The organism is Natronosalvus halobius (genome assembly GCF_024138145.1).
In the GTDB taxonomy this organism is placed as follows: domain Archaea; phylum Halobacteriota; class Halobacteria; order Halobacteriales; family Natrialbaceae; genus Natronosalvus; species Natronosalvus halobius.
The window spans coordinates 2,710,370-2,933,151 of sequence record NZ_CP099997.1 but is presented as its reverse complement, the minus strand read 5'-3'; the positions used below and the strand labels follow the sequence as shown (position 1 = coordinate 2,933,151).

Below are 222,782 nucleotides of genomic sequence, written 5' to 3'. Positions count from 1 at the left end.
CGAAGTATAAGCACGTCGAAAATCGATTAGACGAGTCGCCGTACCGTGGTACCATTTGCCGTGTTACCATTTTACTGCCGACTACGCCTCATTTGATGGTCGGCGGTAGAAAATCACAACGGGGCCGTCTCAGGCGTAGCGCTCGAGTTCCGGACGGTCGAGTTCCGAGAGGACCTCCCCGGCAGTCTCGTCCAGGCGGCTGCGTCCCTCGGCGGTGATGCGGCGGCCCTCGCCCTCGGCGGTCTCGACGAGGTCGAGTTCCTCGAGTTGCTGGAGAATCGTCCGAATTACGTTTCGCGAGCCGTCAGCGCGTTTGTCGGGGGCAACCTGGTAGCGGTTCGAGCCGCGTTTGGCGCCACCGTACTCGGTCGCCAAGCGCTCGACGCCGATGGGACCGTTGTCGGCGATTTTGCGGAGCAGGCTCGCCGCACGGACCGCCCAGAAGTTCTCCTGCACTGGGGGAAGGTCTCGGTTGACGCCGTTTTTCGCGAACGCTGCCCACTCCGGTTGCTCGAGGTCATCTTCGAGGTCGTCGGCGAGCGCCTCGATGAGCGCTTCCGCCGGGACGTCGTACATCGTAGCCATTGGGTTCTGGTTCCCGCTTGCGCCATTTAAGCGCATCGTTGTCTCTTCGGCGGCTGACCGGCTCGCCTCGCCGATTCCGGGTGTGAGAGCCACGCACGGGTTGGGCCCGCGGATCCGGATGGTTTTTCGCCCCGCCGTCGAATGGCTCGGTATGGACGAACGGGCTGCGCTGGCGTTGCTCGAGAACCGGCTCGACCCGGCGGGCGACGACGCCGCCGTCGTGGATGACCTCGTCATTACGACGGACATGCTCCACGAAACGACCGACTTTCCGCCGGGGACGACCCGGTACACGGCGGGCTGGCGCGCCGTCGGTGCCTCGCTCTCGGACGTCGCAGCCATGGGTGCCGAGGCAACGGCGGCCGTCGCCGCCTACGCATCCCCCGAGTTCGACGCCGCAGCCCTCGAGGCGTTCGTCGACGGCGCGAGCGCGGTCTGTGACCTCGTCGATGCGAAGTACGTCGGCGGCGACCTGGACACCCACCGGGAGTTTACGGTGGCGACGACGGCCGTCGGGCGGGCCGACGAGCCGGTGTTTCGCGACGGGGCCTCCCCTGGAGACGTCGTCTGTGTGACGGGGACGCTCGGCCGGACCGCGGCGGCTCTCGAGTTGTTCGAGGACGGCAAAGATGGGGGAGGCGATGACGAGGGTGGAGGCGGCAGAGACGGAGGCGACGGCGGAAATGCCAACAGTGCCCTCGAGCGAGCCAACGACCTCTTCCAATTCGAGCCTCGCGTCCGTGCGGGCCGCGCCCTCGCCCCCCACGCAAGCGCGATGATGGACTCGAGCGACGGCCTCGCCCGATCGCTTCACCAGCTGGCCGAGGCCAGCGACTGCGGGTTCGCCCTCGAGCGCGAGTCGATCCCCGTCGCACCCGAACTCGAGGCCGTAGCCGACGATCACGAAACCGCCCTCGAGCGAGCGATCACGACCGGCGAGGACTTCGAACTCGTCTGCACCCTGCCCGAGGTGGCCGTCGAACGCGTACGGGACGAACTCGAGTGCCCGCTCGCGGTCGTCGGACGGGTCGTAGACGCCGACGCAGAGATCACGCTCGACGGCGAAGCGCTGGCCGATCGGGGCTACACGCACGGCGAGTGACCCCACGCACAGCGAGTGAAGCGAATAAATGCACAGCGAGTGCACACGGTCGTCTCCGGCAGTCTCGAGCCGTCAGTTGATCACGGCGATCGGTGCCGGCATAAAACACAGCAATCCCAGCCCGAACGTGACGACCCCGAGTGCGAACCGTTTGCGGTCCAGTCGGTCGTCGTCGATCGGAACCGCTGGACCCACCGCCGCGAGCAACCCGGTGAACAGCCCCCAGAACACCCAGATGAACACCGAGTTTCCGCTGTAATTGCCCACGTAGTAGAGGTAGCCCGCGAGCGCGAACAGGACCCCGGGAACAAGCGCCGCGATGGTCTCCTGGAGGTCGCCGGCCATCGCCCGAAGGATGTGGCCGCCGTCGAGCTGGCCCACCGGGATCAGGTTCAAGAACGTGATGAACATGCCGACCCAGCCGCCGATGACGACCGGGTTGACGTTTCGCGTCTGATCGTCGGCGTACAGCGGCTGATCGACGGCAGCCGCGATCAACTCGAGCATCGGCGGGAACCCCAGTCGAATCTGGGTCGCGTTCGGGTCGGTTGCCCCCTCGGGGACGGGCACCGGCGGGAGGTGGAGGCCGACGACGGTGACGACGACCGTCGCGACGAGGCCGGCGATCGGACCCGCGACGCCGATGTCGAACAGCGCCTTGCGGTCGGGCATCTGGCCTTTCATCTTGATCACGGCGCCCATCGTCCCGATGAGCGTCGGCACCGGCAGGAAGTACGGCAATGAGGCGTCGACCCGGTGGTAGCGACTCAGCACGTAGTGGCCCATCTCGTGGACGCCGAGGACGCCGAGAATAGCGACGGTGAACGGCCAGGCGCGCCACATCTCAGCTGGGTCGGCGATCGGATCGATGCCGTACCACATCGTCCCGGCGAAGAGTGTCGAGACGACCGTGGCGAGCAAGAGAAAGACGTTCGTCCAGGGGACGCCATCGGGGCCGAGTGAGCGCGGTTCCGCGACGAGCACGTACTCGCCGCGACGAACCGTGAGTTGCACGTCGTAGCCGGCATCTCGAAAGTCTTGCCAGAGTTCGCGCATCATCCGCTCGGGAGCCATCTGCGGCGTTCCGTAGTAGCGAATCTCCTCGCCGTCGACGGCGATCTCGTAGACTGAAAAGGCCGGTTCGATCGACTCGAGGGGTGGGCCGTCGACGGGATCGGTCGGGTCCGCCGGATCCATTGCTGATTCGTTGACCGTCTGTGCGTATAAATCGACTGTCGGCGGCGAACGCTGGTGGGAACTGGACGACCTGGGGGAGAGGGTGACTATTCCGGGCGTTTCCGGCCCAATCGCCACTCGGGGTGTGGAATCAATCGGACACCAGTCGCCACTCGGGGTGTGGAGACAATCGGACACCAGTCGCCACTCGGGGTGTGGAGACAATCGGACACCAGTCGCCACTCGAGGCGCCAATACAATGGAAGGGGAACGCCCGGCGCCGACGGGTACGACAGGGTCGGCGCCGGAACGTGTGTGCGTGTTAGGTGTCCGCTGTGCGTTCGATCACGCCCTCGCCCAGTTGGCGAGGACGGCAGTACGTGGGTGGGCGATACGGGATCGCCCGGGTCCGGCAATGATCGCCGTGTGCGCCTTGGAGGAACGCACACGCGTCGGGGCCGTTCAGGGCGTCAATGGCACGACGCGATCAGGCGGGGGCGACGCGCCAGGTCGTCGCACTCGTGTACGACCACTTCTCGATCTCGAGGTCGGTCGCGGAGTCGGAGAGCTTGACCATCAGCGCGCCGATTTCCTTGGGGGAGAGGCCGACGTCGTCGGCGATGAACTTCCCTTTGAAGTACATCTCGCCGTCTGCGGCACGGTCGCGCAGGTACTGCTTCAGGCGGAGTTCTTTGCGGTCGGTGGAGGGTTGGGCTGTCGTGCTCATCGACAACTATCCCTACAGACCGGATACTGTTATAAAGGTCAGTTACTTAGAACCGTTTCAAATCGCTTCAGCCAAACGAGGGGTAATCGTCGTTTTATCCGTGTTTTACGAACCGTTAAAGGCGCCACCAGATCCACTTAGACGTTTTAAAACAGCTGCTAACGTATTACTGGGCAATTCTCATCGAGACCTATGAACGGTCGCAAAAGTGGTGTTTCAATGTCACTTTGAGCCTCTCACGAGCGTTCGTGAACCCAGAATTCGTCCTCGACCGTCACTTCCTTCTTGAACAGTGGCACCTCGTCTTTGAGCCGATTGATCCCGTCTTCGACCGTCCGAAACGCCTCCTCGCGGTGGCCTGCGAGGACGACGACGTACACGATGTCCTCGCCGTCGCGAACGACGCCCGTCCGGTGGTGCAACTCGACGCCGAAGACGCCCTCGCGCGCCTCGAGTTCCGCCTTGATCGTCGCCATGCGCTGCTCGGCGACCCCTTCGTAGGTCTCGAACTCGAGGTACTCCGTCCGCTCGTCGTCCGGCGCGTCTTTCGCGCGGACGCGCCCGGTGAACGTCGCGATCGCTCCCGCCCGATCTGCCGCCGGACGATCTCTGAGGCGATCTACGAGGGACTCAAGCGTCTCGTAGGGCTCGTGGACTTCCAGCTCCGCGACGAGGGACTCGAGGTCGAGGTCACCGGGCGCGTCGACGGTCGCGAGAACCGGCGAACGAGCGATCGCGGCGTCGCTGCTGACCACGACCGACGGGTGGCCGGGAATCTCGAGGCCGACGACGACCGCGAACGCGCAGTCGGTCGCCAGCGTGTCGAGAGCGTCGGTCACCGAGAGGCCGGTCCCCGTGGCCGTCCAGTCGCCGTCGGCGCCGAGGGCGTAGGTGACGTCGCCGCCGGGGGCGAGCCCCGAACCGCGGGCGTCCGCCAGTCCGTCCGCGATCGTCGCGTCGTAGCGCACGACGCCGACTCGGCCCGCCTGCGAGAGCCTGTCCACGGCCAGGTCGGCCGTTCGCTCGAGGACGTCGGCGGACCCATCGCCGACGATTCCCAGGACGTGCATACTCGATACTCGGCGCCGAGCGTTTTGTAGCTGTCGTCCGCGCGCGGAGCGGCCGCCGAACAGGGTTGACAACCCTTAAGATGGCAACCCGGTTAGACCGCGGTAGTATGAAAGTGGTCGTCTCAATCGGCGGGAGCGTGCTCGTGCCCGAGCCCGGCGCGGATCGGGTGCAGGCACACGCCGCCGTCGTCGAAGACCTCGTCGCGGACGGGTGTCGAGTCGGGGCCGTCGTCGGGGGCGGCGGCGTCGCTCGCGAGTACATCAGCGCCGCCCGGGACCTGGGCGCCAACGAGATCGAACTCGACCAGCTGGGCATCGACGTCACCCGGCTCAACGCGCGCCTGCTCATCGCCGCTCTCGGCGAAGATTCCGTGACGGCGCCGGCTCGAGACTACGAGACTGCCGGTGACGCCCTCCGGCGCGGGGAGGTCTGCGTGATGGGCGGGGTCGCTCCGGCCCAGACGACCGACGCCGTAGGGGCAGCGCTGGCGGAGTACGTCGACGCCGACCTGCTCGTCTACGCCACGAGCGTCCCCGGCGTCTACTCCGACGACCCGAACGAGAACGACGAGGCGACGAAGTACGGGGAGCTATCGGCTACAGAACTCGTCGACGTCATCGCCGGCCTCGAGATGAACGCCGGCTCCTCGGCGCCCGTCGACCTGCTCGCCGCCAAAATCATCCAGCGTTCAGGCATGCGAACCATCGTCCTGGACGGGACGGACCCGGATCGGATCGCCCGGGCCGTTCGCTACGGCGACCACGACGGCACGGACATTATTCCGGAGGGAGCGGGCGAGGAACCGACTTACTGGGCGGGCGAGACCGATGAGCACTAGCGCCGACGACTCGGATCCGGACCCGAGTGACGGCGAGGACGACAGAGGCGACGCCGAGAGCCCGTACACCCTCCAGCGCGATCCAGGCGACGGCGACGGCGAGTACCACGTCTTCTGGGCCGACGAGGTCGCCGACCGCGTCGAGGCGCGCGATCCCGAGGAGCCGATCGTCATCAAGGGTGGCATCTCCCCCTCCGGCGTCCCCCACCTCGGCAACATGAACGAGATCATGCGCGGCTACTACGTCGCCGAGGTCCTCCGCGAGCGCGGCCACGACGTCCGACAGGTGTTCACCAGCGACGACCGCGACCCCCTCAGAAAGCTCCCGCGAACGCTCTGTGACCTCGAGGGGACCCTCGTCGACCTCGGGGACGTCGACGCGGGTGCGCTCGGTCGGAACCTGGGCGCGCCCTACACCGACATCCCGGACCCCTTCGGCTGCTGTGACTCCTACGGCGACCACTTCTCGACCATCATCCAGGACAGCGCGGACGCTCTCGATGTGCCCATCGACCTCGTCTCGACGACCGACCTCTACCTGGAGGGCGAGTTCGACGACGTCGTCGAGTACGTCCTCGAGAACCGCGAACGCGCGGCCGACGTCCTCTCGGCCTACCAGGACAAGGTCGATAGCGAAGGCGACTACGTGCCGTTCAACCCGATCTGTGAGGAGTGTGGCAAGGTAACCGAGACCGTCACCGGCGTCGACATCGAGGCCGGTACCGTCGACTACGAGTGCACCGACATGGAGGCGGGCGACCGAACGATTTCGGGCTGTGGCCACGAGGGAACTGCCACGTTCCGCGAGGGCAAGATGCCCTGGCGCTTCGAGTGGCCCGGCCAGTGGCAGGTCCTGGGCGTCGACTTCGAGCCCTTCGGAAAGGATCACGCCGAGGGCTCCTGGCCCAGCGGCGAGGACATCGCCCGGAACGTCTTCGAGAACGACCCTCCCGTCCCGATGGTCTACGAGTGGTTCACCCTCGACGGCGAGCCCTTCTCGTCCTCACAGGGCAACGTGATTCTGGTATCGGACGTCCTCGAGGTGCTCGAGCCCGAAGTGCTGCGGTACTTCTTCGCGAAGGACCCGGCGAAAGCCCGGGACTTCAGCGTCGAGCGCCTCGACCTCCTGGTCGACGAGTTCGACCGCTTCGAGGCGATCTACTTCGGCGAAGTGGAGGCCAACGACGACGAACAGGCGTTCGCCGAGCGGGTGTATCCGCTGGTGGTCGGCGGCGTTACCGGCGACGGTGACGAAGGCGACGCGACCGGCGTCGACGAACTTGAGGCCTCGGAGGAGCGCATCCGTCTCCCCTACACCTTCGCCGCCGTCCTCGGTATGACCGAAGATCCCGACTTGCGCGAGGAGATTGCCCGCCGCGAGGGACACATTTCGGACGACGACCCCGAGTGGGCCGTCCAGGACGCCCTCGCCCGCGTCGAGCGCGCCCAGAACTGGGCCCGGCGAACCGAGAACGAGTTCGACTACGAACTCAAGCGTGAGGCGATCCCGGCCCACGACTTCGACGCGGCGACGGAGGCGGCGCTCGAGGAACTGGCCGACTTCATCGAAGCAGGCCACGGACCCGACGAGATCCAGGGCGAGATCTACGAGACTGCGAAGCGTCACGACGTCGGCGTCGGCGACTTCTTCGCCGCTGGCTACCGCCTCTTCTTCGACGAGGAGCAGGGCCCGAAGCTCGGCCCGTTCCTCGCGAAGGTGGATCGAGCGTTCGTCGTTGACCGGCTTCGACGGGAGCGATAGTCGGCTCGAGAAAAGCTATAGAAAGTATAGTTATTGGAGACGCCAACTGACGAGCCGACGGCTTCGAGCCGTTCGGCAACCGTGGCGCTCGCTGTGACCAGACAAAACGCCTTTGGCCACGCCTCCCTCAGAGCATACCAATGCAGTCTTCCACGGTCGTCGCGTTCCTCCCCATCTCGGACACTCTCACGTGGATTCTCGCCGGGATCGCCGCCTACTGGCTCGCCATCGTCGCCCTCCGCCAGCGCGGTCTCCTCCCCAACTACGTCAAGACCCAGGGGCCGATCCTGACGATCCACACGAAACGTGGGCGCGCCTTCCTCGATTGGCTCGCCGGGCCGAAGCGGTTCTGGCGCGCCTGGGCGAACTTCGGCGTCGGCATCGCCATCGTCGTCATGGGCGCGATGTTCGTCTTCCTGCTCACCGCCGCGTTCGCCGCCGCGAACTCGCCCCAGCCCTCGAGCGTCCAGCAACCCTCGAACGTCCTCGTGATTCCGGGCGTCAACGAGTTCCTGCCGCTGTCGGCCACACCGGGCATCGTCATCGGCCTCCTGGTCGGCCTCGTCGTCCACGAGGGCGGCCACGGTCTGCTCTGTCGCGTCGAGAACATCGACATCGACTCGATGGGCGTCGCCATGCTCGCCGTCTTGCCCATCGGCGCGTTCGTCGAACCCGACCAGGAGAGCAGCCGAGCGGCCTCCCGGGGGGCGCAAACGCGAATGTTCGCCGCGGGCGTCACGTTCAACTTCGCGGTGACGATCCTCGCGTTCGCCCTGCTCTTCGGCCCGGTCGTCGGATCGATCGGCGCCGCCCCGGGCGCCGCCGTCGGCGGGGTCGCCCCCGGCTCGCCCGCCGAAGCGGCGGGCATCCAGCCTAACGATCGCATCACCGCCATCGAGGGGCAGCCGGTCGCGTCGAACGACGACCTCTCGGAGACGCTCGAGGCCGCGGGTAGCGGCACCGTCACCGTCGAGCTCAACGGCGACCGGACCGAGGAGATGGACCAGTCCCTGCCGGTGACCGCCGCGCTCGAGGACTCGCCGATCGACATTCAGCCCGGCGACCTCATCCTGGCCGTCGACGGCGAGCCGGTCGTCACCGAGGCCGGCTTCCTGGAGGCCGTCGGCGATAGCGAAACGGTCGACCTGACGATCCAGCGCGACGGCGAGGAGCGAACGCTCGAGGCCGTCCCCATCGGAAGCGTCGTCCAGGTCGCCGACGACGGGCCGCTCACCGAGGCGGGAGCACCCGCCGGCGAGCGATTCGTCATCACCGAGTTCGACGGCGAGCGCACGCGATCGTACGCCGACCTCGAGTCCCTGCTGGGCTCCACCGATCCCGGCGACGAGGTGACCGTCGCGGGCTACCTCGACGGCGAGCGCGTCAGCTACGACGTCACCCTCGGCGAACGCAGTCAGCTCACCGAGGGCGGAACCGTCGGCTTCTTCAGCGTCGGCGGCATCTCGGGCGTCCAGGTGAGCGACGCCGGCCTCGAGCTGTACCCGGTCGAGGAGTACCTGGCGGTCCTCGGCGGCAACGGCGACGTTCAGGGCAGTTACGGCCACATCACCGACAGCTTCCTCGGGAAGGTCGCGTTCGTGCTCTTCTTGCCGATCGTCTCCGTCGTCGGCCTCCTGCCGTACAACTTCGCCGGCTTCGCCGGCGGCATCGAGAACTTCTACCAGGCCCAGGGGCTGCTCGCCGGCCTGGGCGACTGGACCGTGTTCGCCATCGCCAACGCGCTGTTCTGGACCGGGTGGATCAACATCCAGCTCGGCTTCTTCAACTGCATTCCGGCATTCCCGCTCGACGGCGGGCACATCCTCCGGACGAGCACGGAGTCGGTCCTCTCGCGGCTCCCGCTCGAGGCGACCCGGGGGATGGTCCGGGTCGTGACGACCCTCGTCGGCGTCACGATGCTCGTGAGCTTCCTGTTCATGCTCTTCGGGCCGCAGCTGTTGGCAGGCTGACCGGCCGAGAACGTCTTGGCTCGAGGGAGTAATCGAATCGAGCGCTCGCCGACGTTGTCAATCAACCTGAAGACGGTCGGGCCCGGCTGTCGCCGCCGCTGCCCGAAACCGGCAATTTCCCCCGCATCGTAGCGAGCGACGAGCACCCGGTCACCCGCTTGGACCGAAATCGTACTGGTTCGGAGTGCTCACGGCGAGCGCCAAGAACGTCGGTCGGGCATGCCGGGGCCGACCCCGGCGAGGCCGGCGGACGCCCGGATAGGATCGACCTCCGCTACTGATCTCGCTGATGGGCGCGTCACGGGTACCGGCAAGAATGTGAACGTTTCGCGCAGCGCAAGCAGCGTTGACCGTGATACCAAGAGGCATTGATAAGGACTCTGTAAGACATTCGCACGCAAGTCGCGTCGGTGATTCACCATGCACGGTACAGACGGTCCCCCGGACCAGAACCGGAGGACGACACGATGAACGCGGTCGAGGAGTGGAAACGAGAGAAGCACCCGCTGGACGTCATCGATGACGTCAGGCGATACGCCGAGGAGGGGTTGTCCTTCGACGAGATTGAAGAACGCGCCGGCGGCGGCGAGTGGGAACGGCTCAAGTGGGCCGGGATGTACAGCCACGGCGTCCAGGACGGCTACTTCATGATGCGGACGAAAGTTCCCGGCGGCTACCTCACGCCCGATCAGGCGGAGGTGATCGGCGAGGTCGTCGAGGAGTACGCCAGGGCACCCGAGGCGTACGGCGGTGAGAACCAGAACGAATGCTGGGGCGACGCCTACCTCGACATCACCACGCGTCAGGACGTCCAGAAACACTGGGTGGAGATCGAGGACGTCCCCGACGTCTGGGAGCGCTACGACGAGGTCGGCCTGACGACGATCCAGGGGTGCGGTGACGGCGCGCGGAACGTGCTCGGCTGTCCCGCCGCGGGGCTCGACGATCACGAGTACTTCGACGCCCAGCCGGTCGTCGACGCCGTCTCCGAGTACTTCACCGGCAATCGCGAGTACGCGAACCTCCCCCGGAAGTTCAAGATGACGATCACGGGGTGTAAACACGATTGCGCCCAGTCCCAGATCAACGACCTCGGACTGGTTCCCGCACGCAAGGAACTCGGCGGACAGGAGTACTACGGCTTCCACGTCCGCGTCGGCGGCGGCCTCTCGGACGGCCCGCGGATGGCCTCGAACCTCGACGTGTTCGTCTCGCCGGAGGACGCTGTCGAGTTCTGCCGGGCGGTCGCCCAGACGTTCAAGGAACTCGGCGACCGCAACAACCGTGGCGTCTGCCGGATGCGCTACCTCGTCGAGCAACTCGGCCCCGAGACGTTCGAGGTGGCGATTCGCGACCGCTGCACCGTCGACCTGCCCACCAGGGGCGTCGACCTCACCGAGGGGTACGCCGGCGACCACGTCGGCGTTCACGACCAGAAACAGGAGGGCCTGACCTACGTTGGCTTCAACGTAATCGCGGGACGGATGGGCGGCGACGAGTTCGCCGAGGCGGCCCGCGCGGCCAGGACGTACGGCACCGAGGACGCCTCGATCCGGCTGGCGACCGACCAGAACTTCCTCATCACGCACGTTCCGGCGGAGAACGTCAAGGACCTGCTCGCGGAGCCGTTCGCCCAGGACTACCAGCCCGACCCCGGCCCGTTCTCGCGCGGCGCCGTCGGCTGCACCGGTTCGGAGTTCTGCAACTACGGCATCATCGAGACGAAAAAGCGCGTCAGGCGCTGGGCCCGCGAACTCGACGAGCGCATCGACACGCCGGACGACCTCGAGGTCGTCCGGATGCACATGTCGGGCTGTTCCGCGTCGTGCGCCCAGCCCCAGATCGCGGACATCGGCTTCCGTGGTGAGACCGTCCAGGTCGATACCGATGGGGACGATGACGCCGACGACATCGTCGAGGGCATGGACTTCGGTCTCGGCGGCTCGCTCGGGTCCGACAACGAGTTCCTCGACTGGGTCGAGAACGCGGTCCCCGCCGAGGCGGTCATCCCCGCCCTCGAGCGGCTGTTCGAGGCCTACGCCGAGGGCCGGGCCGACGGCGAGCGGTTCTACGAGTGGTGTCGCCGGGTCGACAACGGGCGACTGCGCTCGATCATGAAGCAGGCAGACGCACCCGTCACCGAGGGGGTGGCTGTCGATGACTGAGGAACACGACGAACGGACGACCGAGGAACGGGACAGCGACGTCGACGATACCCCCGCGTTCCCGGCGGTCCCCGAGACGGACGCCGACGATGACGAGGAGTCGGTCCCGATTGCCTCCGGCGCGCGGATCCACCGCCCCGACAGCGAACACGGCACGATTCCCGCCGACGGCGTCGGTCCCGGCGGCGAGGAACCCGAGTCGGCCACGACGGTTGCGGCGGAAACTGCCAACGAGGGCTCGTCGGAGATCCGTTCCAACGGCGTTCCCGTGAGTGAAACGAACGGGGGCAGGTCAGGGCTTCGCCCTGACGGTGGCGCTCGACCGGCCAACGTCGACGCCGACGGAACCCTCGGCGACGTGAAGTTCACCGAACCCGCCGAAGGGGTCAGCCAGGACGTCGACGGCGGCGCGCCCGACGAGCGCGTCGGCGTTCCCGAGGGCGTCGACCTCGAGACGCCGGGTTACGAGATCCGCTCGGAGATGAACGACATCGAGACGCCCGACGAGAAGACCTGGTTCATGGAACTGGACGAGGCCGTCATCGACGACGGGCGCTGTATCCAGTGTGGAACCTGCGTTTCGGCCTGTCCGTCGGACTCCATCGGCGTCGGTGACGACGACCTGCCGAAACTGGTCAAGATGTGCACCGGCTGTTCGCTCTGCTGGGACTTCTGTCCCCGCGGCGGCCTGCGTTACGAGCGCCAGTGGAAGATCACCGGCGGCGACGACAACGTCTCGGGCGCAGGCGACCCGATCACGGAGTTCTCCGCGAAGGTCGACGACGACTGGACCGGCGGGGCCCAGGACGGCGGCGTCGTCACCGGCATCCTCGCCACTCTGCTCGAGGCCGGCGAGATCGACGGCGCGCTCATCGCTACCGAGAGCGAGGAGGAGCCCTGGAAGGCCGAGAGCTACCTCGCCACCAGCCGCGAGGACCTGATCGAGAACGCAGGCACCATCTACAATCAGACGCTCGCGCTCGGCAACCTCGATCTCGGTCAGTGGGAGCACAAGCTTCCCGACGAGCCCTGGGAGGACATCTCGCTGGCGCTCGTGGGCACTCCCTGCGAGATCGAGGGCATCCGCGCCCTGCAGGACTTCGGCTGGGAATACGGCGCCCAGGAGGAGGGCGTCCGCGCAGTGGACTACACCATCGCGCTGATGTGCACCAAGAACTTCAACTACTACAGCCTCATGGGCGAGCACCTCGAGGAACAACGGGGCATCTCGCCCGACGAAATCGGCAAGATGGACGTCCTCCACGGGAAATTGATGGTCTACGGTCACGACGGTCGGATGATGCTGGAAGAGGACATCGAGAACTTCCACGACGCCGCGCTCAAGGGCTGCGACGAGTGCGCCGATTTCACCGGCTATGCCGCCGACATCACCGTCGGCTCCGTTGGCTCCGCCGACGAGTACTCGAGCGTCATCGTCCGCACCGAGCAGGGGCTGCAGGCGTGGGAACTCACCGAACCCGTTCTCGAGTACCACGACCTCGAGGACCGGTCGGCCATCGGCGGTCTTCAGAGCTGGGACAAGAAGAAGGCCTTCGAGAGCCTCGAGCGGCCGTTCGACCCGGACGCGCCGCGGTTCATTGACTACGCCGACCACGCGGAACACTACGGAACGAAGCTGAACCCGCACGACGCTGGGCACTGAACGGACCAACCGATGCCGGACGACCGGCGAGCCGTCGGGCGCCACCTGCACCTGTACCTGCGGCTGAAGCGCCCCCTTCGGACCGACTCGAGGCACCGTCCGCGAGCCGTTCGAGGTTCGAGGCTCGAGTGATGACGAGAGCGGGCGCTCGGAGGGAGGGTCGTCTCGAGCAATCGGTACAATAAATGTTACCGCCTGCGGAATGCCGGTATGCCGATCGAAGACCGCGGTGACGCCTACCTCGTCACCCACGCGCTGGCGAAGGACACGCTCTCGCGCCTGCGGGACGTCGAAACCGAACAGGTGAGCTTCCGGAAGGGACTCGTGAAACTCGGGCGGATCTGTGGCTACGAGATCATCGACGGGCGCATGGAGACCGAGTACGTCGAGATCGAGACGCCCCTCGAGCCCACGATGGGCGAGCGGGTCAAGGGCCTCGACGACGTGGTCATCATCAACGTCCTCCGGGCCGCGACGCCGTTCGTCGAGGGATTGCTCAAGGCCTTCCCGCGCGCCCGCCAGGGCGTTATCAGTGCCAGTCGCGACGAGGAGGCCGGCCGCGACGAGAATGGCACCTTCCCGATCACCATCGACTACGTCAAATTGCCCGAGATCACCGAGGACGACACCGTGATCGTCGCGGATCCGATGCTCGCGACCGGCAGCACGATGAACGCCGTCCTGGAGCACGTGATCGCGAACTCGACCGATCCGGAGCACCTGATCGTCCTCTCGGCGGTTTCGGCGCCGGAGGGGCTCCTCCGCGTGAGCGAGGCCGTCCCCGAGGCCGACCTCCTGACGGTGGCTATCGACGACCACCTCGACGAGAACGGCTTCATCGTCCCCGGCCTGGGTGACGCCGGCGACCGGGCGTTCCGGACAACCTGAGCGGTCGACGGTTTGGTTTTTACGGAGCTTTCTCCAGTGACGATGAGTAGGCGCTCGAGCGAGCGCCAAAGTCGGAGGCAGAGTCGGAGTTGACGTCGAAGTAAGAGGCAGAGTCGGGACCGAAGTCAAAGTCGAGAAGAATCCAACCGGAGCGAAGGCGACAGCGACGACGTTAGCCCAGCGTCTCGGCGAAGAACTCGCCGATTTCAGTCGCGACCGCCTCGTGCTGACCGACGAAGAAGTGATCCGACGAGAACTCGAGCACGCGGTCGCTCCGCTCCGTCGCCGCCTCGACGACCGGTCCCCAGTCGACGGTCGAATCCCGGGCCCCGTACCCGATCTGGACCGGAATCTCGAGCGACGCGAGTGCCGGCACCACCTCGAGATCCGGACCGAGGCTCGAGGGCGGCGCCAGTGCCGAGACCGCGTCGACGGCGGGGTCGTCGGCGCTCGTGAGCAGGGCCAGGCCGGAGCCGAAACTGAAGCCGAAGACGCCGACGCGGTCGTATCGTGGGCTCGCCCAGCGGATCGCGTTCCGGACGTCTTCTCGCTCGCCGTGGCCCTCGTCCCACTCCCCGTAGTCGATCCGCAGGCAGGCAATCCCCCGCTCGACGAGGGCGTCGCTGACGGCGACCAGGCGGCGGTCCCCTCGGTTCCCGCCGTGCTGGGGGTGCGGCGGGCAGGCGACGACGATGGCAGTCGGCTCCGACGACGGTTCCTCGAGCGTGGCCCGGACGTCTCGCGCCCCGGGGACGACGATCGGCTGTGACACGACCGGCGGTTCGGATTCGAGGGGCTTGAAGCCACCATATCGCCCGATGGCGATGGCACGAAACCGGTGAGACGTGACGTACTTCCAAGTATTGAAGAGCCGTCCGAGTCACGGTGTCGTATGGCACAGTCTGCCGACGCTGACGTCCTCGAGGAACTGGCGAGCTTGCCGACGATGGCCCACCCGACGGTGAGTCCCGACGGCGACGAAGTGGCGCTCTACTACGACGTGACGGGCCGAAACGAACTCCACATCCTGGACGTCGAGAGCGGCGACCTCGAGCAGTGGTCCGACGGTGAGGTTCCCCGAAACGCCCGCTGGTTCGTCACCTGGGGTGACGGTGATCGGGTGTTCTTCCACCTCGACGACGACGGCAACGAGCAGAACGACGTCTACGCGCTCACCCGCGATGGCGAGGTCGAGTCCGTCCTCGAGGTGGACGGTCAGGTCATGATCCAGGACGTGAGCGACGACGGCGAGACGCTGGTCGTCGGCTCCACGCGAGACGGGCAGATGAACCTCTATCGTCACGACCTCGCGAGTGGCGAGACGACCAAGATCACCGACTACGAGCGGGCTGCTAGCGGGGCGACGCTCTCGCCGGACGGCGAACGGGTGGCGTTCTCGACGAACGAATCCGACGACCACAACAACCAGGACGTCTACGTGATGGACGGCGACGGCTCGAACCCCCAAAACCTCGAACTGGGCGAGGACGGTGCGGAGTCGATGCCCAACGACTGGGGGCCCGACGGCGAGCGCTTGCTCGTCAGCGACAACTCCGCGGACCTGGGGCGGATCGGCGTCTACGACCTCGAGTCGGAGTCGGTCGAGTGGTACGGCGAGGACGAGTACGAGGAACACGGGACCGCCTTCCTCCCTGACGGCGAGCGCGTGCTCGCCACGCGGAGCCGCGACGCCGTCGCCGTCCCCGTCGTCTACGACCTCGAGACCGGCGAGGGCCGCGAGTTCGACGTCCCCGAGGGCGTCGCCTCCCTGGGCGGCTACGGTCCCGGCAGCGTCGTCGTCGACGACGATCGGGTGCTCGTCCAGCACACGACGCCCACCCGGCGCCCCGAGCTGCTGGTCTACGACCTGTCCGATGACAGCTACGAGACGCTGCTCGAGGCCGAGTACGGGCCGTTCGATCCCGAGGACTTCGCGGACGCAGAGTACCTCCGCGTGGACTCCGACGGGATTCCGGAGACGCCCCAGCGCGCCGTCGAGCACGAACCCTACGACGAGCTCGAGATCGGCGCGCTCTTCTACGATTCGGGCGAGCGACCGTCGCCGCTGATCGTCAACCCCCACGGCGGCCCCCGCGCTCGAGACACGAAGTCGTTCGACCTCTACACCCAGGTGCTGGTCTCCCAGGGATTCTCGGTACTCCAGATCAACTACCGCGGATCCACGGGACGAGGCCGAAAATTTGTCCGCGAACTCTACGACGACTGGGCGGGCGCCGAACAGGGCGATGTCGCTGCCGCGGCCGAGTACGTCCTCGAGACCTACGACTTCCTCGATTCGGACCGCGTCGTCGTCTTCGGTGGTTCTTACGGCGGTTACTCCGCCTACTGGCAGATGGTCCAGTATCCGGACCTGTACACCGCGGGCGTCGCCTGGATCGGCCTCACTGACCTCGAGGACATGTTCGAGAACACGATGCCCCACTTCCGGACGGAGTTGATGGAGACCTACCTCGGGACGCCCGAGGAGAACCCCGACCTCTACCGTGAGCGCAGTCCGGTAACCCACGTCGAGAACGTCGAGGATCCGATCTTCCTCGTTCACGGCGTCAACGACCACCGCGTCCCGGTGTCGCAGGCCCGAATCTTCCGTGACGCCCTGCTCGAGAACGGCTACGAGGAGGGCGAGGACTTCGAGTACGAGGAACTCGGCGAGGAGGGCCACGCGTCCTCCGATCAGGCACAGAAACTGCGGATGTTCGAGTTGCTGGCGGACTTCCTCGAGCGGCGGGTGGAGTGAGGCCGGCTCGATATGGGCCAGCCAAAGAATCGGCGTCAAACCCCCTCTGGGGTTACTCTTCGGGCGCTCGAGCGATCGTCGTGATCGCCACCTCGGGTTCGTAGCTGGGTCCCTGGAACAGGTGTTTGACCTCCTCGAAGCCCGCCGCCTTGAACATGCGGTCGGCCTCGTACTCGTCGTAGAAGAGCATCATCGCGTCGGCCAGCGCCTGGGCGATCCGGTTGTCCGGGTAGTTTGGCCCGACGACGAGCACCTGGCCGCCCGGTTTGAGCACGCGGTTGAACTCCCGGAGGGCGAGGACGGGTTCGGGCCAGTACTCGATCGAACCCGACGACCAGATAATATCAAATGTGTCGGTCTTAAACGGGAGTCGCTCGGCGTCGCCCCGGTGAAAGTCGACGGGGCCGCCCGTCTTCCCGAACTTGGCGTAGGCCTTCTCGAGCTGGTGTTCGCTCTGGTCGAGCGCGTAGACGGTATCGACGTGCTCGAGCAGCCCCTCGGTCGCGAATCCGGTGCCACAGCCAACGTCGAGCACCATCTCGCTCTCCTCGAAGTCGAGCAGCGAGAGCGCCTCGGTTCGCATCTCCTCGTTCCAGATGAAGGGGTTGATCCGGTCGTAAATCGTCGAGAGGTACTTGTAGAACAGCCGCGCCCGCGCCTTGTTCTCGAGGATTCCCATTTGGCGCCGATTGGTCGCCTGGCGTGATAGGTCTGTCCATCCAGCGGGACTCGGGCGGCCGCGTCCGTCGACAGGGCGGCTGTCGACACCGTTGGCACGATTCGAGAGGGGCGCTCGTCGGCAGTTCGTTCGCCCCGTTTGCAACGAAACGTGAAGACGCACGCCAACCACTTTCGCAACTACCTTATACGCGCTCAAGCAAACGTCGGGTGCTTAGAGTATGCCGAGGCCACAGGTTCTACAAGAGATCAAGTCGGCAGAAGAGCAGGCCGACGAAATCGTCGCACAGGCGGAGAACGACCGCGACGAGCGCATCGCCGAGGCCCGGAAACGCGCCGAGGAGATTCGCTCGGAGGCGGAAGCGGAGGCTCGAGACCTCAAGGAGCGCCGACTCGAGGACGCTCGCGAGGAAATCGACGCCGAGTGTGAGCGCGTGCTCCGGGAGGGAACCGAAGATCGCGAGGCGCTCGAGAAACGCGCCACGACACGGGTCGACGAGGTGGCATCCCACGTCGTCGACCTGTTCCAGGAGGACGTCAATGCTCAGACCTGAACGGATGAGCAAGGTCTCGGTGACCGGTTCGAAGGGCGTCATGCCCACGGTCATCGAGGCAGTCTACGACCTGAACCTGGTACACCTCTCGGACTACGACGGCTCCTGGACGGGCTTCGACAACGGCAACCCCATCGCGGGCGCCGACGAGGCCTCCGAGAAGCTCGTCACGGTCCGGGCCCTCGAGAGCACGCTCGGCCTCGAGGACGAGGACGTAGACGTCGCCACCGGCAGGCTCGGTGACGACTGGGAGCCTCGCCTCGAGTCCATCCGGACGCGGGCTAACGACCTCGACGACCGACGGACCGAGGTTCGCGACCAGTTGCGCCGCGTCAGGGAACGACTCGACCGGATCGAACCCTTCGCGGACCTCGGGATCGACCTCGACTTGCTGTCGGGGTACGATTCGGTCGAGGTCGTCGTCGGCGACGGCTCGTTGACGGAGGTCGAGACGGTCCTCGACGCGTCCGACGACGTTCGCGCCTACGAGACCTTCACCGGCGACGAGGTCGTCGCCATCGTCGCGGCGCCCGCCGCCGGAGCCGACGAAGGGTTCGTCGACGACGCCCTCGTCGGCGTCGACTTCAGCCGCTACCAGGTGCCCGAGACGGAGAAGGACCCCGAGTCCTACGTGTCCGATCTCGAGCGCGAGGAACACGAACTCGAGGCCAAACTCGAGGAGATCGACGCCGACCTCGAAACGATCAAGACCGAGGAGGGCGCGTTCCTGTTGCTCGCCGAGGAGAAACTCACGATCGAGGTCCAGCGCGCCGAGGCGCCGCTGCAGTTCGCGACGAGCGACCGGGCGTTCATCGCCGAGGGCTGGATCCCGACGACCGAGTACGACCGCCTCGTCGCCGCGCTGAACGACGCCGTCGGCGACAGCGTCGAGATCGAAGAACTCGAACGCGCCGACTACGACCGTCACGGCGCCCACACGCACACCGAAGACGTCCAGAAGGGGACGCCCGCCGCACAGGACGAGGACGGGCCGACCGCCAGCGAGGACGAAGAAGAGCGGGCCGAGCAGAAAGCCGTCACCGACGGCGGCTCGGCCGTCACGATGGACGACGAACCGCCGGTCATCCAGGACAACCCCTCGGCCGCGAAGCCGTTCGAGGCCCTGGTCAACGCGGTCAACAAACCCAAATACAGCGAACTCGACCCGACGATCTTCCTGTTCCTGACGTTCCCGGTCTTCTTCGGCTTCATGATCGGCGACGTCGGTTACGGGATTCTGTACGTCGCCATCGGCTACTACATGGCGACCAACTTCGAGAGCGACGGCATCTCGAGCCTGGGCGGCGTGGCCATCTGGGCCGGCGCGTTCACGATCATTTTCGGGTTCATCTACGGCGAATTCTTCGGGCTACACGCCCTCGGATCCATCGTCTGGGGCGACCTGTTCAACGTCGAACTGTTGCCGTTGAACAAGGGTCTCGAGCCCGGTGCCGCCGAGTTCGCCATCGGCTGGATGGTCGTGAGCGTACTCGCCGGTATCGTCCACCTGAACATCGGCTACCTGATCGACTTCTACGAGAACCTGAGGCACGGATTCAAGGACGCGCTCTTCCACAGTGGCTCCTGGATCCTGATGCTCAACGGCATCTGGGTCTGGATCTTCTCGGCCCAGGCCGAGGCCTCCAAGCCGGAGTTCCTGTTCACGACGTTCGCCAGCGACGGACCCTTCCCGATCGGATTCACCGGGTTCCCCGAGTGGGGCCTGTTCACGTTCCCGGAAGCGATCCCGGGCATCGGCGGCTTCCTGCTGACGGTTCCGCTGCTCGTATTCCTGATCGGGTTCGTCATGCTCGCGATCGGTGACACCGTCGAGATCGTCGAAGCGCTCGACGTCGTCGTGAACGTCTTCTCGTACACCCGGATGGGCGCGGTGTTGCTCGCGAAGGCCGGCATGGCTTTCGTGGTCAACCTGCTGTTCTTCGGCGCCTACGAGGACCCCGACGGCGCGTTCCACTTCCTGGGCTCGGCCGGCCACGGGCCCGGCTACGTCGCCGAAAACTACGGCAGCGAAGCCACAGTCATCTTCGACGGCCTCATGCACATGGGCGGCATCGCCGGACTCATCGGCGGGTTCGTTATTCTAGTCGTCGGACACATCGTCGTGTTAATCCTTGGCGTGACAAGCGCTGGTCTGCAGGGAGTACGTCTCGAGTACGTCGAATTCTTTAACAAGTTTTATGAAGGCGGTGGAGCCAACTACGAACCGTTCGGACACGATCGAACCTACAGTCAGGAGTAATCAATAATGATGGAAACCCTCGAAGCCTCGAACGTTGCACTGCAGACCCTGAACGACCCCGGCGCGGCCGCTGCGATCGCGGTCGGTCTCGCGGCGCTCGCCTCGGGATACGCCGAGCGAGGTATCGGTGCGGCTGCCGTCGGCGCGATGGCCGAGGACGACGACATGTTCGTGCCAGGCCTGATCATGACCGTCCTCCCAGAGACGCTCGTGATCCTGGCACTGGTCGTCGTCTTCATCGCCTGAGCACCCCGTTCGCTTTTCCACAATGAGTTTGGATACAGTCGTCACAGACATTCGAGAAGAGGCCCACGCGCGTGCGGAGGAGATCCGCGCGGAAAGCGAGGCTCGCGCCGAGGAGATCGAGTCGGCGGCCGAGGACGACGCCGAGGACACCCTCGAGCGTGCCGAGACCGAGGTCGAACGCGAGATCGAGCAGTTGCGCGAACAGCGACTCTCCAGTGCGAAACTGGAGGCGAAACAGGAGCGCCTGGAGGCCCGACGGAACGTCCTCAATGACGTTCGCGAGCAGGTCGAAGCCGAACTGACTGGCCTCGAGAGCGATACCCGCGAGGACCTGACGCGGACGCTCATCGACGCGGCCGGCGAGGAGTTCGACGAGGGCGACGACGTCCGCGTCTACGGTCGCGCCGACGACCAGGCACTGATCGAGTCGATCCTCGCGGAGTACGACGGCTACGCGTACGCCGGCGAGCGCGACTGCCTCGGCGGCGTCGTCGTCGAGAGCGAGCAGTCCCGCGTCCGGGTGAACAACACCTTCGACTCGGTGCTCGAGGACGTCTGGGAAGAGAACCTTCGGGAAATCAGTAACCGACTCTTCGAGCAATGAGCACGGTCGTTCCCACTCGCACGGCTCGCATCCCACTCTCTGCTCACACTCACCACACGGGGTGGTTCGCGTGAGTACGGGTGCCTCGAATCCGGAATACGTGAACGCTCGCGTGCGGTCGCGCCGAGCCTCGCTGTTCGCGGACGAAGACTATCGGAAGCTGGTCCGGATGGGGCCGAGCGAGATCGCACGGTTCATGGAGGAGACGGAGTACGAACGCGAGATCAACGCCCTCGGTACCCGCTTTTCCGGCGTCGACCTGATCGAGTACGCGCTGAACCAGAACCTCGCCAGGCACTTTCACGACCTGCTGGACTGGGCCGACGGTCGCCTCTACGACCTCATCGCCCGGTACCTCCGGAAGTTCGACGTCTGGAACCTCAAGACGATCCTCCGAGGCATCTACACCGACTCCGCCCCCGAGGAGGTCCGGACGGACCTGATCCGTGCCGGCGAACTCGACGATCGGACCATCGATCGCCTGCTCGAGGTCGACACCATCGAGGACGCGATCGAAGTACTCGACCGGACGATCTACCACGACCCCCTCGAGGTCGCCTACGAGGAGTACGAGGAGAGCCACGCGCTGGTTCCCCTCGAGAACGCGCTCGATCGAGCGTTCTACGAACGGCTGCTGGCCGACATTCGGGGCCTCGACACGCCCGGATCGACGGCGCCACAGGAGGGGCCACGAGCGCTCTACATCGAGTTCCTCCAGGCCGAGATCGACTTCCGGAACGCACGGAACGCCCTGCGACTCGCTCGCAGCGGCGCCGACCTCGACCCCGCGGCGTACTACATCGACGGCGGCGTGCTCTTCACTGAGAGCGAACTCCGCCAGCTGGTCAACCGCTACGACGACCTGGTCGATCACATCGCCGCCAACCGTCGCTACGGCGACCGACTCTCGGGCGCGCTCGACCGACTGCGCGACGCCGACAGCCTGATTCAGTTCGAACACGCCGTCGACGCCGCGTTGCTCGAGTACGCGGACACGCTCTCGAGCATCTACCCGGTGTCGGTGTCAGCCGTGCTCTCGTACATTCTCGCGAAGGAACGCGAGATCGAGAACATCCGCGCCATCGCCCGCGGTCGAGAGGTCGGCCTCTCGGAGAACGAAATCGAAGAGGAATTGGTGATCCTATGAGCCAGGAAATCGCGGTCGTCGGCAGTCCGGAGTTCACCACGGGCTTTCGGCTCGCCGGCGTCAGACGGTTCGAGAACGTCCCTGACGACGAAAAGGCCGACACCCTCGACGACGCCGCTACGGCCGTTCTCGAGGACGGTGACGTCGGCATCGTCATCATGCACGAGGACGACCTCGAGTATCTCTCGCGAAACGTCCGCTCTGACGTCGAAACGAGCGTCGAGCCGGTCGTCATCACCATCGGCGGCGGTGCCGGCGGTGGCGGTGGCCTTCGCGAGCAGATCAAACGCGCCATCGGAATCGACCTGATGGACGAGGACGAAGACCAAGACAGTCAGTAAGTATGAGCCAGGCACTAGAATCCGTCGACGAAGACGGTGTGATAGAAAGCGTGAGCGGTCCCGTCGTGACCGCCGCGGACCTCGACGCCCGAATGAACGACGTCGTCTACGTCGGCGACGAAGGGCTGATGGGCGAGGTCATCGAAATCGAAGGGAACCTGACCACGATTCAGGTCTACGAGGAGACCTCCGGCGTCGGCCCCGGCGAACCCGTCGAGAACACGGGCGAGCCGCTCTCGGTCGACCTTGGACCCGGCCTGCTGGACACCATCTACGACGGCGTTCAGCGCCCCCTCGACGAACTCGAGGAGAAGATGAACTCGGCGTTCCTCGACCGCGGGGTCGACGCGCCGGGCATCGACCTCGAGCGAACGTGGGAGTTTACGCCCACCGTCGAGGAGGGTGACGCGGTCGAACCTGGGGACATCATCGGTGAAGTCCCCGAAACCGAGAGTATCACCCACAAGGTGATGGTCCCGCCGGATTACGAGGGCGGTGAGATTTCATCGATCGAGAGCGGCACGTTCGCGGTCGACGAGGTCGTCGCCGAACTCGATTCCGACGAGGAGATCACGATGCACCAGGAGTGGCCGGTTCGGTCGGCTCGCCCCGCCGAGGAGAAGCAGACGCCGACGATTCCGCTCGTCAGCGGCCAGCGCATCCTGGACGGCCTCTTCCCGATCGCCAAAGGCGGCACCGCGGCGATCCCGGGCCCCTTCGGCTCCGGAAAGACGGTCACCCAGCACCAGCTCGCGAAGTGGGCCGACGCGGACATCGTCGTCTACGTCGGCTGTGGCGAGCGTGGCAACGAGATGACCGAGGTCATCGAGGACTTCCCGGAACTGGAAGACCCCAAGACCGGGAAGCCGCTGATGAGCCGAACCTGCCTCATCGCGAACACCTCGAACATGCCCGTCGCGGCCCGCGAATCCTGCATTTACACGGGGATCACCATCGCGGAGTACTTCCGCGACATGGGCTACGACGTCGCGCTGATGGCCGACTCCACCTCGCGGTGGGCAGAGGCCATGCGCGAGATTTCGAGCCGACTCGAGGAAATGCCCGGTGAGGAGGGCTACCCCGCCTACCTCGCCGCGTCGCTCTCGGAGTTCTACGAGCGCGCCGGCCTGTTCCAGAACATCAACGGTACCCGGGGATCGGTGTCGGCCATCGGCGCAGTCTCGCCTCCGGGCGGTGACTTCTCCGAGCCCGTCACCCAGAACACCCTGCGCATCGTCAAGACGTTCTGGGCGCTGGACGCCGACCTCGCCGAGCGTCGGCACTTCCCCTCGATCAACTGGAACGAGTCGTACTCGCTGTACCGACAGCAACTCGACCCCTGGTACCGAGAGAACGTCGCGGAAGACTACCCCGAGGTCCGCCAGTGGGCCGTCGACGTGCTCGACGAGGAGGACGAACTCCAGGAGATCGTCCAGCTCGTCGGGAAGGACGCCCTGCCGCCGGACCAGCAGCTGACCCTCGAGGTCGCACGTTACCTCCGGGAGGCGTGGCTCCAGCAGAACGCGTTCCACGACGTGGACACCTACTGCGAGCCCAAGAAGACCTACCGGATGCTCCAGGCGATTCGAACATTCAACGACGAGGCCTTCGAGGCGCTCGACGCCGGCGTCCCGGTCGAGGAGATCCAGGACGTCGACGCCGCACCGCGGCTCAACCGGATGGGCACCGCCGAGGACTGGCACGCGTTCATCGACGAACTCGAGTCGGATATCGAGTCTCAGATCAGGGCCCAGTACTAGACAGACCATGAAAGAATACCAGACAATCACGGAAATCAGCGGTCCGCTGGTCTTCGCCGAGGTCGACGAGCCCGTCGGCTACGACGAAATCGTCGAAATCGAGACGGAAGACGGCAAGACCCTGCGCGGACAGGTACTCGAATCGAGCGAAGGACTCGTCTCGATCCAGGTGTTCGAGGGAACGGGCGGCATCGACCGCAACGCCTCCGTTCGCTTCCTGGGCGAGACCATGAAGATGCCCGTCACGGAGGACCTGCTCGGGCGCGTCCTCGACGGGTCTGGGAACCCCATCGACGGCGGTCCCGAGATCGTTCCCGACGAGCGACTCGACATCGTCGGCGCGGCGATCAACCCCTACTCCCGGGAGTACCCCGAGGAGTTCATCCAGACGGGTGTCAGTTCTATCGACGGCATGAACACGCTCGTTCGCGGGCAGAAACTGCCGATCTTCTCCGGTTCCGGACTGCCGCACAACGATCTGGCGCTCCAGATCGCCCGGCAGGCGACGGTGCCGGAGGAGGAAGGAGAAAGCGACGAGGAGGGCTCGGAGTTCGCCGTCATCTTCGGCGCGATGGGGATCACCCAGGAGGAGGCCAACGAATTCATGCAGGACTTCGAGCGCACCGGCGCGCTCGAGCGCTCGGTCGTCTTCATGAACCTCGCGGACGACCCCGCCGTCGAGCGGACGGTCACGCCGCGACTGGCCCTGACCACCGCCGAGTACCTCGCCTTCGAGAAGGACTACCACGTACTCGTCATCCTCACGGACATCACGAACTACTGTGAGGCGCTGCGCGAAATCGGCGCGGCCCGCGAAGAGGTTCCGGGTCGACGTGGCTACCCCGGATACATGTACACCGACCTGGCCCAGCTCTACGAGCGGGCGGGTCGTATCCAGGGCCGCGAGGGCTCGGTTACCCAGATTCCGATCCTGACGATGCCCTCCGACGACATCACCCACCCGATTCCGGACCTGACGGGCTACATTACCGAGGGTCAGATCATCGTCGACCGGTCCCTGAACAGTCAAGGGATCGAGCCGCCGATCAACGTCCTGCCCAGCCTGTCGCGACTGATGGACGACGGGATCGGCGAGGGACTGACCCGCGGCGACCACGCGGACGTCTCCGACCAGCTCTACGCCGCGTACGCGGAGGGTGAGGACCTGCGCGACCTCGTGAACATCGTCGGTCGCGAGGCGCTGACCGATCGAGACAACAAGTTCCTCGACTTCGCCGACCGGTTCGAGAACGAGTTCGTCCAGCAGGGATACGACACCGACCGGTCGATCGAGGACACCCTCGAGATCGGCTGGGACCTGCTCTCGACGCTACCCAAGGAGGAACTCAACCGGATCGACGAAGACCTCATCGCGGAGCACTATCGCGAGGAACCGGCCGAAGCAGTACAGGCAGACTGATCGCGGTTTTTCTGCGTTTCTCGAGTGGCATTGGGAATCGTCCGTAGTAGCAGCAGCTGTCAGACCCGACGATCCTCGAGAGATTCCGATTACGACTCACACAGCGGCTGATCCGTCGACATCGTTGCTGAAATCTCGTCGTCCGCAATCAAGAAATCGAGTTGCAGGCAGGCCTGTTCATCTCCTTGCCCGAGTAGTGACCCGGACGCCCGTTTATTGCCCGCGATAGCCAGATATCCCGACCATTTGCGCTCTGATGTCGGCTGGAGACTGACCTCGCGGCGAGTATCGGCTTCGAGATCGAAGTCGTACCACCGGCCGAGACCATCATCCGCTTCTAACGCAAAGTGAAACGTTAGCGACTCATCTGTCTGGTTCGATAACTCCAGATGCATCTCCTGGAGCGACTCGGTAGTCCTCAAATCGCTACAACCACAGATGCCAGGCAGCAGTACAACGCTGCTAGTAACAAATTGACGTCTCGATTTAGACATAGTAATTAAGACCATATATTCAGATAAGAGCCCCTGGGAAACGCTGTTCGTCCGGATAAAAACCGGCCCCTTGGCGGAGAACGGTTTGAACCGTCAGTAGAGCGGTTATCGACGCCTCCAGAACGGAATCAACCCTCTGTCTATAGTGACGACTGAAACGGTTTACACACTGCTCGTAACTGTGGGGCCAGTGCTGATAGAACTCCAATTAGTACTGGCCAGCAGGCCGCGGGCGCGTGTGGACTGAATTTCAGTGGCCACTCTACCTCGAGCCACTCCTTGCACGCCAGCGGCGACCGTAGATCCGGGGTAATGGGTCGATCGCCGCACCCCGAACGGCGGGCGGAACCGACGAGTACCGCACGGAGGCGCTGTCCGGCAGCGGACCGCCCGGGAGCAACGAGACGGCCGTCGGATTTCGAGGCCCTTCTCGCCGCCTCCTGGAGGGGTTCGATCGATTCCCGGCGTACACCTCCTCGAGGGCCGCGTGCCCCTCGAGCACGCCGCGACGGGCCTGCTTCATCCGTTTCTTAGCCTGCTGCTGGAGCGCCACGTTTGGCGCCTCGGCTCGGATCTCGTCGCCGAACGCCTCGAGGTCGGCTGCGGCTCTCGAGTCGCCGTTCGAAGCGGCGGACAACCGATCGGGGCCGACCACGTCCTCGATCTCTGCCTTGAGTCGATGGCTCGCCTGTCGAAAGTCCACGAGGTCGACCGTATTCCAGAGTTCCCGCAACTTGATCGCGTGGCGGAGCTCGCTGAGATCGAGCCCCTCGCTCGCGTCGCGATCCCGGATCGCGTTCGGGAGGTTCTCGACGTCGATCAGGTCGGGGAGGTCGTCGGCGTCGACGGCGTCGGGCAGCCGTTCGAGGTCCACCGTCTCGAGCAGGCCTTCGGCCGCGTCGGTGATCTCCCACAACTCCTTCGCCAGGCTCGACACCCGCTCGTCGGATGCATCCCGTTCGATCGCCTGAAACAATCCTGTCGTTCCCCCAAGGACGCGTTCGGAGAGCTGCTCGAGTCCGTTCGTCTCGCTCGACGTACTGTTCATACCGTACAGAGGCGCCGAACGGAGAAAACGGGGCGCCTTACCAGGGAAAGGTCGCGAGGCAGGAATCGCGTTCGGGCCGCCGATTCGGTGACGAAGACGGGTTCGAGTCCTCGTTCAGACGCCTCGGCCCTGCATCCGCTCCTCTTCGGGCAGGTCGACGTTCGCGTCGCCCTTCATGCTTTTGCCCAGGTTCTTCGAAATTTCGGCGAGCGATTCGGGGTCGTCCCAGTGGTTGACCGCTTCGACGATGGCCTCGGCCATCTCCGGCGGGTTCTCCGCCCCGAAGATGCCGCTGCCGACGAAGATCCCGTCGCAGTCGTGCGTCATCATGAGCGCGGCGTCTGCCGGGGTGGCGATACCGCCCGCGGCGAAGTTCACCACGGGAAGGCGGCCCATCTCGGCGGCCTCGTGGACCAGGCCCGCGTTCGCCTCGATCTCGCGGGCGTAGGCCTCGCGTTCCTCGTGGCTCATCCCCTCGAGTTTACGAATCTCGCCCTTGATCGTGCGCTGGTGGTAGACCGCCTGGTTGACGTCGCCAGTGCCCGCTTCGCCCTTGGTGCGGATCATGGCCGCGCCCTCGTCGATCCGGCGCAGGGCCTCCCCGAGGTTGCGCGCGCCGCAAACGAACGGCGCGGTGAACGCGCGCTTGTCGATGTGGTAGTCGTTGTCCGCGGGCGTGAGCACCTCGCTCTCGTCGATCATGTCGACGCCGACGGCCTCGAGGATCTGTGCTTCGGTGCGGTGGCCGATACGGGCCTTGCCCATGACGGGGATCGAGACGGAGTCGACGATCTCCTCGACGTCAGCGGGGTCGGCCATTCGAGCGACGCCGCCGCGCTTTCTGATGTCGGCGGGGACAGCCTCGAGCGCCATCACGGCGACGGCGCCAGCGTCCTCCGCAATCCGGGCCTGTTCGGGATTCACGACGTCCATGATGACGCCGCCTTTCTGCATGCGGGCGAAGCCGCGCTTGACGAGATCGGTGCCGCGTCGGAGCTCCTCGAGATCGGTTGGTTCGGGCATAAACGAGCGTTCGGAACCCCTGCACTTACGCGTGTCTGTTGGGCTTCGCGGCTCGTCAGTCGATCGCCGATTCGTCCAGCTCCGCCGCCGCGTCTACCTCCTCCAACCCCTCGACCGAGTCGACCGTCTCTCGAACGCGAGCGCGGACGAACGCGGCGATCGTCTCGCGGTCGGTTGTCGGATGAATCTCGGCCCCGACTTCTGCCTCGGCCTCGACCCCAACCTGGAGGGCGTCCTCGGGCGGCGCCTCGAGCGGGATCGTCCCGCCCGCCATCACGAACCGGTCCCCTGCGGGCCAGGCCGCGAGGTGCGTTTCGGTGTCGATCCGGGCGTCGCCGACAAGATGAGTCGTCTCGAAGACGTACCACCGACCGGCGATACCGTCGCCGCGGTCGAACTCGGTGACGGACCGTTCGTCCTGGACGGTGATCCCCTCTTCGTCGAGCAGGGAGACGAACCGTTCTTTGGCCGGGTCCGCGGCCAGCGACATCACGTCCTCGACGGATTTCCCGAGCGCCGACAGCGACGGCGAGAGGTCGACGTCGATTCCGAGCAGCGACCGAGGCTGAATATCACAGTGGCCGATTTTCGGCGTCTCGGCGTGCTCGTAGACCGTCGTCTCGGCTGTGATCGACAGTAGCGAGATCGAAACGTCCTCGGTTCTCGAGCCGACGGGCACCCACGTCTCGTGAAGCGACGGTGGCAACGCGGCGGTCATACCACCGCTTCGACGGCCGCCCTTTTTGCCGTGGCGGTCTCCCGGCTCAGTCGGCCTCGAGCGCCTCGAAGTAGATCGCTCGTTGCTCGGTAGCCGCGGGAGCGGTGAGCCACGAGACACCCACGGTAAGTGCGAGACCGAGGCCCATTCCGACGAGGCCGGCCGACCAGCCGCCGTAGCTACCGGGGACGAACGGGAGGAAGACGCTCGCGAGGTAGAAGGCCTGACTCCCCAGAATTCCTGCGGTAATGCCGGCTCGAGTCGTCCCGCGCCAGTAGAGCGCGACCATCACCGGCAGGGCGAGCTGGGCGAACCCGCTGAAGGCGGCGTTGCCGAGGTCGAACAGCGTGGCCGCGTTGTAGAGGCTCGCGAGGAAGGTGGAGACGGCGAAGACGACGACACCGAGGCGCGCGATCGTGTCCTCGCGACGTTCCGAGAGCGTTGCGTCGACGAACGGACGATAGAGGTCCCGGGTGAAGTACGACGACCCCGACAGTAACATGGAATCCGAGGAGGACATCATCGCCGCCATTGCGCCCGCGATGACGAGCGCAGCGAACCACGTCGGGGTGAACTCGGCGAGAATTAGCGGGAGGACGTTGCCGCCGGCTTCGATTTCGGCGACCGAAATGCCGGTCTCGAGCCCGCGTGCCCAGGCGCCGAGCAGGAACGCGGGAACGAAGAGGAGCAGACAGAGGACGGGCCAGAGGGCAAACGAGCGCTTGAGCACCGCCTTCGACCCGGCGGCGAAGAAGCGCTGGTTGACCTGCGGGAACATGGCGACGCCGAACCCGATCGTGATCGCCGTCGAGAGCACGAACTGCGGGGAGTAGTAGGCCCCGCCCAGCGCGAGGTGTTCGCTCGCGGTCGCCTCGAGTTCGGTCGTCGCCGCAGTCGGCCCACCGACGGCGGCGAGCACCCAGAGCAAGGCGACCCACGTGGTGACGAGCATGAACGCACCCTGGAGCGTGTCCGTCCAGGCGATGCCCCGGAAGCCGGCGAGGACGACGTAGAGGATCATGAAGAGAGTGATGAGGCCCGCCCCGCCGGCGTAGGGAATCGCGCCGTCGGTCAGCGCCTCGAGGGCGGTCCCCGCGCCGACCTGCTGGAGCATCACGTACGGGAAGAGCCACATGAGGCTCACCCCGGCGACGAGGCCCCGGAGGCGCCTCGAGCCGAAACGGTCGCCGAGCATCTCCCCGAGGGTGACGTAGCCGCGTTGCTGGCCCAGTAGCCACTGTTTGTAGCCGATGACGTACCAGAGAACGGCGAAGATGAGGCCGTCCATGACGCCCATGACGAGGATCCACTCGGGACCGTGGAGGAAGGCCAGGTTCGGTCCGGCGAAGAAGGTGAACGCCGAGAGCAGGGTTGCAAAGGTGGTAAACAGTAGGACGATGGTTCCGAGCGTTCGACTGGCGAGGTAGAAGTCCTCGGCCGTCCGCTCGGTGAGCCGGTAGGCGACGAGACCGACGGCGAGCGCGAGCAGGAGGTAGCCGACGATGATCCCGAGCTGGAGCGCGAGGGTCACCGGCGATCACCCCTACCGTCTGCTCGGCCGTCCGACCGTGGTGACCGTGACCGTGGCTGCGGTCGGTTCGGTTCGATGCCGACGCCCCAGGCGCGCTGGGCAAACGTCCAGAAGAGCACAGAACACAGCGCCAACCAGCCGACGTGCCACCAGAGCCACAGCGGCAGGCCGAACGCGGTCGCCGCGTTCCCCCAGAGGAACCACGGGATGCCGAGGAGACAGACGAGCACCGCCGCGAGGATCCAGCCGATTCGTTCGAGTCGATTCATACGCCCCGTCGTCACTCGTCCTGGGTAATTGTTTCTATTCGACGGCGTCCTTTGAAGACGATCGTTCATCAATGGCGTTTCAGGGGGTTTCGAGCGGGTCTCCGGAAGGTAAAACGAATCTTTTACGTAGGGAAAGGGGTATGTATGTCGGCGAGAATACCAGAATAGAGACCGATGGCCCGGCTGTTTCCCCTTCGTTCCGAGACGCCCGCCCAGGAGGGCCAGCCTCGAGTCGTCGACCTCGAGGACGAGGACGCCGACGCGGTGTTCGGTGCGCTGTCGTCGACCACGGCTCGGCGGATCTACAGTCACTTAAACGACGAACCCGGGACGCCGAGCGACGTCGCCGATGCGATCGATTCCTCGATCCAGAACGTCCGCTACCACCTCGAGAAACTCGAGGATGCGGGATTGGTCGAGGTCGTCGACACATGGTACTCCTCGCGGGGCAACGAGATGAGCGTCTACGCGACGGCTGACGGGCCGCTGATCGTGACGAGCGACCGGTCGACGGCCGAGCGGTTGAAGACGGCCCTCTCGCGATTCATCGGGGGCGTCGCGGCCCTCGCCGGTGGGAGTTTGCTCGTCCAGTACGGGCTCTCGAGATACGTGGGTCCACAGGCGGGAACGGAAGGGACGGCAGGAACGGGCGGAACGACTGATGGTGGGGCTGCTGGGAACGGGAATGGAAATGAGAACGGAGATGGGGCCGGCGACGAGGCCGGCAACGGAAACGGGGCCAGCGACGAGTCTGGCAACGGAAACGGAGCGGCTACCGACGATAGCACAGACAGTACAGACGCCCCCGAAACCGAAGATAGCGAGACGGCAGAGGAAGATACGGCCGACGGCGATGGGGCCGATGGAACCGATAGCGGGGACGGTGGTGACGGTGGCGACGATGGCGACATGAGTACCACCGACGTGGACGAATCCGACGAGGCCCCGGAAGCCGAGGACGACGTCTCGAGCGACGACACCTCGAGTGACAGCGACGGTAACGACTCGGCCACGGAGGACGACGCCGCCGACGCGGACGGCGCCAACTACAGCGACAACAGCACCGACGGCGATGTCGCCACCGACGGGGGAAACGAGTCGGTCGCCCCGTCGGGCGACGGTAACGGCAGCGTCGACGGCGTCACGGACGGCGCTGCGGAGGCTGCCGACGCCATCTTCGCGACGATTCCCCCAGGAGCACTCTTCTTCCTCGGCGGACTGGTCGTTCTGATCGCCGTCACCGTGTACTGGTACTGGGCGACTGCCTACTGAGGCGGGTCGCTCGAGTCGAGTACGGTGAAAAAGTCTTACTGGCTGGCGAGACGTGCGATTACACGCTCACAGGACGAACGACGCGAAGACGACCGCGTTGTAGACGCCGTGGACGAGCGCCGGGACGACGATATTCTCCGTCAGGAGGTAGACCGTCCCGAGCACGAGCGAGAGGCCGAAGACGACGGCGAGGCTAGCGATGAGTGCCCCCGACCCGGCCGTCGAGTACGCGCTCGTGTGAAACGCGGCGAAGACGACGCTCGAGACCAGCAACGCGCCGAGCGGGGAGAAAAGGTCGGACATCGACTTCTGAATCACGTTTCGGTAGAGCAGTTCCTCGAACGGGCCGGTGACGAGAATCGAGGCGGGGATCATCACGTAAACCAGCGTGGGATTGGCCCGGACCTGCTGTTCGATGCTGTGTTCGGAACTCTCGACGCCACCCGAGAGGAACAGTTCCGAGATGACGACGTTGGCGAGGAAGATGAGGCCGATACCGGCAGCGATCCAGCCGACCGTCCGCAGGCTCGGACGCTCGAGGTCGACGTACGAGAGCCCCCGGTCGGTGAGAAAGAGGTACGCGACCGCAGTCGCCGCCGTCCCGACGGCGAAGGCAAGTCGCTCGACGGCCGTCTCCTGGACGCCGGTCAATTCCCCGACCGCCACTGTCGTGAGGGTCGCGAACACGGCGTACACGAGGCCAGTCACGACCAGGGAGACGAACGCGAGAAGCGTGAGGCGAGCGGTCAACCCCATCCGCTGAACCAGGCCGAGGACGGAAACCGAACCGTACTCCGCCAGGGCGATTCCGACGCTCACGACGGCTGCGAGGAAGGCGACGAAGGTGGCCGGAACCGTCCCCTCGAGGCCGGGGACAGCCGTCGTCCCGGACGCACCCTGTGTGAGGGCGTAGCCGGCGAGCAAGACGACCAACAGGCTACAGAAGACGCCCCCGAGACTGTAGCGGCGCTCGAGGAGGCCGTAACGGCGGCCGGCGAAGACGAGGATCGTTCCGAAGGCGAACAGGAGGCCGAGCACCACCGCCAGGCGATCGACGCCATCCCGAACGGGGACGGCGAGGCTGGTCGTCGCGAGCGCGGCGACGACGAGCCCGATACCGGCGACCGCTCCCGCATCGTCGGTCGATCGGGCGCGGTCGTCCTGTGCGGTCTCGTTCATACGCGTTCCTTCGGTCGAACGGTTATAGGCGCTCTGCAATCGGCTCTCGGTTGCGCGCTTCGAGTGATTCGAGGGACCGCTACCACCTCTCGAGGGACCGCTACCACCTCTCGAGGGACCGCTACCACCTCTCGAGGGACCGCTACCACCTCTCGAGGGACCGCAATCACCGGTTCACCGCTCGACGCGTAGCGTCGTCTTCTCGGCAACCGCCTCGGCTTCCTCGAAGTCACCGCCCCCGAGCAGTCCACGAGTGGCCTTCTTCGCCCACTCGACGGCTGGTTGGGTGAACGTGCTCACCTCGTAGAGTTCGCCCGCGAGGACGCAGGCGGCTTCCATGCCGTAGAGGAGGCTACCCAGTTCGAAGGCATCGACCGACTCGAGTTCGACCCTGACGTTGGGGCGGCCGGCCGCCGCCAGACTCGCCTCGGTGGCCTCGAACTCCGCCTCGAGCAACTCGCCGAGGGTGGCGTCGCCGAGGTAGGCAAGTTCGTCGACGTCGGTCCCGGGAATCTCGCGATCGGTGGTTTCCCGCGGTGTGACGAACGTCACCAGCTTGTCGCGGGGGCCGGCCCGATAGAGTTGGAGCTGTGAGTGCTGGTCAGTCACCCCCAGCGCGCGGACGGGGGTCTGGCCCAGGTCGTCCTTGCCGAGGCTCTCGGCCCACAGCTGGGCGAACCACTCGGCGTAGGTCTCGAGCGACTCCGCGTAGGGGACCATCGCGTTCATCGAGGCGCCACGCGCGTCGAGCGCGTAGGCCGTCGCGCCGTAGGCATAGGCCGGACACTCGAACAGCGAGCCAGTCAGCGAGTCGGCTTCGGCCGCAGCCCCCTCCAGGATGGCCTCCAGATCGTGTCCGCAGACGGCTGCGGCGACCAGGCCGACCGCCGAGAGCGCCGAAAATCGGCCGGGGACGCCGTCGGGCACGGAGACGGCGGCGAGATCGTGGCGATCGGCGAGCGAGCGAAGCGGGCCGGACTCGCCGGTCGTGACGACCGTGCGGTCGGTCCAGTCGACGCCGGCGTCCTCGAAGGCCTCGCGGACGACCAGGAAGTTCGCGAGCGTCTCGGCGGTCGTCCCCGAACGCGAGACGACGTTGATCGCGGTCGACTCGAGGGGAAGGGCCCCGAGGCGTCGGGTGATCCAGGCGGGGTCGACGTTGTCGAGATAGATCGCCTCGGTGCCATCGCCCGCGTCGGCGAGCGCGTCCGTAATCGTCGCCGCGCCGAGCGCGCTCCCGCCAATGCCGATCGTGACGAGCGCGTCCGCGTCGGCCACCGGCTCGACGGCGGTTCGGATCGCGTCGGGATCCGTCCGCTCGGGAAGGTTCAGGGCGGCGTAGCCGTGTTCGTCGTTCGCCCGTCCCGCCTCGATTCGCTCGTGCGCCGTCGCGACCCGTTCGTCCAGACGCTCGAGACCCTCCCGCGAGATGCCCGGAGAAGCGACCGACGCGAGCGCGTTGCCGATGTCGACGTCCATATCGGAGAGGCGATAGCGACCGGTAAAGGCGTTCCGTCACGCCTCGAAGCGGCGTTCGCTCCGAGCGAAGACTGGACGCTCGAGCATCGCATCCCTTATTCGCTCCGACTGCCAATCGCGGGCAATGAGCGCGTCTGACGAGTCGGTCGACTCCGGAGCCACACCCGGCGACGAGACGACCGACTCGAAGACGTACGGCGGAGTCCTCGGGGCGTTCCCGTACGCGATTCGTCAGAGCAACTCCCGGCTGTTCAGGAGCTACGTCCTCGTCGGCGGGGCCGTCGCGACGATCCTCGTGTTCGCGTTCGCCCTCTCCCTGGTTCGCGTGATCGGGGAAACGGTCGGCACGACGGCGACGCTGTCGTTCTCCCGATCGTTCGTCATCGTCGTCGGTATGGTCGTCGTCGCGCCGATCCTCGCGCCCGTCTTGCTCGTCGCCCGACGCCACCGGCGACGGGTCGGCGACGACGTTCGGTACGACCGGCGACTCGCCGCCAGTGGCTACCTCTTTCTCGCCGCACTGTACGTCGGCCTGATTCCAACAGTCCCGGCGGAGTTTCAGACCGAAGGCGGCGCAGTAGTAGGATTTCTGTACGGCCTCCCGGCCGCCGTCGGCCTCGCCATCCCTGCACTCGCCGGGGCCGGGATCTACGTCGTCCACCGGGTCTCCCGGTAGCCGAGCGGAGAGCGGGCGCACTCGAGTCGATTCGGGAACGCAAGCCTGTGGCGAGTCGAAACCCCGAAAGCCGTCGCGCTCCTTCTCACGAGCATGACCGAGAAGACGGGCACCTTCGTCGTCACCCACGCCGAGGACGAGTCGGTCGTCCTCCGGGACATCGACTCCGCCCAGGTACACACGCTCGCCGCGAACGATGGCCTCGAGATACACGATGTGCTCGAGGCGACGATCGCCCCCGAACCGCCCCTCGAGGTCTCCTGGACGCTGGTCGACGTCGAGGATCGGCGCCGCGTCGAACTGGTCGATAGCGACCTCGAGCCGACCACTCACTCGAAGGACCTCGTCGCCAATGCCGACGTCGGCGACCTTCACCAGCACGAGCGGGCTGGAACGGGCGAGGTTCACGTCTTTCGCGTTCCCGCTGCGCACGTCGAGGAGGCGGCCCGCGACGTCCTCCAGGACGAGGAGACCATCGCGCGGGCGGCCCGCCTCGAAGCCGTGCGCGTCGAGGTTCGTCGAGCGGTGGACGGCGAGGACGGCGTGTTGAGCGTCAGGTACCTGCCGGACTGACTCGGGCGCAAAACTACATATTTTGAAGTGATCGAGAGTGAGTGTTTGCGTCGAAAACGAGCGTTGTCGATAGAGCACTATCTACGAGGGACGCTATCCACGAGTAACAGACTGGGAGCGACGCCGAGGCAATCGTGTCCCGAACTCGAGTCAAACCCTCACGCCCAGCAGCCTTCGACGTTCGTGCCGAATCGGTTCCGATCGTGCTCAGAACTCGCCGTACGGACCGCGCCGTTCGATCGACACCTCGCCGGTGGCCAGGATACGAACCAGCCAGTTCGCGCTCCGGTTCGGATCGACAGTCCACGTTTCGGACGCCCTCGCCCCCTCGTCCGTCTCGATCGAAATCCCGTGGTCCCCGCGAACGGCGCTCACGTTTCGAACGTGGACGGCCGATCGAGGCTCGAGATCGACAGTTTCCTCGTACGCCGTGTCGCCCTCGTGGGTCACGGTGACGGTGACATCGTGGGCGAGGTGGTCGAAGTTAGTGACGGCGAATCCCGAGGCGCGTCCGTCCGCGTAGTCGGCCCCGAACGTTCGGTCGGCATCCCGGTGCTCGGTGGCTTCGTCGCCGATCCGAACGGCGTACGCCTCGCCGACGGCCCACTCGATAGGTGGTGGTCCGTAATCGCGGTGTTCGGGTTCCGAACCCGCCCCACACCGCGAGTAGCCGGTCGCCACGGCGAACGCGTAGACGCCGTGATCAGTTTTGGCCTCCAGGATGGCGTCGGACGCGACGTCGATCTCCTGCAGGTCACGGCAGTCGAGTGTGTTGTACGCGAGCGCGTGTTCGTACCCGGTGACGTAGGCCGAGACGCGCTCGCCCGTCATCTCGGAAGGTCGTTCGGGTGGTTCTTCCGGACCTGGCGGGAGCGCAGGCGGATCGGCCGGCTCGGGCGGGTGCGGATCGAACGTCGTCGAGTCCGGCCCGCTCTCGAGACGGTCCGTCAGCGAAATCGGAAAAGTGCCCCCGATTCCGGTTGCCGCGAGGAAGTGGCGTCGATTCACGTCGCTTGGAGAGACAGTCAGTCGATAAATAACTTCTCGCCGATCGAGAGGTCTGGTACCACGGGTCGAAGACACTATCTTCGGGGAATGTACTTGGCCACGGAGACAAACACTAAGGCATGGACGAAGAGAGCGCCACGGCGGCGAACGAGAACGCCAGCGACGAACCGGACGAGAACACCGCGGACGAAGCCGAACTGGTGGCATGGGTCGAACAGCAACATGGTCGGGAACTCACCGAGGAAGAGGAAAATCTGTCTCTCGCCCAGGCTCGTCTGATCGGCGAGTTCTGAGGCGTCCCAGTCGTTCGGATGGAACGCACGGTCGGTTCGGTTACAGAGACGCTGACGGCAGCCAGAACGACAGCGACTGACGATGACGGTGACGTCGTAAGCGCCACAGCGGTCGAGAGTCTGGTGGTTTTTATACCGTCCAGCCACCTCTACCGCGTATGCAAACGCACATCGTCCCGGTCGGGTTCGACTACGACCGGCTGATCGCCCCGCTGGTGCGCGATCAGTACGGCGTCGACCGCGTCATCCTCCTGGAGGGAGCCGTCGGGAGCGAGGCCAACGTCGAGTACTCCCGGCACCTCTCACAGAAACTCGAGACCGACTTCCAGAACCTGCTGGGGGCGACTACCGAGCGGTTCGTCCTGGAGGACGTTTACGACTACGACGAGGCGTTCGAGCAGGCCTACGACCTGATCAACGACGAACTCGACGAGGGCAACGAGGTCTGGGTCAACATCGCCGCCATGCCCCGGACGGTGAGCTTCGCGTTCGCGACCGCTGCTCACTCCCTGATGGTCGAGCGCCAGGACGACCGCGAACACATCCACACCTACTACACGGCCCCGGAGAAGTACCTCGAGACGGAACTGGCCGAGGAGTTACGCGAGCAGTCGGCGTTGCTCGAGGATCTGCTTGCGAAGGTACGCGAGTCCGACAGGGGCGGATCCACGGACGTCGTCGAGGACGACCGCGTGGCGACCCGCCTCGAGAGCGCCCAACAACTCCTCGCGGAGTTCGACGAGCGCGGAACGACCATCGGCGCGAAGGAGATCGACGGCGAGCACATCGTGGAGTTGCCCGTGGCCTCCTTCTCGAACGTCAAGCCGTTCGAGGAACTCATCCTCTACAAACTCGGCGAGGACGGCGAGTTTGAGTCCGTCTCGGAGCTCGCAGAGGCCCTCTCGCGCGAACTCAACGAGGAGTACACCGACAGCTTCCGCTCGAAGGTGATCTACAACGTCGATCGACTGGGCCCGGGCGGCAAGGGCTACATCGAGCGCGAGGAACACGGAAAGTCCTATCGGACGCGGCTGTCGCGGATCGGCGAACTGTGGGTCCGCGCGCACTCGGATTCCGATTCGAACCTAGGTGCAACGACGGGAACGTGAGCGCGACCGATTGTTAGCGTCCGTTTCCGCGATCCGAATGGTCGTTCTCGCCGTCCTCGCGAGTCCCTTCGTCGTTCGCTTCACCGCGATCCCGGTCGCCGTTCGTCTCGTCGCCGTCGTCGGCGGAACGCGGGCCGGAACCTGAGCCCGCGTGCGCAGGTGATCCGGAACCGGCGTGTGCCGGCGCGTTTGCGTGTGCTGGCGGACCAGGACGGTCGAACCCCGGCTCGGCTTCCACTCGAGTCGAGGGCACGCCGCGTTCGTCGTCCGATCGAGCGGAGGGACCCTCGGTCGCCGTCTCGGAGGACTGAGATCTCGAGTCTGTCGACCGATCGTCGGCGCCGTCCTCGCGCGTCACTGGCGTTCCGGATCCCGCCTCCGTCCCCGATCCTTCGTCGTTGGCCTCGTCGGTGGATTCCGTAGGCGACGTCGAATCGGTTCCGTCGTCGACCAGCGGCGAGTCAGTCCACACCGGCGGCGACGGCGTCGGTGCTGGGGGATCGGTAGGCCCGTCACTCGAGTCAATCACGTCCGGCTCGAGGGCCGGGCCAAGCAAGAGGGCGAGTCCAACGAAGGTGACGGCGGCGAGTACGATCGGAACGACGAGACCGAACGTCGAGGGGCCACCGTCGCGCTCCGACGAGTCGTCAGCCATCGTGTCGGTCGAGACGGGATCGATGGCCTTCGTTACGCACAGCCAACTGGCGGCTTCGACGTCTCGATTTATACGTTCGACCTACCCAGCCGCTCGAGCACCCGTTCCCGAACGACGAACAAGGACGGGAGAACCGTCAGACAGGCGACGAACGCGAACACGATCGCCAGCCCGGTCACCAGTCCGAACCGCTGGAGCGGCGGCGCGAGCGCGAGCGCGAGTACCCCGAATCCGGCGGCGGTCGTCGCGGCACTTCCGAGCAAGGCACCGCCTGTCCCGGTCACCGTCGCCGAGAGGGCGGCCTCGAGGGTCGGGCGCTCGCGCCGCTCGGCGAGGAAGCGCTCCCCGAGGTGGATACTGTAGTCGACCCCGAGACCGATCGCGAGGCTCGTGATGACGGCCGTCTCGCTGTTGAACGGGATGTCGAGGAGCGCCATCGCGCCGAGCAGCCACGCCAGCGCGGCGACGACGGGCGCGAGCGTCACCAGACCGAGTGAGAGCGTGCGATAGCGGACCCAGTAGAGAACGGTGAGGAAGACGAAGATCACGACGAGAGTCACCGCGAACGCCTGGACGAGCGTCTCGAGCAGGGCGTCCTGGATCACCGCGGTCGTGACGGGGCCGCCGGTGGCGACAGCCGTGACCGATCCGCCGCGGTCGGCCGTTCCGTCCTCGACCGCGGTTGCTAATGCGCGCGTGTCGTCGGCGACGACCTGGGCGGATTCGTCGCCGCGCACGGAGACGACGAGACGGGCGGACTCGTAGGCGCCGTCGTCGGTTCGCTCGAGCACCGTCCCGGCGGCTTCGGCGTCGGCTTCGAATAGTAGGTCGTACAGGCCAGCCAGGTCCTCGTCCGGAACGCCGTCGCCGTCCGTGTCGCGCTCCTCGAGGGCGGTTGCGAGGGTGTCGTTGTCGTCCGCAACCGCCCGAATGGTCGACAGCGGCCCCTCGAGGGCGGCGGTGCCGTCGGAGCGAACGACGACGGTGCCGTTGGGATCGACGCCAGTTCGAGCGTCCTGGATCGCCTCGAGGAGGGAGGGGTCGGTGATGGCGGTGCCGTCGTCGGTTTCACTTCCATCTCCGCGTATCAGCACCTGTGCCCGCCCGCCGTCGCCTCGCTGCTGGAAATTCTCACCGAGGTACTCGACGTCCTCCGCGATGGTGTACGTCCCGGCCGCTAGCGGCCCGGGAAGGGACTTCGTCCACTCGGGGGCGTCCTGCGGGAGGAAGTCGGCCCGATTGAACTCGGTGTCGATGCCGGTCGCGCCGTAGACGCCGCCCCCAGCGACGAGGAAGGCGACGAGGACCACGGCGAGCGGGGCGCGTTTCGCCAGCGTGACGCCGCTCGAGAGCGCGCGGTTGACCGGGCCCGGTGTGGAACCGAAGGCCGGCTTCGCACGGTTTCGTCCAAAGCGGTTCTCGAGCAGGCCGTCGACTTCGACCTTCAGCGCGGGGACGAAGAGGCCGAAGGCGACGAATGTGGCGAAGATGCCGCCGGCACTGAGGATCGCGAAGTTCTGGATCGCCGGGAGCGGACTGACGACGTTCGAGAGGAAGCCGACGCCGGTCGAGAACGTGGCCGCCGCGAGCGCGAGGACGACGCCGCTCACGGCGAGGATCATGCCGCGGCGGATGCCGGGCTCGCTTCCTCCGTCGGCAGTGACCCCCGCATTGCCGCCACCGCTGCCGGCCGCCTCGAGCGTCCCGTTCCTGGCCTCCCGGTAGCGCATTACGACGTGCAACGAGTAGTCGATCGAGAGCCCGATCAGGAGGAAGGGGACAGCGATCAACAGCTGGCTGGTCGGAATCTCGAGCCAGCCGAGGAGGCCGCCGAGCCAGGCCATCACGACGGCGATGCCGGTCAGCCCAAGGAGGACGTCGACCACGTCGCGGTAGGTGACGCCCAGGACGAACAGGACGAGCACCAGCGCGACGGGCGTGATGATGGCGAAGCTGTCGCCGACGGCGCTCGAGGAGGCCTCGTCGGAGATGCCCTGACCGAAGACGAAGCCATCGTCGAAGCGCTGGTCGAACAGGGTCTCGAGTTCGACCTGGGCGTCGTGGGCGGCCTGTTCGGCGGTCTCGTCGGTGGTGGCTCCGTCAGGAGTTGTTTCGTCAGCAGCCGTTTCGTCGGCCTCGCTACCATCGTTGCTCGCGTCCGAGATTCTGTCACTCCCCTCCTGGAACACGAACGTGATTCGCGACTCGGCGCTCGTCGACCCCGGTTCGTAGCTCGAGGGGAGGAACTCGTAGGGATCGCCCCCGCGCGTCTCGGCGTCCGGATCGAGTACGTCCGCGAGCAGGGACTCGACCTCCTCGTCCGATCGATCCTCGAGCGCCGTAATCTGCTCCTCGAGCGTGGGCTGGCTGGTGTCTGGCGGGCCCTGTCCCTCGCTCGCTGCGGCCCGATCTTCGAAGACCGCACCCGTCGCGACGACGTTCTCGAGGCCGACGAACCCCTCCTCGGCCAGCGTGGCATTTCGCTCGGCGTCCTCGCGGAACTCCTGCTGGAGGCGTAAGCTCTCGAGCAGGGAATCGCGGGTGAGGACGTCGCTGCCCTCGTCGCGGACGACCACCTGGGTGACGATCCGGTCGTCGGTCTCGTAGCGTTCGTCGACGTACTCGAGGGCCGCGGTCTCCTCGGAGTCGGTCTCGAACTGGCCGATCTCGCCCTCCTCGTTCTCGCCGATCGCCGCGCCGACGGCGACGACCGCGGTACACAGGAGGACGAGCACGACGACGAGTCGCGCGTTCGAAACGATCCAGTCCGCGTAGCGAGCCGCAATGCTGCCGCTCACGGCCCGTCGCCTCCCTCCTCGGCGTGAGAATCCATTGCCGACGTTTCGAATCGGGTAAGTGATAGGTGTTCGGATCGAAACCGGTGTCGTATAATCCGAACCCGATTATGAACACGGAAATCGACCGCGAGCGCGGCGTCCTCAGCCCCGCGGATCGCGCTTACCTGCTCGGCGAACGGGAGATGAGCCACGACCAGTCAAGACGGAACGCGGAGGCCCGAATCAGACGCCGGATCCGCGCCGGCGTGCTCGACTTCGACCTCCTCTTGCATACGCTCTCGGAGAAGGATCGTCGACAGGTGTTCGAACGATCGGGGACCGACGAGGGCGAGGCGCTCCTCGGGGCCGTCCGGGCGATGGTCGCCTTCGCCTACCTGGGACTCGAGGAATCGGGGACCAACTTCGAGGAGATCCTCGAGCCCGCAGTCAGGGGCTCCGAGGAGTACCTCGCGGCGTCCGCGGACGACGAGACCGTCTCGGTCGACGTCACCTTCGAGGTCGAGACGGCCGTCGAATCCTCGCTTTCGGGCGTCGTCTCGCGCCTCGAGGCCGGCGATCCCGTTACGCCGCGCGAACTGTTTACCCTCGTCATGCAGGGCGACCACGACCCGACGAGCCACGACCGAATCGCGCTCGTCAACGCGGACGGTGCGGATCTCACTGACGGCTTCCTCGAGCGGATGGCGGCGTACCTCGAGGGCGACCTGCGACGGGTGACCGACTCGAGGGCGGTGATCGACCTCGAGGGCGGGGGCTTCTGAGGCGACGAACTACCGGCTTCGGCGGCACTGCCGGCTGTTCGATACCGACCGAAATCGCGGCCGACGTGGTATCGGCCACGGGTGCGCTCGAGTGTTGCGATTATCCCGCGAACCGGGAGACTTCGTCTCCGATCCTCCTCCGGAGATAACCGTTACTGCTGCTCTATTTCGTCACCGTCACCGTCACCGAGCGCCCGTCGACGAAGCCACTCGAGACCCAGTGCACCGGCGGCGAGGCTCGCGATGGGAGTGAAACCGGGCTGGCCGTCGCCGTCTGCATCGGCTCCACCCTCGGTAGAACCGTCACCGTCATCACTCTCATTGCCATCACCGCCGCTCGTATCCGTCGATCCGTCGCCGTCACCACCGTCACTCGACTCGCCGTCGCCGCTGCCGTCGTCCGTTTCGTTCGAGCCGTCGTCGGAGCCACCGTCGTTTTGGTCGCCGTCGTCACCGCCATCAGAGCCGTCTCCGTCGGCATCACCGTCCTGCGCTTCGGACGAGCGAAGGGCACGAAGAGTGTGATTTTCGGTACGTGTGTATACAGTATCGGAATTGGCCGCCGGTATTCCTTTCACTCGGCCGCGACCCGCCGAGCCGTTTCGCACAGTTTCGCCCGGGTCGCCAGCGACAGAAACAACGCCAGCAGCGTACAGGTCACCTCGCCGGCGCCGATGACGCCCAGCGCGTCGGCCCCGAGGTACATCGATTCGGTTCGCTCAAGCGGGATCGCCGTGTGGTGGAGGTCGCCGACGACGGGCACGAAGTAATCCAGGACGAGGTTGACGCCGTAGTACGCGAGCGCGACGGCGATGGCCCAGACGGGAAAGTCAGAGATCCGGTGGAGGACGAACGCCTGGACGACCATCGCGAGGTGGCTCCAGAAGAGGAAGTGAAACATCAGCGGGTCGAGGTAGCTGTAGGCGTCCCAGAAGGCGAGCAGCGTGTAGGGTGTCCAGAGTCCGAGGATGATATTTCCGAAGAAGGCGATGGCGGTGAGCCAGGGCAGTTCGTGACCGAGTTTCCAGGCGGCGATGGCCAGCGCGATAGCCAGCGTCGCCAGCGGACTGTCGGGCACGAACGGCCACATCACGGGCGATGTCGACAGGAGCTGGGCCTGGTAGTACCAGAACCCGAAGACCGTTCCCGCGAGGTTGATCGCGACCACGAGCCACGCGAATCGGAGCCCCAGGTCCTCGAGCGCCGTCGGCACCGGCGCCAGGTATCGCGGGAGCGGCTGGCGGTCGGCCACTCGCGTGTGTGCTGTCATCGCTACCGACCACGAAGACGGGGTGCAAAACGATAGCGGTCCATCCCTTCGGTGTCCGAACCCGTCGACTGCTCGCTCGAGTCGAGCACCCGGTCGTCAAACGGAGTGCAGTTACGTCGGGACGACGGTATAGTGGGACGACGGCACAACGGTGAAACGGCGGAGACGGCGGTACGGCAGAACGGTGGGCGAGGTATGGCGGAGACGACAGGAGCGCGTGCGAGTCCTTTATGTGCCCGCCGTCTGAATATCAACCAATGAAATCCGATGGATCGTCAATGGCCGGCGAGGATCGAACGTTCACCCGCGAGATCATGTTCGTCATGCTCCTGTGGATCGTCGCCGTCGTCGCCGCCGGCATCGTCCTGATCCTCTTCCGGGACGTGCTGACCGGATTGTTCTGAGGCGGCTCGCGTCCGGCGCGACGACCACGAGGGCGACGAGTCGAGAGCCTCGCTACCGGCTCCTTCGTCGATTCAGTTCTCGAGATTCGGTTTTCGAGGTACGGCCCTCGAACGGTCAAAGCATTCGATACCGGAACAGCAGGTAGACGATCACGAAGACGAACGCGCTCGCGAAGAGGTACTCGCCGGTCGTGATCGCGTAGACGAGCGCCCCCGCGTTGAGCACGATGCCGAAGAGGTAGATCGGTCCCAGCCGATCGGTGTTCATGCGGCTCTCACCCGACGGAGTGACTCGAGTTGGTCGGTCACCAGGCTGTCGACGGCCATCGTCGCCCTCTCGAGGGGCCAGGGACCTCAATCCGTCGGTCGGCGACCACTGAGAGCGCGGATCAGCTAGTGTGGTCGGTTCCATCGTCGTGACCGGATCCGAAACGAATAGCACCACCGGGCCCCAGAATCCGATATGAACGAGACTGGCGCGGGCGCTCTCCTGGACCAGGCGACTCTCGAGGCGCGCGTCGAATCGGGTGCGGTCCCCGACTGGGTCGCGGCGCACTACGAGAGCTTCACCGACGGGGTCCTCGGGAGCCACGACGACAGCCCCTTCCCCTGTTACTTCGGCGTCGAGTCCGTCCAGGAGGGGTGGCCGCTGTACACCGCCGTCGAGTCGATGACCGACAGGGACGCCCTCTTCGCGCTGGGCGAAGCCATCCTCGAGTACCTCGAGGTGTACGAAGACCACAGCGAACTGGCCTCGCTGGTGACGTTCTTCAGGCCGCCCGAGCGCGAGTTGCGAGAGCGGGAGTACCACGAGGCCCTCTGGCACATCTTGCAGGTACTCCACGCCCACGACCCCGAGCCCTGGCCCGCGGACATCCCGACCGACCCCGACACCAGCACCTGGGAGTTCTGCTTCGGCGGCGAGCCCATGTTCCCGACCTGTCGCGCGCCGTTCTACGACGTCCGGCAGAGTCGCTACTGTCCGATTGGTCTCGAAATTACCTTCCAGCCCCGGGCGCTGTTCGATGGGATCACCGCCGACACGGCTGCCGGTCAGCGCGCTCGCGAGGTCATCCAGGGTCGTCTCGAGGACTACGACGGCGTCTGTCCCCACGCCGACCTCGGAGACTGGGGCGTCGACGGCGACCGCGAGTGGGTGCAGTATATGCTCTCCTCGGAGGAGTCACAGTCGCCCGACACCTGTCCCATGCAGGTGAGCCGCGACCACCCGAAGGGGCCGGTCGTCATCGGCCAGTGAGCGACGGGACTCGCGGCCGCGACGCTCGAGACGACGGCGAAAAACCGGCACGCCTAGCCGATATCGGGCCAGCGACGAGTCGAGCGGGTCCCTGACCGTCCGTGGTCAGCGATCCGCCGTTCGACTCGAGGCTAGAGAAATTTCGAAGACGCCGGCGATCAGCCCCGCCATCCCCAGTAGAATCAGGCCAGCGACGCCGGTGATGACGACGGGTTCTCGTTACGACGTCGTCAGGAAAAACGAGACGGCGAGGAGCGTAGAGAGCGCGACCACGACGGCGAGAGCGCCGGCGACGCCGGGGCGCACCCACGCGAGGCCGGAATCGGGAACCCAAGCGCGACCACGAACGAGAGACGCGACCGCCGCCCCCGTGAGTCCGAGCACGAGAACGTAGGCGACAAACAGGATCGAGGAAGTGGCGCCCGCGAACTCGACGGCGATTATCTCCTCGAGGACGCCGAACCCCGCCAAGACGAGGTAGCCCGGGATCTGCAGGGACTGAAACGACGTCGAGAGGGCGAGGACGTACAGACCGCCGAAGACGACCGTCGCGACGACGGCGTCGCGAACGAACGTGCGTTGGCGTGCGTGCATCGGTTACGTGTACGCTCTCCGACAGCAAAGGTGTACTGTCCGCTCCTCGCCCGAGCGTCCCTCACGCTTCCGATCCGGCAGATCCGTCTGCCCAACCGATTCCTCTTTACTCCCGGAGTGATTCACCACGGGTATGAGCCGGTTCGAGGAGGTGGACGACCAGTACGATCCCCACGCGCTCGAGGAGCGCGTGTTCGACCACTGGGACGAGGTCGACGCCTACGAACGAACGAAGCAGCATCGCGCCGACGGTGAGTCGTTCTTCTTCGTCGACGGCCCGCCGTACACCTCCGGGGCGGCCCACATGGGCACGACCTGGAACAAGAGTCTCAAGGACCTCTACATCCGCTTCAAGCGGATGCAGGGGTACAACGTCACCGACCGGCCGGGCTACGACATGCACGGCCTGCCCATCGAGACGAAAGTCGAGGAGGAACTCGGCTTCGAGAACAAGAAGGACATCGAGGCCTACGGCGAGGAGAATTTTATCCAGGCGTGCAAGGAGTATGCCGACGAGCAACTCGAGGGCCTGCAATCGGACTTCAAGTCCTTCGGCGTCTGGATGGACTGGGACGACCCGTACAAGACGGTAAATCCGGAGTACATGGAGGCCGCCTGGTGGGGCTTCTCGAAGGCCGCCGAGCGTGGGCTGGTCGAGCAGGGCCAGCGCTCCATCTCGCAGTGCCCCCGATGTGAAACCGGCCTCGCGAACAACGAGGTCGAGTACGAGGACGTCGAGGACCCCTCTATCTACGTGAAATTCGATCTCGTCGATCGCGAGGGATCGATCGTCATCTGGACGACCACCCCGTGGACCATCCCCGCGAACGCCTTCACGGCCGTCGATCCGGACCTCGAGTACGTCGGCGTTCGCGCCGAAAAGGACGGGAAAGAAGAGGTGCTCTACGTTGCCGAAGCCTGCCTCGAGGGCGTTCTGAAGAAGGGGCGCTACGAGGACTACGAGGTCCTCGAGGAACTCACCGGCGAGCAGATGCTCGGCTGGGAGTACGAACACCCCCTTGCAGAGGAAGTTCCGGACCACGCGAGCCACGAGGGCGTCCACCAGGTGTACGCCGCGGACTACGTCGAGGCCGACCGTACGGGCCTCGTCCACTCCGCACCCGGCCACGGTGAGGAGGACTTCGTCCGCGGGCGGGAACTCAGCTTTCCGATCTTCTGTCCTGTCGGGAGCGATGGCGTCTACACCGAGGACGGCGGGAAGTACGCGGGCCAGTTCGTCAAGGAGGCCGACGAGGAGATCACCGCCGACCTCGAGGCAAACGGCGCCCTCCTCGCGTCGGAGACGGTCACCCACAGCTACGGCCACTGCTGGCGCTGTGACACCGGCATCATCCAGATCGTCACCGACCAGTGGTTCATCACGATCACGGACGTCAAGGACGAACTCCTGGACAACATCGAGGACAGCGAGTGGTTCCCCGACTGGGCCCGCGACAACCGCTTCCGGGACTTCGTCGAGGACGCCCCCGACTGGAACGTCTCCCGCCAGCGCTACTGGGGCATCCCGATCCCGATCTGGACGCCCGAAGGCCGGGACGACGATGGGGCGGCTACCGCCGCCAATCAAAAGCGTGCCAGCGGGCACGCAGACGAGGACATGATCGTCATCTCGACTCGCGAGGAACTCGCCGAGCGCGTCGACCAGGATGTCGACCCCGAAACCGTCGACATCCACAAAGACGTCGTCGACGAGCTGACGATCACCGAGGACGGAACGACATACACCCGTGTGCCGGACGTCTTCGACGTCTGGCTCGACTCCTCGGTGGCGTCGTGGGGAACGCTGAACTTCCCCGGCGAGCAGGAGCGATTCGAGGAACTCTGGCCCGCCGACTTCATTCTCGAGGCTCACGACCAGACGCGGGGCTGGTTCTGGTCCCAGCTGGGGATGGGTACCGCCGCGATGGGCGAGGTTCCCTACGACAAAGTGCTCATGCACGGCCACGCGCTGGACGAGGACGGCCGGAAGATGTCCAAGTCAGTCGGAAACGTCGTGGAACCACACGAGGCCATCGAGCGCCACGGCTCCGACGCGATGCGGATGTTCCTGCTCTCGGCGAACCCGCAGGGCGAGGACATGCGCTTCTCGTGGGACGGCATGCGGACGATGGAGAACCACCTCCGGACGCTCTGGAACGTGTTCCGGTTCCCGCTGCCGTACATGCGACTGGACGGGTTCGATCCCGCGGATACCGATCTCGAGTCGGTCGACTCCGATCTAGAACTCGTGGACGAGTGGGTCCTCGCCCGCCTCCAGTCCACAAAGGACGAGATGACCGAACACCTCGAGCAGTTCCGCCAGGATCGAGCGCTCGAGGCGCTGCTCGAGTTCCTCGTCGAGGACGTCTCCCGGTTCTACGTCCAGGCGGTCCGCGAGCGGATGTGGGACGAATCGGACAGCCCATCGAAGGCGGCCGCGTACGCGACGATCTACCGCGTCCTCCGCGAGGTCGTGGTGCTGCTCGCGCCCTACGCGCCGTTCGTCACCGAGGAGATCTACGGCACCCTCACGGGCGACGAAGGCCATCCGACAGTCCACATGGAGGACTGGCCCGCAGTCGAGGAATACTGGGCCGACCCCGAACTCGAGACCGACGTGGCCTACGTCCGCGCCATCGAGGAGGCGGGGGCGAACGCCCGCCAGCAGGCCGGACGAAAGCTCCGCTGGCCCGTCCCGCGCGTAGTCGTCGCGGCGGACGACGAACGGGCCGTCGAGGCCGTCGAACGCCACGAATCCCTCGTCACAGATCGACTCAACGCCCGCGCGGTCGAACTCGTCGGCCCCGGCCAGCAGTGGGGCGAACTCGCCTACAGCGCCGAGGCCGACATGAGCGAACTCGGCCCCGCCTTCGGCGGCCGCGCCGGCGAGGTCATGAACGCGCTCAACGAAGCCCGGATCGAAGAGCCGAGCCTCGAGGCGCTCGAGGCGGCCGTCTCGGACGCACTGGACGGCGAGAAACTGACCGAGGCGATGGTCTCGTTCGTCACCCAGACCCCCGACGACGTCGCCGGCACCGCGTTCGCCCTCGACGGCGACGACAGGGGCGTCGTCTACGTCGACGCCTCGCTCACGGACGACATCGAGAGCGAAGGGTACGCCCGCGAGGTCATCCGCCGCGTCCAGGAGATGCGCAAGGAACTCGACCTGGACGTCGAGGAGCGCATCGCGCTCGAGATCGAGATCCAGGACGACCGCGTGTCCGACCTCGTCCGCCAGCGCGAGAACCTGATCCGCGAGGAGGTCCGCGCCGAGGCGCTGCGAGCGGTCGACGTGGACGGCTCCGACGCCTACCGGAAGACGTGGGACGTCGAGGGCGTAACGATGGAGTTGGCGCTCGAGCCGGTTGCGGCGGCGGAAGCCTCGGACTGAGCGACTCGAGGCCGACTATCGCCGGCTGTATCCGACGGGTAACGAAAGCTGATAGTCGTGGCCGCCGAAGATCGAGGCATGTCCGCCCGACCGGCCGTGTTGCTGACGAACGACGACGGGATCGACGCGACTGGAATCCGGGCACTCTACGACGCGCTCGAACCCGTCGCGGACGTGACGATGGTCGCACCCGCCACCGACCGGAGCGGCATGTCCAGGAGCGACTCCAGGGCGTTCACCGTCGAGGAGCGAGCGGAGGGGTACGCCGTCGACGGCACTCCGGTCGACTGCGTCCACTTCGGGCGGGGCAAACTCGAGCGGGAGTTCGACGTCGTCGTCTCCGGCTGTAACGACAGCCCGAACCTCGGCGCGCACAAGATCGAGCGCTCGGGGACGGTCTGTGCAGCCATCGAGGCCGGCTTCCTCGGCCTGCCGGGAATCGCCCTCTCGCTGTACGACTCCGTGACGGGGAGCCGCGAGTTCGTCCGGGACGAGTACGCCGACGCCGAGCGGATCACCCGATACCTGGTCCGGGAAACTCTCGAGCTCGGCGACCGACGGCCGTTCGACTACCTCAACGTCAACGTTCCCGCCGGCGAGTCCGACCCGCGGATCAGGATCACGGAGCCGACCTACCACTTCGACGTGCGGATCGACGAGCGACCGGATGGCACCTACCGCGCCTGGGATCACTTCTACGACCCGCTGGATCCCAGCGTGGACGTCGATCTGACCGATCCCGTCGGCACCGACCGTCGGGCCGTCGCCGACGGCGAGGTGTCGATCACGCCGCTGTTCGTCGACCACCGGACGCCCGAACCCGACGCGCTCGAGTCGCTGGCGAGCGGCTATTCGAGCGACGATGACGTGAGTCGCTAGGCGGTTCGATCGGTCGCCTGACCCTCGCAAGAAATACTATAGAAGGTATAGCAATACTTCGAGAGACCGAGCTCTCGAGCCAGTGGTCCAAACTACCCGCCCTTGATCAACCGCAGGACGGTCATCGTCTCGGTATCGATTGGTTGATCCTCTGGTACCGGGCGACCGTCGACGAGGACGCTCACCTCGTGGGGGCTGAGGTCCACGGCGGCGAGGGCGTCGGCGTAGGTGGGGACGTCACCGTCGTACTCGAGGGTTGCGAACTCGAGTTCTCTCGTCCCCTCGCCTTTGACGTCGACAGTTACGCGGTCAGGCATTCGTGTTCGGCTCGAAGTTGCCAGCGCGAGCACTTGAGCGCGTCGCTCGCGGTCTACACGTTCACGCGGCGGCGTCACCGGATTCCGGGCGACCGGTGTCGGTGGCCGACTGTCTGACCCGACGACGATGCGCGAGTAGCCCGCCGACGAGCGCTCCGAGGCCGAGAAGCATGATCAGGAAGTTGAGGAACCAGCCGACGAGCGGAACCATCCCGACGAGCGCGCCGGCGACCAGGCCGACCACCAGTGCGAGCCAGCGGTTGTGAACGTCCACGAGCGAGAGCGCCCACGCGGCGACGGCGAACCGTCCGTAGACCACCCCGACCCAGACGAGGAACGCGAACGCCAGCGCTCCCACCAGCGAGAGCGGGATGCCGATCACGGTCAGCGCGACCGCGACCAGGAGGATCGGCACGCCGATCAGGACCGCGAGTCCGATCACCCCCGTTCGCACCGGATCCGCCGCGACTCGGGCGGCGACCCCGTCCGAAAACCGGGGGAAGAGTGCGAGCAGGACCACACCCAGCAGCAGGTTCGCCGCGAGCGCGTAGGCGGCCACGATCCACGAGGCCAACGGGAGGACCACGGGTGCGAGATCGACGCCGAGCGACGAGTCCTGGGTAATCTCGCCCGCGACGGCGCCGGTGTTCCCCTGCAGGTTACCGTCGTACCGGAGGTTCCCCTCGATTGCCGCCGACTCCCCGAGGGTGATCGTTTCGGCGCCGATCATCGCGTCGCCCGCGATCGTCCCCTCGATGGTCACCGTCCCAGCGCCGACCTCGAGGGAGCCATCCACGATGCCGCTCTCGCCGATCTCGAGGGTACCCGCGGCGCCGGCGACGCTGCCTCCGACGTGCCCGTCTATCTGGACCGTGCCGCCGACCGCATTGACGTCCCCGCGAACCTCGCCGCGCTCGGCGACGATCACGTTTCCGGAGACCGCGTTCACGTCGCCCGTGACGGTCCCTTCGACGACCACGTTCCCCGAGACGGCGTTGACCTCGTCGACAGTTTCGTCCTCGGCGACGACGACGTTGCCGCTGACCCCGTTTTCGGACTGCGCCAGCGCCACGCCGGGTACGAGCGCGAGGACGAGCAGCGTCGCGATAGCGACGACGACGATACGAGTCGATAATTGGGATTTAGTTGACATATTACCAGTAGCTAGTACGCCATGCTCGACGATAAAACACCACTGCAGGTCCCGTTGGCGGAGCCGATTGAGGGCGCCGTCTCTCCTTCCGAGTGGCGCGATCGCGTCGCCAGCGCAAACACCGCTTCGGTCGTTTTATTGCCGGCGCTCCCCTCGTCGGGGACATGAGCGAAGACGAGGCCGAGCCGTCGCCTGCCGACGCCGAGTCGGCCGGCCAGACGGAGTCGGTCGCGGGACGAACCGAGGTCTGGATCGAGAAGTACCGGCCCGAGACGTTAGACGAGATCAAGGGCCACGAGAACATCGTGCCCCGACTGGTAAGCTACGTCGAGCAAAACGATCTCCCCAATCTCATGTTCTCGGGGCCGGCCGGCACCGGCAAGACCACCGCAGCCCAGGCTGTCGCCCGCGAACTCTACGGCGAAGACTGGCGGGAGAACTTCCTCGAGTTGAACGCCTCCGACGAGCGCGGCATCGACGTCGTCAGGGACCGAATCAAGAACTTCGCACGCTCGAGTTTCGGCGGCTACAACTACCGCATCATCTTCCTGGACGAAGCCGACGCGCTGACGAGCGACGCCCAGTCGGCGCTGCGCCGGACCATGGAGCAGTTCTCCCACAACACGCGCTTCATCCTCTCGTGTAACTACTCGAGCCAGATTATCGACCCGATCCAGTCTCGTTGCGCCGTGTTTCGCTTCACGGAACTCTCCGATGACGCCGTCGAGGCACAGGTGCGCGAGATCGCCGACACCGAGGGCATCGAGGTGACCGACGACGGCGTCGACGCGCTCGTCTACGCCGCCGCGGGCGACATGCGCAAGGCGATCAACGGCCTGCAGGCCGCGGCCGTCATGGGCGACGCCGTCGACGAGGAGGGCGTCTTCGCGATCACGGCGACCGCCCGGCCCGAGGAGGTCGAGGAGATGGTCGAGAAGGCCATCGCCGGCGACTTCACGGCGGCCAGGGCCACCCTCGACTCGCTGCTCACCGACCGCGGACTCGCTGGCGGCGACGTGATCGATCAGCTGCACCGGTCGGCCTGGGAGTTCGACCTCGAGGAACTGGCCACGGTGCGCCTGCTCGAGCGTCTGGGCGAAGTCGACTATCGAATTACGGAGGGGGCGAACGAGCGGCTGCAACTCGAGGCGATGTTGGCGTCGCTGGCGCTCGAGGAGTGACGTTCGCGGAGAAGAGATCAAGAGCAGACGAGAACACCACGAAACGATTTTGTCGACGACGATTCTCGTCTCGAGCACGATGGTCGATCCCGGCACTGCGATCGTCGGCTTCCTCGGCGTCGGCTGTCTCGCCCTCGCCCTGGCGAGCCTGCGCCACGGCAGCTGGATCCGTCGCGCGTACGGGACGGATCCCGCGAACGACGGGGACGCTCGAGCGAACGCGCTCGTGATGGGCGTCGTCGGCGCGTCGATGCTGGCACTCGCGGTCGCTATCGACCTCGAGTTACCCGAGCGAACCGTCGGAACCGCTGCGATCCTCGGGACGAGCGCGCTCTGTATCGGGCTAGGGTGGGCAGTCCGGCGCTACGACCGCCGAGACCTGCTGACGACGCCAAACGTCGATCGCGAGACCGGAAAGCGACTCGGAACAGCCGCGATGATCTGTGGTGTGTTGGTCCTCCCACTCGCGGGGGCCATCTGGCTCGAGGTTGGTGCCGGACTCGTGGTTCTGCTGGCTGCCGGCTCGGGTCTCGTGTCGTTGCTGGCGATCGGGATCGCCTACCGATAACTACGCCGACGGGTCGCTGCCGTCAGCCGGTGGCTCGAGGTTCGAGCGACGGCCGTGGTCGGTATCACCCGTGGAATCAGTAACTGGTTCCGACGCAGCGTCCTCGGGCGACCCCTTTCGGAACTCGAACTGCGCACCGCCCGCGTCGCTGTCGGTAATCTCGACGGTCCAGCCGTGAGCACGAGCGATCTGGTCGACGATATTCAGCCCGAAGCCGGTCCCGCTGCTGGCGGTCGTGTACCCCGTTTCGAACACCGACTGGCGCGCATCCGGCGGAATGCCGACGCCATCGTCGGCGACGAAGAAGCCGTCCTGGAGGGCTCCGACGGTGATGGTCAGGTCGATCGCGTCGCCGTTTCGTTCCCCGCTGGATTCGCTCGAGCCGTGTTCCACCGAATTTCGAAACAGGTTCTCGAGCGCTTCCCGGAGTCGTGCCCGGTCAGCCTCGATCGACTGGTTCTCCCCGAGTTGCAGCGTCGCCCCGCCGGTGTCGACTGCCGACCAGGCCTTCGTCGCGACGGCGTGGATCTCGAGGGGTTCGGTGTCGTCGATCACGTCGCCGCGTCGCGAGAGAGTGAGCAGGCGCTCGATGAGTTCGTCCATCCGATCGAGCGCATCGTCAATCTCCGCGAGATGGGACTTATCGCCGGTCTCGCCGAGCAACTCGAGGTAGCCCTGGGCGACGTTGAGGGGGTTCCTGAGATCGTGGCTGACGATACTGGCGAACTCGTCCAGGCGCTCGTTCTTCGCCGTGAGCGCGCGTTCGTGGCGCTTCTGGTCGGTGATGTCGGTGTAGATGGCGTACCCCTCGACGCTTCGTTCGCCGGCGGTGAGCGGGACGACGTTGACCAGGAAGTCCCGAACGTCGGTCGCGGTTCGTCGCCGCGTGACGACGCGCAGGGTTTCGCCGGCGAACAGCGCCTCGTTGAGCCGGCGCGCTTCGTCCTCGTATCCCGGTGGGATGATGAAGTCGTCGACGTCCTCGTGCAGAACGGTCCCGGTATCGAACCCGAAGACCTCCTCGAATCGATCGTTGACCGCCCGGACCGTCGGTTCGCCGTCCGAGAGGTGGTACTGGACGGCGGGGTCGGGGACGTTGTCGAACAGCGCCGAGAGCCGATCCCGTTCCTCGACGAGGCTGGCTTCGGCCCGCGCCCTGCCGATGGCTTCGGTCACGTGGGCACACAGGAGTTCCGCCAGTTCGAGATCGACGTCGTCGAAGGCGTGTGATTGCTCGGAGACCGCCTGGAAGACGCCGTACTCTCCGAGGGGTACGGTCATAGCCGACTTGAATCGTTCCAGGCCCTCGATCTCCGGGTCCTCGATCACGACTTCGTCGATGACCGACGGCTCGCCCCGTTGGTAGGTCTCGCCGACGATTCCGTGGTCGAGGGGCACCCTCCTGGCCAATTGCTCGTCCATCGTGTCCGAGTAGGCCTCGGGGACGAGTTCCTCGGTCTCGAGGTCCGCCGAGAGGAAGACGCAGATGTCGAGTTCGAGTACCGTCTCCGTCGTCTCGAGCGCGCGCTCGTAGACCGCCGCCTCGTCGGTCGAGCCGACGATTTTGGTCGTCCCCTCGTGGAGCCTGGTCAGGCGCTTGCGCCGTTCGCGCAACGTCTCTGCAACGCGGAGGCGACTGAGCGTCTGGGCGACGTACGTCACGAGCAACTCGGCGAACTCGAGATCGGACTCGTCGTAGGCGCGTTCTTCTGTCGAGATCGCCTGAAAGACGCCGAACTCCTCGATCGGGACGCTAATCGCCGATCGGTAGCCGTCCTCGTGCGGACGGGCGTCGGGGTGATCCGCCACGTCCTGGAGCAGGAACGAGCGTTGTTCCCGGTAGGTTTTGCCGAGGATTCCCTCCGAGAGATCGTGTGCTCGCGAGATGTCGTCGAATTTGTCCGAGCCGGCGCGAATCACCAACTTCGTCTCGCCGTCTCGCTCTTCGGCTAACGAGATCGACGACGCGTCGAATCCGAGGATGTCTTCTGCCGACTCGATGGCGAGATCGAGGAGGCGTTCCTCGGAGCGACACGCGACGAGTCGAGTGGTCATCCGGTGGAGGCGAGCGACCTTCGGACGGTCGCCACTTTCGTCCACTGTAGCGGTCGCCGTTGTCTGTCGCGGCTGCCGTCCGCACTGCCAGTCGATCTCGTCGGCCAGGTGAATCGCCGAGCCGTCGGTCCGGCGAACGAACCCGTCGATACCCCCGAGGGTGCGGATCGACGTGGAATCGGCGCGCGAGTCGGCGTCGAGGTCGTGGTTCGGATCGGCGTCGGGACCGTAATCGGGATTGGCGCTGGGGTCGTGATCGGGATCGGCACCGTGGCCAGGATCGGCAGCAGGGGCACGGTCAGGATTGCCGTAATAGATGAGCGGCGTTCCAGTACAGGCAGCGGCGACGGCTTCGATCGATGGAGCATCACCGGTCGCGTCCTCCTCGAAGACGACGCACTCTGCAGCGACGACGCGCTCGTCGAGAGCCTGGATCGAATCGACGCACTCGACGGACGACCGCGGGGCCACCCGCCCGAGTTCGCGTTCGAGTTCGAGAACGCCTTCGGACCTGGTCGTATCGGCCGACGGCCCGGCATCGGGTGCAGTTACGTAGAGGACGGTATCGGTCATAGCTAGTGAGGCGGAACGCTGGAAACGACGCTCGAGTTACCGTAGAATGGGCGATATCTAACATATATCTGTGGGTTGTTCAGTGCCGGAATTCTTCGGATCCATCCAGGTGAGATCAGTCGAGACCCCACTCGCTGTCAGACCGACTCGCTCGAGCGAGCGCGATCTACCGACAGCGACCACGCCCACCGTACCCAGTAGAATCCGAGGATCGCGGCAGCGACGATCCAGAGGCCGCCGAACGGGGCGTACCACTCGACCACGTACGCCGGCGCGACGGCGACGAACCGGCCGACGCCCACGACCGCCACGATTGCGAGCGCCGTAACGAACAGAAGCCGATCGACGTCGATCTCGCTCGAGCACCACACCCGAACCGATCCGAGTCGCCGAACGTCGGCGGATACGAGCGCGACGGCGGCCGCGCTCGCGCCGACGGTCAACGCGAGCGCGACGTCCAGGTCGAGGACGTACCCGCCGGCGAGGAGGTCGCCGATGGTCACCGGCACGAGCGGCAGCGTGAACGATAGCGCCGGACCGCCGTTCCAGGCCGCGTAACAGAGCGGAATCAGCAGGATCGTTGGGGTGACGAGCGCGATAGCGATCGTTCTGACGGTGTCGAATCCCACCGTCAGCGAGTCGAGGACGACGTCGTCGATCGTGACGCGTGTGCCGACGTGGCTGATCAGGAACAGTGCGATGAGCCCACACAGGTAGCCGCCGACGGCGACCGTCCGTCGGCGCTCGAGGCCGAGCCAGGGGTGGTCCAGGAGCTCGAGGACGAGGCCAGGCGTCGCTCGCTCGGGGAGGGAAGGGACGTCGGTGCTCACGGGTCCTCCAGGATGAGCGTCGCGCGTCCGTCGTGATCCGGGCCGGACTCGTTGGTCAGATCGATCGCTCCGGGGGAGACCCGCCAGCCGGCGGCGTCGAAGATTGCCTCGATGGTCTCCCGCCCCCGCCGGTAGGAGGCGATGCCGTGTTTCGGGCGAGCGCCGGTGTCCTCGTGGGCCTGCATCGAGACGACGTCCTCGAACGACCAGCACCGGACGTGGCGCCGACCGCTGGCCCCCCAGTAGGTCTGGGCGGCAGTCGCCTGCTGGCGGACGTACGAGTCGGTCGTTCGATTCCACGCGAATCGCGTGTATTCCACCGGATTTCGGACCCATCCCTCCTCGTCCAGGACGGTCATGACGCGCTCGAGGCCCGCCTCGCCGTCCGCAGCGGGTATCAGCACGACGTTGAACGGCGCCGTAGGGACGAACCCGTCGCGCGTCGGTGCGTAGTGATAGCGGCAGACGGGCGTCTCGTCTTCGGTGGTGATTTCCGTGCCGATCCAGTCAACGGCAGCCGTGGGCGGTTCGGTGCCCTCGACCGTGCCGTGAAGTGTGGTCGAGTGCGGGGGTGTCGGGAGGAGGGCGATACCAGTAGCTGTGCCGATACCGGTCAAGCCGATTTTCCGCAGCAGGGACCGTCGCGTCGTCATCGTCGACGTTCGACCTCGTTTACTATTGCAGCCGTAGCCGTGGTTGAGACTGCGACCGTAGCTACAGCCATGGCCGCGACCGTCGTCGACGGACGGGGGAGGGTCGGCCCGTCGCGGCCTCGAGACGGACGTCGTCCGAGTCGAGACACATATTTGATCGCTAACATTATAACGGAAAGTGCAACTGAGAGTACTTATTTATTTCGTGATCTATTCGTCACGCAATAGCCGATTCGAGCGACACGCGGGTCGGACAGATGGGCGTTCCAGGCGCCCAGAGAATGAGCCGTGACACCCGTTGCGCAACTGTTTTACCGCCTGCAGGGCCAGTACGAGGTACGAATGAGTGAACTGGAGGAGGAGTACCGACTCGAGTATTTCGAGGAGGAGGGGTTCGAGCGCAAGGAGTGCCCCTCCTGTGGGGCACATTTCTGGACGCGCGATCACGACCGCGAGACCTGCGGGGAACCGCCCTGTGAGCAGTACGATTTCATCGACGAACCGGGGTTCGCCGAGGAGTACACCCTCGAGGAGATGCGCGAGGCGTTCCTCTCGTTCTTCGAGGACCACGACCACGAGCGCATCGATCCGTACCCGGTGGCGGCCAACCGCTGGCGCGACGACGTCCTGTTGACCCAGGCCTCGATCTACGACTTCCAGCCGCTAGTTACGTCGGGGAAGACGCCGCCGCCGGCGAACCCGCTGACCGTCAGTCAGCCCTGCATCCGGATGCAGGACATCGACAACGTGGGCAAGACGGGCCGGCACACGATGGCCTTCGAGATGATGGCCCACCACGCGTTCAACGTCCGCGAGGACGCCGAGGAAGAGTACGCCTACGAGGGCGAGGTCTACTGGAAGGACCGCACCGTCGAACTCTGTGACGAACTGCTCGACTCCCTGGGCGCAGACATCACCGACGTCACCTACATCGAGGATCCGTGGGTCGGCGGCGGCAACGCCGGGCCCGCCATCGAGGTCATCTACAAGGGCCTCGAGCTGGCCACGCTGGTCTTCATGTGTATGGAACAGGACCCCGACGGCGAGTACGAACTCAAGGACGGGAACACCTACTCGTTCATGGACACCTACATCGTCGACACGGGCTACGGCCTCGAGCGCTGGACCTGGATGAGCCAGGGGACGGCGACGGTCTACGAGGCGATCTATCCCGAGATGATCGACTTCCTCAAAGACAACGCGGGGCTGGAGTACACCGACGAAGAAGCCGACCTCGTCGCCCGGGCAGCGCGGCTCTCGGGCCAGCTCGACATCGACGACGTGGACGACGTCGAGGCCGCCCGCGGGGACATCGCGGACGAACTCGGCGTCGACGTCAGCGGTCTCCGCGACCTCGTCGAGCCCCTCGAACGAATCTACGCCATCGCCGACCACTGCCGGACCCTCGCGTACATGTTCGGCGACGGCATCGTCCCCTCGAACGTCGGCACAGGTTACCTCGCGCGGATGGTGCTCCGCCGAACGAAGCGGCTGTGCGACACGGTCGGTGTCGACGCCCCCCTCGACGAACTCGTCGACATGCAGGCCGAGCGCCTCGGGTACGAGAACCGCGACACCGTCCGGGACATCGTCCGCACCGAGGTCGAGAAGTACCGCGAGACGCTCGAGCGCGGCGGCCGACGGGTCGAAGCCCTCGCTGCGGAGTACGCGAAGAAAGGCGAGTCGATCCCCCTCGAGGAACTGATCGAACTCTACGACAGCCACGGCATCCAGCCCGACATGGTCGAGGAGATCGCCGCCGACGCCGGCGCCGACGTGGCCGTCCCTGACGACTTCTACAGTCTCGTCGCCGACCGCCACGACACGACAACGGTCGAGGAAGCCACCGAGGAGGGCGACGAGCGGTTCGCCGACCTCCCCGAGACCGAGAAACTGTATTACGACGACCAGCAGCGAACCCAGTTCGAGGCGGTCGTCCTCGACGTGTTCGACCGCGAGGAGGGCTACGACGTCGTGCTCGACCAGACGATGTTCTACCCCGAGGGTGGTGGCCAGCCAGCCGATCGGGGCACGCTCTCGAGCGAGGAGAAGACCGTCGACGTGCTCGATGTCCAGATCGAGGACGGCGTCGTCACCCACCGGACCGACGAGGATCCGGGGAAAGGCGAGTTCGTCAAGGGACAGCTCGACGCCCCCCGGCGACGACAGTTGATGCGCCACCACACGGCGACCCACATCGTCATGCACGCCGCCCGGCAGGTGCTCGGCGAGCACGTCCGCCAGGCGGGCGCTCAGAAGGGCGTCGAGTCCTCGCGGGTCGACATCCGTCACTACAACCGAATCTCCCGGGAGGCCGTCAGGCGCATCGAACGCGTCGCCAACGGAATGGTGATGGACAACGTCGCCGTCGACCAGGAGTGGCCCCACCGACACGAGGCCGAGGCCGAACACGGCTTCGACCTCTATCAGGGCGGGATTCCGCCGGGAACGAACATCCGACTCATCCACGTCGCCGAGGACGTCCAGGCCTGCGGCGGTACGCACGTCGCCCGTACCGGCGACATCGGCGTGATCAAGATCCTGACCACCGAGCGCGTCCAGGACGGCGTCGAGCGACTCGTCTTCGCCGCCGGCGACGCGGCTATCGAGTCCACCCAGCGCACCGAGGACGCCCTCTACGGGGCCGCCGAGGCCCTCGACGTCTCCCCCGAGAACGTCCCGGAGACCGCCGAGCGCTTCTTCGAGGAGTGGAAGGCTCGCGGCAAGGAGATCGAGGCCCTGAAAGAACAGCTCGCAACCGCCCGCGCCAGCGGCGGTGGCGGCGGCGAGGAGGTCGAGGTCGGCGAGACGACCGCCGTCGTCCAGCGAATCGACGCCGACATGGACGAACTTCGGGCGACGGCCAACGCCCTCGCGGACGAGGGGAAGATCGCCGTGATAGGTTCCGGCGAGAGCGGCGCGCAGTTCGTCGTCGCGGTCCCCGACGGAGCCGACGTCAACGCCGGCGAGGTCGTCGGCGAACTCGCCTCGCGAGTCGGCGGTGGCGGCGGCGGCCCGGCCGACTTCGCCCAGGGTGGCGGGCCGAACGTCGATGCGCTCGACGAGGCGCTCCAGGACGCGCCCGACGTGCTTCGACAGGTCCTGGACGCCTGAGTCGGAGTCGACGAGTTCCCCCACGGTTACGACGAGGCTGTCCCTCGCAGTTGTCCATGGAGCCGTCTCCGCTGTTGTCCACGGAACCGTCTCCGCTGTTGTCCACGGAACCGTCCAGGTAGGCCAGGGTTTTTTGCCGCCGCTCGTCCCATGACCGACGACGATGGCGCTATTCGCGGAGTTTTACGTGCCGACCGAGGCGTTTGCCCTCCACGAAACGCTCGAGACCGAGGCGGACGCCGTCGTCGAAATCGAGCGCGTCGCCGCCACCGAGGAACTCATTACGCCGTACTTCAGGGTCAGCGGCGTCGATCTTGGCGCCTTCGAATCCGCCGCCGCGGACGATCCGTCAGTCCAGGGACTCACGCGAATCGATCGGTTCCAGGAAACGACTCTGTATCGAGCCGACCTGATCCAGGACGTCGACGCAATCGTCTACGCGTACACGTCGGCGGACGCGACGATTCTCGAGGCCTCGGCCCAGCACGAGCGCTGGGAGCTTCGAATGCGGTTTCCCGACGGCGACGCCCTCTCGCAGTTCAGCACCTACTGTGAGGACCAGGAGATCCCGTTCGAACTCACGCGGCTGTACGATCGGGCCAATCCTCAGTCCAGGACGAAATTCGGCGTCACGGCCAAGCAACACGAGGCGCTGTTGACGGCGTGGAAACGCGGGTACTTCTCCTCGCCGGAGGTCACGCTCGAGGACGTCGCCAGCGAGATGGACATCACGCCACAGGCGCTCTCGAATCGACTGCGGCGGGGCTACGAGTCGCTGATCGAGCACACGATTGCGGTGACGCCGCCCGACGAGGGGGACTAATTCAGAGAAACTCGCGCACGTCGGAGTACCACATGTCGTGGTAGTCGACGTGGCCGACGCGACGGCCGATCGAGACGGCCAGAACGTGCCAGCACAGCGCCGTGGGATCCTCGGGATCGAGGTTAAACTCGCTGTCCTTGCAGGTACAGCCGCCGTCCTCGACGACGTACTCGTCCTCGTAACCCACGACGACGGTGAAATCCCGGTAGACCTTGACCCGCCCCTCCGCGACGGCCTCGATGGCCCGCACCCCGCGGTCGCCGTGCAGGCGGGAGATGCGCTCGACGATCGAGGGGGAGAGTTCGCCGGCCTCCTCGAGGTCGGCCTGCCAGCGCTCGACGGGATCGGCGTTCGACTCGGGCACGTCGGGTACTCTCTGTCGGACCGTCATATCGGTTTGGGTGTCCGGGCGGGAACGTGGAAATCACACCGTTTTTCGCCCCCCACCGTCGAGAACGGGTATGCGCGTGACGGAGGGTGGCGTCGAGTTCGAGGTTCCCGGCGAACAGACCGAAGGTGTCGAGGAGTCGGTGTTCTACAACCCCCGCCAGGAGCTGAATCGGGACCTGACGATAGCGACGCTGCGAGCGTTCCGCGAACGCCAGCCACGAGCACGGCGCTACCTGGACGCCATGACTGCCAGCGGCGTCCGCGGCCTCCGGGCGGCGGTCGACGGCTGGGACGTCACCTGCTGTGACCGCGAGCCGGACGCCGTGGACCTCGCCAGCGAGAACCTCGAGCGCGCCGGCTTCGAACTCGGGGTCGACGCCGAGGTCGTCCACCGGAACGTCACCGCCCTGATGCACGACGCCGTCTTCGACGTGATCGACCTCGATCCATACGGCACGCCGATGCCGTTTGCCGACGCGGCGTTCGCCCGGTGTCGCCACCTCGTCTGCGTCACTGCGACCGACACCGCGCCGCTGTGTGGCGCACACTTCAGAAGCGGGATTCGCTCCTACGGCGCCGTCCCTCGAAATACGGAGTACCACACCGAAATGGGCGTCCGGACCCTGCTCTCGGGGCTCACCCGGAGTGCCGCCCGGTTCGACGTCGGCGTCACCCCGATCCTCACGCACGCGACCAGCCACTACGTCCGCACGTTCCTCGAACTCGACCGGAAGCCGACCGCAGCGGATGCCAGCCTCGAGGAACTGGGTTTCCTGATCCACTGCGAGGACTGCCTGTACCGCGAGGACGCGTTCGGGCTAGCGCCCGATGCGGATCTCCCGCTTCGCACGTGCCCCAACTGCGACGGCTCCCGACTGCTAGCGGCCGGCCCGCTCTGGCTCGGTCCGGTTCGCGATCGTGAGTTCGTCGCCGACGTTCGCGACCGAATCCCGGACGAGTTCGGGACCGCCGAGACGGGACGGGCGCTCCTGGAGACGCTCACGACCGAACTCGACGAACCGACTTACTACGACCAGCACAAGCTCTGCAAGAACTGGGGGCTACCCGCTAACGCGATGGCCGACTTCCTGGCCGATCTCGAGTCGGCGGGGTACGCGACCTCGAAGACCCACTACGGCGGAACGACGTTCAAGACGGACGCCCACGTGGGCGAGATTCTCGAGGCGACGAGGGCGAGTCTGGAGTGAGCGTCAGGCCTCGAGATTCCCGTCTGCGTCCCCATTCGCGTCCGCGTCTCCATCTGCATCCGTGGCCGCGTACAGCCGAACGAGACCACACTCCGGACAGCACACCGCCTCGAGTTTCGTCGTCGACTCGAGGCCAAGTTTACCGAGCACGCCGTCGTGCTTGCCGCCGTCGATCCGGAGCCCGTAGCCGCTGCCGGTCCGGACCGTCGTCTCCTCCATCGTCACGGCACAGTCGGGACACCGACGCTGAATCATGTTGCTTTCTTTTGGAGTTTGGACGATAGGTCTGGTGGATGTCGACCGCAAATCGACCGCTCCACGGAGGTGATTCGACAGCCCAACAGCGCGACGTGTCGCGGGACACACTCGTCCGCAGGGCTATTACCCTCGCCGAGGAAGACCCACCCGTGATCGACCGTCGCCGCACGATTCAGCTCACCTATCGCATCCTCTCGCTCGCACGGGCGGAACAACTGACGCTGCTGTCGGCAGCCGTCGCGTTCTACGCCTTCCTCTCCCTCGTGCCGCTATCGCTGCTATCCCTCGGCGTGGCAGCGTCCATCGGCGGCGAGCCGCTGGCGACCCGGGTGGCCGAAATCTCCGAAGACGTACTGACCCCCACCGCCCGGCAAATCCTCGCAGAGACGCTCCTGGACGAAACGGGCCGACAGGGGGCGACGGCCATCGGTGCCGTCGGCCTCATCTGGGGCGCTAGTCGTGTCCTTCACGGCCTCGACCAGATGTTCTCGGCCGTCTACGGCACTGTGCGATCGTCCTCGCTACTGAACACCCTCTGGGACTCGATGATCGTCCTGCTGGCTGCCACGCTCGGCTTCAGCGCGGTCACCGTCCTCGAGGTCGCCGTCGAGTTCGTTCCCGGGTTCTCCGTCGGCCCCCTCGGCCCGGTGTTCGTCCTGATCAGCCTCCTCGCCGCGTTCTTCCCGATGTACGTCGTCTTTCCGGACGTCCCGGTGAGCCTCAAGGAGGCCGCACCGGGGGCGATCATCGCCACGGTCGGCTGGTTCGCGCTCGGACAGGTGTTCTCGCTCTACACCGCGTTCGTGGGCGGGTACAGCGTCTACGGCGTCCTCGGCGCCGTCTTGCTCGTGCTCATCTGGCTCTACGTCGGCGCCGCGATCGTCGTCTTCGGCGTCGTGGTCAACGCCGTCCTCGCCGGAATTGACGTGGATCGGCAGCTACAAAGTCACGGGCCACGACAGGTATCCACAGAAGCGATGTCCGAGGACGCCACTGGAGCCGACGAGCGAGACGGGCCAGCACGGGGGGCGAGCGAGTCGCAATCACGATCACGCTCACGAGAGCGCGGGGAATCCAGGACCCGCGACCGAGCGGACGATCCCGCCGCCCTTCGCGAGGAACTCCGACAGCTCGAGGATCGGCTGGAGTCCTTCGAGACCTCCGTCGAGGATCGAACCGTCCGGCGGCAGTCCCTCGAGTCCGACCTCAAGCAGTACGTCCGTCGCCGCGTTCGCCGAGGTCACGCCCACGGCTGGGGGCCCTACCTCGTCTTGTTGTACGGCACCGCGATGACACTGGGCGCGTTCTACTTCCTCGACGGCCCGTGGGCCGTCCTGGCGATGCTCGTCGTCTGGACGTCGACGCTGGGCGTCTACGTGCTGATGGTGCTGTTCGGCGCCGGCATCTCCGCGCTCGGTCTTCCAGGACGGCTCCGCAACCGGGTCTCGGAGTGGCGCTCCTGAGCGGGGTCGAGGGCTCGAGGAGCAACCGATTGGACGACCGGACGCTCCTCTCGTCGGCACTATCCGACAGCACGAAGAAGAACGAAAACAGCGAGCGATGCGGGCATTGATCCAGTGAAGCGCTAGAACGTCTCGAGGTACCGATCGAGTTCCCACTCGGAGACGTCCACCAGGTACTCCTCATACTCCTGGCGCTTCGCCTTAACGAACTTCGGCCCGACGTGGTCGCCGAGGGCGTCGTAGATGACTTCGTCGTCCTCGAGGGCGTCGACCGCCTCGCCGAGGTTTTCCGGGAGCGTCTCGATGCCGTACTCCTCGCGTTTCTCCTCGTCGAACTCGTAGATGTTCTCCCGGACGGGGTCGTCTGCCTCGAGGTCCTTCTCGATACCGTCGAGACCCGCGTGGATCATGACCGCCAGCGCAAGGTAGGGGTTGCACGAGGGGTCGGGCGAACGCAGTTCGATGCGAGAGGCCGCCGGCACGCGAGCGGCCGGCTTGCGGATGAGCGCCGAACGGTTGCGGTCGGACCAGGCCACGTAAACGGGCGCCTCGTAGCCGGGCACCAGCCGCTTGTAGCTGTTGACGATCGGGTTCGCGATGGCCGTGATCGCCGGGGCGTGCTCGAGGACGCCCGCGAGGAACGACTTCGCCGTACTCGAGAGGTTGAACTCGTCGTCGCCGTCGTGGAACGCGTTCTCGCCGTCCTCGGTGAACAGCGAGATGTGGGTGTGCATCCCGGAGCCGTTGATCCGCGGGATCGGCTTCGGCATGAACGTCGCGTGGTAGCCGTGCTGGGCCGCGATGGCGCGCACGACCGTTCGGAAGGTGCCGACGTTGTCGGCCGTAGTGAGCGCGTCGTCGTACTCGAAGTTGATCTCGTGTTGGCCCTCGGCGACCTCGTGGTGGCTCGCCTCGACCTCGAAGCCCATGCTCTCGAGGCCGTAGATGATGTCCCGACGGACGTCGCTCGCGAGGTCCTTTGGCGCGAGGTCGAAGTAACCGCCAGCGTCGTTCGTCTCGGTCGTCGCGCCGCCTTCCTCGTCCTCCTCGAACAGGAAGAACTCGGGTTCGGGTGCGGCGTTGATCGAGTAGCCGAGGTCCTGGGCGCGGTCGATCGCCTGCTTCAGAATGTAGCGCGGGTCGCCCTCGAAGGGCTCGCCGGTGGAGGTGTTGTAGACGTCACAGATCATCCGCGCCGAGGCGCTCTCGCCGCTCTGTCTCCACGGGAGGATGGCGAACGTGTCCGGGTCGGGCACGAGGCGCATGTCCGACTCCTGGATCCGCACGAAGCCTTCGATCGAGGAGCCGTCGAAGTAGATTCCCTCGGTGAACGCCTTCTCGGCCTGGCGGGCCGGGACGGCGACGTTTTTGACGACGCCGAGGATGTCGGTGAACTGGAGCCGGAGGAAATCGACGCCTTTCTCCTCGATTTCGTCCAGCACCGCCTGTTCGGTCGGGGTAATGTTTCCGCTTGTCATCTTCTCGTCGTTCTCCCCAACGAGGTCCACTACTAAAATCCTGCTGTTGTGAGCAAATACCCCGTCTCTCGATCGAAATTGGTTATTCGTAAAGTTCTAATGGGCGGGGTGAGTTGGTGAACGTGATGACGTACGAAAATCTCGACGCAAAGCTAGTGAATGCACTTCTGGGCGACGGACGGGCGAGCCTCCGCAGCCTCGCCGAGGACCTCGACGTCTCCGTGACCACCGTCTCGAACCACCTCTCTGCGCTCGAGGACGACGGCGTGATTCACGGCTACACCCCGAAGATTGACTACGACGCCCTCGACTACGACGTCACGGCCATCATCCAGTTGAAAGTCGAGGGGAACGCCCTCCCCGACATCACCGAGACGCTCGAGGAGCACAAGCAGATGATCTCCGTCTACGAGGTCACCGGCGACTACGACGTCATCGCCGTCGGCAAGTTCACTGACACCGACGGGATGAACGACCAGATCAAGGCCCTCCTCACCGATCCCGACATCAAGGAGTCGAACACGAGCGTCGTCCTCAACGCCGTCTCCGAGAACGAGCAGTTCGAACTCGAGATCGACGAGTAGCGCCCCGAGGCGCTATCGCGAGTCGCGCTCTCGCGCCTCGATCACGTATTCTATCGTCAGAAACTGTCGACCGAAGAGCCACATCTCGTGGCTGGCGTCCAGCCGGCCCTGGCCATCGCCCGCTGCCGGGCAAACGCGAAATCGTTGCTCCATCGGCAGACGAATCGCCCCCAGCGGCGTCGCCAGAAAGAGGCCACCGTCGCCCGGGCCCCGCGTGGTGAAGGTCACTCCGTTTGCACCTGACTCGAGCGAGCACTGCTCCGGCCGAAGCACCGTCGAGAGGTTGCTCGCCGGCAAAGGAACGGCGACGTTCGCGTACGTGACGCCCGCTCGCTCGTGGGTCGCGTAGACCGCGACGAACACCGCCTCGCCGGAATCTGGATCGGTTCGCGTCCAGACGCGAGCGCCGCGGGGGTCCGCCGACGTCGGAACCCGTGCCAGTCGACTCTCGAGGCGACGCGTCCGCCCGTCGCTCCGTCCGGGAAGGTTGAGCTGCTCGAGGCGAGTGGTCGCGAACGAGGCGAGCCACGCGCCGAGGCGAAAGCCGCGGTGCCAGCGTGTTTCGTAGGTGAGGTCGTAATCGCTCGTCCGTTCGTAGAAGCGGCGAACCGCGGGGTGAACATCGTCGGGGTCGAACGCGTCGACCGGGCCGGACTCGAGATCAGTTCCTGGACGCTCGTAAACGTCGAAGTCCTCGAGTTCGCCCGCGACCTGGTCGGCCTCGAGTCCGTTCCGAGCCGCCCAGTCGGGGCCGACGTAGCGGCCGCCGAACAGCGGAGAGAACGGCCGGTCGGCGACGAAATGCGCTCGAGCGACGCGCCAGCAGCCGACGAGGGCGACGACGGCGAGCACGACGGCCGCGAACGCGACGACGAGGAGCCAGCGTGCTCGGGATTGTAATCGCGAGCCAGCAGCTCCGCGACGCCACCTCGAGGGCCCCATCAGTGAGCCATCGGGTCGCGGGCGGCTTATACTGTCGGCCTCGTTCGCGAGCTCCGCCCGGACGTTTCGCCGGTTTTTAAGTCACCCTGTCGAGTTGCGTCGGACATGAAGCGCATCATCAGCACGGACGACGCGCCGGCGGCCGTCGGCGCCTACAGCCAGGGAACGACCGACGACTCGATCGTCTTCACTGCAGGCCAGATCCCGCTCACGCCCGACGGCGAATTGCTCGACGACGAGCCGATCGACGTCCAGACCGAGCAGGCCCTCGACAACGTCGAGGCCGTCCTCGAGGAAGCGGGCGCGGCCATGGGCGATGTGCTCAAAATGACCGTCCTCCTGGACGACATCGAGGAGTTCGAGGCGATGAACGAGGTCTACGCGAGCTACTTCGACGACGAGCCGCCGGCCCGAAGCGCCTTCGAGGTCGCGAACCTGCCGAAGGGCGTCGGAATCGAGATCGAAGCGATCGCCAGCCTCGAGTAGTCGAGGCGTGGTCGAAACCGTAAACGTGGACGCTCACCTGAAATCCGCCGTCCTCTGGGGTGCCGTCGGCACGATGACGTTCCTCGTGCTCGTCCAGGGGTACGCCCTCGCCGTCGAGCCGCTGGTGTCGCTGCCTCGAGCGGGACTGGTTGCGCTGGCGGTCGGCGTCGGGACTGCGGCAGCGGCGTACCGACTCGAGCCCCGGGTGGCGCGGTGGGCGGCGGGACGGGTCAGTGACGACGGCGTGGACGAGAAACGGAAGTGACGCCCGTCGTCTCCTTACGTAACAGTTAAACGACCCACCCGGCTATGCTCGAGTGAGCCAGGATGGCCGAACGGTAAGGCGCACGCCTGGAAAGCGTGTTCCCTTTCGGGATTCAGGGTTCAAATCCCTGTCCTGGCGTTTCTCGCGTCACAACCCCCGCGAGCGGCGCGTAGCGACGCGAGCGGTCGTGACGCGAGAAACGCGAACGAAGGGGTTTGAATCAGGGAGGTCGCGCACAGCGAGCGAAACGAGCGAAACGAGCGAGCACGTCCGACCGTGGTTCAAATCCCTGTCCTGGCGTCTTTGGCCACAAGCAATCCGCGAGTGGCGAATATCCATACGAAGGAATGGCGTCTATTGCCACGAGTAAACTTCCAGAAAAACCGCCTCGCATCCTTCACGCCGCTCGAGGCGGAATCGATTGCGTCAAGCCTTACCGCCTCGAGCGCGTCTGCCAGAACATGACCGACTATCGCGCCCACTGTCCGGCGTTCGGACGTGCGGCGAACCGAGGAGTCGAGACTCGAGGTGGGGACTGATGGGACGAGGGAAAGACGACTACTACAACCGCGCGAAACAGCAGGGGTACCGCTCGAGAGCGGCCTACAAACTCAAACAACTCGACGACCTGGAGTCGCTAATCGAGGGCGGCGACACCGTCGTCGACCTCGGGGCGGCCCCCGGCGGCTGGCTCCAGGTCGCCGCCGAGAAGGTCGGCCCCCGTGGACGAGTCATCGGCGTCGACCTTCAGCGGATCAAGGATCTCGATGATTCCGAACTCGCCGACCGCACGGAAACGCTCCGGGGCGACATGACCCAGGAAAAGACCCTGAAGCGAGTCCTGGACGCCGCGGACGGCCCCGTCGACTGCGTCGTCTCGGACATGGCACCGAACATGTCCGGGGAGTACTCGCTAGACCAGGCGCGCTCGCTTCACCTCGCCAGGATGGCCTTCGAGACGGCCCTCGAGTTGCTCGATACGGGGGGCAACTTCGCGGTGAAGGTGTTCGAGGGGCCGGACGTGGACGCCCTCCGGGCGGACATCGAGGCGGAGTTCCAGTACGTTCGAGCGACCAGTCCCGACGCCTCGCGGCAGTCCTCCTCCGAGATTTACTTGCTCGCCAAGGGACGCCTGACAGCACCAGTTGAGGTGGGCGAGGAACTCGAGGTCGAGATTATCGACACGGGATCGGAGGGCGACGGTATCGCGTCGGTGGAGGGGTACCGGCTGTTCGTCGCCGGGACCGAGGAGGGAGAGACGGTCCGGGTTCGCGTCGAGGACGTCAAACCGAACTTCGGGTTCGCGGAACTGCTCGAGTAGATCCGCCTTATCTCATTCGAGAAAATCGACCTGCTACCGTACCGAAGCTATTTAATGACGGTAATATAACCAGTATCATGGGTCGATCCGTACTTCTCTTTGCCGTAATTCTGGTTGCTTTTTCCGGGTGTCTCGGCGGTATTTCACCGTCGAACGGCGGGGACGGATCTGCGCTGTCGGACGAAATTTGTTATACGGACAGTACGAAGGGGGATCCAACACCGACGTATTGCCTGGTTGAAGAAAGACCGCCGAACCTGCTGATCGAGAACCGGCACGCTAGCGATCACGACGTGACCGTCCAAGTCATCGAGAACTCGAGCGTGATCTACTCTGAGAATATTTCGATCGCCGCTTCTTCCGATCAACCTACCCGCCACGTTTTGAAGGACGTGATACAATCACCTGGTGAATACACGATTCGAGGGACCGTCGATTCTGAAACGAGTGATGAGTACGTCGAATCGCTCGATGAAAGGTACGTAGAAATGGCTGGTGAGCAGTGGGTTATCAGAATTACCGCCGATGGCGACGTTGTGGTCGATCGGATTCGATCACATTGATATTCTCCGACTCTATCGTCCGGTGGAAGCCTCCGAGAACGACTTGAGCCTACTCCTGGACGCCGACGAGGTCGAACGGCGAGCCGTTCTCGTTGCTCGCGGCCTGCTCGTAGACGACGTGAGCGGCTGCGACGTCCTGGATAGCGAGGCCGGTCGAGTCGAAGACGGTGACGCCCGTATCGGCGTCGCGGCCGGTCTTCTCGCCGACGACGAGCTGGCCGATCTCGCCGTAAATGTCGTCGTCGGTGAGGACGCCCTCGTTGTAGGGGACGTTGATCTCGCCGGAGTGAGTGCACTGCTTGTGGTCGTCGATGACGATACGAGCACCCCGGAGGAGGTCGTCGGCCAGTTCGTGCTTGCCCTCGGCGTCGGCACCCATCGCGTTGATGTGGGTGTGCTCGGCGACGTCGTCGGGACCGACGATTGGCGTCTCGACGGGCGTCACCGTCGAGAGCACGTCGCAGTGACCGGCCTCACTGATCGATCCCTCGCGGACGTCGAAGTCGTCGCCGTAGGTCTCGATAAATCGCCGGACACGCTCGTCGTCCAGGTCGCTGACAACGACCTCCTCGATGGGACGAATCTGGGCGATTGCGTCGAGCTGGGTGTACGACTGGACGCCGGCGCCGACGATGCCCAGGCTCGTCGCGTCCTGGACGGCCAGGTAGTCCGTAGCGACGGCGGCCGCCGCGCCGGTACGCTTCATCGTGAGTTCGGTGCCGTCCATCACCGCGAGCGGGAACGCAGTTTCGGGGTCGGAGTAGATCATCGTCCCCATTACGGTCGGCAGGTCGTGGTCAGCAGGGTTGTCGGGGTGGACGTTGACCCACTTTAGCCCGGCGGCGTCCCAGTTACCCGCGTCTAAGTATGCGGGCATCGACCGGAAGTCCCCGTTGTACTGGGGGAGGTCGATGTAGGACTTCGCCGGCATCTGTGCGTCCCCGCGCTCGTAGGCGGCGAAGGCGTCCTCGACCGCGCCGATGACGTCCGCCATCATCGCGTTCTCGTCGACATCCTCGCTATCCAGCAGGAGCGTTTGCATACTCGCGAATATTGCGGGCCTGTACTTAATACATGAGAATTCCTCGCCTCCACTCGAGGCGGTCTTCTAATCGATTGTCACCCGAGCGCAGGCCTTAACCCGCCAGCTACCCAACTCGAAGGCATGACCGACCGCCAGGAGGATTCAGACCGCAGGCACCGCTTCTCAGAGGGGGCCGGCTTCGACGAGTCCTACGAGGAGTTCGACCTCGACCCGCCCGAACTCGACGTCGATCCCTCGCGGGTCGACCCCATCGACTCGCGGGCGCTCACCGACATGCTCGACGAGCGCCAGATCGGAAGCGAGGACGTCGACGCCCAGGAACTGATCGACGTCGGACTCAGCTACACGCAGATCAACCGCTACGAGCAGGCCACCGAGGCCTTCGAGCGCGCCGCCCAGTTCACCGACGACCCCGCCACGGAACAGGAAGCCTGGGTCAACAAGGGGGTCGCCCACGCCGAACTCGAGGAGTACGACGAGGCCATCGGCGCCCACCGCGAAGCCCTCCGCATCGCCCGCGAGGCCGAGGAGGACGCCGGCGAGTACGATCGGTCCTCGCCCGAACACACCGCGACCGCCCACACCAATCTGGCCTACGCCCTCTGGGAGTTCGGCGAGACGGCCGAAGCCCTCGACCACGCCGAACGGGCCGTCGAGGTCGACGACCGCTTCGCCGAGGGCTGGTACAACCGAGCGTTCTTTCTGGCCGACCGGGGCCTCACCGAGGATGCGCTCCACTCCATCGACAACGCGATCAGGCTGGGACTCCGCAACGCGCCGGTTCTCGAGGAGAAAGCCCGGATTCTCGAGGAACTAGGTGAAGACGAGCAGGCCGAGGCGCTCGCCGAGGAGGCGAACGAACTGCGCGAGCAGGCCGAACAGCAACTGGTCGAAGAGCGCGAGCAGATGCGTGAGTGATCGTGACGTCGACGAACGCCGACGCGGACGATGACGTCGAATCGGGCGAGGACGCCCTTGAGGAGAGCGTCGACTCGAGTGGGAACGCCGAGGCTGTACCCAGCGAGGACGTTGGCGAGGTGAGCGCGGATGCTGACGCTTCGACGGGCGAAGATGTCGACGAAGTGAACGCAGATGCCGACAGTGAGGCTGACGAGGGTGCCGACGATGGCCCGATGTTACTCGTCGAGCGCCAGACGCCTAAAGGCCTGCTCGTCTCGGTCTGTGATCGGAACGTCCTCGGCGAGTCCTTCGAGGCCGCGGACGGTCGTGCCACGCTGACCGTCACCGAAGACTTCTACGGCGAGGGGGCCGACGCGGTCGACGAGGAAGCCGTCGTCGACGGCCTCTCACGGGCGAGCGTCGCCAACCTGGTCGGCGAAGAAACCGTATCGGTGGCGATCGATGCCGGGTTCGTCGAGGCCGAGCACGTCCTCGAGCTCGAGGGGACCCGACACGCCCAGTTCTTGCGGATGTAAGCGCTGCAGATGCGGATGTAAGCGCTGCAGATGCGGATATAAGCGCTCTAAATGCGGACGTGAACGCTGTAGAAGCTGACGGCTCGTAACCGCCGCCTTACTCGTGAGCCGCAGAGTTGTCCCGCGGTTCGTACCCAAGTACATCGCGAGCGCGCTCGAGCGAGTAGTACTTGCGGTCGTTGTCCGAGATACCGTAGACGATCTCGTAGCCGTAGTCGGCCTCGATCGTCCGGTCGAAGAGGTGGGCGCAGTCCCGGTAGGAGAGCCACATCGCCTGCCCGCGTTCGTAATCGATGGGCGGGTGGTCCTTCGTGAGGTTCCCGATACGGACACAACACACCGAGAGGCCGTACTCGTCGTGGTAGTACCGGCCGAGGGTCTCTCCGGCGGCTTTCGAGACGCCGTAGAGGTTGCCGGGGCGAGGGAGTTCCGTCCCATCCAAACGGAACTCGTCCTGGACGCGATAGAGCTCCGGGGTCCGCTCGTCGGTTTCGAAGGCGCCGACGGCGTGGTTCGAGGAGGCGAAGACCACCTTTTCGACGCCGGCGTCGACGGCAGCCTCCAGGACAGTCTGGGTGCCGTCGATGTTGTTTCGCAATACGCTGTCCCACGGGGCTTCCGGACGCGGGTCGCCAGCGAGGTGGATGACGACGTCGGCGCCCTCCATGGCCTCGCGGACGGCCGTCTCGTCGACGATGTCGGCGACGACGCAGTCGTGGGCCTCGGCGTACTCACCGGTCAGCGGCTCGCGGTCGAGCAGCCGCCAGTCGTAGTCGTTGGCGAGGTCGTCGAGGATCGCGGTCCCGACGCGGCCTCCAGCCCCCGTGAGCAGGACTGACTGTTCCATTCGTTCGGGTGGTAGTGCAGGGGTGATAAGAAACGTGCGGTTCGTGATTCAGGTTCGGTATTCGGTATCGGTATTCGGGATTTTTGATTTCTAGCTGGCCTCGTTGCCGTCTCGAGGTCGACCCAGATCGTTCGCTTATCGCTGCCGAATGCGATACCGGTCGCCGTCCAGAGCCTCGAGTACGCTCGGCTCTCGCAGACTGACGACTCGACCCGTCGGCGTCGCCTCGGTTTCGGCACGCACGTCGACGGCCTCGAGCGTTCCGAGCAACTGGGCCGAGGGCGGTTTCTGGGCCGCCCCGCAGTCGTAGATCGTGAGCAAACCGCGTTCGCCGGAGCCTCGCTCGTAGACGACGAGGTGAGCGTGGTTCGGCAGGTGCCAGCGGTTCTCGGCGTCGCTGGCGGGTACGAGGTGGTTCATACGCGACCACTTTTCGCGCGCCCGTGATAGACTTCCCGACGTTCGCTCGACGTGGGACTCGCACACGAACCCGAGTGTCGCTCGCGGTCGATTGGCGCACGAGCGTCGAACCAGTTATACTATAGTATGTATAGTATAGTCGAGAGAGTATAATTCTGTACGAGCGATGGCCACATGGGACCCCTGATAGCTGTGGCCTACCCCAAAGTCGATTACTCCGAGATCGATTCCACGCCAGCGGCGGCACGTTCGTCCTCGAGCAGCGGCGTCCCGTTGGCCTTCGGTCCCAGTCGCGGCCCGAACGGTGGGTCGTCGGGGTCGATCACGCGCCGCTCCCGGTAGTCCGTCGAGCGCTCGACCGGCACGCGACCGATCGAGGTGATGAGGTCGACGTAGTCCTCGAAGGATCGGAACTCGCCGTGTTCGCCGCCGGCACGGGTCGTGATCTCCTCGGAGAGGATCGTCCCCATGAAGTCGTCGGCGCCGCAGGCGAGCATCTTCAGACCGCCCTCGTCGCCGTACTTGACCCACGACGACTGGACGTGGTCGATATTGTCGAGAAAGAGCCGCGAGACGGCGATCATCAATTCGTCCTCGTCGCGGCTGGCCCCGCCCGAGACGACGCCGTGTTCGTACAGCGGCGTGTTCTGGTGGACAAAGGAGAGGGGCACGAACTCGGTGATGGCGCCGTCGACACGCTCCTGGAGGTCGCGAACTTCCTGCAGGTGCATCGCGCGGTGAGCCTCGTTCTCCACGTGACCGTACATGATCGTCGCCGTCAGGCCGAGGCCGACGTTCGCGGCGGCCTCCATGGCTTCGAGCCAGTCGCCAGTTCGAATTTTCCCGGGACAGATGACGTCGCGAACCTCGTCGACGAGGATTTCGGCGGCCGTTCCTGGAACGGTATCCAGCCCAGCGTCCTGCAGTCGTCCGTACACCTCCTCGTAGGACCAGTCGGTCCCTCGCCGGGCGTGGTATCCCTCCTCGGGGGTCATCGAGTGGACGTGGACGCCGTCGACGCTCATCGCCTCGAGCTGGTCGGCGTAGGTGCCGGGGTCCGTTTCGTACGCGGCGGGCGGTTTGTAGTTGACCGCCTTCGGGTCCGGGTGGGCCTCGAGGATCTCGAGGTGCTCGTCGTCGAGGGCGAATCCGGGGTGGAGTCCCGAGACCGAGGTCACCTCGTAGATCCCTCGCTCGACGGCGTCAGCGACGGTCTCGCGCGATTCAGCCGGCGTCTTGGTGAACCCGGCCGTCTCGAGGCCGTCGTAATCGCGCTCGAAGGTGTGGGCGGCGTCCTTGAAGTTACAGAAGAGACAGCCGACGTTGCACGCGGTCGTGACGTTGTTGTTGAGGTTGGCAACGAACGTCACCTCGTCGCCGACGACGTCCTGGCGGCGGTGGTCGGCCGCCTCGAGCACCCGCTCCTTGCGCCGGCGGTCGATCCCCTCGCAGTCGGTCCCCGTCGTGAGCAACTCGACGGCGTCGTCGACCGTGAGTCGCGCCCCGTTCCGCGCCTTCTCGAGGGCGTTCTCGAACGACTGATCGGTCTCGGGAACGTGCTCGAAGGCGAGATCGGCGTCGGTCACGGGGGGTTCCATCATCGGTACGATAGAGGCAGAGCAGGAAAAGCGTGGTGAAAGTGGCTGATTCCACTGTCTACTGTCTTTCACTTCGGCTGCACCGTCGACACGACTGGAGGGGCCTGCCAACGCTTTTTGAGGTCGTCTCGTATAGACCGGGTATGAGTCCGAACGAGCCCTTCGCGGAATCGGCCGAGACGACGGGGGTGCGGTGATGGACGCGACGACGCACGTCGGCGTCGACGTCGGCGGCACGTTCACCGACGTCGTCCTGGCGACCGAAGACGGCCTGACGACCGCGAAGGTCCCCTCGACTACCGACCAGAGCGAGGGCGTCCTCGCGGGGATCGAAAAAGTCTGTGAGAAGGCGGCGCTCCCGCCCGAGTCCGTCGAGACGTTCACCCACGCGATGACGGTCTCGGTAAACGCACTCCTGGAGGGCGACGGCGCGACGACCGCACTGGTCACGACGGAAGGGTTTCGCGACGTCCTCGAGATCGGTCGCCAGGACCGTCCGTCGCTGTACGACCTCTCGGTCGAGCGGGTCGACCCGCTCGTCCCTCGCCGCCGTCGGTTCGAACTCGAGGAACGGGCGACGACCGAAGGTATCGTCGATCCAGTCGCCCTCGAGGACGTGGACGACCTGGTCGACCGACTCGCTGGGGCAGAAATCGAGGACGAAAGCGAGATCGAGAGCGTGGCCGTCTCGTTCCTCCATGCGTACGCGGATCCCGCGAACGAGGCCGCCGTCGCGGACCGACTGCGGGAGCGACTCGAGGTGCCCGTCTCGGCCTCCCACGAGGTGCTCCCGGCGTTCCGGGAGTACGAACGGACCTCGACGACGGTCGCGAACGCCTCCGTCCGCCCGGCGATCGACACCTACCTCGGACGGCTCGTCGAGCGGGCTCGAGACGCGGGGCTCCCGGAACCGCAGGTGATGCAGTCCAACGGCGGCATCGCGGACCTCGACGCGGTCCGCGAACGGGCGGTGACGACGGTGCTCTCGGGGCCGGCGGCGGGTGTCGTCGGGGCGGCCGCGACCGCCGAGGCCGCGGTCGAAGATGCGGGCCTCGAAGGACTCGTTACCTTCGACATGGGCGGCACATCGAGCGACGTGAGCCTCGTCCGTGACGGCGAGGTCGCCCGAACCACCTCCACCACGATCGCCGGTCACCCCATCGCAACCCCGATGGTCGACGTGACGACCGTCGGCTCCGGCGGCGGCTCGATCGCGTGGGTCGACGCCGGCGGCGCCCTTCGGGTAGGCCCCGAATCAGCGGGCGCTGATCCCGGCCCCGCGTGTTACAATCGCGGGGGGGCCGAGCCGACCGTCACCGACGCCGCCGTCGTCCTCGGCTACCTCGGCCAGGACGCCAGCTTAGGTGGGGAGGTCTCCCTCGACGTCGGCGCCGCCCAGGACGCGCTCGCGAAACTGGCCAATGTGGCGGGGCTCGAGTCTGCCTGCGAAGCCGCCGCCGGGGTTTACCGCGTCGCGAACGCGACGATGACTCGCGCCATCCGGTCGGTAACCGTCGAGCGCGGCCACGACCCTCGCGAGTTCGGGCTCGTGGCCTTCGGCGGCGCCGGACCGATGCACGCCGCCGCCGTGGCCAACCGACTCGGGATGGATCGCGTCGTAATCCCCCTCGCCGGCGGGGTGCTCTCGGCGTACGGCCTGCTCGACGCCGACGAGAAACACGACCGGGTTCGAACCCACCGGACGCCGCTCGAGGCGGCCGACCGCGAGGTCATGGAAGAGACCTACGCCGAGCTGACGGCCGACGCGCTCCAGGACGTCGACTCCGGCGGCGACCCCGTCGTGGAGCGACGCGCCGACCTCCGGTACGCCGGCCAGAGCTTCGAACTCGAGGTGAGCGTCAGCGACCCGGTCGACATCGCGACCGTCCGCGAGCGCTTCGACGCGGCCCACGAGCGTGCCTACGGCTACCGGATGGACGAACCGATCGAACTGGTCGCGCTCGGGGTGACGGTCCGTGCGATTCGCGAGGCGCCGTCGATCCGGTACGAGGGACGAGGCGAGGGACGGGACGAGAGAGACGACGAGGACGCACCCGGATCCCGAACAGCCTTCTTCGACGGCGAGCGCCGCGAGGCGGCGGTTCTGGCCAGAGACGCCGTCGCTCCCGGAACGACCGTCGAGGGGCCGACCATCCTCGAGGACGAAGAGAGCACGACGGTCGTTCCCCCGGGGTGGTCCGGTTCGATGGGCGACGACGGCGAACTCGTCCTGGAGCGTGACCGCGGCCCCGGTCAGGAAACCGGGACCAACGGAGGTGAGCGCCCGTGACCCTCGACGCCGTCACCCTCGAGGTGCTCCGGAACCGGCTCGAGGGTATCGCCGAGGAGATGGGTCACGTGTTGATCCACGGGGCCTACTCCCCGAACATCAAGGAGCGGCGAGACTGCTCGACGGCGCTGTTCGACGCCGAGGGTCGGCTGGTCGCCCAGGCCGAGCACATCCCGGTCCACCTCGGGGCGATGCCGGAGGCGGTGCGGGCGGTTCGCAAACATGACCCTGAGCCCGGCGAGGAGTACGTCCTGAACGATCCGTTTACCGGCGGAACCCACCTTCCGGACGTGACGATCGTCGCACCGATCGACGTCGACGGAGAGATCCTGGGCTACGGGGTCACGCGAGCCCACCACGGCGACGTCGGCGGGATGACCCCGGGAAGCATGCCCGCGGGGGCGACCGAGATCTACCAGGAGGGGCTGCGACTGCCGCCGACGCGGCTCGTCGTCGACGGCGAGATCGATTCGAACGTGCTGGAACTCGTGCTCGCGAACGTCCGCAACCTCGCCGAGCGCCGGGCGGACCTCAGGGCCCAGCTCGCCGCGACCGACCGGGCCCGCGACCGCGTGCGCGAACTCGTCGCCGAACGCGGACGGGCGACCCTCGAGGCAGCGTTCGACGGCGTCATCGAGTACTCCAGGAACCGAATCGAGGCCGAACTCGAGGCAATTCCGGACGGGGTGTATCGAGGACGCGACTGGCTCGAGGGCGACGGCGTCGAGGAGTCGAAGATTCCCCTCCAGGTGGCGGTCACGATCGACGGGACGACGGTAGACGTCGACTTCGAGGGAACGGCCGACCAGGTGGCCGGCAACATGAACGCGCCGCTGGCGGTCGCCAGGAGCGCGGTGTACTTCGTCCTCAGGGCCGTGACGGACCCGGATATTCCGCCGAACGACGGCTGCTACCAACCGGTGACCGTGCGTGCGCCAGAGGGGTCGATCCTGGACCCGACTCCTCCGGCGGCCGTCGTCGGCGGCAACGTCGAGACGAGCCAGCGCGTGACGGACGTGGTGCTCTCGGCGTTCGCCGAGGCCATCCCTGAGCGCGTGCCCGCCCAGAGCCAGGGCACGATGAACAACCTGATCATCGGAAGCCGCGGTGCTGACGGATTTACCTACTACGAGACCATCGGCGGCGGGTTCGGCGCCCGGCCCGACCGCGACGGCGTCGACGGCATCCAGGTCGGGATGACCAACACGCTGAACACGCCGATCGAAGCCCTCGAGGCGGCCTACCCAATGCGCGTCGAGCGCTACGCCCTCCGGGAGGGGAGCGGCGGTGACGGGCGCTATCGTGGCGGTCTCGGCCTCGAGCGCTCGATTACCGTCGGGGTCGACGCGACGGTCTCCCTGCTCACCGAGCGTCGACGACTCGCCCCCCGCGGCGCGAAGGGCGGCGCGGACGGTGCCACGGGCGAGAACCGGATCGACGGCGAGGAGGTTCCCGCGAAGACGACGGTCGACATCGAGGCCGGCACCACCGTCACCGTCGAGACGCCCGGTGGTGGCGGGTACGGCGACCCAGGCGAGCGCGATTCGAGTGCGCGCGAACGCGACGCCCTCGACGGCAAGTCGGTCGACAGGAAGTAAGCGGAGTCGGGGGAGCGGGGTCGAAGATAGCCGAGACAGCGGAACTCGAATCGATACTGAAACCTTTTAGGCGCCCGTACTGGCATCTCGAGTATGCACGGCGGCCCAGTGGCTCCCTCCGGACCCACGCACACATTCGCGACGGCGGCACCGACGAGCGCCCGGAAATTCAGCCCGACGAACCTGCCTACGGTTCGGGGGTGGCACGCGTGACGAGCGTCAAGGAGTTCCGCATCGACGAGGAAGCGACCGCCGACGAACTGGGGTCGGGCGCGTTCGTATTCACCGACGACTACTCCGTCTTCGACTGGGGGAAGATGCCCAATCAGATCCCCGACAAGGGTGCGAGCCTCTGTACGATGGGCGCGTACAACTTCGAACTGCTCCAGGACGCCGGCGTCCCGACTCACTACCAGGGCGTCGTCGAGGACGGCTCGGTGGTCCCCCTCGAGGAGGCCACTCGCCCGCCGTTCGAGATGGCGATCGACCTCACCCAGGTGCCCGATCTGCCTCACGAGGGGCGCACCTACGACTACGACGCCTACCACGCCGAGGCCGGCGAGAACTACCTGATCCCCCTCGAGATCGTCTTCCGAAACGAGGTCCCGATCGGTTCGAGCCTTCGCCGACGAACCGATCCCGAAGACCACAGCCTCGAGTTCGACGCCTGGCCCGAGGGCGCGGTCGACCTCGAGACGCCGATCGTCGAGTTCTCCACCAAGTACGAGGAGGGCGATCGCTACCTCTCCCGGGAGGAGGCCGACGCCATCGCCGGGAAAGCCGACATCGAGGCGCTCGAGGCGCTCGCCCGCGAAGTCAACCACACCATCACCGAACAGGCCGATAGGGCCGGACTGATCCACCAGGACGGCAAGATCGAGTGTCTCTACTACCGGAGCGAGATTCGCGTCGCCGACGTCGTCGGTACGTTCGACGAGAACCGCTTCAGCTACGAGGGGGTGCAACTCTCGAAGGAGGTCATTCGCCAGCACCACAAGCGGACTCAGCCGGACTGGGTCGACGCCGTCACCGACGCGAAAGAACGCGCCAGGGCCGAGGACGTCGCCGACTGGAAGTCCCTCTGCGATCGGGAGCCCCAGCCACTCGACGAGGACGTGATCGACATCGCTCGAGCGATCTACTGCGCTGGGACGAACGCCTACGTCGGCCGCGAAATCTTCGAAGCGCCGTCGCTGTCGGCGGCGATCGGGGCCGTCCAGCGGCTGTAGGCCTGAGCTGGGACGTCAAGCGGCTGTAGGTCTGGGCTGGGCCGTCCAGCGGCTGTAGGTCTGTTGGGCAGTCCGACGGCTGGAGGCCTGGTTGGGCCGTCCAGCGGCTGTGCGTCACGGTCGACATCCTCCTGTAGCGTCGGCCGAACCGGCGCTGTCCAGCAGTCGGAGGCCCCAATCGGAGTAGAGGCGGGGCCCCTCGAGTCGCTCTCCCACGCTCTTTGACACCACCCCACAATCACAATTATTAACGAAGGTTTCCGGACAAAGTAACGCTCATATGAGCCGATTCCGTACGATCGATCGATACCTGATCACCATGTTGGCCTTCCTGTCCGCCGATCCGACGACCGCAATCGCCATCGTCGCGAGCATCGCCCTCGTCTTGCTCGTGTCCATCGTCACGTTCTTCGCGCTGGCCCCGACCGTCTCCCCGACGTGGGCCGAGCGACTCGACGCCGGCTCGAGCGCGCGTTCGTTCGAACACGAACCGCAGCACGGCGACTGATCGACGAACGACCGGTTTTCGTTTTTACTGCACTCGACTCGAGTTCACCGACCCTCGCTCGAGTGCGCGCCATTTTTCACCCGTGACCTCCTCGAACGTGATATGACCGAGGCACGTGAGGCGTTTCTCGCCGGCGAACGACCGGAGGACGTGGTGCTCTTTCTCGCCGACTCCTACGTCTCCGACGACCGACTCGCCGAGTACGGCGACCCCGTCGACGGCGGCGTCCTGATCGTCATCGACGGCGAACGCGGCCGAAACGCGTTCAAAGCGGCGACCGGCACCGGGGCGATGGAGTTCGCCAGGCTGGCGATGGAACACGAAGGTATCATCGACGACGACTTAGCCGGTGGCACCTGCCCGGACGAACCCGAGGGCGAGGAGGGCGACCACGAGGCCCAGTTCGTCTTCGCGTTCGCCGAGGAACAGAACGAGGAGGTCGGCGGCATCTACGCCGAGGGCGACGTCGTCCACGCTTACGCCCAGTGTACGTGCGGGACAGCCTACTCCGACCGCTGGGCCGTCCAGGACTGACGTCGTTGACGTTCGGCGATCGGAACCGCCGACGGGGAATCCACGAGCCTCGCGCACCGCTCGAGGTTCCGGACGCAACGTTTTCCGTGCAGACGACGTAGGCGCATCCATGAGCGTCGATTCGTCGTACGAAACCGACACCGGAACCGGCTTCTCGAGCAGAGAACTGCAGGTCATCGGTGGAGCCTCGATTCTGATGGCGATCAACGTCGCGCTGATGTACGCCGTCGTCCTCACTCCGCTCCAGGAGGCCAACGCGTACCTCTTCCAGTTCCCCATCGTCGGCGTCCTCGTCTACGGGGCTGCGATCACGGGCGGCGAGATCGTTGCCGAGCGCGGCGTCACGGGAGGGAACCTCGGCATCGCCTTCGTCGGTATGGTGATCCTCCAGTTCGCTTTCGGGGTCTTCGGCGCTGGCGTGCTCGGGTTCGTCCCGCGCGCCCAGCAACCGCAGATCCTCGCCGTCACGGCAGTCGTCGTCGCCGTCGTGACCGCCGTGATCGCCACCTACGTCTACGCCCGCTCGAAGACGTTCGAGTCCTGGGGTCGCTTCGCCACGTACGCCTTCATCGGCGGCGTGGTGGCCATCCTGATCGGGACGTTCGTCGAACCCGTCTTGCTGGCCGGCTTCGTCCTGATCTTCCTCGGCTTCCTGCTCCGTCTCGGCTACGAGATCTGGCAGGTTCGGGACAAACGCAACGCCTCGGTCGCCCTCCAGACCATCGGCGTCTACATCGCCGTGGCCGGGGTCTTCGTCCACGTGCTCCAGCTCGTGATTCGGCTCCTGGCCTCGAGGGGGTGAATGGACGAATTTCGTCCGGGCTCGGATATCCCCACCGACCGTTTCCTCTCGCGTATCGATCGGGGTCGATGCGCTACCGGAGGCCGAGCGACCGCCACTCGTCGGACGCGTCTGACGGGCGACTGACTGACCTTTTTGGCGGGGTGTGTGGTAGCAGGAGACCCAATGGCTGTCACGTTCCGTGAGCTCGAAGCGGACGGGTCGAAAGCAGGTGACGAGGAGCCGGCGAGAGGGACCGAGACCAGAACTAGAACTGAAACTGAAACTGAAAGCGAAGTCAGCGTCGACATCGACGCGGCGTACATGCGCCAGTGTATCGACGGCGACGCGTCGGCCGATCAGGCCACCGACCGGGAGGAACTCGACGAGCGCACCCTCCGACAGCAGGTCGCAGTTCTCGAGCGCCTGGTGCGCGCCGAACGACGGCGGAACCAGGTCGTGATCGACCACTACGAGCGGGTACTCGAGGAGCGGGAAGCGGGCAGCGAGCGAGCAGTCCAGGAGTCTGAAACGGAGACGAAGGCGGTAACGGAGACGAAGTCACTACTCGAACGCGTACTCTCGAGGCTCGGGTGAGAACGACAGGTTCGAGAGGCAGCGACAGTGGCCGGCACCGCTACGAGTCGAACTCGAGTCCCGTGATTTCGAACCGGGCGCCGCCGTCCTCGCCGTCGGTAACCCGGATCGACCAGTCGTGGCCGGTGACGATCTGTTCGACGATGTAGAGACCGTATCCGGTGCCGTCGACCGATCCGGTGTATCCGAGGTCGAACGCCTCGTCCTTTCGGCTGTCGGGAATCCCTGGCCCGTCGTCCTCGACGGCGAAGCCCCGGGGGAGTCGCTCGACCCTGATTCGACCTCCTCCTGCCGTTCGCTCGAGACCGTGTTCCACGGAATTTCGAAACAGATTCTCGAGGGCTTCCTGGACGCGCTCCGAATCACCGTACGTCACGCCCTCGAGATCGTGCTCGAGGACGGCGTCCTCGGTCGGCACGTTTCGCCAGGCTCGATCCACGACGACGGCGAGTTCGACCGGTTCGACCGAGGCGACGATCCGTCCGTGACGAGCGAGTTCGAGCATCTCGTCCGTGAGCCGTTCCATTCGGTCGAGAGCGTGTTCGATCTCGTCGGCGTGAGCGGGGTCGCCGCTGTCGCGATAGGCCTCGAGGTAGCCTCGCGCGGTGCTCATCGGGTTCCGGAGGTCGTGGCTGACGATGCTGGCGAACTGCTCGAGTCGTTCGTTCTGGGACTGCAGTCGGGCCTCGCGTTCGGCTCGATCGAGCGCGACCTCGACGTTTGCTGCGAGAATCTGAGCGAGGTCGACGCTGAACGGCTCGAGCGTCCCGCTGGTCGTCTCGAAGGCCAGCACGCCGTGAGAACCGAGCGGGAGTACCGCGACGACGGCGCCGTCCGCGAGGGTGGTTTCGATCCCGCTGGCGTCGAGGTACTGCGCCCTGTCCTCGAGCAGGGATCGATCGAACGCGTCGCCGAAGCGGTCGAAGACCGCCCGGTCGTCACAGGCCGGCTCGAGGTGACCGTCCTCGAGGAGCGCGATACAGATTCGCGGCAAATCGGGGATGTCCTCGGCGATGGCGACGGCGACGTGGGCGACGTCGGCGCGGTTCGAGGCCGAGACGAGGTCGCGACTCGCCTCGTGAAGGACGTCGAGCAACTGTTCCTGTCGCTGTTGTTCGGTGACGTCCCGAGTGCTCCCCAGGACGCCGATGGCCACGCCGCCGTCGTACCTGGCGGCCTTGCTCGTGCTCACCCAGCGGTCGCGCCCCTGTCGATCGACGTAGTGTTCGATCTTGTTGATGATCGGCTCGCCGGTTTCCATGATCCGGCGCTCCTCGGCGAAGAGCTCCTCGGCAACCTCGGGCTGGAGGAGTTCGAAGTCGGTCAGACCAATCATCTGTTCGCGCGTGAGTCCGTACTCGTCGGCAGCGACGCGACTCGCGTCGACGATTCGGTGGTGGTCGTCCTTGAGAAAGACCTGGTGGGGGAGGTACTCGAGCAAGGACTCGAGTCGGCGGGCGGGCGATTGCGGCGGCGGTCCGTCGCCTGCCGCAGCGCGAAGTCGTCGCTCGAGCAGGGATGGGCTATCGGCGCCGGGACAGATGACGTCGGCGGCACCGGCGGTGATCGACGCGGTGACGGGCTCGAGTTCGTGGACGAGCGAGTAGACGACAACTGGGGTTGACCCACCAACGCAGTCGAGTACCGCCTCGAGTTGGGCGACGCCGTCGACGTCGTTGGCGTGACAGACGACGATGCAGTCGGCTGGCTCCCTGTCCGCGTTCGTGTTCGTGTCCGCATCCAGGTCCACGTCCGTGCCCGCGAGGTCCTCGGGCCGGTCGACGACGGTCACGTCGATGGTGGAACAGTCTCGTCGCAGCGTTTTCGCGAGCGCCTCGAGCGAGCCGTTCGGACTCACGAGGGTGACGTCGATGTGGGATCGCGTTCGTTCCATACTGGTCTGTCGCCCGTGGTATAACTAGATTGTACGTTCATCACTCGGCGACAGTCAAAACCCTGTTGGCCCGTTCAGATTTCACCGCCGGCTACCAGACCACCGAAACGCTCTTTGTCGGTTCGTCCGGAGAGTGAGTATGGCGTTCGCTCTCGAGTGGCGGTGGCGCGTGCGGTTCTCGAGAGCGGACAGTGTCGTCGTTAGTCGCGTCGATTGACCCGGACTCCCCGGGCACGACCGTCGATGGCGCTCCCTTCGCTCCTCGCTTTTGGCGGCTTCCGGCCGCCGTGGTTTCGTTTTCGATAGCACTGCAATTCAGTTTCAGTACCGAGATGACACCGACACCATCGACACCCACCGACGAATCGACATCGGACAATCAGACACCGGACAATAAGACGCCGACCGACCGCGACGACGACCGCGTCGACACCGATGCGACAAGCGAATCCGGAGCCGACGACGCCATCGTCACCCCCTACGCCGTCCGCGGCGAGGTCGACTACGACCGCCTGCTCGAGCAATTCGGCGCCGACCGCCTCACCGACGCGCAGCGGGAGCGCTTTCCCGATCACCCGACGATCCGGCGAGAGACGTTCTACGCCGGTCGCGACGTCGACGCCTTCCTCGAGGCCGCCCAGGCGGGCGAGCCACACGCCATCGTCACCGGTCGCGGTCCGTCCGGTCCGATGCATCTGGGTCACGTCCTCCCCTTTTACCTCGCGCGGACGATTCAGCGCGAGACCGGCGCCACGGTGTACCTGCCGGTCTCTGACGACGAGAAGTTCCTCGCGAAGAACCAGTCCTTCGCGTCCATCGGCGAGGCCACGCGCGAGAACCTGCGCGACCTGCTGGCGGTGGGCTTCGACCCCGAGCGGACTCGAATCGTGATCGACACGGCCGACGCCGACGTGATCTTCCCGGTTGCCGTCCACCTGGCGAAGCACCTCACCCCGGCGACCGTCAAGGCCGTCTACGGCGAGCAAGACTCCGTTGGCCTGCAGTTCTACCCGGCCGTCCAGGCGACCCACCTCCTGCTCCCGCAACTCGTCTCGGGCCGCCAACCGACGCTCGTTCCCGTCGCCGTCGACCAGGATCCCCACGTTCGCGTCTGCCGGGACGTCGCCGCCAGAGAGGCGCTGCCGGTCGAGAAACCGGGCGCCCTGCTCGGTCGATTCCTCCCCGGTCTCGAGGGGCCCGGAAAGATGAGTTCCTCGGACGCGGCACCGTCGATCGAGCTGACCGATAGTCCAGAGAGCGTCGCCGAGACGATCCGCGAACACGCCTACAGCGGCGGCCAATCGAGTCTCGCGGCCCATCGCGAACACGGCGGCGATCCCACGGTCGACGTGGCCTTCCAGTACCTGCGCTACGGGTTCGAACCGGACGACGACCGCCTCACGACGGTCGCGGCGGACTACCGCGACGGGCGCCTCCTCAGCGGCGAACTCAAGGAACTCGCCGCCGACCGAATTTCGGCGTTCCTGGCCGACCACCAGCGCCGCCGGGCGGCCCTCGGCGACCTCGAGGACGAACTCGAGCCGTATCGATTGACGACTGCGGAGCGGCGGGCAGCGCTCGAGGTAGCGGGCGTGCCGCGGCTGGACTAACCTACTCCTGGAGCGAGCGACTCGAGGCGTGAGCCGTCTGCATCGCGTCGCTGTTGTACGCCGATCCGATCCCTCCGCGGGAGTCGATGGCGATCACGCCGGCGCTCGAGCCCGTCAGTTCGCCGAACTCCTCGATGGCAAGGTCCGTGGCCGCCTGCGCGTCGAGGCCGCGTTCGACGTGCCGGGCGACCCGCCGCGAGAGGGTGACCCGGGCGATGTCCTCGCCGGCACCCGTTGCGCTCACGCCGGCGGCGGGGCAGGCGTAAAAGCCCGAACCCACCTGCGGGACGTCGCCGACGCGGCCGGCGAGGGCGAGCCAGCGCCCACCCGTGGAGGTGGCCGCCGCGACGTGTTCGCCGTCGAAGGCGACCGCACCGACGGTGTCGTGATCCTTGAGGTCGTCCCGGCCGTCGGGGTCTGATTGCCCGTACTGGTCTCGAATCCACTCGAGCTGAGCTTTCGGACCGCCGTCGGGCGCCTCGAGGTCGGCCCACTTCTCCCGAGTGCGTTCCGAGCGGAGGTCCACGTCCGTCTCGATCCCGTAGGCCTCCGCGAGCGCGACCGCGTGCTCGCCCGAGACGAACCCGTGAGGCGTCTCGTCCATGACCAGCCGAGCGACGCTAACGGCGTGCTCGACGCCAGGCATCGAACAGGCCGCGCCCACGCGTCGGTCGTCGGTCATGACCCCCGCGTCGGTTCGGACGACACCGTCGCTCTGGATGGCACCGCCGACGCCCGCGTTGAACCGGGGCGAGGACTCCAGGACGTGAATCGCGTGCTCGACGGCGTCGACCGGCGTCTCGCTCTCGGCGCCCGCGTTCGCGGCCGTCTCGAGGACGGTCTGCCTGGGTTCGGACTCTTCGGGAGCGGTTCCGGCGCCGCCGTGGACGATGACCTGCAGCTGAGAGGACATACTGTGAGGCGGTTTCGGAACCCAAATGATTCTTGCCATCCCGCCGGCGGTCCACTGGAACGAACTCCCGCCCCGAGAGAATCCCACACACTTAGGAGGGCACCGCTTGTACGGACCGGCGATGAGCCCGGTCGCGTTTCTGGTCCTCTTCTGTGCGACGATGACCGCGGTCGCCGTCAATCGCATCGACTGGACCGCCAGCGACGAGCTCGGCGAACCGGAGGGAACGGCCGGTATCGTCCTCGGGTTTACGATCCTCGCCGTCCGCTGGTTCGGCCTCCAGGAGGGGTGGCTCTCCTCGTTGTGGCTCTCGCTCGCGCTTGCCCTCCTCGGGGCGGTCACCGTCGTCCTTGGGCTGGTCGTGCTGGCCGGCGATTCGAACGCGGACGACCCGCAGGACGCGAACGCGCTCGAGAAGTGAGGGGCCAGCCAGCCCAAATGGGAGGTCTTTTACCCCCGAGCAAACCACCTACGAACGATCATGAGCTACGAGCAAGTCGAGGTCCCCGAAGACGGGGAGAAAATTACGCTCGCCGACGAGGAAACCGGCGAACTCGACGTACCGGAAAACCCGATTATCCCGATTATTCACGGCGACGGCATCGGCACCGACGTTGGCCCCGCCGCCCAGAAGGTACTCGACGCCGCCGCGGAAGCGACCGGTCGATCGATCTCCTGGATGCGCGTCTACGCCGGCGAGAGCGCCCGCGAGCGCTACGACGAGAACCTTCCCGACGACACCGTCAGCGCGATCCGCGAACACCGCGTCGCGATCAAAGGACCGCTGACGACGCCCGTCGGGGCCGGTTTCCGCTCGCTCAACGTCGCCCTGCGCCAGACGCTCGACATGTACGCGAACGTCCGCCCGACCTACCACATCGACGGCGTCCCCTCGCCGGTCAAGGAACCCGAGAAGATGGATATGATCACCTTCCGGGAGAACACCGAGGACGTCTACGCCGGCGTCGAGTGGGAAGCCGGCACCGACGAAGTCGAGCAGGTCCGCACGTTCCTCGAGGAGGACATGGAGATCGCGGACGTCATTCACGACGGCCCGGTCGGCATCGGCGTCAAACCCATCTCGGAGTTCGGCTCCAAACGCCTGATTCGCGAGGCCATCGACTACGCCATCGCCAACGGGCGCGACTCGGTCACCCTGGTCCACAAGGGCAACATCATGAAGTTCACCGAGGGCGCCTTCCGCGACTGGGGCTACGAACTCGTCGAGGAGGAGTACGGCGACGACGTCATCACCGAGGACGAACTCTGGGACGAGCACGACGGCGAACAGCCCGAGGGCACCGTAGTCGTCAAGGACCGCATCGCCGACAATATGCTCCAGCAACTGCTGACCCGAACGGACGACTACTCGGTCATCGCCACGATGAACCTCAACGGTGACTACATGTCCGACGCCGCGGGCGCCCAGATCGGCGGCCTCGGCATCGCCCCCGGCGCCAACTTCGGCCACGGTCGCTGTCTCGCCGAACCCGTCCACGGCTCCGCGCCGAAGTACGCCGGCGAGGACAAGGTCAACCCGACCGCGATGATCCTCTCGGGACGGGAGATGCTCGACTACCTCGGCTGGAAAGACGCCGCCGACCTCGTGCGTGACGCCGTCGAGGAGACCATCTCCTCCGGAACGGTGACCTACGACCTCCACCGCCAGATCGACGGCGGCGAGAAGGTCGCCACGAGCGAGTTCGCCGACGCCGTCGTCGAGAACATCGAAAAGCTCTCGTAGAGAGCTTTTCGAGCAGTCAGATTCCTTCGGAATCTGACGATATCGAGAAACTCGCGCAAGCTCGGTTCTCGAGCGCTGGCGGCAGAGCCGACAGAACATCGAAAACTGTCGTAGACACCCTCTCGAACGCGAGACTCGTTCCGATCTATCGACTTTTCGTTCACCGGGCTCGAGTATCACGTTAGAATCTCGGCGACTATCGCTCGAACAGCCACTCGCTCTCGATACGGCCCAGCGAGTCCCCGTAGCGAAACTCCTCGTTCTCACCGACGCGAATTGCTGCTACGTCTCGAGTGCGGCGCTCAGGAATCGGCGGTGCCGTAGGTCTCGAGCGATTCCCACTCCAGGCGAAGCAGTTCGCGGATGCCGTGTTCGAGAATCGCCTCGCCCATCCCGCTCGCTCGGTAATAGGAGTGGAGGCCACGGCTGTCGGGCGTCTTCCGCTTCCGGTTCTCGACCAGCCCCACGTCGACCAGCTCGTCGAGGTGGTAGTGCAAGGTGTTCCCGCGAAGGTCGAGGGCCTCCCGGAGCTCGGTCGCGCTCATGGCACCGTCCTCGACGAGGGTGTTGAGGATGCGAAATCGGTGCTCGTTCCCGATCGCTCGCTGCATGTCGAGGTACGCCTCGAGCGGGAGGACGCTGTGTTCGGGAAGGAGCCCCTCGTCGTCCGAATGTCCGACGTCGCCGCGGGGTGCGCCTGCCATTACCGGAACGTAGTCTCGCCACCGTCTTAACAGTTCTCGAGTCAAGAGATGCTGATAACGCGCATATTTAAATAGTGTCCGTTCGTCGGTCGGTTCGATGCGCGATCGCCTCCGCGACGCTCTCGATCCGGTTCCCCGCGAACGCTTTCTCGTCTATCTAATGGGACCGTACAAGTCGATCGATTCCGGTTCCGAAGCCGACGGCGACGGTGACGGCGACGACGAACTCTTCGACCTGCTCGTCACGCTTCGCGATCGGCTCCGGACCGAGTCCGGCGTGAACGCGTTTCTGGCTGTCGACCCGGAAATCCCGCTCGAGGAGGTCGACGCGGCGACCCAGAGCATCGCGTTCGCCCGGGCGAGCAACGCCGTCGTCTTCGTCCTCCCGTTCTCCGGGGAGAATCTCGGAGTCGGCATCGAGGTTGGGTCGGTGCTCGAGGACGTCTACCAGTCGGACGACCCGGAACGAGCGGAGCGAACGCTGGTTGTTCACGAGGCGGACGTCCGGAGCGCCATGCTCGGCGGGGTCACCCGTCGCTGGGACGCGACGGTCTACGACTACCAGGACGTAGACGAACTCGTCTTCCGGACGAAGGAGTTCGTCGGAAACGTCATCGCTCGGGAAGCGACCGGGTCGCTGTCGAGTCTCGAGTGACGATCGTCGACGCTCGCGACGGCGATGGGCTCTCCACCGGTAGGGAGGCGACGTCCGCATGGCGGAACGAGAGCGGCTCAATCACGACTCGAGCGACAGCTGGGCCCACTACTCCTGCCAGGACGGGTTCTCTCGCGGCGGGTCGAAGATGTCTACGCCGCGAACCGTCTCTTCGCCGCGGTTCTCGGCGGCGTGGGCCTGGTCTCCGGGGATGCCGTAGGCGTCGCCCGGCGCGCAGACGACCTCCTCGCCGTCGGTCAGGAACGTCAATTCGCCCTCGTAGATGAACCCCGTCTGCTCGTGAGGGTGGCTGTGCTCCTCGACGGCCGCGCCAGGCTCGATTTCGAAGTGCTGGACGTTCATCGAGTCGGTACCGGCCATGATCGCGAGGCGGACGCCATCGGCGGCTTCCGTCGTCTCGATGTCGGACAGCGATACGTGATCCATGCATCCGAATGGACGGCCACCACCGTAACGATTTGTGCCGCGGCAGGCGCGTTCACTTTCGCCGCGGTTTCCGAACGTTCAACTGGACTCGCCCCGGACGAGAGCGCATGTACGCTGTCGTCGGGTGCAGCGAGTGTTCCCACCTCTGGTTGCTCGAGGGGCGATCCGAGACCACACAGTGTCCCCGCTGTGGCTCTCGCAAGCCCTACGAGCGCCGGAAGAAGTTCGTCGAAACCGACGACCCCGACCACGCTCGCGAGGTGCGCGCCTCGATGCTCGCCAACCGGCAGGGCCAGGGCGAGGCCTTCGCTCGCGTCGACTCCTTCGCCGACCTCGAGAACCAGGTCGCAGACGGCGTCGTCAGCGACGAAGACTACCTCGAGGAGTCGGGCCTCGATGCCGAGGAGGTCGCCGCCGCGGGCGAACGCGACCCACGACAGCCGTCCAGGAGCGGGAGCAAGAAGGAAGTCGTCGAGCAAGCGCTGGCGAGCCTCGAGGAGCCGACCGAAGACGAGGTGATCGCCTACGCGGGTGACCGAGGGGTCGATTCGGGGTACGTTCGAAAGGCTCTCGAGAAACTCGTTCGGGCCGGCGAGGTCAGCGAGAGCCGCGGGCGATATCGATCGCTATGAGTGAGACGCTCGAGGGCCAGCGGACGATCATCGGGCTCGGACTTCTCCTGGCGGTGCTCGTACTCGGTTACGGTGCGGTCGTCTCCGAAACGGTGCTCGGCGTCGACGCGACGACGGCCGCGATGTGGGTCCTGGCTGGAACGTTCGCGGTCAGTTCGATCGTTCACGCCTGGATCGGCCAGTACGGCTTCGCGCTGGGTCACGCCGGTGGTGCCTTCGGCTGGGGAGCCGTCTTGCTCGGCTCGAGCGCCGCGGAGGTCGGCATCGGTCTGATTTTGCTCGTCTTGTCGGGGGTCTATCTCGCCCTGGTGGGGCGGCGTGGGGCACGGACCGATGCGGCGTCGACCTAGCGCTCGACCTCGCGGACGGGCCTCAGAGGAGTCCGACCGCGCCAGCGATCGACAACGCGAGGACGACGATCGTTAACACCAGTTCGACCACCAGCAGGTACTGGTAGAAGCGATACCGCTGAAAACGGGGGGATGGACAGTCTCGAGTCATAGGGTGGAGCGTCCGCCGGTGCTCGCCGAACGGACGCGTTCACACCTACCGGACGACGTGAAAAGTATCGTTGCCTTGGCCCCGCGGTGAAAGTAAAAGTGGATTACCACGATTAAAACGCCACGGAGATGGATCACTGTCCAGTTTACGGATAGATGTGGAGTTAGTACTCGGGTCGACGGCGAGTGAAAGTGATTGGGGTTCGACCGCGGTCCCAATCGCGGTTTCGGTTCTCACTCCTGGCCCCAATCCAGGTCCCGCCCCCGTCCCCGCCTCCGTACCCGCTCACGGCTCCGTCTTGAGCTCCCATCCACGTTCGGTTCGCTGGACGACGCCCTCGTCGGCCAACTGCTCGAGTAACTCGGCGATAACCTCCCGTGGCGCGCCGACCTCGTGGCCGAGTTCGTCGATCCCTTTGGGCTCCTGGCGAACGCTCGAGAGCACGTCGGCGTGGATGCGACTGTCCTGGCCGACGCCTACCTCCTCCGAGAGGCGGTCGAGCGTCTCGCTGAGTCGGCCCTGTACCCATCGCTGGGCGAGCGAGAGTTCGTTCTCCAGGACCTCGAGGTCCTCGAGCGTCGAGAGGAGGTCGTCGAGTCCGTCCGACGACGTCCCGGAGACGTCGAGAGAGAGGTGCCGGCAGGTCGTGATGTCGAAGGTGTTGTTCTCGGGGTAGGCGCTCTTGCTGGCGAAGCCGTACGGCGAGACGTTCACCTCGAGGCGGACGTTGCGGGCGATGTGGAAGTACTTTCGTCGCTGGTCGTCGACGCGGCTCTCGACGAGGCCGGCCTCCTCGAGTTTTCTGAGGTGGTCGATGACGGCCTTCGGACTGACGCTGAGATACTCAGAAATCTCGGTCACGTAGCAGGGTTTTCGCGAGAGGAGTCGCAGAATCCGTCGCCGGTTCTCGTTCCCGAGCAGATCCAGCAACGCAGCAGAGTCCATCTATCCGGTGTTGGCGATGGGTACTGAAAAGCGTGTCTCTCGTTTTGGAACGGTCCGAAGCGAGGCCCGAAAGCGTCTCCGCTCGAAGGGCGGAAATTCGAGACGGTGAGTGGTGTGTAACCGGGAGTCTACGGCGAGCCGGTCGGATCAGTCGTCGGTTTCGTTGGTGTCCTGGCTCTCGCCGGAGTCGTCGGTCGTCGATTCGTCGGTCGTCGATTCGTCGGTCGTCACGCCCTCATCAGGCACCGATTCCTCGTCGGCGCGTTTGTCGGGCGTATCGGGCGGCGACTCGTCACCGGAACCGGCCCCGGGGTCGTCTGGAGCGCCGTTATCCTGGCCCTTCTCTTCGCCGTTACGTTCGTCCGCGTCCTCACCTGGCCCAGCGCCCTGACCGGCATCACTCGCCTTCTCCTGACCGTTTCCCGGCGAACCGTTCTGTCCCCCAGCGTGGTCGGGCGGTCCTCGCGGCGGGTCGATACCGGCAATCTGCTTCGCTCGTTCGGCGACTTCGGGGCCGGCCAGTTCAGACGCGTTCGCCCGTAACGTCTGAATGGCCGTCGTATTGACGCCGGCGTCCGCTGCTCGCCGCTCGGTGCGGTTGATCGAGTCGTCGACACTCGCGAGTTCGACGGTCAGACGCGCCATCCGGACGTTGTACTCACCCGGGTGGAGTTCGTCTTTCTGCTCCTGGAGGGTGCGGTACTCCTCCTTCAGGTCGGCGATTGTCGAGTTGTGCTTGTCGGTTCGTTCGGCGATCAGTGCAGCTCGTCGCTCCTCGCTGGCGTTCTGGAAGGCTGCCTCGAACATGCCATCGTCGACAGCGTGGGTGGTGCTCACCGAGCTGGCTTGCATGAACGTCGACATCTCCTCCCCCATCGTCGAACTATTCTCGGCTGTGGCCGACTCGCTCTCACTGGCGAGCGAACCGAGCCCCCCGGCGGCGGTCACGGCTGGGGCGACGAGGAGGCCGACGACGGCCACAGCGACGAGACACACCACGGTACGGGTCGCAGTCATCACTCGAGGCTATCCCGAACACGACTAAAAAGACGGAGTTTCGTTCGGATCGTTTTTGCGTTCACCAGGATCGTTCGAACCGTTTCGAGCGTTCAAACCGCCCGTGGGCGCCGTCGTCCGTCGACTGGTAATTCGGACACCGCTACCAGACCAGTCGCCTACCGTTCATTGCACTCGAACGGCGTCAGGCCCATTCGAAAGGACGCTGAAAGCGCTCACTGATAAGGTATTCGCAGAATAGTTATACGACACCGTGGCATGGTACCAGATAGCATGTTCGAAATCTTCTCGCGAAGCTACTACCTCGGTCGACTCTACGTGACGCCCGCGAGCGGCGACCACGCCATCATGGAACGAACGCAACACGAACGAATCAACGAGGCTGTCTACACGACGGGCGAGGGAGTCGAACGGCTCGACGCTCCGCTCGTGATGAAACTCGAGTCGGGCCACTTCGCCGTCCACGGTGACGACTCGGTCCCGGCGAACACCCTCGCTGTTCCCGAGTCAATGCTCGAGGGGACGCAGATTCGAAACCCGCCGAGCCTCCGGGAGGTGTTCCTGGCGCGACGCGACCGGGCCGAACAGTTGCTCGGACTCGGCCTGGGCGGCTACCAGAGCGACTACGCCCTGGTGAGCGAGGACGTCGACGACGGACCCGGGACTGAACGAGGGTCGGGGCCGGGGTCTGGATCAGAGTCGGGACCTAGTCCAGGATCGGGGCCAGGACCAGGAACCGGGACCTAAAAGTAACCCCCGTTCGCCTATCCGGTCGATGATCGACGAGTTGCTCGGGCGGGCGACGCTCAAGGACCGCATCGCCGACCTCGAGGAGGAGAACGAGCGACTGCGTCGTCGGTACGAGGCCGAGTCCGATCGCCGGTCGGAGGCCGTCACGGCACGGCAGACGGCCGAACGCGAGCAAAATCAGCTCGAGGATCGGATCGCCCAACTCGAGGGCGAACTCGAGCGGCTTCGGGCTGACCAGGCGAACGCGGACGGCGGCGACGGAATCGACCCACGACGACGCGACCGCATCCGCGGCGCGGAACTGTCGTCGACCCTCGAGCGCCTCGAGTCGTTTCGAACGCAACCGGAGGGGGCGCTGACGGCAGTGGTGCCGACGAGCGACGGACTCGATTCCGTTCCCGATGCCCTGACGGAGTTACTCGACGACCGGGTCGCGCTGCTCGAAACGCTCGACCCCGCCGTCGTGTGCGTCGACGACGCCGAACTGGTCGCGATCGCCCTCTCGCCGCCCCTCGATCCCCGAACCGCCGAGCTCGACGCGAGACGCTCGAACGATGCCGCCGCTGGCCCGCACTTCGAGTGGGACGACCGGTTCCGGTTCGAACGCTCGTGGTTTCTCCCGCACGGACGGTTCACGCTCGCACTCGTCCGCGCGGATCTGTTCGCCCTCGGCGTCTACGACGGCGACGACCGCCTCGACTATCGCGGGTTCGAGAGCGACGTCAAAGGAAGCCACTCGAAGGGCGGCTTCTCGCAGGGACGCTTCGAGCGCATCCGCGACGGCCAGATCGCCGACCACCTCGAGCGCTGTCGGGAGGCGATCGCCGACCGACGGGACGGCCCGCTGTACCTCGTCGGTCAGGACGAGGTTCTCTCGCGCCTGGTCGAACACGGCCTCGATCCGACGGCAACGGCCACCGTCGACGCGACGGGGAAGCCGAAGGCGGCGCTCGAGGACGCATTTCGGTCGTTCTTCACGACGGAACTGGTCGTCTTGTAGCGATAGTACGTGCCTTATAACTATAGTAAGTATAGTGATGGTCGAGCGATAAATGAAATTACTGGTCGGGTAGGACGGTTTCGTAACGCGAAACCGTCAGCCTGCTCGAGGTTGCGGCTGGACCCGAACCGAGCAGGCGCGCGTCCAGGTCGCCGCGAGCGGGCGCCGTCCAAACCGCATCGAGCGGGCGCCGTCCAAACCGCATCGAGCACTCGCATACCGACGCTAGCCGGGTCGCCGGTGACGACAGAATAAGGTTCCCCCTCCCCGTCTATCCTCGCATGCGCGTCGCTATCCTCGCTCACGAAAAGTTTCCCGACCACGCCAAGACCGCCCTCGGCGTGCTCCGCTACGCGGACTACGACGTCGTCGGCGTCCTCGACCGCGAGACGGCCGGCGACCGCGTCGCCGACTTCGTCCCGGACGTCCAGGACGCCCCCATCGTCTCGAGCATGGCAGACCTCGAGGCCGAAAGCGTCGACGCCTTGCTCATTGGCATCGCGCCGGTCGGCGGCGGGTTCGACCCCAGCTGGCGCGAGGACGTGCGGACGGCCCTCGAGTACGGCTGCGACCTCATTTCGGGGCTGCACTACTTCCTCGAAGACGACGAGGAGTTCGCCACGCTCGCCCACGAGTACGACGCCGACGTCTGGGACGTCAGGAAACCTCACGACGAGCTAACGGTCGCCGAAGGCGTCGCCCACGAGGTCGACGCGGAGGTAATCTTGACCGTCGGCACCGACTGCTCGGTCGGCAAGATGACGGCGACGATGGAACTCGCCCGCGACGCCCGCGAGGCGGGCCACGACGCCGCCGTCATTCCCACGGGCCAGACCGGGATCATGATCGAGGGGTGGGGCAACCCCGTCGACCGGGTCGTCAGCGACTTCACGGCCGGATCGGTCGAAGAGATGATCCTCGAGAAGGGCGACGACCACGACTACCTGTTCGTCGAGGGACAGGGGAGCATCATCCACCCCGCCTACTCCGCCGTGACCTGTGGCATCCTCCACGGCGCGATGGCCGACAAACTGATCCTCTGTCACGCAGCCGAACGGGAAATGCTCGCGTACGACTACGGCGTGACGGTCCCGTCCATGCAAACCTACGTCGATCTCTACGAGAATCTCGCCGAGCCAGTTTATCCGACCTCGGTCGTCGCCGGCGCGCTCAACACCTACGGGCTCGAGGATGACGTCGCTCGCGAGGCCGTCGACGCCTTCGAGGCCGAGCTCGGCAAACCCGCCACGGACGTCATCCGGTACGGAACCGACGACCTCCTGGAGGTGTTGCTGTGAGCCTCGAGACCGGGTTCGAGCGGGTGACGATGCCGCTCGAGTTCCCGTTCACGATCGCCCGCGGGACGCAGACCACCGCCGAGAACGTGATCGTCCGGATCGAGGACGAGGACGGAACCGTGGGCGTCGGTGGGGCGGCGCCCTCGTCACACTACGGCGAGACAGCGGCGACGGTCAAGGCGGTCCTGCCCGACCTGCTGGCGGTCGTCGAGGACGTCGGCGATCCCCACCAACTCGAGCGAATCGAACGCCGGATGCGCCAGACGATCGAACGCAATCCCGCCGCCCGGTGTGCCGTCAGCATCGCCCTCCACGACCTCGTGACGAAGCGCCTCGACGTCCCGCTCTATCGCTACTGGGGGCTCGATCCGGCCGAGACGGTCGAAAGTTCCTACACCATCGGCATCGACGACACCGAACGGATGCGCGAGAAGACTGAGACCGCCCTCGAGCGCGGCTTCGGGACGCTGAAGGTCAAACTCGGCACCGACCGCGACCTCGAGATCGTCGAGACGATTCGCGACGTCGCTCCCGACGTGCGCCTCTACGTCGACGCGAACGAAGCCTGGACGCCCCGCGAGGCGGTCTCGCGGATCGAAGCGCTGGCGGATTACGACCTCGAGTTCGTCGAACAGCCCGTCTCGGCGACGAACCCAGAGGGGCTTCGGTACGTCTACGAGCGAGCGGCGCTGCCGATCGCCGCCGACGAGTCCTGTCTCACCGCGGCCGACGTGCCGCAGGTCGCCGAGCGGTGTGACGTGGCCAACCTGAAACTGATGAAGTGCGGGAGCCTTCGTGAGGCGCGCCGGATCGTGCACGCCGCTCGGGCACACGGCCTCCAGGTGATGTGTGGCTGCATGACCGAATCCAACGCCTCGATCGCCGCGGCCTGTCACCTCGCGCCGCTGCTCGACTACGCCGACCTGGACGGGTCGCTGTTGCTCGCGGACGACCCTTACGATGGCGTGTCGATGCCGGGCGGTCGCATCGACCTCGAGGGGGTCGAGCGGTCTGGTATCGGCGTCGCTCGGCCCTGAAATCCGGTTCCGGGTCGTCCGTTCCTGAGATCCGGTACGAGTATCGTCCGTTCCCGGAGTCCGCTACCGGCGACATTCTCGAACGCGCTCGAGGCAAACCGATAATCACGTTGTGTGTCAACAATCCACAAACTATTTATGCCAGCAGGTAGAAACAACGAGACCATGGCATTCGAGCGGCCTCGCACCGAACCACGGGTCATCGAGCGGTGGAATCGGGTATTCGAGGTACTTTCGGCGGAGTCGAGGCGTCGACTCGTTGCGTCGCTCCTCGAGGCCGGACCGACCGAATCCGTGGCCCTTCCGGAGGCCGCCCAGTGTCACGGGGATGTAGACGACCAGCGCGCCGTCACGATCCGGCTTCACCACCGGGACCTGCCGTTACTCGCCGACGGGAACTACGTCGACTGGAGTCGCGAGCCGTTCTGTGCGAGCCGCGGCAACAACTTCGACGAACTCGCGGCCGTAATCGAAGCGATCGAGACGGCTGCTCCCACCTTCCCAGAGCAGCTCGTCGGGGACGGGGGCGAGGACGGGGACGGTGACCGACTCGAATACGAACACGCTCCAGTCGACCGATAACGCCCTCACCTGGAGTCCGGGTCGGATGCACGCCGATCCGACATCGATCCCGACTCGGACTCGAGAACCAGCGGTCCGATAGAGACCGTCCGCCGCGTGATCGTCGCCGTCCGTAGAATGTACGCCGTGAGCAGCGCGAGCGGGACAAAGACCACGGCGAGTAGGGCACTCACCACCCACGGAAGCGCCGGCAACGCGATGACCGCCCCCGTCCGCCCGGCGTACAGAAACCCGATCAGCAACGCCGACGTGATCGCCGGAACCCCCGTCAGGATCGTGAGCTGGGAGAAGCGAGTCAGCTCCCGCTGGAGGTACGTTGTTTTGATGTGTTCGCGGGCGACCGTGAACAACTCGAGATCCGCGACGATCCGGTCGAGAGCCTCCCGGGCCGGTCGCGAGAGGGCTCCCTCGTGATATTGTCCGAGTCGCTTGGCGGTGTAGAGGTGCCTCGAAACGTCGTACTTTACGGCGACCGACACCGCATCGAACGTTTCGGTACTCGATTCCGAGAGGATCGTCTGGGCGCGATCCGTCCTCGATTCGACGGTGCGGACGTACCGCCGAACGTCCCCCCGGGCGTCGCCCTCGAGGGTGTCCGCCTCATCCTCGAGGGTAGTTGCTCCCTCGTGGATGGACACGAACAGCTCCTCGAGAATGCGAGCCGGCGACGCCGGGGCAACCGGATCACCGATCGTCTCTGCGACCTCGGATCTGAAGGATTCGACGCCCTCGAGTCTATCCTTCGCCGCTCCGGCGGACGTGAACTCCTGTGAGAGGATGAGCTGGTTGATCGAGACGACGAGCGTGACCAGCGAGAACGTCCCGGCGACCATTCCGCTGGCCAACCGGGTGATCGAGTTGGCATTGGCGAACGAGATGACGCCGAGCCAGTCCAGTCCCAGGAAGAACACGAACGTGCCGACCGAAATACACGCGGCGATGAACAGCCGATTGCCGTCCACGAGTACCCACCGCTGGAATCGGGCGAAAACGTTCGGTCGTCGTCTCGAGGCCGATGCCTCGTCGGCTGTGCTCGTCTCGTCACCGACCATAGTCGGCGTTCACCGGCCACGAGCAAAAACGTCGTCGTTGCAAACGGATGTCGTGATCGATCGACGCCCGTAAACGCGGTCTCAGAGACTGGCGCCACCCATCCATCCAGGACCCGCTCCGAGACGATCAACGGTGGCGCCACTTCCTGGCCACACCCGTTCAGGTGCATGCCACAGACTAAACCCCGTTGGCGTCGACGTGAAAAGTGCGATGGCGACCAGTGACCAGGACGGAGCGCGAACGAACTCGCGATCGGCGAGGAGCACGTCTAGCACGTACAGCACAGACGACGAGCGATCGCACCGCCAGCACCCGGATTGGCGGGGCCCGCCGGCAGGAGGAAGCGAGCGGCCCGAATCCTCGACGTCTCGGCGGGAAGCCCTCGCTGCCGTCGGATCTGTCGCCGGACTGGCGATCGCCGGTTGTCTCGGAACGGGGACGTCCCCGTCCTACGGCGGGACGGACGACGAGCAGGGAGCGGAGACGGAGCGTGTCCCCGTCGACGTCGACGGCGAGGGGCGAACGGCCGAAGAGATGACCGCCGCCGCGGCACTTGCCGACGACGGTCCAGCCAGCGGCGTCTCGCCGCTCGACGCGATCGCCCTCATCGATCACGAGTTCGTCCTGGAAGACGATTACCAGGGCTCGACCGTCCAGGGAACGCTCGAGAACGCGGGCAACGATCGGCTAGCCCTCGTCGAGATCCGCATCCGGGTCTACGACGATGCCGACAACCTGCTCGGCGTCTACTTCAAGCACACGAGCGACCTCGATGCCGGCGACACGTGGGCGTTTACCGTGTACGTCCTCGAGTCGCCGGCTGACATCGCGGCGTACGACATCGCCGCGCTCGGGACGCCCACCTAGAATCGACACCGACTTCCTGGCCGTCGGTCGCCGCCCCGTTTCTCGCCACGTTTCAGTATCGCTCTGGCCGAGAGCGCAACCTCGCTCGCCGCGCGAGCGTCTATTTGTGATCCTCGGTCGAGGTATGTGACCACAGCTCGAGGTTTGCGATCCTCGGTCGAAGGTTTCGACCCTCAGCGAGATGAACGCGACGACTATGTGGCATTACTGGCGGCCGGTCTGCTCGACCAGTAACCGTCGTGCGTGTTCGGACGCACTCGAAATAGCTCGATCGGAGCCAGTCGACGCGACCGAACGACTCGAGGAACGGCGCTCGCGATCAGTTCTCCTCTTCTTCTTTGAGTTCAGCCAGTTCCGATTCGACCTCGGCGTCGTTCACGTCGGCGTCGGTGTCGACATCGGATTCGGCTTCGGTTTCGACCTCTGCCTCGAGGTCCTCTGCATTCGCCTCACCCTCCGTCGCCTCCTCGCTCCCCATCTCGGCCTTGAGCGTCTCGAGTTCGGCGTCGACGCCGCTGTCGGTCGACAGGGACTCGAGTTCGCGGTCGATGCTGTCCTTATCGGAGAGGACGTCCTCGAACGCGCCCGACTCGTGGAGCTCGTCCATCGCGGCGGCACGAGCCTCCATGTCCTCGGTCTTCTCCTCGGCGCGCTCGATGGCCCGGCCGACGTCCTCGAACTCCTCTCCCGTGGCGGTCATCGCCTCCGAGACCGTGGAGCTCGCTTCCGCGGCCTCGTACCGGGCCTTCATCGTCTCCTTCTTCGTGCGGAACTCCTCGATGCGCCCCTGGAGTTCGTCTTTCTGTTCGATCAGTCGATCCTGCTGGTTCTGCAGGTCCGAGATCTGGCGCTCGAGTTCCTCGATCTGGTTCATCTTGGCCTTCTTCTTCTCGAGGGCCTTCCGGGCGAGGTCCTCGCGGCCCTGCTGGACCGCCGTTCGAGCCTGCCCGTTGTGCTTCTCGACGTTCTCCTCGAGGCGGCGTTTCTGCATCTCGAGGCGCTTCTTCTGTGTCGTCAGGTCGGCGATACCGCGTTTGACCTGCTGGAGCTGGTCGCGCATCTGCTCGTAGGAGTAATCGAGCGTCTGCGTCGGATCCTCCGAGCGGTCGAGGATCGCGTTGAGCTTCGACCGGATGATGTACGACGTCCGAGAGAGGATACCCATACGTACTACGTGTCGCTCCCGACTCTTAAAAACTTCACATCGGTTACTCTTCGTGCAGATCGCGAAACCAGTCGCCAATTCCGGCGCTCCGCTCGCCGCCACAGACCGCAACGACCACGAGTCCGGGAGCAGAAAGTGAACCTATGCCCACCGACGACACTGACGGCTCGAGCACGGCACCCACGGACGCCCAGCGGGCCTGCTTCGAGGCCGGCATCAAGTTCGGCTCGCTCTACCACCAGTTCGCCGGCACGCCCATCAGCCTCGAGACCGCCGACAGCCTCGCGCGAGCGATGGAGGAAGCGATCGAGAACCAGCCCCACTGCACCGACGTGAGCGTCGACGTCCGGACGGGCGTCCTCGAGGCCGCCCTCGAGGAGGGAGCCGCCGAATACACCGAACTGACGGGTCGCTTCCTGGAGGTCGAAATCGACGTCGCCTACGAGGGCGTCGAGGTCGTCTCCAGGATGGCGATGGAGGACGGCTATCCGCTGATGGCCCTCGAGTCGGTGAGTCGGTGAGCAGCCGACAAGGAAGAAGGGCTATAGACCCGTTAAATCCCGCGAACGGTCCCAAACGGAGGCGAACGGTCGCGAACCCCGTGGACGATGATCGGCGTTTTTTACCCCCTCCGTGGTCGCCATCGACTGCAGTCATGTATCCAGACGAAAACGGTCGTTCGACGCTCGATCCGCGAATGGTGCAGCGAGTGACGAAGCTGGGGCTCGCGTCGGTCGCGGTGGTCGTCGTGTTGTGGGTGGCGACGCTGTTGCCAGGTGCGGGCTGGCTCGTCCCCGGGACCTCGCTCACCGTCGCCGCCCTCGTAAGCGCCATCGCGACGCTCGCCGTCGTTGGCCTCCTCCTGTTGCTCGCCCCGGCGCTGGCCGACCTCGTGAAGGCGGGACTGCGAAACGCTCCCGAGGTCGCCGAGCGCGTCGCGTCCGTGACCCGGGTTGCGACCGTACTCGCGGCCGTCCTCGTCGCTCATCGAGGACTGGCCGCGGCGATCACGCCGCTGCTGGGTGGAGTCGGGTGGCTGTACGACGTGGTCTTCCTCCTCCTGGCACTGCCGCTGCTCGTCGCCCTCGCGGTCGTCCTCTACGGCTCCCTCGAGCCGACGGCCGACCTCTTCACGACGAAGCTGACCGGTTCGCACGGCGAGCGGTCGAGCCTCGAGTCATCGTAGCGTCTCGAGGCGACTCTCATCGCGAGGACGGCCGACCGCAGAGCCATACCGACCAATCGCACGATCCACCCCGGTCAACCGATCGAACCACTCCAGCTGCAGCACGAGTTAGCCCAGGTATCGACGCCGGTGTCAACCGTTTCGAAACCGGGACGCCATTTTCCCTCGAGAGCCCTCGTTCACTGGATGTTCACTTTCACTTTCGGGCTATCTTTTAACCCCGGTGCCCGTGAAGTGAGCGCCATGAGCCAAGCCTCACTCGACGACGACGAACTGTTCGGGGAAGCCGCCTCCGAGATGCGCTCGGACGTCGAATCCTCCCTCGCGGACGCCTGGAGCGCCCTCCCGGATGCCGACGACATCTGGGAGACCGACGCCGAGAACGTCCTCGGCGTGCTCAACGGCCTCAAGTCCGCCCTCGATGTCGGCGACGCCGAAGACCACCTGCGCGACGCCAAGAAGTGGTACACGATGGGCGAGCGCGCCGACGCGTTCGAGGACGCCGACGACCTCGAGGAAGAGATTGCCGACCTGGAGGAGGCCCTCGAGAACATCACCGACGCGGGCGAGCAGGTTGGCGAACTCACGGCGACGATTCCGGCACTTCGAGGGACGCTCGAGGACGCAGGGAGTGGGGAAGCTGACGATGAAGACGAGGACGAGGATGAAGCAGAAGCGGAAGAAGACGACGAATAACCGACACCAGCCCACGTCCGAAACCCGTACCTCGAAACTCGACAGCCACCACCGACGCTAGCGTCGCTCGGGACCCGACACGTCCCGCTCCGCGACCGCCTCGAGCAACCGCTCGAGGGCCGCCGCGGCTAACTCGAGCAGTTCCGCGCCCAGTTTCTCGTCGCCCGCCGTTGGATCGCCGACGACCCCGTTTTCGGAGAACTCCGCCGAATCGACCGCCAGGTTCGCGTAACTGACCCACTCGCCCCAGCGCTCGGCGGCACCCGCTTTTGCCTCCTCGAGTCGGTCCTCGCGGACGAGGTCGGGACAGCACTGACGCAAGAGCGCCGTCTCCAGTGGCCCGCCGTGACCCATCTCGCTCGCGTGCTCGCCCACGGCCTCGAACCAGGTGAACGGGACTGCGTACGCGTCGTCGTGGCGGGTAATCGTCGCCGCGACCTCCCGCAGCGCGTCGACGTTTCCGCCGTGGCCGTTCACGATCACGACGCGGTCGAACCCGTGGTGGGCGAGGCTGTCGATCGATTCGCGAACGTACGCCCGGAAGGTGTCGGGCGAGACCCACATCGTCCCCGGGAAGTGGCGGTGTTCCTCCGCGACGCCGACCGGCACCGCTGGAGCGCAAATGACCTCGCGGCCGATTCGCTCAAGAGCGGCGTCTGCGACGGCTTCGGCAGTGAATACGTCCGTCCCGAGCGGCGCGTGGGGGCCGTGCTGTTCGATGCTTCCGACCGGGAGGACGGCAAGGTCGGTCTCGCAGTCGGCGATGTCGGTCCAGGTGGCCTCCTCGAGGTGCATGGTCGCCACGAGGAGCGGTCGGTCCTTGTAGCCACCGCAACGCCCGCTCCAGAGATTTCGCTGGCCCAGTGGAGCACGCGATGGCAGGGAAAACTGGTTTCCCGCACGGTGATGGACAGGCACCCATGAGCGAAGATTCCCGCGAACTCGGCATCGAACTGGGGGCGCTCCAGGACGAACTCAAGGATCACGACTACCCCGTCTCACAGGACGAACTGCTCGAGAATCACGGTGACATCGAACTCGACATGGGTGAGGAGACCGCGACGCTCGAGGAACTCATCGGGCCGCTGAACGAGGACGAGTACCAGTCTTACGAGGAGGTCGAACAGGCCGTCATGAACATGGTCGGCGACGAGGCCATCGGACGGAAAAATTACAGCGACCGGACGCCCCCGGCACCCGGCGAGGAGCGACAAAAGGACAACCCCTCTGGCGAAGACGTCCAGTCTGAGAACGAATCCTTCTAAGGCTACCGCTCAATCGCCGCCCCGACGCGCCTGCGTCCGCGCCGTCCGCTTCTGGGCACGCTCGATGAACTCCTGGGGGAGTTCGTCGATCTCGCCCGCCTGCACGCCCCAGAGGTGGGCATACAGTCCATCGTTTTCGATCAACTCGTCGTGGGAACCCCGCTCGACGATTTCGCCGCCCTCGAGGACGACGATCTGATCGGCGTCCTTGATCGTCGAGAGGCGGTGAGCGATAGCGAACGTGGTCCGCTCCTCGGTGAGGTGGTCGATCGAGCGCTGAATGAGCATCTCGGTCTCGGTGTCGACGTCGCTCGTCGCCTCGTCCAGGATGAGGATCTCGGGGTCCTTGAGGATCGCTCGCGCGATACACAGTCGCTGGCGCTGGCCGCCGGAGAGTTTGACGCCGCGCTCGCCGACCATCGTATCGTAGCCATCGGGCAGGTTCTGGATGAAATCGTGTGCCTCGGCGGCTTTCGCGGCCTCGACGATCTCCTCCTCGCTGGCGTCGAAGGTCCCGTAGGTGACGTTCTCCTTGACGGTTCCGTAGAAGAGGTACGACTGCTGGCCGACGTAGCCCATCGACTGGCGCAGACTCGGAAGGGAGACCTCACGGATGTCCTGGTCGTCGATCCGGATGGCTCCGTCGTCGACGTCGTGGAGGCGCAACAGGAGCTTGAGGACGGTCGACTTCCCGGCACCAGTTGGACCGACGAGGGCGATCGTCTCGCCGCCAGGGACGTCGAAGGAGATGTCGTCGACGATGACCTCCGCCTCGTCGTAGCTGAACGTCACGTCGTCGTACTCGACGCGACCTTCGTCGATCTCGAGGTCGGGTGCGTCGACGTCGGTCTCGATGCGCCCCTGTTCGTCCATCAGCCCGAAAATGCGCTCGCTCGAGGCCTCGGCGCGCTGGTACATGTTGATGACCTGGCCGAACTGGGCCATCGGCCAGACGAGCTGCTGGGTCAGCAGGATGAACGTCACGAACGCCCCCTCGTTGAGGGTCCCGGTGAACGGCCCTGGCGCACCCTCGAGGACCCAGTAGCCGCCGACGAGGAAGGTCAGCACGAAGCCGATGCCCGAGATGATCTGCAGGCCGGGGAAGAACTTGATCCGCAGTCGAATCGCCCCCCAGTTGGTGTCGTAGTACTTCTGGGAGACGTCCTCGACGCGCCCAGATTCGTAGTTCTCGGTGTTGTCGGCTTTGATCACCTGAATGCCGCCGAGATTATTCTCGAGGCGGGAGTTGACCTTCCCGACGCTCGAGCGAACCGCGGCGTACTTCGGCTGGATCTTCTTGACGAAGATGTAAGTGAAGACGGCGATCAGCGGCACCGGCGACATTGCGACGAGGGCCAGTTGTGGATTAATCCAGAGGAGGATCCCGGCGATGGCAACGACCATCACGCCCAGTCGGAACGCGGAGTTCAGGCCGTCGTTCAGGAATCGCTCAAGCTGGTTGACGTCGTTCGAGAGGATCGACATCATCTCCCCGGTCTGTTTGTCCGAGAAGAACTCCATGTCGAGTCGCTGCATCTTGTCGTAAGTGTCGGTCCGGACGTCGTGCTGGATGTCCTGGGCGAAGGAGTTGAACCCCCAGTTCCGAATCCAGTGAAATGCGGCCCCAGTGAGAAACGAGAGCGCGATGATCGCGACGGTCAGCCAGAACTGATTTGCGTCGGTCGTCGGCAGCCACGCGTCCGGAACGATCGGAAGCGAGAAGTCGATCGTGTTAAGGAAAATCGCGTCGATCGCGATGCCGAGCAAGACCGGCGGAATCAGGTCAAGCAACCGGGCCATGATGCTAGCGAAGATACCGGAACTGACCGAAAACCAGTACGGCCGGCCGTACTCCGACAACAAGCGCCACATCGGACTATCGATGTTCTCCCGTTGCTCTTGGAACGGGTCGTCTTCGTCCCAGTCAACACTACTCATTGCACTGGCTGAGTGGACGGTCAGCAATAAACGTTGCCTACGAATCGAAATATATCCCGACCGCAACCGGTTAGCTCCGGAACGTGTTGCCGGAAGTCACCGTTCGCGTTCGCGACAATCGTTCGTTACCGCCAATTTTTTGCGCTGAAAATGTGGACGCATCAGTCACTCGAGATCGATTTCGACCTCGTCACCGACCTCGAGATTCGACTCGTTGGCCGTTCCACGGGGGACCTCGAGGACCCACTTCGCCTCGCCGGAGTACCGAAGGTCCTCGCCGTCCTCGTCCGATTCGGGCGCCCGCGCGTGGTGGATTTCGGTGATTTCGCGGTCGGCACCGATGAAGATGATGTCGATATCGAAGTCCATCTCGCGCATGACGTAGGTTCGCTCGTCTTCGCTCCCGTGGACGAACAGCATTCCCGTGTCGTTCTCGAGTGAGTCGTGGTCGCTGAGGCCGGTGTAGCGCTCCTCCCAGGTATCGGCTACCTCGACGTCGACGGCGAGTTTGGTGGTCCCGTCCTCGTCGACGACCCGGACGTCCCCCGCATCGCTGGTCCAGGGCGCGGGGAGAATCGAGAGTTGGACGAGTCCGTAGCCGATGGCGAGCACGACGACCAGGACGACGAGCGCGGACCAGACGCGCCTGTAGGACTGTCGCATTCAGGCTCTTCTTCGACTCGAGAAAGTAAAGGTTATTCGCACGGGCCCGCTCTGGTCGGATACGGGCTCGTGGTCTAGCTGGTTATGACGCGGCCTTTACAAGGCCGAGGTCGGTGGTTCGAACCCGCCCGAGCCCATTTCTGGGACGAACGACAGTGAGTCACAGAAATGTATGCGAGGGCGGTTCGAAGTAGACCGAGGTTCTGCGCCCCAGGCGCAGGTTCTCGGGCGTAGTTCGAACCCGCCCGAGCCCATATTGCTACAGCGAACAGAACACCAGCGGTAGAACTCTGCCGAGAGGAGGTTCAAACGAGAGCAGTCATAGCGCTCGAGAGACCGACGCGACGTCGAAACCACATACGAAAAAGGCGACAAACGGGCCCAAAGCAACTCGAACTCACTCGGTTTCGTCGCCAGGTCCAGGAGAATCACCGAGGCGACGTGAGAAGGAACGTGTCATCCCACACACGGAGACTCCCCTCGAGACGACGCGGTGAACGTCGGAGCCCGTGCAGTCAGGACTTGAGCCGCTGGCGAAGCGAGCCAAGCAATCCGTCGCCGCGTTCGACCTCGAGCGCGTCGTGGAGCCGCGAGTTCTCGGGTTCGTCCTTGATCACCACTCTGAGATACGGCTCGAGTTGTTCGAAGTTGTCGGCGAGGATGACCGTGTGGTTATCGTCGTCGTGGTCGACCACGCCGGCGTCGGCAAGCTTTGGAACGTGGCACTGAACCGACGAAACGTACACGCTCTTGTACTCGTTTTTCGCGACCTCGTCGGGGTGTACGTCGTGCTCCCAGCCAGCGACTTCTTCGGCTAGTTTCGATAACTCGATTGGCTTCGTGCGGCCGCGAAGCGCGTAGAGGAGGTACCGACGACGACGGTTGGCGAGCAACTCCAGGATCACGTCCGCCGTGAGTTGCTCGTCTGCCTCACTCGAGGGAAGCGCTTCCATAGCATATCATTGGCGAGCGGCGCTGAAAAGGGTGTCTTGAATATCCGAAATTCCAACATACGCCGACGTAATGGTCGACTATCGGAATCGATGAGTCTACCGACGCTCGAACGGTCGAGCGGTGTAACGGTTGAGCCAACGAAGCGAGGGAGCACAGACCACCGACAGTCGTGGCTCGGTTCCTGCCGGATGTGGCGGGGCTCGCGCGGTAGTGGCGAGTAGTGGGGTGACGAAATCGGCCAGTCCCCCTCTCACCCGTTCGGTCGCTACAGTAGCGACCGAAGTACTCGCAACGGAAACGTGATGATCGCGATGACGAGGCTAATCGCTTCCTGAGCAAACGCTCGAAGTGTACCAAGCATTACCGTTACACGCACCACGGCCGTCGGCCTACGGACGAGGGTTGTGTGTGCAAGGTATGCAGGCCCCTTCGACCGTCCGCACGTCGTCGATTCTGCCGAGACGAACGAACGTTGGCAGTCCATTACCAATATCGTCGAGGACCGTGATGAACACCGGCACAGTGGCGCCGGTTCGGCATCCAGTTACCGCGGTTCGTCTTCGTCGTCGACGGATCCGTCGTCGGGAGTAATCGCCTCTTGGAGCCGGTCGATGTCCGTGACCTTCTCGAGGTCACCCATGGTGACCGGGGCCGGATCGCTGGCAGATTCGCCCGTGGCGACGCCGCTCGTGAGGATGCTGCGGACGCCCTCCTCGATCGTCATGTCGACGTCCATGACGCGGCTTCGCGGGACGTGCGTCAGGAAGCCACCAGTTACTGGATTCGGCGCGAGCGGGATGAACAGCGTGACCATTTCCTCGTGACCGGTTACGTCCGCGATCGTCTCCGGCGACGTGCTCGTCTCGAAGCCGATCACGTAGATGTCGTCATCGAAACACTGGACGAGTTTGATCTCCTGGAAGTTCTCCGCCTCGTTGTCGAGCATGACGTCGCCCATGCGACGAAAGCTCTTGTAGACGGTTCCGAACCCGGGAATAGCGGCGATTGCGAGATCGACCATCTCGATGGCTCGCTCGCCGTAGCGGTGGCGACCGATCGATCCGACGACGATGACGATCCCCAGCAAGAGCGCGAGAGTGATGAGTTCCGTGAGAAAGCCGATGAGGTAGGGGTAGAGCCCCATCTGGACGAGTGCACCGACGAGTTCCGTGCGTCGGAACCAGTCGATGATCCCGAACCACTGCAGGAGTTCGATGAACGGAACCAGTGCGTTGGTGATGAAATCGAGGACGATCTGCAGAACGTAGAGGGTGATGACGAGCGGAACGATGATCGCGATGCCGGTCATTAAAACGTCGAGCGTTCCTTCGTAGAGGGACTTGCCGGCTTCTCTGGGAGAGGCCGGCGCCCCGTCGGGCGAGTCTGGAATCGCCATTGCGTTTCGAAAGGATACCTCGGTGAAAGATGTTCTCGTTCGTGGCGGCTATCCAATTCTCACCTCCCCCGTCCCTCGAGTGGCATTCGAAATCCTTTTTTATATCATCGCCGGAGGTAGGAGTGAGCCGCCTTAGCTCAGACTGGGAGAGCACTCGACTGAAGATCGAGCTGTCCCCGGTTCAAATCCGGGAGGCGGCACTTTTGCGACGCACAAGACGGCGAGCTTAGCGAGCCGTCCACACGGAGCAAAAAGTGCGACCCGACCGGATTTGAACTAGGCCGAGGTTTTGCGAGCGAAGCGAGCAAGTTCTCAGGCGTCGTTCACGATCCAGGAGGCGGCATGGCTTTTTCACTCGGGTCAGAATCGACAGAGATTTCTACAGTATAGCGATTCCCTCCGCGATCACCCGATTAGATGTTACCACGATTCTACAGGCGGTTCGAGGCCAGTGCCTCGGGGTCAAGCCCCGAGGCAGTTCACCGGTTGCACCGACCGGACGACGATACGCCGGTTACCGACTCCGTGGCGGCCTTTACCGTACTCAAAGGAAGGGCTCGTTCGCGAGGTCGGTCTCACAGTGTCTCCCCTCCCCCCCCCCCCAACCCGGAACAGCTCGACCAGGCTCGCGAACAGGTCGAGGTCGCCACCTGAACACCACAGCATCGACGTCACGAGTTCGTTCCAGTCTCTCGAGTCGAAGAGAGGGACCGTTTCAATAATAGATCGTTGTGTGAGAGACAATCGTCAGAGACGACACGTAGAGCGGGCCTTTGTGAGGTATTCGATCAGTTGATAGTTCGGAAAGCAGGTGAAAGTTCATGAAATTGTAGCAGTGAAACAGTACGCGAATTGCTTAATCGTCCGATAGTAAACACTCGAAATGCTGTATCTGCAGATACCTCCCCGCAAGGAGTGGGGACGAAGCGTATCGCCGAACGGAAATTGAAGACGAGTTCACACCTTCACCACTACTCATGTCTGACGAACCCAAGCAACGTCGAACGGTCCTGAAAGCGCTCGCGGCATCGGGAACGATCGCTGCCATCGGCGGCGTGGCGAACGCACAGATCAACGACGACGAGAACGAGACCGACGAGGATTACGACGAGGACGGCGAGACGATCGAGGACGGAGAAGAGGTCGACGAAGAAGAAAGCGAGAGTGATAGCGACGACGCTAGCGACGGTGACGACGACGAGGAAACGACCGATGACACGACGGCTGGCGACGCGACGCTGTCCGTCGACTCCTCGAAGCCGGGAGCGACGACGACGTACACGTTCCGCGTGACGGTCGGCGACGATACTGATGGGGATTCCCTGAACGACCTGGTCTGTGACCTGGAGGGAACCAATGTCGGGCTGTTCAAGGTTGACGACGCGAAGGTAGACGTCACACACAACGGCGAAAGCGTCGTCGACGACCTGGACGAGATCGCCGCCGACGACAGCAAGACGGTCGCGCTCAACTTCGGTGGCAGCTACTCGCTCGAGACGGGCGACCGGATCTGCGTCACGGTCGAGTGTGTCGTGAACCCCGACGAGGAGGGGACCTACGAGGCGTCTGTCATCGTGAACAGCCAGAGTGCGGCCGAGACGTATTCCGTGTCGGTTACGATCGGTGACGAGTGTCCTGACGACGACGAGGGAGATTCCGGTGGTGACAGCGACGACGGAGACGACGACGATAGCGACGATAGCGATGACGACGACAGCGACGACAGCGATGACGACGACAGCGACGACAGCGATGACGACGACAGCGACGACAGCGACGACGCCAACGAAGACTACGACGAGGACGGCGAAACGATCGAAGACGGCGAGGAAGTAGACGAAGACGACGATGACGATGACGACGGCGACGGCGACGACAACGATAGCGACTAATCCAGCACGACTCGAGCGGACGGAAATCGGACGGTAACCGATCGTCGATAATCGAGGACCGCGCGCCGTCGCCGCTACCGATGACGGAGGGACGAACCCGAAACCGTCCAAAATCGAGCGGTGGTTGGCGTTGCTCACTCGCATTTCGACGGACGTGCGGGTTCGAGCCAAACGCCATCCACGGTTCGAGAGACCTCGTGGCCTCCCAGCGCTTGGGAGCCCTCGTCCGTCAGGGCGTGGAGGAGCCAACTCCGTTTCGCGTCGAGAAGAAACGATCTCCGAGAGGGTTCTCGACACTCGGTGTAGGTGGCGACGTTCGACGTGCGTTCACGCCGATACTCGCGGTCAGTCGGCCCCGACGACGACCGTCTTGGCTGCGAGATCGCCGATACGCTGGTGATCGCCCGTCGCGTACGCCGAAATCACGCCGACGACGTAAAACGCTGGAAGGACGTCGATAATTCGCAGAAGATTTCGGAGTACTGCCGCCGTCCACGTGCACCGCGAACCGTCTTTTCTGACGACGACGATACCTCGAGTGCGCTTGCCGACCGTCTGTCCAAAGTACCCTTCGAACGAAGTTTGATAGAGCACCAGTCCGACCGGGGCGCCGAACTGCAAGGAGACTAGAAGACCGCCGAAGCCGCTGAACGGCCCGTCGAAGAATACCGTTCCGGCAACGTAGCCGAGGATTCCGAAGACTACCGCCACCAGAATTCCATCGATGAGAAGCGCTTCGAACCGTCTGTCTAACACACCAACTCGTTCGCCCATATCGGGCGCTGGATATCGATCCATGACGTGCCGACCTCATGTATGTAATTTAAACATTATGGTAGTGTTCAATTTCAAGAAGCTGGACAGGCTGGTGCTGAGTGTGCCCGACCAGCGTCACTCGAATCCGAGGACGATGCCGCACCCGATCTCACGCCCGTGCGGTATACGGTTTACGCCGGTAGCTTCTGAGTGCACTAATCGATCCGTATTCTCGACGAGGTTACGCCGGTTCTACCGTTTGCCTCTCGTCTCGGTCCACCGTCGCCTCTCGCATTGAATCGGGTCGAAAGCGTCGAGAGTGGCAAGAGTGGTGAGGGAAGAAAACACGTATCGACGCTCGAGCGAAACGGGTACCATGGCAGAGCTACACGGCCAGCTCGGTCGCGTTCTCGCCGGGCTCGTTCTCCTCGCCCTCCTGGTCGGCTGTTTGCTCGTAGCAGGTGCGACGTCCGACGAACTCCTGGAAAGCGAGCATCCAAACCAGATGGACGTGCGGCAAGATCGGACAGCCTACGTCGGCGAGCAGGTCGTCATCGGCGGCTTCGTCGTCGAAACTGACCCCGTCGTCGTCGCGACGCTCGCCAGTGGCCACGGTCGCTTCACGCTCGTCGACGTCGACGATCGGATGATAGACGCCGACGAGCCGCTCGAGGTGAACGACCGCGTGAACGCGTTCGGTACCCTCGAGGACGAATCGACCCTCGTGGTCGAAAGGGCGGTGACGCGCGAATCCGCCGATGCCGGCTACCTGTATGGCGTTTCGGTGGTGGGCGGGCTCTGGATCGTCGGCCGACTCGTTCAGCAGTGGCGTTTCGACCCGACGGCGCTCGCGTTCGTACCGCGAAGGAGCGCGTCCGACAGCCGTCCGTCCGATGGCCGCTCGTCAGACGTCCATCACGCCCACAACACTGGGGACGACGGTGATCACCGTGGCTGATCTGCTCACGCACCTGCTGGTCGGGTACAGCATCGGTACGCTCCTCTCGCTTCGATACGAGCGGCTCCGTCCGGCACACGTCTCGCTCGTCATGGTCGGCGCCGCGAGTCCGGATCTGAACCGAATCGAACTGGTCGTTTCGGACGGGTTCGTCGCGGGCGTGCTCGGTCTCCCCTTTTCGTGGGAGCCGTTGCACACCCTCGTCGGATCCGCGCTCGTGACCGGACTTCTCGTCCTGCTAGTGGCGCCGGAACAGCGCAAACGGGTCCTCGCGCTGGTGGCCGTCGGCGTCGTCTCCCACCACGTGCTCGACCTTCTGTTGATCACCCCGACGGGCCAGTCCTACGCCGTCTTCTGGCCAATCCTCGAGTACCGAGTTCCGTCCGGGGATCTCTACCAGAGTACCGACCGGTGGACGGTCCTCGCGTCCGGGTCGTGTGCGGCGCTCCTGTGGGCGATTCGTCGGCGTCGCGACACTGCGGCCTCGGAGTCGGAGACGCCACTCGACTGAGGTGTCGGTACACGCGCGATTCGAGAACGTGGTCGATCGCCGCGAGAGGGTTCAGACGAAGGCTCGAGGCGACGAGAACCGAAGAAACCGGCAGGAGCCGATCACCTGGCCGAGACGATCCGAAAGAGTCCCCCTCCCTCGGATCCCGTCCCTAGCACGTACACCTCACCGTCCTCGTCGCGGCCGAACGAGAGCGCTCGCGTGAGTTTCTCCGCGTCGACGAGTTCGAGGGCGGCGGTCGGCCACAGTCCGTTGGCTTCGTGGCCGACGTCAGTATCGGCGTCGTCGGGAGGACTGGCGACGAACAACTGCCCCTCGGGGATGAAATCGCCGAAGACGTAGCGCCCGTCGAGTTCCGACAGCGCCGATCCGCGGTAGACGTAGCCTCCGATGACCGAGACACCGCTGATCGGGTCGCCTTCGTGGGGATACTCGACGATGGGGTCACGAAGCGGTTCGCCGCCCCGGACGTGATCTGGCGTTCGGTCCGGACAGTCGTCCGTTTTGTAGCAGTGGGTCCCCTCTTTGACGTTCCAGCCGTAGTTGCCCCCCTTCTCGACGAGGTTCACCTCCTCGAAACGGTTCTGGCCGACGTCCGCGACGTAGAGGTCCTCCCCGTCGAACGACAGGCGCCAGGGGTTCCGGAATCCCCACGCGTAGTGCTCGTCGAGTCCATCTCGTCCGACGAGCGGGTTGTCTTCCGGGACGACGTAGCCCCGATCATCCGTCCAGGTATCGACGTCGAGACGCAGAACGCTCCCCAGTAGGTTCTTGGTCACGTCCTGCCCGTTCCCGCCGCCTGGACCGTCGTACCAGACCTCCTCGGGGGATTCGCCGCTGTCACCGACCGAGACGTAGAGGAACCCGTCGGGGCCGAACGCGATGTCGCCGCCGTTGTGGAGGGGTCTCGGCTGCGGAATCTCGAGGATCGATCGTTCGGAGTCGCGCCGTGCTCGCGTCCCGTCCCCGGTCACCTCGAAGGCGGCCAGGACGAACGTGTGACTGTAGTCCTCGGGCATCCCCTCCCGGAGCGGCGCGCTGTACCGGACGAACAGCCGACGGTCGTCCGGGAAGTCCGGATGAAGCGCCATCCCGAGCAACCCTTTTTCCCCCTCGGTCTCGACCGTGTCACGGAGGTCGAGAAAGTGGTCGTCCTGCAAGCCGTTCGGCCCGTGGCGCAGAACGCGGCCGTCGCGCTCGGCGACGTACTGCTGGTCGGTGCCGGGGACGAACGCGACGGCGAGCGGCGCGTCCAGACCACTGACCGTCGTCTGGAGACCGATCGCTTCCGGTAACTGGGCGGTCGCGTCCAGTGTCTCGCTCAATTCGGGCGACTCGGTGGCGGACGGTGACGCACATCCGGCGATCCCGGTCGTCGCACAGAGAGCCGCACCCACGAGGAATTCACGTCTGTCGGTGAGGAGACCCATAGGACGTTCGTACGGTTTCGAGGGAGAAATACGCCTATTCGAGCGGCGATGAACTAGACACCCTCCCGACTGTTAGAAAACCCAACTGATAACGGCTTCGACCAGATGGAGCGGTGCGAGATAGCCAGGCCGTTCCAGGTAATCCGATCAACGTTCCGTTTCCCGCCCCGCGTCACCTGAACCGAGGCGGTCGGCGAGTCTGTGGGAGACGTCGGTGAGGTACACCCACCCCCAGGCGGCGACGAGGACGGCGCCGACCTGGTTGTAGAACAGATCACCGACCGTGTCAGTGATCCCGTGCTGGGCCAGGACCATGTCGTAGCCCGACCACCGACCGATCAGGCCGAGGGCGAACTCCATGAGTTCCCAGACCACGCCGAACGCCAGGACGAAGATGAGGATGAAGACGAACAGCATCCGGTTGGGCAGGTAGACGGAGTCAGTGTGTAAGTCGATGGCACGAACGACAGCGTAGCCCGTGCCAGCGACGATTGACGCCGAGAGGGCGTGGGTCAGGCTGTCCCACTGCCCCAGAAGGTCGTAGAGCCCCGCCGATCCGAGCGCGTGGAGCAAGACTGCTCCCGTGATCCAGACCACGAGTTCCGGCTCGAGGGGCGTGCGGTAGTTTCGCTCGAGGATCGCCGGGAGGGCGGTGATCGCGAGCGCGATGCTCGCATTGGCGATGGTCGTCACGTCCCGCGCGAAGAGACCGTAGAGGAGGACGGCGACCAGGGCCCCCTGAAGGAGCCAGGCCACGTTCCTGACCGTCCGTTCGGGGACGTCCAATCGACCCTGAATCAGTGACGGTGTGCTGTCGGGTTCCTCGCCGTGATCGGGAGCCGAACGGTCGTCAGGGGCTTCAGAGGAGTCCCCGTCGCCCGACATCGGCGACACCTGCATCGGGTACTGATTGAAGAGGACTCCGGCGAGCAGTCCGGCGACCGCAGCGTAGACGAAGTCCATCATCATCGCGTGGTTGGCCGCATCCTCGGATCGGCCGGTGAGAATGTAGGACGTTTCGAGCACCACGTCGGAGAGCCAGAGCACGACGTTCCAGGTCGCGGCGACCGCGAGCGTCGTGAGGACGACCAGTGCGATTGCGAACGTGCGAGTCATCCGAACCGCCGTAAACCGGTCGATCTCGGCGACGAGCACGAGCGCGACGGCGGCGACGGCGACGTACGTGGCGATCGACGTCAGGAACGTCTCGCCGAGGATTGTCGCGTCGACGACGGGAATCGCGACGAGCACCATCAGTTCCCAGGACGGCATCGCGAACGGATTCCGGCGCGACACGGCGGGCAGGAGGACGATCACGATTGCGAGCCCGGTGAAGACGAACCACCGGTACGACGACTCGAGGGCGTGGACGGTGGCAAGTACGGCGAGCAGGGCCACGACGAGCCAGCCGATCGTCGCGTTCCGGCGAGAGGCCTCGAAGGGGCCGTCGAATCGATTTTCCTGCATAGAACTCCATACGTATCCGACCGACAAAACGTCGCATCCGGAATAGTACATCTGCGGCCGTTTGGACCGAAATCAGTGCGCCTGCGGCTGTCTGGACCGATCAGATCAGTAGGACCGACATCGCCGGACGCACTGGTGTCGTCGCTCCTCCTCGCCGGGGCAGGGATTCGGCGTACGACACCCGAGCGACACCTTTCGTGTAGCGGCGCCGTCCTCGCACCCTCGTCTCGATGAAACACATCGACACCCCCAGGCCAAATTGTCACTGTAAGGGTCTATCGCCATCCGTCTCGGGCCCCAATAGGGAGCATGAAGCTCGCACACGTCACGCTCTTCGAGGACTTCGGCACCCGTTCGGTCACGATTCACGGACTCATGGTCGTCACGTTCGCCAACGCGATCCTGGTCGGCCTGTTCCTCGAGGGGCAGGTGGGCCTCGTTTCGTTCGTAGCCCTCCTGAACGTCACTGCCGGGTTGTGGATCGCCCACTCGATTCACTCGCTCGGGAACGTTGCTGCCGGCGACGAGTACAGCGGCGTCCTGAACGAGATCTTCGACGTCGGCGACGGCAACTCCCGTCGCGGATTCGACGCCGGTCGATTCGGTCGTCTGCTCGGACTGATCGCAGTAGTGACGGCCGTTTCCTTGTTGACCTCGGCGCAGGCCCTCTCGGGAACGGTGCTCTCGATCGCCGTCGTCGCCCTCGGCGGTATCGCGCTGGTGACTGCGATTATCGGCTTCCTCATCGCACTCGGGGCGTCCTACGACGGAGCCCAGCGGGAGACGGCCGCGAACGTGGAGCGGTACGCGGAGTCGACCGACGTTGACGGTGGGCACCCCACCGACCAGTGAGACCCACCGTATCGCGTGGTCGGGCACCACAGATGCATAGATGAGACGAGAGCGCTCACGTCCCCCGTTTTCGCTCTCGCCCGTGTACGGCGCTCCAGGCGACTACCTTCGGTGAAGGTGCTCGTCGTCCGGCAAACACTCTTGTCGCCACCCCGTCATTCGCGTTCGTATGGGCAACCAACCGCCGACGTTCTGTCACTACTGCGGTGGAGAACTGACGCCAGTCGATACACCGACGGTCCATTGCTGTGACGCCTGCGAGGAATACGTCTTCTACAACCCGAGCCCCTGTTCGCGGATCGCGGTCGTCGACGGAGAGTCGATCCTGCTCGGGAAAGTCGACCTCCAGGACCGTGACCTGTGGGGGACGCCGGGTGGCATGGTCGATGCGGGCGAGGACCCTGACGAAGCGGGCGCTCGAGACGAGCCCCCGTCGAACGGCTCACCAGGGATCATTCCGGGAGCGAACACCGGTTCCACGCGAAGAAGGGGTATCGGCGGTCGATTCGGACGGAAAATCGATTCGAACGGGCCGCTCGAGATCGAGCGAGATCAAGATCGTGAAGTGCGGGCCGAAACAAAACCGGCCCAAATAGCCCTATAATGCCCCATAATGGAGGGTAGAGATTTTAGTCACGTATCGGTCGACGAGACAGAAAGTGCCGCACCGAAGAACGTTACCCGGATTGAAGGGAAGCGTTTATTATGGATGTGTTCCTTTGGTTCGTTTGCATCAACTGGACTCCAGAGAACACGCGCCGTATTCAAATCGCCATTTAACTGGGGATTTATGCCATCTACGGGCTGTTTTGGGTCGAGCGCTCCACACGAAATGAGGGGGTACGCGTACGACGAATGTCAGACGAGAAACCAGATACCACGGATTCGAGCCGTTCAGGCGATCGAGAGTTGCCGGCTGGCTTCATGGCAGATCTCGAGAGTGCCACCGAAGGCGAAGAGTCGAACCAGGGACTGTTCGACGATTTGCTCAGCGGCGAACCGATTTTCGAGAACAAGGAAGTGCTTCGGCCGTCGTACACGCCACACGAACTGCCCCATCGAAGCGATCAGATCAACAAGATGGCGACGATCCTCGTCGCGGCCCTTCGAGGGGAGACGCCGTCGAACATCCTGATTTACGGCAAGACCGGGACCGGCAAGACCGCGAGCGCGAAGTTCGTCAGCAAGGAACTCGAGAGCACCTCCCAGAAGTACAGCGTCCCGTGTGACGTCGAGTACATCAACTGCGAGGTCACCGACACGCAGTACCGCGTACTCGCCCAGCTCGCCAACAAGTTCATCGAGGAGAACGAGGCGCGAATCGACGACCGGATCGAAACACTCGAGTCGATGCGAGAGGCGCTCGAGGAGTCGAACGACGGCACAGACGAGGACGACGGAGCGGACGAAGACAGCGTCGACGGGACGGACGAGGACAACGTCGACTGGACGAACGAGAACTCGAGCGAGACGGAAGCCAAAGCGTCGCCAGCCCTCCAGGACGAGTCGTTCGACTCCATCGCGGACGTAGACGAGGAGATCGCCTCGCTCGAGGCCGACCGCGAGGAGTTCGAGGAGGTACCGATGACCGGATGGCCGACTGACCGGGTCTACAGCGTCTTCTTCGACGCCGTCGACTACTCCGAACGCGTCGTCGTCATCATGCTCGACGAAATCGACAAACTGGTCGAGAAGTCGGGCGACGACACGCTCTACAACCTCTCGCGGATGAACTCCGAACTCGTCAACTCGCGGGTGTCGATCATCGGCATCTCGAACGACCTGAAGTTCACGGACTTCCTCGATCCCCGAGTCAAGTCCAGTCTCGGGGAAGAAGAGATCGTCTTCCCGCCCTACGACGCCAACCAGCTCCGGGACATCCTCCAGCACCGGTCGGAGGTCGCGTTCAAGGGAGACTCCCTGTCGACGGACGTCATTCCGCTCTGTGCGGCCTTCGCCGCCCAGGAACACGGTGACGCCCGACGCGCGCTCGACTTGCTCCGGACCGCGGGCGAACTCGCCGAGCGCTCCCAGGCCGAAACCATCGTCGAGGAACACGTCCGCCAGGCCCAGGACAAGATCGAACTCGACCGCGTCGTCGAGGTCGTCCGCACCCTCCCGACCCAGAGTAAACTCGTCCTCTTCGCGATCATCTCACTCGAGAAAAACGGCGTCCACAGCATCAACACCGGCGAAGTGTTCAACATCTACAAGCGACTATGCGACGAGATCGACGCCGACATCCTGACCCAGCGACGGGTCACCGACCTCATTAGCGAACTCGACATGCTCGGCATCGTCAACGCCGTCGTCGTCTCGAAGGGGCGATACGGCCGAACGAAGGAGATCAGCCTCTCGGTCCCGCTCGAGGAGACCGAGGCAGTCCTCATTTCGGACTCTCGCCTCTCCGACATCGACGACGTCCAGCCGTTCGTTCAGGCACGCTTCGAAAACTAGCTCACCGCTCCTGGACAGGTTCTTGTCCCTGGATACGCGCCCAGCCGATCGCGTCCAGGACGATCACGGTGTCGCCGTGTTTGACGTAGACGCCGTTGTACTCACCGGTACGACCGTCGTAGTACGGGAGCGAGCGCCGAATCGCGTCGACGATCTCCCAGGAGCCGTCGCGCTCGAGCGTGACGTGTTCCCACTCCTCGCGGGCGTCGTTACGGACCGCGCGACGAATCGCTCGCGAGGCACCGGGCAAGCGACGGAGTCGGCGGCTCGAGCTGTCGACGACGGTTGCGTTGTGAGGAACGTCGTCGACGATTCGCGCTCCGACGTCGGCCTTCGACCGGGCGTCAGGGTCGCGTTTCCCGGCGGATCGAAGGAGATAGCCAGCGGCGGCCGCGGAGCCAACGAAGAGAAGCGACACGGCCACGTCCTTACCTCTAATCATTATGAAGCTACCTAACAGTAACCGACTAAGTATCTTTCGCAAGAATACATTCGATTGACATCTTTAGAACAGGCCGTATCGGGGATAGACGGCGTCAGATGGTGCTACAGGACGTAGACAGCGCCCGAGGTGATGACGCCGCCGATGACGAGCAAGAGCAGTCCCACGACCGCTCCAGCTCGGAACAGCGGAAGCGCACGCTGAGCCGGTTCGCGGAGCTTCTTACCGTTGAGCCCCGATTCGAGGCGCTTCGCACCGATCTCGACCAGCGCGGCGAGGAGCAGCCAGCAGACGACCATGAGCACGACGAGTCGCCCGTTCGGCGAGGAGAGCAGGCTCGGTTTGCCGACGCCGTCGAACGAGTAGCCGATCCCGGCGAGGTGCCCGCCAGTGAGCAAGAGTGCGACTGCGCTCACGCGCGATATCGTCGTGAGTCGGGTCGTGATTCCCTCGAGGGGCTTCGTCGTGTTGAACGCGCCGTCTCGAGCCAGCGGCAACACCACGAACGCGACGTAGAAGACGCTCCCGGCCCAGATTGCGGCGAACAGCAGGTGGGCGATCCGGGAGGCGATGTCCACGAGCATGTTCGCTCGGTCGGCGACCGAGCGTATCAGCGTTGCGACTCGTCGGCGCCGATGACATAGTAGTCGTTGAACCGATTTACCCCTCGGTCGCAGGCTCCCGGCCGGAACGCCTGGTTCCGGCCGTCCAGTCGCGACCGAGTAGCACTGACGTTCGACGCCTGCTATAGTCACTCGATCCAGTCCGGGACCCACTCGACCAGCCGCCGTCTGCAGAGCGCGTACGCCAGGGAGACGCCGACGCCGGCGACGATCAGCCACTGAACCGACCCCGAGAAGGCGACGAGCGCGGGAACGGCCAGCACCGTCGCGAGGAGAGCGTCCTCCGGTGCGCCGTCGTACCGGATTAGCCGTCGCGGTCGAATCCACGCCCCTCGAACGTGGTCGTAGACGGCGCGCTCGCTCGGGTTTCGCCAGGGATCCATCTCCGGGCCTCCGCCCAGGACGTCGGTCGCAGCGTGAACCCAGGCGCTGACGACGCAGGCAGCGATACCCGCCGTAATCGCAGAAGGCGCGACTGCCGCGAGTCCAACGGCCAAACCGGCGGCGAGGAATCCGAAGACGGGGAAGTGAAACGTCTTTCGGTGGGTCAACACGAGGTCGACGTCCGGGAGGAGGCCGCCGACGACTGCGCCGATGGCGAGCGGGGTCGCGAGTTCCGGAACGGCGACGGCCGCAGGGGCCACGAGCGCGAGTCCAACGAAGACGTGCGTCGTGGCCATCATGCTCGGACGGAAGGGGTCGGCGCGTAAAAAGGGCGACCACCGTCAACCCGCTGGTTCGTCCGGAACGGAGACCATACGATCACCCGGCGTGAGAGTAGTGCGTCGATAATTATCACTGAGAAGGAAGTATCGCCGGTACATGAGCCTCATTGGAGACGGACAGTTCGTCGTTCGGGACTTTACGTTCGATGCGTACGAACGACTGCTCGGGACCCTGAACGAACAGGGGTACGAGACGTACTCCGTGGCGTCGTTTCTCGAGACAGAGACGGTCCCCGAACGGTACGCAATCGTTCGCCACGACGTCGACCGGCGGCCGAGCATCGCGCGCTCGATGGCTCACCTCGAGTCCGAGTACGGCATCCAGGCGACCTACTACCTCCGTACGTCGACGTTCAGTCCCGAGTTCGCTCGCACTCTCGTCGGCCTCGGCCACGAGGTCGGCTACCACTACGAGGACCTCGCACGGGCAGGAGGAAGCCGCGAACCCGCCTACGAGGCGTTCGAGCGGAATCTCGAGCGGTTTCGCGCCCACATCGACGTGACGACGGCGTGTTCACACGGCAGTCCCCTCTCACCCCACCTCAACACCGACATGTGGGACGAAGCGCGCCCGCCCGAGCAGTACGGTCTTGCCGGGACCGCCTACGGCTCCATCGAAACGGACGACGCGAACCCGCGGAAGCCGACGTACGTCTCGGATACCGGTCGTCACTGGGGCGTCGTCGATCCGACTACCGGCCGCATCGACACCACCGAGGATCTCATCAACCTGCTCGAGTCGGGTGCCTGTCCTCGACTGTACGTCCTTGCACACCCCAGCCGGTGGGCACGCTCGCGCGGTGAGTTCGTCGAGCGAGTGAGCTGGGACGTCGCCGCCGAGGCCGGAAAACGAGCCGTGGTGCCGCTCCACCGGGCGCAGGGGCGTGTGCGCTCGGCCGCCGACGAAGCGATTCGAGCGATGAGTCGGCCGGTGGCGATGTCGAGAAACGCGCTCGGAATGACGACCAGGAAACGGTAACGGCGGGCGTAGAATCTGCTTCGCGAGTTGGGGAGGGGAACCCAGCGACTGGCATTGAGAACATCCAGCGACTGGCACTGAGAACGCCCAGCGTCAGAGATGTTCGCCCTGATAGCTCCCGTCGTACGTCTCGTCGTGATCGGCCTGCGCGAAGACGAGCTGGGCGATCCGCGCCCCGCGCTCGAGTTCGACGTCGTGGTGGACCTGCAAGAGCCCCTCGCCGCGACCCTCGTAACCCGCGTCCCAGACGGCCGTGTTGAGCATACACGAGTTTCGCATGAGCGACGAGCGCGGGTAGACGAACCCGACGTGTCCCTCCGGGATCCGAATCTGCTCGCCGTACCGCACGATGTAGGAACCGACCGGCAGGTAGTACTTATCGGGGTCCTTGCGCTCGAGTTCCTCGAGCGGGCGGGCGACCCGGTCGCCGATCTCCTTGCCGTCGCGGGTTATCCGGCCCGGCTCGAGCTGGTCGAAGACGACGTCGACGGTGAGGTCGACGCCGTTGGGCTGTACCTGTTCGTCGATCGCCGGCGAGACGTGCTCGGCGACGAACGCGCCAGAACGGAACATATAATCGAAGACGGACCGGTGGCGAGAAAAACGTGTCGCGTCACGGCGGCCGGTCGGCTCTCGTCGGCGTTCGGTTCGTCTGGCTGCCACCCGGCCGTCCCGTCTCGAGGCTTCGGCGGACGACGCAGCCCTCGAGTGCGACTACGAGTGCTCGACCGGGAACGCGATCTCCGTCGTCGCCTTGTACTCCACGATTTCGCCGTCCTCGACGTCGGCCGTCCACCGTTCGACGTTGATTCCCGAGATGTCGTCGACCGTCTGGCTCGCCTCGCGGAACGCTTCTCGAGCGGCTTCTTCCCAGGACTCCTCTGACGTACCCATCACGCGGATGACTTTGACTGCCGTCATGGCACCCGTCGTACCACCGTTGCACTGATAATCCCTACTCGCCCTCGCGATGACGTTCACGCCAGGTGACTCGTCCAGGAACGTGACGACGCAGGCTGTAAACGACACGGCGGTGGCTGAATGAAGGGTTCAACACGCCCGGGGGAGTAGTTCGTCTATGCCAGTCGAAACTGATTCTCGACCACGGGCGGACGTGAGTTCAGATTCCGGCGACAGCGACGACGGCCAAGCCACCCCACAGGAAATCGTCGAGGCGATCCGGGCCGCACCCGTACCCGTCGTCAACACGCAGTACCTGGCCGGCCAGTACTCAGTTCCGGTCGAGGAGATGCACGAACTGCTGTCGGCCATGGTCCAGGACGATACACTCGAGCACCTGCACGTGGAGGGGCGGTGGCACCTCTGGTGGCTCTCGCTCGAGGCCGAACTGGCGGAGTAACGTAGCAGGGACGTTTGAAATTCTCGAACAGCCGAGTTGTGAACTTCAGGTGGGATTCTTCGAACGAAGCGAGCACGTCCTCAGCCTGTCTCAACTCCGTGCTCTTCACGTTGTCGTCGCTCGCGAGATTGCTCGCGACGATAAAAGTGGGACCGCCCGGATTGTGAACCACGGTCGGAGCGGCGCTCCTCCCTGGTTCAAATCCGAGCGTATTCCGGGTGATGCCACTCGCGGATTTGCTCGCAGCAGTAACATGGGACCGCCCGGATTTGAACCGGGGTCACGGGCACCCAAGGCCCGAAGTATACCAGGCTAACCCACGGTCCCGTGTCCGTACTTCTGGGCGCGGTGCGTAAAGGCTTTCGTTTGTGAATGGACGTGCTTTTCACCTCCGGCGGTGTGCCAGCCGACATGGTCACCGGCCTCGAGATCCTGATCCTGGTCGTCGCCCTAGCGTTCGTCTTCGGCGCGTCGCGACTCATCGACACCGTCCGGCCGCTCTTCGCCAACGCGGTCGCCGGGTTGCTCGTCCTCCTGGCCGTACAGTGGCTGTTCGTCTTCGAGATTACCATCACCCCGATCGTGCTCGTGATCGTCGCCCTCGGCGGGGTCCCCGGAGCGCTGCTAATCGTGTTGCTCTCGATTACCGGCGTCGCGTTCGTCTAGGCCGCCTCGAGACGGCGTGGTCGCCCCTCGAGTGTTGCTTCGAGCGACGAACCGGATAGGAAAATCAGTTCTCGAGCACGCGAGCGACGTCGTCGTCGGTCGCTTCGTCGATGTCGGCCAGGTCGATCGTCGGCCAGGTCTCGTACTCGTCCTCGCCCCAGTTCGACAGCAATGCCGCGACGTCCTCGTCGGTCGCCTCCGGCAGATCGTCCTGGACGCTCTCGTCGACGACCACCTCGTCGAACATCGAGCCGAACGTCGCGACGATGCGATCCTCGTGTGCCGTCGGGTCGAGGTGGAAGTGAGCGATCGCGTCGACACTCGAGAGTCGTTTGGTGAGGACGTACGCGAAGTGAAACACTTGCTTCGGCGGGGCGTAACGCAGGAGCATGTCCAGGGAGTGAAAGCATATCCGGACGTGGTACTGCTCGCCCCACTGCTCGCAGAATTCGCTGATCGTGACGCCGAGGGCCGACAGATCGGTCGGGTCGTCGATCGCATCGACGACGAACGGGGCGGAGTAATCCGGTCCCGTGGTAGCCTCGGCTGCTCGCAGGACGTCGCCCACGGAGATGATGCCGAGTTTTGCCGGACCGTCGCTGGCCGTCGGCCGACAGTCCGTCTGTGCCCCGGCGAACGAGACGCGCAACTCGGCGACCTCCGAACACGACTGACAGAGGTCGTGGCAGGCGTCTACTGGCTGGTTCGTCTCGTGAACGAGGAGCACGTTCGACGGTGCCTCGATCGATTCGGGGATACTCGGTTCCATGGTGGCGACGTCGAGTCGACGTTAGGCGAAGGGTCACGGGCCCCGCTCATTACTGTTCTGGCCGCATACACCCGCGACATAACCGTTGTGGCCGGTTGTGGTCGGTTTCGTCCGGGACGTTCGCCCGCCCGCACATACATGTATCTCACGTCAGTAGTGACAGCCATGCGGATCGGACTTTGCTCTGACGTGCACGGGAACCTCCCCGCGCTCGAGGCTGTCCTCGCGGACCTCCCCGACATCGACGCGCTGGTCTGTGCGGGTGACGTCGTGGGCTACAATCCCTGGCCGGCCGAGTGCGTCGACCGGCTGCGGGACCTCGAGGTGCCGACGGTGATGGGGAACCACGACCGGGCGGTCGCTCGAGAGACGACGTTTCGGTTCAACGCGATGGCTGCGGCGGGGGTCGAACTCGCTCGCGAGCGCCTGACCGACGCCCAGCGGGAGTGGCTCGCCTCGTTGCCCGACGAGCGCCTCGCGTTCGACGGCCAGGTGAAAATCGTCCACGGTCACCCCGCGGATCCCGACCGGTACACCTACCCGCAGGACTTCTCGCCGCGGCTGCTCGAGGACGAGTCGGTGCTGGTGCTCGGCCACACCCACGTTCAGCACGTCGAGCGGTACGCCGAGGGCGTCGTCGTGAATCCGGGCAGCGTCGGTCAGCCTCGAGACGAAGACCCTCGGGCGGCCTACGCCGTCCTGGACATCGAGGCCCTCGAGGTAGAAACGCGTCGCGTCGCCTACGACGTCGAGCGCGTCCAGCAGGCCGTGGCCGAGGCGGGGCTCCCCGAAAAGATTGGGTCGCGGTTGGCTCGAGGCGAGTGAGAGCGGTCCGTCTGGCCCGAAGAGGCCGACCGTTTCGGATAACTCGAGGGGGAGCGACCGTTTGCGCTGACTCGAGGTGATCGGCCGATCCGGCCAACTCGAGGCGGGCTCTGGCCCCGACCGACGACGATAGCCCGTCGCTCACCCACGCTGGGACTCGTCGACCGTTCCGTCGGTACCCGCCGGACTGTCGTGTTTGTCCTCGACGTCGTCGTCCTCCGCCGTCGTCGTCGCGGTCGACTCGGTCGCGCTCTCGTCCGAGGACGGCGGTTTCTCGGAGTACCCTAGTTCGAACCACAGCTTCGCCGTACAGTCCGTCCCCTCCGATTCGCCCTCGGAGTGGCGAGCGAGGAACCCGTTACACCGGTTGTGCTCGATGACGTTCGAGAGTGACGCCAACGACCCACACTCCGGGCAGTCGATCGCGTAGCTGCCGTCGTGCTGGTGCCAGCTATCGGGCGTCAGTTCCATGTAGGCCGCGTCCTCGGTGTCGCGTTTGGCCATAGTGGACGAACGGGTTCTCGAGGGATAATCGCCGACCCGGCGAGAGCAACCCCGGGCTCGAGATGGTCACTCCGTTTCCTTCTTCACGCCCCAGGTCAGTGTCAAGTCGATCTCCTCTCGCCGGCCGCCGAGCATCGGGGAGCGTTCCTCGACCTCCAGGTCGTAGGTTACCTGGGCATCCGGCGAGAGCGTTACCACCTTGTTCCCGACGGTGATGTTGGCGTCGCCACCGCTTCGAATTTCGCGGGCGAGTTCCTGGAGCAGGTCCGCCGCTTCCTCTCTCGTGATCTCGTCCTTGTAGCTCGTCGTATCGGCCATAGGCTACGGGCCACGACCGATCGCAAAAACCTTGGCCCCGAATCGCGTCGTAAGGGGTCGCTTACCGGAGGAAGAGAACAGTTACCGCGGAAGAGAGGGCGTTCGCGCCCCGCCGTCAGACGAGCGGGTCGAGCAATTCCTCGCCCGCCTCGAGCAGTTCCTGGACACGCTCGTTGCGCTCGGCTTCGGCGTAGACACGCAGGACGGGTTCGGTCCCGCTCGGGCGGACGAGCATCCAGGAGCCGTCCTCGAGGGTCAGTTTGAACCCGTCGGCCGCGTTGACGGTCGCGACCGGCGTCCCCGCGACCGCGTCGGGGATTTCGTCCTCGAGCGCCGCCAGAACGGCAGCCTTCTCGTCGTCGGGACAGGCGACGCTGATCTTCCCCTGGGCGATTTCACCGTGGGTCTCGAGCAGGCGGTGGACCCGGTCGTCGATCGGTTCCGCGGCGTGCATAATGGCCGCGAGCAGGGCCATCAGAACACCGTCTTTCTCGCGGACGTGACCGCGGACGGTGAATCCGCCCGACTCCTCGCCGCCGACGAGGGCGTCGTGATCGGCCATCGCCTCGGCGACCCACTTGAAGCCGACGGGCACCTCGTGGACCGACTCGCCGTGGGCCTCGGCGATACGGTCGATCAGGAAGGTCGTCGACACCGTCCGAATCGCCGGCCCGTCGTTCGACTCGAGCAGGAAATCGTAGAGCGCGGCGAAGAAGAGGTTCTCGTCGAGGAGGCCACGGTCGGGCGTGACGACCGCAATCCGGTCGGCGTCGCCGTCGTTGGCGATCCCGAGCGCCGCGCCCCCTTCGGTGACCGCCTCGACCAGTTCCTCGAGGTTCTCCGCCGCGGGTTCGGGCGACCCCCCGCCGAACTCGGGGTCACGAGTGCACCGGAGGCGCTCGACGTTCACCCCGACGCGCTCGAGGAGGGCGTCGGTCGTCCCCCGGCCGCTGCCGTGCATCGCGTCGTAGGCGATGGGCAGACCCTCGAGTGCGGCTTCGGGGTCGATATCCCCAGCAACCGAGCGGACGACCTCGATACAGGCCTCGGCGTGTGCGTCGACGAGGTCGACCTCGCGAACCGAACCGTGCTCCGCCTCGGGAAGCGGGTCGGGGACGGCGAGCGAGTCCGCGATGGCGTCCATAACCGGAGGGAGTGCCGGGGCGCCGTCGTCGGGGATGAACTTGATGCCGTTGTACGACGGCGGGTTGTGTGAGGCCGTGAGCACGACCGCCGCCGAGAGGTTCCGGTCGACGACCGCGTGTGCACACAGCGGCGTCGGCCGGTCGCGGTCGCTCACCAGGACGTCGAAGCCGTTGGCACACAGGACGCGACTGACCTCCTCGGCGAACCCGCGGGAGGTCTCGCGGGCGTCGTAGCCGACGACGACCGGTGCCGTCTTCCCCTCCTCGCGAAGCGTCGTCGCGATGGCCTGGACGACCATCCGCACGCGCGGTGCGGTGAACTCCTCGAGCGTGGCTCGCCAGCCGTCGGTGCCGAAGGAGATCGCTGCCCTGTCGTCGGCCACCGTCGCGTCCGTTTCCGTCTCCGGATCCATACGCGGACCGTCGTCGCCCTGGTCGAAAAAACCGACGCACGCACACGAGGGTGACAGTGGCGGCGTCGCATCCGGGGTCCAGAGCCGACGGCTTCGAGCATCGAACCACGGTCGTTCTGGAACGCGGTCGAACCGCAGTCGGTCCAGGAGGGAATCGAATCACGGTCGGTACGAGATGCGGCTGGAAGTGGTAACGGCTGGCCGTATCGAGTCCGTTTTACCGCGCGACCCGGTAGAGCGCGTATGGAAGCCGCTCCACACGTCGTCGCCGTCTCGGGGAGCCTCCGCAAGGAGAGTACGACCCGGACGGCCCTCCAGTACGTCCTCCAGGCGGCGGCCGACGCCGGCGCCGAAACGACGCTGCTCGACCTCCGCGAGTACGACCTCCCCGTCTACGACCCCGACGCCGACGGACAGGGGGATGGAGACGCCGCGAAGCAGATCGTCCGCGACGCCGACGCGGTCGTCCTCGGGACGCCCGTCTACCACGGATCGTACTCCGGGGCCCTGAAGAACTTTCACGACTACTGCGGCTGGGACGAGTACGAGGACACCACCGTCGGCCTACTGGCGACCGCCGGCGGCGGAACCTACGGGTCGACCCTTGATCACCTCCGGATCACCGTCCGGGGCGTTCACGGCTGGGTCCTCCCGCACCAGGTCGGCATCCGGAACGCGTCCAGCCAGTTCGAGACCGATCCGAACGCCATCGACGGCCGGGCGTTCGTCGACCCCGACCTCCAGGAGCGCGTCGAGAAACTCGGCCGGCTGCTGGTCCAGTACGCGTTCATCTCGCCGGAGGTAACGACGCCGCGGGCGTCGGGTTCGAGCTCGGGCTCGGGTGCAGATTCGAGTTCGAGTCCGGGTTCGAGCGACTGAGCAAAAATCGAATCGCCGGACGGAACTCAGACCGATTGCAGGTATTCAGTCTGCAGTTCCTCGTCCGTGTAATCCTTTCCGTGGGCCTCCTTCATGTGATTTCTCGCCAGTTCGATCGCTTCTCCCTCGTCTTCCGACTGGACGACGAACCGGCAATCGTTCGCCGCCGATTCGCAGTCGAGTTTGTGTGCTGTTGCCATGATTCCCCTCTCGCTCGTGTGGTTCGAACGGTAACCGGCGCCCGAAGTCGTGTTAAATGCTACCGAACGCCATTGTTCGTACCCCCGCGAGTGAGTTAACGGTTTTCGACGGAAACTCTGTACACGCACACCGGACCGTCCAGGACGAAATCCAGTCGTTTGGTCGAAAACAGATATGTTGCGCGCTTCTCGCCTCACTCGCCGTTCTCACCTCACTCGCCCTCAAAGCCGACCAACCGCTCCTTCCGCGAGCGTGCGAACTGTTTAATTTCGTACTCCCTGCTCATCGCGGTCGATTTCGAGGTGTAGCGTTCGACGTGGACGACCTCGACGGGGCCGCGACCGCGAGTGTACTTCGCCCCCGTTCCCGCGTTGTGCTCGTCGACGCGTCGCTCGAGGTCGGTCGTGTAGCCCGTGTAGAGGCTGCCATCGGCGCACTTGAGGACGTACACCGTGTGTCGCTCGGTCATCGACTCGTCGATCAGTAGGTGGGCGATACCAAAAAGCCTCGCTACGGCGTGGGGTCCGCCGGTGTTCGTCTGGGCTGGCCGCTCAGGAACTGGTGGCGCGCTCTCTCGCCGCTTCCGCGATCCCAGCGTTGGCTGAACAGCTGATACACGCGTGGATCTTCCCGTCTTCGTCGGCGAAGACGCGTGCGAAGCGCTCGGAGACGTGCGCGCCGCAGTGGGTACACGTTGGCATGGTGTGCCGGGACGACGCCGGCATCTCGAGTTAGTGCCCAATCGATAAATAGTCTTTGCCAAACGCTGCCAAGTTTTTCTGAGAAGGGACATTATCTTTCGTTACTGCGACTTACGACTCGCCGGTTCGAGCCTCGTCGATCGCTCGAGCTATCAGCGTCGCCTGAGCACCGGCGACGAAGCCGGCGTCGACGTTCACGACCGAGAGGACGGTACACGACTGAAGCATCCCCGCCAGGGCGGCCTCGCCTTCGCCACCGTGACCGTAACCGCTCGAGACCGGTACGCCGATCACGGGGGTGTCGACGAGACCCGCGACGACGGTCGGGAGCGCCCCCTCACGGCCGGCCGCGACGATCGCCACGTCGGCCGCCCGCACTCGGTCGACCTGGTCGATCAGCCGGGTGAGCGCGGCGACGCCCACGTCGTCGAGCCGGTCGACCTCGAGGCCGGCGTCGGCACAGACCAGGGCGGCCTCGTCGGCGACCGGGCCGTCGACCGTGCCCGCGGTGACGATCGCCACGGTCGCCTCCAGCGCCGACCGATCGTGGTCCGCCGCGGTTGCGAGGAGGGTCGTTCCCCGTCGGTCGACCGTGACGTCCGGAACCGTCCCCTCGAGACGTTCCTCGAGCGCGTCGACGTGAGCGTCTCCGAGTCGGGTCACGAGCGCCCGGCCCGTCGTTTCGAGGGCTGTCGTCGCCAGGCTCGCGACCTGTTCCGGCGTCTTTCCCTCCGCGAGGATCGCCTCGGGGATTCCTCGACGAGTGTCTCTGGCGGCGTCGAATCGGCCCGCTTCGCCCGTGACGTACCCGTTGAGTTGAGCCTCGGCTTCGGCGGGTGAACACTCCCCCGCGGCCACGGCTTCGAGTAACTCGCGCATACGCTTCGTTCGGGCTCGAGCGTACACGAATGCGTCGTTCTCGAACGTGCACGAATGCGGCGACCTCGAGCGTCCCGAGGGAAAACGATCAGGCGCGCTCTTTCGCCTCGACCAGCGCCTCGTGCATCTCGGTGACGAGCGCCTCGGCCCGCTCTCTCTCGCGTGCCTCGGCGTAGATCCGGACGAGTGGCTCAGTCCCCGAAGGCCGGGCGAGCACCCAGGCGTCGCCGTAATCCAGCCGGTAGCCGTCGCGCGTGTTGAGGTCGGCGTCGGCCGACCGGGCCTGGTTGGCCGCCGCGTCGAGCATCGCGTCGCGCTCGGCGGTCGACTCGTAGGCGACGTTTCGGCGAACGTTCGCGTAGCCGTCGTAGGGCGCGACGATCTCGCTCACTGGGCGGTCGGCGACGAGTTCGAGGAATCGCGCGGCCGTGTAGCCGCCGTCCCGGGCGAGCCGGAAGTCGGGGAAGAAGATCCCGCCGTTGCCCTCGCCCGCGATCGGGACGTGGCGGTCGTTCAACTCGAGTTCCTCGATCCGGGTGATGATGTTCGTCGAGCCGATCGGCGTCAACTCGAGATCGGCGCCGACGTCGTTGGCCACGTCGACCAGCCGCTGGGAGACGTTTACCGCGGAGACGGTGACGTCGTCGGGCTCGAGTTCCGCGGCGGCGAGGGCGGCCAGGGTGGCGTCGCCCTCGACGTAGGTGCCGGTCTCGTCGAAGAAGATGGCCCGGTCGGCGTCCCCATCGTGGGCTACTCCGAGGTCGGCGTCGGTCGCGCGGACGAGTCGACCGAGATCGGTGAGGTTCTGGCTGACCGGCTCCGGGTCCCGGCCGGGGAAGTGGCCGTCGGGCTGGGCGTTGACCGTGACGACGCGGCAACCGAGCGCCCGGAAGAAGCCGGGACTCGTGAGCGAGCCGGCGCCGTGACCGGGATCGAGTGCGACCGTCAGTCCGGCATCGGCGATTTTCTCGCGGTCGACGTTCACCAGTAACTCGTCGACGTAGTCCTCACGCACGCCGTCCACCTCACGAACGCGGCCCGTCTCGTCCCACGATGCGACCGAGAACGTCTCTCCGAGCAGGGTCTGTTCGATCTCCTCGAGATCGGACACCGCGAGTTCGACCCCGTCGCTTCCCACGAGTTTGACGCCGTTGTACTGGGGCGGGTTGTGCGAGGCCGTGATGACGATGGTCGGCACTCCCTCACGCTCGGCGTAGAACTGCGCACCGGGCGTGGGGACGATCCCGAGGCGGTCGACGTCCGTTCCCGTACTCGCCAGCCCGCTCGTGGCCGCGTCGGCCATCATTCGACCCGTGTACCGGGTGTCTCGAGCGACTGCGACCCGGTCGACCCCCCAGGCGGTCCCCGCCGCTTTGGCGACCCGGAGTACGAACGCCGGCGTCAGTTCCTCGTTGGCGACGCCGCGGGTCCCGCTCGATCCGAATACCTTCATTGCCGGGAACTCTAGCGGGCGAGGTCAAAGTGGTTCCGAAGCGGTCTGGTCGGCTTCGGGCCCGCTCGAGCGCTCCGGACGTCCGCGCGTTGACCTGACCGTCCTCAGTCCGCCGGCTATCCACCCCCCCCCCCCCCCCATTCACTATAATTTCTATAGTACTTGGATACCCTCGGAGAGCGACGGCAGACAGCAAGCCTTTCAGCCCGCGCCGCCCGACTCGAGGTATGGTCTCGATCGACGAAAAGCGCGTCTACGGTGCCCGCGAGGGGGCAACGGCGGCCTACGTCGCAGCCGAGATGGGCGTCGTCCGCGTGCTGATTTCGGGGGACGCCGTCGGCGAGTTCTCGCTGCTCGAGCGCTGTACCGCCCGCGACCTCGCGGCGGGCGTCGGCTGGTTGGCCGTCGCGACCGACGAGGACGTCCTGGTCTGGGACCTGTCGAGCGAGTCCGAGGAGCCCGCGTTCGCTCGAACCGACTTCGGTCCCGCCGTCACCGTCGGAATCCGCGACGAGACGCTATTGGCCGCTGACACGAGTGGCCGAGCAGGCAGTCTGGACCTCGAGGCGCTCGCGGTGGGCGACTGGCGCGACCTCGCGTTTGCAGACGCGAAGGCCTCCGAGGAACCGACCGTCCGGGCCGCAGACGGCGACCTCCTCGCGACCGACGCGGGCGTCTACCGACTCTCGGGAACCCGGCTCGCACACGCCGGACTCTCGGCCGTCCGTGACGTCTCCACCGCCGGCATCCCCCTGGCAGCGACCGCGGACGGCCTCTACCGCCTCGGCAACGGCTGGATGCGCGACCTCGAGGGAGCGTTCGATCGGGTCGCGGCGGATCCGCTGAGCGACCCCGGATCGCTCGCTCGCGCCCACGCGCTGGGCGACGCAGTGTACGAACACGGCGCGGACGGAGCGGACTCCGGAGCGGCGAGCGAAAACGGCTGGCGGCGCCTCGAAGCGCCGAACCCCGACCTCGTGGACATCGCGTACGGCGACGGCGTCTACGCGGTTACCGAGGACGGAACCGTCCTGGTGGCCGACTCAGGTCGGGGACCGGGAACCGAGGCCCGCTGGCGGCCCCATCCGGTCGGCGTTCGCGGCGTCGCCGCGATGGTCGTTCCGCTCGAGCGCGCCTGAGTCGCCACCGATCGGCGTCGGACGAGCGTCTGACGGGGAGTTATCAACAGGGCACCCCATTCGCTCGAATATGACCGAATTGACACGCAGACGGGTGCTCGCAGCGACGGGGATCGCCGGTGCAATGGCGACCGCTGGCTGTCTGGGATCGGCCGACGAAGGTGACGGGAACGAAAACGGGGATGGGCCGAACGACGGCGAGGAAGAACCGGCACCGGCCGGAACGCGTCTCGGCGAAATCACCGTCGAGAACCTCGACGACGTAGACCACACGGTCGACGTCCTCGTCGAGTACGACGGCGAAATCGCCCACTGGTCGACCCACGAGTTCGACGACGAGACCGGCGGCGCCACGCTCGAGGCCGACTGGCCCGACGAACGGGGCGACTTCCGGGTGACCGCTCGCATCGACGGCACGGACTTCACACAGGTGACGCCGGCGAACTGGAGCGACCCCGACTGCCTCAACCTCATCGTCCTGGTCCGCCGAGACGGCACGGTCCGCATCGCCGGCGTCACCGAGGGCGGCCCCTGTGGGTCGGGCGACGTGGACATCGAGGCCGCCGAAACGGCCGAGGGAGCGAACGAGAGCGACGAGTAGGGACTCGACGTCGACGGCCGTCGGGCGAAGCCGAAGCGGAAGCGAAAGCGACAGGAGCGGCGAAGCGGAGACGTAGACGGTGGTGCAGTGAAGCGAAGACGAGGACGACGAGAGCGACGAACGAAAACGGGTTTTACCACGGGGACGCTTTCCACGCGTATGACCACCATCGTCAGCGCCTCGAGTTCCCAGGCGCTCGCGGCCGCCCTGGCCCGCGAACGCGACGCGACGCTCGCCAGCGTCGCCTACGACCGCTTCCCCGACGGCGAACTGTTCGTCAGCCTCCAGGACGAGTCGGCAAACCTCGAGGGCGAGCGCGTCGTCGTCGTCGCCGCGACGGCCTCGAGCGACGCCCACGTCGAACTGCTCTGTCTGCAGGACGCCGTCCAGGAGGCCGGGGCGTCCGAGGTCGTCACCGTCATCCCGTACATGGGCTACGGCCGCCAGGATAGGGCGTTCGAACCCGGTGAGCCGATTTCGGCGCGCGCCGTCGCCCGGTCGATCTCGACCGGCACCGACGCCGTCTTCGTCGTCACCCCGCACGAGGACTCCGTCTGTGAGTTCTTCGAACCGACGGCGACGCCCGTCGACGCCGCGAGCGTCCTCGCCGACCCGCTTCCGGCCGACCTGGAGGAGCCCGTCTTTCTCTCCCCGGACTCGGGGGCGATCGAGCTGGCCGAAACCGTCTGCGACGCCTACGGTCGCGGCGACACGGACTACTTCGAGAAGACCCGCCGCTCCGGCACCGAGGTCGAAATCTCGCCGAGCGACGTCGACGTCGCGAATCGAGACGTCGTCGTCGCAGACGACATCATCGCCACCGGCGGCACGATGAGCGAGGCCGTCGCCGTCCTCGGCGAGCGCGGCGTCGGGCGCGTCTTCGTCACCTGCGTCCACCCGCTTCTCGTCCGGAACGCCTACACGCGGCTCTCGAACGCCGGGGTCGAGGCCGTTTACGGCACCGACACCCTCGAGCGACCGACGAGCGCCGTCTCAGTCGCGCCAGTCGTCGCCGAGGCGCTCGAGAGCGCGGGTTCCCTCAACTGAGTTCCGGGACCGCTGGGAAAATTGCCGCAAACGGGCGGCCGAAGACCCATGAGTCGAACGACATATTACGGTCGGCTCGAATCATCGATCCGAACGGGAGATACGCCAGAAATACGCCGGAGATACGCCGGAGATACGCCGGAGGTGCTGGCAGATCATCGACTACGCGGCACACACTCGCCCCAGATGCACGGACTCGTCCACCAGACGCTGAAGACCTACGTCGTCGAGAAGACCGACGAAGCGAGCTGGGCGGTCGTCCTCGAGCGCTCGGGGATCGATCCCCGGCTCTACCTGCCGGTCTCGCACTACCCCGACGAGGAGATCGCGACGATTCTCGAGACCGTCGCCGAGCTGTCGGGTCACGAGGTGGCCGCCGTCGAGCGCGACTTCGGCCGAACGCTTGCTCCCGCGTTACTCCAGAACTTCCGCGCGCACTGGCGAGACGACTGGGCGCTCGCCGACCTCCTCGAGGCGCTCGAAGAGATCGCCGTCGCGCTCGCGGCGAAGTCAGCCGAGAACCGACCGCCGACAGTGACCTGCGAGTCGACCAATTCAGGCCTTCGGGTTACCTACCGATCGCACCGCGACCACCCGGCGATGGCCCACGGCATCCTGGAGGGGCTGGCCCGTGAGTTCGAAGTGGACGCGACGGTAACCCGGGTCGAGACCGAGCGGACCGGCGAGGAGACGCGCGCTGTGTTTCGACTGTCCGGCGACGGACTCGAGTGATCGACGGGGAGGAAATCGGCCTGGGCGCCACCACGGTAGGCACTGACAAACGAAACGGAGAGCGCCTGCAGCCGCGTCGAAACAGTGGTTAACAGGAGACTAACCAATAGGGACGGGATGGAGCGCTCGAGTACCTATGAGCGACTACCCCAGGGACGAACCGGACACCTCGGACGTCTTCGACGACGTCACGCCCGATCCGGACGCCGTACTCGACGCCTTCGACGTCGATTCGCCCGACGATCTGATCGCCGACGCCGCCATCGGTGACGGCGCTCACGACCCCACGACTGACGACGCTATCGACGCCGACGACACCATCGCGAGCGATCTCTTCGACGAACTCGGGCGCGTCGCCCGCGAACTCGAGGCGACCGATACGGTCGCCCGTGAACCCGAGGGAGCACTCACGACGGAACTCACGGCGGGACCCACGACCGAACGAACGCAACTGGGCTACGAGGAAGCCGACGACGTCGGGAAAACGACCGTCGAAAAGCGCGTGCGCGAACTGCCGTCGTCCTGGCAGGCGGCCTTCGGTCGTGAGTCCGATCGGAGCGACGACCGAACCGAACGCCGAGAGCGGCGAACCAGGAGGCGGCTCCGAGTCCGGACCGAGTCCGACATCACCCTGTCCGGCCCGACGCCATCGCCGGTGCGCATCTCGAACGAGACGTTCGGGCGAGTTTGAGTCTGAAAGCGATACGACGCGGCCACACGAACCGAGACGACACGCGGGTCGGCCGATCAGTGCCGGGACGATCAGCGTCGCCTCGAGCGTGGCGGATACGCGAATCCAATCGCGCCAAACATCCCGAGGAGTGTCGGTGAAAGGAGAGAGAGGGTGCTCGAGACTCCTGGAGTTACCGCGAACGCGAAGAGTTCCTCGAAGCCCAGTCGAACGTGCCCGAGCCACGGGATGCGGAACATGCCCTTGCCGGTGGTCCACTCGGGTTTGACGACCGACGTGTCGGCGCCGACGTTCGCCGTCTGATCGTAGCCGCTGTTGGCATCGCCCTTCGTGACGAACCCGGCGTGGGGTGCCGGGCAGGCCCGAACCCGTTCACAACTGGCGCCGTTGACGAACTCCGGGTCTGCCTGTCCGTCGACCCAGTTCTCGTCGGCCTCGACCCAGAAGTGGGCGCGATGGATCACCGGCGTCTCACCCGCGTTGCCATTCGGTCGGAAGATGATCACGTCACCGGCCCCGCCGAACTTCTCGTGGCCGTTCTCGAGACCCGATTCACGGGTGACGATTCCCGTCCCGTCGACCGGATCGTCGCCGGCGAACCGATCCTCGGCGACGACGAAGATCATGTCCCCGCGCTCCATGTTGGGTTCCATGCTCCCGCTCTCGACGGCGACCAGCGGCGGCCAGATGCCGCTGACGCCGAAGAGCACCAGGCCGATGACGGCTACGAGCGCGACGCTGCTCAGCACGTCGCGGACGGCGACGACGGTGCCATTGTTGGTCCGGAGGAACCAGCGAATCGGGCCGTCGTCTTCGATCGTCACCCGGTCGTCGTCCGGCCGCGCCCGTCGTTGGGGCGGCCGGTCGCGCTCCCGGACCGTCTGGCTGGCGAGCGTCGACTGGCCTTCGGACATACCGACACCGCCATCGCTGTCACCGCTTGCGTTACCGACGTCACCGCCACCGCTGCCGCCGCTAGCAACGCTGTCGCCACCGCTACCGACACCGTCTCTATCGCCACCATCGCCGGACGCCCGCGCCGGCGACGATGAGTCGCTTCGGCCCGCACTCGAGTCGTCTTCCGCAGGTGGTCGACTCGAGTCGGCCCGTTCGGTACCATCGTCCCTCGACTGATCGCCGTCCGCCCGGTCGCTCGGGCGTTCCGGCCCGGTGCGGTCGGCGCGCTCACTCGAGTTCTCGCGTTCGTCGTCGCCGCCGTCACCGCTCATCGACTCCCGGTTTGGGGGACGCGGCAATCAATTTTCTGTTCGAGGGTGAGTCTCGTTCCCACGCCGACAGATCGTCCCTCGAGCGGACAGTCGTATCCGCCATCCTTTTATCGTTACTCGCGAATACGCAGGACGTGCCACTCGAGGGGCCGGCCCGAATCGTCAGCGAACTCACGAGCCGCGGCTACAACGCTGACCGCGAGGCCGTGACGCTCATCGCCACCGCGGACGACCCCGCCGACGCCCTCGAACGCGCTATCGACGCCGCCCCCGAGAACGCGCTCGTCCTCCGAACCGAGGACGTCAGAACGGTGCTCGATGCGCAAACGGACGCCCAGCCCGCTGGGACCGAGCCGACGCCCGCTCGCCAGGACCCCCCTGTTTCGACTGGAACCGGGCCCAACGTATCGCCACAGGGCGAGGGAAGCGTTCCAGTCGAAACGGAGGGGAGTTCCGATCCGAGGACGCCCCTCGACACGAGTCGCCAGTCGATCCACGTCACCAACGACATGACCGGCGAGAGTACCGGCACCGGCGAGTACAAGGACTTCGTGGCAGTCTTTCGCGACCGCCTCGAGCGCCTCGGCGGCAAACTCCGGGGCCGGGTCAACCATCGCCCGGCGACCGCCATCCAGGCGATGCCAGGCGGCGGCGATGTCGGGATGGTCGGGCTGGTCAACGACATTCGCTCGACGGCCAGCGGCCACTGGCTGATCGAACTCGAGGACGCCACCGGTACCTTCCCGTGGCTGGTGATGAAAGACCGCGACTACGCCGACCTGGTCGACGAGTTGCTCTGTGACGAGGTGCTCGCGATGGAGGGAACGCTCTCGGACGACGCGGGCATCGCCTTCGTCGACTCCATGTACTTTCCGGACGTCCCCCGGACCCACCAGCCCTCGACGGCCGACCGCCACGTCCAGGCGGCGCTCATCAGCGACGTCCACGTCGGCAGCCAGGAGTTCATGCACGACGCCTGGAACCGCTTTACCGACTGGCTCCACACCGAGGACGCCCAGCACGTCGAGTACCTGCTCATCGCCGGCGACATGGTCGAGGGCGTCGGGATCTACCCGAACCAGGACGAGGAACTCGACATTATCGACATCTACGACCAGTACGAGCGCTTCAGCGAGTACCTCAAGCAGGTTCCGGGCGACCTCGAGATCGTGATGATCCCGGGCAACCACGACGCGGTTCGCCTGGCCGAGCCCCAGCCCGGGTTCGACGAGAACCTGCGCGAGATCATGACCGCCCACGACGCACAGATCGTGAGCAACCCCGCGATGGTCACCGTCGAGGGCGTCTCCGTCCTGATGTACCACGGCGTCAGCCTGGACGAGGTCATCGCCGAGTTGCCGGCCGAGAAGGCGAGCTACGACGACCCGCACAAGGCGATGTACCACCTCCTCAAAAAGCGCCACGTCGCGCCCCAGTTCGGGGGCCACACCCGCCTCGCCCCCGAGGAGAAGGACCACCTGATCATCGACGAGGTGCCCGACATCTTCCACACCGGCCACGTTCACAAGCTCGGATTCGGGAAGTACCACAACGTGCTCGCGATCAACTCCGGGTGCTGGCAGGCCCAGACGGACTTTCAGAAGAGCGTCAACATCGACCCCGACTCCGGCTATGCGCCCATCGTTGACCTGGACACGCTCGAGGTCACCGTGCAGAAGTTCGCGTAGGTGCGCTATCCGTCGTGGACGTCAGCGATCGTTTTCACGGCGATTTGCGACGTTTCCAGTATATTTTCGCAGGTCGGTTTCGTAGGCCCAGACTGCACTTACCCCAGCACCGACGACGATACCCGCGCCTACTCCGAGAGGTCCACCGACTGTGCCCCCGAACGTCCCGCCCAAAAAGGCGGATGCGATGACTACCAGATCCTTGTAGTCCATGCAATTAAGTAGCCCACAAATACAATAATTGTGACGGTACCTCGAAGACGCAGTCCAAGGAACCCGACAGGCCAGCGAGAAGAAGTCGATACCCGTAATCTCGGTAATACGCTCGAGGGCAGCTCGAACGACTTGAACGACTCGAACGACTCGAACGACGACGGCCGAAAACGAATATGGAATCGTCAGCGAACGACTACCCGTTCAGCGTGATGTACCGAACCCTGATTATCCGCTCGTCGGCCTCGAGTTCCTGCCTCGCCTCCCCAGGCACCTCGCCGTCGACGTTGTAGACGGTGAGGGCCTCCCCGCCGTGAGCCTCCCGGGCGTTGAACATCCCCGCGATGTTGACGCCGTGGGCACCCATCACCGTCCCGATGAGGCCGATGACGCCGGGCTCGTCCGTGTTTCGGGTGACGACCATCTTCCCGTGGGGGATGGCGTCGACGCGGTAGTCGTCGATGCGAACGATCCGCGGGTCGTCGCCGGCGAACAGGGTGCCGTCGACCGTGATCGCGTCGTCGCCGCTCGAGACCGTCACCGATATCAGGCTCTGGAAGTCCTCGCTCTGGCGGCTCTTGGACTCGGTCACGTCGACGCCCCGGTCCTCGGCGATCTGGGGGGCGTTCACGGCGTTGACCTGCCACTCGAGCGGTTCGAAGACGCCCTTCAGCGCCGAGGCGGTGACGAACTCGACGTCCTCCTCGGCGATGTCGCCCTCGTAGCGCACCTCGATGGATTCGATGCGAGCGTCGAGCACCTGGGCGGCGATCTTGCCCGCCGTCTCGGCGATGTTGATGTAGGGCTCGAGGCGCGGGAACGCGCTCTCGTCGATCGAGGGGGCGTTGAGCGCGTTCGCGACGGGTTCCTCCGCGAGGGCGGCGACGACCTGTTCGGCCGTCGATGTCGCCACGTTCTCCTGGGCGGCCTCGGTCGACGCGCCGAGGTGGGGCGTGACGATGACGTCCTCGACGAACAGCAACGGCGAGTCTTCGGGGAGCGGTTCCTCGCGGAAGACGTCGAGCGCCGCACCCGCCACCACTCCCTGCTCGACCTTCGCCGCGAGGGCGTCCTCGTCGACGATGCCCCCGCGACCGACGTTCACGAGGTAGCCGTGGCCGAAACGCTCGAGTTCGGCGTCGCCGATCAACCCTTCCGTCTCCGGGGTCAGCGGGGTGTGGATCGTCAGGAAGTCGCCGCGCTCGAGGCAGGTCTCGAGGTCGACGAGTTCGGCGCCGAGGCGGTCGGCGCGCTCCTCGGAGATGTAGGGATCGTAGGCGACGAGGTCCATGCCGAGGGCGTCGAGTTTCTTCGCGACCTCCTGGCCGACGCGACCGAGGCCAACGATGCCGAGGGTCTTACCGTTGAGTTCGGTCCCGAGAAACTCGCTCTTGGCCCACTCGCCGTCCTTCAGGCGGGCGTGGGCCTGCGGGATCGAGCGGGCGGCGGCGAACGTCATCGCGACCGTGTGCTCGGCCGCCGCGCGAACGTTCCCCTCCGGCGCGTTGGCGACGATGACCCCCTCGTCGGTGGCTGCCTCGATGTCGATGTTGTCGACCCCAATACCCGCCCGCCCGACGATCACGAGGTTCTCGCCCGCTTCCAGGACCCCGCGTGTGACCTCCGTCCCGGAGCGCACGATCAATCCGTGTGCCGTCGAAACCGCCTCGAGGAGCGCCTCGCCCTCGAGTTCGTAGGCCGTCTCGACCTCGTGGCCGGCGTCGCGAAGTACGTCCAGACCCGCGTCGTCGATGGGGTCTGTGACCAGAATCTTCATACGCGAGTCAATCGCGTGCAACGGGTAAACCCTTCCGAACCCTGCAGATGTTGGGACGTCGTGTGAGCGAGGCTCACACCCGAGACGCGAAGCCGAGCACCGCCGTCCGCGACTCATCGCTCGACTCACCGCTCGAAATGACGGGAATGTTCATGCCTGCTCCGGCGAAGAACCCAACAGACACGCAGCCAGGCGGCCAGGCACCCCACACCCCCATCATGTCATCCCCCACCCCCACCCCGTACCTCGAATCGCTCGAACAGTCCTCGGCCCACGCCGACGCGACGATCAAGTGGGCCCGCTACCTCGGCGAGACATTCGGCACCACCGGCGCGCTCAACTGCCTGCGATACTACGAAACCCTCGGGTGGATCAGCCCGCTGGTCCGCAAGCAGATGACCTCCTACCTGCGCGGCCTCTCACTCGGCGAGATCCACAACCGTCGTTACGACGAACCCGCGAGCCTCGAGTACCCCCTCGAATCGCTGTCGGGGACGCTCTTTGGCGCACACGCTCAGAGCCTCGAGTACATCTCGAAGATCAGCGGGGACGACCTCGAGGAGCACGTGATGATCGCGCGGATGGCCGAACGTCGCGTCGAGCGCAGACTGGACGACGAGGAGGAAGACTCCAGTCAGCCGAGCGAGATGGTGAGCATCATCCAGGACGAGGCGACGAGCCTTTCCTGACGGCGAATAGTTATTTTCTCGACGACGCTGACCGTCTAGATTCGACCGTCGAGATGGACGACATATGCTATTTCGCATATGAGTTTGAAATTCGCCCGTAAGCCCCCTCAGCCGGTGCCTGAGCGCTGGTAACGCAACGTTCGATCTCGGACAATCGGTTTTCATACCGGCAAGAATCGGCCACTTTCTTTATTACGTGGTAGTTCATCTGCTTGAGTAATTCACGATCGAAAATGGAATCAATCCAACCGTTCTCCCGTGCGTGGGGAAGGGTGGTGCGTTCGCTCGTGAACCCCCCAGGTGTTCGAAAATGCGTGAGCAATCCCCCAATACGAAGTCCGTCCTCGAGCAGTTCTCGAGCGCGGCGACTGCGGCAGGGCAGTCAGCACAGTACGATATCACGATCGGGACGACCAAAGAAGACAGCCGGGCCGTCGAGCGCGAACTCGACGAACTCATGGCGGAGGTCACGAGTGCGCTCCCGACCGACGATGTCCAGTTCGACGACGCCATCATCAAGGAGAACCTCGACGAGATTCTCCTCATGCTTATCTCGCTCCACGGCGAAACCCACGGCAAAGAACTCCTCTCGGATCTGACGCACCTCTTCGGTGCCCAACTCAGCCCCGGGACGGTTTACCCGAGCCTCCACGAGCTGGAGGACGAGGGTGTGCTCTCGATGCACGCGAAGGTCCGCACGAAGGAGTACGCCATCGCCGACGAGGACTACGTCCGAACGACCGTCGAGCAAACGATGCTCCAGCACCTCGCGTTCGGGTTGCTGTTGTACGCGTTCTTGCCGCGGCTGTAGGTGTAGGCGATTTTCTCGGCAGAACGTTCGACAGCAGCCGATACTCGTGGATTCTCTCTGGCGAAGTCATCCGAACAGTGGCTGCGAACAATGACTACGCTCGAGGGTCGGAGTCCGGTTCGTGGCTGGAGTCGGGATCGACGTCGGGGTCGGGGTCGGCGTCGGGTCCGGGTTCGATGACGTCTTCTCCGAACTCGTCGGCGCGAGGTCGTTTCGTACGCTGATCCTGGCCCCGGTCTTGACCTCGATTCTGGTCCCGATCGCGGTCCCCGGACTCACCGGACTCGATTTCGATCGTCGTCCCTCGAGTCTCCTCCTCGCGCCGTTTACCGATCAACTGCTCGATGCCCCGCTCCGTCTCCTCGTTGATCGCCCACAGGACCCGACCGAGTCGGTCGGCGTCGCCCGCCAGCCGCTCGAGGTTCTCGTCAGGGGCGAACTCCTGGATGCTCCGGGCGCCGTCCGGGTGGAGATACTGCAGCGGATGGTCCGGCGGCACGTCGTTGAGGTCGACATCGAAGCCCCAGAGGTACGGAAGCGCCTGCACGGCGTACCCGTGTGGTTTCGGCGCTCGGCGGCCCGCCGCAGTGAGCGCGAGGGTGACCGCCGTCGATTCGGCGTCAGTGTCGTAGTAGATGCCCGGCATCCCCGGTATCGAGACGCGCATACTCGAGTCAGGGTGCCAGGAGAAAGAAGCACTCGCCCGGCATACACAGGGTCGCTCGTGGTTCCCGCTCAGACCAGGGCACCAGCGCTACAGACCGTACAGCGTCCGGAACTTCTCGTCGACGTACTCGAGGAAGTACTCGGCGGTGAGCGGTTCGCCCGTCGCCACCTCGATCAACTCCTCGGTCGGGTAGCGCTGGCCGTGACGATGGACGTGCTCGGTCATCCACTCGCGGAGGGGGTCGAACTCCCCCTCCCGAACGAGCGCGTCTACCTCGAGGTCCTCGCGCATCGCGGCGTCGAGCTGGGCCGCGAGCACGCTCCCGATCGTGTACCCCTGGAAGCCGGCGAAGCCGTACGACCAGTGGGTGTCCTGGAGACAGCCCTCGGCGTCGGTCTCGGGTCGGACCCCGAGGTAGTCGTCCATCTTGTCGTTCCAGACCTGCGGGACGTCGACGACCTCGAGGTCCCCCTCGACGAACGCCCGGTCGATCTCACACCGGAGGATGACGTGCAGGTGGTAGGTGAGTTCGTCCGCCTCGACCCGGATCAGGTTCTCGGGGTAGATCCGGTTGACCGCCGCGTAGGCCTCGTCGACGGTCACGTCCTCGAGGTGGGGAAAGCGCTCTTTGACGGTTGGGAGAATCAGCTCCCAGAACGCCTTCGTCCGGCCCACGTGATTTTCCCAGAAGCGAGACTGGGACTCGTGGACGCCCGAGGAGAGTGAGGAGCCGAGCGGGTTCCCGTACTGCTCTTTCGGCAGCCCGAGCTGGTAGGTCGCGTGACCGAACTCGTGAATCGTCGCCGTCAGCGCGTCGAGCGGGTCGTCCTCCCGGAAGCGAGTCGTGATCCGGGCGTCGAACTGATTGCCGGACATGAACGGGTGGGGAGCCGTGTCGAGACGGCCGTGGGTTCGGTCGTAGCCCAGCACGTCCAGGACGGCCTCCGAGAGCGCCATCTGGGTCTCCTCGTCGTAGGTGTGGCCCGCGAACGGCGTCGGCAACTCACGACCTCGCTCTTGAATCTCGTCGATCAATGGAACGAGGTGCTCGCGCAACTCGTCGAAGATACGCTCGACCGTCTCGAGCGGCAGGTACGGCAGACTATCCTCGTAGAGCACCCGATAGGGGTTCTCCGCGGGGTCGATCGCCGCCGCGCGCTCGCGGTGGAGGGCGATGAGTTCCTCGAGCGCCGGCGCGAACCGCTCGAAGTCGTCGGCCGCCTTCGCCTCCTGCCAGACCTGCTGAGTCTCGGCCTGGTGGGCCGTCAGCCGCTCGATCAGGTCGGCCGGGACGTCGACCGCCCGGTCGTGCTCCCGGCGGAGTTCGCGGACGACTGCCGCCTGCTCGTCGGTGAGGCCGTCCACAGATTCGGCGTTACCCGTATCCCGCGTCACCCCATCGGACTCGAGCGCCTCGAGCCACGTCGCCACCTCGTCAGCGGTCAGTAGTTCGTGTCCGAGCGACGAGAGCGTCGACAGTTGCCCCGCTCGCGCCGGCGTTCCCCCTTCGGGCATCATCACCCGTTGATCCCACCCCAGCGCCATCGACGCCATCCGGACGTTCGTCAGCTTCTCGGATCGCTCGAGAAGCCGATCGTAGGCGTCTGATGCGTCGATGGCAGTCTCGTCAACAGTTGCCATATTTCGTCTCGAAATGTTGAGTGCGTGATCGTAAATCCTCGGGTTGATTTGACTGTCGTGTGTAGAAAAGCGAGTTCTTCGGTCGGCGAAGGCTTACAGACACGTTTCGGCGGACTCTGGATCGGAGAGCCTCACTATATTTTTGTAGCGCTGGTCAAGACCAGTCTCCGCGCTCGGTGAGGTCGTCGAGGAGTGACGGATAGGCATCTTCCTTGAAGGAAACCCAATCAGTGAGCGTCATATCGTTCTCCATATCATCTATTGGACCAGGATCGCGATTGACTCCCCTTGCCACTTCTCGAAACACCGCCATCGTATAGCCGTGCTCCTGCTCACTATACCATGTATCAGGATCGTCCGCCGCTTCGTAGACCTCCCTCGCCTGGTCGTACGCTGATGTCGGATCTCCGAAGTTACCGATACACCGGAAGTCACCGATGTACTCGTACCAGACGCCTCTTCGCGCCTGGTCGTAGAAGTATTCGAGGGGATCTGCAGCGAACACGCGGTCAATCATTTCCTCGGCGATAAGGATTCCCATGCGACAGCGGTTCCTGCAACGATCCATTCGGCCACCGACCCGATAACAGATTGCAGCCCGTAACAGATTGACAACACCGCCAGCAACCTGGACGCCAAACATTCCGGAGAAACCGTCCCCAAAGCGTTCGAACGCGTCCCTCGTAAAGTGCTCACCCGCGTCGATTAGCTTCCCATTTTTTCGAAGTGTAAATGCTTTGCGCATACACGATTCATTATTGGATCCGGTCATATTAACACTCGATACCATTTTCTGGATCGTGAACAATCTTGTAATCACTATGTTTTCGTTCGATCTCCTCCATCGCTTCGTCCACAGTCCTGAACGCATTATCAGGCCCCTTTCCGGTTAATGTTGTTCTCAACGCTTGATACGCCTGGTCGTAGAGTCGGGTAGACACCATAATTACTCTATTCGTCCCCAATTTTAGAATATAGTAGCGCTTCGACCCAGCGTCCACGATTCGCGTCGGGTTTTCGATAACCTCGATGAGGGTCGTGACTTCGTCGATCGGTTTCCCGTCACGAAGTGCGTGCTCGGGATTACCACTTTCGTCAAACCTGACCGTCGCTCCACAATCCTCGTTGTACGCGCTCGAGGCACTCGCCGTAACGATTGTCCCACCGATGATTGAGAGAATCACTCGATCAGTTTCCGAATACCCGTCACCGATGATGTACCGTACCTCACCGTCGTCGACGACTTTCTCCGCGTTCTCGACGGCGTGACCGATTTCGCCGACGGTCAGATCGGTCGTTTCCTCGATGTACTCCCAGCCGAAGCCACGGTCGTGTCCCTGGCCCATCGGATCCTCGTAGACCGCCCCGCTCGGGAGCGTGATCTCGAGTCCCTCTGGCGTCTCCCAGGTACCCTCGGATGGCGTCGGCGGAACGGGCATCGGATAGGTGTCGTGAACCTCCTCGCCGCTGTAGGTCGTCGACGTCGCCAGCGAATGCGCAAAGGTGCCACCCGCCACTGCGCCGACAGAAACCGCGACCGCGACTCTCCCATGGAGGCCCAGAGACGCGACCGGTCTGGTGGCTCTGACCGTCTTTGCACCTGCGGTACCGGCAGCCGCGAAGCCAGCGTACAGCTTGGTCGTTCCGCTTTTTCTATCGTCTTCGATCACCAGCTGGTTACCGTCAATGTCGGTGACGGTCACGATGACCGTATCCGGTTTCACGTTCGATTGATACCGTTCGTCACGGAAGTCAAAGCGCGTCGTGTACCACTCGCCGGTATCGTCGATCTCTTCGATCGATGCCGTCTGCCAGTCGGAGCTTCGCCCCCACGGATCGACGAACTTCTCCATCTCGATTTCGGCGATCTCACTCGCGCCATCGTCCCCTCGAGCCTCGACGCGTAGCTCGTTCTCGTACACCCACGCGAGCGACTCCGTCTCGTAGCGCACCTCCGGTGGCGTCGTTACCAGTCACCACGCGCATTTCCGAGCCATCTACGACGTTCGATATTGATGGTAATTACGAGATAGCGGCGTACTGTTTGGTTTGCTGTCTCCTTTCAATCCACGACTGTCATCATCAACATCCACTAGCCGTCAGTGTCTGCCGATGACGTCAATTCTTCCGCAATGGACTCGAATCACGTCTTCATTTACGTTCCAATCTCGGTCAACCCGTTCGAGCAGTTCCGGGGTTGATTCAAGCAGAATCGATCCGGTACCGATGTCGGTGAAAACCATCGGTGTATCTCGATCTTCGAACGCTGGGTGGACACCAGTTTCTACGATTCGGCAGATGATCGTCACGGACCACTTCGAATCTCGGTTCGGCGCTTGGTAGATGCCGAGTTCGGTCGTCGATACTCGTTCGACATCTCGAATCAATCGAGCGCACAACTCCAATCCGACAGTCGATCCGGTATCGTCGTCGGTGATGATGTTCGTTCCTTCGAATACTTCGAGAATCGTGCTACCTGCGTTGATTTTCACCGTTCGCTCGTAGATGCTTCCCTGGTATTCCGCCTCGATCTCCGTGCCGATAATCTCCGCGTCGACTGATGCTCTCATGGGTACGCACCAGGGCGTGCGGTCACAACGTAACCATTGTCCCCCACGATCACAGTGATTTCGTCGTTTAGTGTATATCGATGCACGTACGCTGTTCCACCGCCGTCACTACTCGGAATTCTCTGTGATTTTCCGCTCTTGATCGTAACGTATATAGAATTTGTCACGTCGTCTAGCGTGTCGATACCTTCGATCGCTAAAAATTGATCTTCAGTGACATGTCTCTGGTTAATGTGTTCAAGGCCGCGCGAGGCATCACCTTCCTCGAGCCACTGAACACTACCCCGATCCTGGAATTCGTCGGATCCTTTCACATCACATGAACCTCGTTCACGTCGCCGTTTCGCGCGACGTGGACAAAGTCGTTCGCCTCGAGCTCTGGATTGAGATGACGGTTCGAGACGCCTCGAGTCTGACCCGTCGTGCGATGCTTGTTCGCGTGGAAGTCGACCAGCCGGTTCGTCGTCGCCAGTTCCTCGTCGAGGAAATACCGCACGTCACTCGCGTGCTCGAGGTCGTTGACGAACCGGACCGCGGCGTCCCCGTCGGCGCTGTTCGCCAGCCGGGCTGCCAGTGCGGTCTGCTCGCTCGAGGAGAGGTGGCTAAGGTGGGTGCCCGAGAGTTCGTCGAGCCTCGTGACCGCTACTTTCTGTTTCCCGGGCGAGAAGCCCCGCTCCTGTAACCCGGTCCTGACCGCCGGTGTATCGATGTGCGGGTTCCCTTCGTCAGGGACGAGCCGGTGACTGACCTGGGTCGTCCGCATCGACTGCCCCGACCGGACCGCCGGCAGGACACTCTCGAGGGCGTCCGAGGCCTGTCGTAACTGAGTGGCGACAGCAGGTGATTCACAGCCTTGAACTCAATAGCGTAAGAACGAACCCGGATGAAAAACCGAATCCAGTGTTAGATAGACGAACGCCTGCGGCGGAGACGCTGAACTAGAAAGTGACAAAAAATGAACTTTCGAAAATTTGTCAGCATGCGAGGAGATGGCTTCTATTGGAACTCAATACGGATATTTGACGCCATTACTATTGAGTAGCGATATAACAGCGCCACTGGGTTCTGTTTAGTACACCGCCTCAAGGGCAGTGAGGGGCAACCACTCGGACGTCCGTTCGACATCCACGACGGGGAACGTGTTTTCGATCCGTTCGAGGAATGCAGTGAGATGTCGCCGATTCATCGTTCCGATATCCGACTCTTCGAACCAAATGTCACTCATTGGTGCCACGATAATGCTCGTAACGTACCCCGCATCGGTATCGTAATTGTCGGTATTCGAACCATGCAGTACCGACAGTTCAAGTGGATCTTGCGTTGGATCGTTATTGAGCGGCTCGTCCTTACGGTACTCAACTGTGTTACTGCGTCTTGAGGCGGCCACGTCACCGTCGTTCAGCCGCACCTTCACCTCAGTCCCGTCGAACGCGACGCGGGGGATCCATCGTGATCCCGATTCGTCCACGTGTGTCGAATCTCGAAATGCTTCGACAGTGATCCCGGATTCGTTTCGCAGTTCTCGCTCGATAGTTTCGAGATACTCATTCATACTCACTCCGACTAGGAGGCGCTGGCCCGGTGGAAACCTGCCAATGGCATAGTTGATCTCCGTGGGGACGATGAAGTCTTCGAAGGTTTCGAAGAGCGTCTCGCACCGGGCTACCATCTCGTTGGCCTGTGCTTCGCAAGTTTCCACTCTCGATGGCATGATGAACGCCCAGTACATTACCTCTCGATCCCTATGTACGGCGACGTGATTCTTGTTAGGTTCACTCATACGGAGTCTATTTTGACAATCCTCGTGTCCGCGTTCGTCGAATGGATGCGTATTTCCCCGAAGTTCGTCGTGATCCCAGGAGTCTCTACCAATTCGTTTAGTTCTGACACTGCATCGTCTAGTTGTGAGATTCCTCTCGTAGTTTGGACTTCAAGGACAGCATCCTTGCGAGCGAGATCGTCAGTATTGTCAAACTTCTTGTTCATCGACTCTGTTTGCCGTAGCCAGTAGTTACGGTTGATTGATGTACCGACTGCCGGGGTTTTCACCTCCACGTACTCCGTTCGTCCATCTCGAATAACGGCCAAATCGTAGTCACCCTTTCCAGGTTCGACAGTTACATCTGCACCCTCGTCAGCGTACCGGACGGCACTCTTGGCCTCGCCGGCTTGCCCTCTGATCTGGCTTGGGGCAATCCCCTCGCGAGCGGCCTCAACAACGGGCCCCTCGGGGTTCCGGATGGTGGCGTGTGAACGTGCCGTCGTCGCGTCGTCAATATACTGGTTGAGGCGCGGCTGACTAATAGCATCACCGTGTTGGAGGATGTTCGCCCGGAACTGGACGGTGTCGACGCCATCGTAGGAGAGTCTGAACAATTGCTCGGTTCGGTGTAGCCCCAGGTCGTTGATTACGCGGTGGCCGTTCGGCGCATCGGCCAAATGGTGGAGGAGCTCCGTTCGCTGGGAGCTATCGAGTCGATTCAGAGTTCGCTGATCGACCGCCTCGAATCGCTTGACCCCCTGGGCGGTTTTCCCGGCCGTCCGGAACTGTGGCGACAGATCGTCTAGCTGCCGGCCACCGTCGGTGAGCAGTCGATGACTGATCTGGGTCGTCCGCATCGACTGCCCCGACCGAACCGCCGGCAGGACGCTCTCGAGGTCGTCCGAGGCCCGCCGCAGCTGGGTGGCCACGTCGCTCGCACTCGTCGCCCCTTTCGAGAGCCCTTTGTCGCCGACGACCGTCTCGATGACGAGGAACGCGCTGTAGCCCGAATACCAGCCGTTGGCGAACTGGCAGTGGGTAAACTCATCCTCGCTGAGCCCCAGGTGGTCGCCGTCAGAGTAGCCGAGCGTTCCCAGACACGTCGAGAACGACTCGAGTGGATCGCTCGAGGGAGCTGGATACGGATTCGCCTGCTGTTGATCGTGATAGATGCTCGGTGGCAGATCCTTCGCGATCTCGACCCAGGGATTCCGCCTCGGATCCACAGCGGCCCGATTCATCTCCCCGATGAACTCGGCCATCACCATCGCCATCTCATGGGGCTCCTCCCGAACCAGGCGAAAGAAATCAGGCAACTCGGCCGCACCCATCGTAACACCGGTCAGAACCCCTGCTTCCTCGGGCGAGTTGAGTTCGGTCGCTAATTTGACCGCGTACGGGTGTTTGTAGTACAGCGTCTCGGTTCCTATGTTCTCGTGGACGTCTTCGACGGTGATCGTCGTCAGCGAGCCTCGCCACGGAGTGAGAGCGATCTCGAGGGTCGACTTGAACGTCGAGGTGTCGATTTCCGACTTCTTACCAGAATACGTTTTCTCGTCAAATCTCGCACCATCACGCCTGAGTTCAGCACTTGCCACGCCAGCGGGATCACTGATCTAATATTGATACTCTACCTGATATTCTGGAATATAGTATTCTCCGTATTCCAGCTCTTGGTTTATTTTTAATAATTTTGCTTCCGGTGGCGTTACCGTGAACACTGTCGGATCCTCCCTGTCGAGTTCGAGAGCGTCTCGGTCCGAAATTCCGTCACCAGTCGTATCCCGAAGCTCGGGATCGGTCCCCAACTCGAACTCCTCGGCATCGCTCAATCCGTCGCCGTCGGTGTCGTCGATCAGCGGGTTCGCCTTCACCGGTCGTTCGGTGAAGAACTGCCCCAGGTCGCGGTCGTCGTCCGGGTCGGCGAGCGCCTCCATCATCGCTTCGGCGTGGCGGTGCTCGTCGACGACGTGGATCTTCCAGCCCTCGAGTTGCTGGCGATCGGTCAGGCCGTCGACGGCGGAGTGGATGCGAGCGGAGGAGAAAAGAGCAACAACAGCGGGGAACGGCCGAAGACATGATAGCCGAATCGAGGGCCGAAACAAGGATCACCACAAAAGGGATCCGAGTCCAGTCCTCGAGTATCGATGGCGATTACAACACGTCGGATTTCCAGTTACCTGCTTCCACCACGGCATCAATGATTTCGGGGTACGTATGGCGTTTGTACGCGATTCGCTCCTCGAGCGAGAGATACATGAGTTCGTTTCGGCGATCATCGTCGACGCCCATGCCGACCGAGTCGGCCAGCTCGAGCGGGATTTGGATGACGTCTTCGAACTCGCTTTCCATCGACCAGCCGAGATCGTTTTCCACTTTCTCGTATCTCTCGGCGGCCAGCGCGTACTCGTCGTCGTGGTTCCCGGTACCGCCTATCAGCCGAAAGTCACCCCGTAGCTCGTGACAGAGCCCGATCTGTGCCTCCGTCGTGAATACCGGCTCCTCAAGCACGCCCGAAACGATTGCCTCCCCTTGCTCGCAGTGATAGCGACAGCGATCGAGTGCTCCCGCGAGGCGGAAACACAGCGTACCGAGTAACAGATATCTGATTGCAGACCCGAACGCATACGGTCTCGGTGAAGGAACTGTATTGGGATCAGTCAAATCGCTGGGCAATCTCCGGAACTGCATCAACGAGCCATGGCCCCCAGCCACATAGTACATCCCTGCAGTCTCGAGTTCGCCCGCCCGACGTTTCGTTCGTGCATATACTTTGCAGTCACTAATGGTTTGAGTGACTGCCCCGATTTTATCAACTTGTTCAGTTTCGTTCCCATCACTCATAATAATCCTACCATTGTGCTTCCCATTAATCTGACTCGTATACTGGCTCCTCGGGATAGCCCTTATCCTCAAGGAATTGGTCAAGCATCTTACGGCTATCGTAAATAACAGATGTGCCGATTGTGATGATTCCGCTTGGGTGCTCGTACGCTCTGACCGTATACCAACGTCCGTCGATCTGTTTGGCGTAGAGCCGATTTTGCCCGTTCTGATAGATCTGATCCGGGTTTCGAATAACCTGCTTGACAACCTCGTAATCGCGAATGTGGTTTCCATCGTCCCGTACTGGATGATTGTCCGTACGGTCGATTTCGACGTGTTTTCCGGTGGGATCTTCGACAATTTCTGCAGCTGAGACGATCAGCCCCTCGAGCACTCGTACCACGACCTGTCCATCACCGCCGAGATTGTCCCCGATCACTAGCGTATACCGGCCGTCCTGTACGATCGCGTTGGGCGCTTCGATGATCTGACCGACGTCGCCAGGTTGCTCGATGCCCGGCAGCTGTTTGACCTGCTCCCAGCCGTGGCGGCGCTCGTGGTCGTGGATCTCGTGTTCGTAGACTGCCCCGCTTGGGAGCGTGATCTCGAGCCCCTCTGGCGTCTCCCAGGTACCTTCGGTTGGCGTCGGCGGCACGGGCATCGGATAGGTCTCGTGAACCTCCTCGCCGCTGTAGGTCGTCGACGTCGCCAGCGAATGCGCGAAGGTGCCACCCGCCACTGCGCCGACAGAAACCGCGACCGCGACTCTCCCATGGAGGCCCAGAGACGCGACCGGTCTGGTGGCTCTGACCGTCTTTGCACCTGCGGTACCGGCAGCCGCGAAGCCAGCGTACAGCTTGGTCGTCCCGCTTTTTCTATCGTCTTCGATCACCAGCTGGTTACCGTCAATGTCGGTGACGGTCACGATGACCGTATCCGGTTTCACGTTCGATCGATACCGTTCGTCACGGAAGTCAAAGCGCGTCGTGTACCACTCGCCGGTATCGTCGATCTCTTCGATCGACGCCGTCTGCCAGTCGGAGCTTCGCCCCCACGGATCGACGAACTTCTCCATCTCGATTTCGGCGATCTCACTCGCGCCATCGTCCCCTCGAGCCTCGACGCGTAGCTCGTTCTCGTACACCCACGCGAGCGACTCCGTCTCGTAGCGCACCTCCGGTGGCGTCGTCACCTCGAGCGGGGCCGGATCCACGAGGTCGTTGAAACCATCACCCGACGTGTCCTCCAGGAACGCATTTGTCCCCCAGATCTCGAGTTCTTCGTAATCCGAGAGGCCGTCGCCATCGGTGTCGGTGCGAGCGGGGTGGGCAGTAGCACCGTTAACCACGGCTTTGAGGTCCCAGGCACCGTCGCCTCGGTCGGACCTGACGAAATCCCACTCGAGGTCGATGACCTCGGCGTCGGTCAGCCCGTCGCCGCTCGTGTCCGCAACTGTCGGATCGAGGTCGAGAGGGGACCAGAAAACGCCCGGTGGGCCATGACGCATCCTGAGGGGCATCGTCTGGACTTCGTCGGGGATACCGGTGTCCGCAGTGTCCTCGAGGAAGCTCACGTAGTCGACCTCGAGTTCGTCGTCGTTCTCGGCCCGGAGCTGGACGGTCACCTCCTGACCGGCGAAATCAGAGACTCTGAGCGATGTGTTGTGCCAGTCCGAATGAGCAGAGACCGTTCTCGTCCGGTCGTCACCGATCAGCCTGAGTTCGGCGTCTCCGGTTCCGCGCAACCGCGTGTCGAAGTGGATCGTTTCCGCCTCGGACAGCGATACCGTTCGCTCGAGGGTCGATATTGTCGGAACAGGCTCGTGGTCGTCGTCATCACTGCCATCTCCACTATCATCGTCGCCGTCGTTATCGTCGTCATCACTGCCGTCTCCACCATCATCGTCACCATCGTTATCCTCGTCATCACTGCCGTCTCCACTATCATCGCCACTATCACCGTCGTCGCTGCCATCATCGTCGCCACCACTATCACCGTCGCTGTCGTCGTCATCGTCCCCACCGGTCGGCACACAATTCTCCAGGTCGGGGTACTTATCACACGTCGGGATCTCCAGGATGCCGACGTTTTCCGATGAGCTGTGGTCACTAACGTAGACCTCGTACCCGCTTCCCACCTTGGCGACGCCGTCAACCTGATCGACGTCGCCGTCGGCCGTCCACCCCTCGAGTGTCTGGAAATCCTCGAGAACCGGCCAGCCCGGCGATTCGGTGACCCGCCAACTGCCAATCCCGGTACCGCCCCCGTAAATTGGCACGATGTACGAGAACGAGCCAACGGTTGCTGTCGCGGTTCGATTCGTTTCGTCGACCGTCGTGTCGACGGGCCTCCATCCATCGTCAGTCGACGGATCCCACTTGATGACCGTGATATTTTCAGCGTCGGTGATCGATTCCTCGATCGGGAGTTCGACCGTCGCACTTTCAAAGGCGGTATCGTTCGTAATCCGAACCATCGGTCCCGCGACTGGATCGGCCGCGTCCAATCCGTCACTGACGTTCGTCACTCTAATTTCGTCGGCAACGACACCCTGACCAGTCGCTGCAACGGTCACCCCGCTGTCCTCGTCGGTCGTCTCCGTCGTGAACGTCTGCTCGCTCGCGGGCGTCCCGTCCGGGGCCGTGTCGTTGGCCAGCGGATCGAGCTCGAGGCGAACCTTTTCGCCGTCCGTGAGTCCGTCGCCGCTCGTGTCCCGAACCAGTGGATCGGTTCCGTGGACGTGTATCTCCGCGTAATCCGTCAGCCCGTCCCCGTCCGTATCCGGAACGTGCGGATTCGTTCCGTGGGCTTGCTCCTCGAGCAGCGTCAACCCGTCACCGCTGAGGTCGCGGTCGCGGTCGAGAACGCCGTCGTCGAACGAGTCGTTCACCAGCGGGTCGGTTCCCGACACGTAGACTTGCCAGCCGTCCTCGAGACCGTCGCCGCTCGTGTCCGGGTCCAGGGGATCGGTGCCGATCCAGTACTCCTCGTAGGTGATCAGCCCATCGCCGTCGAGGTCCTTCTGCCCGTCGAGCAGTCCCCGGTCGGACTCGTTTGCGTCCGTGAACGTCGAGTTGCTGTCCGGGTCGAGCGGGGCCGTTCCCGTCACCTCGAGTTCGTACCAGTCGGGCAGCCCGTCGGCATCGAGGAAGAGTTCGTCAGCGCCTCGCTGTGGCCGTTCGATCTCGATAGCGGGCGCGGAATCGGTTGCGACCTCGTGGTCAGTGTTGTGGCCCCCGGTATTTTTCGCGTTACCCTTTTTGTCATCGTTGGTGTTGCCGTTTCCGCCCCTGTTCTCATCGCCGTTCCCACGCCCCTTCTTGTCCGACCGTTCCTCAGTCGATCGGGCATCCGTTGCAGGCGTGGCGTCGACGGAAACGAACGTTCCCGCGGGATTTTCCGCCGTGACGGTGACGGTGTTCACCTGTTCTTCGAGCAAGAGAGTGTCGTTAAACGTGGCCACGGTTCCGGGAACGGTACTGCCGTTCAACACCAGTTCGCGCTCCTCGCCGCCGATGGCGACCGTCGCGTTCACGTTCGCCGTGTGCACGTCGTACACGGTTCCGTCGACCGAGTACGTGAGGTTGCCGTCGTGTGGCGGATCCTCGCGGTGGGTGATCTCGACGATCGGGTCGACTGCGCGGTCCATCCGTGCCAGGGCGTACTGGGCGTTCGTCCACGCCCGTTCGTACTCGACAACCGCCGCGACGAGCCGCCCGTTTTCTTGATGGTCGAGTCCGTTCTCGTACGCGGTTCGCGCCGCCGTGATGTTCGCCCGAACGATCGCCTCGTCGAACGACACGTTTCGCGCCACCAGTTGATCGGCGACGCGCTCTGCGTCGGCGATCGCCGTCGTCGCGAGGTGTGCGTCGGCGGTCGCTACATATGCCGCGACCTCCGGGTGACGTTGCTGGGTCCGTGCGACGAGCGTGCGATCGGCGTGAAAGACGGCGCTCGAGTCGACACGGTTTTCGTCGAGAACGAACGCGTACGTCCCATTGAGATCGTCCAGGAGCCGTTCCTTGCTCTTTCCACGCAGATCGCTCCCCTGTAACGTTTCCTTGGCAATATTCCGGTACGTGAGTGCCGTTTCGTAGTCGCCATCCTGAGCGATCGGTTCTTCCCCTACTGTTCTGTCCGTATCGGCAAGGTGTGCTGTGGGGGCCGGCCCACTGGGCGGTTCGGTCGCCGATGATGCCATCACCGTCGGCGCGACAGTACCAGTTATCAACAGGACCGAGAAAACGATCGCGAGTAATTTTCTATCCCAATCCCTTTTCATAGTATTAGATTACGGTTATCTAAACAGTATTTATATCTAACTATATGGGGTTTGAACATTGTCATACGTCGCAGCTAAGCGGCTGTAACCGCCATACGTCGGCTGGGTGACCTCAGCCTAGCAACTCGTATCGAATTTCACGACTCGAGAATCGGAAACCCCGATGTCGTACCGTTCCACGGCGAGTGCTGGTCGCTGGTCGCCGATAGTGAGACCGCGTTCGTGAACTCGAGAGTGGCTCGACCAGCGACAGAGGCGTGCGTGCACGAGAACGACAGCTCCTCGGGACAGCCGTCGTATGTGATTACGCGAGTTCCGACGGACGACGAAGGCTTCCAACAGCCTTCCGCGAGCATTCGACACTTTACCAGTCGAAATCCGCTTCGTCTCACCCGTCAGCCGTCCATCCTCACTGCCGACTCGAGGCGCCAGGCGACGCGTCAAATGCTGTTCGTCGATGGATTCTTCGATGCGCCGCTCGCTATAAAAAGTGTAGTGTCCCCCTCCCCTGGTGGACGCCTCCCGAAGGCGCCACCTCCCACGCGCGTCTGTCCGGCGATTGGCCACCGAGCGCGGGCCACATCGAGCCAGGACGGACGCGACGGGAGAGGTTACAGTTCTTCGATGCTCCCGTCGCTCGAGCGCTCGCGGAAGACCTGTCCCTCGAAGAGGGTGACGACGACGTCGTCGTCCTGCCAGGCCGTTGGGGGGAGTCCGGCCTTGCGGCACGTTCGGTCGAGGTACTCGCGGGCACTCCAGCCGTTCTCGACCGGAATCGTCGGGTAGAGCCACCCCGCGTTGCCGCCGCCGTCGATGGCGACGCCGTGAGTACCGAGTTCGAGGTCCTCGAGCGGGTCGTCGGTGAGCAGGATGTTCCGAACTGTACAGACCGAGACGGTCAGGTTCGAGAGTTCCGAGGGCGTCACCTCCGAGCCACAGGAGTCGCCGCTCGCGGCTTCGATCGCCGCGTCGACGATGACGTGACCGAGCTGTTCGCCCGAACGATAGCCGCCGGCACAGCCCCGGAGGCTGCCCCGACCGCGGGTGGATTCGAGCCGGACGAACGCACCGGTGCGCTCGTAGAAGGTCTCGCGCATGCTTCCCGGGTGTTCTCGTTGGCCGTGCCGTACGTAGGATTCGACGGATTCGCGTGCGAGTTCGACCGCACGCGCCCCGTCCTCGTAGGAGAGGTCTGCGCCCTGTCGCTGGGACATACAGACGTACAAGGAGTTACGTCCCCTAAAGCGCTTCTATTGGAAAAGGGGTATAGTAGCCCCGGCTTACGAGGACGAAAAATCGCCTTACGTCGGGCACAATACGGGATTACTGGCGTCCGTTCAGCCGGCCTCGAGAGCGGTTCAGCCTCAGTAGTCCTCGAGATCGTACAGGTCGCCGTACTTGTCTTTCGCGTACTCGAGGAAGTAATCCGCCGTGTAGTCCTCACCCGTGGCTTCCTCGACCAGATCGGGCGTGGTGTAGCGCTTGCCGTGGGCGTGGATCTCCTCGCGGAGCCAGCCGTTGAGGTCGGCGAAATCGCCCTCGTGGACGCGGTCGTCGAGGTCGCCCAATTCGTCCTGGGCGGCGGCGTACAGTTGCGCGGCGAGCACCGACCCCAGCGAGTACGTCGGGAAGTACCCGAACGAACCGTGGCTCCAGTGGATGTCCTGGAGACAGCCCTCGGCGTCGGTTTCGGGGCGGACCCCGAGGTACTCCTCGTACTTGTCGTTCCAGGCCTCGGGCACGTCCGACACCTCGAGGTCGCCCGAGATCAGGTCGCGTTCGATCTCGAAGCGGACGACGATGTGGAGGTGATAGGTGAGTTCGTCCGCCTCGACCCGGATGAGATTGTCGTCGTAGACCTGGTTGGCCGCCTCGTAGGCCGCCTCCGGGGAGACCTCCTCGAGTTCTGGGAAGCGCTCGCGAGCGATCGGCAGGAAGTGTTCCCAGAATGGGCGCGAGCGACCGACGTGGTTCTCCCAGAGTCGAGACTGGGACTCGTGGACGGTCAGGTCCCGCGCTTCACCGAGCGGGGTGCCGTACCCCTCGTCGGGAAGCCCGAGGGTGTAGTTGGCGTGGCCGAACTCGTGGATGGTCGACGTGATCGACCCCAGCAGGTCGTTCTCGTCGAAGCGAGTCGTCACGCGCGCGTCGAACTGAGTGCCCGTCGAGAACGGGTGCGGGGCGGTGTCGAGACGACCGCGGCCCCAGTCGTAGCCCAGGGAGTCCAGGACGTCGCGCGCCAGCGCCTCCTGGTCCTCGTCGTCGAACGTTCCCGCAAAGGCGTCGGTCTCGATTTCGGTATCGGAGTCGTCGATGGCCTCGAGCAGCGGCACGAGTTCGTCGCGCAGGCGCTCCAGGACGCGTTCGGCGGTTTCGAGTTCGAGGTAGGGTTCGTACTCCGCGAACAGCACCGCGTAGGGGTCGGCGTCCGGGTCGATGTGGTTTGCGTACTGCTTCTGCAGGTCGACCAGTTTCTCGAGCGTCGGTTCGAAGATCGAGAAGTCGTCTTCTTCTTTGGCCTCGACCCACGTCGGATGGGCGTTCGCGGTCGTCTCCGAGATCTCCTCGACGAGGTCCTGGGGAACGCTCGTCGCCCGGTCGTACCGCCGTCGGATTTCGCGGACGACGGCTTCTCCCTCCTCGTCGAGTTCGGTATCCTCGAGTTCCTCGAGCAGTTCGCCGGTTCGCTCGTCGGTCAGCAGTTCGTGGCCGAGCGCTGAGAGCGTCGAGAGCTGTTTCGCTCGCGCTGGCGTGCCACCTTCGGGCATCACGACCTCCTGGTCCCACCGGAGAACGCCGGCGGCGTTGCCGACGTTCGTAATGCGTTCGGTACGCGTGAGAAGTTCGTCGTACGCGTCCGTTTCCGTCTCCGTCTCCGAATCCGAGACTGTCGCCATGTCACTGCAATACTTGCGGCGGGCTATCAACCTCGTGGTTTCGGCACCAGCCTCGAGGCGGCGCTGGCGACGTCTCGAGCAGAGGAAACGAGCCTAGGAGACGAATACCACGTATTGGGAATTGGTCCCCTCGTTTAATGGTTCAGCAGACGACTGTTCAACCATGGCAACAGAAGAAGTACGACTGCAAAGCACAGTTGCAGGATACACGGCGACCGGAAAGCTTCACACTCTCAGCGTCTGGTTCATCCTCGCGCTGCGACTGATGATGGGGCTCGCCTTCTTCCAGAGCGGATTCGACAAGGTCCTCTCCGGAGAGTTCAGCGCGGCGGGCTATCTCACGGGAGCGGCACCGAACAATGGGAGCCCTGCCGCGGACCTGTTCGTCGCGATGGGCGAGACTGGCTGGTTCGTCGACTTCGTGAACGTCGCTGTCCCGTGGGGAGAGGTTCTCATCGGCCTCGGGCTCATCTTCGGCGTCCTGACGCGCCTGGCGGCCTTCTGGGGCGCGTTCATGATGCTCATGTTCTACCTGGGTAACTGGGACATCGCTCACGGCTACATCAACGGTGACTTCGCGTACATGCTCGTCTTCCTGTCGGTTGCCGCCTTCGGTGCCGGCCGCATCCTCGGACTCGACGCCTACATCGAGCAGTACGAGGTCGACGGCCAGCCGCTCGTCGAGCGCTATCCGTGGACGCGGTACTTCCTCGGATAGGCGAACACACTCGATATCTTTCCTCCTGTCAGTTGTCGCATCGGCCAGTAATTCACCCGCCTCGCTTCCACCCCGTAGACGCGAGCCGTTGGTACGTCTCGAGGCAGCGCTCGAGCACCCGAATCGAGACGCTCTCGGTCGCCGTGTGCGCCTCGCCGGGTTCAGACGGGCCGTAGACGACGCACTCGGTGCCGGCCTGGGCGAGCCAGCCGGCGTCGGTGGCGTGGGGTTTCGTCACGAGTTCCGGCGGGTTCGACGCGTCCAATTGGACCGCTCGAGCCACCTCGAGCACTCGTTCGGCGAATCCGTCGTCCTCACAGCGCATCGGCGGCAAGTCCTGGTCCACGGTCCACTCGACTCCTGGAAGAGCCGCAACGGATTCGAGGTCAACACGCTCGCCGGGGACGGTTCGCTCGTCGACCGTCAGGGTACACGAGTCGGGGACGACGTTGATCCCCGATCCGCCGTCGATTTCGGTGGCGGTGACGTGGCCTTCGAGCGGTTCGCCCGCGACCTCGACCGTTGGCGGCTCGAGATTTCGGATTGCGTCGACGGCGTCGACCGCGCGATAGATGGCGTTCTCGCCCGCGTCGGGTTCGCTGGCGTGAGCCGCCGTCCCGCGGGCGGTGATCGTGCTCCCGCGACGACCCCGGTGGGCCACCGCGACGTCGGTCACGTCCAGGCGGGAGTAGTTCGTCGACCCCTCCCCGACGACCGCGTAGTCGGGGGCGAAGTCGTGCTCGATGGCGTGGCGGGCGCCGACGCCGCCGACCTCCTCGCCGACGAAGCTCGCGAAGACGAGTTCGCCAGCGGGGTCGGCAGCCTGAAACGCGAGCATCGCCGCCGCGACGGCCCCCTTCATGTCGGCCGCGCCGCGTCCGTAGAGACGCCCGTCGCGTTCGTCGACGACGTACCCGCCGCCCTCGAGCTGTGAGGGCGCCGGGGCGACGACGTCGTGGTGACCGACGAGTGCCAGCGACGCTCCGCCTTCTCCCCGGCGAGCGATCACGTTCCCCACTTCGTCTCGCGTGACGTTGGCATCGGTTTCACGTCGCAGCCAGTCCTCGACGTAGTCGCCCGCGGCCCCCTCGTCCTGGTGGCTGGGAATCGAGACGAGGTCGCGGGTCAGTTCGCGAACGCTCATGGCGGCGATGTACGACGGCAGAGGTGTTGGATCCACCGGGTTCGGTTCTCGAGCGTGGATCTGACCACATCCAGATCGAGCGTGGAACCGATCACCTCCGGATCGAACGTGGGTCTGACCGCCACAGGCTCGAGCGCTCAGTCCCCGAACAGGAGGTACCCGATGACGAGCGACCCGATCACTGCACCGGGCGACCACCAGAACAGGGTGTAGGACTCGAACAGCTGGTGGACGGCCCAGCCGGCGGCGAACGCGAGCATCGCGACGTCGACCTCGCGGTACTCGACCGCCCCGGCGACGACGCTGCCAACGACGAGACCGAGGTACGCGAGTCCGCCGACCAGTCCGAACCGGACGAACACCGAGAGGTACGAGTTGTGCGGCGACGCGGATAGCCCACCGTCCAGGTAGGGTTCGATGACGTGTCCCGCGGGAGCGCCGTAGCCGAACAGGAGCGGGCCGTCCCGAATCGCCGCCAGGCTCCCGGCCCAGAGGTCGAAGCGGTTCGAGTCGGAGATGTCGACGGCGTCGACGTACATTCCGAGGAGAAATCCGCCGATCGTGAGGGCGGTCGCGGCGAGTACCGCAGGGACGGCGCGTCGACCGAAGACGACGTACCCGGCGTAGATCACGACGGCGGTCGCCGCGGCGAGCATCGACGCCCGGGCGTTCGACAGAAACAGCCCGAGGCCGCAGATTCCGGCGAGAGCGGCGGTGACCGCCCCACCGATAGGACGCCTGGCGGCGACTGCCCGGTGGAACTCCACCGCGGCGGCGACGAATCCGGCGAACGAGACCACGCCGAGGGAGTTCGGGTTCACAAAGATCGATCGCATGATCGTGACGTCGGTCTCGATTCCCGGGACCGACGGCGAGCCAGACCATTGGCGAACATCGAAAATCCACAGCGAGTAGTCGCCGACGAGATACGTGAACAGCCCCAGCAGGACGACGGCCGCGGCCAGGCGAGCGAGGATCCAGAGGAACACCCGTTCGGGAACGAGGCGCGGAATCACGACGAGGCTGCTCCCCATCACGACCAGGGCCCACACGGGCCACCGAGACTGCGAACTCGAGGGGACGAACGCCAGCGTGTGTGCAAGCGAGACGGCGGCGAGTGCCGCGAAACAACCCACCGCGACCCACTCACCGGCCGAATACTGCCTCGCGTCGGTGACGAGGAGGAAGAACGAGACGATGGCGACGAAGACGACGACGACCGAGAGTGGGCGGATCGATCCGAATCCGAATCCCGGCGAGCGGCTGCGGTAGACGACGGCGAGAACGGCGGCAGCCGCGGCGAAAATGACGACGAGACCAAGTCCACGGCGGACGGCCTCTCGAGACGAGGCCACGGCGAGTCGACAGCCGAGGACTGCCCCGGGGACGACCGCGACGGCGGCGAGGTGCCACGCATGTACCGAGTCGGTCGCGTTTGCGACGACGACCAGTCCCAGGTAGCACGCGAACAGGAGGCCGGTCGCGCCGGTCACGAGCCAGCCGTCGCTCCGGTCGAAGACGAGCGGCGACGCCGGTCGCTGGTCGATCGTAGCCACAGCCGTGGCAATCACGACGAGTGATAAATAGCTGTTCCAATCGACAATCTGCCAGGTACGGGTCGAACGGCCACACTCCCGGTGCGTCCCGTCTCGCTGACTGTTCGCGACTGGACGATTTCCGCGTACTCGCCCGTCCGGCAACCAGCACGCGTCCGGCAGCCGCACACCTGGTATCGCCGGTGGACACGCTTATACGCCTCCGTCCAGCAGTTACCGTTATGCACGTCGTGCCGGACACGAGCGTGGTCATCGACGGCCGCGTCTCCGCTGCAATCGAGGACGGGCAGTTCGAGGGAGCGACGGTCTCGGTACCGGAAGCCGTGGTCGCCGAACTCGAGGCGCAGGCCAACGACGGCCTCGACAGCGGCTGGGACGGCCTCGGCGAACTCAAGCGACTGGCCGAGTTCGCCGACGAGGGCCGCATCGACCTCGAGTACGTCGGCGAGCGTCCCTCCGCCATCGAGCGCGGCCACGCCGCCGAGGGCGAGATCGACGCCGTCATCCGCGACCTGGCCGAGGACCTCGAGGCCACCTTCGTCACGAGCGACATCGTCCAGGCCGAGGTGGCCCAGGCGAAGGGCCTCGAGGTGGATTACCTCTCCCCCGAAGTACGGCGAGTCGGCACCCTGGCCATCGAGGAGTACTTCGACGACCAGACGATGAGCGTCCACCTCAAGACGGACACGCGGCCCAAGGCCAAACGCGGGGAGATCGGCGACATGCACTACCAGGATATCGCCGACGAGCCCCTCGACGAAGACACGATGGACGAGTACGCCCGCGAAGTCGTCGATGGCGCCCGCGAGGCCACCGGCGGCTTCATCGAACTGTCGGAGCCGGGCATGAAAATCGTCCAGTTCCGGGACTACCGGATCGCCATCGCCCGACCCCCCTTCGCCGACGGCATCGAGATTACCGCCGTCAGGCCGATCGTCCAGACCGACATCGAGGACTACGAGCACGCCGACGAACTGAAGGACCGATTGCTCGAGCGCCAGCGCGGCGTCCTCATCTCCGGATCGCCCGGGGCCGGAAAGTCGACGTTCGCCCAGTCGGTCGCGCGGTACCTGAACGATCACGACTACGCGGTCAAGACGATGGAGAAGCCACGGGACCTCCAGGTCGGCCCCGAGATCACCCAGTACACCGAACTCGGTGGCCGCATGGACAAGACCGCCGACGCCCTGTTGATGGTCCGGCCCGACTACACGATCTACGACGAAGTCCGCAAGACCGACGACTTCGAGGTCTTCGCGGACATGCGCCTGGCCGGCGTCGGCATGATCGGCGTCGTCCACGCGACCCGTCCGATCGACGCCCTCCAGCGCCTCGTGGGCCGCGTCGAACTCGGCATGATCCCGCAGGTCGTCGACACCGTCGTCTACATCGACGCCGGCGAGGTCTCGACCGTCTACGACGTCAAGACGGAGGTCAAGGTCCCCGCGGGGCTCACCGAGGAGGACCTCGCTCGCCCCGTGATCCAGGTGACGGACTTTCAGACGGGCAAACCCGCCTACGAGATTTATACCTTTAATCGCCAGGTCGTCACCGTCCCGCTCGAGGACGGCGGCGAAACCGCGGAGAGCGGCGTCGATCGGATCGCCAAGTCCGAGATTGAACGCGAGATCAGGTCGATCGCCCGCGGCTACGTCGATGTCCAGTTGAAGAGCCAGAACCGCGCCGTCGTCTACGTCGAGGAGGACGACATCTCGACGGTGATTGGCAAGGGCGGCGGGCGGATCACCGACGTCGAGAACCGTCTTGGGATCGACATCGACGTGCGAACGCACGACGAGAATCCCCACGGGTCGGGCTCGAGTGGCGGCGGTAGCGGCGGTGGAGGTAATGGCCGTGGCGGCCACGGCGGTGCGGGCGGAAACAGCAGCAACGCACAGCCAGCCGGTCAGATCGTCACTCCCGAAATCACCTCAAGACACGTCATCGTCCCCGTCGACGGCAACCACGGCGAAACGGTCGAGGTGCAAGCTGGCGGCGAGTACCTCTTCACGGCGACGGTGAGCCGCGGGGGCGAAATCCAGGTTTCGCGGGGGAGCGCAATTGCGGACGACCTCGAGGATGCGATCGATCGCAAGCGGCCGATTACGGTCGTCCCGTCGTAGCGAGTCCTACCGCGGCGAGCGAAGCGAGTCGCGGCTTTTTGGTGGAGATTTTTGCGCGAGGGTGAACGAAGTGAACCCGACGCGGAAAAAGGTGGGAACCGCGATCAGCCCGCTATTCTTCGTTGGGGCTCGAGGGTGTCGTCACGTCGAAGGCCGCCGGATCCGCGTTCACAACCGCGGGAAGTCGCCGAAGCCGCGGGCGCACGAGGACGTACAAGCCGGTGAAGCCGAAGCCGAACGCGGCCAGCCCCATCGTCGTCGTTGGGCCGAGCACCGTCGCGATGAGTCCGCCGACCAGCGATCCGAGCGGCAGCGTGGCACCCGAGGCAGTTCCCTTGGTCGACGACACACGGGCGAGGAGGTCGGCCGGGAACACGGTCTGGTTCAGGGTCGACGTAAGCACACCGCTGACGCCCGCGGGGACCCACGCGAGACCGAAGAGGACGACCGTGAGCGCTGGCGACGGCGCGTACACCGCGGCGAGCCAGCAACACGCGCCCAGCGAGTGGCCGACGAGCAGCAGTCGTCCGTACCCGACGCGCTCAAGGGACGGGGCGACGAGCGAGCCGACGAGCCGACCGATGCCGAGCGCGCCGAGTAACAGGCCGTAGACGGCGGGGCCCCCGAGACCGTCGCCAACCGCCGGGAGGATCGCGAGCGTCACACCGGTCGCGAAGTTCGCCACCGCCGTCAGGAACACCAGTTCGACGAAGACGGTCCCGCGGAGCACGTCGATCCCTTCCCGCAGGTCGTCGACGTACGAGCCCAGCACCGACTCGGGCTCGCCGTTTTCCGCCGTCGGTTCGTCTGCAGTGCCGGGCGTTGGTACGGCGATTCCCGCGAACAGGAGCCCGGCGACGGCAAACGTGACCGAGTCGAACAGGAACAGGGTCGTCACGCCGAAGACGGCGATGAACAGGCCGCCGAGCGCGTCGAACACCATGTCGAGTCCGAGCGTGACCGTTGCGAGCGCCGAATTGGCCCGGGAGAGCCGCGTATCGGTCACGATTCGAGGGAGAAGCGCAGCCTGCATCGGGGCCATTAGCAGCGTCGCGAGCGTCAGTACCGGGACCACCGCGAGCAGGACACCGACGCTCAGGTGCCCCATCGCCGCGGCTAACGGGAGGGCAAGCATGACGACGCCCTGCAGGACCTGCGATCCTACGAGCACGGCCCTGAGCGGAAGCCGATCTACGATCGGCCCGGCGAGTATCTGAAGAAGCCAGGGGAGCAACAGGATCGAGTTCGCGACTCCCGTGAGGAACGTCGAGCCGCTGAGTTCGAAGACGAGCCACAGGACGGCCACGGTGTAGAGGCTATCGCCAGCGTTCGTCACGAACTGTCCGGCGAAGAACCGTCGAAAGTTGGCGTTCTGCCATAGCGACGATGCCTCTCTGGCCTCGGTAGCGACGGCCATTAGCGACCCCCTCCGAGGGTTGTCGAACGGGCTGAGAGCGGTCGGCGAGACCGTTGGCGATACGTCTGTTGGTTACGAAGCGATGCGTGATCGGATGAGCCTGGACCGTACGCGGCCGGCTCGACGGATGACTGCATATACGTGCGTATGTTCGGTCAGTGCACTGCGGCTACAGGACGTAGCGAAACGAACCCGAATGCTGTAGCTATCGGGCCCGGATCGCGGCGGGTGGCGAAAGGGGATCGAACACCGGACGGCACGTGAGCCGGCGAGTCATAGAACGGTTCGTCATACATATCGACGATACGTCAAATAAATCTGCCGGTCCCCTCGACCTCGGTTTGCTTCCAGAAAGGTCCGAACGGGACAAGCCGTTTCGCTCGAGGTGATCGGCACGAACACCGTCTGCGCTGCGGCAGTTTCGCTCCTCGAGCCACGTCGTCATCTCGTCGACGGCAACCACGGTAAAACTGCAGGCCGGCGGGAGACGGGTGCCTCTTCACTGCGACGGTGAGCCACGGGGGACGAAATCCAGGTCTCGAAGGAACGCGGGTTGTGATCGAGTGAGAGCCACGGAACGGAGGAGACGTCGATCAGAGGCGGTCGTTGATGTCCTCGTCCGTCGATTCCCCCGGCAGGATGTCGCCCAGCGCGGCGCCGAACGCGGCGACCGTCCAGATCACCGTCACACGACTCACCTGCTCCATCGTCGTCGGATTCCCCGCGGTGAGTTGCCCCCACATGAACAACATCCCAGTGGACGCCAGAAGCGAAACGAGGAGGACTCCCGCGTACCGTCGCGGGATCACGCCGAGGATTGGCTTTCGAACCTCGACTTGCCTGAAGTCGGCGTAGTAGAGCAGCCCTGCGGTCATCGCCAGGAGAAAGCCGAGGTTGGCGACGAAGAACACGGGGACGCCGCCAAGGGTGATCGACAGAAACCACTCCGCGATGTCGAAGACGCCGTCCTCGACGAGTAACGGGAGCGCGAAGATGACGGACCCCACGAACGCCTGCGCGATGTCCTTCGTCGTGTACTTCGTGATCCGTTTCGTGAATGCCTGGCTCCCAGGCATTCGATTAACGAGATGAATCGTCTCTTCGACTCGTCGACGCTCTCCTGGATCGTCAACAGCGTCTTTCAACTCGTCCAGTTTGTCCAGCAGATCCTCGATGTCCGGGTCCGAAACGTCGTCGCTCGAGGCACCGCTCGCGTGCGTATCGGCGGTCATCTATCCGGATGTGAATCTGGTTATCGACAAAAGTGTCGGTGTCTCCGGCCGGTCCAGCCCTGCGTAGTGAGCAACTCATCGAGGCCAGCAGGCGGATTACAGTGGAGGACGTGGACGAAGACCCCGGTGGCGGCGATGGAGACACCGATGGTCTGGAGCGTGACGGACGGCGCTTACGGATCGGCATCCGAACACAGCACGCAGAATTACGGGTCAGATTCTGAACTCGAGAAGTCGACGTCCAGAAAGTCGATCCGCGCGCCGCCTTCGTCGCTCTCGCCGATCTCACACGTCCACCCGTACACCTCGGCCAGTTCCCGGACGAACGCCAGGCCCAGTCCGGTTCCGCCGTGTTCCTCGGCGGTCGTAAAGCCGGCCTCGAACGCAGTCTCCGGATCGTCCACCGAAAACCCCGGTCCGTCGTCGGCGACGAAAAAGCCCTCCGGCGCTCGCTCGACCTGGACGGTGACGTCCGGCCCACCGTGAAGGACGGCGTTTTCGAAGAGGTTTCTGAACAGGTGTTGGATGTACGTCTCGTCGCCCCTGATCTCGCCTTCGAGAGAGATGCGGGTCGTCGCGTCGGGAGCGTTCACCTCGTCCCAGGCGTCTCGTGCCGCGGTCGCGAGCGAGACCGGCTCCCGGTCGCCGACCGACGTTCGTCCGTGGGTCAGGACCAGCAGGACGTCGATCATGGTTTCGATGCGGTCGAACGCCTCGTCTACGTACTCCACCGCGTCCGAGTCCGCCTCGGCCGGTAACTGGTTCGCGTAGATCTGGCCGATCGCGACCGGATTGCGCAGTTCGTGGGCGATCATGCTGGCCAGACTCTCGAGACGGTCGTTGGATTGCTCGAGCTTTTCGACCGTCTCCTCGAGCTTTCGTTCGCGCTCTTTGAGGGCGGTGACGTCTTTGGCAGTGCCGACGATCCTGTTCAGGTCGTCGTCAGCGGTGCGGACGCTGCCGCCCTGTGCGTGAACCCAGCGAACCTCGCCGTCCGGCTGTACGACCCGGTACTCCTCGTCGTACGCTTCCTCCGGGAGGGCCGCGAACGCCTCGCGGACGCGCTCGCGGTCGTCGGGATGGATTGCTTCGAGGAACGACATAGGATCGTCGTACAGCGACTCCCGATCGCGCCCCCACACGTCCTCGTAGGCTGGGTTGATGTAGACGAACTCGGAGCCGTCCGCGCTGGCCATCCAGACGACCTCGTCGACGTTCTCCGCGAGGACTCTGAGTTTTGCCTCGCTCTCGCGGAGTTCACGCTGGGCCGCTCGACGCTCGGTGATGTCGATGAGAGCACCAGGGAATGTCGTGGGATTTCCCTCCTCGTCGGATTCGACGTGTCCGCGAGCGACGACCCACCGGAGTTCGCCGTCGGCGTTCCAGACGCGGTACTCTTCTTCGTACTCGCCACGGTCCTCGATAGCCGCTTCGATCGCGTTCTCGACTCGCTCGCGATCGTCCTCGTGGATCCCCGCAACGATGTCGTCGAGGGAGACTCCCTCCTGGACGGCGTCGGGGTCGGCGCCAAACTTCTCAGCGAACCAGGAACTCGTGGTGAACTCGTCTTCGGGGATGTTCCACTCCCACGTGCCGACGGCCCCGGCCTCGGTCGCAGCCTCGAGTTGCGATTTCGCGTCGTCGAGGAAGCGCTCGCGTTCCCGCTGTTCGGTCACGTCGCGAACGATTCCGACGATGCCCTCTACGGTGTCGTCCTCGACGATCGGGTCGACTCGCACTTCACACAACAGCTGGTTTCCGGAATCGGTCTCGACGGTACACTCGAGAAGATCGCTCTGTGGGCCAGACGGCGGCGCTGTCCGGAGCCGTTCGATCTCTCGTTCGAGCGTCGACGCGCCCTCGTCGAAGAGCGTCGAGACGTGCTCGTCGCGGATGTCGGCACGGTCGCAACCGATCGTCTCGATGAAGTCGTCGTCGCCGTCGACGACGCGGCCCTCGGCGTCGAGGTGAAACAGTCCGTCGTCGATCGTGTCCAGGATCGTTCGATACCGTCGCAGTGACGTGTCGATGTCTGTAGAGTCGAGAAAGGAATTTTTCGTTGTCAACCCACGCTCACCCATTCGTTCGCTATTGAGAGTTCTATCAGATAAACGTTCACCGTTGCCGTCTCGACGGTGCGTTACGGCCTTGCTGCCTCTTCGGTGTGTCACGACCGGGCGTGCGACGACAGTTCACGGGATCGCACCCTCCCCTCTCCACCCCCTCGAGTCTCCTCGATTCGCAGGGTTCACCGACTCGTTTCTCGAGGACGGCGAACTCGTAGAGATACGTTCGACGTGCGACTCGGGATCCGCCGTGCGACTCGAAGTGCTGCCTACCGGAACACCGTCGACGGCCACGAGCAATGGACGCCAGGCGGTGGACGCGAACGGGGTCGGCGCCAAAGGGTGCCTTTTTGTACCGACCGTCCGTAGCCCGATCCATATGTTCAAGGCCATCGTGAGCGCGGAAACGCTCACCAGCGCGCTCGATTCGGTGAGCGTCCTGGTCGACGAGTGCAAGATCCACCTCGAGGAAGAGGGGCTCTCAATCCGGGCCGTCGACCCCGCCAACGTCGGCATGGTCGACCTCTCGCTCGAGGCGGCCGCGTTCGAATCGTACGAGGCCGATGGCGGCCTGATCGGCGTCGACCTCTCTCGACTCGAGGACATCGCCGGCATGGCCGAATCCGGCCAGCTGATCCAGCTCGAACTCGACGAAGAGACCCGTAAACTGCACATCCAGATCGACGGCCTGGAGTACACCCTCGCGCTGATCGATCCCGATTCGATCCGCCAGGAGCCGGACATTCCGGATCTGGACCTGCCCGCCCGGGTCGTCCTGGAGGGCAAGGACGTCAACCGGTCGGTCAAGGCGGCGGACATGGTCTCCGATCACATCGCGCTGGGCGTCGACGACGCCGAGGAGTTCTTCTACGTCAACGCGGAGGGCGACACCGACGATGTCCACCTCGAGTTGACCCAGGACGACCTCATCGACCTTCAGGTCGGCCCGGCACACTCCCTGTTCTCGCTGGATTACCTCAAAGACATGAACAAGGCGATCCCGAAAGACACGGAAGTTACGATGGACCTGGGCGAGGAGTTCCCCATCAAGTGTTACTTCGGCTTTGCGGAGGGGCAGGGCCAGGTCACGTACATGCTGGCGCCGCGTATCCAGAGCGACTAATCGATTCGAATCGACATCGCTCACTTTTCCCGTTCGTTTGCTTCCTGTCGCTCGAGGTGCCCCGGTCCCCCGGCCGACCGAGCCTCGAGTCGCTCGTGAATCGCCCCGCTCACGTCACCGAGGTAGGCCCCACCCCAGATGGCGACGACGAGCGCCCCGATCGAGTTGAAGACGAAGTCGAGCATCGTGTCCTCGAGGCCGTACTGGGTGAGCACGGGCTGCATCCCCAGCGACTCGGCCGCGAGAGCGATGGCGAACTCGAGAATCTCCCAGAGGACGCCGAACGCGAGGACGAACAGCAGGATGAACAGCGCAATGAATCGGCCCGGAAAGTGGATCCCCTCGGCGTGTTCGTCCAGGGCGCGAACGGTAGCGTAGCCGGCGGCGGCGACGACCGACGCCGAGAGCGCGTGGGTCAGGTGGTCCCACCACCAGATCTGGCTGTAGAGCGTGCTCGTGGCCCCTGGTAGCCCGACGGTACCGAAGGCGTGGAGGAAGACGGCGGACGTGATCCAGAGGGTGAGCCGCGGGTCCATCGGGATCCCATAGTCGCGCTCCAGGAGCGGCGGGAGCTGGGTCACGGCGAGGGCGACGGCGGTGTTGACGACGACGCCGCCGTTGCCGCGGTCGATGCCGACGAAGAGCATGCCGACGAGCGACAGTTCCATCAGGTACGAGAGCTGTCGCTGGCGCTCGGTCGAGAGTTTGAACGCGGCGAGGTCAATCATCGTCCACCCCCGGAACGAGGTTCTCGAGGTCGGAGAGCGGGTCGATGCGGCCGAGGCGCCTGAAGTACAGTTCGAAGACGACGCCCGCACCAAGTCCGGCGAGCGTGGAGAAGACGAACTCCCACATGACGGCGTCGTGGTCGGCCTCGAACGGGACGCCGAAGACGGTGGCGACCCCCCAGCGGAACACCGCCCAGAGGGCGGCGGCGGCCATCGTCGTGACGACGACGAAGACGACGGCGAAGGAGGAGGTCATGCGGACGGTCGTGAACGTCTGGAGTTCGACCGCGAGCACGAGCGCGATCGCGGCCACCGAGAGGTAGGAGGCGACGTGACCCGTCAAAAGGTCGGCCCCCAGGACGATGCCGAGAGCCGGGGCTGCGGCGAGCAATAGCACCTCCCAGGGGAGCATGACCAGCGGCGAGCGAAAGGCGACGGGGGGCAAGACGGCGAGTCCGACCAGGACCAGCGCGAACGTCGCCCACAGGATCTCGCGGGTCGCCAGCCCGCCGATGGCGATTCCTACCAGGGCGATCACGATCGCCCAGGCGGCGACGGCGTTCGTCCGGTCGTCGCCGATCAATTGCTCGAGTCGCGTTTGAGACACGGTCACTGATACCGATTGGATCGTTAAAAAGGAGCGGGCTCTTGGAAGGTGCGTTTGACAACGATATTGTTGAAGCTATAGAGAGCCCGCGAGCACGTACACTGCCACGTAAGCCAGGAGCGCGATGGTCACGCCGGTCAGCGCCGTGAGGACGATATCGAACACGCCGCTCGAGGTGCGCCAGCGCCGCGGAATTACGCCGTGAATCCCCGGCACGGTTCCCTCTCGGACGACGCCACAGAGCAGGCCGGCGCCCAGGATGGAGAAGACGAAGTGGTAGGACATATCGAGCGTCGGAGGCGTGCTGACCAGGGCGACGGCGCCGTAGGCGGCCCCGGCGGCGGCGCGACGGTCCAGCGCCGCGAGGAGGTCTCGATCGGCCAGGTGCGCGTAGGTGAGCAGGGCGAGCCAGATGACGCCGAGTTCGATCGCGAACGCGCCGAGCAGGTTCAGCGTCGGATCCGGGTGGAGCAGGACGCGAGACTCGAGGGCGGGTGTGGCGAACGGGAACAGCCAAGCCGGCGGTTCGCCGGTGAACAGGTCGCCCCACGGATGCGAGCACAGGCCCCAGAGCGCCGCGAGGGCGACCGTCGCGGGCGAGAAGGTGGTCGCCCGGGCAGTTCCGAGCGCGACGACGGCACCGGTGATCGCGAAGAGGGCCATCACGAACGCCGCAACCGGACCGGACGCGGCGAACGCGACGACCACGAGCGCGGCGAGCAACCCGGTGGCGATCGTTCGAGCGAGTCGAGTCCACGCCGTACTCGACCCCGACCCCGACCCCGAACTCGAACTCGAACTCGGGTGCGTTCGCGTGCGACGAATCGAAAGTAGGCCGAACGCGGACGCGGCGACGACGCCGACGACTAACGAGTGGGTGGCCGAGCGGTGGACGGTTCGGCTTGCGTCCCAGAACGCGGTCGAGGCGCCGAGGGCACCGTCGCCGAGACTCCACTCGGCGAGGCCGACGAGCGCGTAGGCGACGTCGACATCGGGAACCGCGGCGAAGAGTCCGGCGACGACCCCGATCGTCAGCGCGCGGCGTGACTCCCAGCCTCGCCACTCGGCGACGAGCGCCGCAATGGCGAACGCGAAGAGTGCGTGACCGACGAACACGATATATCGGGTAAGGAACGCGTCGGCTTAAGCGACTCGCGTACTCTCGGTGATCGGAAGTGCTCGAGGAAGAGATGACGGCGGTGGCAGACGGCTCGAGGGTGGCGCGACGGCGGTGACAGACGGTTCGAGTCGAGAAATCCGGGCCGACGCGGTATCAGGTGCTCGTTTCCTCGTTATTCTTGGCTGGCGCATCGTCGCCCCCGTTCTCGTCCTCGCCCTCGTTCGAATCGCCCCCGTTCTCAGTCGTGTCGCTCTCGCCCTCGCTCGCATCCCCCTCCTGGACCCCCGTGAGCGCCTCGTTCGGGTCTCGCTCGAGTGCCGGCGGCGCGTCGGTGTAGTCGCTGTAGCCGTCGAACCAGCGGACGATCCGCTCGAGGCGATCGACGACGTGGGCGGGTTCGCCCGAGCGGGAGAGTTCGTGACCCTCTCGCGGGTAGCGAACCATCCGGGTGTCGACGCCGTGTTTCTTCAGGCCGAGGTAGAACAGTTCGGCCGTGTTCGCGGGCGTGCGGTAGTCCTGGTCGGCGTGGATCAGGAGCGTCGGCGTGGTCACGTTCGGGACGTGGGCGACCGGGGAGTGCTCCCAGAGGTGCTCGGGGTCCTCCCAGGGCGTGACGCCGTAGTCGCCCTCGACGAGTTTGAACGCGTCCGTCGAGCCGTAGAAGCTCGTGAAGTCGTAGACGCCGCGCTGGCTGACGGCGGCCCGGAAGCGGTCGGTCCGTCCGACCGTCCAGGCGGTCATGAACCCGCCGAAGCTACCGCCGGTGACGTACTGCTCGTCGGCGTCGACGTACTCGCGCTCGCAGGCGAGGTCGACTCCGGCCAGCACGTCGGTGAGCGTCACGTCGCCCCAGTCGCGCTCGATGGCAGCGGCGTGGGCCTCCCCGTACCCGGTCGATCCTCGGGGGTTCGACCAGAAGACGACGTAGCCAGCGGCGGCAAGGCTCTGAAACTCGTGCCACATCGTCCCGCTGGTAGTCCACCGGGCGTGGGGGCCGCCGTGGATCTCGACGACGAGCGGGTACGTTTCGTCCGGGTCGAAGTCCGGCGGCGTCAGAAGCCACCCCTGGACCGGCCCCTGGTCGCTCTCGTATCGCAGTTCCTCCGGCTGAGCGACGGCCCGATTCTCGAGGTAGTCAGCATTGACGCGGGTCAGCCGGGTGACCTCGTTGCCCCCGCGCGTGGACGCGAAGACGTCTCCCGGGTGGTCCCACTCGCTCTGGACGTAGGCGATGGCGTCGTCGCCGACGGAGAAGCCCTCGAGGGTGACGCCCTCGCCGTAGACGGTGGTTGGAGCCTCGCTCCCGTCGCCGGGGGCCGACCAGAGCGCGCTCGCCCCCTCGTCCGGCGTGGCGAAGTAGAGGCTCTCTTCGTTGGGTCCCCACTCGATCCCGCCGTCGAAGCTCAGAGTCCTATCGATGGAGTCGGTGACGGTCGTCTCCCTTCCGGCCGTCCGGTCGTACACCTTCAGTTCGGTCTGGCGAAGGGTAAACCCGTCTTTCGGCACCCACGGGTAGGCGACCCGGCCATCGGTCGTCGCCGCGAGCATCGTCGCCCAGCCGATCGTTTCGGTTACCTGCTCGACCTCGCCCGTCTCGAGGTCGTGTGCGAGGATCTCGGACTCGATGGAATCGTCGGGTTCCTCGCCGAGCTTTCGGGCGTAGTAGACCGTTTCGTCGTCGCCCCAGGTCGCCCCCGTGTGGTCGACGTCGCCGTCGGTGAGTCGCTCGAGGGCGTCGTTGTCGCCTGCGGTAACGGCCCCTTGCTCGAGCGCCGACTCGACATCGAGCGTGTAGACGTGGTTCCGGCGACCGTCCGCGTAGCGCTGGTGGGCCCGGTAGACGAGTCGGTCGATCACTCGCGGGTCGGGCGTCTCCGGTTCGTAGTCGGGCTCGACGGCGAAATCGCGCCCCTCCGCGCGGTCGTCGGCCGTCGAGGCCTGGGTGAAGAGAACGCGGGAGCCGTCGGGACTCCACTCGAGGCCGGAGACGCCGCCGACGACGCTCGTGACCTGACGGGCCTCGCCGCCGTCGGTCGGGAGGAGCCAGAGCTGTGGCCGGTCGTCGTCGGCGCCGCGAGTGCTGACGAACGCGAGGTGTGACCCGTCGGGGCTCCAGCGTGGCTGGCTGTCGACGCCCTCGCTGACGGTGAACTGGGTCGGCTCGTCGCCCCCCAGTGGAACGACGTAGATGGTCGCCTCGTAGGACTCGTCGTCCTTCGGTGCCTTCCGGACGAACGCGACGCGCTCGCAGTCGGGCGAGAGCTGGGGGTCGGCTACCTGGACGAGGTCGTGGTAGTCGGCGGGGTTGACCGTGTGCATAGTTCCCACTCCGGGCGGTCGGGAGTATACGTTTCGGTTCGTAGGAAACGAGGACGTTGACGACGTGTGTCACAGGTTCATTACCGGACGTTCAACGAGTCGTGAATGTACAAATTCCAGTATTTTCAGCAGACGCAATCGGTTATGCTCGGCATAGTAATCAGCCGAAAACGCATAGACTGCCCCCATGGCGCGAAAGTTCAATCGACGCGACTTCATCGCAGTAACTGGTGCAACGGGAATTGCGGGCATCGCCGGGTGCATCGGCGAGGACGCTGAAGATCCCGGGAACGGCAATGGAAACGGTAACGGCGACGACAACGAAACTGGAAACGGCAACGGCGACGATAACGAAACGGAGGACGGAAACGGCAACGGGAATGGAAACGGCAACGGCGAGGACGAAGAAGAAATCGGCGAGGCCGAACCGGACGAGGGCGGAGAAGTCCTCTCCTGGCACGCCGGCGGCACCGGCGGCACGTACTACCCGCTCTCCGGCGAGGTCAAGTCCATCGTCGAGGAGAACACGCCCCACGGCCTCCAGGTCCAGTCGACCGGCGCCAGCGTCGAGAACGTCGGCAGCCTCGCCCGCGAGGAGGCCGAGTTCGCGCTGATCCAGAACGACGTCGCCTACTTCGCGTTCAACGGGACTGGCATCGAGGAGTTCGAGGGCGAACCCGTCGAGAGCATTCGCGGGGTCGCGACGCTCTACCCCGAAACGATCCACATCCTCACCCAGGCCGACTCGGGGATCGAGTCCGTCGAGGACCTCGAGGGGGCGACGATCAACACCGGCGACGCCGGCAGTGGGACGCAGGTCAACGCGAACCAGATCCTCGAGTCGGCGGGTATCTCGGACTTCAGCGAGCAGAACACCGACTTCGCGACGGCGACCGACCAGATCCGTGACGGCGACGTCGACGCGGCCGTCATCGTCGGCGGATGGCCCGTCGGATCGGTCGAGGAACTCGCCTCCTCGAGCGACATCTCGCTCGTGTCCGTCGACGGCGATGTGCGCGAACAGGTCAAGGAAGACGCGGAGTGGATGGCCGACGACACCATCCCCGGTGGCACCTACGACGGCGTCGACGAGGACACCGAGACCGTCTCGGTCCAGGCGATGATCGCCACCCACGAAGGCGTCGACGAGGGCATCGTCGAGGAGGTAACGACCGCCATCTTCGACAATACGGACTCCTTTACGATCAAGGCTGACTTCATCAGCGCCGACACCGCCCAGGACGGGATGCCGATCGACCTCCATCCCGGCGCGTCCGCGTACTTCGGCGAGTAACGCGTCCACGACGCCTCTCACCGTGTTCACTGGTCACCGCCGTCGCCGAACGTTCGTCGGTATCGCCGTCGTCGTCGCCCTCGTCGTCGGGAGCGTCGCGGCCGCCTCGAGTCTCGATTCGGACCCCGAACGAACCCTCGTCGTCCGGGACGCCGACTCGGGCGAGACGCTTCTCGAGCGACCGGTCGAAGACGGCAAGCGGGTAACGCTGGCGTACACCCACAGCGTCGAGAAGACGCCGGTCGAGGACATCTACGTCGTCGACGGCGACCAGTTGCGGATGACGGAGATGCGATTCAAGTCCCACGGGGCCGGACTCCCCGCTGACGAGTCGATGGAACGAATCGACGGCTGGTTCGTCGTCGAGCGAACCTCGACGTACAGTCAGCTGCGGGTCGCCCCCGGCTCCATCGCCGGTCACGAACTACTCGTTGGCGAGGATCGGTACGACCTCGTGGCGATGTCGGACGGGCCGGTCGTCATCGTCGTCGACGAGGACGAACCGGGAGCGCTCGAGAGACTGCTGGCGCTGTCGGCGTCAGAGATGTCACAGGACAGAATATTCGGCGGTGAACACCGCTCGAGCGGTACTGTCGAGACCCACATACCTATGAAACTCACCCACTGATACCGTACCAATGAGCGTCGACACCGGCGGGTCGGATGAATTGTCCGAAGCCGAACAGGAACAGATTCTCCAGGAGGTCGAACGACGCCGGACGCTCCAGGGCGGAGCCGCCGTTCTCGTCTCACTAATCGGGATCACCTTCTCGGCCTTCCAGATGTGGATCGCCGCGAGATCCTACATCTTCGAGATTACCCTGCCGCTCTACGGTACGATCGATATCGGCTCCCTGCAACTTCTGCAGGTCGGTGCGATCCACGTCACGTTCGCGCTGGTGCTCGCGTTCTTGCTCTTTCCGGCCAGCCGGGGCGACGGTTTCGTCGCCCGGCGACTCGGTCGTCTCGAGCCGGCCGCGAGAGGACAATTCGGCGACGAGCACCCGGTCACTCGAAGGGTCTCCCGGGCGGGCGATTTCGTCCGCTGGGCCGCCATCGATCCGCAGATGAACCGGGTGACCCCGCTCGACGGGCTCATGATCGTCCTCTCGTTGCTCCCCGTACACTATACCGTCACCAACTACGACGAGATTCAATCGATCGCCATCAGGCGATTCGACAATACGCAGGGCGTCGGGGACGTGCTCTGGTTCCTCGAGCCGATCGTCACCGGAATAGCGGCGCTCGGAATACCCATCGATGAGGCCTCCTACGCGTTCTGGATGGGGGTTCTCGGACTCCTGCTCGTGCTCGAGGCGACCCGACGCACGCTCGGCTTCATCCTGATGAGCCTCGTCGGATCGTTCATCGTCTACGCGCGCTGGGGCTACCTCGTTCCGCGAGACTCCGTCATCGGAGCCCTCGCCATCCAGCCCGAGAACTGGGCAAATATCGTCTACAACCTGTGGTACACCGTCCAGGCGGGCGTCTTCAGCACGCCCGTCATCGTAAGCGTCCGGTACATCTACATCTTCATCCTCTTCGGCGCATTCCTCGAGATGAGCGGCGCCGGCAAGTGGTTCATCGACCTCGCCTACGCCCTCACCGGCACCCGACGGGGTGGTCCCGCGAAGGCGAGCGTCGTCTCGAGCGGCTTCATGGGGATGCTATCGGGGTCGTCCATCGCGAACACGGTCACGACGGGTGCGTTCACGATTCCGCTGATGAAACGGTCGGGCTACTCCCCCGAGTTCTCCGGGGCCGTCGAGTCCTCCTCGTCCTCTGGCGGCCAGATCCTCCCGCCCGTGATGGGCGCCGCGGCGTTCCTCATCGTCGAGTACACCGGCATCCCCTACGCGACCGTGATCATCGCCGCGACCTTACCTGCCCTCGCCTTCTTCTTCGGCATGTGGGTCATGGTGCACTTCGAGGCCGTCCAGCACCACATCGGCGGGCTACCTCGAGACGAGTTGCCGGACGTCCGCTCGCGCCTGCGTTCCGGCTGGTTCTACCTGGTCCCAATCGTCCTCCTGCTCTACTTCCTCATCAGACTCGAACTCTCGATCAACCGCGCGGGCTGGTTCACCATCGTCTCGGTGATCGCCCTCATCGCGTTCGTCGCGGCCTACGACGAGCGCTCGCGCGTTCCCCTAGTCGGCACCATCGCCGCCCTCTACGCCCTGCAACTGCTCAGCTACGCCACCGTCGGCGGGAACTTCGTCGACGCCGTGCAGGTGCTGGCGGGACTCGAGGCCGCCGGGACGGGGCTGGGGCTCGAGGCGGCCGCGAACGCCGCGGCGAGCGGACTGGGAACCATCGTGGTCCTCGTGAGCGCCGCCGTCATGCTCGCCAGGCCGGGAACGGTCCCGACGCTGCTCGAACTCGACGACGCCGTCGACGAGTCGGCGGAGCGAGTGGCGTCGAAGATCCGTCGGCCACAACTCGCCCGGAACCGGGCCTACCGGTTCGGTGCGTTCGTCCTCAAGTCGATGGACTCGGGGGCGCGAACGGCGACGACGGTCGTGATCGCGGTCGCGGCTGCGGGTGTCATCCCGGGGGTCATCAGCGTCTCCGGCCTCGGCCCGAACCTGGCCGCGCTGATCGACGCCGTCAGCGGCGGCTCGCTGTTGATCTTGCTCATCCTGACGGGCATCGCCTCCATCATCTTCGGGATGGGAATGCCGACGACGGCAATGTACATCATCCTGATCGCGATGCTCGGCGGGCCGATGGAACAGGCGGGGACCGCCCTGCTGGCTGCCCACCTGTTCGTGCTCTACTTCGGCCTGATGGCCGACGTGACGCCCCCGGTCGCCGTCGCCGCCTTCGCCGGGGCCGGCGTCGCGAAGGCCGACGAACTCGGGACGGCGTTGATCGCCTTCCTGCTCTCGCTCAACAAGATCCTCGTCCCATTCGCGTTCGTCTTCTCGCCGGGCATCCTGCTCCTGCGAGAACGCGGCGACGAGTGGACGATTCTCACCGCCGCCGACGTGGCCGACCTCGGCTTCTTCGTCCCCGATGTCGTCGTCCCGATCCTCGGCATGTTCCTCGGCGTCTACGCCCTCGGGGTCACGATCATCGGCTACCAGTACACCGGCGTCGGCCGGGTCAAGCGAGCGCTGTACGCCATCGCCTCCATCTTCCTGATGGTCCCCGAGATTCCGCTCCTGGTTCTCGAGGGCACCCTCGAGGCGGTCGGCATTCCGGCGTACCTCGCCATCTTCGAGTTGACCGCCTCCCTGCGACTCATCGGCCTCGTCACACTGGTGGTGCTCTCGACTCGAAACCGAACCCGCGGACGGACGACGGAGGCAGCCGAGACGGCGGAGACGGCCTGATCGCCGGATCGTCGTTACATTCATATCTCCCTGTGGAGAATCGAACAACGTGTTCCCGAATCGACAGCAGTGTGCGCCCCGCCTCGAGCGCTCCGGCCTCGAGGTCCCCGATATCGGTTTCCGGTTCGGTTTCGGTGCGTACGTCGCCGCGATACTCACCGCCACGGTGACGGCGGCCGCCGGCCTCGCCGGCGTCACCGGCACCACCGTCCTCGCGCTCGCGCCCGGAACGGTTACCGTCGGTGTGATCGGCGGCGGCATTCTCGCCGGCCAATATCACGGGTTAGCTGAACGACTCGGTCGCCGCCGCTGGCTCGGCGTGCAGTGCTCGCTCCCCGCCCTCCCGTTCGTCGGACTGGCGCTCACCCCGTTCGTGACCAACGTCGGAGCGAGTGTCGCCGGAGTCGCCATCCTGGGCGTGATCGGAATCGTTCTGGCGGGTCTCCTCGTCGCCGCGATGGCCACCAATCGCTACGTCGACGCGGTCACGAGCGACGAGCCCGCAGTCGCCTGGACGTGGGCCAAAGCCGGCGTGCTCCGGCGGGAACTGGTCATCGGCGTCGGCTTCCTGCTCGTCGGCCTCGGCTCGTTCTACAGCGGCGACCGCACCTTCACCGTCCTCTGGGGCGGCCACGGCCTGTTCTGGCTCGTCGCCGGCTACTCGAGTTCGCTCTTCGACGCCGATTCGGTGTCGACGCCCACCCTCGCGGCCCACGAGGCCGGGCTCGTCGTCGATCGCGGCTTCACGAAACGGCTGCTTCCCTGGGAGGCGATCACCGGCGTCGAGATTACCGCGGACGAACTTGTGATCGAACGAGACTGGCGCTCGCTCCGCTGTCGTCGGGACGCGATCGACGATTCCGAATCGGTCGCCGCGACGCTCGAGGGTCTTCGGACGGAACGATAACCGCGCTGGCGACCACCGAACACCTCACTCGAGACGTGCCCGCCCACTCGTCGCACTGCGAATTCGGTCACGGAGAGCGTCGGCGTCGGCGATCGGCACTCGAACCTCGAAGCGTACGTCCGCTTCGTACTCCGCCTCGAACTCGAGCCCCTCGCTCTCGAGGATGCCACGAACGGTGCCCGAATCGTCGTACTCGAGGGTGATCGAGACCGTCTCGTGGGGCCGCTCCTCGATCACGCCCGCGGCGTCGACCGCCTCCTTGACCGCTCGGGAGTACGCCCGAACGAGGCCGCCGACGCCGAGGTTCGTCCCGCCGTAGTAACGCGTGACGACGACCGCGACGTTCTCGAGGTCGCGCTGAGAGAGTACATTCAGGGCAGGCTTACCGGCGGAACCGCTCGGCTCGCCGTCGTCGCTCGAGTACTCCCGGAGCCGGCCATCGGCGTCGACCCTGATTCGATAGGCCGGAACGTTGTGGGTCGCGTCGGCGTACTCCTCGTGTACGTTCTCGATGAACGCCTCGGCCGATTCGAGGTCGTCGACGGGGCGAGCGTGCCCGAGAAACTCCGAGCCCTGGACGACGAAGCTCGCGGTCGCGGCCTCGGCAACGGTTCGGTAGGCCTCGGCGTCCATGGCGTTACCTCGAGCTGGCGTCGTCGGGACGGTAGAGGTCTGGGTTGCGCCACCAGAAGAGGGCCCAGCCGGTGAGAAAGCCCACGAGCATGGCGAGCAGGTCCCGCAGGAACTGCGAGTCGATCAGGTCGATCGTCAGGGCGATGGCGATGCCGGCACCCACGGCCGTTCCCACGACCAGGAAGCCCACATCGCCGAAGATCTTCGCTCGTGACTGCTCCCAGTAGTACTGTCTGTCCGGGTCGTACCAGACGCCGACGTAGACCAGGACTGGTGCCATCACGGTGACGATGATGGCCATCCGCCAGTCGGTCGAAATCTGTAGGGCCATGCTAATTCCGTTGGCGGCGACCGCGGCGACCATCAATCCGAAAAACAGCCACGCCCACTCCGGCAGCGTCTCCTTGTCCATGTCTCGAGTCGGTCACTCGAGGACGAATATTCTATCGACTCGCGACCGGTCACTCCGCACAGCAGGCGTCCTTGCTGGCTGGCTCGCCGCCGCTACCGTCGGCCGCAACTGGTTCGGCTTCCGTGATCCGGTAGAGGCTCTGGCGTGCGTCCGCGAAGTAGATGTTCTCGTCGACGGTGCCGATGTCGCTGAGGCGCTCGAGGGCGTACCTGACCGTGCGCGCCGACAGCATCGACTCCTCGACGATCTGCTTCTGGGTCAACGGGCCGTCGTACTCGAGGACTTTGTAGACCAGTTTCGCACTCGGTGGCAAATCCGTAATGTCCTCCCCGTCAGTCTCACTCATATTACGAATCGAAATGCTCCAGGAGTATAAAGTTGAGCCTTTTCGGATGACAGAACGGACGATTCGTTCACGCCTATGTCAATGAATACTGGGCACAGCAGCCCGTAAAACGGGACATTCGCGACAATTTGACCAGTCAGTCAGTCGGCGTGATAGATTCGTGTGCTGAACAGAAACAAGCACACGCGGGAGTACGACGACCAACTACAGGCTACGCGACCGACCACAGAAGAACGCGACCGACCACAGGTGTACGACGACCGATCACAGATTGTTCCAGGCGTCGTCGTCCTCGGGGTCCGGCAAGTCCTCGAACGGCGGCTTCGGTCCGCTATCGCCCGGTCGAGCCGACGATTCGTCGCCGTCACCGGGTGAGACCACGTCGCCCGGAGTCGGCCGCTCCTCCAGGTCGAAGTCCGGCCACGCCGTCTCCTCCCAGAGCCCGCGGTCGCTGTAGTAGTAGACGACGCCGTCGCTGACGACCGCGAACAGGCCGCGGCTCCGATCGTGGATCACGCGCTCGTTCGTGTCGATAGCGACGTCAACGACGTCCTCGAGCGTGTCGAGCGAGACGTGTTCGTCGCCAATCCACATCGGCAGCGAGCCCCGCGAAATCCACTCCGCGTAGCGATTCTCGTGAATCGCCTGCCGTGCTCGGTCGACGTCGACGTCGGAGCGGGAGTTGACGAACGCGGCCCCACCGAACGAACCCACCGTGAGGATCAGGAGGGCGCCGATCAGCGCGGAACTGGGTGGGTCCGTCGTCTCGACGGTCTGGGTGACCGGGTTCGGGTCCGACTCTTCGGGATGGTCTTCGAGATAGTAACTCCGCTCGGTGACGACGAACGAGGTCGACGGGGCGTGCTCGCCGACGTGCGTCCCCGTATCGTAACTCGTGCGGACGATCAGCGAGAGGTCGACCGTGCCGACCCCGTCGAGGCGGGCCCTGAGTTCCTCACGTCTGTCCTGGACCTCTCGGACGTCGACCGACGCCCTGGTGACGCCCTGTCCGTCCGTGACCGTCGGTTCCTCGGCCGCCAGCACCCGTTCTGACTCCCAGAACACCTCGCCGTTGCGCGAGGCCGCGTACCTGAGGACGATCTCGTGTTCGAGGCTCGTCTCGTCGCTCGGAACCGCCGTCTCTGCGACGACCTCGAGTTCCGGGGAGGCGTTGATCACGTACGCAGGATTGTCCTCGAGCACCGTTCCCGCCTCCCAGAGACCGTCCTGGACGACCACGGCTTCCGTGCCGACCTGCGTCGAAACCGTCTGGCGATCGACCTCCTGGGTAGTCGTGGTCGTCGACGGGTTCGCGACGACCCAGCCGGTCGCGAGCAGGGCAATCGTGCCGATCACGAGCAGCGCGATTAGGATCGGTCGACCGGACCTGGCGATCAGTAAGTCGAGCCGCGGCGTGTTCGTCACGGCGTCCCCTCCCTCCCGTCGGACCCCGTCGCTGGCTGTGACTCGCCGTCGGCCAATTCCCCATGTAGCACAGTGCGGAAAGTCACGCGATACGATAGGTCGTCGTTCATCGATTATAACAGTAGCGGCCATCGATCGAGCGGGCTGGGCGCGCGAGGGGCGATCACAGCCACTTCTCGAGCAAGCGTTCGAGTCGCCTGGAAAGCGGGAGGTGCGATCCAGGCGTCCGGATCCGGAGGTCTCCGGTGCCAAAGAGGGCGAACACGAGACCAACGGCCACGGCGACGATCACGACGTTGACCGCGCCGATGGCCACGAAGGGGTGGACGTCGTGGAGCCAGACGAGGAGCGTCGGTGGCAAGACGAGGAGGTACCGACTCTCGACGACGTCGCGGGTGTAGCTCCCCGTCGTCTCCGGTGCCGTCATCGAGAGCGCTACCTCGGCAGTGTCGCGACTGCCGACCGTCGTCGACCGCGGCTCGGCATCGACGGCGGGGTGTGGCGCATCGAGTACGACGACGACCGGAACGTAGCCGCTGTTGTCGATCGTTCGCGTAAGCGTCGTCGTCTCCCCGGGGGCGACGATCTGTGGGTCGTCGGTCGGCGAGTCGGTACTCACGAGTTCGTACGCGGTTCCGCCTGCCGGGATCACCATCGCCGCGGTCGCGAACAGGGCGAGCACGACGACGACGGCCGACAGCGCCGACCAGAGGCCGATCACGTTCTCGCGGCTGGTTCGTCGCGCCGTCCGCCGTTCGGCCACGCCGACACGCTCGAGCAGCAAGCCGACCCCGAGCAGGCCGACCCCGAGGGCCACCAGCAGAGCACCGGTCCCTTCGGCGTCGAAGGCGGCCGTGATCCCGAGCGGCGCCGCCAGGAGACCGAAGACGGCCCCGACGAGCCCCTGGACGCTCATGATAACGGTTCCCAGGTGCGGGACCCGGACGACCGACCCCCCGATCTGCCAGGCTTCGGCGACGATCTTCCCCTCGGTGACCGGTGGCTCGCCCCCGTCCTGGTCGGTGAACGGGTTGGCGTCGCCCCGCGTCACGTACCCCTCGTCGGTCTCGGCGACGATTCGATGGGTCGTGAGTCCGCCCCCGTGTAACGTCTCGGCCTCGAAGACGACGACATCGCCGGGTTCGGGTGCGTCGGTCACCGCGCTCGGGACCGCGACGAACCCGTCGCCGGCCGAAAGCGTTGGCTCCATACTCCCCGTCGCGACGTAGCCGAGCAGTATCGGCTGGCCCAGCACCTGGCCGAGCACCAGCAGTACCACGACGAGGCCCACCAGCCCCATCGCGACCTGTTTGGCTATCGACGTCCCGTTCATCGTCGTCGCTCCCTCGAGTTCGCTCCTGGCACGGTCGTGTTTTCCCTGTCTCGCATTCGAATCGTCTTAACTGCTCGTCTCACGCTCGCCGCCGCCGGACGACGAACCCGATGCCGAGCGCGGCCGGAACGGCGAGCGCCGCCGCCGATTCCGACGGTAATTGCGCCGTGATCGCCGCAATCGACGGTAGTCCGACGACCGTGACGGTACCCACCGCCTCGCCCTCGAGCGCCAGCGCGTAGCGTCCGGAGTCGGCGAACGATCGCTCGAACTCGACCTGTCGAGTCTCGCCGGGCGCGAGTTCCACCCGCTCCGTCTCGACGACGAACCCGCCGACGGCGAACTCGAGGGTTCGTACCCCCGTCGCGTTGCCCGTGTTCTCGACGGTCGCCGTGACCGTAATGGGCTCCCCGATTGCGACCTCGGTCCGGTCGAGGTCGACCCCCGTCACTGTCATATTCGGCACCGATTCGCCCGGTTTGGGTTCGGGTTCGGTGACCGTCACCGTGTGCGTCCGGCCGTCGATGCCAACCTCGTACGTCCCGGGTCCGTCCATCGTCCGCTCGAAGGAGACGGATCGATTCTCGCCGCCGAAGACGAACACCCGTTTCTGGCTGACGACGATGTCGTCGACGGTCAGCCCAGCCATCGTCGCCATCGACTGGGACCCGCCCCGGTAGATACCCGTGACCGTGATCGTCTCGCCGACGGTCACCTCGGTGTCCGAGACGATGACACGCTCGAGCGTCGGCGGGTCGGGGTCGGTTTCGTCGTCCTCGTCATCGTCGTCGTATCCCACGTGGATCGTGAACGACTCCGTTCCCTCCCTCGCCTGGTGCGTGTCGATGGAGACGCCCACTGTGATGGGCTGGCCAGTGGTAGGCTCTAGCGGCGATTTCTTGGTTATTTCGTCTCCAGGATCGCCGTTTCGGTAGAAGGTGACGCCGTCGGTGCCCGAGAGCCAGATGCGGTCGACGTTCTCGTCTGTCGCGCGTACGGTGAACGCTTCATCGACCGTCGTCACTGAATCGGCGTTAAGTCGCTCGAAGTCGAGCTCTAGCTGGCCGTTTTCGGTGGTAGCGTAGGGGCTCGACGCCTCGAGTTCGATGGAAGCGGTTGTGTCTGTGGGCTCGAGGGAGATAGCCGCCGTAGGTACCGCTAACAGGAGTACAAGCACGAACGCGGCCCCGAATTTCAGATACATTCAGCTATTCAACTCAGTTATTCTATCGAAAGGGAACCACTATACGGTCGAGTCAGAGTCGTTGGCGATAATGGTGATCGTTTCGGGGATTTCATCATCGGCACCATTGGCACCATCGACACCTTCTTTTGACGTGAATCCATCAAGTCCAAAGACGACATCAAAGGTTACAGATCCGCCATTACTGGACACATTATTTTGGTCTCCATCGGTAGTAACTTCGAATTGCATCCCACCATCGTCGGTGGCAACATCAGTCACTGCATCTGTTTCATCAATGTGTATCTCGATATCGATCTCACCACCCTCAATCTCGCGGTTGTTGGTGATAGTGAGTGCACCATTGAACCTAGTGACTGCATCAAGGTTGATGTCATTGGTGAGATCGAATGAGATTGTATCATTGGTGGTTCCTGCGAGGTCACCCGTGACGTTGATTCCTATCAAGGCGCCATCCGTGTCCCCTGCAGTCTCGATTGATACCTCACGCGTCGCTTCCACACTACTAAACGCACCCGTCGCGAGTGCGCCGCCGCCACCAGCTACGATCGTTCCCAGTCCGACAAGCACGTTGCGTCTGTTGAGTCTCATTGTATGGTCTCCGTTCGATCCGCGCCGGCATCGTAGTCGCTGGATACCGACGTGATCATTACATCACCCACTCGAGGCCACCCCCATTGTATTAGGTCGCCAGAAGCAGTTCTGGGCCACCAATCGCAGCTTCAAGACGGCCTTGATCGGCCGAAATCGGCAGTCTGAGAGAGCGCCATGTGAGTCAAAGACACACTTGTGGTAAACGACCACGGGCGCGGTGGCCCGTGGCTTTTCTTGTTCCCTCAGCCTATGTCGTAAGCACTCCACGCGAAGCGATTTCGCGGGATGAGGATGGGCGGTTTACAGAGCGCCCCGACCCAGACAGGCTCACCTTCCGAACAAACGGTTGGGTTTTGCGAGTCCGGTAATTAACCGATTTAACATCTACGCCAACGTGTTTCGCCCACGCTCGCCACGCCACATTCACACTCGCGTTCCGGTCAGCATGGTCTTGCTGAACCTCACACTCATCGTTAGTGCAGCGGAACCGCCGACTTTGGCGGTAGCCACGATGACCACAGCACGAACACGACTTCGAGTTGTACGGCAACTCGACCGTCTCACACGGAATCTGATTCCACATTGCCTTGTAGCGAACCTGTTGTTCGAACTTGTGGAACGGGAGTTTGTGCAGACGCCGATTCATGTACGTACCGTACTTGATGGCGTCTCGAATCCCACTCAAGTCCTCGAATACGATAACTGGGTTCGGGAACTGTTAGGCGAACTCCACCACAACCCGAGACATTCGGTGAAGAACCCACTCAGTGTAGCGTTCTTCTTTCTCCCCGAGCTGGTGATGGATGGAGTGTTGGCCGTGTTCTTGACAGCGCTTCGTGATGGTGTGGTAGCGTTGGCGTTCGGCTTTCACAGAGCCATAGTCATGCACGAGTGTTCCGAGCGTCTCCATCGTCTCACGGTTAAGAGCGGTGAGGGCGATGTTGCGCTCGTTAATATCGACGCCGACGAGTGTGTCAGCGTTTTCGGGTTCAGGCACTTCGACCTCTGTTTTGACCGTGGCGTGTAGGTAGTACACGCCATCTCGGTACAGAAGTTCGGCCTGTCCCAACGACCACTCGTCTTCCGTTATGGCAGACTCGATGAGGCTGAGGTCTTCCGGTCGTCCTCGAAGGTGTCCTTTCACCTTCTTGTACGGTTTCGGACTTACACGGAACCGAATGCGGTCAGTCTCGTCGTTGTAGGTGAGTCGGTAGCCTTCGGTGTGCGCCATGACGAGCGGGTAGGCTCCTTTCTTGTCCGTGGCTGGTGGCGACGGTTTCCCGACGTTTGTGTCGTCTTGGTTGTACCACCAGTTGAGGAGTTCTTTGTAGGAGTCCCACGCTTGCAGGGCTTTCCCGACGACCGCACACTTGTTGTTCCGAAGGAAGTCATCGCGGTCAACTTCCCGTTGAATCTCGGTCTTGTTGTAGCCGTCTTGCTTGAGACGAAGTGTGTCGTTGGCGATATCTCGTGCAGTGAATCGGGCATCTTTGAGCCACGACCGCTCACCAGACTCTATGCAGAGCCGAGTGCGTGCGGTCTTCGTGACTGGTTCGATACCCATTCCTTGACTATCGAATCAAATGATAATAAAAGTAGGGATTAGGATGGGAGACTACAGGAGTCATGCATATTCGATTAGTTCGTGTAAGCATCACTTCGTGTGGTGTCCGAAGTACCGACACCCCGTTCTTGGACTTGTCAATGACGAGGTGACAGAGTTGTTCACGGAGACAGCCGACCACTTCGGACACGAGATACTCGCGTTGGAAATTGCGGACGACCACATACACTTGTTTGTCCAGACCGACCCAAAACACAGCCCGGCTGATGTTGCTCGGCAATTCAAGTCGTACTCTGGGAAGCACATTCTCGAACGGCGTCCTGAAATCCGCGAGTCGTATTTCTGGGGTGGCGGATTCTGGAAAGTAGGATACTATGTTGGGACTACCGGGGCAGTATCGGAGGAAGTTGTTCAGCGGTACATCGAACAGACTGAACATTAAGCGGAGTGTCGGACTTCACCCCCGCGTCCGGTGACGCGGGGAACTCGCCCTTGAAACCAGTTTAGATCTACGTGCAACGGCAACAAACGTTATGTAGCCTTAGTTCAGTAATTCTAGATAGATTTCGGGGGGCCAATGTCGACGATTACCGAGCAGGTAGGCGAGAACGACGCTAAAACGGCTGAGAGCGGCGGGAACGCCACCGGCCCCAGTCGAGGCGAGATTTTCGACCTCCTAAGCAATCACCGTCGACGGTACGCGATCCACCACCTCAAGCAGACTGACAAAACCGTCGAACTCGGTGCGCTGGCCGAACAGGTCGCCGCCTGGGAACTCGAGAAAGAGATACAGGGACTCACCTCCGCCGAACGTAAGCGAGTGTACACGTCGCTTCAACAAACGCACCTCCCAGCACTCGAGCGCGCGGGAATGGTCAAGTTCGACGCTCGAGCGATCGAACTCACGGAGGAAGCCGAGCAGCTCGAGGTGTACCTGGACATCGTTCCCGGCGATTCGATCCCCTGGGGCGTCTACTACCTCGGTCTCTCGGCAGTCGCTGCTGCGGTGATGGCCGGGCTCTGGCTCGAGATCATCCCAACCGAGGCAGTGCCGACGCTGGGTTGGTCGACCGCCGTCGTCGGTCTGTTCGCCGTGTCGGCGGTGGTGCACGTACTCGAGAACCGGCGGAACCGCCTAGGTGAAGGGGAACGCCCGCAATAGCCATGAACGCCGTTAGCAAACTCGCAGTCCTCTTCGTCGTCGTCGGGGTGATATTACTGGCCGGGCCAGTGTTCGGGTTTTCCACACTCAGCGCTGACCGTGGGGTCTCCGTAAGTACGGCATCGGATCCCAACGGATTACTCGGTATCATCGATAACTCGGGAAACAGAAGCGCAAACGTGTCTCCCTCCGGTAATCAGCGCGGCGAGATTTTTTACGTTAACGACAGCACAGGGCTGTTCAGTGCGTCCGACGCCGACGTCAACGCCGATATCGTCAGCTTCAACGGACAAAATACAGATCTCGAGGCCCACGTCAAAACCGACGGCACCAACAGTGACTACACCGTCGTCGTGACGTGCGGAACGTCAGAATTCAAAGGACAAGGAACGGTCACCGTACAACTGACGGCCTCAAGCAGCGTGAAAATCGAACTCGAGCGGACTACAAGTGCAGAAATCGACGTGAACTGTCCTGGCGGCGGAGGCGGAAAGAACGGTCCACCGGGGCTGGAGGTTACCAGCGTCGACTTCGTTCAGGGAGGCGTCGTCGAATTTTCGATCAACAACACCGGCGGTAAAATCGACATTACAGAAGTCTCGGTTACCAGGACATCTACAGCAGCAACCGAGATTTCGCAAGAAGGGCAAGCAGGAGAAGTAATCGTCAATGGCGGAGTCGGGAATACCGAAGCGGCATCCGCTAGTCCCTGGGAGATTAGAGATCAGATCGTCGAGTTTGGCAACGGAAATGGGAAACGAGTTACCCTCGAGAAGGGGGATCTTGCCACCGTGACGATCGACGCGTTCGTCAACGAGAGCGACGAAGAGGTTTCAATGGATGGCGCAGAGATCGATATGACGTTTTACGACAAGAGCGGCGAGTCCGATAGCGTAACCGTCACCATCTCCTGTGACGATGGATTGACGAACTGCGAGCCGTAATCTGGACTGACCGTCACTGCGGAAAGAGAATTAAAATACGTGAGCGGTTGTGCTTGCTCATGCAGGGCCGAACAATGCGAACGGCTTTTGAACGCCCAAAACAGACTCAGTAGTATGTCAACCGCAACAATGAGCGATCGACGCGAGCACATTCGCTCGATCGGCGTGACAGCCGTCGCCTGTCTCGCCGGGGTTGGCGCCGCCATCGGCTCCTCGATACTCACTGCCGGGGAAACCGTCAACGCCGCGGCGACCGAACCGCTCACCTACCTCCTCGTCTTCGGGCTCATCGCCCTGCAGATCATCGCCCTGCCCGCGACCGGTCTCTACGACAGCGAGGAGTTCGGACCCAAGCACGTCCTGTTCATCGGGCTGATGACCTTCTCGTTCTGGTACATCACCTGGGGAATCGTCCTGAGCACCGGCGCGAGCTTCTAACATGGCCAAAGACAGTATCGCCGTCGTCGACCTCGATCGGTGCCAGCCCGACCGGTGTAACTACGAGTGTAAAAACTACTGCCCGCCCAACCGCACCGGCAAGGAGTGTATCACGCTCCGCGGCGAAGACGCTGACGAAGGCCAGCCCGAACAGATCCGCATCTCCGAAGAGATCTGTCTGGGCGAAACCTGCGGCATCTGCGTCGAGAAGTGCCCCTTCGACGCCATCGAGATCATCAACCTGCCACAGGAACTCCAGGACGACCCCGCCCACCGCTACGGCGAGAACGCCTTCTCGCTGTACGGCCTCCCGGCGCCACAAGAGGGGAGGGTAACGGGTATCCTCGGACCGAACGGCATCGGGAAGACCACTGCCGTCCGCATCCTGGCGGGCGAACTCGAACCCAACCTCGGGCGCTTCGAGGACCCGCCGAACTGGGACGACGTACTCGAGGCTTACCGCGGCACCGAGATCCAGGACTACCTCGAGGCCGTCCGCGACGGCGACCTCTCGGTCGCGCGAAAACCCCAGTACGTCGACCAGATTCCGAACCAGTTCGACGGCAACACCCGCGAACTGCTCGAGCGGACGAACGAGCGCGACGCCCTCGAGTACCTCGTCGAACGGCTGTCGATCGGTCCGGTGATGGACCAGTCGATCGACGACCTCTCCGGCGGGGAACTCCAGCGCGTGGCGCTCGCAGCGACGCTCGCCCGCGACACGGACTTCTACTTCCTCGACGAGATTACGCCCTACCTGGACATCGGTCAGCGGGTCACCGCGGCCCGTCTGATCCGCGAACTCGCGGAGGAGGAAGGAAAGTCGATGCTCGTGGTCGAACACGACCTCGCCGTCCTCGACTTGCTCGCCGACACCCTCCACGTCGCCTACGGTGAGCCCGGCGCCTACGGTGTCATCACAACGCCCAAGTCGGTCCGCAACGGCATCAACGAGTACCTCGCAGGCTACCTCGAGAACGAGAACATGCGGATCCGGCCGAACCCGATCGAGTTCGAGGAACACGCCCCCCGGAGCGCCACCCGCGGGGATACACTCGTCGAGTATCCCGACCTCGTCAAGTCCTACGGCGACGGCGAGTTCTCCCTCGAGGTCGAGGGCGGCGAAATTCGGAAGAACGAGGTGCTCGGCGTCGTCGGGCCGAACGGCATCGGGAAGTCGACCTTCGCGAAGCTGTTGACCGGTGCGCTCGAGACCGACGAAGGTGAGGCCGACCTGGACCTCGAAATCTCCTACAAACCGCAGTACGTTACCATCGACCAGCCGATGCGCGTCGACGCGTTCCTCGCCTCGATCACCGACCAGTTCGGTTCCTCGTACTGGAACACCGAAATCGCGGGGCCGCTCCAGCTCGAGCGGATCATGGAACAGAGCCTCTCGGACCTCTCCGGCGGGGAGCGCCAGCGGGTGGCCATCGCGGCCTGCCTCTCGGATTCGGCGGATCTGTACCTGCTGGACGAGCCCTCGGCCCACCTCGACGTCGAGCAGCGAGTCCAGGCCACGCGAGCGATCCGTCGCTACGCCGAACAGCAAGACGCCACCGTCCTGGTCATCGACCACGACATCTACATGATCGACCTGCTGGCCGACCGCCTGATGGTCTTCGACGGCGAACCGGCCGTCCACGGCCGCGCTGGGACGCCTCAGTCGATGCGCGGCGGCATGAACGAGTTCCTGGCGAACCTCGAGGTGACGTTCCGCCGGGACGAGCGGACCTCGCGTCCGCGGATCAACAAGCCGGACTCCCAGCTCGACAGGCAACAGAAGCGCGAGGGCGAGTACTACTACGCACCCTGATCTGCGCCGTCTGGTTTCTTCGCGATTCGAATTTCACGCTCGAGGTCGAGGCACTCAGCAGTCGCTATTGCGTTGGCTCGCGACGAGGGTCAACCAAAAAAGCCGTCTCCGATCGTACGTCCGTCTCTCGTTCGTCTCGCTACTCTTCGGCGTCGCTGCCTCGAGACCGCAGTCCGCTAACGTTGGGCCCACTGCCGGATTTCAGGTCGTCGAAGCGCGACTGGACGGTCGGGCGGTGTTCGCCGAAGGTCGCGCCTACGAGGGCACCAAGGGCGGCCCCGGTGCTCGCGGTCTGTTTGCCCAGTAGTCCACCCAGGAAGGCGCCAACGGCGGCGCCCATCGCGGCGTAGCGTGCGCGGCTCATGGCACGGACGAGTCTATCTTTCACCATGCGTGAGTGTACGGTCGAGAGAAAGATAAGCCTGTTCCTGGCTGTTGCCCTGCGGGTGTACTGATTCACTGGTTACGCCGGGGATTCACCGGTTACGCTGAAGGCACACTCGTGGGCGAGACGGAATCAGCCGATCAGCCGCTGACAGCTCCCACAGAGGTGTTCTTCCTTGATGTCGACCTCCCGAACTGTGGGCGAGAAATTCATCACACAGCGCTGGTTGTCACAGTGCTCGAGCCCGTAGGTGTGGCCGATTTCGTGGACGATCTCCTTGCGGATGCGGTCCTGGAAGATGTCGCTCGCGCTCTTGTTCGAGAAGCCGCCGTCGCTCGAGGTCTGCAGACGATAGGTCGAGACGACGCTGCCGCTCCCGTCGAGGTAGGCGAGGCCGAAGACGTAGTTGCGCCGGCGGTAGAAGAGGTCGTGGGGGGTGACGGCGATGTTCTTGTCGCCTCGGCCGACGCGCTCGGCCAGCTGGATGAACGTCTCGGCGCAGTACTGGTTGCGCCCGGAGTCGTACGCACCGTTCGGGATCGACTGGGCATCGTTGACCGTGACGTCGCAGTCGTAGACCGACCGGAGCGCCGCGGAGGCCTCCCGCTTGACGTTCGCGGGAACGGACCCGACCGGCACGATGTCGACGAGCATGGCAACGTCTATGGCGCCCCCCAGCATAAACGTCCCGCCGTGGTACGCTTTCACCGGGACCGTGACGAAGACCGGTCCCAGAATCGGGACGCGCTCGTGGGGGAACTCCAGGCATACGAGCGCCTGCTCGAGGTCGGCATCGGACGGCGCACGGCGGTCGCCGAGGCGCTCGTCGAGGCCGGGTGTGCGGTCGTCACGACGGACGTTCACCCGCGCGAGACCCCAGAGGGAGTGCAGTTCGTGATCGACGACGTCACTGATCCCGACCTCGAGACCTACGCCGACGCCGACGCCATCTACGCGCTGAACCTCCCACCGGAACTGCACCGGCCGGCGCTCGAGGTCGCCCGCACGGTCGACGCCGACTTCCTGTTTACGACGCTGGGCGGCGACCCGCCGCTGGTGCCCGTCGAACGAGTGTCGCTGCCTCGAGAGACGCTGTTCGTCTCACATCGTGGAACGGAGCGTCCCGGCGGCGGCCGTTGAGAGAGGAAGCGAGCGCCGCCGGTGACGAACAACTTTTCACGGATTCTCGCGTTGGCCCCGGTATGCAGGCTGTCACCTTCACCGGCCACGGAGACACCGACGTGATCGAGTACGCCGAGGTTCCCGACCCCGAGGTCGGCCCCGAGGACGTGCTCGTCGACGTGAAGGCGGGCGCGCTCAACCACCTCGACGTCTGGACGCGACGCGGGCTTCCCGGACTCGACCTCGAGATGCCACACGTCCCCGGCAGCGACGCGGCGGGCGTCGTCGTCGACACCGGCGAGGCCGTCACCCGGTTCGAGGAGGGCGATCGCGTCGCCCTCTCCGCGGGCGTCTCCTGTGGCGAGTGCGAGTTCTGTCGCCGCGGGGAGTACCCGCTCTGTGTCTCCTACCACGTCATCGGCGAGCACGTCCCCGGCGTCCACGCCGAGTACGCCGCCGTCCCCCAGGACAACCTGATCCCGGTTCCTGAAGGCGTCGACTGGGTGACCGCGGGGTCGACCACCCTCGTCTTCCAGACCGCCTGGCGCATGTTGATCGACCGCGCGGACCTCTCGGCGGGCGAGTCCGTCCTCGTCCTGGGAGCCAGCGGCGGCGTCGGCCACGCGGCCCTCCAGATCGCCGCCCACGCGGGTGCGGAGGTGTATGCCACGGGCAGTAGCGAGGAGAAACTGCGCTACGCCGAGGCCCACGGCGCCGACCACGTCGTCGACTACGAGGAGGAGAACTTCGCCGACTGGGTGCGCGCCGAGACCGGCAAGCGCGGCGTCGATGTCGTCGTCGACTACATCGGCGCCGGCACCTGGCGCGATTCCATCCGGAGTCTCGCGAAGGGTGGCCGCCTGGTCACCTGCGGCGGCACCGCGGGACCGAATCCCGAGACCGACATCCCCCGCATCTTCTGGAACCAGCTCACGATCCTGGGGTCGACAATGGCGACCCCTGGCCAGGTCGACGACGTGATGGAACTCGTCTGGGACGGCACGTTCGAACCCGCCGTCCGCGAGGTGCTCCCGATGAGCGAGACCGACCGTGCCCACGCCCTCCTCGAGAACCGCGAGGGGTTCGGGAAGGTCGTCGTCCGGCCGGACAGCGAAGTCGAATAATCGAAGACGGGCCGTGATGGACGGTCGAGAACGTCGAAGACGGGCCCTGACGTGCAAACGAGAACCGTGAGGGCTATGCGGACGCGCTCGAAACACTCGGACGTGACCTCGAGCGACGACGGCGGCTACGTCCACGACCCGAGCGCGTTCGACGGGGAGGGGCGTCCCGCGGACAACCGGAAGGCGAGCGCGGACGCCGAGGACGACTCGAACGACGACGCCTGGCTCGAGCGACCGGTTCACCCCGAGGCGGGCGACCGGGAATTCGGCCGCCGAGGCTGGGTACTCGTCGGAATGATCGTCCTCGCGTTCATCGTCGCTCCCGGCCTCATCCTATTGACGCCGCCGGACATGGACTACTGGTTCGCGCTGTTGATCCTCCCGCTCTTGCCGGCGACGATGCTGGCGCTGACGGCGGTGTGGGCGACGACACGGCCCTGAACGGCTGAACAGGCCGGTTCTCCGTCTCCTCGAGTTGTGTTTTCGAAACTTCTACCGCGAGTGCCCCTCCGCGAGGGTCGTCCCCCGAGTCCTTTGGCGCGAATGTATTTCCTCCTCGGGCACTCGCCTCGAGTCGAGCCGTTCCTCACTCCTCGACGTCAACGAACGCGTCGTAGAACTCGACCGTGAGGTGGCGCCGTTCCCACTGTTCTCGAGCCTCGTCCCCGATTAGCGACGCCCAGACCGTGAGTACGACGGTGCAGGAGGCCAGTCCCGGAAGAACTGCGATTCCGGTCGTGATCAGCGGCTCGAATACGAAGAAGCCGACGAACCTGGATCGAAGACCGGAGAGATCCGGGCCGAACAGGAACCACCGCGCCGGAAACGGCGCGAGGACGACGATGGCGACCGGGTACGGGAGCACGTTCAACACCGGCCCGCCGTAGCCGCGGACGAACGCGAGCGAGAAGTACGTCCAGACGGCGACGCCCCCGGCCGCGCCGCCCACCCGTTGCGCGCCGATATTCGACTCGAGAGCGAGCACCGAGAGGTCGCCGTAGACGGCAGCGACGGCCCCGAAGTACGCGAAAAGACAGACCGCAATCCCGCCGAGGACGGTCAACGCGTGTGCGGATTGTGACTGGGTAGCGAATGGGTCGAAGCCGAGCGGACGGTTCATCCTCACCTCGAGTTTCTGGAGGGGACGGTTGAAGGTTGCGAGTCCGGTGATGGGGGTTCAATATGGGGAGTACGGCGACGGCGCTTGAAGGTGATGAGTCCGGCGACCGGGGCCCACAGACCGCCCAACGACCGGAGACACTTTGGGGGTCCCCTCGCCTAGGTTAGGTATGGACGCGATCACGGCCGCGACGGCCGCCGTCGAGTCGAGGGGGTATCGACCGTGATCGAGGACGCCGAGGAAATCCTCGAGGAGGTCGGCTTCGACCCCGAGGCGAGCGTCCTCACCCACCGCCAGGCGCAGGTGCTGGCACTCCGCGAGCGCGGCTTCTCCCAGGCGGCGATCGCCGACGCACTCGGAACCTCCCGCGCTAACGTCTCCTCGGTCGAGGGGAGCGCCCGCGACAACCTCGAGCGCGCCCGCGAGACAATCGCGTTCGCCGAGGCGCTGCGAGCCCCGGTTCGCGTGCAGGTCGATGCGGGAACGGACCTCTACGACGTGCCCGAGGCGGTCTACGCGGCCTGCGATGAGGCAGGCGTCAAGGTCGAGTACACCGCGCCCGACCTGATGAAGGTCGTTTCGGACGCCGCCGGCGACGCGGTGACAGGCCGGCAGGTTGCGACGGACCTCGTCGTCGGGGTCACGAGCGACGGATCGGTTCGGGTTCGCCAATCCGACTGAGCAAGGGGCCGTCGAGCGGATCGACACCCACGACGGCCATGCTTGTACGACAGCCCTGTTCAACGACTATGAACGACGAGGTTTTGCGCCTGTTCGTCCCATAACCACGAGAATGGTCCGGAAGATATGTGCAGAGGTGGCCTATGAACTAATCTAGGAAGAGGTCCTGGAGTTGGGTGGTTATCGCTCGAGATGGCTTCAAAAAAGCAGCGGCAGGCGTGAGCAAGAGGAAGGAAAAGAATATGAGCGGACCGAAACGAGGAGAAATCACGCTCTCAAAAAGTTCATAATCGGTTTCCGTCTTGCGTTTTCCGGGTTAGCGGTCACCAGGAAGAGAAACGTTACGAAGAGCGTCTCAGATCCGTTCCACGAAATTGGATTCGGCGGTCTAGAGCCTTCTCTACAGGGATTTTACTTTCTTCTCGTGTCGAGTGTGTGGTCTTCCAGTACACAATTCAAAAGTTCATAATCGGTTCTCTGCTATCGGTTTTGAGGCCCTATAAACTACTGAACTTGCTGTAGAGATTGAGACATCGTTTGAGAGGAAATCGGGCTATAGAGGACATCTCGAACCGGTTGTGCGCGTTTGACGCCTCGAGACCGGGATTCACTCTGTAAGCCTCAACCACGAAACCGGCCCGCTCGGCCACCAGTGTCGGCAATCATCAAAGCATACGTGAATGGCCACGAATCGCCTCGAGAGGTCTCGTATTCGTCGATTGTGAATTGAATCATACTCTTGAGTGAAATCGCCATCGTATAATCTTCCCTAGACTATCTTCATAATCGGCCCTCAGAGTAGAGACCAGACCTACTCTTCCGGACAGAGAACCCGATTATGAACCACCTGAAGCGCAAGTAGAGGGATTCTCCGAGATCGAATCACGATCGGTCGCGATCGACCCGAGTCCGTACCCGACCGCCGGCTTACAGACCGACTTGCCACGGCCCCGAGAGATTTGTCCTCGGCGAGCGTAGTCAACCCATGGACCTCGACGTCGACGGTAACACGGCACTGGTAACGGCATCTTCAAGCGGCCTCGGTCTGGCGAGCGCGGCGGTGCTCGCCCGCCAGGACGCGAACGTCGCCATCTGCGGGCGCGACGCGGACCGACTCGAGACGGCTCGCGAGCACGTCGATTCGCAGGGAGACGGCGAGGTGCTCGCGAAGCAGACCGACCTCACGGACCCCGACCAGGTGTCGGACCTGGTCGCGACCACCGCGGAGGCATTCGGCGGCATCGACCATCTCGTCACCTCCGCGGGCGGCCCGCCGAGCACGACCTTCCTGGAGACGAGCGAGCGCGAGTGGTACCAGGCTTACGATCTGCTGGTGATGAGCGTCGTCTGGACGGTCGAGGAGGCCCACCCCCACCTGCTCGAGTCCGACGAGGGATCGATCGTCTGTGTCACCTCCCGGACTGTCCAGGAGGTCGCCGACGGCCTCCTGCTCTCGAACGCGGTCCGCCGGGCAGTCATCGGCCTCGTCAAGACCGTCTCGCGGGAGTTCGCGCCCGAGATTCGGGCGAACGCGGTTCTGCCGGGAACCATCGAGACGCCCCGCATCGAGGAACTGATCGATGCTCGCGTCGAGAACGGTACCTACGAGGACTACGAGTCGGGTCTGGAGGCGATGGCCAACGACATCCCGATGGGGCGGATCGGCGATCCCGAGGAGCTGGGTGAAGTGGTGGCCTTCCTCTCGAGTTCGCACGCGAGTTTCGTTACCGGCGTCGAGGTGCCCATCGACGGCGGGCTGTTGCGGAGTTAGAGCGCCTCGCGGGGGGCGACTCGTAAACGCCGGTCGCAGTTCGTGCGGACGCCCCCACCAGCATTTGTGTCTCGTCGTGGTAGCCGCCAACGATGACGGGCGATTCAGAGCCCGGACGGGGCCGGACGTCGGATCACGACCGGGCGTCGAGCAATCGACCATCGGAGCCGAACCGGGCGCCCGGACGGGCCACCCGCCCCGCCTACTCGAGCGAGCGTCGTACCTGGTACGGTCACGGAACCCTGGCTCGAGCCGAGAAGCCGCCGGTTCGGCGCTACCTCCACGACGTGACCACCGTCTTCGCGGAACTCGCCGTGCTGGGACTGCCGGCGATCACCCTGGCCTTCCTCTCGCCCGATCCGCGCGTCTACGGCGTCTCGAGCGCGATGCTCGTCGCCTGGCTGACGATGACGGCGGTCGCCGCCGGGGTTCGCGGTGGGTGGATCCGGCCACTGGGAACCGACGTTCGGGGCTGGCTCTCGCTCACGCCGTGGCTCGTCGTGCTCCGGATCGGCTACTACAACCTCGTGCTCGGTGCGATTGCGTTTGGGAGCCCCGCAGTCGGGACCGCGGTCGGATTCCCGCCTACCTCGTTCGTCGTGGCTGTCGGGTCGGGCGCCCTCGCCGCCCTCGCGTTCCCGCGGCTGGGCGAGTGGGTGTATGGACGGCTCGAGGGCGACTAAAAGTTGGAATTCGAGGAGTCACCACGTCTCGATACGCCCCTCGTGAACGTCCTCGACACAGCCCTCGCAGTCTGGGTGGTCCGCCTCGTAACACGCCGGTCGGAACTCCTCGTCCAGTTTCGCGGCTCGCTTCTCCGCAAATCGGCGACAGACGATTTTCGCCCGCCCCGCGTCGTCCGTCGGCAGGCTCCGGGCGTTTCGCGCCACGCGGTAGGCCTCCCGTGCCTCCTCGAGCTGACCGTCTGCCGACCGGCGAACCTCCGCGTACTGGGTTCCCGCCTGCTCGAGTTTCGAGCGCAGAAACCGCTCGAGTCGACGCCGATCTGCCATTGTGGGTAGCGTTCGTGGGCCGGACACATATACTGTTGGCCGGAGACAGAAACTCGAGCCTCCTTATCGACCGGGGAAGGGACGAAGACGGTCGACGCGACGCATCAAACACGGTCGAGGACCACTTTCACTCCGGTGGCGGCAGTTTAAATACGATCGGGCGCGAACACCGGTATGCCTCCCATGGATACACAAGAGGAGGCGTGATCCGATGAGCGACGTACGCCAACACGCAGAAGACATACACGCGCAGTTTTCAGACCACATCGACCTCGAGGTCGAGGACGTCGAGAAGCGACTCACCACGCTGGTCGACGAGTACAAAGTCCCCATGGACGAGGCTCGCCGATCCGTGACGACGCACTACCTCGACGAGGCCGGCCTCGAGCGCGAGGACATCTCGAGCGGCGGCAGCGAACGCGCCCAGATCGAGGACGTCGACGAACCCGAAGAGTGGATCGACCTCACCGCCAAGGTCATCGAACTCTGGGAGCCCCGCAGCGACTCCGTCGCGCAGGTCGGCCTCCTGGGCGACCCGACGGGCACCATCAAGTTCACCAAGTGGGCCAAATCCGACCTCCCGAGCCTCGATGAGGGCGGCGTCTACGACCTCCGCAACGTCGTCACCGACGAGTACCAGGGCCGGTACTCGGTCAAGCTCAACTCGACGACTGTCGTCGAAGAACTCGAGGAGGACATCGAAGTCGGCGACGACACCAGCGAAATCGAGGGAGCGCTGGTGGATATGCAGAGCGGCAGCGGCCTCATCAAGCGCTGCCCCGAGGAGGACTGCACCTACGTCCTCCAGAACGGGCGCTGTCCCGACCACGGCGAGGTCGAGGGCGACTTCGACCTCCGCATCAAGGGGGTCGTCGACGACGGCCTCGACGCTCACGAGGTCATCTTCGACGCCGAGGCCACCGAGGGACTGACGGGGATCAGCCTCGAGGAGGCCAAGGACATGGCAATGGACGCCCTCGACACGACCGTCGTCGCCGACGAGATCCGAGATCGGATCGTCGGCACCTATTACCGCATCGAGGGGCCGACCTTCGGCCGCTACGTCCTGGCCGACGAGGTCGAGGAACTCGACGGGCCGGTCGACGCCGAGGAACTGCTGATCAAAGCGAGGTCGATGTAAATGTCTCAGACACAACTCACCCGCGAGGTCGCCAAGCGCGTCTTCGCCTCCGAATTCAACGACTCGACGTACGCGTTCAAGGAATCCGACGACGAGCGCGCCCCGAACTACGCCCTGTTGCCGACCGGTGACCGCGCCAACCGCGTGTTCTTCGTCGGTACGCTCACCGAAACCGAGGACGTGGGCGACGAGAGCGAGTACTGGCGCGGGCGCGTCGTCGATCCCACGGGAACGTTCTTCGTCTACGCCGGCCAGTACCAGCCCGAGGCCGCCGCAGCCCTCCGGGACGCGGAACCGCCGGCGTACGTGGCCATCGTCGGCAAGCCGCGCACCTACGAGACCGACGACGGCACCGTCAACGTCTCCGTCCGACCCGAGTCCATCGCGGTCGTCGACGAGGCAACTCGCGACCGCTGGGTCGTCGAAACCGCCGAACGGACCATCGACCGCGTCGAGGCGTTCCAGGACTGGGAAGCCGAGCAGGAGGCTCCCGAGAGCGGCTCGACGGTACCCACCAACGAGTACGCTCAGATGGCCCGCGAGCAGTACGACTCGCCCGTCGAGAACTACCGCCGCGACGTGATTCAGGCGCTCGAGAGCCTCGAAGAGGTCGAGGCCTCGGCCTGAATCGGGACCGAATCGCACCACCCTGTCGTATTCCCTTTTTGTGGACGAAGATCGGTCTGCTGACAGCGCCTCGAGCGAGAGCCTACGCTGGAAATCGTCACCCCATCGCCGACGAAGCGGAATGGGGCGGCGATTACGTGCCGTAACCGGTCGTCTGACAAACGGTTAAGTGCCTCGCGCGACGATAGGTCACCGATACCGACATGGGCAACAAGAACAAGACCATCTCGTTCCGGGTGAACGAGGACGCCTTCGCGGCCCTCCAGGAGATCGCCGAGGAGCGCGACATCTCGTTGTCCGCCGTCTTCCGGGACTACGTCGATCTCCTGGTCGACCACGACGGGCAGGTGGCCGTCATCCCCGAGGACGAACTCGAGGCCCGAAGTGAGAACGAACAGTCGTTCCCGCCCACCGTCGAGGTGCCAAAGAGCTTCGTTCGCGAGCACGAGAGACTCGAACTCGAGGCCGAGCACCTGCGTGAACAGCTCGAAGAGCACAAGTCCTACGTCACCGACCTGCGCGACCGCCTCGAGGACGAGGAAGACGAGGTCCTCCTGCTGGACGACCTCGACGACTCGGGCGACTCGCCGACGGTTCGATAGCTCGTCGGACGAGCACCGAAGCCAGCGTCGAACCCGGCGAACGGGGTCGTGCAGTTACCGTGATAACTCCCGCTTCACGCGCCGAATTTCTTCTTCGGCTTCGTCGTCGCCCTCGACGCGAGCCAGCCCCTCCGCGGCCTCGAGCGTCCGTACCCCGCTGTCGAGAAATGAGAGGACGTCACCGGAGTAAGCGTAGACCATGTAGTCGTCGCTCATCACGTCCACGATGGCGTCCGGACCGAGCCCCTGAGCGCGCAACTCGAGCAGGTAGCGGACGAACTTCCGCTCGGGACAGCCACAGTAGGGATTGTTGTCACAGTCGCAGTCCAGGAAGTCCGTCGCGAAGTCGAGCACCCGGTCGCGGGTAGCGTCGTCGAGTTTCTCGAGTCCCTGGCCCTGGAAGAGCACGTCTAACGTCGCTCCCTTGAACGCCCCCTTCGGGATGTTTGTCTCGAGCTGGGAGCTGAGCTGGCGGTGGTTCTTGACGTAGATCTTGTCGGTGATGGCCACGCGTTAGTGGGAGTACTCGCGGCACGGGCAAAAACGGCTCGGATGGTTCGCGGCGAGGAGAGAAGGAAATTCGATCACGCTATAGATAATATAGTATTCAGCCGACTGTCGAAGTAAGAACGCGCTAGAGATCCCCACGGTGCCTCGAGAGTCGTAACGTATTTGAAGTTGACCGGGCTAGAAGCGCTTGCAAGCGTGTCCGGGTTGGGGTAGTGGTTATCCTTCAGCCTTGTGGAGGCTGAGACGCGGATTCGATTTTCGCACCCGGACTACATCAAATTATTGACAGGACCTCATGTAGTCACGACTGGTGCAACCCGCTAATTTATATAGGAAAACAGGCCCAGAACGGGCGATGTCTGAGTGTCCGACGTGTGGGAAACAGTTCGAAACGAGACGTGGACTCCGCGTTCACCACAGCTCTGTACACGGCGAACGGCTACCTTTTAACAGCGAGAGAGTCCCACGTTCACGGCGGGCGTGAATCGCGTACACTCCGTTTCCGCTCCGTCACGTTACTGCCAGCCCGAGTCTCACACCCGAGCACTTTCACTTTCAGCGCGGGTGGATCGTCTTTACAACAGCCGATAACGTCTGGTGGAATGAGCGATGAAGCGGGCCAACACGTTCGCTGTGCGACCGCTCTCCGGTAGTGGAGAGCAACTGCTACGGGATCTGTTGGACGCTTCCGCCGCTCTCTGGAACGAAGTCAACTACGAACGCCTCATGCGGTACAACGATGAGGACGGCTTCGATGGTGATGTTTGGGACGCCGATACAGGCCAACTCGAAGGCAAATACAAAGGCGTACTTGGTGCATCCACCGCCCAGCAAGTGATTCGCAAGAACAGCGAAGCGTGGCGCGGCTTCTTCGAGAACAAGAAGAAGTATCACGACGAGCCGGACACATCGGTCACTGAACACCCTGAACCACCGGGGTTTGGGGTAACAAAGACGATGGACGCAAACTGCATACCGTCATTCGCAACACGTCGTACACCACCAAATGGGGCGACCGCTCCCGACTTGAGATCCTGGTAGGAAGCGAGTTGAAAACCCGATACAACCACACCGGGCGGCTCCGACTGGAAATTGTTGGCAACCCGAACTGGCCCGACTACGACAAACAGGGTCGGTTGGACTTGTGGTACGACGAGACTGATAGCACCTTCCGAGCTTCGCAACCCGTGGCTGTTTCTGACGATACACGGGACACTCCACTGGCTTCTGAGAAGGCCGCTCTAGATATTGGTGCAAATAATCTCGTCGCCTGTACCACAACGACCGGCGAGCAATACCTGTACGAAGGTCGGGACCTGTTCGACCGCTTCCGTGAGACGACACGAGAAATCGCCCGGTTGCAGTCAAAGCTACCGGGAGGTCGATACAGCAGCAAGCGTATCCGGCGGCTGTACCGCAAACGAACTCGTCGCCGCGATCACGCTCAAGAATCACTGTGCCGTGACCTACTGGAGCGCCTGTACGAAGATGGTGTGGATACGCTGTATATCGGTGGGTTGACCGACGTGCTGGACACGCACTGGTCGGTCGAAACCAACGCCAAGACGCACAACTTCTGGGCGTTCAAACAGTTCATCGAGCGACTGGCCTGTACCGCCGAAGAGTACGGGATTGTGATCGAAGTTCGGTCGGAAGCGTGGACGAGTCAAGAATGCCCGCAGTGTGGCGGCACGGATCGAACGACACGGCATCAAGACACGCTCACCTGTCCGTGTGGGTTCGAAGGTCACGCTGACCTTACAGCGTCAGAAACGTTCCTAGAGCGGCACACAGACCAGGCAGTCAGGCCGATGGCACGGCCCGTGCGGTTCGAGTGGGACGACCACACCTGGTCGGAGCCACCATGCTCTCACGAAAGTCCCAAAGCGCAGCGCACAGACCCGAGTACCGTCCACCACAACGGGAATGTTGCCTCCGGGGAATCGGCATAGCCGAGACTCCCATGGAGGAAACCGCGCCATTCAGGGCGCGGAGGATGTCATCGGTGCGTCCATTGCGGAACGACGAAGGACGAGTTCGGTCGCAACCCGGACGTTCACCATCTGATTCCGGTTCGAGCGTTCGCTGAGGCTGACGGCGTCAGTCGGGCCGATGCTCACGTCCTCGAGAACGTCGTCTCCCTCTGTCTGCCGTGTCATCGACGAGCGGAGTTTAGCCAGATCAGCGTCGAGACGCTTCGGGCGGACGCGGGACTCGAGCCGTCGACAGCAATCGACTCGCTCGAGGCGGTTTGATTCGGACGGAAAACAACACCTAAAACTCGATCCCGATCCCCGTCACTCCCGCCCGGTCCACTTGAGCAGGAGCAAGGTCCCCTCGAAGAGGATGATCATGATGATCGCGACGATGATCGGCGCCATCAGCGTCGGGTCGATGGTGAACATGAACGACAAGCCGGCGAAAGCCGCCCAGAAGTACAGCCGTTTGTCGGCCAGCCACCGACGGGTTGTCACGCCCATCATGACCGCGAGGATGATCAGCAACGGAATCTGGAAGACGATCGCGAGGAAGCCGGTCAGCGTGATTATGAGGCCGAACGTCTCGCCGAGGGCATAGGCGATGTCGGCGCTCCCCTCTGAATAGAACGTGAAGTACTCGAACAGGATCGGCAACACGACGATGAACGAGACGAACATCCCGATTCCGGCGAGGACGACGCTGGTCGGCACCGCCGCGAGGTAGTACTTGCGCTCGTTGGGGTACAGCCCCGGGCGCATGAACAGGTAGCCCTGGTAGACGAGCATCGGAATCGCGACCATGATCCCCGCTAGCGCGGCGACCTTGATCCGGGTCAGCCAGAGTTCGAGCGGGGCGTAGACGTGCGGCGGCGGCACCTCGGCGGCAGGTCCGGGGAAGACGTTTTCCCAGATGAGTCCGATGGCCTGTGAGGACCACAACAGTGCGATGGACGTCGCGGCCGCACCGACGAGGAAGACGACGGCCAGCCGGAGGACCATCTCCTCGATGTGATCGGCCAGGGGCATCTCCTCGTCGTCCGGTGGCGTCGAGATGCCGCCGATGTCGTCGTCGGGGTCCGGATAGCTCGGCTCCTGGCGGTCTCGCGCCCCGTCGTGGTGGCCGTGGCCGTCGGTCTTCGCTTCTGGGCTGGCGGTCGCATCGGCGTCGGTGTCGGTCTCTCCCGGCGGTTCGGGGGCGGGTTCCTCGAGGTGGCTGAGGTCGGGACTGGTGCCGACGCCGGCGGGGTCGTCTTCGCCTTCGATATCGTCGACCTCATCTTCGTCTTCATCTTCGTCTTCGCCTTCGAGATCGGCATCATCGACGTCTGTATCGTCCTCAGACTCCTCGTCTCCCTCGTCCTCTTCGGACGATTCGAGACTGGGGCCGAATTCGAATTCGGTATCGGATTTGGCTTCGGCCTCGGCCTCGTCATCGCCACCAGTACCCGAATCCTCCTCGTTCGAACGGCTCCATCCCTTCGGACCGAGTTGTGGGCGTTCGTCGAGCGGAACCTCTTCGAACCCGCTGGGCGCGTCCTGGTCGGCCGTTCGTCCGTGAGTCGTGAGTCCGGTCGATTCGTCGTCGGCCGCGTCCGGAGTATTGGGGTCGTCGTCGCTCGACGCATCAGTGTCGTCGCTCGAGGGTTCGTCGGTCTCGCCGTCGGCATCGCCGGAGGTATCGTCACTATTGGTGCCATCGGCGGTGGTGTCCTCACCGTCGTTTGCGTCCCCATCGCGATCACTCGCGGCCGTGGCGACGTCGTTTTCGGATCGGGGATCGGTAGCGGCTTTGGCGCTCGAGTCCCGCGGCTCCTCGGCCTCATCGGTGTCCGACCCAGCATCCGACTCGTCCGACATCTATCGGGATATAGATAGGCGCCCGGTTATAGGCCTTTTTCTTACGCCACGGGATTGAGAGTCGAGGAAGGTGACACAATCGGGCGCCGAAACGATCCTTCGGTCGTCATCGTCCCGACCGGCCTGGCCCACGGCGCCGACCCCCCAGCAAGGCGAATTCGGTCGAAGAGCATCGACCCGAAACAGCCTCCGAGAGACCGAAAACGGGCGTCCATCACGAGCGTTGACTCGAAAAGTTGATAACTGCATATAAGCTACCCTGGGACACCGAATGAGCGCTATCGACGAGGACACCGTCCGGACGATAAATGCTGGACGGGACACGCTCGGGGCGATGCTCTCGAGTGCCCAGGCGAACCTCCAGAAGGTCTTTATCATCTTCGTGATCGGCTTCATCGGATCGTTCTACGCGCTCCGACTGTACATCTGGGACTTTCTCAAAGCGACGGCGAAAGCCGAGATGTCGCCGAATGTCGCCGACCAGGCGACGGTCATCACGCGGACGCCGTTCGAGGTGATCTTGCTCCAGGCGAAAATCGGCATGATCGTCGGCGTCATCGTGGCTATCCCGGCGCTGCTGTACTTCTCACGCGACAAACTTCGAGAACGCGGCGTCGAGAGTGTCGTCCCGATTTCGACGGCCTATCTGGCTACGTTCGTCCTCTTCTCGCTCGTCCTCTTCGTCGTCGGATTGATCTACGCCTACGCGGTGTTCTTCCCCTACGCGTTCGGGTTCCTCGCCGGAAACGCCGTCGCGATGGGGGTCAATCCCAGTTTCGGAATCACCGAGTTCACCGAATTCATCGCGCTTCTTACGATTTCGTTCGGCCTGGCCGCGCAACTTCCGCTGTTCATGAGTGCCCTCTCGTACACCGAAATCGTCCCCTACGAGACCTTCCGGGACAAGTGGCGCCACGCCATCGTCGCCATCACGGTCTTCGGCGCGCTCTTCTCGCCGCCCGACCCGTTTACCCTCGTCATGTGGGCGGCCCCGATGGTCATCCTCTACGTGTTTAGCCTCGGCCTCGCGAAACTCGTCGCCAACATCCGCCGGAAGGGGGCCGCCGAACTCGAGAGCGGAACCGGCCTCGTCAAACGCCGCGTCCTCCAGTTCGGCCTCGGCATTCTCACGATCGCTGGACTCTCGAGTCTCGCCATCAGCTACGGCGCCTTCGACTCCCTCGAAGAGGAGATCTACCCCGCCCTCCCCGCCCGAATTCGACCCGGCGGCGGGTCGATCCTCGAGACCCTACCGGCCGAACACGGCCTCACCGGAACGATCGCCGCGGGACTGATCGTCGGCCTCGGAGTCGCACTCGTCGCGCTGATCGGCTACACGATCGTGGTCCTGCAGCGGCCGATCTACCCCCGGGAATCGGCGCTTCGAACGGCGACGGACCCCTCCGAAATCGATCTGCAGGTGCTCGAGGCCGACGCCATCGAGCGCGCCCCGCCGCAGGTCTTCCTCAAGATGACCGAGGAGGAGGCCATGGAGGAGGCCCGCGAGGCGATGTACGACGACGACAAGGTGAAGGCGCAGGCGATCCTCGACCGGTTCGATTCGCTGAACGCGGACGCTGACGCCGACGGTGCAACCGCCGACGCCAACGAGTCGGCGACGGCACCCGGCGAATCAGCCGGAGGCGAAAGCGGCGACACCGACGACACCGGCGACACCGACGACAGCGGTGGCATCCTCTCGAGCACGGCCGCCGGCATGCTCGATCCGTTCACCGAAGACGAGACGACCGAGGAGGACATCGGCGGCTACGCCTACGACTTCGCGTTCATCCTCAACAGTCTAACCTCCAAGATGTTCCGGCTGGTCGGCCTGTTCATGCTCGTCATGGGCGGCACGTTCTTCTGGCTCTACCAGGGCGGCGTCGGCGACGTCCTGGAGCTGTTCCTCAGCCGGATGCCCGAGTCCGTCCTGGAGGAAGTCGCCGTCGAGAACGACGTCGATCCGAGCGGAATGGATCTGCAGACGTTCCTCGAGCAGACCGATCTCGTGGTCGCGATTCACCCCGTCGAGGTACTGATCTTCGCCGTGAAGGTGAGCGTCATCGCGGGCGTCGTGGCCGTCCTTCCCCTGTTGCTGTACTACGCCTGGCCCGCGGCCAGAAAGCGCGGCCTGGTCCGAGGCGACCGGCGCGTGTTCCTCGTCTGGGGCGGAACGATCGCGCTCGGGTTCGCCGCCGGGACCTACCTCGGGTTCTTCTGGATCGCCCCCTCCGTAATCTCCTACCTGGTCGCGGACGCGCTCGCCAACAATATGGAAGTCTCCTACCGGATCAAGAGCTTCTTCTGGCTCGTGATCTACACGACCGTCGGGATCGGCTTCCTCTTCAACATCATCGTCACGATGGCGCTGTTCCACGTCGGCGGTATCGTCAGCTACCGGACGATGCTCCGGCGCTGGCGGCCGGTCGTCGTCGGCATCTTCACCGTCGCTGCGTTTGCGAGTCCGAAGGGAATCCTGACGATGTTCCTGATGGCGATCCCGCTCGCAGTGACCTACATGCTGGGACTGGCCGTCCTCTACGTGCTCACCGGTGGCGGGCGATTATTCGGCGGCGGCGGGTCGACATCGGCGCCCGAACCTGTCGAGCAGGAAACCGGATAGCACATCTCAGTTTGTCCCCTGGCCGAAGCACCCGTCAAACCGCTTAAGAACTCCGCCTCCAAATGGGTGAACATGCCAAAGATCAGCGTCGAAATCCCCCAGGAACTCCTCGAGGACCTCGACGAACACGTCGGCGACGACGGGAAGTTCGTCAACCGCAGTGACGCGATTCGCGCCTCGATCCGCAAGACGCTCGACATCCTGGACGAGATCGACGAGCGACACGATCGGCTCGAAGAGGAGTCGTAGGGTATCGCCGCCCCGCTTTCGATTTTCGCCGCGTCGGTTCGGCGCGTCGGTTTGGTATCTGAAGACTCACCGGACCGGCTTTCGCGCCTCGATGGTCGCGGAGACGACGTACTCGCTCAGATTGCGGTCATCGTTCCACTCACGGATGGACGATTCGCTATCCACCGTCGAACTGACCGAGACGCCCCGAACCCCGCTCGAAAACTGCTCACGGGCCGTCTCAGACCGACGCTACCGACGAACCTCGACTGTCCGCCGCTCCTCGAGCGGCCGCAGCGGCTCTTCGGGGAACGCGACGCTGACGGTGTACTCGAGTTCGTCCGCGTTCGCACCGAAGACGCCGACCGGGACCGTTTCCGAGTCGCGGAGGTACGTGCTGGTGCTGGTCATCTCGACGTCGTTGACCGTCACGCGAATTCCCGCCCTGGCCGGTTCGCCCACGTTTCGGATGCGGACCTCCTGGACGGTGTTCTCACCTGCGCCGATGGTCTCGGGAAAGTCTCCCCACTCGAGTTCGACCGCGGGGAGCGTCTGTGCGCCCTCGTAGATGCGCTCGGCGATGCTCTCGCCCAGCCCCGCGTCGCGGAGCCCCGAGACGCCGGCTGCGACGACGTCGCCGGGCGTCGAGAGTCCCTCCTTCGAGAGCTTGCTCGCCCGACCGGAGGCGACGCCGTCGATGGCCGTCAGGCCGGCTGCGTTGTCGGCGACGCCGTTCTCGATCCGCGCCTCGAGTCGGCGAGCGAGGTTGGCGTCGTGGGGCGTCGCGAACCGATCGAGGAACGCGCGCAGGGCGGCGAGCAGGCGGAGCGCGTTCTGTCGAATCACCCAGGCGTCGCTCCGGAGGTCCGGTGGGGTGTTGTCGTCGTTGGCAGCGCTTCGCAGGATGGCGAGTACCTTCCGCTGGCCGGCGTCGAGGTCGCCGGTGTCCTGGCCGAGGAGTGCCGCGTTGATCGCATCGCGCTCGGACTGGCGGGCGGAGACGGAGTCGAACTCGCCAGCCGTGGCGACGGCTTCGAGGACGTCGTCGGCCTCGAGTGTCGTTCCCGGCGCCGATGCGGTGGTGGAGTCGTCATCTCCCTCGGTGCCCACGGCCCCGTCACACAGCTCCGCAAAGCCGACGGCCGTCTCCAGGCGCAGATAGTACGTTGAGGCGAGCACCCCGCGAGGGGTCGCCTCGACCGACAGGTCTTCCCCGGTCTCGACGAAGCCCTGCTCGACCAGCTCCTCGAGGCAGTCTCGAACGCGCCGTCGGAGGTTCTGGAAGTCGTAGGACTCCGGGCGCGACTGGCCACGAACGTAGTAGAAAGTGGTCTCGAGCCAGTCCATCACGTCCTCGAGGCCGGTGATGGTTCCCATCGCGATCTCGGCGTTGAGGTGGGTCTGGAGGCTGTCGGCCAGCCTGGACTCGATCTCTTTCCCCTCTCGAAGGAGTCGGCGGTAGTCGTCCGCCTCGGCGCCGTCGCAGACGACCCAGCCGTAGCCGACGTCGTCGTAGCCGGGTCGGCCCGCGCGCCCGAGCATCTGGAGGATGTCGAGCGGGCTCATGTCCACCTCGCCCTCGAGCGGGTCGTGGTACTTCGTATCGCGGATGACGACGCAGCGGGCTGGGAGGTTGACCCCCCAGGCGAGCGTCGACGTCGAGAACAGCAGTTCGATCTTGCCCTCCTTGAACCACTCCTCGATCAGGTCCTTGTCGTTCTTCGAGAGGCCTGCGTGGTGAAAGCCCACGCCGTCGAGCGCCGAGTTTCGCAAGGTGTCGTTCTCGAGGCGCTTGGTCTCGGTATGAAAGTCGTAGTCGCCGCGTGCCCCCATCGGCACGTCGCGCTCGCCGATCTCGTCTCTGGCCTTCTTCGCCGCCTGGACGGTGTCCTGGCGGGAGGCGACGAATACGAGCGCCTGACCGTCCTCCCGGAAGTGAGGTTCGGCGAGGTCGAGCGCCCGGTAGAGGCGACGGTACTTGTCGGCGAAGGAGTTCTCGCCGTGGGTGTAGGTCTTGACGCCCGCGTTGAGGTCGACCGGGCGGTACTCGTCACCGAACTCGAACGTACACGCCGGTGGGGCGTCGAGCCAGGCCGCCACGTCGTCGACGTTCGGCATCGTCGCCGAGAGGGCGACGACGCGGGGGTCACAGAGCCGACGCAGTCGCGAAACGGTCACCTCGAGGACCGATCCGCGCCGGTCGGCGTCGAGCAGGTGGACCTCGTCGATCACGCAGACATCGACGTCCGTCACGAAGTCGTATCGTGGAGAGTCGTGCTTTCGAGTTGCGGAGTCGAGCTTCTCGGGCGTCATCACGAGAATGTCCGCGTGCTTCGCCCGGCGCGGATTCAGGTCGCGTTCGCCGGTGACGACGTACACCGAGTAGTCCATGGACTCGAAGCGGTCCCAGTCGGCCTCCTTCTCGTTGGTCAGCGCCCGTAGCGGGGCGATAAAGAGGGCGGTTCCTCCCTCGGCCAGCGCGTTACAGATCGCGAGTTCGGCCAGGGCCGTCTTCCCCGACGCCGTCGGCGCGCTCGCGACCACGTTCTCCTCGCGCTCGAGTAACGCGGGGAGGGCCTCGCGTTGCATCTCGTTGAACGCCTCGAAGGCGAACGCGTCGGCAAAGTCGGGCAGAACCTCGGCGACCTCCATCACTCGGACACGGGGTGTGCCCGGTGAAAGGCGTTTCTGTCCCGGCCAGCGAGGGGGTGTGCGATCGCCTCCCTCACCGCGTCGCTCACGTCGGCTGGATACCCGTATCGCCCTCGAGTTCGGCGCTCAATCGGCCGGCCGCCCGCTCGGGGTTCGGCACGTGCGTGAACGTGAGTTCGGGGTCGGCCGACCCCGCCGTGTAGACCGTCAACTGCCCGTAGCCGAGAAATCGCTCCAGGACGCCCTGCTCGAGGGTCGTGTTCTGGACGCGATCGAGCCGAAACTGGGTGACGTCCCGAGAGAGGATGCCACGTTTTCGGTACAGTTGGCTCGTGGTGAGGACGTAGCGCGTGCTCGTCCAGCGAAGGTAGGTCGCGGTGACGACGACGAGGCCGACGGCTCCGACGGCCAGACCGATCGCCCTCGCGAGGCCGTACTCGGTCCCGGCCGACAGGCCGAGGACGACGATCCCGATGAGCATCAATCCGAGGCCCATCGGCAGTTTCCATCCCATGTCGATCGGATGCGGCCGGCTCTCCCAGACGACGGCCTCCCCGTCGGCGAGGTGGAGCCAGTCCGCATCGTACGTCTCCCCCATACCCACCGGTATCACGACCGGGGTCAAAAAGTCTCGTTTCGCTCACATCGAACGCGAACATGGAGCGTGAACATGAACGCAAACACGGACGCGGACACGACCACGAATACGGGACGCGAATCGAAGCGGGCCGTTCCCCAAGCGTCGAGGAGAGACGCCAGAACCGGAACGCACCGCCTCGAGAGTTTATATACCATCACGCGGCCAGACCACCCATGCCCGACGACAGCATTCGCGTACTCGCCGGTGACTGCACCGTCATCGCCGACGGAACCGACCGCGAGGAGTACCGCGGCCGCGTCACGACCATCGTCAAGCCCGACAACACCGTCCTCGTCCACGACGTCGACGGCTACCAGCCCGTCGCCTGGCTCACCCGCGCCGACAGCGTCTCGAGCGACCGCGAGGACGGGTTCACCCTCGTCGCGAAGAAGGACACCCAGACGCTTCGGGTCGCCGCCCACGTCCAGGACGGCTTCGCCACCTATCCGGCCTCGAGCGCCGGCACCCCCGTGGGCGAGTGTCCAGGCGACGACTGCACCGGCGTCCTCGTCCGGTCGAACGGCATCCACTGCGTCGGCTGTGGCGACCGCTACGCCATACCGCGGGATGCGACCCTCCGCGACGACCGCTGTGACTGTGGCCTCCCTCGCATGCGCGTCGAGCGCGGCCTCGCGTTCCACGTCTGCCTCGACCGCGGCTGTGAGTCGCTCGACGACGCCGTCCGCGAGGCGTTCGACCGCGAGTGGGACTGTCCGAACTGCGAGGGAGACCTGCTGATCCTCCGGCGGGGCGGTCTGATCGCTGGCTGTGAGCACTACCCCGACTGCGACACCGGGTTCGTCGTCCCGACGGGCGTCGTCGACGGCGAGTGTGCCTGTGGCCTCCCCACGTTCGACACCACGACCGGGACTCGCTGCCTGGACGCGACCTGCGACCGCGCTCGGGCGGGGACGCTCGAGTCCGAGGCGACAGCCGAAGAGGGATCGGTGACGGCCGAGCACTGACGACTCGCCGCACAGACGCCTGCCCGGCGACGTGACCCACAAGCACCGACGACGGGATCCGCAGGGGCTTTGTGGCCCGCCCGACACCACCGGGTATGGAACTCGAGGGACGATTCGACGGCGACGTCGTCCGCGTCGGAAACGACGCCCGCCAGCGGTTTCACGACTCGCGCGGCTACGGCTACCCGCTCGAGGGCAACGAGATCGCCCTCGCGCCGGTCGAGGCCGCCCACCTGCTGTACCGGGGCGACCTGGCGGCCGTCAACGACGGCGAGGAGCGACTGTCGTTCCGCTCGTTCCTCGCCCGTGAACCGGGACCAGAACCCGACTTCGGCGTTCGATTCCTCGTCTACGCCGACCTTCGCTCGCGTGGGTTCTACCTTGCCCCCGCTCGCGAACCGTGGGTGACGGACCCGCCCCGCGCCGAGTTCGCCGTCTTCCCCCGAGGGAAAGGGCCGAGAGACGGGAAAATCGAGTACGCGCTGAGCGTGGTCGGCGAACGAACCGACGTAGCCGCGAGCGACCTCGAGAGCGGCGCCCTCGCCGTCGTCGACGAGGAGAGCGAGATTACCTACTTCGACGTCGGCCGGCCCGAGATTTCGGGAACGAGCGAGACGGCCCTACCCCAGGATGTGGAAGCTAACCTGCTCGCCGACCGCGTCGTCATCTGGGATCCTCCACACGATCTGTACGAGCGGACGTTCTACGGCCAGCCCCTCGAGGGCCGGGAGTACGACCGACCGACCCTGCAGTGTTCGTTGCTCGAGGCCGCCCACCTCGCGGCGGCGGGCGCGATCGACCTCGACCCGGCGGCGGTAATCGAGCGCGGTCGCGAGGTCGAAGGCGAGCGATTCGACCGGCGACTGGCCGTCTACACCACGCTCCGCGAGGCCGGCGTCGTTCCCAAGACGGGCTACAAGTTCGGCGCGGACTTCCGGACCTACGCGAACGTCGAGTCGGTCGACGACCTCGGCCACTCGGAACTCCTGGTCCGGGTGCTGCCGGCAGAGCACGTCTTCGAGCCGCGAGACCTCTCGCTCGACGTACGGCTGGCCCACGGCGTCCGGAAGACGATGGTGTTCGCGCTGGTCGGCGAAGCCGGTCCAGGAGGCGACGCCGACGCTGACGTCGAGGCCGACATCGAGTGGCGATCGCTCGAGCGGCTAACCCCCTGACCGAGCCGGGTTCGAATTCGGTTTCGAGGCCCGTTTCAGCGGTCGATTCCACGCCAACGTATTTGCCGCCTCGATGCCACATGAGCGTATGACAGTGGATCGGGGACGTCCACCGAGCGTTCTCGTCGTCGGAGACGATCTCGATGCGGTCGCGACGATGCTCGAGTCTCGACTATCCACGCCGGTCGCTCACGAGCGTCGGCTCTCGTCCGCTATCGAGACCCTCGAGTCAGGAACCATCGGTTGCGTCGTCGTCGAGGCTGACGTGGGGAACGAGCGTCGTCGGCGTGACCTCCTCGAGCGAGTTCGAGCGCAAGCGACGCGGTGTTCGATCGTTCGCTGCGTCGACGCCAGCGACGCGGATACGTGGCTCGAGGACGGGTCCTACCGGCCCGCCGCCGTTGCGGTGGACGCGGCCGAGACGCTGGTGGACTGCGTTGGTGAACGGGTCGACCGACACCGCCGGATGCGGATTTTGCGCGCCCTGCAGTCGGCGACGCCGAGACTCTTTCGAGCGTCGACGGCCGACGAGATTGCCGAAACGACCGTCGAGACGGCGAGTACGGTCCTCGAACAGCCGCTGACCGCCGTCTTCGCTGCTGACGATGGGACGGGCCGGTTCGACCTCGTGGCCACGACGGACGAACGGAAGGGCCACGGTGCGGTTCCGGAAACACTCCCGTTCGAGAATTCGCTCGCCGGCGTGGCCTTTCGGGAGGGTCGAACGACCGCGTTCGCCGAAACCGAAGACGACCCGCTTGCCGACGTCGAGAACGCCAGCTTTCGGTTGATCGACGAGAGCGACATTCTCGGCGACCCGGGCCATCCGATGACCGCCGGCGTGATCGTTCCGCTCGGTTCGTACGGCGTGATGAGCGTCGTAACGCCGGAGTCGGGAGCCATCTCCGTCGACGACTGTCGGTTCGTCGAGTTTCTGGCCGAACACGCCGCCGCGGCGTTTCGGCGAACCGAGCGCGAGCACGACCTCGAGCGCGCCAACGACCGACTCGGGGCCTTCGCCGCTATCGTCTCCCACGACTTGCGGAATCCGCTGACCGTCGCGACGGGTCACCTCGACCTCCTCGCCGACGACTGCTCGAGTGACCACGTCGAACCGATCGGCGAATCGCTCGAGCGGATGGACGACCTGATCGACGACGTCCTGACGCTCGTCCGCTCGGACGTCGACGAGGACGACCTCGAGTGGGTGTCCGTCGGCGTCGTCGCCGGGCGCGCCTGGGGGACCGTCGACACCGGGCAAGCGACCCTCGAACTCGAGGCGACGGCCGACCTGGATCCGGTCGAGGCGACGCCGGGAGCGCTTCGAGAACTGTTCGAGAACGTCTTCGGCAACGCCGTCACCCACGGCGGCGAAGGCGTGACGGTGCGGCTCGGATCGCTTCCCGGCGTCGGCTTTTACGTCGAAGACGACGGCATCGGCGTCGACGTCGGCGAGGACGACCTCGATGTGCTCTTTGAATACGGTCACTCGGGCACCCAGAACGGAACGGGGCTCGGCCTCTCGATCGTCCGGCGAATCGCGAACGCCCACGGCTGGACGGTCGAGGCGGGCATGAGCCAGCACGCCGAGAGCGGCTTTCGTCTGGAGTTTCGGACGCAGGCGGCGGACGATGGGGGCGAACTGGACGAACCGCATTGACCGGCGAGCGACGGCACTCGAAATGGGGACACCACGGAAGCGAAGGTTTTTGCGCGCCGGGCGGCGAATCCGGGACAATGACCGGTATGGGCACGGACAATTTCGAGGCCGCCGAGGCCGCCGAGGCCACCGAGGAACCGCTGACTGACGGAGGGGCCGCTGGCGCTGACGAGGTCGCCCTCGACCCCTGGGGATCCTCGAGCGTCTCCGACTACCGAAAACTGTTCGAGGAGTTCGGCATTGAGGAGTTCGACGACCTCCTCGCGGACCTGCCTCACCCTCACTACCTGATGCGCCGGGGCGTCATCTTCGGTCACCGCGACTACCGACCGGTCCTCGAGGCTATGCGCGAGGGCGACCCCTTCGCCGTCCTCTCGGGGTTCATGCCGACCGGCGACCCCCACATCGGACACAAACTCGTCTTCGACGAGATCATCTGGCACCAACAGCAGGGCGGAGACGCCTACGCGTTGATCGCCGACCTCGAGGCCCACGCCGCCCGCGGACTCACCTGGGACGAGATCGACGAACACGCCCGGGACTACCTCCTCTCGCTGCTGGCGCTGGGGTTCGACCTCGAGGACGGAACCGTCTACCGCCAATCGACCGAACGCGACGTCCAGGACCTCGCGTTCGAACTGGGGATCGAGGCCAACTTCTCCGAACTCGGGGCCATCTACGGCTTCGACGGTGAGACCGACGTCTCGCACATGCAGTCGGTCGTCACGCAGATGGCCGACATCCTCTACCCTCAGCTCGAGGGGCCAAAGCCCACGGTGATCCCCGTCGGCCCCGACCAGGACCCCCACGTCAGGCTGGCGCGCGACCTCGCCTCCAGGATGCGCTACTTCGGCGTGACGACGGCGTATGCGAGTTTCGAGGCGACCGAGGACGAACTCGAAGTCATCGGCGCGGCCTACGACGCCCGGGAGTCATACGCGGACGATCCCGACCAGCCGCGGTGTGTGGAGGCTGCCGAGTGGCTCTCGTCCGCCGACAGTGAGGTTGGCCCAGAACTCGATCTCGAGACTGTCACGGACGACGCCCTCGAGCGCACCACATCGAAACTCGAGAATGCCGGCATGGAACCCCTCCGTCCCCGAACGCGATTCCTGAACCGCCGGGCGACCGACGAGGCCTTCGAGGCGCTGATCGACACGGTCGAGGGCGAGAAACGGGTCTTCGACGAACACGTCGACGCCTTCGGCCTGGATCACGACGAGGCCGCCGAAATCGCCCGCACGATCGAACTCGCTTACGACGGCTACGGCTTCCGGCCGCCATCGTCCATCTACCACCGGTTCATGACCGGGCTCACCGGCGGGAAGATGTCCTCCTCGATTCCGGCCAGCCACATCTCGCTGCTGGACGACCCCGAAGACGGTTACGACAAGGTGAAGGCGGCGACCACGGGTGGACGGGAAACCGCGGAGAAACAGCGCGAGTTAGGCGGGAGAGCCGACGAGTGTCCCGTCTACGAACTCTACGCCTACCTGCTCGCCGGCGACGACGACGAGTTCGCGAAACGGGTCTACGACGAGTGCGTCGGTGGCGAGCGCCTCTGTGGCGACTGCAAGGAGCAGGCCGCCCACCTCATGAAGGACTTTTTGCAGGATCACCAGGAGAAACGCGAGGAGGTCGCTGACCTGCTCGAGGCTGCGGACATCGAACTCGAGTCGCCGCGGCGTGGCTGATCGCAGCGTGGCAGCGGGATTCCACGAACGAGAACGTAGCTCTCTTTCTCCTCCACGGCGGTAGCGATGTGGGAACGAAGGGACGTCACTGCTCGGAATGCCATGGCGTTCCGTGATTCGGGGTCGGAGTTGGAGTCGAAGTTGGAGTTGGAGTCGAAGTTGGAGTTGGAGTCGAAGTCAAACACAGATCTCGAGAAAAAGTGACGTCCGTGACGAGCGGGCAGCGAACCGTTTCGCGCTAGAGGCGACCGAACACGTCACCGAATTCGCCGTTCAGGTACGCGCCGACCCAGCCGCCGAACCCGCCGGCGAACGTGCTGTAGAACACCATGAAGAGGATCAGGCCCCCGTCGACGAACTCGAGCCCACCGATCAGTTCGCCGACGCCGACGACTGGCCCCAGTCCGAGCACGAGCGGCAGGACGATCAGCGCGGCGTAGACGAAGCCCGCGTACAGGCCCGCGATGATCCCGTCCTCCTGGTCGGCCCCCTCGAGGTAGCCGGCGACGATGCCGCCCAGGAGGACCGAGAACGTGAGAAAAGAGGCGAAGACGGCGACGAGACCGCCCAGGAGGCCGTTCATCGTGGCGGGTCGGACATCCGGTGCGTTCGGTTCGCTCGAGGGGGCTGGTTCGGCCGGTTCGACCGCGTGTTCCGTTCCGTCCGGCCCGTCCGGGGGAGAGGTTTCGGGGGACGACATAGCCATCACTCTCGGGCCAACCGACGAGAATGTTCGTATTCGTGGTTAGTCCGCAGTCGAAGAAGGTTCGTCAGATCAGGACTGTCGGCGCTCGAGAACGAATCGATTCGTCAGCGCGAGTCGACCTCGAGTGTCACCGTCGTCCTCGTCAGCTAGGCGATGCGATCAGTCGGCGGCCAGTTTGTCCAGGCCCGCCGAGCGGATGTCTTCGCCCTCGACCGACGACCGGAGCGAGTCCATGCCGTCTTCGCGGTCGATGCCGAAGTCGTCCTCGTAGAGGTCGGCGACGCGAGCCAGTTCTTCGTCGCTCAGTTTTGGCACGTCGCTGGCGGCCGCCCACTCGTCGATGTCGTCGGCGGTGCGGAACGTCGGCGTGACGCTGGCGACCGACTCGTGGCTCAGGAGCCAGGCAATAGCGGCCTGACCCATGGTTCGCTCGCCGTCTCTCTCTCCCGGACCTCGCCCGCTCGAGGTATCCACGGAACTACGTTCCGCGCGCTCCAGGAAGCGCAACGTCTCGAGTTTCTCCCAGCCCGTTTCGTACCACGCGTCGGGACGGAAGCCGCGGTGGTCGCCCGCGTCGAGTTCCGTCTCGGGAGTCACCTGCTCGTTCAGGATACCCGAGGAGTGAGGCACCCGGGGGATCAGACTCGTCGATGAACCGGTGCGCTCGATAGTCTCGAGGAAGTGGTTGCCGACCTCCTGCTCCAGGACGTTCCAGACCAGTTGCAGGGAGTCGAACTCCTCCTCGATGGCGAGGTCGCCCTCGGCCAGCCAGCCGATGGAGGGACCCAGCGCGAGGCCGCGGGCGCGAATCAGGCCCTCCTCCTCGAGTTCGTCGAGGAGTTCGAGGACGTCCGGGGTAATCTCGTCGACGTTCGCGTTGTGCAACTGGAGGACGTCCAGGTAGTCGGTGTCGAGTCGCTCGAGGCTCTGCTCGACGGCCTCCCGGAGGTAGTCGGGGTCCATCGCTTTGGGCAACTCGCCGTGGCCCGCCTGCGGGTTGTTGTAGAAGTCGTAGCCGACCTTCGTGGCGATGGTGACGTCCTCGCGCACGTCCGCGAGGGCCTCCCCGACGAGTTCCTCGCTTCGCCCGTGACCGTAGACGTCGCCCGTGTCGAAGTAGGTGATCCCCCGGTCGAGGGCGTGGTCGATCATCTCGATTGCGTCGGTTTCCGAGCGGTCGCCCCACCAGTCGGTGCCGACGACCCAGGCGCCGAAGCCAACTTCGCTGACCTCGACATCGGCGGTTCCGAGCGTCTGATACTGCATATCTCGGGCTTGGGAGCGAGGGAACTTAGGGCGTGCGGAACGTCGCTCGTTCGTCCCGAACCCGTTGGCGTGGCGGGGAGACGGTCGACGATCGTTTGGATGGCGAACGGTGGCGTCCGGTTCTGATGTTGAACAGTATCGGTAACGTTCATTTCACGACCGTTGATAGACCACCTATCTGTTTTGGAACGATGCTTAACCGACTCTGGTAGTAAGCAGCGGTTGTATGAGCCAGACGGACTCTGCGGCACGTAATCTGTCGATTGATTCGACGTTCAACGCCATTACCAGCCGACGACGGCGACGTATTCTGGCGTTCGTCGGCGAACGGCGCGAGGGCGGGATCGATTCGGTCACGCTCGACGAACTGGCCCGAGAACTCGCCGCCGAGGAGCGCGGAAGACCGGCCGCGTCGGTCACCACGGACGAGTACGAGGAGCGCCGAACCGCACTCGTTCACGTCGAATTACCCCTGCTCGAGGACGCCGGGTTGCTCGCGTGGGACCGCGAGGCGGGCGCCGTCTCGCTGCCCGACGACCTCGTCCTGGACGGGGCGACCATCCGAAAGACGACCGAACGCAACGACACGAACTGGGACGCCATCTTCGAGGCGCTCGCGAACGAGCGGCGACGAGTCGCTCTCGCCGTGCTCGACGGCGCGTCCGAACCGCTCTCCGTCGCCGTCCTCGCCTCGGAAGTTGCCGCCGAGGTCGGTGCCGGTGAAGCGGACGTGCGGACCACCCTCACCCACCAGCACCTGCCCGCCCTCGAGGCGGCCGGGTTGGTCACAGTCG

218 protein-coding genes, 4 tRNA genes and 2 pseudogenes (1 of these 224 cut by a window edge) are annotated in these 222,782 nt (G+C 64.7%); 115 read left to right on the top strand and 109 right to left on the bottom strand.

The window, feature by feature from the left end:
- Positions 1-129: 129 nt before the first annotated feature.
- Positions 130-585 carry a 30S ribosomal protein S19e gene (locus tag NGM15_RS14315; RefSeq protein ID WP_253432314.1) on the bottom strand — a complete coding sequence of 152 codons (456 nt, stop codon included), beginning with the start codon at positions 583-585 and terminating at the stop codon, positions 130-132.
- A gap of 151 nt (positions 586-736) precedes the next feature.
- On the opposite strand from NGM15_RS14315, the gene thiL reads away from it, so the two are divergent.
- On the top strand, positions 737-1,687 hold the full coding sequence (thiL, locus tag NGM15_RS14310) for a thiamine-phosphate kinase (RefSeq protein ID WP_253432311.1): 951 nt from the start codon (positions 737-739) through the stop codon (positions 1,685-1,687).
- A gap of 72 nt (positions 1,688-1,759) precedes the next feature.
- Here thiL and NGM15_RS14305 read toward each other — a convergent pair whose 3' ends face one another.
- The 3 genes from NGM15_RS14305 to NGM15_RS14295 form a co-directional block, all read right to left on the bottom strand.
- Entirely contained in the window at positions 1,760-2,884 is a 1,125-nt protein-coding gene (locus NGM15_RS14305; protein ID WP_253432308.1) for a site-2 protease family protein, read from the bottom strand.
- A gap of 466 nt (positions 2,885-3,350) precedes the next feature.
- Entirely contained in the window at positions 3,351-3,590 is a 240-nt protein-coding gene (locus tag NGM15_RS14300) for a DUF7123 family protein (RefSeq protein ID WP_253432306.1), read from the bottom strand.
- A 236-nt stretch (positions 3,591-3,826) separates the two neighbouring features.
- The gene (locus NGM15_RS14295) at positions 3,827-4,660 is read right to left on the bottom strand and encodes a molybdopterin synthase (RefSeq protein WP_253432303.1); all 834 of its coding nucleotides are present in this window, start codon (positions 4,658-4,660) and stop codon (positions 3,827-3,829) included.
- Between the two features lie 107 nt (positions 4,661-4,767).
- On the opposite strand from NGM15_RS14295, the gene pyrH reads away from it, so the two are divergent.
- The 6 genes from pyrH to upp all read left to right on the top strand — a co-directional run bounded on the left by pyrH (position 4,768) and on the right by upp (position 13,947).
- Positions 4,768-5,499 carry a UMP kinase gene (pyrH, locus tag NGM15_RS14290; RefSeq protein WP_253432300.1) on the top strand — a complete coding sequence of 244 codons (732 nt, stop codon included), beginning with the start codon at positions 4,768-4,770 and terminating at the stop codon, positions 5,497-5,499.
- Complete coding sequence (gene lysS / locus NGM15_RS14285) at positions 5,489-7,261, top strand: lysine--tRNA ligase (RefSeq protein ID WP_253432298.1); 1,773 nt, start codon at positions 5,489-5,491, stop codon at positions 7,259-7,261. The genes pyrH and lysS overlap by 11 nt, the downstream gene beginning before the upstream one ends.
- A 140-nt stretch (positions 7,262-7,401) precedes the next feature.
- The gene (locus tag NGM15_RS14280) at positions 7,402-9,231 is read left to right on the top strand and encodes a site-2 protease family protein (protein WP_253432296.1); all 1,830 of its coding nucleotides are present in this window, start codon (positions 7,402-7,404) and stop codon (positions 9,229-9,231) included.
- Positions 9,232-9,698: 467 nt separating this feature from the next.
- Positions 9,699-11,396: a nitrite/sulfite reductase gene (locus tag NGM15_RS14275; protein ID WP_253432294.1), complete on the top strand. Its 1,698-nt coding sequence runs from the start codon at positions 9,699-9,701 to the stop codon at positions 11,394-11,396.
- Positions 11,389-13,059: a Coenzyme F420 hydrogenase/dehydrogenase, beta subunit C-terminal domain gene (locus tag NGM15_RS14270; RefSeq protein ID WP_253432274.1), complete on the top strand. Its 1,671-nt coding sequence runs from the start codon at positions 11,389-11,391 to the stop codon at positions 13,057-13,059. Before NGM15_RS14275 ends, NGM15_RS14270 begins: the two co-directional genes overlap by 8 nt.
- A 210-nt stretch (positions 13,060-13,269) precedes the next feature.
- On the top strand, positions 13,270-13,947 hold the full coding sequence (gene upp / locus NGM15_RS14265) for a uracil phosphoribosyltransferase (RefSeq protein ID WP_253432272.1): 678 nt from the start codon (positions 13,270-13,272) through the stop codon (positions 13,945-13,947).
- 172 nt (positions 13,948-14,119) lie between these two features.
- Here the strand turns inward: upp and NGM15_RS14260 are convergent, their stop codons facing one another.
- Positions 14,120-14,719, bottom strand: a complete 600-nt coding sequence (locus NGM15_RS14260) for an alpha/beta hydrolase (RefSeq protein ID WP_253432269.1) — start codon at positions 14,717-14,719, stop codon at positions 14,120-14,122.
- Between the two features lie 120 nt (positions 14,720-14,839).
- Here NGM15_RS14260 and NGM15_RS14255 point away from each other — a divergent pair, with 120 nt between their 5' ends.
- Positions 14,840-16,705, top strand: a complete 1,866-nt coding sequence (locus tag NGM15_RS14255) for a S9 family peptidase (protein ID WP_253432266.1) — start codon at positions 14,840-14,842, stop codon at positions 16,703-16,705.
- Positions 16,706-16,757: 52 nt separating this feature from the next.
- On the opposite strand, the gene NGM15_RS14250 is transcribed toward NGM15_RS14255, so the two are convergent.
- A complete protein-coding gene (locus NGM15_RS14250; RefSeq protein WP_253432263.1) occupies positions 16,758-17,384 on the bottom strand; it encodes a methyltransferase domain-containing protein in 627 nt (208 codons plus the stop codon).
- A gap of 220 nt (positions 17,385-17,604) precedes the next feature.
- Between NGM15_RS14250 and ahaH the strand changes: the two genes are divergently transcribed.
- From ahaH to NGM15_RS14210, 8 genes are all read left to right on the top strand, one after another.
- The gene (gene ahaH, locus NGM15_RS14245) at positions 17,605-17,937 is read left to right on the top strand and encodes an ATP synthase archaeal subunit H (RefSeq protein WP_253432260.1); all 333 of its coding nucleotides are present in this window, start codon (positions 17,605-17,607) and stop codon (positions 17,935-17,937) included.
- A complete protein-coding gene (locus NGM15_RS14240; protein ID WP_253432257.1) occupies positions 17,924-20,197 on the top strand; it encodes a V-type ATP synthase subunit I in 2,274 nt (757 codons plus the stop codon). The genes ahaH and NGM15_RS14240 overlap by 14 nt, the downstream gene beginning before the upstream one ends.
- A 6-nt stretch (positions 20,198-20,203) precedes the next feature.
- Positions 20,204-20,443 carry a hypothetical protein gene (locus NGM15_RS14235; protein WP_253432253.1) on the top strand — a complete coding sequence of 80 codons (240 nt, stop codon included), beginning with the start codon at positions 20,204-20,206 and terminating at the stop codon, positions 20,441-20,443.
- Between the two features lie 22 nt (positions 20,444-20,465).
- On the top strand, positions 20,466-21,047 hold the full coding sequence (locus tag NGM15_RS14230; RefSeq protein WP_253432250.1) for a V-type ATP synthase subunit E: 582 nt from the start codon (positions 20,466-20,468) through the stop codon (positions 21,045-21,047).
- A gap of 70 nt (positions 21,048-21,117) precedes the next feature.
- On the top strand, positions 21,118-22,194 hold the full coding sequence (locus NGM15_RS14225) for a V-type ATP synthase subunit C (RefSeq protein ID WP_253432247.1): 1,077 nt from the start codon (positions 21,118-21,120) through the stop codon (positions 22,192-22,194).
- On the top strand, positions 22,191-22,535 hold the full coding sequence (locus tag NGM15_RS14220) for a V-type ATP synthase subunit F (protein ID WP_253432245.1): 345 nt from the start codon (positions 22,191-22,193) through the stop codon (positions 22,533-22,535). The genes NGM15_RS14225 and NGM15_RS14220 overlap by 4 nt, the downstream gene beginning before the upstream one ends.
- 2 nt (positions 22,536-22,537) lie before the next feature.
- Positions 22,538-24,295 (top strand): ATP synthase subunit A, encoded by a 1,758-nt coding sequence (locus NGM15_RS14215; RefSeq protein ID WP_253432242.1) that lies wholly within the window; start codon positions 22,538-22,540, stop codon positions 24,293-24,295.
- Positions 24,296-24,302: 7 nt separating this feature from the next.
- A complete protein-coding gene (locus NGM15_RS14210; protein ID WP_253432239.1) occupies positions 24,303-25,715 on the top strand; it encodes an ATP synthase subunit B in 1,413 nt (470 codons plus the stop codon).
- Between the two features lie 89 nt (positions 25,716-25,804).
- On the opposite strand, the gene NGM15_RS14205 is transcribed toward NGM15_RS14210, so the two are convergent.
- The 6 genes from NGM15_RS14205 to NGM15_RS14180 all read right to left on the bottom strand — a co-directional run bounded on the left by NGM15_RS14205 (position 25,805) and on the right by NGM15_RS14180 (position 30,798).
- Complete coding sequence (locus NGM15_RS14205) at positions 25,805-26,110, bottom strand: hypothetical protein (RefSeq protein ID WP_253432235.1); 306 nt, start codon at positions 26,108-26,110, stop codon at positions 25,805-25,807.
- Positions 26,111-26,471: 361 nt separating this feature from the next.
- A complete protein-coding gene (locus NGM15_RS14200) occupies positions 26,472-27,257 on the bottom strand; it encodes a hypothetical protein (protein WP_253432232.1) in 786 nt (261 codons plus the stop codon).
- 114 nt (positions 27,258-27,371) lie between these two features.
- Complete coding sequence (pdxS, locus tag NGM15_RS14195; RefSeq protein WP_253432229.1) at positions 27,372-28,280, bottom strand: pyridoxal 5'-phosphate synthase lyase subunit PdxS; 909 nt, start codon at positions 28,278-28,280, stop codon at positions 27,372-27,374.
- Between the two features lie 55 nt (positions 28,281-28,335).
- Complete coding sequence (locus tag NGM15_RS14190) at positions 28,336-28,998, bottom strand: DUF6517 family protein (protein WP_253432227.1); 663 nt, start codon at positions 28,996-28,998, stop codon at positions 28,336-28,338.
- Between the two features lie 46 nt (positions 28,999-29,044).
- The gene (locus NGM15_RS14185; RefSeq protein ID WP_253432225.1) at positions 29,045-30,529 is read right to left on the bottom strand and encodes a sodium:solute symporter family protein; all 1,485 of its coding nucleotides are present in this window, start codon (positions 30,527-30,529) and stop codon (positions 29,045-29,047) included.
- Positions 30,526-30,798, bottom strand: a complete 273-nt coding sequence (locus tag NGM15_RS14180; protein WP_253432223.1) for a DUF3311 domain-containing protein — start codon at positions 30,796-30,798, stop codon at positions 30,526-30,528. Before NGM15_RS14180 ends, NGM15_RS14185 begins: the two co-directional genes overlap by 4 nt.
- Before the next feature lie 174 nt (positions 30,799-30,972).
- Between NGM15_RS14180 and NGM15_RS14175 the strand changes: the two genes are divergently transcribed.
- Positions 30,973-32,070: an ArsR/SmtB family transcription factor gene (locus NGM15_RS14175; protein WP_253432221.1), complete on the top strand. Its 1,098-nt coding sequence runs from the start codon at positions 30,973-30,975 to the stop codon at positions 32,068-32,070.
- 66 nt (positions 32,071-32,136) lie between these two features.
- On the opposite strand, the gene NGM15_RS14170 is transcribed toward NGM15_RS14175, so the two are convergent.
- Together NGM15_RS14170 and NGM15_RS14165 are read right to left on the bottom strand one after the other, a co-directional pair.
- A complete protein-coding gene (locus tag NGM15_RS14170; RefSeq protein WP_253432219.1) occupies positions 32,137-33,249 on the bottom strand; it encodes a CPBP family intramembrane glutamic endopeptidase in 1,113 nt (370 codons plus the stop codon).
- 174 nt (positions 33,250-33,423) lie between these two features.
- Positions 33,424-34,728 (bottom strand): glucose-6-phosphate isomerase, encoded by a 1,305-nt coding sequence (locus NGM15_RS14165; RefSeq protein ID WP_253432217.1) that lies wholly within the window; start codon positions 34,726-34,728, stop codon positions 33,424-33,426.
- Between the two features lie 124 nt (positions 34,729-34,852).
- Between NGM15_RS14165 and NGM15_RS14160 the strand changes: the two genes are divergently transcribed.
- Positions 34,853-35,404, top strand: coding sequence for a DUF8056 family protein (locus NGM15_RS14160; protein WP_253432215.1), 552 nt, complete (start codon positions 34,853-34,855; stop codon positions 35,402-35,404).
- A gap of 93 nt (positions 35,405-35,497) precedes the next feature.
- Positions 35,498-35,977 (top strand): DUF5812 family protein, encoded by a 480-nt coding sequence (locus NGM15_RS14155; RefSeq protein WP_253432213.1) that lies wholly within the window; start codon positions 35,498-35,500, stop codon positions 35,975-35,977.
- Positions 35,978-36,184: 207 nt separating this feature from the next.
- Here the strand turns inward: NGM15_RS14155 and NGM15_RS14150 are convergent, their stop codons facing one another.
- Positions 36,185-36,985, bottom strand: coding sequence for an Ig-like domain-containing protein (locus NGM15_RS14150; RefSeq protein WP_253432211.1), 801 nt, complete (start codon positions 36,983-36,985; stop codon positions 36,185-36,187).
- A 119-nt stretch (positions 36,986-37,104) separates the two neighbouring features.
- Between NGM15_RS14150 and NGM15_RS14145 the strand changes: the two genes are divergently transcribed.
- Together NGM15_RS14145 and NGM15_RS14140 are read left to right on the top strand one after the other, a co-directional pair.
- Entirely contained in the window at positions 37,105-37,278 is a 174-nt protein-coding gene (locus NGM15_RS14145; protein ID WP_253432210.1) for a hypothetical protein, read from the top strand.
- Positions 37,279-37,436: 158 nt separating this feature from the next.
- Positions 37,437-38,387, top strand: a complete 951-nt coding sequence (locus NGM15_RS14140; protein ID WP_253432209.1) for an HFX_2341 family transcriptional regulator — start codon at positions 37,437-37,439, stop codon at positions 38,385-38,387.
- A 13-nt stretch (positions 38,388-38,400) separates the two neighbouring features.
- Here the strand turns inward: NGM15_RS14140 and NGM15_RS14135 are convergent, their stop codons facing one another.
- Together NGM15_RS14135 and NGM15_RS14130 are read right to left on the bottom strand one after the other, a co-directional pair.
- On the bottom strand, positions 38,401-39,042 hold the full coding sequence (locus NGM15_RS14135; RefSeq protein ID WP_253432208.1) for a hypothetical protein: 642 nt from the start codon (positions 39,040-39,042) through the stop codon (positions 38,401-38,403).
- 68 nt (positions 39,043-39,110) lie between these two features.
- Positions 39,111-41,840, bottom strand: a complete 2,730-nt coding sequence (locus NGM15_RS14130) for an efflux RND transporter permease subunit (protein WP_253432207.1) — start codon at positions 41,838-41,840, stop codon at positions 39,111-39,113.
- A gap of 107 nt (positions 41,841-41,947) precedes the next feature.
- Here NGM15_RS14130 and NGM15_RS14125 point away from each other — a divergent pair, with 107 nt between their 5' ends.
- Positions 41,948-42,601, top strand: coding sequence for a DUF8102 family protein (locus NGM15_RS14125; RefSeq protein ID WP_253432206.1), 654 nt, complete (start codon positions 41,948-41,950; stop codon positions 42,599-42,601).
- A gap of 152 nt (positions 42,602-42,753) precedes the next feature.
- On the opposite strand, the gene NGM15_RS14120 is transcribed toward NGM15_RS14125, so the two are convergent.
- Both NGM15_RS14120 and NGM15_RS14115 read right to left on the bottom strand, forming a co-directional pair.
- Positions 42,754-43,179, bottom strand: coding sequence for a hypothetical protein (locus NGM15_RS14120; RefSeq protein ID WP_253432205.1), 426 nt, complete (start codon positions 43,177-43,179; stop codon positions 42,754-42,756).
- Positions 43,176-43,871 (bottom strand): DUF1405 domain-containing protein, encoded by a 696-nt coding sequence (locus NGM15_RS14115; RefSeq protein WP_253432204.1) that lies wholly within the window; start codon positions 43,869-43,871, stop codon positions 43,176-43,178. Before NGM15_RS14115 ends, NGM15_RS14120 begins: the two co-directional genes overlap by 4 nt.
- A gap of 257 nt (positions 43,872-44,128) precedes the next feature.
- Between NGM15_RS14115 and NGM15_RS14110 the strand changes: the two genes are divergently transcribed.
- Positions 44,129-44,275 carry a hypothetical protein gene (locus tag NGM15_RS14110; RefSeq protein WP_253432202.1) on the top strand — a complete coding sequence of 49 codons (147 nt, stop codon included), beginning with the start codon at positions 44,129-44,131 and terminating at the stop codon, positions 44,273-44,275.
- A gap of 115 nt (positions 44,276-44,390) precedes the next feature.
- Here NGM15_RS14110 and NGM15_RS14105 read toward each other — a convergent pair whose 3' ends face one another.
- A complete protein-coding gene (locus tag NGM15_RS14105) occupies positions 44,391-44,543 on the bottom strand; it encodes a hypothetical protein (RefSeq protein ID WP_253432200.1) in 153 nt (50 codons plus the stop codon).
- Positions 44,544-44,738: 195 nt separating this feature from the next.
- Here NGM15_RS14105 and NGM15_RS14100 point away from each other — a divergent pair, with 195 nt between their 5' ends.
- Positions 44,739-45,533: a YqcI/YcgG family protein gene (locus NGM15_RS14100; RefSeq protein WP_253432198.1), complete on the top strand. Its 795-nt coding sequence runs from the start codon at positions 44,739-44,741 to the stop codon at positions 45,531-45,533.
- Positions 45,534-45,752: 219 nt separating this feature from the next.
- On the opposite strand, the gene NGM15_RS14095 is transcribed toward NGM15_RS14100, so the two are convergent.
- A complete protein-coding gene (locus NGM15_RS14095; protein WP_253432196.1) occupies positions 45,753-46,127 on the bottom strand; it encodes a hypothetical protein in 375 nt (124 codons plus the stop codon).
- A 133-nt stretch (positions 46,128-46,260) separates the two neighbouring features.
- Between NGM15_RS14095 and ileS the strand changes: the two genes are divergently transcribed.
- Positions 46,261-49,518, top strand: coding sequence for an isoleucine--tRNA ligase (gene ileS, locus NGM15_RS14090; RefSeq protein ID WP_253432195.1), 3,258 nt, complete (start codon positions 46,261-46,263; stop codon positions 49,516-49,518).
- A gap of 78 nt (positions 49,519-49,596) precedes the next feature.
- The gene (gene surE, locus NGM15_RS14085) at positions 49,597-50,397 is read left to right on the top strand and encodes a 5'/3'-nucleotidase SurE (RefSeq protein WP_253432193.1); all 801 of its coding nucleotides are present in this window, start codon (positions 49,597-49,599) and stop codon (positions 50,395-50,397) included.
- A 92-nt stretch (positions 50,398-50,489) separates the two neighbouring features.
- Here the strand turns inward: surE and samp2 are convergent, their stop codons facing one another.
- Together samp2 and NGM15_RS14075 are read right to left on the bottom strand one after the other, a co-directional pair.
- Positions 50,490-50,714, bottom strand: a complete 225-nt coding sequence (samp2, locus tag NGM15_RS14080; protein ID WP_253432191.1) for a ubiquitin-like small modifier protein SAMP2 — start codon at positions 50,712-50,714, stop codon at positions 50,490-50,492.
- Positions 50,715-50,775: 61 nt separating this feature from the next.
- Positions 50,776-51,867: a bactofilin family protein gene (locus NGM15_RS14075; protein ID WP_253432189.1), complete on the bottom strand. Its 1,092-nt coding sequence runs from the start codon at positions 51,865-51,867 to the stop codon at positions 50,776-50,778.
- Positions 51,868-52,031: 164 nt separating this feature from the next.
- On the opposite strand from NGM15_RS14075, the gene NGM15_RS14070 reads away from it, so the two are divergent.
- Positions 52,032-53,048, top strand: coding sequence for a replication factor C small subunit (locus NGM15_RS14070; RefSeq protein WP_253432186.1), 1,017 nt, complete (start codon positions 52,032-52,034; stop codon positions 53,046-53,048).
- A 79-nt stretch (positions 53,049-53,127) separates the two neighbouring features.
- Positions 53,128-53,616 carry a hypothetical protein gene (locus NGM15_RS14065; RefSeq protein WP_253432183.1) on the top strand — a complete coding sequence of 163 codons (489 nt, stop codon included), beginning with the start codon at positions 53,128-53,130 and terminating at the stop codon, positions 53,614-53,616.
- Here NGM15_RS14065 and NGM15_RS14060 read toward each other — a convergent pair whose 3' ends face one another.
- The 3 genes from NGM15_RS14060 to NGM15_RS14050 all read right to left on the bottom strand — a co-directional run bounded on the left by NGM15_RS14060 (position 53,617) and on the right by NGM15_RS14050 (position 57,727).
- Positions 53,617-56,244, bottom strand: a complete 2,628-nt coding sequence (locus tag NGM15_RS14060) for a GAF domain-containing sensor histidine kinase (RefSeq protein ID WP_253432180.1) — start codon at positions 56,242-56,244, stop codon at positions 53,617-53,619.
- 137 nt (positions 56,245-56,381) lie between these two features.
- Positions 56,382-57,074 carry a hypothetical protein gene (locus NGM15_RS14055; RefSeq protein WP_253432177.1) on the bottom strand — a complete coding sequence of 231 codons (693 nt, stop codon included), beginning with the start codon at positions 57,072-57,074 and terminating at the stop codon, positions 56,382-56,384.
- Positions 57,071-57,727, bottom strand: coding sequence for a hypothetical protein (locus NGM15_RS14050; RefSeq protein WP_253432174.1), 657 nt, complete (start codon positions 57,725-57,727; stop codon positions 57,071-57,073). Before NGM15_RS14050 ends, NGM15_RS14055 begins: the two co-directional genes overlap by 4 nt.
- Positions 57,728-58,069: 342 nt before the next feature.
- Between NGM15_RS14050 and alaS the strand changes: the two genes are divergently transcribed.
- Together alaS and NGM15_RS14040 are read left to right on the top strand one after the other, a co-directional pair.
- On the top strand, positions 58,070-60,841 hold the full coding sequence (gene alaS, locus NGM15_RS14045; RefSeq protein WP_253432171.1) for an alanine--tRNA ligase: 2,772 nt from the start codon (positions 58,070-58,072) through the stop codon (positions 60,839-60,841).
- Positions 60,842-61,004: 163 nt separating this feature from the next.
- Positions 61,005-61,664, top strand: coding sequence for a helix-turn-helix domain-containing protein (locus NGM15_RS14040; protein WP_253432168.1), 660 nt, complete (start codon positions 61,005-61,007; stop codon positions 61,662-61,664).
- A gap of 1 nt (position 61,665) precedes the next feature.
- Here the strand turns inward: NGM15_RS14040 and NGM15_RS14035 are convergent, their stop codons facing one another.
- Positions 61,666-62,055, bottom strand: a complete 390-nt coding sequence (locus NGM15_RS14035) for a hypothetical protein (protein WP_425494450.1) — start codon at positions 62,053-62,055, stop codon at positions 61,666-61,668.
- A gap of 70 nt (positions 62,056-62,125) precedes the next feature.
- On the opposite strand from NGM15_RS14035, the gene NGM15_RS14030 reads away from it, so the two are divergent.
- Positions 62,126-63,262, top strand: coding sequence for a tRNA (guanine(26)-N(2))-dimethyltransferase (locus NGM15_RS14030; RefSeq protein WP_253432163.1), 1,137 nt, complete (start codon positions 62,126-62,128; stop codon positions 63,260-63,262).
- Between the two features lie 3 nt (positions 63,263-63,265).
- Here the strand turns inward: NGM15_RS14030 and NGM15_RS14025 are convergent, their stop codons facing one another.
- Positions 63,266-63,517: a hypothetical protein gene (locus NGM15_RS14025; protein WP_253432160.1), complete on the bottom strand. Its 252-nt coding sequence runs from the start codon at positions 63,515-63,517 to the stop codon at positions 63,266-63,268.
- A gap of 152 nt (positions 63,518-63,669) precedes the next feature.
- Between NGM15_RS14025 and NGM15_RS14020 the strand changes: the two genes are divergently transcribed.
- Positions 63,670-64,983: a YihY/virulence factor BrkB family protein gene (locus NGM15_RS14020; protein ID WP_253438115.1), complete on the top strand. Its 1,314-nt coding sequence runs from the start codon at positions 63,670-63,672 to the stop codon at positions 64,981-64,983.
- A 122-nt stretch (positions 64,984-65,105) separates the two neighbouring features.
- On the opposite strand, the gene glnA is transcribed toward NGM15_RS14020, so the two are convergent.
- Positions 65,106-66,461: a type I glutamate--ammonia ligase gene (gene glnA, locus NGM15_RS14015; protein ID WP_253438112.1), complete on the bottom strand. Its 1,356-nt coding sequence runs from the start codon at positions 66,459-66,461 to the stop codon at positions 65,106-65,108.
- 125 nt (positions 66,462-66,586) lie between these two features.
- On the opposite strand from glnA, the gene lrp reads away from it, so the two are divergent.
- Positions 66,587-67,045, top strand: a complete 459-nt coding sequence (gene lrp / locus NGM15_RS14010) for an HTH-type transcriptional regulator Lrp (protein WP_253432158.1) — start codon at positions 66,587-66,589, stop codon at positions 67,043-67,045.
- A 12-nt stretch (positions 67,046-67,057) separates the two neighbouring features.
- Here lrp and NGM15_RS14005 read toward each other — a convergent pair whose 3' ends face one another.
- Positions 67,058-67,987: a hypothetical protein gene (locus tag NGM15_RS14005; protein WP_253432155.1), complete on the bottom strand. Its 930-nt coding sequence runs from the start codon at positions 67,985-67,987 to the stop codon at positions 67,058-67,060.
- A 105-nt stretch (positions 67,988-68,092) separates the two neighbouring features.
- Between NGM15_RS14005 and NGM15_RS14000 the strand changes: the two genes are divergently transcribed.
- The 5 genes from NGM15_RS14000 to NGM15_RS13980 all read left to right on the top strand — a co-directional run bounded on the left by NGM15_RS14000 (position 68,093) and on the right by NGM15_RS13980 (position 70,622).
- Positions 68,093-68,473: a Rid family detoxifying hydrolase gene (locus NGM15_RS14000; RefSeq protein ID WP_253432152.1), complete on the top strand. Its 381-nt coding sequence runs from the start codon at positions 68,093-68,095 to the stop codon at positions 68,471-68,473.
- Positions 68,474-68,498: 25 nt separating this feature from the next.
- On the top strand, positions 68,499-68,738 hold the full coding sequence (locus tag NGM15_RS13995) for a DUF7981 family protein (RefSeq protein WP_425494482.1): 240 nt from the start codon (positions 68,499-68,501) through the stop codon (positions 68,736-68,738).
- 56 nt (positions 68,739-68,794) lie between these two features.
- Positions 68,795-68,876, top strand: a tRNA-Ser gene (locus tag NGM15_RS13990).
- A gap of 400 nt (positions 68,877-69,276) precedes the next feature.
- Complete coding sequence (locus tag NGM15_RS13985) at positions 69,277-70,059, top strand: RlmE family RNA methyltransferase (protein ID WP_253432149.1); 783 nt, start codon at positions 69,277-69,279, stop codon at positions 70,057-70,059.
- Positions 70,060-70,136: 77 nt separating this feature from the next.
- Positions 70,137-70,622, top strand: coding sequence for a hypothetical protein (locus NGM15_RS13980; RefSeq protein ID WP_253432146.1), 486 nt, complete (start codon positions 70,137-70,139; stop codon positions 70,620-70,622).
- 49 nt (positions 70,623-70,671) lie between these two features.
- On the opposite strand, the gene NGM15_RS13975 is transcribed toward NGM15_RS13980, so the two are convergent.
- Positions 70,672-71,664 (bottom strand): ornithine cyclodeaminase family protein, encoded by a 993-nt coding sequence (locus tag NGM15_RS13975; protein ID WP_253432144.1) that lies wholly within the window; start codon positions 71,662-71,664, stop codon positions 70,672-70,674.
- 123 nt (positions 71,665-71,787) lie between these two features.
- Here NGM15_RS13975 and NGM15_RS13970 point away from each other — a divergent pair, with 123 nt between their 5' ends.
- Together NGM15_RS13970 and NGM15_RS13965 are read left to right on the top strand one after the other, a co-directional pair.
- Positions 71,788-72,585: a tetratricopeptide repeat protein gene (locus NGM15_RS13970; RefSeq protein ID WP_253432141.1), complete on the top strand. Its 798-nt coding sequence runs from the start codon at positions 71,788-71,790 to the stop codon at positions 72,583-72,585.
- A gap of 215 nt (positions 72,586-72,800) precedes the next feature.
- On the top strand, positions 72,801-73,103 hold the full coding sequence (locus tag NGM15_RS13965; RefSeq protein WP_253438107.1) for a DUF424 domain-containing protein: 303 nt from the start codon (positions 72,801-72,803) through the stop codon (positions 73,101-73,103).
- Between the two features lie 97 nt (positions 73,104-73,200).
- Here NGM15_RS13965 and azf read toward each other — a convergent pair whose 3' ends face one another.
- From azf to cofH, 3 genes are all read right to left on the bottom strand, one after another.
- The gene (azf, locus tag NGM15_RS13960) at positions 73,201-73,950 is read right to left on the bottom strand and encodes an NAD-dependent glucose-6-phosphate dehydrogenase Azf (protein WP_253432138.1); all 750 of its coding nucleotides are present in this window, start codon (positions 73,948-73,950) and stop codon (positions 73,201-73,203) included.
- Between the two features lie 135 nt (positions 73,951-74,085).
- A complete protein-coding gene (locus NGM15_RS13955; protein ID WP_253432136.1) occupies positions 74,086-74,370 on the bottom strand; it encodes a hypothetical protein in 285 nt (94 codons plus the stop codon).
- Between the two features lie 212 nt (positions 74,371-74,582).
- Positions 74,583-75,968: a 7,8-didemethyl-8-hydroxy-5-deazariboflavin synthase subunit CofH gene (gene cofH / locus NGM15_RS13950; protein ID WP_253432133.1), complete on the bottom strand. Its 1,386-nt coding sequence runs from the start codon at positions 75,966-75,968 to the stop codon at positions 74,583-74,585.
- 196 nt (positions 75,969-76,164) lie between these two features.
- On the opposite strand from cofH, the gene NGM15_RS13945 reads away from it, so the two are divergent.
- The 7 genes from NGM15_RS13945 to NGM15_RS13915 all read left to right on the top strand — a co-directional run bounded on the left by NGM15_RS13945 (position 76,165) and on the right by NGM15_RS13915 (position 83,505).
- The gene (locus NGM15_RS13945; RefSeq protein ID WP_253432130.1) at positions 76,165-78,258 is read left to right on the top strand and encodes a hydantoinase/oxoprolinase family protein; all 2,094 of its coding nucleotides are present in this window, start codon (positions 76,165-76,167) and stop codon (positions 78,256-78,258) included.
- Positions 78,255-79,856: a hydantoinase B/oxoprolinase family protein gene (locus NGM15_RS13940; RefSeq protein WP_253432127.1), complete on the top strand. Its 1,602-nt coding sequence runs from the start codon at positions 78,255-78,257 to the stop codon at positions 79,854-79,856. Before NGM15_RS13945 ends, NGM15_RS13940 begins: the two co-directional genes overlap by 4 nt.
- A gap of 209 nt (positions 79,857-80,065) precedes the next feature.
- Positions 80,066-81,085, top strand: coding sequence for a phosphoribosylaminoimidazolesuccinocarboxamide synthase (locus tag NGM15_RS13935; RefSeq protein ID WP_253432124.1), 1,020 nt, complete (start codon positions 80,066-80,068; stop codon positions 81,083-81,085).
- Positions 81,086-81,365: 280 nt separating this feature from the next.
- A complete protein-coding gene (locus NGM15_RS13930; protein WP_253432121.1) occupies positions 81,366-81,593 on the top strand; it encodes a hypothetical protein in 228 nt (75 codons plus the stop codon).
- Positions 81,594-81,695: 102 nt separating this feature from the next.
- Positions 81,696-82,127, top strand: coding sequence for a DUF5807 family protein (locus NGM15_RS13925; protein WP_253432118.1), 432 nt, complete (start codon positions 81,696-81,698; stop codon positions 82,125-82,127).
- A 109-nt stretch (positions 82,128-82,236) separates the two neighbouring features.
- The gene (locus NGM15_RS13920) at positions 82,237-82,929 is read left to right on the top strand and encodes a hypothetical protein (RefSeq protein WP_253432115.1); all 693 of its coding nucleotides are present in this window, start codon (positions 82,237-82,239) and stop codon (positions 82,927-82,929) included.
- Between the two features lie 165 nt (positions 82,930-83,094).
- Complete coding sequence (locus tag NGM15_RS13915) at positions 83,095-83,505, top strand: hypothetical protein (RefSeq protein ID WP_253432112.1); 411 nt, start codon at positions 83,095-83,097, stop codon at positions 83,503-83,505.
- Between the two features lie 40 nt (positions 83,506-83,545).
- Here NGM15_RS13915 and NGM15_RS13910 read toward each other — a convergent pair whose 3' ends face one another.
- On the bottom strand, positions 83,546-85,399 hold the full coding sequence (locus NGM15_RS13910) for a PAS domain-containing sensor histidine kinase (protein WP_253432110.1): 1,854 nt from the start codon (positions 85,397-85,399) through the stop codon (positions 83,546-83,548).
- 332 nt (positions 85,400-85,731) lie between these two features.
- Between NGM15_RS13910 and NGM15_RS13905 the strand changes: the two genes are divergently transcribed.
- On the top strand, positions 85,732-87,009 hold the full coding sequence (locus NGM15_RS13905; RefSeq protein ID WP_253432108.1) for a tryptophan--tRNA ligase: 1,278 nt from the start codon (positions 85,732-85,734) through the stop codon (positions 87,007-87,009).
- A 1-nt stretch (position 87,010) separates the two neighbouring features.
- Here NGM15_RS13905 and NGM15_RS13900 read toward each other — a convergent pair whose 3' ends face one another.
- A complete protein-coding gene (locus NGM15_RS13900) occupies positions 87,011-87,910 on the bottom strand; it encodes an isoaspartyl peptidase/L-asparaginase (protein ID WP_253438104.1) in 900 nt (299 codons plus the stop codon).
- 133 nt (positions 87,911-88,043) lie between these two features.
- Between NGM15_RS13900 and NGM15_RS13895 the strand changes: the two genes are divergently transcribed.
- Positions 88,044-88,343, top strand: coding sequence for a hypothetical protein (locus NGM15_RS13895; RefSeq protein WP_253432105.1), 300 nt, complete (start codon positions 88,044-88,046; stop codon positions 88,341-88,343).
- Positions 88,344-88,403: 60 nt separating this feature from the next.
- Positions 88,404-89,666: an isocitrate dehydrogenase (NADP(+)) gene (gene icd / locus NGM15_RS13890; protein WP_253432102.1), complete on the top strand. Its 1,263-nt coding sequence runs from the start codon at positions 88,404-88,406 to the stop codon at positions 89,664-89,666.
- A 302-nt stretch (positions 89,667-89,968) separates the two neighbouring features.
- On the opposite strand, the gene NGM15_RS13885 is transcribed toward icd, so the two are convergent.
- Complete coding sequence (locus tag NGM15_RS13885) at positions 89,969-90,370, bottom strand: ArsR/SmtB family transcription factor (RefSeq protein WP_253432100.1); 402 nt, start codon at positions 90,368-90,370, stop codon at positions 89,969-89,971.
- Positions 90,371-90,467: 97 nt separating this feature from the next.
- Between NGM15_RS13885 and NGM15_RS13880 the strand changes: the two genes are divergently transcribed.
- Entirely contained in the window at positions 90,468-91,025 is a 558-nt protein-coding gene (locus tag NGM15_RS13880) for a DUF7509 family protein (protein ID WP_253432098.1), read from the top strand.
- Between the two features lie 108 nt (positions 91,026-91,133).
- Here NGM15_RS13880 and NGM15_RS13875 read toward each other — a convergent pair whose 3' ends face one another.
- Positions 91,134-91,472 (bottom strand): cupin domain-containing protein, encoded by a 339-nt coding sequence (locus NGM15_RS13875; protein WP_253432095.1) that lies wholly within the window; start codon positions 91,470-91,472, stop codon positions 91,134-91,136.
- A gap of 107 nt (positions 91,473-91,579) precedes the next feature.
- Between NGM15_RS13875 and NGM15_RS13870 the strand changes: the two genes are divergently transcribed.
- Both NGM15_RS13870 and NGM15_RS13865 read left to right on the top strand, forming a co-directional pair.
- Positions 91,580-92,104 (top strand): DUF5817 domain-containing protein, encoded by a 525-nt coding sequence (locus tag NGM15_RS13870; protein WP_253432093.1) that lies wholly within the window; start codon positions 91,580-91,582, stop codon positions 92,102-92,104.
- On the top strand, positions 92,101-92,454 hold the full coding sequence (locus NGM15_RS13865; protein ID WP_253432091.1) for a hypothetical protein: 354 nt from the start codon (positions 92,101-92,103) through the stop codon (positions 92,452-92,454). The genes NGM15_RS13870 and NGM15_RS13865 overlap by 4 nt, the downstream gene beginning before the upstream one ends.
- A gap of 22 nt (positions 92,455-92,476) precedes the next feature.
- Here the strand turns inward: NGM15_RS13865 and NGM15_RS18745 are convergent, their stop codons facing one another.
- The 3 genes from NGM15_RS18745 to NGM15_RS13855 form a co-directional block, all read right to left on the bottom strand.
- A complete protein-coding gene (locus NGM15_RS18745) occupies positions 92,477-92,605 on the bottom strand; it encodes a hypothetical protein (protein WP_256498872.1) in 129 nt (42 codons plus the stop codon).
- Between the two features lie 285 nt (positions 92,606-92,890).
- Positions 92,891-93,550 (bottom strand): ArsR/SmtB family transcription factor, encoded by a 660-nt coding sequence (locus NGM15_RS13860; protein ID WP_253432088.1) that lies wholly within the window; start codon positions 93,548-93,550, stop codon positions 92,891-92,893.
- 147 nt (positions 93,551-93,697) lie between these two features.
- Positions 93,698-94,567 carry a hypothetical protein gene (locus NGM15_RS13855; protein ID WP_253432085.1) on the bottom strand — a complete coding sequence of 290 codons (870 nt, stop codon included), beginning with the start codon at positions 94,565-94,567 and terminating at the stop codon, positions 93,698-93,700.
- 273 nt (positions 94,568-94,840) lie between these two features.
- Between NGM15_RS13855 and NGM15_RS13850 the strand changes: the two genes are divergently transcribed.
- The 5 genes from NGM15_RS13850 (at position 94,841) to NGM15_RS13830 (ending at position 99,234) form a co-directional block, all read left to right on the top strand.
- Positions 94,841-95,314, top strand: coding sequence for a DUF5802 family protein (locus NGM15_RS13850; RefSeq protein ID WP_253438103.1), 474 nt, complete (start codon positions 94,841-94,843; stop codon positions 95,312-95,314).
- A gap of 28 nt (positions 95,315-95,342) precedes the next feature.
- Positions 95,343-96,317, top strand: coding sequence for a Vms1/Ankzf1 family peptidyl-tRNA hydrolase (locus NGM15_RS13845; RefSeq protein WP_253432082.1), 975 nt, complete (start codon positions 95,343-95,345; stop codon positions 96,315-96,317).
- A 281-nt stretch (positions 96,318-96,598) separates the two neighbouring features.
- Entirely contained in the window at positions 96,599-97,615 is a 1,017-nt protein-coding gene (locus NGM15_RS13840; protein WP_253432079.1) for an N-acetyltransferase DgcN family protein, read from the top strand.
- Positions 97,612-98,652 carry a dipeptide epimerase gene (locus NGM15_RS13835; RefSeq protein ID WP_253432076.1) on the top strand — a complete coding sequence of 347 codons (1,041 nt, stop codon included), beginning with the start codon at positions 97,612-97,614 and terminating at the stop codon, positions 98,650-98,652. Before NGM15_RS13840 ends, NGM15_RS13835 begins: the two co-directional genes overlap by 4 nt.
- Positions 98,653-98,817: 165 nt before the next feature.
- Complete coding sequence (locus NGM15_RS13830; protein ID WP_253432074.1) at positions 98,818-99,234, top strand: hypothetical protein; 417 nt, start codon at positions 98,818-98,820, stop codon at positions 99,232-99,234.
- 5 nt (positions 99,235-99,239) lie between these two features.
- On the opposite strand, the gene NGM15_RS13825 is transcribed toward NGM15_RS13830, so the two are convergent.
- Positions 99,240-100,286 carry a DUF7972 family membrane protein gene (locus tag NGM15_RS13825; RefSeq protein WP_253432071.1) on the bottom strand — a complete coding sequence of 349 codons (1,047 nt, stop codon included), beginning with the start codon at positions 100,284-100,286 and terminating at the stop codon, positions 99,240-99,242.
- Between the two features lie 211 nt (positions 100,287-100,497).
- On the opposite strand from NGM15_RS13825, the gene NGM15_RS13820 reads away from it, so the two are divergent.
- Positions 100,498-101,154, top strand: a complete 657-nt coding sequence (locus NGM15_RS13820; protein WP_311136450.1) for an FxLYD domain-containing protein — start codon at positions 100,498-100,500, stop codon at positions 101,152-101,154.
- A gap of 319 nt (positions 101,155-101,473) precedes the next feature.
- Here the strand turns inward: NGM15_RS13820 and NGM15_RS13815 are convergent, their stop codons facing one another.
- Positions 101,474-102,319 (bottom strand): PspA/IM30 family protein, encoded by an 846-nt coding sequence (locus NGM15_RS13815; protein ID WP_253432068.1) that lies wholly within the window; start codon positions 102,317-102,319, stop codon positions 101,474-101,476.
- A gap of 143 nt (positions 102,320-102,462) precedes the next feature.
- Here NGM15_RS13815 and NGM15_RS13810 point away from each other — a divergent pair, with 143 nt between their 5' ends.
- From NGM15_RS13810 to NGM15_RS13800, 3 genes are all read left to right on the top strand, one after another.
- Positions 102,463-102,840: a dihydroneopterin aldolase family protein gene (locus NGM15_RS13810; protein ID WP_253432065.1), complete on the top strand. Its 378-nt coding sequence runs from the start codon at positions 102,463-102,465 to the stop codon at positions 102,838-102,840.
- 134 nt (positions 102,841-102,974) lie between these two features.
- On the top strand, positions 102,975-103,505 hold the full coding sequence (locus tag NGM15_RS13805) for a hypothetical protein (protein ID WP_253432062.1): 531 nt from the start codon (positions 102,975-102,977) through the stop codon (positions 103,503-103,505).
- A gap of 243 nt (positions 103,506-103,748) precedes the next feature.
- Complete coding sequence (locus tag NGM15_RS13800; protein ID WP_253432059.1) at positions 103,749-104,201, top strand: DUF5790 family protein; 453 nt, start codon at positions 103,749-103,751, stop codon at positions 104,199-104,201.
- 57 nt (positions 104,202-104,258) lie between these two features.
- Here NGM15_RS13800 and NGM15_RS13795 read toward each other — a convergent pair whose 3' ends face one another.
- Positions 104,259-104,996 (bottom strand): creatininase family protein, encoded by a 738-nt coding sequence (locus NGM15_RS13795; RefSeq protein WP_253432056.1) that lies wholly within the window; start codon positions 104,994-104,996, stop codon positions 104,259-104,261.
- Between the two features lie 125 nt (positions 104,997-105,121).
- Between NGM15_RS13795 and NGM15_RS13790 the strand changes: the two genes are divergently transcribed.
- Positions 105,122-105,466: a DUF5789 family protein gene (locus tag NGM15_RS13790; protein ID WP_253432054.1), complete on the top strand. Its 345-nt coding sequence runs from the start codon at positions 105,122-105,124 to the stop codon at positions 105,464-105,466.
- A gap of 9 nt (positions 105,467-105,475) precedes the next feature.
- On the opposite strand, the gene NGM15_RS13785 is transcribed toward NGM15_RS13790, so the two are convergent.
- Together NGM15_RS13785 and NGM15_RS13780 are read right to left on the bottom strand one after the other, a co-directional pair.
- On the bottom strand, positions 105,476-107,404 hold the full coding sequence (locus NGM15_RS13785) for an ABC transporter ATP-binding protein (protein ID WP_253432052.1): 1,929 nt from the start codon (positions 107,402-107,404) through the stop codon (positions 105,476-105,478).
- Between the two features lie 165 nt (positions 107,405-107,569).
- Positions 107,570-108,067 carry a DUF192 domain-containing protein gene (locus NGM15_RS13780; RefSeq protein ID WP_253432050.1) on the bottom strand — a complete coding sequence of 166 codons (498 nt, stop codon included), beginning with the start codon at positions 108,065-108,067 and terminating at the stop codon, positions 107,570-107,572.
- A gap of 63 nt (positions 108,068-108,130) precedes the next feature.
- On the opposite strand from NGM15_RS13780, the gene NGM15_RS13775 reads away from it, so the two are divergent.
- Positions 108,131-108,204 (top strand) — tRNA-Val (locus NGM15_RS13775).
- A 378-nt stretch (positions 108,205-108,582) separates the two neighbouring features.
- On the opposite strand, the gene NGM15_RS13770 is transcribed toward NGM15_RS13775, so the two are convergent.
- Both NGM15_RS13770 and NGM15_RS13765 read right to left on the bottom strand, forming a co-directional pair.
- The gene (locus tag NGM15_RS13770) at positions 108,583-109,020 is read right to left on the bottom strand and encodes a DUF7344 domain-containing protein (RefSeq protein ID WP_253432048.1); all 438 of its coding nucleotides are present in this window, start codon (positions 109,018-109,020) and stop codon (positions 108,583-108,585) included.
- Positions 109,021-109,565: 545 nt separating this feature from the next.
- Positions 109,566-110,417, bottom strand: a complete 852-nt coding sequence (locus NGM15_RS13765) for a DUF502 domain-containing protein (protein WP_253432046.1) — start codon at positions 110,415-110,417, stop codon at positions 109,566-109,568.
- Between the two features lie 126 nt (positions 110,418-110,543).
- Here NGM15_RS13765 and NGM15_RS13760 point away from each other — a divergent pair.
- Positions 110,544-110,617, top strand: a tRNA-Phe gene (locus tag NGM15_RS13760).
- 777 nt (positions 110,618-111,394) lie between these two features.
- Positions 111,395-112,309 (top strand): hypothetical protein, encoded by a 915-nt coding sequence (locus NGM15_RS13755; protein ID WP_253432044.1) that lies wholly within the window; start codon positions 111,395-111,397, stop codon positions 112,307-112,309.
- A 345-nt stretch (positions 112,310-112,654) separates the two neighbouring features.
- Here NGM15_RS13755 and NGM15_RS13750 read toward each other — a convergent pair whose 3' ends face one another.
- Positions 112,655-113,107 carry an RDD family protein gene (locus tag NGM15_RS13750; RefSeq protein ID WP_253432042.1) on the bottom strand — a complete coding sequence of 151 codons (453 nt, stop codon included), beginning with the start codon at positions 113,105-113,107 and terminating at the stop codon, positions 112,655-112,657.
- A gap of 334 nt (positions 113,108-113,441) precedes the next feature.
- On the opposite strand from NGM15_RS13750, the gene NGM15_RS13745 reads away from it, so the two are divergent.
- Both NGM15_RS13745 and NGM15_RS13740 read left to right on the top strand, forming a co-directional pair.
- Complete coding sequence (locus NGM15_RS13745) at positions 113,442-114,023, top strand: OB-like fold-containing membrane protein (RefSeq protein ID WP_253432040.1); 582 nt, start codon at positions 113,442-113,444, stop codon at positions 114,021-114,023.
- The gene (locus NGM15_RS13740; protein ID WP_253432038.1) at positions 114,016-114,534 is read left to right on the top strand and encodes a metal-dependent hydrolase; all 519 of its coding nucleotides are present in this window, start codon (positions 114,016-114,018) and stop codon (positions 114,532-114,534) included. Before NGM15_RS13745 ends, NGM15_RS13740 begins: the two co-directional genes overlap by 8 nt.
- 101 nt (positions 114,535-114,635) lie before the next feature.
- Here the strand turns inward: NGM15_RS13740 and NGM15_RS13735 are convergent, their stop codons facing one another.
- Both NGM15_RS13735 and NGM15_RS13730 read right to left on the bottom strand, forming a co-directional pair.
- On the bottom strand, positions 114,636-115,964 hold the full coding sequence (locus NGM15_RS13735; RefSeq protein ID WP_253432035.1) for a PQQ-dependent sugar dehydrogenase: 1,329 nt from the start codon (positions 115,962-115,964) through the stop codon (positions 114,636-114,638).
- Between the two features lie 147 nt (positions 115,965-116,111).
- Positions 116,112-117,431 (bottom strand): DUF2238 domain-containing protein, encoded by a 1,320-nt coding sequence (locus NGM15_RS13730; RefSeq protein WP_253432032.1) that lies wholly within the window; start codon positions 117,429-117,431, stop codon positions 116,112-116,114.
- A 309-nt stretch (positions 117,432-117,740) separates the two neighbouring features.
- On the opposite strand from NGM15_RS13730, the gene NGM15_RS13725 reads away from it, so the two are divergent.
- The 3 genes from NGM15_RS13725 (at position 117,741) to NGM15_RS13715 (ending at position 120,740) form a co-directional block, all read left to right on the top strand.
- Positions 117,741-118,283 carry a hypothetical protein gene (locus NGM15_RS13725; protein ID WP_253432029.1) on the top strand — a complete coding sequence of 181 codons (543 nt, stop codon included), beginning with the start codon at positions 117,741-117,743 and terminating at the stop codon, positions 118,281-118,283.
- Positions 118,284-118,452: 169 nt separating this feature from the next.
- Positions 118,453-118,887 (top strand): NUDIX hydrolase, encoded by a 435-nt coding sequence (locus NGM15_RS13720; RefSeq protein ID WP_253432027.1) that lies wholly within the window; start codon positions 118,453-118,455, stop codon positions 118,885-118,887.
- A gap of 251 nt (positions 118,888-119,138) precedes the next feature.
- The gene (locus tag NGM15_RS13715) at positions 119,139-120,740 is read left to right on the top strand and encodes a Cdc6/Cdc18 family protein (protein WP_253432025.1); all 1,602 of its coding nucleotides are present in this window, start codon (positions 119,139-119,141) and stop codon (positions 120,738-120,740) included.
- Position 120,741: 1 nt separating this feature from the next.
- Here the strand turns inward: NGM15_RS13715 and NGM15_RS13710 are convergent, their stop codons facing one another.
- The 3 genes from NGM15_RS13710 to NGM15_RS13700 form a co-directional block, all read right to left on the bottom strand.
- Positions 120,742-121,182, bottom strand: coding sequence for a hypothetical protein (locus tag NGM15_RS13710; RefSeq protein WP_253432022.1), 441 nt, complete (start codon positions 121,180-121,182; stop codon positions 120,742-120,744).
- A gap of 104 nt (positions 121,183-121,286) precedes the next feature.
- On the bottom strand, positions 121,287-121,766 hold the full coding sequence (locus NGM15_RS13705) for a copper resistance protein CopD (protein WP_253432019.1): 480 nt from the start codon (positions 121,764-121,766) through the stop codon (positions 121,287-121,289).
- A 167-nt stretch (positions 121,767-121,933) separates the two neighbouring features.
- Positions 121,934-122,485 (bottom strand): metal-dependent hydrolase, encoded by a 552-nt coding sequence (locus NGM15_RS13700; protein WP_253438097.1) that lies wholly within the window; start codon positions 122,483-122,485, stop codon positions 121,934-121,936.
- 142 nt (positions 122,486-122,627) lie between these two features.
- Between NGM15_RS13700 and NGM15_RS13695 the strand changes: the two genes are divergently transcribed.
- Complete coding sequence (locus tag NGM15_RS13695; RefSeq protein WP_253432016.1) at positions 122,628-123,509, top strand: hypothetical protein; 882 nt, start codon at positions 122,628-122,630, stop codon at positions 123,507-123,509.
- A 93-nt stretch (positions 123,510-123,602) separates the two neighbouring features.
- Here the strand turns inward: NGM15_RS13695 and NGM15_RS13690 are convergent, their stop codons facing one another.
- Positions 123,603-124,082 (bottom strand): deoxyuridine 5'-triphosphate nucleotidohydrolase, encoded by a 480-nt coding sequence (locus tag NGM15_RS13690; RefSeq protein ID WP_253432013.1) that lies wholly within the window; start codon positions 124,080-124,082, stop codon positions 123,603-123,605.
- A gap of 141 nt (positions 124,083-124,223) precedes the next feature.
- Positions 124,224-124,430 (bottom strand): dodecin family protein, encoded by a 207-nt coding sequence (locus NGM15_RS13685; protein WP_253432011.1) that lies wholly within the window; start codon positions 124,428-124,430, stop codon positions 124,224-124,226.
- A gap of 157 nt (positions 124,431-124,587) precedes the next feature.
- On the opposite strand from NGM15_RS13685, the gene NGM15_RS13680 reads away from it, so the two are divergent.
- Positions 124,588-124,869 (top strand): hypothetical protein, encoded by a 282-nt coding sequence (locus NGM15_RS13680; protein WP_253432009.1) that lies wholly within the window; start codon positions 124,588-124,590, stop codon positions 124,867-124,869.
- A 254-nt stretch (positions 124,870-125,123) separates the two neighbouring features.
- Here the strand turns inward: NGM15_RS13680 and NGM15_RS13675 are convergent.
- Positions 125,124-125,196 (bottom strand) — tRNA-Pro (locus tag NGM15_RS13675).
- 84 nt (positions 125,197-125,280) lie between these two features.
- On the opposite strand from NGM15_RS13675, the gene NGM15_RS13670 reads away from it, so the two are divergent.
- Complete coding sequence (locus NGM15_RS13670; protein ID WP_253432005.1) at positions 125,281-125,535, top strand: pro-sigmaK processing inhibitor BofA family protein; 255 nt, start codon at positions 125,281-125,283, stop codon at positions 125,533-125,535.
- A 64-nt stretch (positions 125,536-125,599) separates the two neighbouring features.
- Here the strand turns inward: NGM15_RS13670 and NGM15_RS13665 are convergent, their stop codons facing one another.
- Positions 125,600-126,304: a DUF7504 family protein gene (locus NGM15_RS13665; RefSeq protein WP_253432003.1), complete on the bottom strand. Its 705-nt coding sequence runs from the start codon at positions 126,302-126,304 to the stop codon at positions 125,600-125,602.
- A gap of 165 nt (positions 126,305-126,469) precedes the next feature.
- Here NGM15_RS13665 and NGM15_RS13660 point away from each other — a divergent pair, with 165 nt between their 5' ends.
- Positions 126,470-127,129, top strand: a complete 660-nt coding sequence (locus NGM15_RS13660) for a metallophosphoesterase family protein (RefSeq protein WP_253432001.1) — start codon at positions 126,470-126,472, stop codon at positions 127,127-127,129.
- Between the two features lie 141 nt (positions 127,130-127,270).
- Here the strand turns inward: NGM15_RS13660 and NGM15_RS13655 are convergent, their stop codons facing one another.
- The 3 genes from NGM15_RS13655 to NGM15_RS13645 form a co-directional block, all read right to left on the bottom strand.
- Entirely contained in the window at positions 127,271-127,633 is a 363-nt protein-coding gene (locus tag NGM15_RS13655; RefSeq protein ID WP_253431998.1) for a hypothetical protein, read from the bottom strand.
- A gap of 66 nt (positions 127,634-127,699) precedes the next feature.
- On the bottom strand, positions 127,700-127,951 hold the full coding sequence (locus NGM15_RS13650; protein WP_253431996.1) for an amphi-Trp domain-containing protein: 252 nt from the start codon (positions 127,949-127,951) through the stop codon (positions 127,700-127,702).
- A 115-nt stretch (positions 127,952-128,066) separates the two neighbouring features.
- The gene (locus tag NGM15_RS13645) at positions 128,067-129,509 is read right to left on the bottom strand and encodes a phosphoglucomutase/phosphomannomutase family protein (RefSeq protein ID WP_253431993.1); all 1,443 of its coding nucleotides are present in this window, start codon (positions 129,507-129,509) and stop codon (positions 128,067-128,069) included.
- A gap of 243 nt (positions 129,510-129,752) precedes the next feature.
- On the opposite strand from NGM15_RS13645, the gene NGM15_RS13640 reads away from it, so the two are divergent.
- Entirely contained in the window at positions 129,753-130,388 is a 636-nt protein-coding gene (locus tag NGM15_RS13640) for an NADPH-dependent FMN reductase (RefSeq protein WP_253431990.1), read from the top strand.
- A 26-nt stretch (positions 130,389-130,414) separates the two neighbouring features.
- Here the strand turns inward: NGM15_RS13640 and NGM15_RS13635 are convergent, their stop codons facing one another.
- The 5 genes from NGM15_RS13635 to glmM form a co-directional block, all read right to left on the bottom strand.
- Entirely contained in the window at positions 130,415-130,588 is a 174-nt protein-coding gene (locus NGM15_RS13635) for a DUF1059 domain-containing protein (RefSeq protein WP_253431987.1), read from the bottom strand.
- 212 nt (positions 130,589-130,800) lie between these two features.
- Positions 130,801-131,058 (bottom strand): GIY-YIG nuclease family protein, encoded by a 258-nt coding sequence (locus NGM15_RS13630; RefSeq protein ID WP_253431984.1) that lies wholly within the window; start codon positions 131,056-131,058, stop codon positions 130,801-130,803.
- A gap of 82 nt (positions 131,059-131,140) precedes the next feature.
- The gene (locus NGM15_RS13625) at positions 131,141-131,290 is read right to left on the bottom strand and encodes a DUF7563 family protein (RefSeq protein ID WP_253431981.1); all 150 of its coding nucleotides are present in this window, start codon (positions 131,288-131,290) and stop codon (positions 131,141-131,143) included.
- Positions 131,291-131,401: 111 nt separating this feature from the next.
- A complete protein-coding gene (gene larB / locus NGM15_RS13620; protein ID WP_253431978.1) occupies positions 131,402-132,169 on the bottom strand; it encodes a nickel pincer cofactor biosynthesis protein LarB in 768 nt (255 codons plus the stop codon).
- Between the two features lie 88 nt (positions 132,170-132,257).
- Entirely contained in the window at positions 132,258-133,622 is a 1,365-nt protein-coding gene (gene glmM / locus NGM15_RS13615) for a phosphoglucosamine mutase (protein ID WP_253431975.1), read from the bottom strand.
- A 227-nt stretch (positions 133,623-133,849) separates the two neighbouring features.
- On the opposite strand from glmM, the gene NGM15_RS13610 reads away from it, so the two are divergent.
- The 5 genes from NGM15_RS13610 to NGM15_RS13590 all read left to right on the top strand — a co-directional run bounded on the left by NGM15_RS13610 (position 133,850) and on the right by NGM15_RS13590 (position 137,832).
- Positions 133,850-134,761, top strand: a complete 912-nt coding sequence (locus NGM15_RS13610) for an HVO_0234 family beta-propeller protein (RefSeq protein WP_253431973.1) — start codon at positions 133,850-133,852, stop codon at positions 134,759-134,761.
- A gap of 70 nt (positions 134,762-134,831) precedes the next feature.
- Positions 134,832-135,362: a hypothetical protein gene (locus NGM15_RS13605; protein ID WP_253431970.1), complete on the top strand. Its 531-nt coding sequence runs from the start codon at positions 134,832-134,834 to the stop codon at positions 135,360-135,362.
- Between the two features lie 159 nt (positions 135,363-135,521).
- Positions 135,522-136,409, top strand: coding sequence for a ribose-phosphate diphosphokinase (locus NGM15_RS13600; protein WP_253431967.1), 888 nt, complete (start codon positions 135,522-135,524; stop codon positions 136,407-136,409).
- A gap of 186 nt (positions 136,410-136,595) precedes the next feature.
- Positions 136,596-137,141 carry a heme NO-binding domain-containing protein gene (locus NGM15_RS13595; RefSeq protein WP_253431964.1) on the top strand — a complete coding sequence of 182 codons (546 nt, stop codon included), beginning with the start codon at positions 136,596-136,598 and terminating at the stop codon, positions 137,139-137,141.
- A gap of 136 nt (positions 137,142-137,277) precedes the next feature.
- Positions 137,278-137,832 (top strand): hypothetical protein, encoded by a 555-nt coding sequence (locus NGM15_RS13590; protein WP_253431962.1) that lies wholly within the window; start codon positions 137,278-137,280, stop codon positions 137,830-137,832.
- 71 nt (positions 137,833-137,903) lie between these two features.
- On the opposite strand, the gene NGM15_RS13585 is transcribed toward NGM15_RS13590, so the two are convergent.
- Complete coding sequence (locus tag NGM15_RS13585; protein ID WP_253431960.1) at positions 137,904-139,061, bottom strand: S24/S26 family peptidase; 1,158 nt, start codon at positions 139,059-139,061, stop codon at positions 137,904-137,906.
- Positions 139,062-139,195: 134 nt separating this feature from the next.
- On the opposite strand from NGM15_RS13585, the gene NGM15_RS13580 reads away from it, so the two are divergent.
- Positions 139,196-140,749, top strand: a complete 1,554-nt coding sequence (locus tag NGM15_RS13580; RefSeq protein WP_253431957.1) for a DNA-directed DNA polymerase II small subunit — start codon at positions 139,196-139,198, stop codon at positions 140,747-140,749.
- Between the two features lie 21 nt (positions 140,750-140,770).
- Here the strand turns inward: NGM15_RS13580 and NGM15_RS13575 are convergent, their stop codons facing one another.
- Both NGM15_RS13575 and serA read right to left on the bottom strand, forming a co-directional pair.
- Positions 140,771-140,962, bottom strand: coding sequence for a hypothetical protein (locus NGM15_RS13575; RefSeq protein WP_253431954.1), 192 nt, complete (start codon positions 140,960-140,962; stop codon positions 140,771-140,773).
- Positions 140,963-141,158: 196 nt separating this feature from the next.
- Positions 141,159-142,739 carry a phosphoglycerate dehydrogenase gene (serA, locus tag NGM15_RS13570; protein WP_253431952.1) on the bottom strand — a complete coding sequence of 527 codons (1,581 nt, stop codon included), beginning with the start codon at positions 142,737-142,739 and terminating at the stop codon, positions 141,159-141,161.
- Between the two features lie 218 nt (positions 142,740-142,957).
- Between serA and NGM15_RS13565 the strand changes: the two genes are divergently transcribed.
- Both NGM15_RS13565 and NGM15_RS13560 read left to right on the top strand, forming a co-directional pair.
- Complete coding sequence (locus tag NGM15_RS13565) at positions 142,958-143,428, top strand: FlaD/FlaE family flagellar protein (protein ID WP_253438094.1); 471 nt, start codon at positions 142,958-142,960, stop codon at positions 143,426-143,428.
- Between the two features lie 310 nt (positions 143,429-143,738).
- The gene (locus NGM15_RS13560; protein ID WP_253431949.1) at positions 143,739-144,239 is read left to right on the top strand and encodes a PadR family transcriptional regulator; all 501 of its coding nucleotides are present in this window, start codon (positions 143,739-143,741) and stop codon (positions 144,237-144,239) included.
- A gap of 94 nt (positions 144,240-144,333) precedes the next feature.
- Here the strand turns inward: NGM15_RS13560 and NGM15_RS13555 are convergent, their stop codons facing one another.
- The 9 genes from NGM15_RS13555 to NGM15_RS13515 all read right to left on the bottom strand — a co-directional run bounded on the left by NGM15_RS13555 (position 144,334) and on the right by NGM15_RS13515 (position 152,819).
- On the bottom strand, positions 144,334-144,906 hold the full coding sequence (locus NGM15_RS13555; protein WP_253431946.1) for a hypothetical protein: 573 nt from the start codon (positions 144,904-144,906) through the stop codon (positions 144,334-144,336).
- A gap of 87 nt (positions 144,907-144,993) precedes the next feature.
- Complete coding sequence (locus NGM15_RS13550) at positions 144,994-146,547, bottom strand: carboxypeptidase M32 (protein ID WP_253431943.1); 1,554 nt, start codon at positions 146,545-146,547, stop codon at positions 144,994-144,996.
- A 154-nt stretch (positions 146,548-146,701) separates the two neighbouring features.
- The gene (locus NGM15_RS13545) at positions 146,702-147,088 is read right to left on the bottom strand and encodes a hypothetical protein (RefSeq protein WP_253431940.1); all 387 of its coding nucleotides are present in this window, start codon (positions 147,086-147,088) and stop codon (positions 146,702-146,704) included.
- Between the two features lie 232 nt (positions 147,089-147,320).
- The gene (locus NGM15_RS13540; protein ID WP_253431936.1) at positions 147,321-148,499 is read right to left on the bottom strand and encodes a hypothetical protein; all 1,179 of its coding nucleotides are present in this window, start codon (positions 148,497-148,499) and stop codon (positions 147,321-147,323) included.
- A gap of 614 nt (positions 148,500-149,113) precedes the next feature.
- A complete protein-coding gene (locus NGM15_RS13535) occupies positions 149,114-149,431 on the bottom strand; it encodes a hypothetical protein (RefSeq protein ID WP_253431933.1) in 318 nt (105 codons plus the stop codon).
- Positions 149,428-149,880, bottom strand: a complete 453-nt coding sequence (locus NGM15_RS13530) for a hypothetical protein (RefSeq protein WP_253431930.1) — start codon at positions 149,878-149,880, stop codon at positions 149,428-149,430. The genes NGM15_RS13535 and NGM15_RS13530 overlap by 4 nt, the downstream gene beginning before the upstream one ends.
- A 306-nt stretch (positions 149,881-150,186) precedes the next feature.
- The gene (locus NGM15_RS13525; RefSeq protein ID WP_253431927.1) at positions 150,187-150,846 is read right to left on the bottom strand and encodes a hypothetical protein; all 660 of its coding nucleotides are present in this window, start codon (positions 150,844-150,846) and stop codon (positions 150,187-150,189) included.
- 47 nt (positions 150,847-150,893) lie between these two features.
- Positions 150,894-152,477, bottom strand: a complete 1,584-nt coding sequence (locus tag NGM15_RS13520) for a hypothetical protein (protein ID WP_253431925.1) — start codon at positions 152,475-152,477, stop codon at positions 150,894-150,896.
- Between the two features lie 18 nt (positions 152,478-152,495).
- Complete coding sequence (locus tag NGM15_RS13515; protein WP_253431922.1) at positions 152,496-152,819, bottom strand: thrombospondin type 3 repeat-containing protein; 324 nt, start codon at positions 152,817-152,819, stop codon at positions 152,496-152,498.
- Positions 152,820-152,834: 15 nt separating this feature from the next.
- Between NGM15_RS13515 and NGM15_RS18740 the strand changes: the two genes are divergently transcribed.
- Complete coding sequence (locus NGM15_RS18740; RefSeq protein WP_256498871.1) at positions 152,835-152,960, top strand: hypothetical protein; 126 nt, start codon at positions 152,835-152,837, stop codon at positions 152,958-152,960.
- Positions 152,961-153,033: 73 nt separating this feature from the next.
- Here NGM15_RS18740 and NGM15_RS13510 read toward each other — a convergent pair whose 3' ends face one another.
- From NGM15_RS13510 to NGM15_RS13495, 4 genes are all read right to left on the bottom strand, one after another.
- The gene (locus NGM15_RS13510) at positions 153,034-153,390 is read right to left on the bottom strand and encodes a hypothetical protein (RefSeq protein ID WP_253431920.1); all 357 of its coding nucleotides are present in this window, start codon (positions 153,388-153,390) and stop codon (positions 153,034-153,036) included.
- A 358-nt stretch (positions 153,391-153,748) separates the two neighbouring features.
- Positions 153,749-157,906 carry a hypothetical protein gene (locus tag NGM15_RS13505; RefSeq protein WP_253431917.1) on the bottom strand — a complete coding sequence of 1,386 codons (4,158 nt, stop codon included), beginning with the start codon at positions 157,904-157,906 and terminating at the stop codon, positions 153,749-153,751.
- Between the two features lie 692 nt (positions 157,907-158,598).
- Positions 158,599-159,201: a TIGR00296 family protein gene (locus tag NGM15_RS13500; protein WP_253431914.1), complete on the bottom strand. Its 603-nt coding sequence runs from the start codon at positions 159,199-159,201 to the stop codon at positions 158,599-158,601.
- A 150-nt stretch (positions 159,202-159,351) separates the two neighbouring features.
- Positions 159,352-160,884: a carboxypeptidase M32 gene (locus tag NGM15_RS13495; protein ID WP_253431912.1), complete on the bottom strand. Its 1,533-nt coding sequence runs from the start codon at positions 160,882-160,884 to the stop codon at positions 159,352-159,354.
- 163 nt (positions 160,885-161,047) lie between these two features.
- Between NGM15_RS13495 and NGM15_RS13490 the strand changes: the two genes are divergently transcribed.
- Positions 161,048-161,602 carry a DoxX family protein gene (locus NGM15_RS13490; RefSeq protein ID WP_253431909.1) on the top strand — a complete coding sequence of 185 codons (555 nt, stop codon included), beginning with the start codon at positions 161,048-161,050 and terminating at the stop codon, positions 161,600-161,602.
- Between the two features lie 52 nt (positions 161,603-161,654).
- On the opposite strand, the gene NGM15_RS13485 is transcribed toward NGM15_RS13490, so the two are convergent.
- Complete coding sequence (locus NGM15_RS13485) at positions 161,655-162,746, bottom strand: M20 family metallopeptidase (protein ID WP_253438091.1); 1,092 nt, start codon at positions 162,744-162,746, stop codon at positions 161,655-161,657.
- A gap of 137 nt (positions 162,747-162,883) precedes the next feature.
- Positions 162,884-164,302 (bottom strand): O-antigen ligase family protein, encoded by a 1,419-nt coding sequence (locus tag NGM15_RS13480; protein ID WP_253431907.1) that lies wholly within the window; start codon positions 164,300-164,302, stop codon positions 162,884-162,886.
- Positions 164,303-164,523: 221 nt separating this feature from the next.
- On the opposite strand from NGM15_RS13480, the gene NGM15_RS13475 reads away from it, so the two are divergent.
- On the top strand, positions 164,524-166,425 hold the full coding sequence (locus NGM15_RS13475) for a PINc/VapC family ATPase (RefSeq protein ID WP_253431904.1): 1,902 nt from the start codon (positions 164,524-164,526) through the stop codon (positions 166,423-166,425).
- Between the two features lie 112 nt (positions 166,426-166,537).
- Here the strand turns inward: NGM15_RS13475 and NGM15_RS13470 are convergent, their stop codons facing one another.
- From NGM15_RS13470 to NGM15_RS13460, 3 genes are all read right to left on the bottom strand, one after another.
- On the bottom strand, positions 166,538-167,842 hold the full coding sequence (locus NGM15_RS13470; protein ID WP_253431902.1) for an MFS transporter: 1,305 nt from the start codon (positions 167,840-167,842) through the stop codon (positions 166,538-166,540).
- A 593-nt stretch (positions 167,843-168,435) separates the two neighbouring features.
- Positions 168,436-169,074: a DUF2391 domain-containing protein gene (locus NGM15_RS13465; protein WP_253431899.1), complete on the bottom strand. Its 639-nt coding sequence runs from the start codon at positions 169,072-169,074 to the stop codon at positions 168,436-168,438.
- A gap of 206 nt (positions 169,075-169,280) precedes the next feature.
- Positions 169,281-171,155, bottom strand: coding sequence for a PAS domain-containing protein (locus tag NGM15_RS13460; protein ID WP_253431896.1), 1,875 nt, complete (start codon positions 171,153-171,155; stop codon positions 169,281-169,283).
- 364 nt (positions 171,156-171,519) lie between these two features.
- On the opposite strand from NGM15_RS13460, the gene NGM15_RS13455 reads away from it, so the two are divergent.
- Entirely contained in the window at positions 171,520-172,263 is a 744-nt protein-coding gene (locus NGM15_RS13455; RefSeq protein WP_253431894.1) for a DNA polymerase sliding clamp, read from the top strand.
- Positions 172,264-172,283: 20 nt separating this feature from the next.
- Here the strand turns inward: NGM15_RS13455 and NGM15_RS13450 are convergent, their stop codons facing one another.
- From NGM15_RS13450 to NGM15_RS13435, 4 genes are all read right to left on the bottom strand, one after another.
- Positions 172,284-172,991: a DUF2238 domain-containing protein gene (locus NGM15_RS13450; protein ID WP_253431891.1), complete on the bottom strand. Its 708-nt coding sequence runs from the start codon at positions 172,989-172,991 to the stop codon at positions 172,284-172,286.
- A complete protein-coding gene (locus NGM15_RS13445; protein WP_253431890.1) occupies positions 172,984-173,598 on the bottom strand; it encodes a hypothetical protein in 615 nt (204 codons plus the stop codon). The genes NGM15_RS13450 and NGM15_RS13445 overlap by 8 nt, the downstream gene beginning before the upstream one ends.
- Positions 173,599-173,673: 75 nt before the next feature.
- Positions 173,674-174,714, bottom strand: coding sequence for a metal-dependent hydrolase (locus tag NGM15_RS13440; RefSeq protein ID WP_253431887.1), 1,041 nt, complete (start codon positions 174,712-174,714; stop codon positions 173,674-173,676).
- Between the two features lie 157 nt (positions 174,715-174,871).
- Complete coding sequence (locus tag NGM15_RS13435; RefSeq protein WP_253431884.1) at positions 174,872-177,037, bottom strand: S9 family peptidase; 2,166 nt, start codon at positions 177,035-177,037, stop codon at positions 174,872-174,874.
- 187 nt (positions 177,038-177,224) lie between these two features.
- On the opposite strand from NGM15_RS13435, the gene NGM15_RS13430 reads away from it, so the two are divergent.
- From NGM15_RS13430 to NGM15_RS13415, 4 genes are read left to right on the top strand one after another with little or no spacing between them, the layout of a single operon-like run.
- The gene (locus tag NGM15_RS13430) at positions 177,225-178,331 is read left to right on the top strand and encodes a TAXI family TRAP transporter solute-binding subunit (RefSeq protein WP_253431881.1); all 1,107 of its coding nucleotides are present in this window, start codon (positions 177,225-177,227) and stop codon (positions 178,329-178,331) included.
- Between the two features lie 22 nt (positions 178,332-178,353).
- Entirely contained in the window at positions 178,354-178,959 is a 606-nt protein-coding gene (locus tag NGM15_RS13425) for a DUF1850 domain-containing protein (protein WP_253431878.1), read from the top strand.
- A 10-nt stretch (positions 178,960-178,969) separates the two neighbouring features.
- Positions 178,970-181,669, top strand: coding sequence for a TRAP transporter permease (locus tag NGM15_RS13420; RefSeq protein WP_253431875.1), 2,700 nt, complete (start codon positions 178,970-178,972; stop codon positions 181,667-181,669).
- Positions 181,670-181,718: 49 nt separating this feature from the next.
- Positions 181,719-182,576 (top strand): PH domain-containing protein, encoded by an 858-nt coding sequence (locus NGM15_RS13415; protein WP_253431872.1) that lies wholly within the window; start codon positions 181,719-181,721, stop codon positions 182,574-182,576.
- A 24-nt stretch (positions 182,577-182,600) separates the two neighbouring features.
- Here NGM15_RS13415 and NGM15_RS13410 read toward each other — a convergent pair whose 3' ends face one another.
- The 8 genes and pseudogenes from NGM15_RS13410 to NGM15_RS18935 all read right to left on the bottom strand — a co-directional run bounded on the left by NGM15_RS13410 (position 182,601) and on the right by NGM15_RS18935 (position 190,087).
- Positions 182,601-183,209 carry an IMPACT family protein gene (locus tag NGM15_RS13410; protein WP_253431870.1) on the bottom strand — a complete coding sequence of 203 codons (609 nt, stop codon included), beginning with the start codon at positions 183,207-183,209 and terminating at the stop codon, positions 182,601-182,603.
- Between the two features lie 4 nt (positions 183,210-183,213).
- Positions 183,214-183,621 carry a hypothetical protein gene (locus NGM15_RS13405; protein ID WP_253431867.1) on the bottom strand — a complete coding sequence of 136 codons (408 nt, stop codon included), beginning with the start codon at positions 183,619-183,621 and terminating at the stop codon, positions 183,214-183,216.
- Positions 183,622-183,670: 49 nt separating this feature from the next.
- Complete coding sequence (locus NGM15_RS13400; RefSeq protein ID WP_253431865.1) at positions 183,671-183,967, bottom strand: helix-turn-helix domain-containing protein; 297 nt, start codon at positions 183,965-183,967, stop codon at positions 183,671-183,673.
- Between the two features lie 264 nt (positions 183,968-184,231).
- Complete coding sequence (locus NGM15_RS13395; RefSeq protein WP_253431862.1) at positions 184,232-185,392, bottom strand: DUF5305 domain-containing protein; 1,161 nt, start codon at positions 185,390-185,392, stop codon at positions 184,232-184,234.
- Positions 185,393-185,555: 163 nt separating this feature from the next.
- Positions 185,556-186,725, bottom strand: a complete 1,170-nt coding sequence (locus NGM15_RS13390) for a S26 family signal peptidase (protein WP_253431859.1) — start codon at positions 186,723-186,725, stop codon at positions 185,556-185,558.
- A gap of 79 nt (positions 186,726-186,804) precedes the next feature.
- Complete coding sequence (locus NGM15_RS13385) at positions 186,805-187,929, bottom strand: CARDB domain-containing protein (RefSeq protein WP_253431857.1); 1,125 nt, start codon at positions 187,927-187,929, stop codon at positions 186,805-186,807.
- Between the two features lie 39 nt (positions 187,930-187,968).
- Positions 187,969-188,520: a hypothetical protein gene (locus NGM15_RS13380; protein ID WP_253431855.1), complete on the bottom strand. Its 552-nt coding sequence runs from the start codon at positions 188,518-188,520 to the stop codon at positions 187,969-187,971.
- Between the two features lie 250 nt (positions 188,521-188,770).
- Positions 188,771-190,087, bottom strand: a pseudogene (locus NGM15_RS18935) (RNA-guided endonuclease TnpB family protein).
- Positions 190,088-190,130: 43 nt separating this feature from the next.
- On the opposite strand from NGM15_RS18935, the gene tnpA reads away from it, so the two are divergent.
- The 5 genes from tnpA (at position 190,131) to NGM15_RS13345 (ending at position 194,447) form a co-directional block, all read left to right on the top strand.
- Positions 190,131-190,529, top strand: coding sequence for an IS200/IS605 family transposase (gene tnpA / locus NGM15_RS13365; RefSeq protein WP_253431847.1), 399 nt, complete (start codon positions 190,131-190,133; stop codon positions 190,527-190,529).
- 135 nt (positions 190,530-190,664) lie between these two features.
- Positions 190,665-191,249, top strand: coding sequence for a DUF7344 domain-containing protein (locus NGM15_RS13360; protein ID WP_253431844.1), 585 nt, complete (start codon positions 190,665-190,667; stop codon positions 191,247-191,249).
- 2 nt (positions 191,250-191,251) lie between these two features.
- Positions 191,252-192,193 (top strand): hypothetical protein, encoded by a 942-nt coding sequence (locus tag NGM15_RS13355; RefSeq protein WP_253431841.1) that lies wholly within the window; start codon positions 191,252-191,254, stop codon positions 192,191-192,193.
- A gap of 114 nt (positions 192,194-192,307) precedes the next feature.
- Positions 192,308-192,631, top strand: a complete 324-nt coding sequence (locus NGM15_RS13350; RefSeq protein WP_253431839.1) for an EMC6-like membrane protein — start codon at positions 192,308-192,310, stop codon at positions 192,629-192,631.
- Between the two features lies 1 nt (position 192,632).
- Positions 192,633-194,447 (top strand): ribosome biogenesis/translation initiation ATPase RLI, encoded by a 1,815-nt coding sequence (locus NGM15_RS13345; RefSeq protein WP_253431837.1) that lies wholly within the window; start codon positions 192,633-192,635, stop codon positions 194,445-194,447.
- 139 nt (positions 194,448-194,586) lie between these two features.
- Here the strand turns inward: NGM15_RS13345 and NGM15_RS13340 are convergent, their stop codons facing one another.
- Positions 194,587-194,838, bottom strand: a complete 252-nt coding sequence (locus NGM15_RS13340) for a YMGG-like glycine zipper-containing protein (protein WP_253431835.1) — start codon at positions 194,836-194,838, stop codon at positions 194,587-194,589.
- 126 nt (positions 194,839-194,964) lie between these two features.
- Positions 194,965-195,486, bottom strand: a complete 522-nt coding sequence (locus NGM15_RS13335) for an archaemetzincin family Zn-dependent metalloprotease (RefSeq protein WP_253431834.1) — start codon at positions 195,484-195,486, stop codon at positions 194,965-194,967.
- A gap of 39 nt (positions 195,487-195,525) precedes the next feature.
- On the opposite strand from NGM15_RS13335, the gene NGM15_RS13330 reads away from it, so the two are divergent.
- The 3 genes from NGM15_RS13330 (at position 195,526) to NGM15_RS13320 (ending at position 197,519) form a co-directional block, all read left to right on the top strand.
- The gene (locus tag NGM15_RS13330) at positions 195,526-195,972 is read left to right on the top strand and encodes a UPF0146 family protein (protein ID WP_425494449.1); all 447 of its coding nucleotides are present in this window, start codon (positions 195,526-195,528) and stop codon (positions 195,970-195,972) included.
- A 62-nt stretch (positions 195,973-196,034) separates the two neighbouring features.
- Positions 196,035-197,078: a zinc-binding dehydrogenase gene (locus tag NGM15_RS13325; protein WP_253431832.1), complete on the top strand. Its 1,044-nt coding sequence runs from the start codon at positions 196,035-196,037 to the stop codon at positions 197,076-197,078.
- 102 nt (positions 197,079-197,180) lie between these two features.
- Positions 197,181-197,519 (top strand): DUF7977 family protein, encoded by a 339-nt coding sequence (locus NGM15_RS13320; RefSeq protein WP_253431830.1) that lies wholly within the window; start codon positions 197,181-197,183, stop codon positions 197,517-197,519.
- A 145-nt stretch (positions 197,520-197,664) separates the two neighbouring features.
- On the opposite strand, the gene NGM15_RS13315 is transcribed toward NGM15_RS13320, so the two are convergent.
- On the bottom strand, positions 197,665-198,198 hold the full coding sequence (locus tag NGM15_RS13315; RefSeq protein ID WP_253431828.1) for a hypothetical protein: 534 nt from the start codon (positions 198,196-198,198) through the stop codon (positions 197,665-197,667).
- A gap of 222 nt (positions 198,199-198,420) precedes the next feature.
- Here NGM15_RS13315 and NGM15_RS13310 point away from each other — a divergent pair, with 222 nt between their 5' ends.
- The 3 genes from NGM15_RS13310 to NGM15_RS13300 all read left to right on the top strand — a co-directional run bounded on the left by NGM15_RS13310 (position 198,421) and on the right by NGM15_RS13300 (position 201,333).
- Positions 198,421-198,879, top strand: coding sequence for a Tfx family DNA-binding protein (locus NGM15_RS13310; RefSeq protein ID WP_253431826.1), 459 nt, complete (start codon positions 198,421-198,423; stop codon positions 198,877-198,879).
- Positions 198,880-199,864: 985 nt separating this feature from the next.
- Positions 199,865-200,650, top strand: a complete 786-nt coding sequence (locus NGM15_RS13305) for an SDR family oxidoreductase (RefSeq protein ID WP_253431824.1) — start codon at positions 199,865-199,867, stop codon at positions 200,648-200,650.
- 92 nt (positions 200,651-200,742) lie between these two features.
- A complete protein-coding gene (locus NGM15_RS13300; protein ID WP_253431822.1) occupies positions 200,743-201,333 on the top strand; it encodes a DUF8215 family protein in 591 nt (196 codons plus the stop codon).
- A gap of 18 nt (positions 201,334-201,351) precedes the next feature.
- Here NGM15_RS13300 and NGM15_RS13295 read toward each other — a convergent pair whose 3' ends face one another.
- Positions 201,352-201,663, bottom strand: a complete 312-nt coding sequence (locus NGM15_RS13295; RefSeq protein WP_253431819.1) for a DUF7091 family protein — start codon at positions 201,661-201,663, stop codon at positions 201,352-201,354.
- Positions 201,664-201,874: 211 nt separating this feature from the next.
- Here NGM15_RS13295 and NGM15_RS13290 point away from each other — a divergent pair, with 211 nt between their 5' ends.
- The 3 genes from NGM15_RS13290 (at position 201,875) to NGM15_RS13280 (ending at position 204,033) form a co-directional block, all read left to right on the top strand.
- The gene (locus NGM15_RS13290; RefSeq protein WP_253431816.1) at positions 201,875-202,804 is read left to right on the top strand and encodes a replication factor A; all 930 of its coding nucleotides are present in this window, start codon (positions 201,875-201,877) and stop codon (positions 202,802-202,804) included.
- The gene (locus tag NGM15_RS13285; protein ID WP_253431814.1) at positions 202,805-203,431 is read left to right on the top strand and encodes an RPA family protein; all 627 of its coding nucleotides are present in this window, start codon (positions 202,805-202,807) and stop codon (positions 203,429-203,431) included. It abuts the gene before it with no gap.
- A gap of 203 nt (positions 203,432-203,634) precedes the next feature.
- A complete protein-coding gene (locus tag NGM15_RS13280; protein WP_253431811.1) occupies positions 203,635-204,033 on the top strand; it encodes a DUF8146 domain-containing protein in 399 nt (132 codons plus the stop codon).
- A 54-nt stretch (positions 204,034-204,087) separates the two neighbouring features.
- On the opposite strand, the gene NGM15_RS13275 is transcribed toward NGM15_RS13280, so the two are convergent.
- Complete coding sequence (locus tag NGM15_RS13275) at positions 204,088-204,543, bottom strand: DUF5814 domain-containing protein (protein ID WP_253431808.1); 456 nt, start codon at positions 204,541-204,543, stop codon at positions 204,088-204,090.
- 609 nt (positions 204,544-205,152) lie between these two features.
- Here NGM15_RS13275 and NGM15_RS13270 point away from each other — a divergent pair.
- A pseudogene (locus tag NGM15_RS13270) lies at positions 205,153-206,495 on the top strand (RNA-guided endonuclease InsQ/TnpB family protein).
- Between the two features lie 111 nt (positions 206,496-206,606).
- Positions 206,607-206,798, top strand: coding sequence for a hypothetical protein (locus NGM15_RS13265; RefSeq protein ID WP_311136463.1), 192 nt, complete (start codon positions 206,607-206,609; stop codon positions 206,796-206,798).
- 42 nt (positions 206,799-206,840) lie between these two features.
- Here the strand turns inward: NGM15_RS13265 and tatC are convergent, their stop codons facing one another.
- A complete protein-coding gene (gene tatC / locus NGM15_RS13260) occupies positions 206,841-207,785 on the bottom strand; it encodes a twin-arginine translocase subunit TatC (protein WP_253438082.1) in 945 nt (314 codons plus the stop codon).
- Between the two features lie 865 nt (positions 207,786-208,650).
- Between tatC and NGM15_RS13255 the strand changes: the two genes are divergently transcribed.
- Both NGM15_RS13255 and NGM15_RS13250 read left to right on the top strand, forming a co-directional pair.
- Positions 208,651-211,002: a twin-arginine translocase subunit TatC gene (locus NGM15_RS13255; RefSeq protein WP_253431805.1), complete on the top strand. Its 2,352-nt coding sequence runs from the start codon at positions 208,651-208,653 to the stop codon at positions 211,000-211,002.
- A 72-nt stretch (positions 211,003-211,074) separates the two neighbouring features.
- Positions 211,075-211,251, top strand: a complete 177-nt coding sequence (locus tag NGM15_RS13250; protein WP_253431802.1) for a ribbon-helix-helix domain-containing protein — start codon at positions 211,075-211,077, stop codon at positions 211,249-211,251.
- 231 nt (positions 211,252-211,482) lie between these two features.
- Here the strand turns inward: NGM15_RS13250 and NGM15_RS13245 are convergent, their stop codons facing one another.
- Both NGM15_RS13245 and NGM15_RS13240 read right to left on the bottom strand, forming a co-directional pair.
- On the bottom strand, positions 211,483-213,882 hold the full coding sequence (locus NGM15_RS13245) for a DEAD/DEAH box helicase (protein WP_253431799.1): 2,400 nt from the start codon (positions 213,880-213,882) through the stop codon (positions 211,483-211,485).
- Positions 213,883-213,967: 85 nt separating this feature from the next.
- Positions 213,968-214,480 carry a PH domain-containing protein gene (locus NGM15_RS13240; protein WP_253431796.1) on the bottom strand — a complete coding sequence of 171 codons (513 nt, stop codon included), beginning with the start codon at positions 214,478-214,480 and terminating at the stop codon, positions 213,968-213,970.
- Between the two features lie 215 nt (positions 214,481-214,695).
- On the opposite strand from NGM15_RS13240, the gene NGM15_RS13235 reads away from it, so the two are divergent.
- From NGM15_RS13235 to NGM15_RS13220, 4 genes are all read left to right on the top strand, one after another.
- The gene (locus tag NGM15_RS13235; protein ID WP_253431794.1) at positions 214,696-215,487 is read left to right on the top strand and encodes an endonuclease NucS; all 792 of its coding nucleotides are present in this window, start codon (positions 214,696-214,698) and stop codon (positions 215,485-215,487) included.
- A 95-nt stretch (positions 215,488-215,582) separates the two neighbouring features.
- On the top strand, positions 215,583-216,662 hold the full coding sequence (endA, locus tag NGM15_RS13230; protein ID WP_253431791.1) for a tRNA-intron lyase: 1,080 nt from the start codon (positions 215,583-215,585) through the stop codon (positions 216,660-216,662).
- Positions 216,663-216,750: 88 nt separating this feature from the next.
- Positions 216,751-218,322, top strand: coding sequence for a sensor histidine kinase (locus NGM15_RS13225; protein ID WP_253431788.1), 1,572 nt, complete (start codon positions 216,751-216,753; stop codon positions 218,320-218,322).
- A 77-nt stretch (positions 218,323-218,399) separates the two neighbouring features.
- Positions 218,400-220,016, top strand: a complete 1,617-nt coding sequence (locus NGM15_RS13220; RefSeq protein WP_425494448.1) for a tryptophan--tRNA ligase — start codon at positions 218,400-218,402, stop codon at positions 220,014-220,016.
- A 238-nt stretch (positions 220,017-220,254) separates the two neighbouring features.
- On the opposite strand, the gene NGM15_RS13215 is transcribed toward NGM15_RS13220, so the two are convergent.
- Together NGM15_RS13215 and NGM15_RS13210 are read right to left on the bottom strand one after the other, a co-directional pair.
- Complete coding sequence (locus tag NGM15_RS13215; RefSeq protein WP_253431785.1) at positions 220,255-220,716, bottom strand: DUF5518 domain-containing protein; 462 nt, start codon at positions 220,714-220,716, stop codon at positions 220,255-220,257.
- A gap of 165 nt (positions 220,717-220,881) precedes the next feature.
- On the bottom strand, positions 220,882-221,988 hold the full coding sequence (locus tag NGM15_RS13210; protein ID WP_253431782.1) for an aldo/keto reductase: 1,107 nt from the start codon (positions 221,986-221,988) through the stop codon (positions 220,882-220,884).
- A gap of 226 nt (positions 221,989-222,214) precedes the next feature.
- On the opposite strand from NGM15_RS13210, the gene NGM15_RS13205 reads away from it, so the two are divergent.
- Positions 222,215-222,782 carry the 5' portion of a DUF7344 domain-containing protein gene (locus NGM15_RS13205; protein ID WP_253431780.1) on the top strand. It continues 104 nt past the right edge of the window, so only the first 568 of its 672 coding nucleotides appear in the window; it begins with the start codon at positions 222,215-222,217; the stop codon falls past the right edge of the window.

What these genes read in the sequence shown, in the direction of transcription:
- NGM15_RS14315 (WP_253432314.1), bottom strand. Translation starts at nt 585, where the DNA reads ATGGCTACGATGTACGACGTCCCGGCGGAAGCGCTCATCGAGGCGCTC.
- thiL (WP_253432311.1), top strand. Translation starts at nt 737, where the DNA reads ATGGACGAACGGGCTGCGCTGGCGTTGCTCGAGAACCGGCTCGACCCG.
- NGM15_RS14305 (WP_253432308.1), bottom strand. Translation starts at nt 2,884, where the DNA reads ATGGATCCGGCGGACCCGACCGATCCCGTCGACGGCCCACCCCTCGAG.
- NGM15_RS14300 (WP_253432306.1), bottom strand. Translation starts at nt 3,590, where the DNA reads ATGAGCACGACAGCCCAACCCTCCACCGACCGCAAAGAACTCCGCCTG.
- NGM15_RS14295 (WP_253432303.1), bottom strand. Translation starts at nt 4,660, where the DNA reads ATGCACGTCCTGGGAATCGTCGGCGATGGGTCCGCCGACGTCCTCGAG.
- pyrH (WP_253432300.1), top strand. Translation starts at nt 4,768, where the DNA reads ATGAAAGTGGTCGTCTCAATCGGCGGGAGCGTGCTCGTGCCCGAGCCC.
- lysS (WP_253432298.1), top strand. Translation starts at nt 5,489, where the DNA reads ATGAGCACTAGCGCCGACGACTCGGATCCGGACCCGAGTGACGGCGAG.
- NGM15_RS14280 (WP_253432296.1), top strand. Translation starts at nt 7,402, where the DNA reads ATGCAGTCTTCCACGGTCGTCGCGTTCCTCCCCATCTCGGACACTCTC.
- NGM15_RS14275 (WP_253432294.1), top strand. Translation starts at nt 9,699, where the DNA reads ATGAACGCGGTCGAGGAGTGGAAACGAGAGAAGCACCCGCTGGACGTC.
- NGM15_RS14270 (WP_253432274.1), top strand. Translation starts at nt 11,389, where the DNA reads ATGACTGAGGAACACGACGAACGGACGACCGAGGAACGGGACAGCGAC.
- upp (WP_253432272.1), top strand. Translation starts at nt 13,270, where the DNA reads ATGCCGATCGAAGACCGCGGTGACGCCTACCTCGTCACCCACGCGCTG.
- NGM15_RS14255 (WP_253432266.1), top strand. Translation starts at nt 14,840, where the DNA reads ATGGCACAGTCTGCCGACGCTGACGTCCTCGAGGAACTGGCGAGCTTG.
- NGM15_RS14250 (WP_253432263.1), bottom strand. Translation starts at nt 17,384, where the DNA reads ATGGGAATCCTCGAGAACAAGGCGCGGGCGCGGCTGTTCTACAAGTAC.
- ahaH (WP_253432260.1), top strand. Translation starts at nt 17,605, where the DNA reads ATGCCGAGGCCACAGGTTCTACAAGAGATCAAGTCGGCAGAAGAGCAG.
- NGM15_RS14240 (WP_253432257.1), top strand. Translation starts at nt 17,924, where the DNA reads ATGCTCAGACCTGAACGGATGAGCAAGGTCTCGGTGACCGGTTCGAAG.
- NGM15_RS14235 (WP_253432253.1), top strand. Translation starts at nt 20,204, where the DNA reads ATGATGGAAACCCTCGAAGCCTCGAACGTTGCACTGCAGACCCTGAAC.
- NGM15_RS14230 (WP_253432250.1), top strand. Translation starts at nt 20,466, where the DNA reads ATGAGTTTGGATACAGTCGTCACAGACATTCGAGAAGAGGCCCACGCG.
- NGM15_RS14220 (WP_253432245.1), top strand. Translation starts at nt 22,191, where the DNA reads ATGAGCCAGGAAATCGCGGTCGTCGGCAGTCCGGAGTTCACCACGGGC.
- NGM15_RS14215 (WP_253432242.1), top strand. Translation starts at nt 22,538, where the DNA reads ATGAGCCAGGCACTAGAATCCGTCGACGAAGACGGTGTGATAGAAAGC.
- NGM15_RS14210 (WP_253432239.1), top strand. Translation starts at nt 24,303, where the DNA reads ATGAAAGAATACCAGACAATCACGGAAATCAGCGGTCCGCTGGTCTTC.
- NGM15_RS14205 (WP_253432235.1), bottom strand. Translation starts at nt 26,110, where the DNA reads ATGCATCTGGAGTTATCGAACCAGACAGATGAGTCGCTAACGTTTCAC.
- NGM15_RS14200 (WP_253432232.1), bottom strand. Translation starts at nt 27,257, where the DNA reads ATGAACAGTACGTCGAGCGAGACGAACGGACTCGAGCAGCTCTCCGAA.
- pdxS (WP_253432229.1), bottom strand. Translation starts at nt 28,280, where the DNA reads ATGCCCGAACCAACCGATCTCGAGGAGCTCCGACGCGGCACCGATCTC.
- NGM15_RS14190 (WP_253432227.1), bottom strand. Translation starts at nt 28,998, where the DNA reads ATGACCGCCGCGTTGCCACCGTCGCTTCACGAGACGTGGGTGCCCGTC.
- NGM15_RS14180 (WP_253432223.1), bottom strand. Translation starts at nt 30,798, where the DNA reads ATGAATCGACTCGAACGAATCGGCTGGATCCTCGCGGCGGTGCTCGTC.
- NGM15_RS14175 (WP_253432221.1), top strand. Translation starts at nt 30,973, where the DNA reads ATGGCCCGGCTGTTTCCCCTTCGTTCCGAGACGCCCGCCCAGGAGGGC.
- NGM15_RS14170 (WP_253432219.1), bottom strand. Translation starts at nt 33,249, where the DNA reads ATGAACGAGACCGCACAGGACGACCGCGCCCGATCGACCGACGATGCG.
- NGM15_RS14165 (WP_253432217.1), bottom strand. Translation starts at nt 34,728, where the DNA reads ATGGACGTCGACATCGGCAACGCGCTCGCGTCGGTCGCTTCTCCGGGC.
- NGM15_RS14160 (WP_253432215.1), top strand. Translation starts at nt 34,853, where the DNA reads ATGAGCGCGTCTGACGAGTCGGTCGACTCCGGAGCCACACCCGGCGAC.
- NGM15_RS14155 (WP_253432213.1), top strand. Translation starts at nt 35,498, where the DNA reads ATGACCGAGAAGACGGGCACCTTCGTCGTCACCCACGCCGAGGACGAG.
- NGM15_RS14145 (WP_253432210.1), top strand. Translation starts at nt 37,105, where the DNA reads ATGGACGAAGAGAGCGCCACGGCGGCGAACGAGAACGCCAGCGACGAA.
- NGM15_RS14140 (WP_253432209.1), top strand. Translation starts at nt 37,437, where the DNA reads ATGCAAACGCACATCGTCCCGGTCGGGTTCGACTACGACCGGCTGATC.
- NGM15_RS14135 (WP_253432208.1), bottom strand. Translation starts at nt 39,042, where the DNA reads ATGGCTGACGACTCGTCGGAGCGCGACGGTGGCCCCTCGACGTTCGGT.
- NGM15_RS14125 (WP_253432206.1), top strand. Translation starts at nt 41,948, where the DNA reads ATGAACACGGAAATCGACCGCGAGCGCGGCGTCCTCAGCCCCGCGGAT.
- NGM15_RS14115 (WP_253432204.1), bottom strand. Translation starts at nt 43,871, where the DNA reads ATGACAGCACACACGCGAGTGGCCGACCGCCAGCCGCTCCCGCGATAC.
- NGM15_RS14110 (WP_253432202.1), top strand. Translation starts at nt 44,129, where the DNA reads ATGAAATCCGATGGATCGTCAATGGCCGGCGAGGATCGAACGTTCACC.
- NGM15_RS14105 (WP_253432200.1), bottom strand. Translation starts at nt 44,543, where the DNA reads ATGAACACCGATCGGCTGGGACCGATCTACCTCTTCGGCATCGTGCTC.
- NGM15_RS14100 (WP_253432198.1), top strand. Translation starts at nt 44,739, where the DNA reads ATGAACGAGACTGGCGCGGGCGCTCTCCTGGACCAGGCGACTCTCGAG.
- NGM15_RS14095 (WP_253432196.1), bottom strand. Translation starts at nt 46,127, where the DNA reads ATGCACGCACGCCAACGCACGTTCGTTCGCGACGCCGTCGTCGCGACG.
- ileS (WP_253432195.1), top strand. Translation starts at nt 46,261, where the DNA reads ATGAGCCGGTTCGAGGAGGTGGACGACCAGTACGATCCCCACGCGCTC.
- surE (WP_253432193.1), top strand. Translation starts at nt 49,597, where the DNA reads ATGTCCGCCCGACCGGCCGTGTTGCTGACGAACGACGACGGGATCGAC.
- samp2 (WP_253432191.1), bottom strand. Translation starts at nt 50,714, where the DNA reads ATGCCTGACCGCGTAACTGTCGACGTCAAAGGCGAGGGGACGAGAGAA.
- NGM15_RS14075 (WP_253432189.1), bottom strand. Translation starts at nt 51,867, where the DNA reads ATGTCAACTAAATCCCAATTATCGACTCGTATCGTCGTCGTCGCTATC.
- NGM15_RS14070 (WP_253432186.1), top strand. Translation starts at nt 52,032, where the DNA reads ATGAGCGAAGACGAGGCCGAGCCGTCGCCTGCCGACGCCGAGTCGGCC.
- NGM15_RS14065 (WP_253432183.1), top strand. Translation starts at nt 53,128, where the DNA reads ATGGTCGATCCCGGCACTGCGATCGTCGGCTTCCTCGGCGTCGGCTGT.
- NGM15_RS14060 (WP_253432180.1), bottom strand. Translation starts at nt 56,244, where the DNA reads ATGACCGATACCGTCCTCTACGTAACTGCACCCGATGCCGGGCCGTCG.
- NGM15_RS14050 (WP_253432174.1), bottom strand. Translation starts at nt 57,727, where the DNA reads ATGACGACGCGACGGTCCCTGCTGCGGAAAATCGGCTTGACCGGTATC.
- alaS (WP_253432171.1), top strand. Translation starts at nt 58,070, where the DNA reads ATGAGTGAACTGGAGGAGGAGTACCGACTCGAGTATTTCGAGGAGGAG.
- NGM15_RS14040 (WP_253432168.1), top strand. Translation starts at nt 61,005, where the DNA reads ATGGCGCTATTCGCGGAGTTTTACGTGCCGACCGAGGCGTTTGCCCTC.
- NGM15_RS14035 (WP_425494450.1), bottom strand. Translation starts at nt 62,055, where the DNA reads ATGACGGTCCGACAGAGAGTACCCGACGTGCCCGAGTCGAACGCCGAT.
- NGM15_RS14030 (WP_253432163.1), top strand. Translation starts at nt 62,126, where the DNA reads ATGCGCGTGACGGAGGGTGGCGTCGAGTTCGAGGTTCCCGGCGAACAG.
- NGM15_RS14025 (WP_253432160.1), bottom strand. Translation starts at nt 63,517, where the DNA reads ATGATTCAGCGTCGGTGTCCCGACTGTGCCGTGACGATGGAGGAGACG.
- glnA (WP_253438112.1), bottom strand. Translation starts at nt 66,461, where the DNA reads ATGACAAGCGGAAACATTACCCCGACCGAACAGGCGGTGCTGGACGAA.
- lrp (WP_253432158.1), top strand. Translation starts at nt 66,587, where the DNA reads ATGACGTACGAAAATCTCGACGCAAAGCTAGTGAATGCACTTCTGGGC.
- NGM15_RS14005 (WP_253432155.1), bottom strand. Translation starts at nt 67,987, where the DNA reads ATGGGGCCCTCGAGGTGGCGTCGCGGAGCTGCTGGCTCGCGATTACAA.
- NGM15_RS14000 (WP_253432152.1), top strand. Translation starts at nt 68,093, where the DNA reads ATGAAGCGCATCATCAGCACGGACGACGCGCCGGCGGCCGTCGGCGCC.
- NGM15_RS13985 (WP_253432149.1), top strand. Translation starts at nt 69,277, where the DNA reads ATGGGACGAGGGAAAGACGACTACTACAACCGCGCGAAACAGCAGGGG.
- NGM15_RS13980 (WP_253432146.1), top strand. Translation starts at nt 70,137, where the DNA reads ATGGGTCGATCCGTACTTCTCTTTGCCGTAATTCTGGTTGCTTTTTCC.
- NGM15_RS13975 (WP_253432144.1), bottom strand. Translation starts at nt 71,664, where the DNA reads ATGCAAACGCTCCTGCTGGATAGCGAGGATGTCGACGAGAACGCGATG.
- NGM15_RS13970 (WP_253432141.1), top strand. Translation starts at nt 71,788, where the DNA reads ATGACCGACCGCCAGGAGGATTCAGACCGCAGGCACCGCTTCTCAGAG.
- NGM15_RS13965 (WP_253438107.1), top strand. Translation starts at nt 72,801, where the DNA reads ATGTTACTCGTCGAGCGCCAGACGCCTAAAGGCCTGCTCGTCTCGGTC.
- azf (WP_253432138.1), bottom strand. Translation starts at nt 73,950, where the DNA reads ATGGAACAGTCAGTCCTGCTCACGGGGGCTGGAGGCCGCGTCGGGACC.
- NGM15_RS13955 (WP_253432136.1), bottom strand. Translation starts at nt 74,370, where the DNA reads ATGAACCACCTCGTACCCGCCAGCGACGCCGAGAACCGCTGGCACCTG.
- cofH (WP_253432133.1), bottom strand. Translation starts at nt 75,968, where the DNA reads ATGGAACCCCCCGTGACCGACGCCGATCTCGCCTTCGAGCACGTTCCC.
- NGM15_RS13945 (WP_253432130.1), top strand. Translation starts at nt 76,165, where the DNA reads ATGGACGCGACGACGCACGTCGGCGTCGACGTCGGCGGCACGTTCACC.
- NGM15_RS13930 (WP_253432121.1), top strand. Translation starts at nt 81,366, where the DNA reads ATGAGCCGATTCCGTACGATCGATCGATACCTGATCACCATGTTGGCC.
- NGM15_RS13925 (WP_253432118.1), top strand. Translation starts at nt 81,696, where the DNA reads ATGACCGAGGCACGTGAGGCGTTTCTCGCCGGCGAACGACCGGAGGAC.
- NGM15_RS13920 (WP_253432115.1), top strand. Translation starts at nt 82,237, where the DNA reads ATGAGCGTCGATTCGTCGTACGAAACCGACACCGGAACCGGCTTCTCG.
- NGM15_RS13915 (WP_253432112.1), top strand. Translation starts at nt 83,095, where the DNA reads ATGGCTGTCACGTTCCGTGAGCTCGAAGCGGACGGGTCGAAAGCAGGT.
- NGM15_RS13910 (WP_253432110.1), bottom strand. Translation starts at nt 85,399, where the DNA reads ATGGAACGAACGCGATCCCACATCGACGTCACCCTCGTGAGTCCGAAC.
- NGM15_RS13905 (WP_253432108.1), top strand. Translation starts at nt 85,732, where the DNA reads ATGACACCGACACCATCGACACCCACCGACGAATCGACATCGGACAAT.
- NGM15_RS13895 (WP_253432105.1), top strand. Translation starts at nt 88,044, where the DNA reads ATGAGCCCGGTCGCGTTTCTGGTCCTCTTCTGTGCGACGATGACCGCG.
- icd (WP_253432102.1), top strand. Translation starts at nt 88,404, where the DNA reads ATGAGCTACGAGCAAGTCGAGGTCCCCGAAGACGGGGAGAAAATTACG.
- NGM15_RS13885 (WP_253432100.1), bottom strand. Translation starts at nt 90,370, where the DNA reads ATGGCAGGCGCACCCCGCGGCGACGTCGGACATTCGGACGACGAGGGG.
- NGM15_RS13880 (WP_253432098.1), top strand. Translation starts at nt 90,468, where the DNA reads ATGCGCGATCGCCTCCGCGACGCTCTCGATCCGGTTCCCCGCGAACGC.
- NGM15_RS13875 (WP_253432095.1), bottom strand. Translation starts at nt 91,472, where the DNA reads ATGGATCACGTATCGCTGTCCGACATCGAGACGACGGAAGCCGCCGAT.
- NGM15_RS13870 (WP_253432093.1), top strand. Translation starts at nt 91,580, where the DNA reads ATGTACGCTGTCGTCGGGTGCAGCGAGTGTTCCCACCTCTGGTTGCTC.
- NGM15_RS13865 (WP_253432091.1), top strand. Translation starts at nt 92,101, where the DNA reads ATGAGTGAGACGCTCGAGGGCCAGCGGACGATCATCGGGCTCGGACTT.
- NGM15_RS18745 (WP_256498872.1), bottom strand. Translation starts at nt 92,605, where the DNA reads ATGACTCGAGACTGTCCATCCCCCCGTTTTCAGCGGTATCGCTTCTAC.
- NGM15_RS13860 (WP_253432088.1), bottom strand. Translation starts at nt 93,550, where the DNA reads ATGGACTCTGCTGCGTTGCTGGATCTGCTCGGGAACGAGAACCGGCGA.
- NGM15_RS13855 (WP_253432085.1), bottom strand. Translation starts at nt 94,567, where the DNA reads ATGACTGCGACCCGTACCGTGGTGTGTCTCGTCGCTGTGGCCGTCGTC.
- NGM15_RS13850 (WP_253438103.1), top strand. Translation starts at nt 94,841, where the DNA reads ATGTTCGAAATCTTCTCGCGAAGCTACTACCTCGGTCGACTCTACGTG.
- NGM15_RS13845 (WP_253432082.1), top strand. Translation starts at nt 95,343, where the DNA reads ATGATCGACGAGTTGCTCGGGCGGGCGACGCTCAAGGACCGCATCGCC.
- NGM15_RS13840 (WP_253432079.1), top strand. Translation starts at nt 96,599, where the DNA reads ATGCGCGTCGCTATCCTCGCTCACGAAAAGTTTCCCGACCACGCCAAG.
- NGM15_RS13830 (WP_253432074.1), top strand. Translation starts at nt 98,818, where the DNA reads ATGGCATTCGAGCGGCCTCGCACCGAACCACGGGTCATCGAGCGGTGG.
- NGM15_RS13825 (WP_253432071.1), bottom strand. Translation starts at nt 100,286, where the DNA reads ATGGTCGGTGACGAGACGAGCACAGCCGACGAGGCATCGGCCTCGAGA.
- NGM15_RS13820 (WP_311136450.1), top strand. Translation starts at nt 100,498, where the DNA reads ATGGCGACCAGTGACCAGGACGGAGCGCGAACGAACTCGCGATCGGCG.
- NGM15_RS13815 (WP_253432068.1), bottom strand. Translation starts at nt 102,319, where the DNA reads ATGGGTATCCTCTCTCGGACGTCGTACATCATCCGGTCGAAGCTCAAC.
- NGM15_RS13810 (WP_253432065.1), top strand. Translation starts at nt 102,463, where the DNA reads ATGCCCACCGACGACACTGACGGCTCGAGCACGGCACCCACGGACGCC.
- NGM15_RS13805 (WP_253432062.1), top strand. Translation starts at nt 102,975, where the DNA reads ATGTATCCAGACGAAAACGGTCGTTCGACGCTCGATCCGCGAATGGTG.
- NGM15_RS13800 (WP_253432059.1), top strand. Translation starts at nt 103,749, where the DNA reads ATGAGCCAAGCCTCACTCGACGACGACGAACTGTTCGGGGAAGCCGCC.
- NGM15_RS13795 (WP_253432056.1), bottom strand. Translation starts at nt 104,996, where the DNA reads ATGCACCTCGAGGAGGCCACCTGGACCGACATCGCCGACTGCGAGACC.
- NGM15_RS13790 (WP_253432054.1), top strand. Translation starts at nt 105,122, where the DNA reads ATGAGCGAAGATTCCCGCGAACTCGGCATCGAACTGGGGGCGCTCCAG.
- NGM15_RS13785 (WP_253432052.1), bottom strand. Translation starts at nt 107,404, where the DNA reads ATGAGTAGTGTTGACTGGGACGAAGACGACCCGTTCCAAGAGCAACGG.
- NGM15_RS13780 (WP_253432050.1), bottom strand. Translation starts at nt 108,067, where the DNA reads ATGCGACAGTCCTACAGGCGCGTCTGGTCCGCGCTCGTCGTCCTGGTC.
- NGM15_RS13770 (WP_253432048.1), bottom strand. Translation starts at nt 109,020, where the DNA reads ATGGAAGCGCTTCCCTCGAGTGAGGCAGACGAGCAACTCACGGCGGAC.
- NGM15_RS13765 (WP_253432046.1), bottom strand. Translation starts at nt 110,417, where the DNA reads ATGGCGATTCCAGACTCGCCCGACGGGGCGCCGGCCTCTCCCAGAGAA.
- NGM15_RS13755 (WP_253432044.1), top strand. Translation starts at nt 111,395, where the DNA reads ATGTCTGACGAACCCAAGCAACGTCGAACGGTCCTGAAAGCGCTCGCG.
- NGM15_RS13750 (WP_253432042.1), bottom strand. Translation starts at nt 113,107, where the DNA reads ATGGATCGATATCCAGCGCCCGATATGGGCGAACGAGTTGGTGTGTTA.
- NGM15_RS13745 (WP_253432040.1), top strand. Translation starts at nt 113,442, where the DNA reads ATGGCAGAGCTACACGGCCAGCTCGGTCGCGTTCTCGCCGGGCTCGTT.
- NGM15_RS13735 (WP_253432035.1), bottom strand. Translation starts at nt 115,964, where the DNA reads ATGGGTCTCCTCACCGACAGACGTGAATTCCTCGTGGGTGCGGCTCTC.
- NGM15_RS13730 (WP_253432032.1), bottom strand. Translation starts at nt 117,431, where the DNA reads ATGCAGGAAAATCGATTCGACGGCCCCTTCGAGGCCTCTCGCCGGAAC.
- NGM15_RS13725 (WP_253432029.1), top strand. Translation starts at nt 117,741, where the DNA reads ATGAAGCTCGCACACGTCACGCTCTTCGAGGACTTCGGCACCCGTTCG.
- NGM15_RS13720 (WP_253432027.1), top strand. Translation starts at nt 118,453, where the DNA reads ATGGGCAACCAACCGCCGACGTTCTGTCACTACTGCGGTGGAGAACTG.
- NGM15_RS13715 (WP_253432025.1), top strand. Translation starts at nt 119,139, where the DNA reads ATGTCAGACGAGAAACCAGATACCACGGATTCGAGCCGTTCAGGCGAT.
- NGM15_RS13710 (WP_253432022.1), bottom strand. Translation starts at nt 121,182, where the DNA reads ATGATTAGAGGTAAGGACGTGGCCGTGTCGCTTCTCTTCGTTGGCTCC.
- NGM15_RS13705 (WP_253432019.1), bottom strand. Translation starts at nt 121,766, where the DNA reads ATGCTCGTGGACATCGCCTCCCGGATCGCCCACCTGCTGTTCGCCGCA.
- NGM15_RS13700 (WP_253438097.1), bottom strand. Translation starts at nt 122,485, where the DNA reads ATGGCCACGACGCACGTCTTCGTTGGACTCGCGCTCGTGGCCCCTGCG.
- NGM15_RS13695 (WP_253432016.1), top strand. Translation starts at nt 122,628, where the DNA reads ATGAGCCTCATTGGAGACGGACAGTTCGTCGTTCGGGACTTTACGTTC.
- NGM15_RS13690 (WP_253432013.1), bottom strand. Translation starts at nt 124,082, where the DNA reads ATGTTCCGTTCTGGCGCGTTCGTCGCCGAGCACGTCTCGCCGGCGATC.
- NGM15_RS13685 (WP_253432011.1), bottom strand. Translation starts at nt 124,430, where the DNA reads ATGACGGCAGTCAAAGTCATCCGCGTGATGGGTACGTCAGAGGAGTCC.
- NGM15_RS13680 (WP_253432009.1), top strand. Translation starts at nt 124,588, where the DNA reads ATGCCAGTCGAAACTGATTCTCGACCACGGGCGGACGTGAGTTCAGAT.
- NGM15_RS13670 (WP_253432005.1), top strand. Translation starts at nt 125,281, where the DNA reads ATGGTCACCGGCCTCGAGATCCTGATCCTGGTCGTCGCCCTAGCGTTC.
- NGM15_RS13665 (WP_253432003.1), bottom strand. Translation starts at nt 126,304, where the DNA reads ATGGAACCGAGTATCCCCGAATCGATCGAGGCACCGTCGAACGTGCTC.
- NGM15_RS13660 (WP_253432001.1), top strand. Translation starts at nt 126,470, where the DNA reads ATGCGGATCGGACTTTGCTCTGACGTGCACGGGAACCTCCCCGCGCTC.
- NGM15_RS13655 (WP_253431998.1), bottom strand. Translation starts at nt 127,633, where the DNA reads ATGGCCAAACGCGACACCGAGGACGCGGCCTACATGGAACTGACGCCC.
- NGM15_RS13650 (WP_253431996.1), bottom strand. Translation starts at nt 127,951, where the DNA reads ATGGCCGATACGACGAGCTACAAGGACGAGATCACGAGAGAGGAAGCG.
- NGM15_RS13645 (WP_253431993.1), bottom strand. Translation starts at nt 129,509, where the DNA reads ATGGATCCGGAGACGGAAACGGACGCGACGGTGGCCGACGACAGGGCA.
- NGM15_RS13640 (WP_253431990.1), top strand. Translation starts at nt 129,753, where the DNA reads ATGGAAGCCGCTCCACACGTCGTCGCCGTCTCGGGGAGCCTCCGCAAG.
- NGM15_RS13635 (WP_253431987.1), bottom strand. Translation starts at nt 130,588, where the DNA reads ATGGCAACAGCACACAAACTCGACTGCGAATCGGCGGCGAACGATTGC.
- NGM15_RS13630 (WP_253431984.1), bottom strand. Translation starts at nt 131,058, where the DNA reads ATGACCGAGCGACACACGGTGTACGTCCTCAAGTGCGCCGATGGCAGC.
- NGM15_RS13625 (WP_253431981.1), bottom strand. Translation starts at nt 131,290, where the DNA reads ATGCCAACGTGTACCCACTGCGGCGCGCACGTCTCCGAGCGCTTCGCA.
- larB (WP_253431978.1), bottom strand. Translation starts at nt 132,169, where the DNA reads ATGCGCGAGTTACTCGAAGCCGTGGCCGCGGGGGAGTGTTCACCCGCC.
- glmM (WP_253431975.1), bottom strand. Translation starts at nt 133,622, where the DNA reads ATGAAGGTATTCGGATCGAGCGGGACCCGCGGCGTCGCCAACGAGGAA.
- NGM15_RS13610 (WP_253431973.1), top strand. Translation starts at nt 133,850, where the DNA reads ATGGTCTCGATCGACGAAAAGCGCGTCTACGGTGCCCGCGAGGGGGCA.
- NGM15_RS13605 (WP_253431970.1), top strand. Translation starts at nt 134,832, where the DNA reads ATGACCGAATTGACACGCAGACGGGTGCTCGCAGCGACGGGGATCGCC.
- NGM15_RS13600 (WP_253431967.1), top strand. Translation starts at nt 135,522, where the DNA reads ATGACCACCATCGTCAGCGCCTCGAGTTCCCAGGCGCTCGCGGCCGCC.
- NGM15_RS13595 (WP_253431964.1), top strand. Translation starts at nt 136,596, where the DNA reads ATGCACGGACTCGTCCACCAGACGCTGAAGACCTACGTCGTCGAGAAG.
- NGM15_RS13590 (WP_253431962.1), top strand. Translation starts at nt 137,278, where the DNA reads ATGAGCGACTACCCCAGGGACGAACCGGACACCTCGGACGTCTTCGAC.
- NGM15_RS13585 (WP_253431960.1), bottom strand. Translation starts at nt 139,061, where the DNA reads ATGAGCGGTGACGGCGGCGACGACGAACGCGAGAACTCGAGTGAGCGC.
- NGM15_RS13575 (WP_253431954.1), bottom strand. Translation starts at nt 140,962, where the DNA reads ATGGACTACAAGGATCTGGTAGTCATCGCATCCGCCTTTTTGGGCGGG.
- serA (WP_253431952.1), bottom strand. Translation starts at nt 142,739, where the DNA reads ATGAAGATTCTGGTCACAGACCCCATCGACGACGCGGGTCTGGACGTA.
- NGM15_RS13565 (WP_253438094.1), top strand. Translation starts at nt 142,958, where the DNA reads ATGTCATCCCCCACCCCCACCCCGTACCTCGAATCGCTCGAACAGTCC.
- NGM15_RS13560 (WP_253431949.1), top strand. Translation starts at nt 143,739, where the DNA reads ATGCGTGAGCAATCCCCCAATACGAAGTCCGTCCTCGAGCAGTTCTCG.
- NGM15_RS13555 (WP_253431946.1), bottom strand. Translation starts at nt 144,906, where the DNA reads ATGCGCGTCTCGATACCGGGGATGCCGGGCATCTACTACGACACTGAC.
- NGM15_RS13550 (WP_253431943.1), bottom strand. Translation starts at nt 146,547, where the DNA reads ATGGCAACTGTTGACGAGACTGCCATCGACGCATCAGACGCCTACGAT.
- NGM15_RS13545 (WP_253431940.1), bottom strand. Translation starts at nt 147,088, where the DNA reads ATGGGAATCCTTATCGCCGAGGAAATGATTGACCGCGTGTTCGCTGCA.
- NGM15_RS13530 (WP_253431930.1), bottom strand. Translation starts at nt 149,880, where the DNA reads ATGCGGACGACCCAGGTCAGTCACCGGCTCGTCCCTGACGAAGGGAAC.
- NGM15_RS13525 (WP_253431927.1), bottom strand. Translation starts at nt 150,846, where the DNA reads ATGTACTGGGCGTTCATCATGCCATCGAGAGTGGAAACTTGCGAAGCA.
- NGM15_RS13515 (WP_253431922.1), bottom strand. Translation starts at nt 152,819, where the DNA reads ATGATGGAGGCGCTCGCCGACCCGGACGACGACCGCGACCTGGGGCAG.
- NGM15_RS13505 (WP_253431917.1), bottom strand. Translation starts at nt 157,906, where the DNA reads ATGGCATCATCGGCGACCGAACCGCCCAGTGGGCCGGCCCCCACAGCA.
- NGM15_RS13500 (WP_253431914.1), bottom strand. Translation starts at nt 159,201, where the DNA reads ATGTCCCAGCGACAGGGCGCAGACCTCTCCTACGAGGACGGGGCGCGT.
- NGM15_RS13495 (WP_253431912.1), bottom strand. Translation starts at nt 160,884, where the DNA reads ATGGCGACAGTCTCGGATTCGGAGACGGAGACGGAAACGGACGCGTAC.
- NGM15_RS13490 (WP_253431909.1), top strand. Translation starts at nt 161,048, where the DNA reads ATGGCAACAGAAGAAGTACGACTGCAAAGCACAGTTGCAGGATACACG.
- NGM15_RS13485 (WP_253438091.1), bottom strand. Translation starts at nt 162,746, where the DNA reads ATGAGCGTTCGCGAACTGACCCGCGACCTCGTCTCGATTCCCAGCCAC.
- NGM15_RS13475 (WP_253431904.1), top strand. Translation starts at nt 164,524, where the DNA reads ATGCACGTCGTGCCGGACACGAGCGTGGTCATCGACGGCCGCGTCTCC.
- NGM15_RS13470 (WP_253431902.1), bottom strand. Translation starts at nt 167,842, where the DNA reads ATGGCCGTCGCTACCGAGGCCAGAGAGGCATCGTCGCTATGGCAGAAC.
- NGM15_RS13465 (WP_253431899.1), bottom strand. Translation starts at nt 169,074, where the DNA reads ATGACCGCCGATACGCACGCGAGCGGTGCCTCGAGCGACGACGTTTCG.
- NGM15_RS13460 (WP_253431896.1), bottom strand. Translation starts at nt 171,155, where the DNA reads ATGGGTGAGCGTGGGTTGACAACGAAAAATTCCTTTCTCGACTCTACA.
- NGM15_RS13455 (WP_253431894.1), top strand. Translation starts at nt 171,520, where the DNA reads ATGTTCAAGGCCATCGTGAGCGCGGAAACGCTCACCAGCGCGCTCGAT.
- NGM15_RS13450 (WP_253431891.1), bottom strand. Translation starts at nt 172,991, where the DNA reads ATGATTGACCTCGCCGCGTTCAAACTCTCGACCGAGCGCCAGCGACAG.
- NGM15_RS13435 (WP_253431884.1), bottom strand. Translation starts at nt 177,037, where the DNA reads ATGCACACGGTCAACCCCGCCGACTACCACGACCTCGTCCAGGTAGCC.
- NGM15_RS13430 (WP_253431881.1), top strand. Translation starts at nt 177,225, where the DNA reads ATGGCGCGAAAGTTCAATCGACGCGACTTCATCGCAGTAACTGGTGCA.
- NGM15_RS13420 (WP_253431875.1), top strand. Translation starts at nt 178,970, where the DNA reads ATGAGCGTCGACACCGGCGGGTCGGATGAATTGTCCGAAGCCGAACAG.
- NGM15_RS13410 (WP_253431870.1), bottom strand. Translation starts at nt 183,209, where the DNA reads ATGGACGCCGAGGCCTACCGAACCGTTGCCGAGGCCGCGACCGCGAGC.
- NGM15_RS13405 (WP_253431867.1), bottom strand. Translation starts at nt 183,621, where the DNA reads ATGGACAAGGAGACGCTGCCGGAGTGGGCGTGGCTGTTTTTCGGATTG.
- NGM15_RS13400 (WP_253431865.1), bottom strand. Translation starts at nt 183,967, where the DNA reads ATGAGTGAGACTGACGGGGAGGACATTACGGATTTGCCACCGAGTGCG.
- NGM15_RS13390 (WP_253431859.1), bottom strand. Translation starts at nt 186,725, where the DNA reads ATGAACGGGACGTCGATAGCCAAACAGGTCGCGATGGGGCTGGTGGGC.
- NGM15_RS13385 (WP_253431857.1), bottom strand. Translation starts at nt 187,929, where the DNA reads ATGTATCTGAAATTCGGGGCCGCGTTCGTGCTTGTACTCCTGTTAGCG.
- NGM15_RS13380 (WP_253431855.1), bottom strand. Translation starts at nt 188,520, where the DNA reads ATGAGACTCAACAGACGCAACGTGCTTGTCGGACTGGGAACGATCGTA.
- tnpA (WP_253431847.1), top strand. Translation starts at nt 190,131, where the DNA reads ATGGGAGACTACAGGAGTCATGCATATTCGATTAGTTCGTGTAAGCAT.
- NGM15_RS13360 (WP_253431844.1), top strand. Translation starts at nt 190,665, where the DNA reads ATGTCGACGATTACCGAGCAGGTAGGCGAGAACGACGCTAAAACGGCT.
- NGM15_RS13355 (WP_253431841.1), top strand. Translation starts at nt 191,252, where the DNA reads ATGAACGCCGTTAGCAAACTCGCAGTCCTCTTCGTCGTCGTCGGGGTG.
- NGM15_RS13350 (WP_253431839.1), top strand. Translation starts at nt 192,308, where the DNA reads ATGTCAACCGCAACAATGAGCGATCGACGCGAGCACATTCGCTCGATC.
- NGM15_RS13345 (WP_253431837.1), top strand. Translation starts at nt 192,633, where the DNA reads ATGGCCAAAGACAGTATCGCCGTCGTCGACCTCGATCGGTGCCAGCCC.
- NGM15_RS13340 (WP_253431835.1), bottom strand. Translation starts at nt 194,838, where the DNA reads ATGGTGAAAGATAGACTCGTCCGTGCCATGAGCCGCGCACGCTACGCC.
- NGM15_RS13335 (WP_253431834.1), bottom strand. Translation starts at nt 195,486, where the DNA reads ATGCTCGTCGACATCGTGCCGGTCGGGTCCGTTCCCGCGAACGTCAAG.
- NGM15_RS13325 (WP_253431832.1), top strand. Translation starts at nt 196,035, where the DNA reads ATGCAGGCTGTCACCTTCACCGGCCACGGAGACACCGACGTGATCGAG.
- NGM15_RS13315 (WP_253431828.1), bottom strand. Translation starts at nt 198,198, where the DNA reads ATGAACCGTCCGCTCGGCTTCGACCCATTCGCTACCCAGTCACAATCC.
- NGM15_RS13305 (WP_253431824.1), top strand. Translation starts at nt 199,865, where the DNA reads ATGGACCTCGACGTCGACGGTAACACGGCACTGGTAACGGCATCTTCA.
- NGM15_RS13300 (WP_253431822.1), top strand. Translation starts at nt 200,743, where the DNA reads ATGACGGGCGATTCAGAGCCCGGACGGGGCCGGACGTCGGATCACGAC.
- NGM15_RS13295 (WP_253431819.1), bottom strand. Translation starts at nt 201,663, where the DNA reads ATGGCAGATCGGCGTCGACTCGAGCGGTTTCTGCGCTCGAAACTCGAG.
- NGM15_RS13290 (WP_253431816.1), top strand. Translation starts at nt 201,875, where the DNA reads ATGAGCGACGTACGCCAACACGCAGAAGACATACACGCGCAGTTTTCA.
- NGM15_RS13285 (WP_253431814.1), top strand. Translation starts at nt 202,805, where the DNA reads ATGTCTCAGACACAACTCACCCGCGAGGTCGCCAAGCGCGTCTTCGCC.
- NGM15_RS13280 (WP_253431811.1), top strand. Translation starts at nt 203,635, where the DNA reads ATGGGCAACAAGAACAAGACCATCTCGTTCCGGGTGAACGAGGACGCC.
- NGM15_RS13255 (WP_253431805.1), top strand. Translation starts at nt 208,651, where the DNA reads ATGAGCGCTATCGACGAGGACACCGTCCGGACGATAAATGCTGGACGG.
- NGM15_RS13250 (WP_253431802.1), top strand. Translation starts at nt 211,075, where the DNA reads ATGCCAAAGATCAGCGTCGAAATCCCCCAGGAACTCCTCGAGGACCTC.
- NGM15_RS13245 (WP_253431799.1), bottom strand. Translation starts at nt 213,882, where the DNA reads ATGGAGGTCGCCGAGGTTCTGCCCGACTTTGCCGACGCGTTCGCCTTC.
- NGM15_RS13240 (WP_253431796.1), bottom strand. Translation starts at nt 214,480, where the DNA reads ATGGGGGAGACGTACGATGCGGACTGGCTCCACCTCGCCGACGGGGAG.
- NGM15_RS13235 (WP_253431794.1), top strand. Translation starts at nt 214,696, where the DNA reads ATGCCCGACGACAGCATTCGCGTACTCGCCGGTGACTGCACCGTCATC.
- endA (WP_253431791.1), top strand. Translation starts at nt 215,583, where the DNA reads ATGGAACTCGAGGGACGATTCGACGGCGACGTCGTCCGCGTCGGAAAC.
- NGM15_RS13225 (WP_253431788.1), top strand. Translation starts at nt 216,751, where the DNA reads ATGACAGTGGATCGGGGACGTCCACCGAGCGTTCTCGTCGTCGGAGAC.
- NGM15_RS13220 (WP_425494448.1), top strand. Translation starts at nt 218,400, where the DNA reads ATGACCGGTATGGGCACGGACAATTTCGAGGCCGCCGAGGCCGCCGAG.
- NGM15_RS13215 (WP_253431785.1), bottom strand. Translation starts at nt 220,716, where the DNA reads ATGTCGTCCCCCGAAACCTCTCCCCCGGACGGGCCGGACGGAACGGAA.
- NGM15_RS13210 (WP_253431782.1), bottom strand. Translation starts at nt 221,988, where the DNA reads ATGCAGTATCAGACGCTCGGAACCGCCGATGTCGAGGTCAGCGAAGTT.